Origin of the sequence: Thioalkalivibrio sp. XN279 (genome assembly GCF_011089885.1) — a bacterium.
Taxonomy (GTDB): Bacteria; Pseudomonadota; Gammaproteobacteria; order Steroidobacterales; family XN24; genus XN24.
The window spans coordinates 113,140-302,500 of sequence record NZ_JAANBD010000023.1; the positions used below are offsets into that span (position 1 = coordinate 113,140).

At 67.2% G+C, this 189,361-nt stretch carries 204 protein-coding genes, 2 pseudogenes and 3 riboswitches (1 of these 209 cut by a window edge); of the genes and pseudogenes, 126 read left to right on the top strand and 80 right to left on the bottom strand.

The window, feature by feature from the left end:
- A protein-coding gene (locus G8346_RS03425) for an aldo/keto reductase (RefSeq protein WP_166048251.1) crosses the window boundary here: on the top strand, positions 1–714 show its 3' portion. Its footprint begins 285 nt before the window's first position; the window shows 714 of its 999 coding nt (coding positions 286–999); its start codon lies off the left edge, out of view; it ends in the stop codon at positions 712–714.
- Positions 715–784: 70 nt separating this feature from the next.
- On the opposite strand, the gene G8346_RS03430 is transcribed toward G8346_RS03425, so the two are convergent.
- Positions 785–1,210, bottom strand: coding sequence for a putative toxin-antitoxin system toxin component, PIN family (locus G8346_RS03430; RefSeq protein WP_166048253.1), 426 nt, complete (start codon positions 1,208–1,210; stop codon positions 785–787).
- Positions 1,207–1,443 (bottom strand): ribbon-helix-helix protein, CopG family, encoded by a 237-nt coding sequence (locus tag G8346_RS03435; protein WP_166048255.1) that lies wholly within the window; start codon positions 1,441–1,443, stop codon positions 1,207–1,209. The genes G8346_RS03430 and G8346_RS03435 overlap by 4 nt, the downstream gene beginning before the upstream one ends.
- 100 nt (positions 1,444–1,543) lie before the next feature.
- On the opposite strand from G8346_RS03435, the gene G8346_RS03440 reads away from it, so the two are divergent.
- The 5 genes from G8346_RS03440 to G8346_RS03460 all read left to right on the top strand — a co-directional run bounded on the left by G8346_RS03440 (position 1,544) and on the right by G8346_RS03460 (position 4,160).
- A complete protein-coding gene (locus G8346_RS03440; protein ID WP_166048257.1) occupies positions 1,544–1,870 on the top strand; it encodes a metalloregulator ArsR/SmtB family transcription factor in 327 nt (108 codons plus the stop codon).
- Between the two features lie 6 nt (positions 1,871–1,876).
- The gene (locus G8346_RS03445; protein ID WP_166048259.1) at positions 1,877–3,169 is read left to right on the top strand and encodes a permease; all 1,293 of its coding nucleotides are present in this window, start codon (positions 1,877–1,879) and stop codon (positions 3,167–3,169) included.
- A 3-nt stretch (positions 3,170–3,172) separates the two neighbouring features.
- The gene (locus G8346_RS03450; RefSeq protein ID WP_166048261.1) at positions 3,173–3,406 is read left to right on the top strand and encodes a thioredoxin family protein; all 234 of its coding nucleotides are present in this window, start codon (positions 3,173–3,175) and stop codon (positions 3,404–3,406) included.
- An 80-nt stretch (positions 3,407–3,486) separates the two neighbouring features.
- Positions 3,487–3,753 carry a type II toxin-antitoxin system Phd/YefM family antitoxin gene (locus tag G8346_RS03455; RefSeq protein ID WP_166048263.1) on the top strand — a complete coding sequence of 89 codons (267 nt, stop codon included), beginning with the start codon at positions 3,487–3,489 and terminating at the stop codon, positions 3,751–3,753.
- A complete protein-coding gene (locus tag G8346_RS03460) occupies positions 3,741–4,160 on the top strand; it encodes a type II toxin-antitoxin system VapC family toxin (protein ID WP_166048265.1) in 420 nt (139 codons plus the stop codon). Before G8346_RS03455 ends, G8346_RS03460 begins: the two co-directional genes overlap by 13 nt.
- A gap of 22 nt (positions 4,161–4,182) precedes the next feature.
- Here G8346_RS03460 and G8346_RS03465 read toward each other — a convergent pair whose 3' ends face one another.
- On the bottom strand, positions 4,183–4,836 hold the full coding sequence (locus G8346_RS03465; RefSeq protein WP_166048267.1) for a DUF3313 family protein: 654 nt from the start codon (positions 4,834–4,836) through the stop codon (positions 4,183–4,185).
- A 28-nt stretch (positions 4,837–4,864) separates the two neighbouring features.
- On the bottom strand, positions 4,865–6,052 hold the full coding sequence (locus G8346_RS03470) for a patatin-like phospholipase family protein (RefSeq protein WP_166048269.1): 1,188 nt from the start codon (positions 6,050–6,052) through the stop codon (positions 4,865–4,867).
- A 107-nt stretch (positions 6,053–6,159) separates the two neighbouring features.
- Here G8346_RS03470 and G8346_RS03475 point away from each other — a divergent pair, with 107 nt between their 5' ends.
- From G8346_RS03475 to G8346_RS03495, 5 genes are all read left to right on the top strand, one after another.
- On the top strand, positions 6,160–6,603 hold the full coding sequence (locus G8346_RS03475) for a MarR family transcriptional regulator (RefSeq protein WP_166048271.1): 444 nt from the start codon (positions 6,160–6,162) through the stop codon (positions 6,601–6,603).
- Between the two features lie 16 nt (positions 6,604–6,619).
- Positions 6,620–7,495: an alpha/beta hydrolase gene (locus G8346_RS03480; RefSeq protein ID WP_166048274.1), complete on the top strand. Its 876-nt coding sequence runs from the start codon at positions 6,620–6,622 to the stop codon at positions 7,493–7,495.
- A 51-nt stretch (positions 7,496–7,546) separates the two neighbouring features.
- Positions 7,547–8,911, top strand: coding sequence for an NAD-dependent succinate-semialdehyde dehydrogenase (locus tag G8346_RS03485; protein ID WP_166048275.1), 1,365 nt, complete (start codon positions 7,547–7,549; stop codon positions 8,909–8,911).
- 75 nt (positions 8,912–8,986) lie between these two features.
- A complete protein-coding gene (locus tag G8346_RS03490) occupies positions 8,987–9,367 on the top strand; it encodes a PA2779 family protein (RefSeq protein ID WP_166048277.1) in 381 nt (126 codons plus the stop codon).
- A gap of 50 nt (positions 9,368–9,417) precedes the next feature.
- Entirely contained in the window at positions 9,418–10,398 is a 981-nt protein-coding gene (locus G8346_RS03495) for a PA2778 family cysteine peptidase (RefSeq protein ID WP_166048279.1), read from the top strand.
- Positions 10,399–10,401: 3 nt separating this feature from the next.
- Here G8346_RS03495 and G8346_RS03500 read toward each other — a convergent pair whose 3' ends face one another.
- Positions 10,402–10,605, bottom strand: a complete 204-nt coding sequence (locus G8346_RS03500) for a dodecin family protein (RefSeq protein ID WP_166048281.1) — start codon at positions 10,603–10,605, stop codon at positions 10,402–10,404.
- Between the two features lie 148 nt (positions 10,606–10,753).
- Between G8346_RS03500 and G8346_RS03505 the strand changes: the two genes are divergently transcribed.
- Positions 10,754–12,472, top strand: a complete 1,719-nt coding sequence (locus tag G8346_RS03505) for an NAD-dependent malic enzyme (RefSeq protein ID WP_166048282.1) — start codon at positions 10,754–10,756, stop codon at positions 12,470–12,472.
- A gap of 147 nt (positions 12,473–12,619) precedes the next feature.
- Here G8346_RS03505 and G8346_RS03510 read toward each other — a convergent pair whose 3' ends face one another.
- The 5 genes from G8346_RS03510 to rpsU form a co-directional block, all read right to left on the bottom strand.
- The gene (locus G8346_RS03510; RefSeq protein WP_166048284.1) at positions 12,620–15,619 is read right to left on the bottom strand and encodes a DUF748 domain-containing protein; all 3,000 of its coding nucleotides are present in this window, start codon (positions 15,617–15,619) and stop codon (positions 12,620–12,622) included.
- A gap of 16 nt (positions 15,620–15,635) precedes the next feature.
- Entirely contained in the window at positions 15,636–17,549 is a 1,914-nt protein-coding gene (rpoD, locus tag G8346_RS03515; RefSeq protein ID WP_166048286.1) for an RNA polymerase sigma factor RpoD, read from the bottom strand.
- A gap of 73 nt (positions 17,550–17,622) precedes the next feature.
- Positions 17,623–19,374, bottom strand: coding sequence for a DNA primase (dnaG, locus tag G8346_RS03520; protein WP_166048288.1), 1,752 nt, complete (start codon positions 19,372–19,374; stop codon positions 17,623–17,625).
- A 76-nt stretch (positions 19,375–19,450) separates the two neighbouring features.
- Positions 19,451–19,894, bottom strand: coding sequence for a GatB/YqeY domain-containing protein (locus G8346_RS03525; RefSeq protein WP_166048290.1), 444 nt, complete (start codon positions 19,892–19,894; stop codon positions 19,451–19,453).
- Between the two features lie 28 nt (positions 19,895–19,922).
- Complete coding sequence (gene rpsU, locus G8346_RS03530) at positions 19,923–20,138, bottom strand: 30S ribosomal protein S21 (protein WP_166048292.1); 216 nt, start codon at positions 20,136–20,138, stop codon at positions 19,923–19,925.
- A 125-nt stretch (positions 20,139–20,263) separates the two neighbouring features.
- Here rpsU and tsaD point away from each other — a divergent pair, with 125 nt between their 5' ends.
- The 4 genes from tsaD to G8346_RS03550 are packed head-to-tail and all read left to right on the top strand — an operon-like array spanning position 20,264 to position 23,500.
- A complete protein-coding gene (gene tsaD, locus G8346_RS03535) occupies positions 20,264–21,289 on the top strand; it encodes a tRNA (adenosine(37)-N6)-threonylcarbamoyltransferase complex transferase subunit TsaD (RefSeq protein ID WP_166048294.1) in 1,026 nt (341 codons plus the stop codon).
- A 9-nt stretch (positions 21,290–21,298) separates the two neighbouring features.
- Positions 21,299–21,664: a dihydroneopterin aldolase gene (gene folB, locus G8346_RS03540; protein WP_166048296.1), complete on the top strand. Its 366-nt coding sequence runs from the start codon at positions 21,299–21,301 to the stop codon at positions 21,662–21,664.
- Entirely contained in the window at positions 21,657–22,163 is a 507-nt protein-coding gene (gene folK, locus G8346_RS03545; RefSeq protein ID WP_166048298.1) for a 2-amino-4-hydroxy-6-hydroxymethyldihydropteridine diphosphokinase, read from the top strand. The genes folB and folK overlap by 8 nt, the downstream gene beginning before the upstream one ends.
- A gap of 38 nt (positions 22,164–22,201) precedes the next feature.
- Positions 22,202–23,500 carry a S41 family peptidase gene (locus G8346_RS03550; RefSeq protein ID WP_240901291.1) on the top strand — a complete coding sequence of 433 codons (1,299 nt, stop codon included), beginning with the start codon at positions 22,202–22,204 and terminating at the stop codon, positions 23,498–23,500.
- A gap of 30 nt (positions 23,501–23,530) precedes the next feature.
- On the opposite strand, the gene G8346_RS03555 is transcribed toward G8346_RS03550, so the two are convergent.
- Positions 23,531–24,253: a pteridine reductase gene (locus G8346_RS03555; RefSeq protein WP_370520535.1), complete on the bottom strand. Its 723-nt coding sequence runs from the start codon at positions 24,251–24,253 to the stop codon at positions 23,531–23,533.
- A 131-nt stretch (positions 24,254–24,384) separates the two neighbouring features.
- Between G8346_RS03555 and G8346_RS03560 the strand changes: the two genes are divergently transcribed.
- A complete protein-coding gene (locus G8346_RS03560; RefSeq protein ID WP_370520526.1) occupies positions 24,385–25,524 on the top strand; it encodes a class I SAM-dependent methyltransferase in 1,140 nt (379 codons plus the stop codon).
- A gap of 13 nt (positions 25,525–25,537) precedes the next feature.
- Positions 25,538–26,335, top strand: a complete 798-nt coding sequence (locus tag G8346_RS03565; RefSeq protein WP_166048305.1) for an undecaprenyl-diphosphate phosphatase — start codon at positions 25,538–25,540, stop codon at positions 26,333–26,335.
- Between the two features lie 19 nt (positions 26,336–26,354).
- Here G8346_RS03565 and G8346_RS03570 read toward each other — a convergent pair whose 3' ends face one another.
- Positions 26,355–27,587 carry a multifunctional CCA addition/repair protein gene (locus G8346_RS03570; RefSeq protein ID WP_166048307.1) on the bottom strand — a complete coding sequence of 411 codons (1,233 nt, stop codon included), beginning with the start codon at positions 27,585–27,587 and terminating at the stop codon, positions 26,355–26,357.
- A 189-nt stretch (positions 27,588–27,776) separates the two neighbouring features.
- On the opposite strand from G8346_RS03570, the gene G8346_RS03575 reads away from it, so the two are divergent.
- The gene (locus G8346_RS03575) at positions 27,777–28,874 is read left to right on the top strand and encodes an aminopeptidase (protein ID WP_166048309.1); all 1,098 of its coding nucleotides are present in this window, start codon (positions 27,777–27,779) and stop codon (positions 28,872–28,874) included.
- Positions 28,875–29,221: 347 nt separating this feature from the next.
- On the opposite strand, the gene G8346_RS03580 is transcribed toward G8346_RS03575, so the two are convergent.
- On the bottom strand, positions 29,222–31,186 hold the full coding sequence (locus G8346_RS03580; RefSeq protein WP_166048311.1) for a transglycosylase SLT domain-containing protein: 1,965 nt from the start codon (positions 31,184–31,186) through the stop codon (positions 29,222–29,224).
- A gap of 90 nt (positions 31,187–31,276) precedes the next feature.
- On the opposite strand from G8346_RS03580, the gene G8346_RS03585 reads away from it, so the two are divergent.
- The gene (locus G8346_RS03585) at positions 31,277–32,086 is read left to right on the top strand and encodes a sulfite exporter TauE/SafE family protein (protein WP_166048313.1); all 810 of its coding nucleotides are present in this window, start codon (positions 31,277–31,279) and stop codon (positions 32,084–32,086) included.
- Positions 32,087–32,108: 22 nt separating this feature from the next.
- Here G8346_RS03585 and G8346_RS03590 read toward each other — a convergent pair whose 3' ends face one another.
- A complete protein-coding gene (locus tag G8346_RS03590) occupies positions 32,109–33,476 on the bottom strand; it encodes a DegQ family serine endoprotease (protein WP_166048315.1) in 1,368 nt (455 codons plus the stop codon).
- 122 nt (positions 33,477–33,598) lie between these two features.
- Positions 33,599–34,039 carry an Hsp20/alpha crystallin family protein gene (locus tag G8346_RS03595; protein ID WP_166048316.1) on the bottom strand — a complete coding sequence of 147 codons (441 nt, stop codon included), beginning with the start codon at positions 34,037–34,039 and terminating at the stop codon, positions 33,599–33,601.
- A gap of 394 nt (positions 34,040–34,433) precedes the next feature.
- Between G8346_RS03595 and G8346_RS03600 the strand changes: the two genes are divergently transcribed.
- Positions 34,434–36,590 carry an adenosylcobalamin-dependent ribonucleoside-diphosphate reductase gene (locus G8346_RS03600; RefSeq protein ID WP_166048318.1) on the top strand — a complete coding sequence of 719 codons (2,157 nt, stop codon included), beginning with the start codon at positions 34,434–34,436 and terminating at the stop codon, positions 36,588–36,590.
- Positions 36,591–36,599: 9 nt separating this feature from the next.
- Positions 36,600–37,301 (top strand): NrdJb, encoded by a 702-nt coding sequence (locus G8346_RS03605; protein ID WP_166048693.1) that lies wholly within the window; start codon positions 36,600–36,602, stop codon positions 37,299–37,301.
- 12 nt (positions 37,302–37,313) lie between these two features.
- Here G8346_RS03605 and G8346_RS03610 read toward each other — a convergent pair whose 3' ends face one another.
- Together G8346_RS03610 and G8346_RS03615 are read right to left on the bottom strand one after the other, a co-directional pair.
- The gene (locus G8346_RS03610) at positions 37,314–37,736 is read right to left on the bottom strand and encodes a CBS domain-containing protein (RefSeq protein WP_166048320.1); all 423 of its coding nucleotides are present in this window, start codon (positions 37,734–37,736) and stop codon (positions 37,314–37,316) included.
- Positions 37,737–37,771: 35 nt separating this feature from the next.
- Positions 37,772–37,927: a hypothetical protein gene (locus G8346_RS03615; RefSeq protein WP_166048322.1), complete on the bottom strand. Its 156-nt coding sequence runs from the start codon at positions 37,925–37,927 to the stop codon at positions 37,772–37,774.
- Positions 37,928–38,130: 203 nt separating this feature from the next.
- Here G8346_RS03615 and G8346_RS03620 point away from each other — a divergent pair, with 203 nt between their 5' ends.
- The 12 genes from G8346_RS03620 (at position 38,131) to G8346_RS03675 (ending at position 50,535) form a co-directional block, all read left to right on the top strand.
- The gene (locus G8346_RS03620) at positions 38,131–38,589 is read left to right on the top strand and encodes a hypothetical protein (RefSeq protein ID WP_166048324.1); all 459 of its coding nucleotides are present in this window, start codon (positions 38,131–38,133) and stop codon (positions 38,587–38,589) included.
- A gap of 6 nt (positions 38,590–38,595) precedes the next feature.
- Positions 38,596–40,089, top strand: coding sequence for a hypothetical protein (locus G8346_RS03625; protein ID WP_166048325.1), 1,494 nt, complete (start codon positions 38,596–38,598; stop codon positions 40,087–40,089).
- Between the two features lie 44 nt (positions 40,090–40,133).
- Positions 40,134–40,670, top strand: a complete 537-nt coding sequence (locus G8346_RS03630) for a murein L,D-transpeptidase family protein (protein WP_166048328.1) — start codon at positions 40,134–40,136, stop codon at positions 40,668–40,670.
- 23 nt (positions 40,671–40,693) lie between these two features.
- Positions 40,694–41,785: an HD-GYP domain-containing protein gene (locus G8346_RS03635; RefSeq protein ID WP_166048330.1), complete on the top strand. Its 1,092-nt coding sequence runs from the start codon at positions 40,694–40,696 to the stop codon at positions 41,783–41,785.
- Positions 41,763–45,368 carry a PAS domain S-box protein gene (locus G8346_RS03640; protein ID WP_166048332.1) on the top strand — a complete coding sequence of 1,202 codons (3,606 nt, stop codon included), beginning with the start codon at positions 41,763–41,765 and terminating at the stop codon, positions 45,366–45,368. The genes G8346_RS03635 and G8346_RS03640 overlap by 23 nt, the downstream gene beginning before the upstream one ends.
- 42 nt (positions 45,369–45,410) lie before the next feature.
- The gene (ppnN, locus tag G8346_RS03645; protein WP_166048334.1) at positions 45,411–46,790 is read left to right on the top strand and encodes a nucleotide 5'-monophosphate nucleosidase PpnN; all 1,380 of its coding nucleotides are present in this window, start codon (positions 45,411–45,413) and stop codon (positions 46,788–46,790) included.
- 140 nt (positions 46,791–46,930) lie between these two features.
- Positions 46,931–47,128 carry a hypothetical protein gene (locus G8346_RS03650; RefSeq protein ID WP_166048336.1) on the top strand — a complete coding sequence of 66 codons (198 nt, stop codon included), beginning with the start codon at positions 46,931–46,933 and terminating at the stop codon, positions 47,126–47,128.
- Positions 47,129–47,160: 32 nt separating this feature from the next.
- A complete protein-coding gene (locus G8346_RS03655) occupies positions 47,161–47,337 on the top strand; it encodes a hypothetical protein (protein ID WP_166048338.1) in 177 nt (58 codons plus the stop codon).
- Between the two features lie 42 nt (positions 47,338–47,379).
- Complete coding sequence (locus G8346_RS03660; protein ID WP_166048340.1) at positions 47,380–48,201, top strand: DUF6544 family protein; 822 nt, start codon at positions 47,380–47,382, stop codon at positions 48,199–48,201.
- 110 nt (positions 48,202–48,311) lie between these two features.
- Positions 48,312–48,758: an FKBP-type peptidyl-prolyl cis-trans isomerase gene (locus G8346_RS03665; RefSeq protein WP_166048342.1), complete on the top strand. Its 447-nt coding sequence runs from the start codon at positions 48,312–48,314 to the stop codon at positions 48,756–48,758.
- A gap of 11 nt (positions 48,759–48,769) precedes the next feature.
- Entirely contained in the window at positions 48,770–50,077 is a 1,308-nt protein-coding gene (locus G8346_RS03670; protein WP_166048344.1) for an amidohydrolase family protein, read from the top strand.
- Positions 50,074–50,535: a TonB family protein gene (locus G8346_RS03675; protein ID WP_166048346.1), complete on the top strand. Its 462-nt coding sequence runs from the start codon at positions 50,074–50,076 to the stop codon at positions 50,533–50,535. Before G8346_RS03670 ends, G8346_RS03675 begins: the two co-directional genes overlap by 4 nt.
- 1 nt (position 50,536) lies before the next feature.
- On the opposite strand, the gene G8346_RS03680 is transcribed toward G8346_RS03675, so the two are convergent.
- Positions 50,537–51,169, bottom strand: coding sequence for a YbhB/YbcL family Raf kinase inhibitor-like protein (locus G8346_RS03680; RefSeq protein ID WP_166048348.1), 633 nt, complete (start codon positions 51,167–51,169; stop codon positions 50,537–50,539).
- A complete protein-coding gene (gene rocD / locus G8346_RS03685; protein ID WP_166048350.1) occupies positions 51,166–52,374 on the bottom strand; it encodes an ornithine--oxo-acid transaminase in 1,209 nt (402 codons plus the stop codon). Before rocD ends, G8346_RS03680 begins: the two co-directional genes overlap by 4 nt.
- A 36-nt stretch (positions 52,375–52,410) precedes the next feature.
- Here rocD and G8346_RS03690 point away from each other — a divergent pair, with 36 nt between their 5' ends.
- Together G8346_RS03690 and G8346_RS03695 are read left to right on the top strand one after the other, a co-directional pair.
- Entirely contained in the window at positions 52,411–53,097 is a 687-nt protein-coding gene (locus G8346_RS03690) for an alpha/beta hydrolase (RefSeq protein WP_166048353.1), read from the top strand.
- Entirely contained in the window at positions 53,094–53,561 is a 468-nt protein-coding gene (locus tag G8346_RS03695) for a TerB family tellurite resistance protein (protein ID WP_166048355.1), read from the top strand. The genes G8346_RS03690 and G8346_RS03695 overlap by 4 nt, the downstream gene beginning before the upstream one ends.
- Positions 53,562–53,586: 25 nt before the next feature.
- Here the strand turns inward: G8346_RS03695 and G8346_RS03700 are convergent, their stop codons facing one another.
- The 4 genes from G8346_RS03700 to G8346_RS03715 form a co-directional block, all read right to left on the bottom strand.
- Positions 53,587–53,916: an HU family DNA-binding protein gene (locus G8346_RS03700; protein WP_166048357.1), complete on the bottom strand. Its 330-nt coding sequence runs from the start codon at positions 53,914–53,916 to the stop codon at positions 53,587–53,589.
- Between the two features lie 163 nt (positions 53,917–54,079).
- Positions 54,080–54,628, bottom strand: a complete 549-nt coding sequence (locus tag G8346_RS03705) for a YggT family protein (protein ID WP_166048359.1) — start codon at positions 54,626–54,628, stop codon at positions 54,080–54,082.
- A gap of 19 nt (positions 54,629–54,647) precedes the next feature.
- The gene (gene proC, locus G8346_RS03710; protein ID WP_240901271.1) at positions 54,648–55,487 is read right to left on the bottom strand and encodes a pyrroline-5-carboxylate reductase; all 840 of its coding nucleotides are present in this window, start codon (positions 55,485–55,487) and stop codon (positions 54,648–54,650) included.
- 6 nt (positions 55,488–55,493) lie between these two features.
- Positions 55,494–56,204, bottom strand: coding sequence for a YggS family pyridoxal phosphate-dependent enzyme (locus tag G8346_RS03715; RefSeq protein ID WP_166048361.1), 711 nt, complete (start codon positions 56,202–56,204; stop codon positions 55,494–55,496).
- Between the two features lie 90 nt (positions 56,205–56,294).
- On the opposite strand from G8346_RS03715, the gene G8346_RS03720 reads away from it, so the two are divergent.
- From G8346_RS03720 to G8346_RS03735, 4 genes are all read left to right on the top strand, one after another.
- Positions 56,295–57,335 (top strand): type IV pilus twitching motility protein PilT, encoded by a 1,041-nt coding sequence (locus G8346_RS03720; protein ID WP_166048363.1) that lies wholly within the window; start codon positions 56,295–56,297, stop codon positions 57,333–57,335.
- The gene (locus G8346_RS03725; RefSeq protein WP_166048365.1) at positions 57,335–58,504 is read left to right on the top strand and encodes a PilT/PilU family type 4a pilus ATPase; all 1,170 of its coding nucleotides are present in this window, start codon (positions 57,335–57,337) and stop codon (positions 58,502–58,504) included. The genes G8346_RS03720 and G8346_RS03725 overlap by 1 nt, the downstream gene beginning before the upstream one ends.
- A complete protein-coding gene (locus G8346_RS03730; RefSeq protein WP_166048367.1) occupies positions 58,488–59,597 on the top strand; it encodes a PilT/PilU family type 4a pilus ATPase in 1,110 nt (369 codons plus the stop codon). Before G8346_RS03725 ends, G8346_RS03730 begins: the two co-directional genes overlap by 17 nt.
- Positions 59,598–59,664: 67 nt before the next feature.
- Complete coding sequence (locus G8346_RS03735; protein WP_166048369.1) at positions 59,665–60,372, top strand: Fur family transcriptional regulator; 708 nt, start codon at positions 59,665–59,667, stop codon at positions 60,370–60,372.
- Here G8346_RS03735 and G8346_RS03740 read toward each other — a convergent pair.
- The 10 genes from G8346_RS03740 to gshB form a co-directional block, all read right to left on the bottom strand.
- Positions 60,306–61,025 (bottom strand): hypothetical protein, encoded by a 720-nt coding sequence (locus G8346_RS03740; protein ID WP_166048371.1) that lies wholly within the window; start codon positions 61,023–61,025, stop codon positions 60,306–60,308. The genes G8346_RS03735 and G8346_RS03740 overlap by 67 nt on opposite strands.
- Positions 61,026–61,117: 92 nt before the next feature.
- Complete coding sequence (locus G8346_RS03745; RefSeq protein ID WP_166048373.1) at positions 61,118–62,017, bottom strand: dihydroorotate dehydrogenase electron transfer subunit; 900 nt, start codon at positions 62,015–62,017, stop codon at positions 61,118–61,120.
- Positions 62,010–62,963 (bottom strand): aspartate carbamoyltransferase catalytic subunit, encoded by a 954-nt coding sequence (locus tag G8346_RS03750; protein ID WP_166048375.1) that lies wholly within the window; start codon positions 62,961–62,963, stop codon positions 62,010–62,012. The genes G8346_RS03745 and G8346_RS03750 overlap by 8 nt, the downstream gene beginning before the upstream one ends.
- Positions 62,964–62,970: 7 nt before the next feature.
- Positions 62,971–63,414: a Holliday junction resolvase RuvX gene (ruvX, locus tag G8346_RS03755; protein WP_166048377.1), complete on the bottom strand. Its 444-nt coding sequence runs from the start codon at positions 63,412–63,414 to the stop codon at positions 62,971–62,973.
- Positions 63,415–63,416: 2 nt separating this feature from the next.
- Positions 63,417–63,983 (bottom strand): YqgE/AlgH family protein, encoded by a 567-nt coding sequence (locus tag G8346_RS03760; RefSeq protein ID WP_166048379.1) that lies wholly within the window; start codon positions 63,981–63,983, stop codon positions 63,417–63,419.
- A 47-nt stretch (positions 63,984–64,030) separates the two neighbouring features.
- Positions 64,031–64,855 (bottom strand): TonB family protein, encoded by an 825-nt coding sequence (locus G8346_RS03765; protein ID WP_166048381.1) that lies wholly within the window; start codon positions 64,853–64,855, stop codon positions 64,031–64,033.
- A complete protein-coding gene (locus G8346_RS03770; RefSeq protein ID WP_166048383.1) occupies positions 64,852–65,397 on the bottom strand; it encodes a Gx transporter family protein in 546 nt (181 codons plus the stop codon). The genes G8346_RS03765 and G8346_RS03770 overlap by 4 nt, the downstream gene beginning before the upstream one ends.
- Positions 65,381–65,749, bottom strand: a complete 369-nt coding sequence (locus G8346_RS03775) for a NusG domain II-containing protein (RefSeq protein ID WP_166048385.1) — start codon at positions 65,747–65,749, stop codon at positions 65,381–65,383. The genes G8346_RS03770 and G8346_RS03775 overlap by 17 nt, the downstream gene beginning before the upstream one ends.
- Positions 65,746–66,786, bottom strand: a complete 1,041-nt coding sequence (locus tag G8346_RS03780; protein WP_240901272.1) for an FAD:protein FMN transferase — start codon at positions 66,784–66,786, stop codon at positions 65,746–65,748. Before G8346_RS03780 ends, G8346_RS03775 begins: the two co-directional genes overlap by 4 nt.
- Entirely contained in the window at positions 66,783–67,748 is a 966-nt protein-coding gene (gshB, locus tag G8346_RS03785; RefSeq protein ID WP_166048386.1) for a glutathione synthase, read from the bottom strand. The genes G8346_RS03780 and gshB overlap by 4 nt, the downstream gene beginning before the upstream one ends.
- 74 nt (positions 67,749–67,822) lie before the next feature.
- On the opposite strand from gshB, the gene G8346_RS03790 reads away from it, so the two are divergent.
- From G8346_RS03790 to G8346_RS03815, 6 genes are read left to right on the top strand one after another with little or no spacing between them, the layout of a single operon-like run.
- Complete coding sequence (locus tag G8346_RS03790) at positions 67,823–68,254, top strand: PleD family two-component system response regulator (protein WP_166048388.1); 432 nt, start codon at positions 67,823–67,825, stop codon at positions 68,252–68,254.
- 26 nt (positions 68,255–68,280) lie between these two features.
- A complete protein-coding gene (locus tag G8346_RS03795) occupies positions 68,281–68,652 on the top strand; it encodes a response regulator transcription factor (RefSeq protein WP_166048390.1) in 372 nt (123 codons plus the stop codon).
- Positions 68,645–69,208, top strand: a complete 564-nt coding sequence (locus tag G8346_RS03800; RefSeq protein ID WP_166048391.1) for a chemotaxis protein CheW — start codon at positions 68,645–68,647, stop codon at positions 69,206–69,208. The genes G8346_RS03795 and G8346_RS03800 overlap by 8 nt, the downstream gene beginning before the upstream one ends.
- 36 nt (positions 69,209–69,244) lie before the next feature.
- Positions 69,245–70,495 carry a methyl-accepting chemotaxis protein gene (locus tag G8346_RS03805; RefSeq protein ID WP_370520528.1) on the top strand — a complete coding sequence of 417 codons (1,251 nt, stop codon included), beginning with the start codon at positions 69,245–69,247 and terminating at the stop codon, positions 70,493–70,495.
- A complete protein-coding gene (locus tag G8346_RS03810; RefSeq protein ID WP_166048395.1) occupies positions 70,492–75,825 on the top strand; it encodes an Hpt domain-containing protein in 5,334 nt (1,777 codons plus the stop codon). Before G8346_RS03805 ends, G8346_RS03810 begins: the two co-directional genes overlap by 4 nt.
- On the top strand, positions 75,818–76,342 hold the full coding sequence (locus G8346_RS03815; protein ID WP_166048397.1) for a chemotaxis protein CheW: 525 nt from the start codon (positions 75,818–75,820) through the stop codon (positions 76,340–76,342). The genes G8346_RS03810 and G8346_RS03815 overlap by 8 nt, the downstream gene beginning before the upstream one ends.
- 16 nt (positions 76,343–76,358) lie before the next feature.
- Here the strand turns inward: G8346_RS03815 and G8346_RS03820 are convergent, their stop codons facing one another.
- Positions 76,359–76,895, bottom strand: a complete 537-nt coding sequence (locus G8346_RS03820; RefSeq protein ID WP_166048399.1) for a hypothetical protein — start codon at positions 76,893–76,895, stop codon at positions 76,359–76,361.
- Between the two features lie 123 nt (positions 76,896–77,018).
- Between G8346_RS03820 and G8346_RS03825 the strand changes: the two genes are divergently transcribed.
- The 7 genes from G8346_RS03825 to G8346_RS03855 all read left to right on the top strand — a co-directional run bounded on the left by G8346_RS03825 (position 77,019) and on the right by G8346_RS03855 (position 81,328).
- A complete protein-coding gene (locus G8346_RS03825) occupies positions 77,019–77,303 on the top strand; it encodes a DUF1778 domain-containing protein (RefSeq protein WP_166048401.1) in 285 nt (94 codons plus the stop codon).
- A 7-nt stretch (positions 77,304–77,310) separates the two neighbouring features.
- Complete coding sequence (locus G8346_RS03830; protein WP_206202567.1) at positions 77,311–77,844, top strand: GNAT family N-acetyltransferase; 534 nt, start codon at positions 77,311–77,313, stop codon at positions 77,842–77,844.
- Positions 77,845–77,888: 44 nt separating this feature from the next.
- Complete coding sequence (locus G8346_RS03835) at positions 77,889–78,425, top strand: protein tyrosine phosphatase family protein (protein ID WP_166048403.1); 537 nt, start codon at positions 77,889–77,891, stop codon at positions 78,423–78,425.
- Positions 78,422–79,201: an EcsC family protein gene (locus G8346_RS03840; protein ID WP_166048405.1), complete on the top strand. Its 780-nt coding sequence runs from the start codon at positions 78,422–78,424 to the stop codon at positions 79,199–79,201. The genes G8346_RS03835 and G8346_RS03840 overlap by 4 nt, the downstream gene beginning before the upstream one ends.
- 2 nt (positions 79,202–79,203) lie before the next feature.
- Entirely contained in the window at positions 79,204–80,772 is a 1,569-nt protein-coding gene (locus tag G8346_RS03845; RefSeq protein ID WP_166048407.1) for a cation:proton antiporter family protein, read from the top strand.
- An 85-nt stretch (positions 80,773–80,857) separates the two neighbouring features.
- Positions 80,858–81,088, top strand: coding sequence for a hypothetical protein (locus tag G8346_RS03850; RefSeq protein ID WP_166048409.1), 231 nt, complete (start codon positions 80,858–80,860; stop codon positions 81,086–81,088).
- Positions 81,089–81,100: 12 nt separating this feature from the next.
- A complete protein-coding gene (locus G8346_RS03855) occupies positions 81,101–81,328 on the top strand; it encodes a hypothetical protein (RefSeq protein ID WP_166048411.1) in 228 nt (75 codons plus the stop codon).
- Here G8346_RS03855 and G8346_RS03860 read toward each other — a convergent pair.
- Both G8346_RS03860 and G8346_RS03865 read right to left on the bottom strand, forming a co-directional pair.
- Positions 81,292–82,215, bottom strand: coding sequence for an NAD(P)H-binding protein (locus tag G8346_RS03860; RefSeq protein ID WP_166048413.1), 924 nt, complete (start codon positions 82,213–82,215; stop codon positions 81,292–81,294). The genes G8346_RS03855 and G8346_RS03860 overlap by 37 nt on opposite strands.
- A 51-nt stretch (positions 82,216–82,266) precedes the next feature.
- The gene (locus G8346_RS03865) at positions 82,267–83,112 is read right to left on the bottom strand and encodes a hypothetical protein (RefSeq protein ID WP_166048415.1); all 846 of its coding nucleotides are present in this window, start codon (positions 83,110–83,112) and stop codon (positions 82,267–82,269) included.
- Positions 83,113–83,170: 58 nt separating this feature from the next.
- Between G8346_RS03865 and G8346_RS03870 the strand changes: the two genes are divergently transcribed.
- Entirely contained in the window at positions 83,171–83,644 is a 474-nt protein-coding gene (locus tag G8346_RS03870; protein WP_166048417.1) for a DUF427 domain-containing protein, read from the top strand.
- A gap of 6 nt (positions 83,645–83,650) precedes the next feature.
- The gene (locus tag G8346_RS03875) at positions 83,651–85,108 is read left to right on the top strand and encodes a DUF2867 domain-containing protein (RefSeq protein WP_166048419.1); all 1,458 of its coding nucleotides are present in this window, start codon (positions 83,651–83,653) and stop codon (positions 85,106–85,108) included.
- An 11-nt stretch (positions 85,109–85,119) separates the two neighbouring features.
- Here the strand turns inward: G8346_RS03875 and G8346_RS03880 are convergent, their stop codons facing one another.
- The 5 genes from G8346_RS03880 to G8346_RS03900 form a co-directional block, all read right to left on the bottom strand.
- On the bottom strand, positions 85,120–85,542 hold the full coding sequence (locus G8346_RS03880) for a type II toxin-antitoxin system VapC family toxin (protein ID WP_206202568.1): 423 nt from the start codon (positions 85,540–85,542) through the stop codon (positions 85,120–85,122).
- Entirely contained in the window at positions 85,542–85,778 is a 237-nt protein-coding gene (locus G8346_RS03885; RefSeq protein ID WP_206202569.1) for a type II toxin-antitoxin system Phd/YefM family antitoxin, read from the bottom strand. Before G8346_RS03885 ends, G8346_RS03880 begins: the two co-directional genes overlap by 1 nt.
- A gap of 41 nt (positions 85,779–85,819) precedes the next feature.
- Entirely contained in the window at positions 85,820–87,187 is a 1,368-nt protein-coding gene (locus G8346_RS03890) for an HNH endonuclease signature motif containing protein (RefSeq protein WP_166048422.1), read from the bottom strand.
- A 111-nt stretch (positions 87,188–87,298) separates the two neighbouring features.
- Complete coding sequence (locus G8346_RS03895) at positions 87,299–87,688, bottom strand: type II toxin-antitoxin system VapC family toxin (RefSeq protein WP_166048425.1); 390 nt, start codon at positions 87,686–87,688, stop codon at positions 87,299–87,301.
- Complete coding sequence (locus tag G8346_RS03900; protein WP_166048427.1) at positions 87,685–87,930, bottom strand: Arc family DNA-binding protein; 246 nt, start codon at positions 87,928–87,930, stop codon at positions 87,685–87,687. The genes G8346_RS03895 and G8346_RS03900 overlap by 4 nt, the downstream gene beginning before the upstream one ends.
- Before the next feature lie 132 nt (positions 87,931–88,062).
- Between G8346_RS03900 and G8346_RS03905 the strand changes: the two genes are divergently transcribed.
- The 3 genes from G8346_RS03905 to G8346_RS03915 all read left to right on the top strand — a co-directional run bounded on the left by G8346_RS03905 (position 88,063) and on the right by G8346_RS03915 (position 89,300).
- Complete coding sequence (locus tag G8346_RS03905; protein WP_166048429.1) at positions 88,063–88,638, top strand: DUF6557 family protein; 576 nt, start codon at positions 88,063–88,065, stop codon at positions 88,636–88,638.
- Between the two features lie 199 nt (positions 88,639–88,837).
- On the top strand, positions 88,838–89,077 hold the full coding sequence (locus G8346_RS03910) for a DUF4160 domain-containing protein (RefSeq protein ID WP_166048431.1): 240 nt from the start codon (positions 88,838–88,840) through the stop codon (positions 89,075–89,077).
- Entirely contained in the window at positions 89,037–89,300 is a 264-nt protein-coding gene (locus tag G8346_RS03915; RefSeq protein WP_166048433.1) for a DUF2442 domain-containing protein, read from the top strand. The genes G8346_RS03910 and G8346_RS03915 overlap by 41 nt, the downstream gene beginning before the upstream one ends.
- On the opposite strand, the gene G8346_RS03920 is transcribed toward G8346_RS03915, so the two are convergent.
- Positions 89,297–89,770 carry a YciI family protein gene (locus G8346_RS03920; RefSeq protein WP_166048435.1) on the bottom strand — a complete coding sequence of 158 codons (474 nt, stop codon included), beginning with the start codon at positions 89,768–89,770 and terminating at the stop codon, positions 89,297–89,299. The genes G8346_RS03915 and G8346_RS03920 overlap by 4 nt on opposite strands.
- 1 nt (position 89,771) lies before the next feature.
- On the bottom strand, positions 89,772–90,152 hold the full coding sequence (locus G8346_RS03925; protein ID WP_166048437.1) for a transcriptional regulator: 381 nt from the start codon (positions 90,150–90,152) through the stop codon (positions 89,772–89,774).
- Positions 90,153–90,371: 219 nt separating this feature from the next.
- On the opposite strand from G8346_RS03925, the gene G8346_RS03930 reads away from it, so the two are divergent.
- The gene (locus G8346_RS03930) at positions 90,372–90,713 is read left to right on the top strand and encodes a HigA family addiction module antitoxin (protein ID WP_370520536.1); all 342 of its coding nucleotides are present in this window, start codon (positions 90,372–90,374) and stop codon (positions 90,711–90,713) included.
- A gap of 145 nt (positions 90,714–90,858) precedes the next feature.
- Here the strand turns inward: G8346_RS03930 and G8346_RS03935 are convergent, their stop codons facing one another.
- Positions 90,859–91,398, bottom strand: a complete 540-nt coding sequence (locus tag G8346_RS03935) for a hypothetical protein (protein ID WP_166048441.1) — start codon at positions 91,396–91,398, stop codon at positions 90,859–90,861.
- A gap of 131 nt (positions 91,399–91,529) precedes the next feature.
- The gene (locus tag G8346_RS03940) at positions 91,530–91,922 is read right to left on the bottom strand and encodes a phospholipase D-like domain-containing protein (protein ID WP_166048443.1); all 393 of its coding nucleotides are present in this window, start codon (positions 91,920–91,922) and stop codon (positions 91,530–91,532) included.
- On the opposite strand from G8346_RS03940, the gene G8346_RS03945 reads away from it, so the two are divergent.
- From G8346_RS03945 to G8346_RS03995, 10 genes and pseudogenes are all read left to right on the top strand, one after another.
- Positions 91,906–92,538 carry a hypothetical protein gene (locus G8346_RS03945; protein WP_166048445.1) on the top strand — a complete coding sequence of 211 codons (633 nt, stop codon included), beginning with the start codon at positions 91,906–91,908 and terminating at the stop codon, positions 92,536–92,538. The genes G8346_RS03940 and G8346_RS03945 overlap by 17 nt on opposite strands.
- Before the next feature lie 157 nt (positions 92,539–92,695).
- Positions 92,696–93,163, top strand: a complete 468-nt coding sequence (locus tag G8346_RS03950; RefSeq protein WP_166048447.1) for a mobile mystery protein A — start codon at positions 92,696–92,698, stop codon at positions 93,161–93,163.
- Positions 93,160–93,747 (top strand): mobile mystery protein B, encoded by a 588-nt coding sequence (locus G8346_RS03955; RefSeq protein WP_166048449.1) that lies wholly within the window; start codon positions 93,160–93,162, stop codon positions 93,745–93,747. Before G8346_RS03950 ends, G8346_RS03955 begins: the two co-directional genes overlap by 4 nt.
- A 254-nt stretch (positions 93,748–94,001) precedes the next feature.
- Positions 94,002–94,655: pseudogene (locus G8346_RS03965) on the top strand (HD domain-containing protein); the annotation flags it as partial.
- Between the two features lie 297 nt (positions 94,656–94,952).
- Positions 94,953–96,029 carry a DNA cytosine methyltransferase gene (locus G8346_RS15065; RefSeq protein ID WP_206202571.1) on the top strand — a complete coding sequence of 359 codons (1,077 nt, stop codon included), beginning with the start codon at positions 94,953–94,955 and terminating at the stop codon, positions 96,027–96,029.
- Between the two features lie 26 nt (positions 96,030–96,055).
- The gene (locus G8346_RS15070; RefSeq protein WP_166048453.1) at positions 96,056–96,484 is read left to right on the top strand and encodes a very short patch repair endonuclease; all 429 of its coding nucleotides are present in this window, start codon (positions 96,056–96,058) and stop codon (positions 96,482–96,484) included.
- A gap of 27 nt (positions 96,485–96,511) precedes the next feature.
- Entirely contained in the window at positions 96,512–97,381 is an 870-nt protein-coding gene (locus tag G8346_RS03980) for a NaeI family type II restriction endonuclease (protein WP_166048455.1), read from the top strand.
- A gap of 89 nt (positions 97,382–97,470) precedes the next feature.
- Positions 97,471–97,767 carry a hypothetical protein gene (locus tag G8346_RS03985; RefSeq protein ID WP_166048457.1) on the top strand — a complete coding sequence of 99 codons (297 nt, stop codon included), beginning with the start codon at positions 97,471–97,473 and terminating at the stop codon, positions 97,765–97,767.
- A 185-nt stretch (positions 97,768–97,952) separates the two neighbouring features.
- Positions 97,953–98,360 (top strand): HIT family protein, encoded by a 408-nt coding sequence (locus G8346_RS03990; protein WP_166048459.1) that lies wholly within the window; start codon positions 97,953–97,955, stop codon positions 98,358–98,360.
- Entirely contained in the window at positions 98,350–99,303 is a 954-nt protein-coding gene (locus G8346_RS03995; protein ID WP_166048460.1) for an HNH endonuclease, read from the top strand. The genes G8346_RS03990 and G8346_RS03995 overlap by 11 nt, the downstream gene beginning before the upstream one ends.
- A 299-nt stretch (positions 99,304–99,602) precedes the next feature.
- Here G8346_RS03995 and G8346_RS04000 read toward each other — a convergent pair whose 3' ends face one another.
- The 3 genes from G8346_RS04000 to G8346_RS04010 form a co-directional block, all read right to left on the bottom strand.
- Positions 99,603–101,102 (bottom strand): hypothetical protein, encoded by a 1,500-nt coding sequence (locus G8346_RS04000; protein WP_166048462.1) that lies wholly within the window; start codon positions 101,100–101,102, stop codon positions 99,603–99,605.
- A 97-nt stretch (positions 101,103–101,199) separates the two neighbouring features.
- Positions 101,200–103,131, bottom strand: a complete 1,932-nt coding sequence (locus tag G8346_RS04005; protein WP_166048464.1) for a restriction endonuclease — start codon at positions 103,129–103,131, stop codon at positions 101,200–101,202.
- Between the two features lie 1,385 nt (positions 103,132–104,516).
- On the bottom strand, positions 104,517–104,966 hold the full coding sequence (locus tag G8346_RS04010) for a very short patch repair endonuclease (RefSeq protein WP_166048466.1): 450 nt from the start codon (positions 104,964–104,966) through the stop codon (positions 104,517–104,519).
- Between the two features lie 247 nt (positions 104,967–105,213).
- Between G8346_RS04010 and G8346_RS04015 the strand changes: the two genes are divergently transcribed.
- From G8346_RS04015 to G8346_RS04035, 5 genes are all read left to right on the top strand, one after another.
- Positions 105,214–107,238 (top strand): UvrD-helicase domain-containing protein, encoded by a 2,025-nt coding sequence (locus G8346_RS04015; RefSeq protein ID WP_166048468.1) that lies wholly within the window; start codon positions 105,214–105,216, stop codon positions 107,236–107,238.
- Between the two features lie 20 nt (positions 107,239–107,258).
- Positions 107,259–110,606: a helicase-related protein gene (locus G8346_RS04020; RefSeq protein ID WP_166048470.1), complete on the top strand. Its 3,348-nt coding sequence runs from the start codon at positions 107,259–107,261 to the stop codon at positions 110,604–110,606.
- Positions 110,603–112,447, top strand: coding sequence for a DUF1998 domain-containing protein (drmB, locus tag G8346_RS04025; RefSeq protein WP_166048471.1), 1,845 nt, complete (start codon positions 110,603–110,605; stop codon positions 112,445–112,447). Before G8346_RS04020 ends, drmB begins: the two co-directional genes overlap by 4 nt.
- Positions 112,448–112,456: 9 nt before the next feature.
- Positions 112,457–114,184 carry an NERD domain-containing protein gene (locus G8346_RS04030; RefSeq protein WP_166048474.1) on the top strand — a complete coding sequence of 576 codons (1,728 nt, stop codon included), beginning with the start codon at positions 112,457–112,459 and terminating at the stop codon, positions 114,182–114,184.
- A 71-nt stretch (positions 114,185–114,255) separates the two neighbouring features.
- The gene (locus G8346_RS04035) at positions 114,256–115,905 is read left to right on the top strand and encodes a DNA cytosine methyltransferase (protein WP_240901273.1); all 1,650 of its coding nucleotides are present in this window, start codon (positions 114,256–114,258) and stop codon (positions 115,903–115,905) included.
- A gap of 53 nt (positions 115,906–115,958) precedes the next feature.
- On the opposite strand, the gene G8346_RS04040 is transcribed toward G8346_RS04035, so the two are convergent.
- The gene (locus tag G8346_RS04040; RefSeq protein WP_166048476.1) at positions 115,959–117,689 is read right to left on the bottom strand and encodes a hypothetical protein; all 1,731 of its coding nucleotides are present in this window, start codon (positions 117,687–117,689) and stop codon (positions 115,959–115,961) included.
- A gap of 29 nt (positions 117,690–117,718) precedes the next feature.
- On the bottom strand, positions 117,719–120,739 hold the full coding sequence (locus tag G8346_RS04045) for a helicase-related protein (protein ID WP_166048478.1): 3,021 nt from the start codon (positions 120,737–120,739) through the stop codon (positions 117,719–117,721).
- A gap of 602 nt (positions 120,740–121,341) precedes the next feature.
- On the opposite strand from G8346_RS04045, the gene G8346_RS04050 reads away from it, so the two are divergent.
- From G8346_RS04050 to G8346_RS04075, 6 genes are all read left to right on the top strand, one after another.
- Positions 121,342–122,079 (top strand): MerR family transcriptional regulator, encoded by a 738-nt coding sequence (locus G8346_RS04050; RefSeq protein ID WP_166048480.1) that lies wholly within the window; start codon positions 121,342–121,344, stop codon positions 122,077–122,079.
- Positions 122,076–123,419, top strand: a complete 1,344-nt coding sequence (locus G8346_RS04055) for a VWA domain-containing protein (RefSeq protein ID WP_166048482.1) — start codon at positions 122,076–122,078, stop codon at positions 123,417–123,419. The genes G8346_RS04050 and G8346_RS04055 overlap by 4 nt, the downstream gene beginning before the upstream one ends.
- Before the next feature lie 96 nt (positions 123,420–123,515).
- Positions 123,516–123,623: riboswitch (SAM-I-IV-variant riboswitch) on the top strand.
- Positions 123,624–123,676: 53 nt separating this feature from the next.
- A complete protein-coding gene (locus G8346_RS04060) occupies positions 123,677–124,489 on the top strand; it encodes a hypothetical protein (RefSeq protein ID WP_166048483.1) in 813 nt (270 codons plus the stop codon).
- Positions 124,490–124,634: 145 nt separating this feature from the next.
- The gene (locus tag G8346_RS04065; protein ID WP_166048486.1) at positions 124,635–125,216 is read left to right on the top strand and encodes a hypothetical protein; all 582 of its coding nucleotides are present in this window, start codon (positions 124,635–124,637) and stop codon (positions 125,214–125,216) included.
- Positions 125,217–125,256: 40 nt separating this feature from the next.
- A complete protein-coding gene (locus G8346_RS04070; protein ID WP_166048488.1) occupies positions 125,257–125,706 on the top strand; it encodes a hypothetical protein in 450 nt (149 codons plus the stop codon).
- Positions 125,703–126,461: a hypothetical protein gene (locus G8346_RS04075; protein ID WP_240901274.1), complete on the top strand. Its 759-nt coding sequence runs from the start codon at positions 125,703–125,705 to the stop codon at positions 126,459–126,461. The genes G8346_RS04070 and G8346_RS04075 overlap by 4 nt, the downstream gene beginning before the upstream one ends.
- Positions 126,462–126,738: 277 nt before the next feature.
- Here the strand turns inward: G8346_RS04075 and G8346_RS04080 are convergent, their stop codons facing one another.
- The 4 genes from G8346_RS04080 to G8346_RS04095 form a co-directional block, all read right to left on the bottom strand.
- Positions 126,739–127,455, bottom strand: coding sequence for a hypothetical protein (locus G8346_RS04080; protein WP_166048490.1), 717 nt, complete (start codon positions 127,453–127,455; stop codon positions 126,739–126,741).
- Entirely contained in the window at positions 127,452–127,940 is a 489-nt protein-coding gene (locus G8346_RS04085; protein WP_166048492.1) for a hypothetical protein, read from the bottom strand. Before G8346_RS04085 ends, G8346_RS04080 begins: the two co-directional genes overlap by 4 nt.
- 111 nt (positions 127,941–128,051) lie before the next feature.
- On the bottom strand, positions 128,052–128,762 hold the full coding sequence (locus G8346_RS04090) for a hypothetical protein (RefSeq protein WP_166048494.1): 711 nt from the start codon (positions 128,760–128,762) through the stop codon (positions 128,052–128,054).
- Positions 128,752–130,032, bottom strand: coding sequence for an ADP-ribosylglycohydrolase family protein (locus G8346_RS04095; RefSeq protein ID WP_166048496.1), 1,281 nt, complete (start codon positions 130,030–130,032; stop codon positions 128,752–128,754). The genes G8346_RS04090 and G8346_RS04095 overlap by 11 nt, the downstream gene beginning before the upstream one ends.
- A gap of 230 nt (positions 130,033–130,262) precedes the next feature.
- Here G8346_RS04095 and G8346_RS04100 point away from each other — a divergent pair, with 230 nt between their 5' ends.
- Together G8346_RS04100 and G8346_RS04105 are read left to right on the top strand one after the other, a co-directional pair.
- Entirely contained in the window at positions 130,263–130,529 is a 267-nt protein-coding gene (locus G8346_RS04100) for a hypothetical protein (RefSeq protein ID WP_166048498.1), read from the top strand.
- A gap of 30 nt (positions 130,530–130,559) precedes the next feature.
- The gene (locus tag G8346_RS04105) at positions 130,560–131,234 is read left to right on the top strand and encodes a HEPN domain-containing protein (RefSeq protein ID WP_166048500.1); all 675 of its coding nucleotides are present in this window, start codon (positions 130,560–130,562) and stop codon (positions 131,232–131,234) included.
- A gap of 22 nt (positions 131,235–131,256) precedes the next feature.
- Here G8346_RS04105 and G8346_RS04110 read toward each other — a convergent pair whose 3' ends face one another.
- Positions 131,257–132,078, bottom strand: a complete 822-nt coding sequence (locus G8346_RS04110; RefSeq protein WP_166048502.1) for a hypothetical protein — start codon at positions 132,076–132,078, stop codon at positions 131,257–131,259.
- Positions 132,079–132,208: 130 nt separating this feature from the next.
- Positions 132,209–132,290: riboswitch (cyclic di-GMP riboswitch) on the top strand.
- A gap of 55 nt (positions 132,291–132,345) precedes the next feature.
- Between G8346_RS04110 and G8346_RS04115 the strand changes: the two genes are divergently transcribed.
- Positions 132,346–133,929 (top strand): hypothetical protein, encoded by a 1,584-nt coding sequence (locus G8346_RS04115; protein WP_166048504.1) that lies wholly within the window; start codon positions 132,346–132,348, stop codon positions 133,927–133,929.
- Positions 133,930–134,156: 227 nt separating this feature from the next.
- Here the strand turns inward: G8346_RS04115 and G8346_RS04120 are convergent, their stop codons facing one another.
- A complete protein-coding gene (locus G8346_RS04120) occupies positions 134,157–135,872 on the bottom strand; it encodes an MFS transporter (protein WP_166048506.1) in 1,716 nt (571 codons plus the stop codon).
- Positions 135,873–136,042: 170 nt separating this feature from the next.
- Here G8346_RS04120 and G8346_RS04125 point away from each other — a divergent pair, with 170 nt between their 5' ends.
- From G8346_RS04125 to G8346_RS04200, 16 genes are all read left to right on the top strand, one after another.
- Positions 136,043–136,300, top strand: a complete 258-nt coding sequence (locus G8346_RS04125; protein ID WP_166048508.1) for a DUF4160 domain-containing protein — start codon at positions 136,043–136,045, stop codon at positions 136,298–136,300.
- A gap of 4 nt (positions 136,301–136,304) precedes the next feature.
- Positions 136,305–136,550: a DUF2442 domain-containing protein gene (locus G8346_RS04130; RefSeq protein WP_166048510.1), complete on the top strand. Its 246-nt coding sequence runs from the start codon at positions 136,305–136,307 to the stop codon at positions 136,548–136,550.
- A 29-nt stretch (positions 136,551–136,579) separates the two neighbouring features.
- Complete coding sequence (locus G8346_RS04135; protein ID WP_166048512.1) at positions 136,580–136,879, top strand: DUF2442 domain-containing protein; 300 nt, start codon at positions 136,580–136,582, stop codon at positions 136,877–136,879.
- Positions 136,880–137,211: 332 nt separating this feature from the next.
- Positions 137,212–137,514, top strand: coding sequence for a helix-turn-helix domain-containing protein (locus G8346_RS14615; protein ID WP_370520530.1), 303 nt, complete (start codon positions 137,212–137,214; stop codon positions 137,512–137,514).
- A 186-nt stretch (positions 137,515–137,700) separates the two neighbouring features.
- Positions 137,701–137,943, top strand: a complete 243-nt coding sequence (locus G8346_RS04145; protein WP_166048513.1) for a CopG family ribbon-helix-helix protein — start codon at positions 137,701–137,703, stop codon at positions 137,941–137,943.
- Positions 137,928–138,266, top strand: coding sequence for a type II toxin-antitoxin system PemK/MazF family toxin (locus G8346_RS04150; RefSeq protein WP_166048515.1), 339 nt, complete (start codon positions 137,928–137,930; stop codon positions 138,264–138,266). Before G8346_RS04145 ends, G8346_RS04150 begins: the two co-directional genes overlap by 16 nt.
- A 101-nt stretch (positions 138,267–138,367) precedes the next feature.
- Positions 138,368–138,670: a hypothetical protein gene (locus G8346_RS04155; RefSeq protein ID WP_166048517.1), complete on the top strand. Its 303-nt coding sequence runs from the start codon at positions 138,368–138,370 to the stop codon at positions 138,668–138,670.
- A 497-nt stretch (positions 138,671–139,167) separates the two neighbouring features.
- The gene (locus G8346_RS04160; RefSeq protein ID WP_166048519.1) at positions 139,168–139,368 is read left to right on the top strand and encodes a hypothetical protein; all 201 of its coding nucleotides are present in this window, start codon (positions 139,168–139,170) and stop codon (positions 139,366–139,368) included.
- A gap of 37 nt (positions 139,369–139,405) precedes the next feature.
- Positions 139,406–140,287 carry a transglutaminase family protein gene (locus G8346_RS04165; RefSeq protein ID WP_166048521.1) on the top strand — a complete coding sequence of 294 codons (882 nt, stop codon included), beginning with the start codon at positions 139,406–139,408 and terminating at the stop codon, positions 140,285–140,287.
- Positions 140,288–140,368: 81 nt separating this feature from the next.
- On the top strand, positions 140,369–140,590 hold the full coding sequence (locus tag G8346_RS04170) for a CopG family ribbon-helix-helix protein (protein WP_165346123.1): 222 nt from the start codon (positions 140,369–140,371) through the stop codon (positions 140,588–140,590).
- Positions 140,587–141,015 carry a putative toxin-antitoxin system toxin component, PIN family gene (locus G8346_RS04175; RefSeq protein WP_166048523.1) on the top strand — a complete coding sequence of 143 codons (429 nt, stop codon included), beginning with the start codon at positions 140,587–140,589 and terminating at the stop codon, positions 141,013–141,015. The genes G8346_RS04170 and G8346_RS04175 overlap by 4 nt, the downstream gene beginning before the upstream one ends.
- A gap of 19 nt (positions 141,016–141,034) precedes the next feature.
- Complete coding sequence (locus G8346_RS04180; protein ID WP_166048525.1) at positions 141,035–141,841, top strand: DUF2189 domain-containing protein; 807 nt, start codon at positions 141,035–141,037, stop codon at positions 141,839–141,841.
- Positions 141,838–142,062 carry a DUF2788 domain-containing protein gene (locus tag G8346_RS04185; protein ID WP_370520531.1) on the top strand — a complete coding sequence of 75 codons (225 nt, stop codon included), beginning with the start codon at positions 141,838–141,840 and terminating at the stop codon, positions 142,060–142,062. Before G8346_RS04180 ends, G8346_RS04185 begins: the two co-directional genes overlap by 4 nt.
- An 88-nt stretch (positions 142,063–142,150) precedes the next feature.
- On the top strand, positions 142,151–143,293 hold the full coding sequence (locus G8346_RS04190) for a hypothetical protein (protein ID WP_166048527.1): 1,143 nt from the start codon (positions 142,151–142,153) through the stop codon (positions 143,291–143,293).
- 39 nt (positions 143,294–143,332) lie between these two features.
- Positions 143,333–143,416: a type II toxin-antitoxin system YhaV family toxin gene (locus tag G8346_RS14740; RefSeq protein ID WP_166048714.1), complete on the top strand. Its 84-nt coding sequence runs from the start codon at positions 143,333–143,335 to the stop codon at positions 143,414–143,416.
- A 34-nt stretch (positions 143,417–143,450) separates the two neighbouring features.
- The gene (locus G8346_RS04200; RefSeq protein ID WP_370520532.1) at positions 143,451–143,957 is read left to right on the top strand and encodes a TspO/MBR family protein; all 507 of its coding nucleotides are present in this window, start codon (positions 143,451–143,453) and stop codon (positions 143,955–143,957) included.
- Positions 143,958–143,964: 7 nt separating this feature from the next.
- Here G8346_RS04200 and G8346_RS04205 read toward each other — a convergent pair whose 3' ends face one another.
- The 3 genes from G8346_RS04205 to G8346_RS04215 all read right to left on the bottom strand — a co-directional run bounded on the left by G8346_RS04205 (position 143,965) and on the right by G8346_RS04215 (position 145,568).
- Positions 143,965–144,573 (bottom strand): hypothetical protein, encoded by a 609-nt coding sequence (locus tag G8346_RS04205; protein ID WP_166048531.1) that lies wholly within the window; start codon positions 144,571–144,573, stop codon positions 143,965–143,967.
- A 58-nt stretch (positions 144,574–144,631) separates the two neighbouring features.
- Positions 144,632–145,036: an HIRAN domain-containing protein gene (locus G8346_RS04210; RefSeq protein ID WP_166048533.1), complete on the bottom strand. Its 405-nt coding sequence runs from the start codon at positions 145,034–145,036 to the stop codon at positions 144,632–144,634.
- A gap of 70 nt (positions 145,037–145,106) precedes the next feature.
- The gene (locus G8346_RS04215; RefSeq protein WP_166048535.1) at positions 145,107–145,568 is read right to left on the bottom strand and encodes an NYN domain-containing protein; all 462 of its coding nucleotides are present in this window, start codon (positions 145,566–145,568) and stop codon (positions 145,107–145,109) included.
- A 94-nt stretch (positions 145,569–145,662) separates the two neighbouring features.
- Here G8346_RS04215 and G8346_RS04220 point away from each other — a divergent pair, with 94 nt between their 5' ends.
- A complete protein-coding gene (locus tag G8346_RS04220; RefSeq protein ID WP_166048536.1) occupies positions 145,663–147,519 on the top strand; it encodes a PhoX family phosphatase in 1,857 nt (618 codons plus the stop codon).
- Between the two features lie 77 nt (positions 147,520–147,596).
- On the opposite strand, the gene G8346_RS04225 is transcribed toward G8346_RS04220, so the two are convergent.
- Entirely contained in the window at positions 147,597–148,109 is a 513-nt protein-coding gene (locus tag G8346_RS04225; RefSeq protein WP_166048537.1) for a cytochrome c, read from the bottom strand.
- A gap of 61 nt (positions 148,110–148,170) precedes the next feature.
- On the opposite strand from G8346_RS04225, the gene G8346_RS04230 reads away from it, so the two are divergent.
- Positions 148,171–148,764 carry a 3'-5' exonuclease gene (locus G8346_RS04230; RefSeq protein ID WP_166048538.1) on the top strand — a complete coding sequence of 198 codons (594 nt, stop codon included), beginning with the start codon at positions 148,171–148,173 and terminating at the stop codon, positions 148,762–148,764.
- 43 nt (positions 148,765–148,807) lie between these two features.
- On the opposite strand, the gene G8346_RS04235 is transcribed toward G8346_RS04230, so the two are convergent.
- Positions 148,808–149,332 carry a hypothetical protein gene (locus G8346_RS04235; RefSeq protein ID WP_166048539.1) on the bottom strand — a complete coding sequence of 175 codons (525 nt, stop codon included), beginning with the start codon at positions 149,330–149,332 and terminating at the stop codon, positions 148,808–148,810.
- Positions 149,333–149,453: 121 nt separating this feature from the next.
- On the opposite strand from G8346_RS04235, the gene G8346_RS04240 reads away from it, so the two are divergent.
- Complete coding sequence (locus G8346_RS04240) at positions 149,454–150,206, top strand: hypothetical protein (RefSeq protein WP_166048540.1); 753 nt, start codon at positions 149,454–149,456, stop codon at positions 150,204–150,206.
- Positions 150,207–150,240: 34 nt separating this feature from the next.
- On the opposite strand, the gene G8346_RS04245 is transcribed toward G8346_RS04240, so the two are convergent.
- Positions 150,241–150,555, bottom strand: a complete 315-nt coding sequence (locus tag G8346_RS04245; RefSeq protein ID WP_166048542.1) for a hypothetical protein — start codon at positions 150,553–150,555, stop codon at positions 150,241–150,243.
- Between the two features lie 80 nt (positions 150,556–150,635).
- Here G8346_RS04245 and G8346_RS04250 point away from each other — a divergent pair, with 80 nt between their 5' ends.
- From G8346_RS04250 to G8346_RS04260, 3 genes are read left to right on the top strand one after another with little or no spacing between them, the layout of a single operon-like run.
- The gene (locus tag G8346_RS04250; protein WP_166048544.1) at positions 150,636–150,881 is read left to right on the top strand and encodes a type II toxin-antitoxin system CcdA family antitoxin; all 246 of its coding nucleotides are present in this window, start codon (positions 150,636–150,638) and stop codon (positions 150,879–150,881) included.
- Positions 150,881–151,198: a CcdB family protein gene (locus G8346_RS04255; protein ID WP_166048547.1), complete on the top strand. Its 318-nt coding sequence runs from the start codon at positions 150,881–150,883 to the stop codon at positions 151,196–151,198. Before G8346_RS04250 ends, G8346_RS04255 begins: the two co-directional genes overlap by 1 nt.
- A gap of 20 nt (positions 151,199–151,218) precedes the next feature.
- On the top strand, positions 151,219–152,307 hold the full coding sequence (locus G8346_RS04260; protein WP_166048549.1) for an alkene reductase: 1,089 nt from the start codon (positions 151,219–151,221) through the stop codon (positions 152,305–152,307).
- A 10-nt stretch (positions 152,308–152,317) separates the two neighbouring features.
- Here the strand turns inward: G8346_RS04260 and G8346_RS04265 are convergent, their stop codons facing one another.
- Positions 152,318–152,797, bottom strand: coding sequence for a DUF456 domain-containing protein (locus tag G8346_RS04265; RefSeq protein WP_166048551.1), 480 nt, complete (start codon positions 152,795–152,797; stop codon positions 152,318–152,320).
- A 29-nt stretch (positions 152,798–152,826) separates the two neighbouring features.
- Between G8346_RS04265 and G8346_RS04270 the strand changes: the two genes are divergently transcribed.
- Entirely contained in the window at positions 152,827–154,641 is a 1,815-nt protein-coding gene (locus tag G8346_RS04270) for a hypothetical protein (protein WP_166048552.1), read from the top strand.
- Here the strand turns inward: G8346_RS04270 and G8346_RS04275 are convergent.
- Entirely contained in the window at positions 154,632–155,348 is a 717-nt protein-coding gene (locus G8346_RS04275; RefSeq protein WP_166048554.1) for a flavodoxin family protein, read from the bottom strand. The genes G8346_RS04270 and G8346_RS04275 overlap by 10 nt on opposite strands.
- Before the next feature lie 77 nt (positions 155,349–155,425).
- Between G8346_RS04275 and G8346_RS04280 the strand changes: the two genes are divergently transcribed.
- Positions 155,426–156,628, top strand: a complete 1,203-nt coding sequence (locus G8346_RS04280; RefSeq protein ID WP_166048556.1) for a bifunctional alpha/beta hydrolase/OsmC family protein — start codon at positions 155,426–155,428, stop codon at positions 156,626–156,628.
- Between the two features lie 9 nt (positions 156,629–156,637).
- Here G8346_RS04280 and G8346_RS04285 read toward each other — a convergent pair whose 3' ends face one another.
- Entirely contained in the window at positions 156,638–157,675 is a 1,038-nt protein-coding gene (locus G8346_RS04285; RefSeq protein ID WP_166048558.1) for an ADP-ribosylglycohydrolase family protein, read from the bottom strand.
- Positions 157,676–157,682: 7 nt separating this feature from the next.
- Positions 157,683–157,976: a hypothetical protein gene (locus G8346_RS04290; protein ID WP_166048560.1), complete on the bottom strand. Its 294-nt coding sequence runs from the start codon at positions 157,974–157,976 to the stop codon at positions 157,683–157,685.
- A gap of 190 nt (positions 157,977–158,166) precedes the next feature.
- Between G8346_RS04290 and G8346_RS04295 the strand changes: the two genes are divergently transcribed.
- Complete coding sequence (locus G8346_RS04295) at positions 158,167–159,603, top strand: YdiU family protein (protein WP_166048562.1); 1,437 nt, start codon at positions 158,167–158,169, stop codon at positions 159,601–159,603.
- A 59-nt stretch (positions 159,604–159,662) separates the two neighbouring features.
- Positions 159,663–161,187, top strand: a pseudogene (locus G8346_RS14620) (DUF1538 domain-containing protein).
- A 3-nt stretch (positions 161,188–161,190) separates the two neighbouring features.
- Here G8346_RS14620 and G8346_RS04310 read toward each other — a convergent pair.
- Genes G8346_RS04310 through G8346_RS04320 form a run of 3 tightly spaced genes read right to left on the bottom strand, consistent with a single transcriptional unit; the run spans position 161,191 to position 162,506 of the window.
- Complete coding sequence (locus G8346_RS04310) at positions 161,191–161,604, bottom strand: CBS domain-containing protein (RefSeq protein WP_166048568.1); 414 nt, start codon at positions 161,602–161,604, stop codon at positions 161,191–161,193.
- Positions 161,605–161,606: 2 nt separating this feature from the next.
- Entirely contained in the window at positions 161,607–161,954 is a 348-nt protein-coding gene (locus G8346_RS04315) for a transcriptional regulator (RefSeq protein WP_166048570.1), read from the bottom strand.
- Between the two features lie 60 nt (positions 161,955–162,014).
- Positions 162,015–162,506 (bottom strand): DUF2165 family protein, encoded by a 492-nt coding sequence (locus G8346_RS04320; protein WP_166048572.1) that lies wholly within the window; start codon positions 162,504–162,506, stop codon positions 162,015–162,017.
- A gap of 86 nt (positions 162,507–162,592) precedes the next feature.
- Between G8346_RS04320 and G8346_RS04325 the strand changes: the two genes are divergently transcribed.
- Genes G8346_RS04325 through G8346_RS04335 form a run of 3 tightly spaced genes read left to right on the top strand, consistent with a single transcriptional unit; the run spans position 162,593 to position 164,020 of the window.
- Positions 162,593–163,186 (top strand): DUF4382 domain-containing protein, encoded by a 594-nt coding sequence (locus G8346_RS04325; RefSeq protein ID WP_166048574.1) that lies wholly within the window; start codon positions 162,593–162,595, stop codon positions 163,184–163,186.
- A 47-nt stretch (positions 163,187–163,233) separates the two neighbouring features.
- Positions 163,234–163,404 carry a hypothetical protein gene (locus G8346_RS04330; RefSeq protein ID WP_166048576.1) on the top strand — a complete coding sequence of 57 codons (171 nt, stop codon included), beginning with the start codon at positions 163,234–163,236 and terminating at the stop codon, positions 163,402–163,404.
- Positions 163,405–163,444: 40 nt separating this feature from the next.
- Positions 163,445–164,020: a DUF4287 domain-containing protein gene (locus tag G8346_RS04335; RefSeq protein WP_166048577.1), complete on the top strand. Its 576-nt coding sequence runs from the start codon at positions 163,445–163,447 to the stop codon at positions 164,018–164,020.
- A 45-nt stretch (positions 164,021–164,065) separates the two neighbouring features.
- Here the strand turns inward: G8346_RS04335 and G8346_RS04340 are convergent, their stop codons facing one another.
- From G8346_RS04340 to G8346_RS04350, 3 genes are read right to left on the bottom strand one after another with little or no spacing between them, the layout of a single operon-like run.
- A complete protein-coding gene (locus G8346_RS04340; protein WP_166048579.1) occupies positions 164,066–165,226 on the bottom strand; it encodes a DNA polymerase IV in 1,161 nt (386 codons plus the stop codon).
- Between the two features lie 37 nt (positions 165,227–165,263).
- Positions 165,264–165,476: a DUF3185 family protein gene (locus tag G8346_RS04345; RefSeq protein ID WP_166048581.1), complete on the bottom strand. Its 213-nt coding sequence runs from the start codon at positions 165,474–165,476 to the stop codon at positions 165,264–165,266.
- 43 nt (positions 165,477–165,519) lie between these two features.
- Positions 165,520–166,110, bottom strand: coding sequence for a DNA-3-methyladenine glycosylase (locus G8346_RS04350; RefSeq protein ID WP_166048584.1), 591 nt, complete (start codon positions 166,108–166,110; stop codon positions 165,520–165,522).
- Positions 166,111–166,151: 41 nt separating this feature from the next.
- On the opposite strand from G8346_RS04350, the gene G8346_RS04355 reads away from it, so the two are divergent.
- Positions 166,152–166,781 (top strand): outer membrane beta-barrel protein, encoded by a 630-nt coding sequence (locus tag G8346_RS04355; protein ID WP_166048587.1) that lies wholly within the window; start codon positions 166,152–166,154, stop codon positions 166,779–166,781.
- A gap of 152 nt (positions 166,782–166,933) precedes the next feature.
- On the opposite strand, the gene G8346_RS04360 is transcribed toward G8346_RS04355, so the two are convergent.
- Complete coding sequence (locus tag G8346_RS04360) at positions 166,934–167,668, bottom strand: 16S rRNA (uracil(1498)-N(3))-methyltransferase (protein ID WP_166048589.1); 735 nt, start codon at positions 167,666–167,668, stop codon at positions 166,934–166,936.
- A 120-nt stretch (positions 167,669–167,788) separates the two neighbouring features.
- Here G8346_RS04360 and G8346_RS04365 point away from each other — a divergent pair, with 120 nt between their 5' ends.
- Entirely contained in the window at positions 167,789–168,649 is an 861-nt protein-coding gene (locus G8346_RS04365) for a hypothetical protein (protein WP_166048591.1), read from the top strand.
- Positions 168,650–168,656: 7 nt separating this feature from the next.
- On the opposite strand, the gene G8346_RS04370 is transcribed toward G8346_RS04365, so the two are convergent.
- Together G8346_RS04370 and argE are read right to left on the bottom strand one after the other, a co-directional pair.
- Positions 168,657–170,024 carry an adenosylmethionine--8-amino-7-oxononanoate transaminase gene (locus G8346_RS04370; RefSeq protein WP_166048593.1) on the bottom strand — a complete coding sequence of 456 codons (1,368 nt, stop codon included), beginning with the start codon at positions 170,022–170,024 and terminating at the stop codon, positions 168,657–168,659.
- Complete coding sequence (gene argE, locus G8346_RS04375) at positions 170,021–171,181, bottom strand: acetylornithine deacetylase (RefSeq protein ID WP_166048595.1); 1,161 nt, start codon at positions 171,179–171,181, stop codon at positions 170,021–170,023. The genes G8346_RS04370 and argE overlap by 4 nt, the downstream gene beginning before the upstream one ends.
- 65 nt (positions 171,182–171,246) lie before the next feature.
- Between argE and ampD the strand changes: the two genes are divergently transcribed.
- Genes ampD through G8346_RS04390 form a run of 3 tightly spaced genes read left to right on the top strand, consistent with a single transcriptional unit; the run spans position 171,247 to position 173,575 of the window.
- Positions 171,247–171,858: a 1,6-anhydro-N-acetylmuramyl-L-alanine amidase AmpD gene (gene ampD / locus G8346_RS04380; protein WP_166048597.1), complete on the top strand. Its 612-nt coding sequence runs from the start codon at positions 171,247–171,249 to the stop codon at positions 171,856–171,858.
- Positions 171,855–172,727, top strand: a complete 873-nt coding sequence (gene ampE, locus G8346_RS04385; protein WP_166048599.1) for a regulatory signaling modulator protein AmpE — start codon at positions 171,855–171,857, stop codon at positions 172,725–172,727. The genes ampD and ampE overlap by 4 nt, the downstream gene beginning before the upstream one ends.
- A complete protein-coding gene (locus G8346_RS04390) occupies positions 172,724–173,575 on the top strand; it encodes a cobalamin-binding protein (protein WP_166048602.1) in 852 nt (283 codons plus the stop codon). The genes ampE and G8346_RS04390 overlap by 4 nt, the downstream gene beginning before the upstream one ends.
- 3 nt (positions 173,576–173,578) lie before the next feature.
- Here G8346_RS04390 and G8346_RS04395 read toward each other — a convergent pair whose 3' ends face one another.
- Both G8346_RS04395 and G8346_RS04400 read right to left on the bottom strand, forming a co-directional pair.
- Positions 173,579–174,136: a cob(I)yrinic acid a,c-diamide adenosyltransferase gene (locus tag G8346_RS04395; protein ID WP_166048604.1), complete on the bottom strand. Its 558-nt coding sequence runs from the start codon at positions 174,134–174,136 to the stop codon at positions 173,579–173,581.
- 17 nt (positions 174,137–174,153) lie between these two features.
- Positions 174,154–175,986 (bottom strand): TonB-dependent receptor domain-containing protein, encoded by a 1,833-nt coding sequence (locus tag G8346_RS04400; RefSeq protein ID WP_166048606.1) that lies wholly within the window; start codon positions 175,984–175,986, stop codon positions 174,154–174,156.
- Between the two features lie 128 nt (positions 175,987–176,114).
- Positions 176,115–176,259, bottom strand: a riboswitch (cobalamin riboswitch).
- A 100-nt stretch (positions 176,260–176,359) separates the two neighbouring features.
- Between G8346_RS04400 and G8346_RS04405 the strand changes: the two genes are divergently transcribed.
- The 8 genes from G8346_RS04405 (at position 176,360) to ppx (ending at position 183,420) form a co-directional block, all read left to right on the top strand.
- A complete protein-coding gene (locus G8346_RS04405) occupies positions 176,360–177,136 on the top strand; it encodes an inositol monophosphatase family protein (protein ID WP_166048608.1) in 777 nt (258 codons plus the stop codon).
- Between the two features lie 59 nt (positions 177,137–177,195).
- Positions 177,196–178,635 carry a coniferyl aldehyde dehydrogenase gene (locus tag G8346_RS04410; RefSeq protein ID WP_166048610.1) on the top strand — a complete coding sequence of 480 codons (1,440 nt, stop codon included), beginning with the start codon at positions 177,196–177,198 and terminating at the stop codon, positions 178,633–178,635.
- Positions 178,636–178,661: 26 nt separating this feature from the next.
- Entirely contained in the window at positions 178,662–179,699 is a 1,038-nt protein-coding gene (locus tag G8346_RS04415; protein ID WP_166048612.1) for an ABC transporter ATP-binding protein, read from the top strand.
- A 93-nt stretch (positions 179,700–179,792) separates the two neighbouring features.
- Positions 179,793–180,323 carry an RNA pyrophosphohydrolase gene (locus tag G8346_RS04420; protein ID WP_166048614.1) on the top strand — a complete coding sequence of 177 codons (531 nt, stop codon included), beginning with the start codon at positions 179,793–179,795 and terminating at the stop codon, positions 180,321–180,323.
- Positions 180,324–180,354: 31 nt separating this feature from the next.
- Complete coding sequence (locus tag G8346_RS04425; RefSeq protein ID WP_166048616.1) at positions 180,355–181,062, top strand: DUF6776 family protein; 708 nt, start codon at positions 180,355–180,357, stop codon at positions 181,060–181,062.
- 13 nt (positions 181,063–181,075) lie between these two features.
- Positions 181,076–181,486: a polymer-forming cytoskeletal protein gene (locus G8346_RS04430; RefSeq protein WP_166048618.1), complete on the top strand. Its 411-nt coding sequence runs from the start codon at positions 181,076–181,078 to the stop codon at positions 181,484–181,486.
- Positions 181,487–181,536: 50 nt separating this feature from the next.
- A complete protein-coding gene (erpA, locus tag G8346_RS04435; RefSeq protein WP_206202584.1) occupies positions 181,537–181,887 on the top strand; it encodes an iron-sulfur cluster insertion protein ErpA in 351 nt (116 codons plus the stop codon).
- 33 nt (positions 181,888–181,920) lie between these two features.
- Positions 181,921–183,420: an exopolyphosphatase gene (gene ppx / locus G8346_RS04440; protein WP_166048622.1), complete on the top strand. Its 1,500-nt coding sequence runs from the start codon at positions 181,921–181,923 to the stop codon at positions 183,418–183,420.
- On the opposite strand, the gene ppk1 is transcribed toward ppx, so the two are convergent.
- From ppk1 to G8346_RS15075, 3 genes are read right to left on the bottom strand one after another with little or no spacing between them, the layout of a single operon-like run.
- Positions 183,407–185,497 carry a polyphosphate kinase 1 gene (ppk1, locus tag G8346_RS04445; protein ID WP_166048624.1) on the bottom strand — a complete coding sequence of 697 codons (2,091 nt, stop codon included), beginning with the start codon at positions 185,495–185,497 and terminating at the stop codon, positions 183,407–183,409. The genes ppx and ppk1 overlap by 14 nt on opposite strands.
- Positions 185,494–186,609: an anhydro-N-acetylmuramic acid kinase gene (locus G8346_RS04450; protein ID WP_206202585.1), complete on the bottom strand. Its 1,116-nt coding sequence runs from the start codon at positions 186,607–186,609 to the stop codon at positions 185,494–185,496. The genes ppk1 and G8346_RS04450 overlap by 4 nt, the downstream gene beginning before the upstream one ends.
- A 31-nt stretch (positions 186,610–186,640) precedes the next feature.
- Complete coding sequence (locus G8346_RS15075) at positions 186,641–188,023, bottom strand: peptidoglycan DD-metalloendopeptidase family protein (RefSeq protein WP_206202572.1); 1,383 nt, start codon at positions 188,021–188,023, stop codon at positions 186,641–186,643.
- Positions 188,024–188,144: 121 nt separating this feature from the next.
- On the opposite strand from G8346_RS15075, the gene tyrS reads away from it, so the two are divergent.
- The gene (gene tyrS, locus G8346_RS04460; RefSeq protein WP_166048626.1) at positions 188,145–189,350 is read left to right on the top strand and encodes a tyrosine--tRNA ligase; all 1,206 of its coding nucleotides are present in this window, start codon (positions 188,145–188,147) and stop codon (positions 189,348–189,350) included.
- Positions 189,351–189,361 lie beyond the last annotated feature (11 nt).

Below are 189,361 nucleotides of genomic sequence, written 5' to 3' on the forward strand. Positions count from 1 at the left end.
GACACCCGGCCGGAGCCGAACAGCCACGGCCCCGGCCTCAGCGCCTACAAGATCCGCAAGCACCTCGAGGCGAGCCTGCGGCGCCTGCAGGTCGAGCATGTGGACCTTTACCAGATGCACCACGCCGATCGTCACTGCCCCTGGGACGAGATCTGGCAGGCCTTCGACGTCGCGGCGAAGCAAGGCAAGATCATCTACGTCGGCTCGAGCAACTTCGCCGGCTGGGACATCGCCACCGCCTGCCAGGAAGCGTCGCGGCGCGGTCTCATGGGGCTGGTGAGCGAGCAGAGCATCTACAACCTCGAGAACCGCATGGTCGAGCTCGAGGTGATTCCCGCCTGCCGTCACTACGGGCTGGGGCTGATGCCCTGGAGCCCGCTGGCCGGCGGCTTCCTGGGCGGCGCGCTGGAGAAGCACGACGGCGGCCGGCGCACGGAAGAGAACTTCGCGAAGCGGGTGGAAGACAAGCGTGCGCAGCTGCAGCGCTGGGAGGACCTGTGCCGCCGCATCGGCCATCCGCCGGGCGAGGTGGCGCTGGCGTGGCTGCTGCACAACCCCGTCGTCACTGCGCCCATCGTCGGTCCGCGCACCGTCGAGCAGCTCGAAAGCGCGGTGCGGGCCACCGCGATCGAGCTGGACCGGGAGACGCTGGACGAGCTGGACCAGATTTTCCCCGGCCCGGGCGGCGAGGCGCCGGTCGCTTATGCGTGGTAGTTGGGCTGCCTCGTGGAGCTTCTGCAGCTGCGTGATCACGCAGTCACGAAACAGAAGCGTCTGAGTCGAGCTAGCGAGCGAACGCCTCCACCCACGCCGCCGGCGAAATCACTCGACTCGCCGCCGGCGGCCTCGCCTGCAGCAGCCGATCCCCGGTCACGAGGATGCTGTTCTCGTGCGCGGCCAGCAGCGCCCACAGGTGATCGTCGCCCCGATCGGGCGCGGGCGCTGACGGCGACGGCTCGCGCCAGATGGCGTTCGCGGCCAGTTCGACGAGCACATCGTCGACCTCTGTCTCGCTCAGTCGGTGGAGTTTCGCGATCTTCGGCCGCAGCAGCACCGTCCGGTACTCCTGCAGCAGCGCCGGCGACACCAGGTAGAACAGCCGCCCCGACAGCATCGCATCCAGGATCTCCGCGACGGGACTGTCGTCTTCAGCCGTGATCAGCCCGGCGACAACAACGTTGGTGTCGACGACGAATACCGGCGGGTTCATCGCTTGCGCGCGGCGCGGGTCTCTTTCACCGCCAGTTCCACGGCTTCTTCCGCGCCAAGCCGGGCACGCTCCCTGGCCCGGGCGACCAGCGCGCGCGCGTCGGCCTGGGGCCGGATGCCGCGCAGGCGCAGGCTCTCCTCGATGATCGAGGTGATGGAACGACCCTGCCGCGCCGCGGTTTCCTTCAGGGCGCGATGCAGTGCGTCGTCGAGCGTGATCGTGAGACGGCTCATGCGCCGGACTCTATCACTTTCACACCAACGCACCAAGACACCTAGTCCCATCGGTAATCCACAATCGCTATTTCGCCATTCCGCGAAATAGAATCCTCCCATGGCCTCTCCCGCACCCGTCACCCCATCCCTCGACCCCGCCCCGGTCTTCAAGGCCCTCGGCCATCCCGCCCGCGTCACCATCGTCCGAGAACTCATCGCCGGCGAGAAATGCGTCTGCGAGCTGGTCGAGACCCTCGGCCTCGGCTGGTCCACGGTGTCGCGCCACCTTTCGGTATTGCGCGAGGCGGGGGTCGTCGCCGACGACAAGCGCGGCCTGCAGGTCTTCTACCGCCTCGAGCTGCCCTGCGTGGCGCATTTCATCCGCTGCCTGGACGCGCCGGGCAGCCACCCGGAGCTGATGCGGCCGCCCGGGGGCTGCTGCTGACCGTCCATGGACGCCCGACGCGAATTTCGCATCGCCGCGCTGCTCGCCGCCGTGTTCGCGGCCTTCTATTTCCTTCCGGTGGGCATGCCGCGTTTCGACGGCGCCGTCACCGAGGCGCTGGAGCTGACGAAGTGGTACGCCCGCGAGCACGTCATCCTGTGCCTGTTGCCGGCCTTCTGGATCGCGGGCGCCATCGCGGCCTTCGTCTCGCAGGCCTCGGTGATGCGCTACCTCGGCCCGAAGGCGCCCAAGCCGCTGGCCTACGGCGTCGGCTCGGTCTCGGGCACCATCCTCGCCGTGTGTTCCTGCACGGTGCTGCCGCTGTTCGCCGGCATTTACCGCATGGGCGCGGGCCTGGGCCCGGCCATCGCCTTCCTCTACTCGGGACCGGCGATCAACGCGCTGGCGATCATCCTCACGGCCAAGGTGCTCGGGGCCCAGATCGGCCTGGCGCGCGCCGTCGGCGCGGTCGTGTTCAGCGTGGTCATCGGCCTGTTGATGGCCTATTTCTTCCGCCGGGACGAGCGCGAGAAGGCCGCCCGCGCGGTCAACCTGCCGCAGCCGGAGGGCGGGCGCCCGCTGCGGCAGACGGCCGCCTTCTTCGCCACCCTGGTCGGCATCCTGGTGTTCGCCAACTGGGGCGCGTCGGGCAGCGACGGCTTCTTCGCCACGGTGTTCGCGCTCAAGTGGTGGTTGACCGGCGGCCTGGGGCTGCTGCTGGCCTGGCAGCTGTGGCGCTGGTTCGGTCTCGAGGCCGGGAAGCTCGCCGTGGTGGTGGCGGCCGTGGCCGCCGTCGCCGTCATCAGTGGCGGTCATGCCGCGGCGGCGGTGCTCACCGGCACGCTGGGACTCGCCTGGCTCACCGCGGGACGCAAGGACGAGGCCGGCGAGTGGTTCGACCAGGCCTGGGGCTACACCAAGCAGATCACGCCGCTGCTGCTCGGCGGCGTGCTCGTCGCCGGCCTGCTGCTCGGGCGTCCCGGTTACGAGGGGCTCATACCCTCGGAGTGGATCAGCCAGTCGGTGGGCGGCAACTCGCTCGGCGCCAACCTGTTCGCCTCGCTCGCCGGCGCGCTGATGTATTTCGCCACGCTGACTGAGATCCCCATCCTGCAGGGGCTGATCGGCAACGGCATGGGCTCGGGCCCGGCGCTGGCGCTCTTGCTCGCCGGGCCGGCGCTGAGCCTGCCGAACATGCTGGTGATCAACTCGGTCATCGGCCCGAAGAAGACCGCCACCTACGTCATGCTGGTGGTGGTGATGGCCACCATAACCGGCTGGATTTACGGAGCTATCTAGACCATGAAGACCATCCAGATCCTCGGCACCGGCTGTGCCAAGTGCAACCGCCTCGCGGAGGCGGCGGAACAGGCCGCCAAAGACCTCGAGCTCGATTACCAGCTCGAGAAAGTCACCGACATGCTGCGTTTTGCCGACTTCGGCGTGATGATCACGCCGGCGCTGGCGGTGGACGGCGAGGTGAAGGTCTCGGGCCGCGTGCCGTCACAGGACGAGCTGAAACAGATGCTGGCCTAGGCCGACGCGCGTGCTTCGCCCGTTGCACCCCGGCCTTCGAGTACATAAAATCTGATTTCATCTGATTCCTGGGTGTGGACATGCGAAAGATCACCGCTACCGAGCTGGCGCGCAACCTCCGCGCGGTGCTCGACAGGGTGCGCGAGTCGGGCGAGTCTTACGTCGTGGAGCGGGGCGGGCAGCCGGTCGTCCAGGTGTCGCCGACGCCCGGTCGCCAGGACGCCCAGCAGGCGCTGGCCGACCTGTACCGCACGCTGCCCCCCGAGGCGGCGAAGGACTGGCTGGATGACGCCCGCCGCGGTGGCGAGGCGCTCGACGACGCGTTACGCGATCCGTGGGCTTCCTGATCGAAACCTGCATCTGGATCGACGTCGAGCAGGGCCGGCTCGGTCCGGCGGACGTGGCGGCCTTCACGGGCGATGCGCCGGTCTACCTCTCGCCGGTCACGCTCGCCGAACTGCGCCTCGGCATCGAGATGGCGAAGGATGCTGGTGTGCGCCAGAAGCGGTTGGCGACGTACCGGCGGATGAAGCGCAAGCCCTTGCTGCCGATCGACGCCGACACAGCGGACGTGTTCGGGGAGATTGCAGGCATCCTCGCCCGGACCGGCGCACGCTCCCACCGCACGCGCGTGCAGGACCTGTGGCTCGCCAGCCAGGCCATCCAGCACGGGCTCGGCCTCGTCACGCGCAACCCGGCGGACTTCGCCGGGATTCCCGGGCTCGAGGTGGTCGAGGTGGGACCGCCGCCCTGACCGCCGCAGGGTACCCGGCAGGTCAACGATTTTCTTTCAGCTTGCGCCGTTCCTCGTCCAGGTCCCGGGCCAGCCGCTCGGCCGCTTTGTCCAGCACCCCTTCTGCCACGGTCCAGCGGCCGAAGGCGGACGTGGCGTCGATGTCGCGGTGGCTGCGCGTGGCGAGGAAGGCGACGCTGGGCTGCGCGGCCAGGCCCTCGTAGATCTCCCCGCTGATGGTGATCGAGCCGAGGAAAGGACCCTCGGGACTGCGCATGTTCACCAGCGCAAACGGCGGCACCGTCACCGCGACCTGCGCCGCGTCCGTCGGCTCGAGCTCGGTGACGCGGAAATACACGCCGAGTGCATCCGCGGCCGGTTGCTCGACCAGTACGAAGTGGCGGCCAAGCTGCTGCTTCAGCGCGGTCTCGGCATGGATGCCGATGCGGCGGGCCTCGTCGGTCGCGACCGCGGTGCTCTTCTCGTCGCCTTTGATCACGACCATCACGGGCGCCACGTGGATCTTGTCGAAGCGGCCGAGGTTCATGTCGGGCTGGGTGAAAAGCAGCGTATTGGCTTCGTCCGCACTGACGGTGAGCACCGGGTAGTCGGCGGCGCCCTGCGACGGGGCCTTCACGGCGCAGGCCGAGAGTCCAAGCGCCAGCACAGGCAGCACCAACAGTGCATGCGTTCTCATTTTTGCTTCCTTGTCGATCGGGATGGGGTTATTCGGCAGTCGGCACCAGTGTCCACTGCTGCCCGCTGCGGCCGAGCTCGTAGCCGAACTCGAACAGGCGGGTCATGTAGTCGCGGTCGAAGGTCTCGGTCGGCTCGCCCGCGAAGCTGTCCGGGATGTAGGCGACGTGGTAGTTGAAGCCGTGCTCGCCCGAGACGGCATAGAGCTTGGCCAGGTCGCCGATGCCCTGCGCCCTGATGAGCGTCGAGACGGTGCGCGTCAGCACCGGCACCAGGCGGCGCGGCACGGCCTTCGCGTCCTGGCGGATGCGCGCATTGCGGATGACGTACAGGTCCGGCGTGCCCTGGACTTCGAGGTGCGTCATGACCTCGCCCCAGTCGATGCCGAGCGAGGCCAGGAACAGCTGCGAGGTGACGCCGCCGTCGACATGCATCTCGTCGTAGCGCCGGCCGTCCGCCTCGACCTCGATCATCACCGGCGGGAAGGCGCCGGGGATGGCGGTGGAGGCGAGGATGACGTCGTAAATGAGCTCCCGCGCCTCGGGTGTGCCGAGCGCCGCAATGCGGGTGAGGTCCCACACCACCGGGCGGCCGACGTCGAGATTGGTGGTGCCGACGAACAGCGAGCGCCCGCGGGCGCCCTCGGCGGCGATGGCGGCGATCACCTCGTCGTCGAGATAGCGGGCGATGAGCGTGCGCAGGCGAGCGGTGCTCAGGGCGGCGTCGCCGCGCAGGATCTGCACCAGGCCGCGCGATTCCACCAGGTCCTCGGTCGCGTAGCGGGTGTAGATTTCGCGCAGCGTCGCGTCGTAGGCCGGCCCGAGGAAGGCGAAGGGCGCGATCAGGGCGCCGGTGCTGGTGCCGGAGACGATCTGGAACTCGGGCCGCGAGCCGTGCGCGCTCCAGCCCGCCAGCAGGCCGGCGCCGAAGGCCCCGTTGCCGCCACCGCCGGAGAGCACGAGGTAATCGTGCTCGCGGCCCATCACGCCGCTGTGCGTCTGGCGCAGGGTCTCGCGCGGCAGGGTCAGCCAGGCCTGCAGCTCGCGCGGCGGCTCGTCGCCCCACTGGCGCGCCGCCGGGATGCCGGGTACCCGGGCGATGCCCGCCAACTCCGGCGGCGGCTCGAGCCGTTGCGGCGGCGCAGCGCAGCCCGCCAGGCCGGCGAGCACCAGGAGGAGGGCAGCGCGTGCCTTGTTGCACCTGAGGTTTCGACGCACGGGGGTCTCCTCGCTGCCTATCCGGCCATTCTGGTCTCGAGTTTGCCTTGCCGGCAATGCGCCATCCGCCCAGAATGGGGATCGTGAACCCAGGGGCGGATACCGGCATGCACTTTGGCGACGACGAGCTTAGCAGGCATTTCGGCCAGATCTGGCCGGTCCACGTGGAGCACTTCACCGAGTTGCTGATCGCGCTGCGCCGGGAATTCAACGGCGATCTCGATCGCATGCTGGTGCTGGGCGTGATCGGCATGCGGACGTTGCCGCCGCAGCGCGTCGCGGGCCGCTCCTTTGCCGAGTTCCAGGCCGGGCAGCTGGCCCAGCAGCCGCGGCCCATCAACGTGCAGTCCATCGCCGAGACCACCGGCATTCCGCGCGAGACGGTGCGGCGCAAGGTGGCGGAGCTCCAGGCCGCCGGCTGGATCGAGCGGCGCGACGACGGCCACCTCATGGTGGCCCCGCGGGCCCGCGAGGACCTTGCGCCCGCGACGCAGGCGACCATGCGCTACCTGGTCGCCGTCGGCGCGGCCTGCGTCGCGGCGGCAGGCTAGTCGTGCTGGAGAACGCATGCCCTTAGCCCCACGCCGGACCGAGCCGCGAGCCGTCGCGCGCGCCGCGCTGCTGCTGGTCGCGGCCGTGCTGCTCGCCGGCTGCCGCCCGACCGCGGCGATCAATGCGTTCAGCCCCTCTGATCACTATGTGAAAGAGCCGGACCAGGCTTACGGCGAAGATCCGCGCCAGCAGCTCGACCTGTACCGGCCGACGACGGTGGCGGACGAGGCGCCGGTGGTGGTGTTCTTTTACGGCAACGGCTGGCGCGAGGCGGCGCGGGCGGATTTCGAGTTTGTCGCCTCCGCGCTGGCGTCCGACGGCATCATCGTGCTCATCCCGGACTATCGCGCCCATCCCCAGGTGACCTTCCCGGCCTTCGTCGAGGACGGCGCCGCGGTGGTGCGCTGGGCAATGGATAACGTCGACGGCGTGGCCGACGGGGCGCGGCCGCTGTACCTCATGGGCCATTCTGCCGGGGCGCAGATCGCGGCCCTGCTGGCGCTCGATCCGCGCTATCTCGCCGCGGTCACCGGGACGCCGCCGCCACTGGCAGGCTTCATCGGGCTGTCCGGGCCCTATGATTTCCTGCCGCTGGAGGAGGGTTACATGCAGACCGTCTTCCCCGAGGACACGCGCCCGCAGAGCCAGCCGATCAATTTTGTCTCCGCTGACGCGCCGCCCACGCTGCTGGTCCACGGCACCGATGACACGCGCGTGCTGCCGGAGCACAGCCGGCGGCTGGCACAGCAACTGGAGGAACACGGCGTGCCCGTCACGCTGCGCATGTACGACGGCACCGGGCACGTGCGCGTGGTGGCGGCGCTGGCGCCGCCGCTGCAGTTCATCGACGACACCATGGAAGACGTGATCGCCTTCATCCGCGCACGGTGAGCCGGGCGGGGCTACACTGGGGTGCACATTCTCAAGACAAGAAGGTGCGTCATGGCCTTCCTTTCCGTGAATCCCGCCACCGGCGAGGAGTTCTTCCGCGCCGAGGGACATGAACCCGAACAGGTCGAGGCGATCCTCGACGAGGCGTCCCGCGCGGCGCCCGACTGGCGCGACCAGCCCGTCGCCGAGCGCGCCGAGCTGCTGCGGCGCGTGAGCCGCCTGCTGCACGCGCGGCGCGACGAGCTCGCCAACCTGGCGACGCTGGAAATGGGCAAGCTCAAGGCGGAGGCGCACGCCGAGATCGAGAAGTGCGCCGCGGCCTGCGATTACTACGCCGAGCATGCGGCGGACTTTCTCGCCGACGAGCGCATCGCCACCGATGCCGCCGACAGCCGCGTGGTCTACCAGCCGCTCGGCACGGTGCTGGCGGTGATGCCGTGGAATTTCCCCTTCTGGCAGGCCATCCGCTGCGCCGCTCCGGCGCTGGCGGCCGGGAACACCGTGCTGCTCAAGCATGCCTCGAGCGTGCCGCAGTGCGCCCTCGCCATCGACCAGGTGTTCGCCGAGGCGGGCTGCCCGGAGGGCGTGTTCCGCACCCTGCTCATCGGCAGCGATGCCGTGGAGATGGTGATCGCCGATCCGCGCGTGCACGCGGTCTCGCTCACCGGCAGCGACAAGGCGGGTGCGGCGGTGGCCGCGGTCGCCGGGGAACACCTGAAGAAATGCGTGCTCGAGCTCGGCGGCTCGGACGCCTTCATCGTGCTGGCGGACGCTGACCTCGACGCGGCCGTGGCCCAGGGCCTGAAGTCGCGCTTCCAGAACGCCGGCCAGAGCTGCATCGCCGCCAAGCGTTTCCTGCTGCATGCCGACATCGCCGATGCCTTCCTCGAGCGCTTCGTCGCCGGCGCCGAGGCGCTGGTGCCGGGCGACCCGGCGGCGGAGGACACCACGCTCGGGCCCATGGCGCGCACCGACCTGCGCGACGAGCTGGACGCGCAGGTGGAGGACGCGGTGGAGCACGGCGCCCGGGTCCTCACCGGCGGGCGGCCGCTGGAAGGCCCCGGGGCCTTCTATGCGCCGACGGTGCTGGACGGTGTCACCCCTGTCATGCGTGCCTGGAGCGAGGAACTGTTCGGGCCGGTGGCGACGGTGATGCGGGTCGAGGATGCGGAGCATGCGCTGGTCATCGCCAACGGCAGCCCCTTCGGTCTCGGCGGCGCGGTGTGGACGCAGGACCTGGAGCGCGGTGCGGCGCTGGCACGGCGGCTGGAGTGCGGCGCGGCCTTCGTCAACGGCATGGTGAAGAGCGATCCGCGCCTGCCGTTCGGCGGCGTGAAGGACTCCGGCTACGGCCGCGAGTTGTCGCGCCACGGGCTGCTGGAGTTCGTCAACGCCAAGACGCTGTGGGTGGGCTGAAGACGCGCCGCGGCTGGACGGCGGCGTTGCGGCTGGGGTAGTTTCGAGCATCGACAACCACAGGAGAATGACAGCATGAAGCAGAGTTTCGTGAAGGTCGTTGCCATCGTCTCCGTGATCGCCTTCGGCGCCACCGGGCTGGTTGCGCCGGCGCACGCCACCATTGTCGGCACGCAGACGGTGATGATGGAGTCCGAACGCGCCGCGACCGTGGCGCGCGTGCAGGCGGCACTGGACCGCGAGGCCGTGCAGGCGCAGCTGGAGGCGCTCGGTGTCGATACGGCCGATGCCAGGGCACGCGTCGCGGCGCTCTCCGACGCCGAGCTGCAGCAGCTCGACGGCCGCCTCGCCGAGTTGCCCGCCGGCGCCGGCGTGCTCGAGGTGGTCGGTATCGTCTTCGTCGTGCTGTTGATCCTCGAGATCGTCGGCGTCACCAACATCTTCAGTCGCATCTGAGAATCGCCTGCGACATCGGCAGCCGTGGCCCGGGACTGCCCGGGCGGCGGGTGCTGCTGATCTTGTCGATATTGCTCGCGCTGGGCGGCTGCGCCTCCCAGCGCGAGCTCGTCTCCGCGGCGCCGTCCATGCAGGACCGCAGCGCCCCGGTGGAGCTCGCCGACACCCCCTTCTTCCCTGACGACGCCCTGCAGTGCGGCCCGGCCGCACTGGCCACAGTGCTCGGCGCCTCCCAGAATGGTCAGCATTACAATGACTTACGGGGGTCAGACCCCGCAACGCTGGCGCGCGAGGTGTATACGCCCGGCCTCGGCGGCAGCCTGCAGCTGGAGCTGGTGGCTGCGGCACGCCAGCGGGGTTTCGTGCCCTACGCGCTGCCGCCCGAGGCCGACGCACTGTTCGCCGAGCTGGTGGCCGGGCGCCCGGTGCTGGTGCTGCAGAACCTGCGCCTGCGCACGCTGCCGGCCTGGCATTACGCGGTGGTGATCGGGGCCGATCCCGTCAACGAGACGGTGATCCTGCGCTCCGGCACGGAGAAACGCCTGGTCATGCCGGCCGGCAAGTTCATGCGCACCTGGGACCTGGCGGAGCGCTGGGGGCTGGTGCTGCTGCGGCCCGGGGAGCTGCCCGCCACGCTGGAGCGAGAGCGCTATTTCGCGGCGGTGGCGGGAGTGGAAGCGGCGGGACGCCACGCCGACGCGGCCCGCGCCTGGAGGGCGGCGCTCGGGCCCTGGCCCGACGACCCGGTGGCGCTGTTCGGCCATGCCACGGCCAGCCACCTGGCCGGCGACCTTGCCACGGCTTACGACGCCTATCTCGCGTTGCTGCTGCTCGAGCCCGGCCACGCGGCCGCGCTGAACAACCTGGCCAACCTGCTCGCGGGCCAGGGGTGCCGGGTGGCGGCGCACATCATGGCGCAACAAGCGCTGGAGTCGGCCACGCCCGACAGCGCGATCGCCGCAGCGGCGCGCGAGACCCTGCAGCGGCTGGAGGCGGATACCGTGCGGGGCGGGACCTGCGAGCTACCCTGAAGCTCAGTCCTCGAGCACGAAAGTGACTTTCATGAACACGCGGAATTCCTTCACCGCGCCGTTCTCGATCACCACTTCCTGTTCCTTGATCCACGCGCTCTTCACGTTCTTCAGCGTCTCGTTGGCGCGCGCGATGCCTTGCTTGATGGCGTCCTCGAAGCTCTTCGGCGAGGAGGCGCCGATCTCGGTGACTTTCACTACGGACATGGTCCTGTCTCCCGGAGTCGCCTGCGCGGCATGACTCCTGTTGCGAATGTAGGGAAAGTATAGGAGTCGCTCCCCGGTTTTTCCTGAGGCGGCCGGATACGGCCAGGCCCTATAATCCAGGCAACTTCGGGCGGCGCGGGCGCAAGCCATGACCAAGCTCAACTGGACCTCTCCCGGCGACCTGCCGCTGCAGGCACCGCAGCCCGACGTGCCGCTCAAGGTGCAGGCGCGCGGCGCGGAGCTCTACCGCGACCCGCTGCTCAATAAGGGCTCGGGTTTCACGCCGCAGGAGCGCGTCCTGCTCGGCCTCGACGGCCTTTTGCCCAGCCGGGTCAATACCATGGCGCAGCAGGCGCGCCGCGTGCACATGACGCTCGACCGGCTGCGCGACCCCTTCGACAAGTACCTCGAGCTTTCGGCCCTGCAGGACCGCAACGAGCAGCTGTTCTACCGCGTGCTGTGCGACCAGCTGAAGCAGCTGATGCCGGTGATCTACACGCCGACCGTGGGCAAGGCGACGCGCGAGTTCAGCCACGTCTTCCGCCGCGGCCGCGGTGTCTGGATCACGCCCGATCATCGCGGCCGCGTCGCGGACGTGCTGCGCAACGCCACCCAGGGCCGGCCGGTGAAGCTCATCGTCGCCACGGACAACGAGTCCATCCTCGGCATCGGCGACCAGGGCGCCGGCGGCATGGCCATCGCCATCGGCAAGCTCTCGCTGTATTGCGCCGCGGCCGGCATCCACCCCGCCTACACGCTGCCGGTCAGCCTCGACGTCGGCACCGACAGCGCCTCGCTGCTGGAAGACGAGATCTACCTCGGCTGGCCGGCGCGCCGGCTGCGCGGCGAGGCCTACGACGCCCTCGTCGAGGAGTTCGTCACGGCGGTGTGCGAGGTCTTCCCCGGCGCCCTGCTGCAGTGGGAGGACTTCCGCAAGGACAACGCCTCGCGGCTGCTCGATCGCTACCGCGACCGGCTGCCGTCCTTCAACGACGACATCCAGGGCACCGGCGCGGTGTGCCTGGCCGGCGTGCTCACCGGCCTCATGGGCTGCGGCGCCGAACTGGCCGAGCAGCGCGCCGTGGTGCTCGGCGCCGGCGCTGCGGGGCTCGGCATCACGCGCCAGCTGGCCGGCGCCATCCGCGACGCCGGCGGCGACGACTATCCCGTGGCGGTGCTGGACAGCCGCGGCCTGCTGGTGGGCGACAACTTCCGCGACGAGTACAAGGTCGAGCTGGCCTGGCCGACGGAGGTGTCGGTGGCACGCGGCTTCGGCGAGCAGGCGGGCGCGGACCTCCTCGAGGTGGTGCAAAAGTTTCGCCCCACCATCCTGGTCGGCGTCGCCGGGCAGCCGGGCGCGTTCACCGAGGCGGTGGTCAAGGCCATGGCGGAGAACACGCAGCGGCCCATCATCATGCCGTTGTCCAACCCGACCGATTACGCCGAGGCGCGGCCGGAAGAGATCCTGCGCTGGACCGAGGGCAGGGCGCTGGTCGCCACCGGCAGCCCCTTCGCCGACGTGGTCATGGACGGGCGGCGCCATCTCATCGGCCAGGGCAACAACGTCTTCATCTTCCCCGGCCTGGGCCTCGGCGCGCTGCTGAGCGAGGCGCGCCAGGTCTCCGACGGCATGATCGCCGCCGCGGCGCGCACGCTGGCCGACGTGGTGCGCCAGGAGTCGCTGGGCGAGAGCCGGCTCTACCCGCGGGTGGCCTGGCTGCGCCAGAGCACCCGCGCCGTGGCCACCGCGGTGATGCGCACTGCCGTCGCCGAGGGGCTGTCCCCGCCGCTGGACGAGGCCGACATCGAGCGGCGCCTGGACGCCGCCCACTGGGAGCCGGAGTACCCGCCTTACGAGGCGGGTTGAATTGGCAAGGAAAGTGTCCTGTTAAAGCAAGGCGCAAGGTCGCGATCGACGTCTTGCGCGCGGTGAATCCCTTTGGGGTGGCCAGCCGCCGGGTGTCCCGGCTGCCGGCCATGTACGCGCCCTAGGGGCTGCCCTTACCGGCGAACGTTACTGCCCGACACCGAGCTCCAGCTGCAAGAACACCAGGTTCTCGTCCGCGCGCGGCGCCTCGTCCGGCTCCGCCACCGCGATCCGCGCTGCATCCAGGCCGCCGCTCTCCACCAGGTAGTTGCGTACCGACGCGGCGCGTTCCATTCCGAGCAGGCGGAACTCCTGCGCCTCGACGGTCTGCAGCTCGAGCAGCGCCGCGCGCAGCGCCTCGATGTAGGCGGTCTCGTCCAGCACCGGCTTGTCGCTGCCTTCCGGAATCGACGAGTGCTCCGCCTGCAGCGTGGCCGGCGCCTCGGCCCCAGCGGCCTCGGCGTACATCGCTTCCATGATCAGCCGCACCGGGTCGCCGTCCTTGCCGCTGCCTTCGCCGGCCTCGAAGCGCGCCGAGATGGCGTCGTCCAGCAGACGCTGGCGGATGGCGCGGCCGTCGCGAGCCTCGTCGAAGGCGGCGCCGATCTCGAGTTGCAGCTCGGGTCGCTGCACCAGCGCCTCGGCAAGCTTGGACAGGTCCTCCGCCTCGGGTCCGCGCAGGGTCACGTCGCCGGCGACGAAGCCGACGAATTCGAGGTCCGCTTCCTCCGCACCGCCGCCCAGCAGGGAGGCGAGGAAGCGGAACGGCGCGGTGACGATCTTGCCGAGCACGTTGCCCAGCGCCCTGAACACCAGCGGCGCATAGCGGAACTGCGGGTCGGTGATGTCGCCGGAGACCGGCACCTCGAGGTCGATGCGGCCCTGCGTGTCGGTCAACAGCGCGACGGCCAGGTCCAGCGGCAGGCTCATCGCGCCGGGCGAATCGACCTTGTCACCGAGCTTGAGGTCGTTGATCAACATGCGGTTCCGGGCCTCGAGCTGGCCATCGCGGATGATCCAGCTGAGGTCGACGTCAATCGTGCCCGCGGCAATTTCGCGGCCGGCGAACTTGACCGTGTAGGGCGTGAGGTCACGCATCTCGATGTTGCGGAAGTCGAGTTCCAGTTCCATCACGCGCGTCGGCTCGAACACGTCGAGCGTGCCGCGGATGGTGGCGGCGCCGTACTCGTTCACGTCGCCGTCGAACTCGACGCGCGCCGGGGTCGGGCTGCCGGACGTGATGGCCGCGATCGAGCCGCGCATCGGCTGCACCAGTGCGGCGAAGGGGATGGGCAGGCTGAGGTCGGTGAAGTCCATGGTGCCGTCCGCGATATCGACCCGCCCGACGCCGACAGCGAAGGGCTCGGCGGCCGCCCCAGCGTCCGGCGCCTCAGCGTCTGGCGCCCCGGCGTCCGGCGCCCCGGCGTCCGGCGCTGCTTCGCCTGCGGTGCTGCCCGGCGCGATCGCGGTGAGATTCAGGTCGCCGTCCTCGTTGACCAGTACCTTGAGGAAGGGCTCCGACACCGCCACCTTGCCGATGCGCAGGGCACGCCCCGCCAGCGACAGGTCGATGCCCTCCGCATCCAGCACCTGCCAGCCGACCAGCTGCGTTTCTTCGTCCGGCAGCCGGCTTTCGAGCGCGCGCAGCGCCGCCTTGCCGGTGAAGGCGAACGGCTCCTCGTCGCTCAGCGTGATGCGGCCCGCGGCATCGGCGAGCAGGCTCGCCACCTCGAGATTCATCGCCCCGTCGGTGTAGGGCAGCGCGGGGAGCAGGGACAGTCCCTCGATGCCGACGTCCAGCCCCACCTGCAGCGGCAAGGCGCGCACCGCGCCGGACACCGCCAGCGTGCCGCCGGAGGCCGCGGCGGCGTTGAGTTCCACGTCGGCGCGATGGCCGTCGGCGCTGCGGTAGTCGGTGACGGCCAGCACGAGGTCTTCCAGCGCGACCTGCACCGGGCGCGGCGCCATGCGATCCTCGAAGGCCACGCGGCCGCCGTCGATGCGCAAGGCGCCGAGCCGGATGGCGAGGCCGGACGCCGCTGCCTCACCGTCGCCGCTTTCCGCTTCGGGCCCTTCCGCGTCTTCCGTGGCCTCTTCCGCGGCGCTCCCCGGCGGCGTCAGCGCCGCCACCAGGTCGATGGTCCCGTCCTCCAGCTGGCGCAGCTCGAGGCCCGGCTGGGAGAGTTCGACGCTGCCGACGTCGAGCGTGCCCTGCGCCAGGTCGAACTCGATGCCGTCTGCCGCGGTGCGCGGCAGGGCGAGGAGCGGCGCGCCGGAGCTGCGCTGCGCCACCTCGAGGCCCGTCAGCGTGGCGCGACCGCGCTGCACCCGTAAGTCCAGCGCCTCGCTGCTGCCGTCCAGCGCGTAGTCGAAGCCCAGGGCCAGGCGTGCTTCCCCGGTGAAGGCGGCGTCATAGTCGTGGCGCACGTACTCCCAGAACGGCGCCAGCGCCAGGTTGTCCAGCTCGACGCTGCCGGCGGAAGCCAGCGGATCCACCGCGAAGCTGCCGTTCCAGCGCATCCTGCCGCCGCGTGGGCCGGTGACTTCGAGCGTGTACGCGCCTTCGCCCTCGGGCAGCGTGGCGAAGTGCTCCATGGCGAAACTGACCGGGCCGAAGGCCAGCGACCAGTTCTCGGGATGCGCCTCGTCGGCGACGGCGAGACGGCCTTCCACCAGCGTGACGTTGTGCAGCACCAGCCGCGGCGGGGCCGCATCCGGGTCGGGCTCGGCGGGCTCTGCCGGGGGCGGCAGGCGGTCGAACATGCGCTTGAAGTTGACGATGCCGTCGGCGCCGCGCTGCAGCCGCAGCTGCGGGTGCTCCAGCGCCAGCTCGCCGAAAGTCCAGGCCCGCCGCCAGGCGCTGGAGAGGGAGAAGTCCACCACCAGGCGGCGGAAGTCCAGCATCGGCCCCGACTCCGGGTCCTCGAGCGACAGTCCCTCGACCGTGAGCTTGAACAGGTAGGGGTTGAAGCGAACCTTCTCGATCGACAGGTCGACGCCGAGCCGTTCCTGCGCCAGCTTCGGCGCCTGGTTGTGCGCCAGCCAGGGCAGGAACAGGAAGCCGACGAGGGTGTAGGCGAGCACCGCCGCCAGCGCCCAGAGTCTCCATCCCTGGAGTTTCATCTTGCTGCGCCAGGCGGCGGTCATGGCGTGGGTCCCCGCGTCAATCCTCGATGATGAAGCTCCGCAGCTGCTCCGAGCGCGTCGGGTGACGCAGCTTGCGCAGTGCCTTGGCCTCTATCTGGCGAATACGCTCGCGCGTGACGTCGAACTGCTTGCCGACCTCCTCGAGGGTGTGGTCGGTGTTCATGTCGATGCCGAAGCGCATGCGCAGCACCTTGGCCTCGCGCGGCGTCAGGCCGGCGAGCACGGCATGCGTGGTCTCCTTCAGGCCCTCGCCGGTGGCCGAATCGATCGGGGAGAGCACCGAGGCGTCCTCGATGAAATCCCCCAGGTGCGAATCCTCGTCGTCGCCGATGGGCGTCTCCATGGAGATCGGCTCCTTGGCGATCTTCAGCACCTTGCGCACCTTGTCCTCGGGCATTTCCATGCGCACGGCCAGCTCGTCCGGCGTCGGCTCGCGACCCATCTCCTGCAGCATCTGCCGCGAGATGCGGTTCAGCTTGTTGATGGTCTCGATCATGTGCACCGGGATGCGGATGGTGCGCGCCTGGTCGGCGATGGAGCGCGTGATGGCCTGGCGGATCCACCACGTGGCGTAGGTCGAGAACTTGTAGCCGCGGCGGTACTCGAACTTGTCCACCGCCTTCATCAGGCCGATGTTGCCTTCCTGGATCAGGTCCAGGAACTGCAGGCCGCGGTTGGTGTACTTCTTGGCGATGGAGATCACCAGGCGCAGGTTGGCCTCGACCATCTCCTTCTTGGCGCGCCGCGCCTTGGCCTCGCCGATGGACATCTGGCGGCTGATCTCCTTGATGTCGGAGACCGAGAGGCCGTTCTCCTTCTCCAGGGCGATGAGCTTCTTCTGCGCCCGCTCGATCTCCGGGCGCAGCTTGCCCAGCTGCGAGGAGTGCTTGCGCTTGGCGCGGATCTGCTTCTCCAGCCACTCGGAGCCGGTCTCGTTCTGCGGGAAGCTGGCGAGGAAGTCCTTCTTCGGCATCCCGGCCTCGCGCACCGCCAGGGCCATGATCTGGCGCTCCTGGGTGCGGATGCCGGCGACGGCGCCGCGCAGGTTGTTGCCCAGCTCCTCGAACAGCTTCGGCGCCAGCTTCAGCTGCATGAACTCGTCCGTGAGCTGGGCGCGGGTCTTGCGTGTCTTGGCGTGGGCCGGGCCTTCCTTCGCCAGCAGGGTCTTCACCTGCTTGTGCAGCCGGCCGATCTTCTTCATGCGGCGGCTGACCTCGGCCGGATCCGGCCCGGTGTCGACCTCGGCGGCGGAGTCGTCGTCATCGTCGTCGTCGTCTTCGTCGTCCGCGGCCGCCTTCTTGCCCTTGCCCTTGGCCTTGGCCTTCTCTTTTTCCTTCGCCTTTTCCTTGGCCTTGTCGTCGGCGCGGTTGCCCGGCTGGGCCACCTCGTCGGTCTGGTTCGGGTCGATGAAGCCCACCACCAGGTCGGCCAGGCGCGCCTCGCCGGCCTCGACGGCGGCGTACTGGTTCAGCAGGTACTCGATGGTCCCCGGGAACTCGGACAGCGCGTGGCGGACCTGCTCCAGGCCCTCCTCGATGCGCTTGGCGATGCGGATTTCGCCCTCGCGGGTGAGCAGTTCCACCGTGCCCATCTCGCGCATGTACATGCGCACCGGGTCGGTGGTGCGGCCGAACTCGCTGTCGACGCTGGCCAGGGCCGCGGCCGCTTCCTCGGTGTCGTCGTCGTCGGCGGACACGGCGGTGTCGGCCAGCAGCAGTTCCTCGGCATCCGGCGCCTTCTCGTAGACCGTGATGCCCATGTCGTTGATCGTGTTGACGATGTCCTCGATCTGCTCCGGGTCGACGATGTCGTCCGGGAGGTGATCGTTGACTTCGGCATAGGTCAGGTAACCCTGCTCCTTGCCGCGGGCGATCAGCAGCTTGATCTGGGACTGCTTCTCATCAGGTAGGGCGTTGCGACGTTCGCTCACTCAGAGGCCCTCGTGCCGGTAAAAAACGAATCGCACAGTATAGCACCGTGCACACACTTTTCGACGCCTGAAGTCACCCCGGGGTTCCACTGCGGCGGGCCAGGCGGGCGTCCAGGGTCTTCAGCTCCGCGCGCTGCTCCGGGTTCAGCGGCTGCGCGCGCGAGATTTCGAACAGTTCTTCGTGGCGGAGCCGGATGCGCTCCTCTTCGAGGCGATCGAGGCAGTCCTGCAGCTCGGCGGCCGCCACGTCCTCGGTGGCCACCATTTCCGCCGTGGCCAGCTTCTGCAGGTGCGGGAAGGCGTCGTGTTCGCGCCAGCGCTCCAGCAGGCCGCCGGTGGTCATGCGCGGGCCGACGTCCGCCAGCAGCGCCTGCAGCAGGTCCATGCCGGGGCGCTCCAGCCCCGCCAGGCCTTCCGGCAGCTTCACCTGCGCGGCCTGGGCCGGGAAATGCACCACCAGCGCCACGGCCCGGCGTACCAGGCTGCTGCGCCCCGGCACCGGCCGCGGTTGCCGGGCCGGCCGGCCGGGGGCCTGCGGCGCGGCGCCGGCAGCGGCGTCCACGAAGCGTCCGTAGGCGGCCTCATCCATGCCGACAGCCCTGGCGATGCGCCGCACCAGCAGGGCGCGGAACACGCCTTCCGGCACCTTCGCCACCAGCGGCTTGGCCAGCTCGGCGAGCCGGGCGCGGCCGTCCATGCTGTCCATGTCGACCCGGGCGGCGAGCTCGTCGTGCAGGTAATCCGACAGCGGCAGCGCGCGCGCCAGGCGGGCGGTGAAGGCCGCAGCGCCCTCGGCGCGCACCAGCGAGTCCGGGTCCTCGCCCTCGGGCAGGAACAGGAAGCGCACCTGGCGCCCCTCGCCCAGCGTCGGCAGGGTGTTCTCCAGCGCGCGCCAGGCCGCTTGCCGCCCGGCGCGGTCGCCGTCGAAACAGAACACCACTTCCTCCGTCACCCGGAACAGCCGCTCCAGGTGCTCCGGCGTGGTGGCGGTGCCCAGCGTGGCCACCGCCCACGGGATGCCGGCTTCGCGCAGCCCGACCACGTCCATGTAGCCTTCCACCACCAGCAGGCGGTCGACCTGCCGCAGCGCCTGGCGCGCCTCGTACAGGCCGTACAGCTCGCGGCCCTTGTGGAACAGCGGCGTCTCCGGGGAGTTCAGGTACTTCGGCTCGTCCTTGCCCAGCACGCGCCCGCCGAAGGCGATCACCCGGCCGCGGGCGTCGCGGATGGGGAACATGACGCGGCCGCGGAAGCGGTCGTAGTGGCCGCCGCCGTCGCGCTCGATGAGCAGTCCCGCGGTGGCGAGGCGCCTGACGGTCTCCTCGTCGCGGCCGAAGCGCTTCAGCACCGCGTCCCAGGCCTCCGGCGCCCAGCCGAGGCCGAACGTCGCCGCCGTCGCGCCGCTCACCCCGCGCGCCTTCAGGTAATCCACGGCCGGGGCATGGCGCTTGAGCTCGTCGCGATAAAAAGCCGCCACGGCGTCGAGCAGGCCGTACAGGTCGACGCGCCGCTCGCCCTCCGGCGACTGTTCGCGCGGCACTTCCAGCCCGGCCAGCGAGGCCAGCTCCTCCACCGCCTCGGGGAAGCTGAGATGCTCGAAGTCCATGAGGAAGCCGAGCGCGGTGCCGTGGGCGCCGCAGCCGAAGCAGTGATAGAACTGCTTGTTCGGGCTGACGGTGAAGGAGGGCGTCTTCTCGCCGTGGAAGGGGCAGCAGGCCTTGTACTCGCGTCCGGCCTTCTTCAGCGGCACACGGGCGTTGATGACCTCCACGATGTCCGTGCGGCCCATCAGTTCGTCGATGAAGCTGGCCGGGATCAGGCCCATGGTCGCTCGCGTCGCGGCTCGCGCCACATGGCTGGGTGGAAGTGGGGGTTCGGGCTGTGCACCCGATATAAATAGCTCAGCCGAGCCTGCTTTTCACCTGCGCGCTCAGCGCCGCCATGTCGGCGCGCCCCTGGGCGCGGTGGCGCAGCTCCGCCATGACCTTGCCCATGTCCTTCATGGAGGTGGCGCCGGTCGCCGCGACCACTTCGTCCACCAGGGCCGCCAGCTCGGCTGCATCCAGCGGCTCGGGCAGGTAGGCCGAGAGCAGCTCGATCTCGGCGGACTCCTTGTCCACCAGGTCCTGGCGACCGCCGGCGCGGTACTGCTCCACCGACTCGCGGCGCTGCTTGATCATCTTCTCGATCACGCCCAGCACGCCGGCGTCGTCGAGCTCTATGCGCTCGTCGACTTCACGCTGCTGGATGGCGGCCAACGCCATGCGCACCACGCCGAGGCGGGCCTTGTCGCCGGAGCGCATGGCCTGCTTCATGTCTTCGCGGAGCTGGTTCTTGACGGACACCGTTCGGGTCCCGGGGGAAGGCGGGGGATCAGTACAGGCGCTTGCGCCGGGACTGCTCACGCTGCATGCGCTTCGCGTGACGCTTCACGGCTGCGGCCTTCTTGCGCTTGCGTTCCTGGGTCGGCTTCTCGTAAAACTCACGGCGACGAAGCTCGGTCAGGACGCCGGCCTTCTCACAGGCCCGCTTGAAGCGCCGCAGGGCGGCGTCAAAATATTCGTTTTCGCGTACGCGTACACCAGGCATTAAAGCTCACCATCCTAAAGGGTTGGGCTGGGTTGTCTGAAAAAACCGGCCACATGGGCCGGGTAAAGACCGACCATTGTAGCGGCGCCCCGGCATGAAAGCCAGTAGGGCGCCAGGAGACGAACTTGAAGGTTCTCGGCATCGAAACCTCCTGCGACGAGACCGGCGTGGCCGTGGTCGACTCGGAGGCCGGCCTGCTGGCCCACGCGCTCTACAGCCAGGTGCGGCTGCACGCCGAGTTCGGCGGCGTGGTGCCCGAGCTGGCCTCGCGCGACCACGTGCGCAAGCTCCTGCCGCTGGTGGAAAAAGTGCTGGCGGAGGCGGGCCTCGCCCCGGCGCAGATCGACGGCGTCGCCTACACCACGGGCCCCGGGCTGATCGGCGCGCTGCTGGTGGGCGCCTGCGCCGGGCGCAGCCTGGCGTGGGCCTGGGGCGTGCCGGCGGTGGGCGTGCACCACATGGAGGGGCACCTGCTGGCGCCCATGCTGGAGTCGCCGGCACCGGAGTTTCCCTTTATCGCGCTGCTGGTCTCCGGCGGCCACAGCATGCTGGTGGAAGTGCGCGGCCTGGGCGAGTACCGCGTGCTGGGCGAGACCCTGGACGATGCCGCGGGGGAGGCCTTTGACAAGACCGCCAAGGTGCTGGGCCTGGGCTACCCGGGCGGCCCGGCGCTGGCGCAGCTGGCGAGCAGTGGCGGGCCCGGCCGCGTCAGCCTGCCGCGGCCGATGCTGAAACGGCCCGGGCTGGACTTCAGTTTCAGCGGCCTGAAGACCGCCGTGATCACCGGAATCCGCGACCTGGAGCTGGACGAAAGGGCGAGGGCGGACGTGGCCTGGGAGTTCCAGGAAGCCATCGTCGAGGTGCTGGTGGGCAAGAGCCTGCGCGCCGTGCAGCAGACCGGCATCCGGCGCCTGGTGATCGCCGGCGGCGTGGGCGCCAACCGGCGGCTGCGCGAGCGCCTCGCGGCGGATGCCGCGGCGGCCGGCGCCGAGGTGTTCTATCCGCGGCTGGAGTTCTGCACCGACAATGGCGCCATGATCGCCTACGCGGGTATGCTGCGTCTCAAGGCCGGCGAGACCGCGTCATCCTCCATCGAGGCGCGAGCCCGGTGGGATCTTGAAACCCTGCGCCCGCCGGGCGCCAGCGTCTAGAGGACCTGGGTGGACACTATTTTCCTCAACGACCTCCGGGTCGAGACCGTCATCGGGATCTACGACTGGGAACGGCGCATCCGCCAGACCGTCAGCATCAACCTCGAGATCGCCGCCGACATCCGCCGCGCCGCGGCCTCGGACAGCATCGAGGACACGCTGAACTACAAGGCCGTGGCCAAGCGCCTGATCGAGTTCGTCGAGGGCTCCAGCTTCCAGCTGGTGGAGACCCTGGCGGAACGCATCGCCGGCATCGTGGTCACAGAGTTTGACGTCAGTCGCGTCAAGGTGACCCTCAACAAGCCCGGGGCGATCCGCGGCGCGCGCGACGTCGGCGTGTGCATCGAGCGGACCACGGCGGATTTCCATGCCTGAAGTCTTCGTCGGCGCCGGCAGCAACATCGAGCCCCGCAAGCACCTGGGGGCGGGACTGCGGGCCCTGGCGGAGCATTTCGGCCTGCTGCGCCTGTCGCCGGTGTACCGCAACAGCGCGGTCGGCTTCGAGGGCGAGGATTTCCTCAACCTGGTGATTTCCTTCGAGACCGAGGCGCCGGTGGGCGCGGTGGCGGCGGTGCTGGCGCGCATCGAGGCGGACAACGGCCGCCAGCGCGGCGAGGCGAAGTTCGCCCCGCGCAGCCTGGACCTGGACCTGCTGCTGTACGGCGACGTCGCGGGCATGGTGGACGGGATCGAGCTGCCGCGCGACGAGATCACGCGTTACGCCTTCGTCCTCAAGCCGCTGGCGGACCTGGTGCCGGACCAGGCGCACCCGGTGCTCGGCCGCAGTTACGCCGAGCTGTGGGAAGAATTCGACGACACGCGCCACCCCCTCGAGCGGGTGGCCGGTGACTTTGCCGCGGAGGTGGCACTATGAACAGCGGTACGAGACATGCCAGGCGATTCAAGTCCGTGATGCTGATGCTGGCCAGCGGCGCGCTGGCCGCCTGCGGCAGCAGCTCCGATTCCAGCATCGTGGGCCCGCCGATCGGCGAATGCTCGGTGGCGGCTCAGAACCAGGCCATCTACGACACCATGCAGCAGTACTACCTCTGGTACGAGGAGCTGCCGAACGTCGACCCGACGTCCTTCTCCTCGCAGCAGGCCCTGCTCGATGCGCTGCGCTTCCAGCCGCTGGACCGCTTCAGCTACCTCACCACGGTGGCGGAGGAAGAAGCGCTGTTCGGTTCCAGCCAGTTCATCGGCGTCGGCTTCCGCTCCCAGGCCAGTGAGGATCTCACCGCGCAGGTGGTGCTGGACGTGTTCGAGGACGGCCCGGCCGACCTCGTCGGCCTGGTGCGCGGCAGCCGCATCCTCGCCGTGGACGGCGTGCCGATCGCGGAGATCCTCGCCAGCGGGACCTTCTCCGAGGCCCTCGGCCCGGCCGAGGTCGGCTACGAGTTCGAGCTGACCTTCGAGCAGCCCGGCGGCGCGGTGGTCACCGCGACCCTGAGCAAGGACGTGGTCACCATTCCGCCGGTGACCGCGGCGCGCGTGTTCCAGGTCAACGGCCAGAACACCGGCTACCTGGTGTTCCGCAATTTCGTCACCCCGGGCGTGGCGGCGCTGGACGAGGTGTTCGCGGAATTCCGCCTCGCGGGGGTGACGCAGCTGATCGTGGACCTGCGCTACAACGGCGGCGGCCTGGTCTCGGTGGTCGAGCACTTCGCCGACCTGCTGGCCAGCCGCATCGCGCCGAGCCAGCCGTTCGCCAGCTACCAGTACAACGACAAGAACACGGACCGCGACCGCACCTTCTTCCTCGACAGCACCGCTCCGCCGGAGGCGCTGCTGCTGGACAAGCTGGTGTTCATCACCACCGAGGCCACCGCCTCGGCGTCCGAGATGCTGGTCAACGGCATCCCGCCGTACCTGCCCACGTCGACGGCGGTGGTCGGCGCGCCGAGCTTCGGCAAGCCGGTGGGGCAGCTGGGGTTCACGATCTGCGAGAACGTGCTCCGCCCGGTGTCTTTCGCCGTGGTGAACGGCCTCGGCGTCGGCGACTATTTCGACGGCCTGCCGGTGGACTGCCCGGCCGCGGACGACACCGCGTTCGGTTTCGGCGAGGCCGGCGAGGAGTCGTTCGATGCGGCCGTGCACTGGCTGCAGTTCGGCTTCTGCCCGCAGACCACGATGCAGGCTGAGATGCTCATGGACCGGGTGCCGGATGCGGAAGGCCCGCAGCCGATGTGGCGCCTGAACGACGCCTACTGACCAGGAGCCCGGGCATCAGAAGCCCGGGCATCAGAAGCCCAGGTGGCGCCCGCCGTCGACGGCGATGACCTGGCCGTTGACGTAGGCGCCCGGGCCGGCGAGGTAGAGCACGCAGGCGGCGATATCCTGCGGCGTGCCCGTGCGCCGCAGGGGGATCCCCGCCAGCGTCGCCGTCTTCTCCGCCTCGCCCACCCCGGCCTCGGGCCACAGGATGGCGCCCGGCGCGACGCCGTTCACCCGCACCTCGGGGCCGAGTTCCAGCGCCAGGCTGTAGGTGAGCATTTCCAGCCCGGCCTTGGCGGCGCAATACACCGGGTGGCGCGCCATGGGCCGGCGCGCGTGCACGTCCACCAGGTTGACGATCAGCCCGCCGCGCTGGCGCAGCCAGGGCGCGGCGGCCTGGGCGAGAAACAGCGGCGCCTTCAGGTTGCTGCCCACCAGCTCGTCCCAGTGCTGCTCCGTGATCGTGCCCACGGGGGTGGGGTAGAAGCTGGAGGCGTTGTTCACCAGCACGTCGAGGCCGCCGAAGGCGTCCGCCACCTGCGCCACCAGGCGCGGCAGGGCGGGCGTGTCGAGCAGGTCGGCCTGCAGGGCGAGCGCGGAAGCGTCGCGGCGCGCGTTCAGCCGCGCCACCAGCGCCTCGGCCGCGGCGGCCGAACCGCGGTAGTGCACCGCGACGGCAGCGCCGGCCTCGTGCAGCGCCTCGGCCACGGCCGCGCCGATGCGTCGCGCGCCGCCGGTGACCAGCGCCACACGCCCGGCCAGGTCCTGGTCGCTGTCGCCCTGGTTGTGGGTGCCGTGGTTGTCGGCGTCTGTGCTCATGTAGCATTCCCCGTGCTTCGGCCGCCATGCAGGCGGCGCCATTGTGGCCAACTTTGCACCCAGTGTCCTCCAATCCCGCCGACTGGCCCGCGCCGGATGCTGACGCGCGGACGCGCAGCGCGGCGTTGCTGGCGACCCTGCGCGCGGAAACAGTTCGCGCCGGCGGCGCAATCAGCTTCAGGCGCTTCATGGAGGCGGCGTTGTACGCGCCCGGGCTGGGTTACTACAGCGGCGGCGCCGCCAAGCTCGGGCCGGCCGGCGACTTCGTCACCGCGCCTGAGCTCTCGCCGCTGTTCGGCCGCTGCGTGGCGCGCCAGGCCCGCGCGGTGCTGGAGGCCATCGGCGGCGGCGCGGTGCTGGAACTCGGCGGCGGCAGCGGTGCGCTGGCGGAGGCGGCGCTGGCCGAGGTCGGCGAGCTGCGCTGGCTGATGCTGGAGCCGAGTCCTGAGTTGCGCCAGCGCCAGCAGCAGCGCCTGGGCGACCGCGCCGAGTGGCTCGACACCCTGCCGCAGGATTTCCGCGGCGTGATCCTCGCCAACGAGGTCGCCGACGCGCTGCCGGTGGAGCGCTTCACGGTGCAGGCGGGCGAGGTGCACGCGCTCGGCGTGCGTTTCGACGCCGACGGCGTGCCGGCCTGGGCCCTGCTGCCTCCGGCGCCGGAGCTCGCGGCGGCCGTGCGCGCGCTCGAGACTGCGCGCGGCGCGCCTTTCCCCGACGGCTACGTGTCCGAGTTCAGCCCGCTGTTGCAGCCCTGGGTGTGCAGCCTGGCCGACAGCCTCGCCGCCGGCCTGCTGCTGGTGATCGACTACGGCCTGCCGCGCGCGGAGCTGTACGCGCCGGAGCGCAGCATGGGCACGCTGATGTGCCATTACCGTCATCGCGCCCACGACGACCCGTTCCTCTGGCCGGGGCTGCAGGACATCACCGCCTGGGTGGATTTCACCGCCATGACCGAGGCGGGCGTGGAACGGGGTCTGACCCTCGAAGGCTATACCACCCAGGCGGCGTTCCTCGCCGGCAACGGCCTCGAGGCCATGCTGCAGGAGGGCGGCAGCACAGCGGGTATCATGCAGGCCCAGCAGGCCCGCCGGCTGCTGCTGCCGGCGGAAATGGGCGAGCGCTTCCGCGTGCTCGGCCTGAGCCGGGCGCTGGCGCCGGCGCTGGACGGTTTCGGCCTGCTGGACCTGGCCAACCGCTTGTAGGAGCGAACGACGCATGGACCTGGTGCAGGCATTGGTGCTGGCGGTGGTGCAGGGCTTCACGGAATTCCTGCCGATCTCCAGCTCGGGCCACCTGGTGCTGGTGCCGGTGGTGCTGGGCTGGACCGACCAGGGCCTGCCCTTCGACGTTGCGGTGCATCTCGGCACCCTGGCCGCGGTGGTGTTCTATTTCCGTCACGAGCTGTGGCCGATGGCGCGCGACGCGCTCGGCACGCTGCGCGGGCGCGCGCGCACCCCGGACTCGGACCTGGCCTGGTGGGTGGTGCTCGGCACCATCCCCGCGGTCGTCTGCGGTGCCCTGTTCGGCGGCCAGGTCGCGACCCTGGCGCGCTCGCCGCTGGTGATCGCCACCACCACCGCGGCCTTCGGCGTGCTGCTGTGGGTCGCCGACGCGCGCGGCGCGCGCACGCGCGACGAGCGCCACATCGGCTGGCGCGAGGCGCTCATCGTCGGCCTGGCGCAGGCCGTGGCGCTGATTCCTGGCACCTCGCGCTCCGGCATCACCATCACCGCGGCCCTGTTCCTCGGCCTCAACCGCCAGGCCGCGGCGCGCTTCTCCTTCCTGCTGTCCATCCCGGTGATCCTCGCCGCGACCTGCTACGAGCTGCTCAAGCTGGCGCAGGACCCGCAGCCGGCGGACTGGCCGGCGCTGGCGGTGGGCGCGGTCGGCGCGGGCGTGGTGGCTTATATCACCATCCGCGGCTTCATCGCCCTGCTCGGGCGCATGGGCATGGCGCCCTTCGCCGTCTACCGGCTGTTGCTGGCCGCGGTGCTGTTCTGGATCTATCTCTGAGTCGGGCCTGGCCCCGGGGTCAGCCCTCGAGGTCGCGCGGGCAGGCGGCGGTGATGGCGGCGATGCGCAGCTCGCGCAGCTTCTCCCCCAGCGCCTCGCCCGCCAGGCCCGACTCGAGCAGCGGGCCCGGCGCCACGCTCGCTGCAGCCGCCAGCGCCCGGCGCAGCAGCGCGGCCTGCGGATAGGGCGCGTCCTCGAGGCCGGCACGCCCTTTCATGTCGGCCTCGCAGGCGCCGAGAAACTGCTCGAAGCGCTCCGGCCGGCGCAGGGCGTCGCAACCCTCCAGCAGCCTGAGCACGGTCGCCGGCCTGAGCTCCGCGGCGCGGTGGCACAAGCCGTGATAGCGCGCCACGATCTGCGCCAGCTCGCGGTATGCAGTGGGCACCTTGAGCCGCGCGCACAGGCGCTTGAGCAGCGTCACGCTGCGTTCCTCGTGGCCGTGGTGCGCCGGCCAGTACTCGCGCGGCGTGGTGCCCTTGCCCAGGTCGTGGGTGAGCACCGCAAAGCGCGCCTCGGCGTCGAGACCCAGGCGCGCGGCCGCGCGCAGGCACAGCAGCAGGTGCCGGCCGGTATCCACCTCGGGATGCCAGCGCGCCGGCTGCGGCACGCCGAACAGGGCGTCGAGCTCCGGGAACACCACCGCCAGCGCGCCGCAGTCGCGCAGCACGCGCACGAACTGGTCCGGGTGCTGCGTCTCCAGCGCGCGGCGCGTCTCCTGCCACACGCGCTCCGGCACCAGCGCGTCCACCTCGCCGGCCGCCACCATGTCACGCATCAGCGCCAGGGTGTCCTCGGCCACGGTGAAGCCCTGCGCGGCGAAGCGCGCGGCCAGGCGCGCCGTGCGCAGGATGCGCACCGGGTCCTCGGCGAAGGCGGGCGAGACGTGGCGCAGCAGGCGTGCCTCCAGGTCCGCGCGGCCACCCCAGGGATCGACCAGGGTGCCGTCGGCGGCGCGCGCCATGGCGTTGATGGTGAGGTCGCGCCGCTGCAGGTCCTCCTCCAGCGTCACCTCCGGCGAAGCGTTCACGACGAAGCCGCGGTAGCCCGGCCCCGTCTTGCGCTCGGTGCGCGCCAGGGCGTACTCCTCGCCCGTCTCCGGGTGCAGGAACACCGGGAAGTCGCGTCCCACCGCCTTGAAACCGGCGCGCTCCATGTCCGCCTGCGTCGCGCCCACCACGACCCAGTCGCGGTCGCCCACCGGGAGGCCCAGCAGTTCATCGCGCACGGCGCCGCCGACGAGGTAGGTTTCCATGGCGGCATTGTATACGCGGGGTTGGACCGCACAGCATGCCGGGCCGCAGGCCCAGACGCACGCGGCGCCGGACCGCACACGGCGCCCTTCACTCGGAAGTCTTTATCTCGTTCAGTGCGCCGTGTGCGTTCCGGCGCCGCTGCCGATGCCCTGCTGCCGGCGCTCTGGGTCCCTGCTATCTTGACGCGCATGAAGCTTCGCCTTCCCAAGCGGCCGCAGCGCGTCGGCGTCGCACCGTTGCTGTTGCCGATGCTGTTGCTGCTGCTGCCACTGGCGGGCTGCAGCACTGCGGGGTACTACGCCCAGGCGGTGTCCGGCCATCTCGGGCTCATGGCCGCGCGCGAGCCCATCGACGAGGTCATCGCCGATCCCGCCACGCCCGCGGCGGTGCGCGAGCGGCTCGAGCTGGCGCAGGCCGCGCGCCGCTTCGCCATCGACGAGCTGGGCCTGCCCGACAACGGCAGCTACACCCGCTACGTGCAGCTCGACCGTCCCGCCGTGGTCTACAACGTCTACGCCGCGCCCGCCTTCTCGCTCGAGCCGAAGCGCTGGTGCTTCCCGATCGCCGGCTGCGTCGTCTATCGCGGCTATTTCAAGCGCGCGGACGCCGAGCGCACCGCCGCGCGGCTGGAAGCGGACGGCTGGGACACCTGGGTCGGCGGCGCGTCGGCGTACTCCACGCTGGGCCGCTTCGAGGACCCGGTGCTCTCGAGCATGCTGTATCGCGACGACGCCCGCCTGGCCGGCCTGCTGTTCCACGAGCTCGCGCACCAGCGGCTCTACGTCAAGGACGACTCGGCGTTCAACGAGGCTTTCGCCACCACCGTCGAGGAAGAGGGCGTGCGCCGCTGGCTGCTCGCCACCGGGCGCGAGGAAGACCTGGCGACATGGCGCGAATCGCGCCGCCGTGCCGCGGCCTTCCAGTTCCTCCTCGCCCGCACCCGCGGCCAGCTGCAGGCGCTGTACGCCTCCGGCGCCGACGAGCCCGAGATGCGCGCCGGCAAGGCCGCCGCGTTCGCGCAGCTCGAGGCCGAGTACCGCGCGCTCAAGGCCTCGTGGGACGGCTGGACCGGCTTCGACCGCTGGTTCGAGGCGCCGCTGAACAACGCCCGCCTGATTCCCTCGGCCACCTACCGCGGGCTGGTCCCGGCCTTCCGCCTGCTGCTGGTGGAGGCCGACGGGGACCTCGAGGCCTTCTATACGGCGGCCGAGCGGCTCGGCAACCTGCCGCAGGCGGAGCGCGACGCCGAGATGCGACGCCTGCTCGCCACGGCCGCGCAGCGCTGACCCCGGCTCCATCGCTACCGGTGACCCTGCTCCTGGCCGCGGGGCCGGGCCGTGCAAGGCGCCCTTCGTTCGGAAATCTTTATCTCACTCAGTGCGCCTTGCACGTCCCGGCCCCGCTGCCATGTTTCAGGGGGCGGGGTTCGGTTGCGCACCGGAGTTTCGGGGTCAGGGCCGACGGTTCCGGTCTGGGAGCGGCGGGCTGGCGGCGGCCTCGGCGGTGCCGTGCGCCAGCGAATCCTTACGCGTGCAACCCAGCAGCGGGGCCGGGACGTGCAATGCTCACCGAGCGATATTGAAATTTTTTGAGCGAGGGGAGCATTGCACGTCCCGGCCCCGCGGTCAGGTCTTCAAGGCGAAGGGTCCCGGTGCGGTCGCGGCGGCACCGGCTGCATGACGTCGGCCAGGCGCGCCGTCTGCCCGGTCATGCGCCAGTGGAACACCGCCTCGGCCGCCAGCACCCGCTGCACGTAGGCGCGGGTCTCGCTGTAGGGCACCGAGTCGACCCAGGCGTCGGCCGGCAGGGCGGCGTTTTCCGGCAGCCAGCGGTCGACGCGGCTTGGCCCGGCGTTGTAGGCGGCCGTGGCGAGCACGCGGTGGCCGTCGTAACGCGCCAGCATGTCGGCCAGGTAGGTGGTGCCGAGGGTGATGTTGGTGTCGGGGTCGATGAGCGTCGGGCTGCCGTTCCAGGGCAGGCCCGCGCGGCGCGCCAGCTGGCGCCCGGTGGCCGGCATGAGCTGCATCAGCCCGAGGGCGCCGGCGCTGGAGCGGGCGTCGGGTACGAACAGGCTTTCGCTGCGCGCCACGCCGTACACCCATGCGCTGTGGATGCCGGCGCGCTGGCTGCGTTCTTCGAACAGCGGCCGCCAGGCCAGCGGGAAGCGCAGCTCGAGGGCGTCGTGCGCGGCGGCGCTGCTGGCCGCGGTGATGGCGCGCGAGTACCAGCCCCAGCGTTGCGCGATGATGGCTGCCTGGGTGCGCTCGTCCGGGGACATGCGCGCCAGCGCCTGCTGCCACTCGAGACGGCCGTAGGACTCGAGGCCGACGTGGAACAGCTCGCGGCTGCGGATGATGTCCGGGCGCTGCTCGAGCGTGGCGATCACTTCGTCGCGGGCCGGCACCGGGTCGGCGCTCCAGCGGTAGTCGGCGCCGAGCCGGTCGGCGGCCATGAAGCTGTAATAGCCGCGCTCGCCGGCGAGGGAGGCGTAGACCATGCGCGCCTGGTCGCTGCGGCCGGTGGCCTCGAGCATGCGCGCCAGCCAGTAGCGCCATACGGGTTCTCCTGCTGCGTCGGCGGACAGCGCCGCGAGGGCGTGCTCCACCGCGGCCCAGTGCTGCTGGCGCAGCGCCACGCGCACGGCCCAGGCCCGCGTGTCTGCATCCCGGCTCGCCTCGGGCAGTGCCTCGAGCAGCCTGGCCGCCTCGGGCAGGTGCCGCCAGGCATGGACCAGGGCAATGCGGCGGTCGATCGCGGCCTGCTCGCCGGGCGTGAAGGCGAAGTGCTCGCGGAACGCCGGCCAGTGTTCGGCGGCGATATCGGGGTGCGTGGAGGCCATGCGGCGGAAGCCGTACAGGACCAGGGCGCGCTGGCGCGGGTCGTCGCGCCGGCCGGAAGGCGTGCGCAGGCGGCCGACCGGGTCGTCGTGCACTGCCTGCCAGCGCGTCACCTCGGCCAGCGCGGCGTCGCCCAGCGGTCGCGCCAGCCAGCGCGCGAGGCGGAACTCCCCGGCCTCCAGCGCCAGTTCCATGCGGGCGCGTCGCGTGGCGTCGTCGATGCCGTCGCGGGCGGCGAACCATGCGAAGGCCGGATCACAGGCATCGGGCTGGCTGGTGGGGGCCGTCCAGCGCGCGCGCACCGCGTCCTCCAGGCCCTCGCTGCGTCCCAGCGCGATGCGCGCGGTGAAGGCATGGCACTCGAGCACCGTGTCGCGGGTGCCGGCGTAATGCGCCTCGTACAGCGCCAGGTAGTCGCGCCAGGCCTTGCGCCGTGCCAGCGAGGCCGCCCACTGGCGTCGCAACGCCGGTGCGAAGCCGAGCTCTGCATGCGCGGCGAGGAACTGCGCGACCTCGGCGTCGGGCACCTGCCCGAGGCGGCTGCGCAGCCAGGCGGCGCGCAGGTCGGGCAGCAGGGGATAGCCGTCGAGCTCGGCCAGCCGCGCGTCCACCCCGGCCCATTGCCCGGCCTCCGCCAGCGGCAGGACGGCGCGGAACACCTCCCGCTGGGCTTCCAGCCTGGCGTCGGAAGCCATGTTCGCGCTCGCGGGCGTGCCGGCGCTGAGCAGCGCCAGCAGGATGAGCAGGCCGATGTGGGGCATGTGTGCGGGGCTCCCGGGCGCGACGCGCCCTCGCGGGGTGAGTGGCGAACCATTATGCTCGCGTCCCAGTCGTTCTCAACCGGAGCGCGGATGCCGGCGCCGCTCGTCCTGCTGTTGCTGTTCCCTGCCATCGGCGCGCTCTCGGGCCTGCTGGCGGGCCTGTTCGGCATCGGCGGCGGGCTGGTGATCGTGCCGGCGCTGAATGCCGCCTTCGTGGCCGGGCTGGTGGCGGTCGACCCCGCGGTGCGCATGCACGTCGCCATCGGCAGTTCGCTGGCGGTGATCGTGTTCACGGCCGTATCCTCGGTGCGCGCGCACCACGGTTACGGCGCCGTGCTGTGGCCCGCGGTGCGCGGGCTGGCGCCCGGCGTGGTGGTCGGCGCGCTGCTCGGCGCATGGGTGGCGGATGCGTTGGCGACGCGCGCGCTGGAGGTGGTGTTCGGCGTCTTCGTGCTGCTGATGGCGGCGCACATGGCGCTGTCGCCGCGCGTGGCAGCGGCCGAGGTCCAGCGCATGCCCGGGCTGGCGAAGAACCTCGGCGCCGGCGCCGGAATCGGCACCGTCTCGGCGCTGGGCGGCATCGGCGGCGGCATCATGACGGTGCCTTACCTGGCGTGGCACGGCGTGCCGTTGCGCACCGCGGTGGGCACCGCGGCCGCCTGCACGCTGCCGGTGGCGCTGTCCGGGGCCGCAGGCTATGCGTGGGCGGGGTGGACGGCACAGACGCCGCCGTGGTCGCTCGGTTACCTGTACTGGCCCGCCATCGCGGGCATTGCCGTGGCGGCGGTCCTCACCGCGCCGCTGGGCGCGCAGCTGGCGCACCGTCTGCCGGTGCGCCAGCTGCGCCGGTTGTTCGCCCTGCTGCTGGTCGTCGTCGCCGTCGACATGCTGCGCGGCTGACGCGTCCCGCCCAGGGCCCTGCTCAACGGATGGGCAGGATCAGGTTGGCGTTGCCGCGGCGGATGTTGAGCAGCAGCGACTGGCCCTCCGCCGCATGGCTGCGCAAGTCCGCCAGGTTCTCCACCTTCTGGCGGTTGACGCCGGTGATGATGTCGCCGGGACGCAGGCCGCGCTGCGCGGCCGGGCTGCCCGGCGCCACGTTCGCGACCAGCACGCCGGCCTGGCCTTCGAAGCGCGGCGAACTCGCGTCGAGCGTCTCCAGCTCGGCGCCCTGCAGGCCCGGGTGCAGGTCCGCGGCCGCCACCTGCTCGCTGGCAGCCTGCTCGCCGAGCCTGGCGCGAATGGTGCGCTCGCGGCCGTCGCGCAGCACTTCGAGCACCACGGTGTCGCCGCTGCGCTTGAGGCCGACGGCGTTGCGCAGCGCGTTGGCGTCGTCGATGGTCTTGCCGTCGACCTTGCGGATGATGTCGCCGGCCTGGACGCCGGCCTTCTCGGCCGCCGAGTCGGGCATCACCTGGGACACCAGCGCGCCCTTGTTGTCCTTGACGCCGTAGGCCTCGGCGATGTCCGGCGTGATGGTGTAGATGTTCACGCCCAGCAGCCCGCGGCGCACTTCGCCGAACTCGAGCAGCTGGTCCATCACGCTGCGCGCCATGTTGGCGGGGATGGCGAAGCCGATGCCGATGTTGCCGCCGCCGCGCGAAATGATGGCCGAGTTGACGCCCACCAGTTCGCCGCGCAGGTTCACCAGCGCGCCGCCGGAGTTGCCCGGGTTGATCGAGGCGTCGGTCTGGATGAAGTCTTCATAGCCTTCCGGGTTGATGCCGGAGCGGCCCAGCGCGCTGATGATGCCGGAGGTCACGGTGTGGCCGAGGCCGAAGGGGTTGCCGATGGCGACCACGAAGTCGCCGACGCGGGCCTCGGCGGAGTCGGCCATTTTCAGCTCGGCCAGGTTCTCGGCCGGGATGCGCAGCAACGCGATGTCGGAGGCGGGGTCGGTGCCGATGACCTCGGCCTTGAAGTTGCGGTCGTCCTGCAGCGTGACGTCGATCTCGTCGGCGCCGTCGACCACGTGGGCGTTGGTCAGCACCAGCCCTTCCTTCGCATCGACGATGACGCCGGAGCCCGCGCTCTGCGTCTGGCGGCGCTGCGGCTGGTCGGGCATGTCGAAGAAGCGCCGGAAGAAGGGGTCGTCCATGAACGGGTTGCTGCCGCGCAGTTCGACGCTGCCCCGCGTGGCGATGTTGACGACGGCCGGCGCAGTGCGCTCGACCATGGGCGCGAGCGACGGCATGGGCGTGCCGTCGACCATGGACGGCAGCTGCGCATGGGCGGGCGCTGCGGCCAGGGCGGTAAAGGCCGCCAGGACGGCGAAGGGGCGTGCAGTCATGGGATCAGTCTCTCCAGCTGTGGGTCCGGGTATGGCCCGGTCTAAGAGATGCCGCTGCGACCGGAAAGGTCGCAGCGGCGACGTGTGGGCTTCGACCGGTGTCGCGGCCCGCAGTTCACTCCCTAGTTGACGTCGACGTTGATCCGGCGCGGCATGACCCGCTCGTGCTTCGGGATCACGACCTCCAGCACGCCGTTGTGGCTCTTGGCGGTGATGCCCTCGGCATTGGCCGTGTCGGGCAGGGTGAAGCGGCGGAAGAAGCGGCCGGAGACGCGTTCGACGCGGCGGTAGCCGCCCTGGTCTTCGGCGCGGGTCTCGGCGCGGCTGCCGCTGATCGTCAGCACGCCGTTCTCCATCGTCACCTCGATGTCCTCCGGCTTTACGCCCGGGATGTCGGCGTGCAGCAGGAAGCGGTTCTCCTCCTCGCGGATGTCCACCGGCGGGGTCCAGTTGGCGACGCTGCCGCTGGTCTCGTCGAGGCCGAGCCGCTGCTCGAACAGGCGGTCGATGTCTTCATGCAGGGAGCGCATCAGCCCCCAGGGCTGGTAACGGATGAGGCTCATGGTTGCCCTCCTCGTTGGGGTCGGGTTGAAGTGGATCATGTGCCGCTAAATAGGGGCTGGAGCGGGTTTTTCAAGCCCCCGGAGGGCGCGGACGGGGCGCCCCGGGGACGGCGCCGGGACACAATATCTTGTGCTGCGTCGCAACAGGTTTTTTTTTGAATCGCTGCGGCCGGAATCATAGAAGAATTCTATAAAAATCTTGTAATAGCCTGTTTTATTTAGATAAAGATCCGCACAGGCGATTCCGCATAAATGCTTGACAGCACCCCGCCCGGCCCTTACCTTAACCGTCCCGTAACACAACATATTGTGTTTGGCCGGAGGCGGCATCTCGCTCGGCCCGCAGGGAAGACCAAGAACACGGCAAGCACCGCCCGGGGGGGTACCAGGCATAATGAAAACCGCGCTGCAGGAACAGGTGATTCCAGTGGAATCCGTCAACGACATCCCATTCCAGGCCGCGTCCCTGGACATCTGGGAGAAGAAGTACCGTCTCGTCGCCAAGGACGGGACCGTGCTCGACCGGACCATGGACGACACCTACAAGCGCATCGCCCGTGCGCTGGCGGACTGCGAGCGCGAGGATCGCCGCGAGCACTGGTACGAGCGCTTCACCTGGGCGCTGCGCAACGGCGCCATCCCCGCCGGCCGCATCGTCTCCAACGCCGGCGCGCTGGCGCACAAGCCCGCCACCTCGACCATCAACTGCACCGTGTCCGGCACCATCCGCGACTCTATGGACGACATCCTCGACAAGGTGCACGAGGCCGGGCTGACGCTGAAGGCCGGCTGCGGCATCGGCTACGAGTTTTCCACGCTGCGGCCGCGCGGCGCCTACGTCTCCGGCGCCGGCGCCTATACCTCCGGGCCGCTGTCGTTCATGGATATCTACGACAAGATGTGCTTCACGGTGTCCTCCGCCGGCGGCCGTCGCGGCGCCCAGATGGGCACCTTCGACGTCGGCCACCCCGACGCCATGGAGTTCGTGCGCGCCAAGCGCGAGAACGGCCGCCTGCGGCAGTTCAACCTCTCGCTGCTGATCACCGACGAGTTCATGCAGGCCGTGGCCAATGACGATCCCTGGCGCCTCGCTTTCCCCATCAGCCTGAAGGAGCTCAAGGACGAGAACATCGACCTCGAGAACGAGGAGCAGGTGGTGTGGCGCGAGTGGCCGACGGACGGCGACTACGTGCGCAACGAGTCCGGACTGGTGGCCTGCAAGGTCTACAAGACGGTGCCGGCGCGCCGCATGTGGGACGTCATCATGACGTCGACCTACGATTTCGCGGAGCCGGGCTTCGTGCTCATCGACCGCGTCAACGAGATGAACAACAACTGGTGGTGCGAGAACATCCGCGCCACCAACCCCTGCGGCGAGCAGCCGCTGCCGCCCTACGGCTCCTGCCTGCTGGGCTCGGTGAACCTGACCCGGTTCGTGGTCGATCCCTTCACGCCGCAGGCGCGCTTCGACTGGGAGCGCTTCCGCGACGTGGTGCAGGTGTTCACCCGCATGCTGGACAACGTGGTCGAGATCAACGGCCTGCCGCTCGGCCCGCAGCGCGACGAGATCTTCCGCAAGCGGCGCCACGGCATGGGTTTCCTCGGGCTCGGCTCGACCATCACCATGCTGCGCATGAGCTACGGCGACAAGCCCTCGGTGGCCTTCACCCAGGACGTGGCGCGCGAACTGGCGCTGGCCGGCTGGGAGACGGCGCTGGAACTGGCGCGCGAGAAGGGCCCGGCGCCGATCATGGAAGAGGAGTTCACCGTCACCGAGGAGATGCTGCGCAAGCGTCCCGAGATGAAGGCGGACGGCTGGCGCGTGGGCGCCCGCATCAAGGGCCGCGTGCTGCACGCCCGCTACAGCCGCTACATGCAGCGCGTGGCGGACGTGAGCCCCGAGCTGGTCGACGAGCTGGCCGAGGTCGGCGCGCGTTTCACGCACCACAGCTCGATCGCGCCCACCGGCACGATCTCGCTGTCGCTGGCCAACAATGCTTCCAACGGCATCGAGCCGTCCTTCGCCCACCACTATTTCCGCAACGTGATCCGCGAGGGCCGCAAGACCAAGGAAAAGGTCGACGTGTTCTCCTTCGAGCTTCTGGCCTACCGTTCGCTGGTCAACGAGGGCGCCATGCCCGGCTCGGACAAGGAAGGCGAAAAGCTGCCCGATTACTTCATCACGGCCGACGACATCACGCCGCGCCAGCACGTCGACATCCAGGCCGCGGCGCAGATGTGGGTGGACTCCTCGATCTCCAAGACCGCGAACGTCCCGACGGATTATCCCTACGAGGACTTCAAGGACATTTACACCTACGCCCACGAGCAGGGGCTCAAGGGCTGCACCACCTTCCGCTTCAACCCGGCAGCCTTCCAGGGCGTGCTCGTCAAGGAGCAGGACCTCAAGAACACGACCTACGTCTTCGAGCTCGAGGACGGCAGCACGGTCGAGCTCAAGGGGGACGAGGAAGTCGAATACGACGGCGAGCTGCACACCGCGGCCAACCTGTTCGACGCCCTCAAAGAAGGCTATTACGGAAAGTTTTGAGTGAAGACCATGGCAGCAATGAAGATTGGCAAGAAGATCGTCGGTTACCACGTCGCCAAGCCGGAGGAGAAGCCCGCCGCGCCGAAGCCGCGCGTGGAGGAGGGCACCGAGGGCAAGGTCATCCGGATGCACGAGAAGCTCGAGCGCCCGGAGATGCTCATCGGCGCCACCTACAAGATCAAGCCGCCGGTGGCCGAGCACGCCATGTACGTGACCATCAACGACATCGTGCTCAACTACGGCACGGAGCACGAGAGCCGGCGCCCCTTCGAGATCTTCATCAACTCGAAGAACCTCGACCACTACCAGTGGATCGTGGCGCTGACGCGGATCATGTCCGCCGTGTTCCGCAAGGGCGGCGACGTGACCTTCCTGGTGGAAGAACTCAAGGCGGTGTTCGACCCGCGCGGCGGCTACTGGAAGCCGGGCGGCAAGTACATGCCCTCCCTCATCGCCGAGCTCGGCGAGGTGGTGGAGAAGCACCTCATCAGCATCGGCATGATGCCGGCGCCGGGGCTGGACGAGCACCAGCGCGCGCTGATCGAGCAGAAGCGCGCCGAGTTCGAGGCCCGCGCCGCGCAGCAGGACGCCTTCGCCGAGAATGCGTTCCCCGAGGGCGCGCAGCTCTGCGCCAAGTGCAACACCACCGCGGTGGTGATGATGGACGGCTGCATGACCTGCCTGAACTGCGGCGATTCGAAGTGCGGCTAGCCTAGGCCACACCTAGGCCACGATGCCCTCGGCGGTCTTTGCCGCGATCTTGCGTTCATGTCGGCGCAGGACGTCGCCGAGGGAAATAACGCCGCACAGCTTCTTGTTGTCCCGGTCATCCAGCACGACCAGCCGGTAGACCTTCTGTTCGCCCATGCTTGCGACGGCATCCTCGACGTCGTCGTCCTTGAAGCAGTAGAGGACCTTGTCGGTCTCTACTGCAGAGACGCAGGTCGTGTCCGGGTCGCAGCCCTCGGCGACGCCCCGGATGGCGATGTCGCGGTCGGTCACGACGCCTTCCAGGCGCTGTTCCCGCGAATCCGCCACGGGCAGGAAACCGACGTCCAGGTCGCGCATCTTGCGTGCGGCTTCGCGCAGGGTGGTGTTCGTGTGGATGTATTCCGGCTTGGCGGTCATGAGTTCGCTTACTTGCATCCTCTTGAGCCTCCTCGGGTTCAAGCGCTCGGGGTTCAAACGATGGCCAGGCCGATCAGGATGAAGGCGATGGCCACACCTGCCAGGATCCACATGTTGCGGCTGTTCATCCGCCGCCATGAGAAGGGATGCCACTGGCTTTTCTGCTCGACGTGGCTTTCCTGCGAGTGTCTTGTGTGAGCATGTTGCATTTCGTGCCTCCTTTCGTGACATGTCGTGACAAGGAATCAACAGATCCCCTGACCGGATGCGTGCGTGCACCCAGCCTATGCCTCTTACTATTTGGAACAGCAGGGCAAATCGGAGTTCAATGTGATTTCTCATGGCATCGTGTGAAGCGACGCACCGGCGCGCTACACTCGCCACCGCGCACTCGACCCGAGACTCGTAGCGAATGAAGTACTGGCTGCTGCTCATGTTCTTGCTGGGGTGCCAGGCCGCCGCCGCCTGCAACCCCGCACCGCCGCGCCCGCCGATCCTGGAGGGTTACCGCTACGACGCCATGGCCGCGGGCGCCCTGCTGCGCGACGCCGACGCGGTGGTCGGCGCGCGACTGCAGCTGCGCATCGACACCATGCTGGGGCCGGGCGAGGCGCCGGACCAGGCCGGCTACGTGTTCGAGGTCATCGAGGGCTGGAAAGCCGTGCTCCCCAGGCGTCTCACGCTGTCAGGCGTCTGGGTGGACTGCGCCCTGCCGCTGGAGACCGGCCAGGTGTTCCTGCTCTACCTGGCGGGGGAACGGCTGCTGCATGCGGTGCCGGCCGAGACGCTGGACTTCGAGCTCGACCTGCTGGGCGACCCGGCCTGGTTCTACGACGCCGGCGGGCGCCTGGTGCAGGACGAGGCGGACTAGCGTCCCGTGCGCGGTGCCTTCCCTGTTTGCGGCCTGCTGGCTTGCCTCTTGCTGGTGCACGCGGCCGCGCCGGCCCGTGCCGCCGCGGCCCAGGAGCCGGTTGCAGAGGTGGACCTGGTCGCCGACCTCTCGGGCATCAGCCTGCGGCAGGCCCGGGTCATCGGGCGGCTGATCGAGGCGGCCCGCGCCACTGAGGACCTCTACCGTCGCCAGCTCGAGCCGGGTGGTTTCTACCCGGCGGACATGTCGCGCGAGGAGTTCGAGGCCTGGGCTGATCCGCGCGCGGTGCCGCAGGCCACGCACCCGCACTTCGCGATTCGCCGCCGCCCGGACGGCGGCCTCGAGGCCGTGCCTTACCACGAGGCGTGGCCCGCAGAGACAGGGCGCATCGCGCGCCTGCTGGCGGAGGCCGCCGACATCACTGACGACGAGGCGCTCAAGCATTACCTCGCGCTGCGCGCCCGCGCGCTCATCGTCGGCGACTACCCGCGCGCCGAGGCGGCGTGGCAGGCGCTGCACCACAGCGACATCGACATCCTCATCGGCCCGCTCGGCACCGGGGACGACGCCCGCTTCGGCCTGAAATCTGCCTTCGGCGCTTACGTGCTGCGGCGTGACTGGGCCTGGGGGGCGCGGCTCGCGCGTTTCACGGTGTCCCTGCCCGAGCTCCAGCACGCGCTGCCCGTTTCGGCGGCGTTCAAGGATGCCGTGCCCGAAGTGAACATGAAGCTTGCGGTCTTCGACCTGCTCTATCACGGCGGCTACGGCATGCCGCGCACGTCCGCGACCCCGGACTCGGCACGGGACCGGCGCGTGCGCCTGGAACGCGGGCCGCGGCAGCTGCAGCTGCGCAACGTCATGCAGGCCCGCTTCGACGTGCTGGTGCACCCGGCGGCCGAGTTGCTGCTCGCCGCCGAGGACCAGGCCGCGGTCCGCTTCGAGCCGTTCTTCCTCAATATCATGCTGCGCGACATGGCCCACGCGCTGGGCCTGGTGCACACGGTGGACGGCCGCGACACCGTGGCGGCGGCGCTGGGCGAGCATGCGGCAGTGATCGAGGAGGCCAAGGCGACGATCCTGTCGCTGTGGCTGGCCGAGCGCCTGCACGAGCGCGGCGAGCTGCCCGAGACCCGGCCGCAGGAGCACTACGCCAGCTTCCTCGCCGGCATCCTGCGTGCGGTGCACCTCGACCCGGACGGGGTGGCAGGGCGGGCGCGGCTGGTGGCCTTCAACCACCTGCGGGACTGGGGCGCGGTGCGCCGTGACGCGCCCGGCGGGCGCTACCGCGTCGACCCTGCGCGCATGCCGGAAGCCATCGAGGCGCTCGCGGCCCAGCTGCTGACGCTGCAGGGCAGCGGCGACCGGGCGGGCGCTGCGGCGCTGCTGGAATACGGCGGCGGCCTGCGCGCGGAGCTGGCGCAGGACCTGGCGCGACTCGATACCGCGGCGCTGCCGACGGCCATCCTGTTCCGCCAGGGCGAGGCGCTGCTGGGCCTGTGAAGGTCCGCTAGAATGTCCGGCACTGGACCGGCCGGGAGCCGCTGATGCGCGCCCTTGTATTGTCACTTGCTGTACTGGTCGCCGGCGCCGTGCTCGGCGCTGCGGCGCCCGCACGCGCGGACCGCGCCCAGGCGCCGGGAGCGTCCGGGCACTTCCCGATGGCGGACGAGGTGGTGGTGCTCAAGTCCGAGCGCCGGCTGGAACTGCGGCGCGACGGCGAGGTCATGCGCAGCTTTCCCATCGCGCTGGGCGGCAATCCCGAGGGCCACAAGCAGCAGGAGGGCGACCAGCGCACGCCGGAAGGCCGCTATTTCCTGGACACCCGCAATCCCAACAGCGCCTTCTTTCTCGCCCTGCGCGTGTCCTATCCCAACGGCGACGACCTGCGCAGCGCGCGCCAGCGCGGCGTCGACCCGGGCAACAACATCATGATCCACGGCCTGCCCAACGAGCCGAAGCACCCGTCCCGGCAGTACCTGCAGTCGGACTGGACCGACGGCTGCATCGCCGTGAGCAACGCCGCGATGATCGACATCTGGCTGTCGGTGCACGACGGCACGCCGATCACCATCCTGCCGTGAGCATCGGCGCGGGACCTGGCGGCATGGAAAAGCCCATCATTCTTATCGTCGATGACGAGCCGGTAAACCTGGCCGTGCTGGCCGAGCTGTTGCGGCCGGAGTATCGCGTCCGCGCGACGACCTCGGGCGCCGATGCCCTCGTGGTGGCAGCACTCAGCCCCCGCCCGGACCTCATCCTGCTCGACGTGATGATGCCGCGCATGGACGGCTACGAGGTCTTGCGCCGCCTGCAGGCCGCGGCAGAAACGCGCGATGTCCCGGTGATCTTTCTCACGGCGCTGGCCGCTCCCTCGGACGAGGAGCAGGGGCTGGCCGCCGGCGCGGTCGACTACATCACCAAGCCCATCAAGCCGGCGGTGTTGCACGCGCGCGTGAAGACACAGCTCGAGGCGGCGCGGGCCCGCGTGTTCCTGCGTGACCAGAATGCCTTCCTCGAAGCCGAGGTGCAGCGGCGCATGATGGACCACGAACTGGCGCAGCAAGTCGGGATCCGCGCCCTGGCCCAGCTGGCCGAGACTCGCGATGCCGAGACCGGCGGGCACATCCGCCGCACCCAGGCCTACGTGGAGCTCCTGGCCGGGGCGCTCCGGGATCACCCGAGGTTCAGCGGCTTCCTCACGCCGGAGAACACCAGCCTGCTGGTCAAGTCGGCGCCCCTGCACGACATCGGCAAGGTGGGTATTCCCGACAGTATCCTGCTGAAGCAGGGCCCGCTCACGCCCGACGAAATGGAGGTGATGCAACGCCACCCCCGGCTCGGCTTCGAGGCGATCGAGCGCGCCGAGGCCGACGTGGAGCGCACCGTGCCGTTTCTCGTCCTGGCGAAGGAGATCGCGTGCTGGCACCACGAGCACTGGGACGGCAGCGGCTACCCGGACGGGCTGGCTGGCGACGCGATCCCGGTGTCGGCCCGGATCATGGCCGTGGCGGACGTCTTCGACGCCATGACCACGCCCCGTGTGTACAAACCCGCATTGTCCCTGGAGGCTGCGCGCGACTACATTGCCGGGAATCGCGGCACGCACTTCGACCCGGACGTCGTCGACGCTTTCATGGCCGTGCAGGAACAGTTTTTCGCAGTGGCGCGCCAGTATGTGGAACCTCCCGGTCACTGAAATACTTTTCGGCCTGCTCGGCCTTGGCGTCGGCCTGCTGGCCGGCCGAGGCCTGCGAGGGCGCCGGAGCAGCGCGCCTGCGGACCCGTTGCATGACGACGAACGCATCCGATTCGCGCTCGAATCCAGCGGCCTGGGCGCCTGGGACCACGACCTGCAGGACCAGACCGGGGTGCGCACTCTCAGGCACGACCAGATCATGGGCTATGCCACCAGGCTGCCACGGTGGACGTACGACATGTTCATGGAGCAGGTCCACGCCGACGACCGGGAACGGGTCGGCCAGTGTTACCGGACGGCCGTCCGGGACGGCACGGAGCTGCGTTTCGAATGCCGCATCTGGCGGCCGGACGGCGAGTTGCGCTGGGTCCTGGTGCATGGGCGCCATGTCCGCGACAAACCGGATGGCCGCCGGCGCATGGCGGGCATCATCCAGGACATCACTGAGCAGAAGTCGGCCGAGGCGAGGCTGCGCGAGCACGAGGAGCAGCTGCAACTGTCGATCGAGCACGTCCCGGTGCCGATGGCGATTTTCGACCGCGAGATGCGCTATATCGCCGTCAGCCGCGTGTGGCGCGAAACCTACGGCGGCGGCGACCGGGAAGTGCGCGGGCGTTTGCACTACGAAGTTTTTCCGCACCTGGACGAGGAGCGCAAGGAAGCACACCGTCGTGCCCTGGCCGGCGAGGTTTTGAGCAGCCATGAAAGCCCCTTGGCCATGCCGGACGGCACGCAGCGCTGGTTCGACTGGGAAGTGAGGCCGTGGCGGTCGGCGGACGGCGAGGTTGGCGGGATCATCATTTTCACCGAGGACGTCACGGAGCGTCGTGCTTTCCAGCGGGCGCTGGTGCAGCAGGCCCTGCGCGCGGAGGCCATGCTGGAGCTGCCGCGTGCCGCCGAGGTGATGGCGGAAGACGTGTTCCTGCGGCATGTGCTGGAGCTCGCCGAGGAGCTGACCGGGAGCCGCGCCGGATGCATCCATGTCGTGGGCGCGGAATCGGGCCAGGCGGTCAGCACCACCTGGTCGCGTCGCGCGATCGAGGCGCACGGCGAGCTGACGGAAGAAGATGCGGCCGCGGAGCGCGGCGCCTGGGAGGAGGCGTGCGAGCGCATGGAACCGCTGGTCAGCAACGAGCCCGGGCGCCTGCAGGCCGAAGCGGCGCTACCCGAGAGTTCTCCGCTGGCCGGGCGCTTCGTGCGCGTGCCGGTGGTCGAGTCGCGGCGCGTGGTGATGCTGGTGGCGGTCGCGGGCAAGGACGGGGACTACACGGCCTTCGACCTGGAGACGCTGCAGCTGATGGCGGACCAGGCGTGGCGTATCACGCAGCGGCGGCGCAGCGAGGAGCGGCTGCGCGAAATCTCCCTGGCCATCGAGCAAAGTCCGGACAGCATCGTCATCACCAACCTCGCCGCAGAGATCGAGTATGTCAACGACGCGTTCCTGCGCGTAACCGGCTACGAGCGCGACGAGGTGATCGGGCGCAACCCGCGCATCCTCCAGTCCGGCAAGACCCCGCGCCACCACTACGAGGCCATGTGGGCCGACCTCACCGACGGCCGCCCGTGGAAGGGCGAGTTCTTCAATCGGCGCAAGGACGGCACAGAGTACGTCGAGTTCGGTCACGTGGCCCCGCTGCGACAGCCCGATGGACGCATCACCCACTACGTCGCGGTGAAGCAGGACATCACGGAGAAAAAGCACCTCGAAGCCCAGCTCCAGCGTCACCAGCACCAGCTCGAGGAACTGGTGGTGGAGCGCACGCAGCAGCTGGTCGAGGCGCGGCATCGCGCTGAGGCCGCGAGCCGGGCCAAGAGCGCCTTTCTCGCCAACATGAGCCACGAGATTCGCACGCCGTTGAACGCCATCGTCGGCCTGGCGCACCTGCTGCGCCAGGACGCGGTGTCGCCCGAGCAGGCAGAGCGCCTGCAGAAGGTGGACCACGCGGCGCGCCACCTGCTCTCCATCATCAGCGACATTCTCGACGTGTCGAAGATCGAGGCGGGCAAGTTCGTGCTGGACCACCGCGATTTTCACCTCTCTGTAGTCCTGGATCATGTGCGCTCGCTGATCTCCGATGCTGCCCGCGCCAAGGGGCTCGAGGTGGAGACGGATCCGGACGGCGTGCCGCAGTGGCTGCGCGGAGACCCGACGCGCTTGCGCCAGGCCCTCCTCAACCTCGCCGGCAACGCCGTCAAGTTCACGCATGAGGGCAAGATCCGCATCGCCGCCTTTTTGGTGGGCGAGGACGATGACGGCCTGCTGGTGCGTTTCGAGGTAGAGGACACCGGCGTGGGCATCGCCGAGGACCGGCTGCAGCATCTCTACGAGGCATTCGAGCAAGGCGACACCTCGATCACGCGCGAGTATGGCGGCACCGGTCTCGGGCTCTCGGTGACACGCGGCCTGGCCCAGCTCATGGGCGGCCGCGTGGGCGTGGACAGCAGGCCTGGCGAGGGCAGCCGGTTCTGGTTCGAGGTCCACCTGGCGCGAGGACACGGCGTGGCCCCGGCAACCCCGGATCCCGAACGCATCATGGACCGGGACACCGACTATTTCGCGCGCTTGGCCGGGGTGCGCGTGCTGCTCGCCGAGGACAACCCGATCAACGCCGAGGTGGCGTCGCAGCTGCTGCACGGCGTCGGCGTCGCCGTTGACCTCGCCGAAAACGGCCGCAGGGCCGTCGAGATGGCGGCCGCGAAGCGCTACGACGCGGTGCTGATGGACGTGCAGATGCCTGACATGGACGGACACGAGGCGACACGGCGGATTCGCGTCCTGCCGGGCTGGGAGTCCGTGCCCATCCTCGCGATGACGGCGAACGCATTCGAGGAAGATCGGCGTGCAGCCTTCGAGGCCGGGATGAGCGGCTTCGTCGCCAAGCCCGTTGAGCCCCATGTCCTTTACCAGGCCCTGGTCGATTCCGTGCCGCGGCCGCGCGGCGCCGCACGCGCCGGATCCGGTGCCGCGACGCTGGCGACCGCCGATGCCGCGTTGGAGCGGATCGACGGGCTCGACGTCCGCGCCGGGCGCGAGGCCTGCGGCGGTGATCCAGTGGTGTACCGGCGCATGATGCGCCAGTTCATCGAGCGCCACCGCGGCGACCCGGTGGAGTTGCGGCGCGAGTTCGATGCCGGGGAGAGAGCGGCCGCGGGCCAACGCGCTCATTCGCTCAAGGGTGCGGCTGCCAATCTCGGCGCCACTGCCATCTCGGCGGCGGCGGCGGCGGCGCAACGCCTGGCGACACGCGCCGACTTCGACCCGGACATGGCGGAGCCGGTGCTGGCGCAGCTCGAGACCGGACTGGCTGTGCTGGAACGGGGACTGTCCGAGGCCGAGGCCCACCTGCCGGAGGAGCCTGGCGCTGAGCCGGCAGAGGTGGCCGACGCTGACCGGCTCGCAGTGGTGCTGGACCGGTTCGAGGCGTTGCTCGCGGATTACGACACAGCGGCCACGGAGCTGGCGCGCCGCCACCGCCAGGCCCTGCTGGCGCAGGGCCCCGCCGGCGAGGAGATCATCGCCTGCATCGAAGCCTTCGATTTTCGCGGCGCGGCGTTGCGCCTGGAGAAGCTCCGCCGCGGTTGAGGTGCCTGCGGCGATGCGGAGCTGCCGTGTAAGATTGGCCGCATGAGCGAGCACCTCCCGGCGAAACTGCCCGAAAGTGTCACCATCTACCCTCTCGGCAGCATGGACCTGTTGTCGCAGCTGGAAGTCGCCAAGCTGCGCGATATCGGCGCGGGCGAGCTGCGCGAGCGCTTCCGGCGCTGCGCGCTGGCGGTGCTGAACACCGGCAGCGACCTGGACGACGCGCGCGCCGTCTACGAGCACTTCGCGGACTTCGAGATCGAGCTGCTGCAGGTCGAGCGCGGCGTGCGCCTGCGCATGCGCAACGCCCCGGCGCAGGCGTTCGTGGACGGCAAGCTGGTGCGCGGCATCCGCGAGCACCTGTTCGCGGTGCTGCGGGACATCGTCTACTACAGCACCGAGATGGAAGGTCGCATCGGCGCCGACGACTCGGCGCAGATCACCGATGTGGTGTTCCAGCTCTTGCGCAACGCGCGCGTGCTGCGCACCCGGGTGGAGCCGGACCTCGTGGTGTGCTGGGGCGGCCACTCCATCAGCCGCGAGGAGTACGACTACTCCAAGGCCGTGGGCTACCACCTCGGGCTGCGCGGGCTCAACGTCTGCACCGGCTGCGGGCCCGGCGCCATGAAGGGGCCGATGAAGGGCGCCGCCGTGGCGCACGGCAAGCAGCGCATCAGCGACGGGCGTTACGTCGGCATCTCGGAGCCGGGCATCATTGCCGCCGAGCCGCCCAACCCGATGGTCAACGAGCTGGTCATCATGCCGGACATCGAGAAGCGCCTCGAGGCCTTCCTGCGCTTCGGCCACGGCATCGTCGTCTTCCCGGGCGGGGTCGGCACCACGGAGGAGCTGTTCTACGTGCTCGGCGTGCTGCTCAATCCGCACAACGCCGACATGCCCTTTCCCCTCGTGCTGACGGGACCGTCCTCGGCTGCCGCCTATTTCGAGCAGGTGGACGATTTCCTGCGCGGCACCATCGGCGAGGAGGCGGCGCGGCGCTACCAGGTGGTGCTGGACGACCCGGAGCGGGTGGCGCGGATCATGAAGACCGGCATGGGCCGGGTGCGGGACTTCCGCCGCGACCAGGGCGACGCCTGGTACTTCAACTGGCGCCTCAAGGTCGAACACGAGTTCCAGCAGCCCTTTGCCGCCACCCACGAGGCGATGGCGGCGCTGGACCTGCGCCGCGACCAGCCGGCGCACCGGCTCGCCGCCGACCTGCGGCGCGCCTTCTCCGGCATCGTCGCCGGCAACGTCAAGGACGAGGGCATCCGCCGCATCGAGGCGCACGGCCCCTTCGAGCTGCGCGGCGACCCGGCGCTCATGCGCCTGATGGACCGGATGCTCGAGTCCTTCGTGCAGCAACAGCGCATGCGCCTGCCGGGCGTGGAGTACCAGCCCTGCTACCGGCTGGTGGGCTGAGGCCCGGCTGCCTTCGTGACCCCCTTCACATTCCCGCGCCCTGGCCGGATTTGCGGCTGCGCGGGTGTGAATCAGGTCACGGTGCCGGCGGGACGTCACTCGGGAGAATGGCGCTCGATCTCGAGCACAGGACGCCTTTCATGGCGGAATCCCCGCGCAAGCGCACGTTACCAAAGAGCCGCCTGCCTCTCGCCGCCGCCACGGTGCCGGGCGCGGTGGGCCGTATCGGCCATCTCGGGCGTCGACCGCCCGTGCTCGAGGACGATTCCATCTATACCCTGCGCGGCTACAAGGCGTGGGCAGCCCGGGTCAAGGCGGCCTGGGATGCCGAGTCCTGAGCCCCGCACACTTGCCCACGGAGCCGAAAGCGATGAATGCAGAGGCGGCGGGAGACGCCGGGGATTACCCCTGTTCCGGACCCACCCTGGATGCCTGGTCGTGGATCGCGCGCGCGCGCGCCGCGGCCCAGCGCGCCGTGCAGTCTGCCGAGCCCACGGTGCGGGAGGCCGATGATGAGCCCGAGCTGCCGGAGAACGCGCCCGGCTAGCCGCTCGCTGCGCGAGCGGCGACCCGACCCGGGACACGCCCCGTGCCGGCGCTGAGCCTGCTCCTGCTGCTGCCGCTGCTGGCCTTCCTCGGCTGGCTGGCGCGGGGGCGGCGCCTGCGCGGCGAGCGCAACCAGCGCATCCACGACGTGCTGCTGCAGACCAACGTCGGCGACGAGTGCTTCGTCGCCGAGACCCTGGGCACGCTGCCGTTCCCGGCCGAAAAGTACCTCCGCCATGCCGTCCCGCCCGGCGCGCCGCTGGCGCGCTCCGCCGACGTGCGCATGCGCGGCACGCTGCGGGTGGGTCCGGACGACTGGGTCCCCTTCGAGGCGCGCGAGCGCATCAGCGCCGAGCGCGGCTTCCTGTGGGAAGCGCGCGTGGCCGTGCTCGGGCGGCTGGTGGTGGAGGGGGCGGACTGGCTGCTGGCGGACGAGGCGGGCATCGACTATGCGCTGGCCGACTGGTGGCCGGCGTTACGGCGGCGCGGGCCCGAGCTGGCGCGCTCGGCGACGGGGCGGATGATGGTGGAGCTGGCCTGGCTCCCCGCGGCGCTGACGCCGCAGCGCGGCGCGCGCTGGAGCCGCGGCGACACCGACCGGGCGGTGGTCACCGTGCCCGGGAGCACCACGCCGATGACGGTGCTGGTGAGCGACGACGGCCGCCTGCTGGAGGCCAGCGTGCTGCGGCGACGCCTGGCGCCGGACGGGCGCAGCGCCCTGGCGCCCTACGGCATCGTGGTCGAGGCCGAGGCGCGCTTCGGCGATTTCACCGTGCCCAGCGAGCTGGTGGCGGCCTGGGGCATCGGTACCGACGACCGCTACGACTTCATGCGCGTGTTCGTCGAGGACATCGACTGGCTCTAGGACTGGCTCCAGGATTGGCTCCAGGACTGGCTCCAGCCGGCTTGCGCGCCGCGCCGCGCCTGCACTAAGGTGCCTGCTTCCCTGATTCCAAAGCTGTTGCAGGAGCACCCATGCGCCGATTCGCCATGCTGACCGCCACCTTCCTTGCCCCCGCCCTGACGGGCTGTGCCCCGGGCGGCGAGGGCCCGGCCGAGCCGCCCGCGGAGCCGCCCGCCGAGCTCGTGATCATCGAGGTGGCCCCGGGCCAGGGCCCGGAAATCGCCGCCGGCAGCACCGCGGTGGTGCACTACACCGGCTGGCTGTTCGACCCCGCCGCCGCCGACCGCAAGGGCACCAAGTTCGACAGCTCGGTGGACCGCGGCCAGCCCTTCCGCTTCCCGCTCGGTGCCGGGCGCGTGATCCGCGGCTGGGACGATGGCGTGGCCGGGATGCAGGTGGGCCAGAAGCGCACGCTCATCATCCCGCCCGAGCTCGGCTACGGCAGCCGCGGCGCCGGCAGCGTGATCCCGCCGAACGCGACGCTGGTGTTCGACGTCGAGCTGCTGGGTATCGAGTGATGGCGGCGGGCATGCGCAGTGTCGCGGCGCTCGCCGCGGCCGTCATCCTCCTGTCGTCCGGCGCGGCTGACGCGGCCACGCTGATCCACGCGGGGCGGCTCATCGACGGCCGCGCCGACACCCCGACCGGGCCGGCCACCATCGTGGTGGAGGGCGAGCGCATCGTGGCGCTGGAGGCCGGCCATCGCGCGCCGGGGCCCGGCGACCGGCTCATCGACCTGTCGGGCGCCACCGTGCTGCCGGGGCTGATGGACATGCACACCCATGTGTCCAGCGAGAACAGCCGCACGTCTTACCTCAACCGCTTCACCCAGGATGCCCCCGAGGTGACGCTGCAGTCGACGGTGTACGCGCGCCGCACGCTGGAGGCCGGCTTCACCACCATCCGCGACCTCGGCGACAGCTACAACGTCTCCATCGCCCTGCGCGACGCCATTGCCGCCGGCAAGGTGGTCGGCCCGCGCATCTTCACCTCGGGCAAGTCCATCGCCACCACCGGCGGGCACGCCGACCCGACCAACGGCTGGGCCGAGCACATCGCCGGCGATCCGGGCCCGCAGGACGGGGTGATCAACGGCGTGGCCGACGCGCGCAAGGCCGTGCGCCAGCGCTACAAGGACGGCGCCGACCTGGTCAAGGTCACCGCCACCGGCGGCGTCATGAGCCTGGCCAAGAACGGCCTCAATCCCCAGTTCAAGGAGGACGAGCTCAAGGCCATCGTCGACACTGCGCGCGACTACGGCTTCCACGTCGCGGCGCACGCGCACGGCGCCGAGGGCATGAAGCGCGCCATCGAGGCCGGCGTGTACTCGATCGAGCACGGCACCTACATGGACGACGAGGTGATCCGGCTGATGAAGAAGCACGGCACCTGGTACGTGCCGACCATCCATGCCGGCAAGTTCGTGGCCGAGAAGGCCGAGGAGCCGGGGTACCTGCCCGACATCGTGCGGCCCAAGGCGGCCGCCATCGGGCCGCAGATCCAGGACACTTTCGCCAAAGCCTACCGCGAGGGCGTGAACATCGTTTTCGGCACTGACTGCGGCGTCGGCCCGCACGGCAGCAACGCGCGCGAGTTTCAGTTCATGGTCGAGGCCGGCATGCCGCCCATGGACGCGATCCGCTCCGCGACCTCGGTCGCGGCGGCCTTCCTCGGCGTCAACCATGACCTGGGCACGATCGAGGCCGGCAAGCTGGCCGACATCATCGCCGTGGACGGCGATCCGCTGGAAGACATCAGTGCCATGAGCCGGGTGCGTTTCGTGATGAAGGAAGGCGTGGTGTATCGCGACGACGCCTGGAGCCCGGGCGGCTCATGAGCCGGCCGCTGCAGTTCCTCGGCTTCGCGGCCGCGGCGACCGTGGTGGTGGTCGCGCTGATGGTCGGCGTGATGTGGGGCTTCGGGCTGTTCGAGCAGCCCGCGGACGAGCTGGAGGCGCACCCGGTCGAGCTGCTGTCGCAGACCGACCGGGTGGACCTCGGCGCACTGCTGCGGCCCGAGGTGCCGCGGCCGCCCGAGCGGCCGCCGACGCCCATCGAGCCGCTGGAGATTCCCGCACGGCAGGTCTCGGGCTTCGTGCAGGTCGAGGTCGAGACCGACGCCGAGGGGCGGATCACGCGCGCCGAGGTGGTGAATGCGCTGCCCGCCGGCGTGTACGAGGCGCAGGCGCTCGAACAGGTGCGCCAGCGCCGTTACCCGCCGCGCGCCGGCGGCGGCAGCTACGTCGAGGTGGTGCCGTTCCGGGTCAGTCCCGACGCGGTGCCGCCGCAGCCCTGACTCAGCCCGCCGGCACGTCCGGATTGAGCGAGTAGATCCCGGTCACTTTCGCGCTGGCCAGCACGTGGCCGATGAGCGCGGTCTCCACTTCTTCGGCCGTGAACGCGCCTTCCACCGGGCAGCGCTCCAGGTCCGTGGCGTAGAGGATGAAGTGATAGTGATGCGGGATCTCGTCGTTCCAGGGCGGGCACGGCCCGTCGTAGCCGAGGTACACGCCGCCCATTTCCGCGTCGCCGTCGAACCACGCGGTGTAGTCGTTGCGCCCCTGGCGCGCGCCCTCGGGCCCCTGCGGCGAGGTCTTGCCGCGCGCCGTCACGCCGCGGCTGCAGGCGCCCTCCGGAAAGCCGCCTGGCGTCGGCGGCAGGTCGACCATCACCCAGTGATAGAACTTGCCGCGCGGCAGTGAGGCCGGCACGGTGCGCCCTTCCTGGTTGACGTCGTCGGGCTTCGTCGGCACGTCGTCGTCGACGCAGATCAGCACCAGGGTCCTGGTGCCCTCGGGCAGTCCGTCCCAGCGGACGCCCGGGCTCAGGTTCTCCCCGAGCCGCACGTGGCTGGCCTCGTCCTGCACCCCGAAGGCGAATTTCTCCGGGATGGGCTTGCCGTGGTCGATGCCTTCGACGATCAGTTTCATGGCCGCAGTCCTCCTTCTGTCAGCACGGCGCGCAGCTGTGCCACCGCCCATTCCAGCAACTCCATCGGAATCGCCAGGGGCGGCGCCAGCCGCACCACCGTGGCGTGGGTTTCCTTGCTCAACAGCCCGCGCGCCATCAGCGCCAGCACGACTTCGCGCGCGCTGGCCTGCGCCGGGTCGATCTCGATGCCGATGAACAGCCCGCGGCCGCGCACCTCGCGCACCAGCGGGCTGTCGATGCGGTGCAGTTCCTCCAGCAGCCACGCGCCCTTGGACGCGCTCTGCCCGGCCAGGTCCTCGTCCTCCAGCACCTGCAGTGCTTCGAGGCCGACCGCAGCAGCCAGCGGGTTGCCGCCGAAGGTGCTGCCGTGGTCGCCCGGGCGGAACACCGCCATCAGCTCGCGCCGGGCGAGGAACATGGACACCGGCAGCACGCCGCCGCCCAGCGCCTTGCCGAGCACCAGGCCGTCGGGCTTCACGCCCTCGTGCTCGCACGCCAGCAGCTTGCCGGTGCGGCCCAGCCCGGTCTGCACCTCGTCGGCAATGAGCATGACGTCATGGCGGCGGCAGATCTCGGCGCAGGCGGCGAGATAACCCGCCGGGGGAATGACGATACCGCCCTCGCCCTGGATGGGCTCGACCAGGAAGGCGGCGGTGCGCGGCGTGATGGCCGCTTCCAGCGCCGCAGCGTCGCCGTAGGGCACGGTCTTGAGGCCGGGCGGGAAGGGGCCGAAGCCCGCGCGGTACTGCTGCTCGGTCGACAGGCCGCAGATGGCGATGGTGCGGCCGTGGAAGTTGCCCGCGCAGGCAATGATTTCCTGCTCGCCGTCGGGCACGCCCTTGACCTGCCAGGCCCACTTGCGCGCCGCCTTCATGGCCGTCTCGACGGCCTCCGCGCCGGTGTTCATCGGCAGCGCCATGTCCTGGCCGGTGAGGCGGCAGGCGCGCGCCAGGAACTCGCCGAGACGGTCGCTGTGGAAGGCGCGCGAGACGATGTTGAGCGTGCGCGCCTGCTCGACGAGCGCGTTGACGATGCGCGGGTGGGCGTGGCCGTGGCTCACCGCCGAGTAGGCGCTCATCATGTCGAGGTAGCGCCGGCCCTGGTCGTCCCACACGTACGGACCGTCGCCGCGCACCAGCACCACCGGCAGCGGATGGTAGTTCTGCGCGCAGTGTCGGCCTTCGAGTTCGATCAGCGGGTGCATGGCGCGGCTTCCTCGCCTTGCGGCATCCTATGCGTCATGAACGCATTGTACCGTGATCAGCCGTGGCGGCCGCCGCGGCCCGAAGCGCTGGAAATACCGGGCCCGGCCGGTCCCCTGGAAGCCATCGTCGAAGACCCCGCGACGCCGGACGGCGCGGAACCCCCGGCGCTGGCGGTGGTCTGTCATCCCCATCCGCTGTACCAGGGCACCATGCGCAACAAGGTGGTGCACACGGTGGCACGGGCCGCCAACCGCCTCGGCGCGCCGTCGGTGCGCTTCAACTTCCGCGGCGTCGGCGCCAGCGCCGGCGCCTGGGACGAGGGGCGCGGCGAGACCGAGGACGCGCTGGCGGTGATCGAGTGGGCGCGCCGGCGCTGGCCGGGCCTGCCGCTGTGGCTGGCCGGGTTCTCTTTCGGCAGCTACGTGGCGCTGCGGGCGGCGCCGCAGGCGCGGCCCGCGGCGCTGGTGACGGTGGCGCCGCCGGTGCAGCGTTTTCCGCTCGGCGGCGCCTGGCAGCCCGGGGCGCCGTGGCTGGTGGTGCAGGGCGAGGCGGACGAACTGGTCGACTGGCACGCGGTGCGTGACTGGGCGCTGGCGCAAACGCCGCCGCCGGAGCTGGTGCTGTTGCCCGAGACCAGCCACTTTTTCCATGGGCGCCTCGGCGAGCTGCAGCAGTCGGTGCAGGATTTCCTCGGGCGCTTTGCAGACGGGAGCGAAGCATGATTGCGAAACTGAAGGAGCTGTTGCGCGAGTCGCTCGGCGCGCCGGCTGACGGGGAGGCGGGTGGCGGACACGACCTGCGCCTCGCCACCGCGGCGCTGTTGCTAGAAATGGCGCGCGCCGACCGCGACGAGACGGAACAAGAGCGGCGCGCCGCGGGCGCGGTGCTGGCGCGGCATTTCGCGTTGGAACAGGGGGCGGCCGAGGCGCTGCTGGCGCGCGCCGACAGCAGTCTCGAACACACGGTGTCGCTGTACGAGTTCACGCGCGTGCTGAACGACACCCTGTCGCCTGAAGAGCGGCGGGAAGTGGTGCGGCTGGTGGCGGAGGTGGCGGCGAGCGACGGCGTGTTCGACAAGCACGAGCAGCACCTGCTGTCGAAGCTGGCCGACCTGCTCCACCTGCGGCGGGCGGAGTACGCAACGATAAGGGCGTCCGTGCTTCGCAGCACGGACGCCCTCGATTAGACGGGTCCGGAAGGAGCCTACAGGCTCAGATCATGTCCTTCAGGCCCTTCAGCGGGCTGACCTTCACGGCCTTGCGCGCCGGCTTCGCCTTGATGGTGATCTCTTCACCCGTGAACGGGTTCTTGCCGAGGCGCGCCTTGGTGGCGGGCTTCTTCACCACTCGGACCTTCATCAGCCCGGGCATGGTGAACTCGCCGGCGGACTTCAGCGACTTCTTGATGATGACGTTGAGTTCGTCGAACACTGCGCCGACGTCCTTCTTCGTCTGACCGGTCTTGTCAGCGATCTGGGTGATGATCTCAGCCTTGGTCGGCGGCTTCTTGGCGACCGGGACTGCCTTTTTCTTTGCGGCCATGAATGTCTCCCTTCAGTTCTTTGGAGTGAGGCAAGCTCGCGCTTGAACCTGAGTAAACCCTGAGTAAAAACCCTAGTAAACCGTTTAACGGCGTAACTATAGCTTAAACAAAAGCGTTCGGCGCGGCCGACGAGCGAGATTTTATAAGGATATTTACTAGGTCTCAGGCCAGGTAGCCCGGCAGGCGGATCATGATGAGCAGCGCCTGCAGGCCGATGAGCACGAACAGCGGCGACAGGTCGAGCCCGCCGATGGGCGGCACGAGGCGGCGCAGCGGCCGCAACACCGGGTCGGCCAGGCTGTGCAGCACGCTGATGAGCGGGTTCCAGTGGCCCGGGCTGACCCAGCTGATGACGACGTGGGCGAGGATGACCACGAAATACAGCTGGATCACGCCGACGATGATTCTCAGCACCGTGTAGTAGAGCAGCATCCCGGCGCCGACCACCGCGCCGGTGGCGAGGAACAGCAGTCCCGCCGTCACCACCAGCTGCAGCAGGAGCAGCGCCACCAGCGAGGACATGTCGAGCCCGCGCCAGCCCGGCACCACGCGGCGCAGCGGCCGCACCACCGGGTCGGTGATGCGCAGGATGAACTGCGACAGCGGGTTGTGGAAGTCCGCGCGCGACCACTGCAGCAGGAACCTGAGGATGTAGGCCATCAGGTAAAGGTTCAGCAGCGTCTTGACGACGAAAAACAGTGCCGCGCTCATGACGATGTCGTACTCCGGTTCATTCCTGGGCGAAACGGTCGGCCAGCTCGCGCGAGCGCGCCTCGGCCCGCTGCAGCGCGGTGGCCACCAGCGTCCTGAAGTCTCCCGCCTCGAGTGCGTCCAGCGCCGCCTCGGTGGTGCCGCCGGGCGAAGTGACGCGCCGTCGCAGCGCGGCCACGGGTTCGTCGCTCTCCAGCGCCATGCGTGCCGCGCCCAGCGCGGTCTCGACCGCCAGCAGGCCCGCCAGGTCCTGCGGCAGCCCGAGCTCGGCGGCGGCGTCCGCCATGGCCTCGATGAGCAGGAAGAAGTACGCCGGGCCGCTGCCGGACAGCGCCGTGACCGCGTCCATCTGCGTTTCGCGTTCCACCCAGCTGACCGAGCCGACCGCGCGCAGGATGGATTCCGCCAGCTCGCGCTGCGCCGGCGCCACGCCGTCCCCTGCGTACAGCACGGTGGCGCCGCAGCCCAGCAGCGCCGGCGTGTTTGGCATCGCGCGCACCACCGCGGTGCCGGCGCCCAGCCAGCGCAACAGTTCCGCGGTGCGGATGCCGGCAGCGATCGAGATCACCAGCGCGCTGCGCGCGGCGAGCGACGGCGCCACCGCGCGTGCCGCCTGCGGCATCACCTGCGGCTTCACCGCCAGCACGACCACTTCGGCCTGCGCGGCCGCCGCCGCGTTGTCGGCAAAAACCTCGATGCCAAAGTCGCGTTGCAATGCCGCGCGCCGCGCCGCGTCCGGCTCGGCGGCGCCCAGCCGTCCCGGCGGCACGCCGTCGGCAACCAGCCCGCCGACCAGGCTGCGCGCCATGTTGCCGCCGCCGATGAAAACGATGCGCGTGGACTCCATGGCGCAAAGCATAGCGGATCAGGCGCGGGGGCCGAAGATGGCCGTGCCGATGCGCACCATCGTCGCGCCCTCCGCCACCGCCGCCTCGAGGTCGTCCGACATGCCCATCGACAGGGTGTCCAGCGCCATGCCCTCCTGCTGCAGCGCGAAATAAAGCGCCGCCAGCTGGCGGCACCAGGCGCGCTGGCGCGCCGGGTCGGTCTCCGGCGGCGGCACTGCCATGAGCCCGCGCAGCCTGAGCTGCGGCAGCGCCGCCACGCGCCGGGCGAGGTCGCCGGCCGCGGCCAGCGGTGCGCCGGACTTGCTGGCCTCGGCGCCGACGTGCACCTGGATGCAGACGTTGAGCGGCGCCAGTGCGGCAGGCCGCTGGCGCGACAGGCGCTCGGCCAGCTTGAGCCGGTCCACGCTCTGCACCCAGTCGAAGCGCGCCGCGACGGCCGCGGTCTTGTTCGACTGCAGGGCGCCGATGAAATGCCACGCCGCCGGCCCCGCCCCGGGCGCGTGACCGAGCTCGTCCATCTTGGCGACGGCTTCCTGCACGAAGTTCTCGCCGAGGTCGGCGAGGCCGGCGTCGAGCGCGGCCCGGATCGCCGCCACGGGCTGGCGCTTGCTCACGCCCACGAGGCGGATTTCCGCCGCGTCGCGGCCGGCAGCACGGGCCGCCGCCGCCACCCTTTCGCGCACGCTGTGCAGCCGTGCGGCAACCGACTGATCTGAGAACCCGGTCATGTTCCGGACCCACAGGTTATGTATACTGCGAAAGACCTTCGGGACCACCTGCGCGGCGGTCCGATCAGGCGGCAAAACAAGGGATTAGCGATGGCTGTAGACATCGAGCAACTGCTCCGTTTCTCCGTCAAGAATGGCGCCTCGGACCTGCACCTGTCGGCGGGCGTGCCCCCGCTGATCCGCATCGACGGCGACGTCAAGCGGATCAACATGCCGCCGCTGACGCACAAGGAAGTGCACAGCATGGTCTACGACATCATGAACGACAAGCAGCGCAAGGACTACGAAGAGTTCTTCGAGACTGACTTCTCGTTCGAGATTCCCGAGCTGGCGCGCTTCCGCGTCAACGCCTTCAACCAGCATCGCGGCGCCGGCGCCGCCTTCCGCACCATTCCCTCGAAGATCCTGTCGCTCGACGACCTCAACGCGCCGAAGATCTTCAAGGACATCGCCATGTACCCGCGCGGCATCGTGCTGGTGACCGGCCCCACCGGCTCCGGCAAGTCCACCACGCTGGCGGCGATGATCGATCACGTGAACAACAACCGGCCCGATCACATCCTCACCATCGAGGACCCGATCGAGTTCGTGCACGAGAGCAAGAAGGCGCTGATCAACCAGCGCGAAGTGCATCGCGACACCCTCGGGTTCGCCGAGGCGCTGCGCTCGGCGCTGCGCGAGGACCCGGACGTGATCCTGGTCGGCGAGATGCGCGACCTCGAGACCATCCGCCTGGCGCTGACCGCGGCCGAGACCGGCCACCTCGTGTTCGGCACGCTGCACACCAGCTCCGCCGCCAAGACCATCGACCGCGTCGTCGACGTGTTCCCGGCCGGCGAGAAGGAAATGGTGCGCTCCATGCTCTCCGAGTCGCTGCGCGCCGTCATCAGCCAGACCCTGCTGAAGAAGGTGGGCGGCGGGCGCGTCGCGGCGCACGAGATCATGATCGGCACCGCCGCGATCCGTAACCTCATCCGCGAGGGCAAGATCGCGCAGATGTACTCCGCCATCCAGACCGGCCAGTCCACGGGCATGCAGACGCTGGACCAGTGCCTGACGGAGCTGCTGCGCAAGGGCATGGTCAGCCGTGAAGAGGCCCGTTACAAGGCCCAGAACAAGGAAGCATTCTGATGGAACGCGACCAGGCTATACGGTTCATCCATGAACTGCTGCGCAAGATGATCCAGGTCAACGGCTCCGACCTGTTTCTCACCGCCGGCTTCCCGCCCGCCATCAAGGTCGACGGCCGCGTCAAGCCGGTCACCGACCAGCCGCTGACGCCGCAGCAGAGCGCGGCGCTGGTGCGCTCGATCATGAACGACAAGCAGACGCGCGAGTTCGACGCCACCAAGGAGTGCAACTTCGCCATTGCACCCCCGCGCATCGGCCGCTTCCGCGTCAGCGCCTTCATCCAGCAGAACCATGCCGGCGCCGTCCTGCGCACCATCAACACCACGATTCCGACCATCGAGGAGCTGGAGCTGCCGCCCATCCTCAAGGACGTGGCGATGACCAACCGCGGCCTGGTGCTGGTGGTCGGCGGCACCGGCAGCGGCAAGTCCACCACGCTGGCGTCGATGGTCGGCTACCGCAACGAGAACTCCAAGGGCCACATCATCACCATCGAGGACCCGGTGGAGTACGTGCACACCCACAAGAACTGCATCGTCACGCAGCGCGAAGTGGGCATGGACACCGATTCCTGGCACGTGGCGCTGAAGAACACCCTGCGCCAGGCGCCGAACGTCATCCTCATCGGCGAGATCCGCGACCGCGAGACCATGGAGTACGGCATCCAGTTCGCCGAGACCGGCCACCTCTGCCTCGCCACGTTGCACGCCAACAGCGCCAACCAGGCGCTGGACCGCATCATCAACTTCTTCCCGGAAGAGAAGCGCGACCAGCTGCTGATGGACATGTCGCTGAACATCAAGGGCATCATCGCCCAGCGCCTGCTGCCGCGCGCCAGCGGCAGCGGCCGCATCGCGGCGATGGAGATCATGCTGGCCTCGCCGCTGATCTCGGACCTGATCTTCAAGGGCGAGGTGACCGGCATCAAGGAAGTGATGGCGCGCTCCAACCGCCTCGGCATGAAGACCTTCGACCAGGCCCTGTTCGACCTGTTCGAGGACGGCAAGATTTCCTACGAGGACGCGCTGCGCAACGCCGACTCCCGCAACGAGCTGCGCCTGCGCATCAAGCTCGAGAGCAAGCGCGATTTCAAGGCGCGCGACGAAGGTTCGGAGAGCCTGCGCCTGGCAGACGACGCGAAGGCCCAGCAGTATGGCAAAGACGCCTGAGGACACCGCCGTCACGGCGCCGCCGCGGCCGTCGCTGTTCAATCTCAAGCCCTACCTGAAGCTGATGGCGGACAAGGGGGCTTCGGACCTCTTTTTCACGCCGCAGGCCCCGATCAAGATCAAGATCGAGGGCCAGATCATGCCGGTGGGCAGGGAAATCCTCACCGTCGAGCTGGTGAACGAGATCGTGATGTCGGTGATGACCGAGGAGCAGAAGCGCCACGTCGAGCGCGAGCTGGAACTCGACTTTGCCATCTCCGAGCAGGGTCTCGGGCGCTTCCGCGCCAACGTCTTCAAGCAGCGCGGCAACTACGCCATGGTGCTGCGCTACATCACGCTGGACATGCCGCGGCTCGAGGACCTCGGCCTGCCCAAGGTGCTGGCGGACCTGGCGCTGAAGAAGCGCGGCCTGATCCTGATGGTCGGCGCCACCGGCTCCGGCAAGTCGACCACCCTGGCGGCGATGATCAACCATCGTAACGAGTCCTCCAGCGACCACATCATCACCATCGAGGACCCGATCGAGTTCCTGCACCCGAACAAGCGCTCCATGGTCAACCAGCGCGAGCTCGGGCTGGACACGCTGTCCTACGCGCGTGCGCTGAAAAGCGCCATGCGCGCGGCGCCGGACGTGGTGCTGATCGGCGAGATTCGCGACCAGGAGACCATGGAGGCGGCCATCACGCTGGCCGGCACCGGCCACCTGTGCATCGCGACGCTGCACGCCAACAACGCCTCGGAGACGCTCGACCGCATCATCAACCTGTTCCCGCAGGCGCAGCACCGCCAGGTGCTGATGGACCTGTCGCACTACCTCAGCGCGATCATTGCGCAGCGGCTGGTGGTGGGAAAGGGCGGCAAGCGCGTGGCGGCGGTCGAGGTGCTGCTGAACACGCCGCACATCTCCGACCTGATGCTCAAGGGCGACATCGGCGGCATCAAGCAGGCACTGCGCGAGACCTCGCAGGGCGACATGCAGACCTTCGACCTGGCGCTCTACAAGCTCTACAAGGAAGGCGTCATCGACCTCGAGCGGGCGCTGGCCTACGCCGATTCCGCGGTCGACCTGGAGGCCAAGATCAACTTCGGCTGACCGGTCTTCTTGCAAACAAGAATCATTCTCATATAGACTGCGGGCGTCCCCTGGCCCGGAGTCCGTCATGAACCCGACCCACTGGCAACTCGAAGTGCAGCGCAGCGGCCGCGACGCCCAGCTGCGCCTGGCCCATCCTTCCGGCCTGTGCCGCGAATGGGACGGCGACGTCGCCTGCCGCCTGTGCCAGCGCCTCGGCCTCGACACCGGCCGCTATCCCTGTCCCAAGTCCAGCGCCTGGCGGCTGTTCCTGCTGGCGCGCGACCTCGAGTCCGAAGTGGAGCCCACGTCGGCGCCCGCGCCGGCGCCCGAGACCGACTGGGACGCACGGCTGCGCACCCACGGCCTGCGGCCGACGCCGGCGCGCCGCGCCATCGCCGCGCTGCTGCTCGGCGGGCCGCGCCACGTCACCACGGAGGAGGTGAGCGGGGAGCTGGCGCGCGCCGGTTACCGCTATGCGCTCAGCACGGTCAGCCGCACGCTGAAGGAATTCGCCGACTGGGACCTGCTGCAGGTGCTCGACCTCGGCGGCGGCGTGGTCTTTTACGACACCGTCACCACGCCGCATCCCCACGTCTACAACGTCGACACCGGCGAGCTGTCCGACCTCAGCCCGGAGGAGGCGTGGGTGAGCGGCCTGCCCGAGCTGCCCGCGGGCGTGCGGCTGGAAGGGATCCAGCTGGTGTTCCGCGTGCGCGGCGCCGCGGCTCAGTCGAAGCGCAGCGCCCCGAAGGTGCAGTCGTCGGGCCCGCGGAAGTCCGCCGGGCAGGCGTAGGTCCCGAGGAACAACAGGTCGGGGCTCATCAACGCGCCCGCGATGCCCGCCTGGCCGAGCGAGTCGGAGAATTCGCCGCGGTACATGCCGAAGTCATCGTCCAGCACGTCGAACCACAACGTGGCGGACACGCCGCCGGCCTCGGCGACGTCACAGCGCCCGGCGCCGCACAGCATCCAGGCCGAATCGATTACGTCCGGCGCCCAGTCGAGCCACGCGTTGCGGCCGCTCCAGTGGCCGTCCAGGTCGCTGAACAGGTAGCCCGGCAGGCCGACGGCGCCGCGCTCGAGCACGCTGAATTCGAACACGTCGTTCACCATCACGAGGTGGCGCCGCGCCGCGTCGGTGAGCACGCGGAAGTCCGTGCCGTCGCTCAGCGTGCCGCGCCAGGCGCCGGCGCCGGCCTGCCACAACCGGCCGGACACGCTCGAGGCGAAGCCGTTCACGTATTCGCGCACGATGCGGTCGCCGCAGATCTCCCATTCAAGGGTGAACAGCGTCCCGCTGTCGTCTTCCATGGCGCCGTACCAGGCGCCGTCCAGCCCGAGGTCGGGCCCGAGGCAGTCGACGACGACGATCTCCGTCTCGTCGGAGCAGCCTGCCAGCGCCAGCAGCGCGACCAGCAGGGCGCCGGTTTTCAGGTATGCAGCCATCTCTGTCTCCCGTGCAACGGATCGTCATTGCTTCGGGGACAGAGTCTGCAGGCGCGAACCTGAACGAAAGCTGAGCGCCGCCTGGACCGGATTCAGTGCTGCATCGCCGCCCAGTCCACCGCCGCGGCCTCGAACACCGGCCCGTCCACGCACACCCGCTGCATCGCCGGCCCGGACGGCGTGTTGACGCGCACCACGCAGCCGGCGCAGCCCCCCACCGCGCAGGCCATATACTCTTCCAGCGACACCTGGCAGGGCAGGTCGAAGTCGCGCGCCAGCGCGGCGGCGGCCTTGAGCATGGGCGTCGGGCCGCAGGCGAAGATCTCGACCTCGCGCAAGGCGGCGGCGTCCAGCGCGCGCAGCCACTCGCGGCCGAGCTCAGTGACGTAACCGGCGTAGCAGCCGTCGAATCCCGCCAGCGAGGCGAGGCGGCTCGGCACCCCGAGGTTCTCCATCAGCGGCATGGCGGCCGTCACGCCCTGCGGCAGGCCGTCCACCGCGATGCGCGACGCCGCGGGCGCGAAGGGGAAGGGCACTTCCGATCCCATCAGCACCAGGCCGGCGCGCGCTGCCGGGCCCAGCGTCTCGGCGAGGAACACCATCGGCGGGATGCCCACGCCGCCGCCGATGAGCAGCGGCCGGGGGCGGCCCGGCGTGGGCGCGAAGGGCTTGCCGATCGGGCCCATGACGCTGACCTTTTCGCCCGGGCGGCGCTGCGACAGCAGCCGCAGGCCGTCGCCGACGATCTTGAACAGGAACTCGATCACGCCGGAGCCGGGATCGGCGCGCATCAGCGACAGCGGCCGGCGCATGGGCAGGGCGGGATCGCAGGTGACGTGCGCGAAGCTGCCGGCACGGGCATGGGCGGCGCACTGCGGCGCCACCAGGCGCATGATGAACTGCTCGCCCGGCCAGGCCTCGATGTCGAGCACTTCGGCGTCCTCGACGAAAATGGTGCCGCGGTGCGGGCGGTCGGGCGCGGCTTCAGCCATGGAGCGTCTCCATCACGGTCTGCATCACGGCCATGCGCACGGCGACGCCGTTGGTGACCTGCTCGGTGATCACCGACTGCGGCGCGTCGGCGACGCTGCCGGCGATCTCGACCTCGCGATTCATCGGGCCCGGGTGCATGACGATGGCATGGGGTTGCGCCAGCGCCAGGCGCTCCGGCGTGAGGCCGAACTGGCGATGGAACTCGGCGGCGTCGGGGCCGTGGCCCTGCTCCATGCGCTCGCGCTGGATGCGCAGGCACATGACGACGTCGGCGCCGCGCACGCCGTCCTCGATCGAGTCCAGCAGGGTCGCGCCCGGGAACTCGCTGGCGTCCGGCGCCAGCGTCGGCGGCGCCACCAGCCTGAGCTCGCCCACGCCCAGTGTCATGAGGGCGTGATGGGCGGAGCGCGCCACGCGCGAGTGCTGGATGTCGCCGGCGATGGTCACCACCTTGTCGGCCAGGTCGCCGAGATGGCGGCGCATGGTGAGCACGTCGAGCAACCCCTGGGTGGGGTGGTTGAGATGCGACTCGCCGGCGTTGAGCACCGCGACGTGCGGCGCGACGTGGTCGCAGATGTACGCCGGCACGCCCGATTGCGCGTCGCGGATGACGAAGATGTCGATCTGCATCGCCTGCAGCGTGTAGATGGTGTCGAGCAGGCTCTCGCCCTTGGCGCGCGAGGAGGTGCTGACGTCGAGGCTCAGCACCTCCGCGCCGAGGCGGCGCGCGGCGAGCTCGAAGGAGGCGCGGGTGCGCGTACTGGGCTCGAAGAACAGGTTGGCGATGGTGCGCCCGGCCAGCGTGTCGTTGCTCGCTGGCTTGGCGCCCGGCGGGGTGAGATAGGACTCGGCGCGGTCGAGCAGCGCCACCAGCTGCGCGCGCGGCACGTCTTTCAGGGTGACCAGGTGCCGGAGCCGTCCTTGCGCGTCGAACTGCGATGCCATGGGTGCCTCAGGTGTTCTTGTCCAGCCAGTCTTGCAGGATCACGGCCGCAGCCGCGCTGTCGATGTCTTGCCTGGCGATGCGGCCGCGGCGTCCCGCGCGCCGCTCGGCCACCAGGCCCTCGTATGCCGCCGCGGAACTGAGGCGCTCGTCCACCAGCTCCACCGGCAGGCCGAAGCGGCCGTGCAGCCGGCGCGCGAAGCGCTGCGCCTCGCTCGCGATGTCGTCGCCCGGCGCGCCGGGAGCGGCGTCATTATACGGGACGCCGACCACCAGCCGGCCCGGCCGCCACTCCTTGAGCAGGGCGCCGATGCGCGTCCAGTCGGGCCCGGCGTCGGTCGCCGCCACGGTCTCCAGGGCGCGCGCCCGGCCGGTCACGGTGTTGCCCACGGCCACGCCGATGCGACGCCGGCCGTAGTCGAAGGCCAGCAGCGTGTCGGTCGCAGCGGCCATGCTCAGGCGTGACCCGCCTCGGAGGAGAGCGCGTTGATGTCGATGCCGATGAGGCGTGCGGCAGCCTCCCAGCGGCGCTCGAAGGGCACGGAAAAGATGATGTCGGGCGTGGCCGGCACGGTGAGCCAGGAGTTCGCCGCCATCTCGGCTTCCAGCTGGCCGGCGCCCCAGCCGGCGTAACCGAGCGCGATGACGGCGCGCTGCGGGCCGTTGCCGCTGGCGAGCGCCTCGAGGATGTCGCGCGAGGTGGTGACCTTGATGCCGTCCTGCACGTCCAGGGTCGCGGAGAAGCCGGCGCCGCCGTCGTCGTGGATGACGAAGCCGCGCTCGGGTTGCACCGGCCCGCCCTGCAGCACCAGTTGCTCCGCCAGCGCCGGGTCGGGGATCTGCAGGTCCATCTGCGCCAGGATCTCGGCCAGCGACATGTCGATGGGGCGGTTGATGATGATGCCGAGCGCGCCCTCGTCGTTGTGCTCGCAGACGTAGGTGACGGTGCGATCGAAATTGGGATCGTCCATGGCCGGCATGGCGATCAGGAATTGCCCCGTCAGGTACTGGTCCTCGCTCATGCGCCTAGTATATCCCCGCGCGGCGGGCGGGGCTCGGCGCGCCCGGGTCAGGGCTCGGGCGCGCGCAGCACCCCCGCCGCGGCCCGCCCGTCGATGAAGCGCCACTCGTAGGCGAAGCGCAGGGTGTCGTATTGCGCGCGCACCGCCGGCGGGAAGGGGTCGAAGGGACTGGCCAGGCGCACCAGGTCGATGGCGGCCTGGTCCAGGGTGCCGCTGCCGGAGGAGCGCGTGACGCGCACCTCGGCCAGCGTGCCGTCGTCGGACACCGCCACCTCGAGCACCGGGTTGCGGTCGTGCGCGCGGCGCGCCACGGCAGGGAAGTTCAGCGTGCCGAGCCGCTCCATGCGCGCTTTCCAGCCGGCGAGATACTCGGCGAACACGCTCTCGCGCGCATCGATGGAAATGAAGAACTCGCGCGGGTTGGTGTCGCTGACCCGGGTCAGTCCGCCGTCCGGGCGCGGCTCGACGGGTTGCGGCTCGGCCTCGCGCTGCGGCGGCGCGATGGCAGCGGCCAGCGGTCCCTGCCACGAGCTCACCAGCGCCTCGGCGGGGCGTTCGGGCGGCGGTGGCTCGGCCTCCACGGCCTCGGGCGCGGGCGGTTGCTCGTGGAATTCCGGGCGCAGGTCCGCGGCGACGTTGCCGCTGCCCTCCTGGTTGGCCTGGGCCAGGTAGCGCGCGTCGCTCGGCTCGCGCTCGTCCGGGGTCGGCGACTCCAGCAGGGTCACCTCCAGCGTCGGCACCTCGCTCGGGCCGGCCTGCTGCGGCCCGGAGAAGCTGACGCCGAGGATGAACAGCCCGTGCGCGGCCGCGGCGATGAAGATCGCCCAGCTGAGACGCTCGCCCGCCACCCAGCTGCTGCCGGCGGCATTCATGCGCGCGCCGCCTCCGGCCCGGCTTCCAGCTTGTCCACCACCACTGCTGCGATCACGCCGCTCACGATACCGAACACCAGCGCCGCGGTCAGCAGGAACGGCGCCAGCTTCAGGATCGCGGGGTGCGGGATGAAAAGCTGCCAGGCGACCAGCACCTGCGTGCCCATGTGCGCCAGCGCGGCGCAGACGCTGTAGCCGGCGGCGCCGAGCCAGCGCCCGCCGAGGCGCTGCGCCAGCCACAGCGCCACCAGCGCGGCCGCGGCGCCGCTGGCGCTGAGGATGAAGGTGGGACTGAGAAAGGTGCCGACCAGCAGGCTGCCGGCGAGCACCCGGAGGCCGGCCACCCAGGCGGCGACACCCCAGCCCCAGCGCAACAGCACCACCACGGTGATGACGTTGGCCAGGCCGGGCTTCACCCCGGGCAGCGGGCTGGGCAGCGCCGCCTCGAGGATGTGGATGGCAATGGCCAGCGCGGCGAAGCCGGCGATCAGCCGGTCGCGCTGCGGCCCGGCGGGCGGGGCGCGCTCAGAAACTGACGGCATCGAACTCGCGCCGGCCGCCGGCGACCTCGACCACCACGCCGTTCGGCAGGCAGGCCGCCACCTGGCCGCTGCGCGACAGCCAGCCGGCATGCACGCACTGGCGTCCGACACAGGGCGAGTCGTTGAAGCGCACGCGGCCGCCGCGCACCTCGATGATGCTGGCGCCGAGGCGGCCCGTGATCTCGACCACGGTGTCCGCGGCCAGCGCCAGCCGTTGCGGCGCCGCGTCCGGCGCGCTGATCTCGGCGTACTCCGCCGCGCCGCCGCCGGACCACAGCGCCGCCCACGAGGCGCCGACCAGCAGGCCGGCGGCAACAATCACCACGAGATCTGCCGGGCGCAGGGGTTTCACGGCAGCGGCCGCACCCGGGCCTGGCCGCCGTAGGCCGCGTCGGTGAACCAGATGCGCGGCTGCATCGCGGGCGTGAGCTCGATGCCGCCGTCCGCGCGCACCACCATCACCGCCTCGATGCCGAGCGCCGCGGCGACCGCGGGCCAGGCCTCCGGACCCGCCACCATCAGGGCCGTGGCGGCGGCGTCGGCGCGGCCGGCGTCGGCATGCAGCACGGTGACGGACACCAGTCCCGCCGTCGGGTAGCCGGTGCGCGGGTCGAGGATGTGGTGGTAGCGCCGGCCGTCATGCTCGAACCAGCGCTCGTAGTCGCCGGAAGTGAACACGGCCTCGTCGCCAGCCGTCTCCAGCGCCGCCAGCACGCCGGCCGGGTCGCGCGGGGCGCGGATGCCGATGCGCCAGGGCCGGTCGCCCTTGCGGCCGATGGCGCGCAGGTCGCCGCCGGCGTTGACGATGGCGTGCTCGATGCCGCGCGCGCGCAGCAGGGCGATGGCGCGATCCACCGCCACGCCCTTGGCGAAACCGCCGAGGTCGACCTGCAGCGGTCGCTCTTCCAGCCAGGCCGCCACGGCCTCGGGCGGCGGCGGCGCGGCCGGCAGGCTCTCGGCGGAAGCGAAGCCCCACAGCTGCACCAGCGCACCCAGCCCCGGGTCGAACAGCCCGCCGGTGTCCTGCGCCAGGCCGTTGGCCGCGGCGATCAGCATGCCGAGGTCCGCGTCCACCGCCGCCGGGTCCGTCGCCGGGTCAGCAGCCAGCATGGTGTTGAGGCGGCCGAGCGCGCCGTCTCCCTGCGGCTGCCAGGCGCGGTGCAGGTCATGGAACAGCCGCTCGACCTCGCGCGCGGCGGTCCCGGCCTCGTCCGCCGGCACGCCGTACACGGTGACGTCGACCAGGGTGCCCATGGCCATGAAGCGGTGCTGCGTGGCGTTCTCCTGCGCGTCGCGCCCGCAGCCCGCCAGGCCAAGCGCGGCCAGGCCCAGCACGGCAAGGCTGAGCGCCGCCGGCAGCCGCCACGCGTGCGGCCAGGCCCGTCTCAACGCGCCCCCAGCCGGCGCTCGATGGCGTCGAACAGGCCGCTGCAGATATTGGCGTCGTAGAGCCGGTCGAGCTCGCGCACGCCGGTGGGGCTGGTGACGTTGACCTCGGTGAGCTTGTCGCCGATGACGTCCAGCCCGGCGAAGAGGATGCCCTTGTCGCGCAGCACCGGCCCGACCGCGGCGCAGATCTCGCGCTCGTGCGGCGTCAGGTCGCGGCCCTCGCCCTTCGCCCCGGCCGCCAGGTTGCCGCGGTTCTCGCCCGCCGCCGGGATGCGCGCCAGGGCGTGGTCGAAGGGCTCGCCGTCCACCAGCAGGATGCGCCGGTCGCCGCCCGCCACGATCTCCGGGATGTACTGCTGGATCATGGCGAAACGGCTGTCGTGGGCGGTGAGCGTCTCGAGGATGACGCCGGTGTTGGCGTCGCCGGGCTTGAGCACGAAGATGGAGCGCCCGCCCATGCCGTCCAGCGGCTTCACCACCGCGGCGCCGTAGCGCTCGACGAAGCGGCGCATGTCGGCCATGGAGCGGGTCACCATGGTCGGCGGCGTGAACTCCGGGAACCACATGGTGAAGGCCTTCTCGCTCACGTCGCGCAGCGCGGCCGGCTTGTTCACCACCAGCGCGCCGTGCTCCTCGGCGCGTTCCAGCAGGAAGGTGGTGTAGATGTACTCCATGTCGAAGGGCGGGTCCTTGCGCATCAGGATCACGTCCAGTGCCGCCGGGTCGCCCTCGCGTGCCTCGCCCAGCGCGTACCAGCACTCGGGGTCGTCGCGCAGCTCCAGCGCGCGCATGCGTGCGCCGAGGCGGCCCTCCAGCACCCACAGGTCGCGCTGGGTCATGTACTCCAGCGCATAGCCGCGCCGCTGCGCCTCCAGCAGCATCGCCAGCGTGGTGTCCTTGGCGGGCTTGATGTGCTCGATCGGGTCCATGACCACGCCGAGGCGGATCTGCGCTTTGCTCATCGGGGTGCTCCTGTCATAGCCGGCAACTATATCAAGGGGTGAGGCCATGGGCGCATGGCGGGTAGGGGCGCGATATGTTAAAAATCGAGCACTTCAAGCGGAGGATCACGGTGGACGCAGACGAGTCGCGCAGCCTCGAGGGGCTGAAAGTGCTGGTGGTGGACGACAGCAAGACCATCCGCCGGACCGCGGAGACGCTGCTCACCAAGGAGGGCTGCGAGGTCTATACCGCGGTGGACGGGTTCGATGCCCTGTCGAAGGTGGCCGACCATCACCCCGATATCATCTTCGTGGACATCATGATGCCGCGGCTGGACGGCTACCAGACCTGCGCCCTGATCAAGCACAACAAGGTCTTCAAGACGACGCCGGTGATCATGCTGTCGAGCAAGGACGGCCTGTTCGACCGCGCGCGCGGCCGCATCGTGGGTTCCGAACAGTACCTGACGAAGCCTTTCACGCGCGACGAGCTGCTGTCCGCCATCGGCACGCACGTCAAGTCCTGAGGACCGCGACCGGCGGAGGAACAAGCATGGCCCTGGTACTCATCGTGGACGATTCCCCGACCGAAGTGCACGTGCTCGGCGGTTACCTGAAGAAGCACGGCTTCGAGATCGAGGCCGCCTCCGACGGCCGCGAGGGCATCGAGAAGGCGCGCGCGCTGAAGCCCGACCTGGTGCTGATGGACGTGGTGATGCCGGGCATGAACGGCTTCCAGGCGACGCGCGAGCTGGCCCGCGCGCCGGACACCGCCGACATCCCGGTGGTGATGGTGACCACCAAGGGGCTGGAGACCGACAAGATCTGGGGCATGCGCCAGGGCGCCAAGGACTACCTCGTCAAGCCCGTCTCGGAGACGCAACTGGTGGAGAAGGTAAGGGCGGCCCTGGGCAGCAATGACTGAAGCGTCCTTCACCGAGCTGCGCGACGATCCATGGGCGCTGCTGCGCGCCATGGAGCAGCGTGCGCTCGCCAGTGCCGAGGCTGCCGACGAGGGCCTGGCGGCGCGCGAGTGGGTGGGCATCGGTTTCCGCCTCGGCGACGAGCACTTCCTCGCCCCGCGCGAGGAAGTGCGCGAAATCGTGGCCTGCCCGGCGAAACTGGCGCGCGTGCCCGGGGCGCGGCCCTGGGTGGCGGGCCTGGCCAGCCTGCGCGGCCAGCTGCTGACCGTGATCGACATGAAGGCCTTCCTCGGCGGCGGCGCGACGCGGCTCGGGCGCGACACCCGCGTGGTGGTCATCAACCATCGCGAGCTGGGCGCCGGGCTGCTGGTCGACGAGGTGTACGGCTTCCGCCGCTTCCCGGACAGCGAGCGCCTGGAGACGCCGCCCGAGGGCGAGCTGCGCTGCCGGCGCTACCTCTCGGGCGCCTTCCCGCACGGCGACGACGCCTGGCCGGTGTTCGACCTGCAGGCGCTGGCCGAGAGTCCCAATTTCCTGCACGCGGCGCGTGACGACTGAGGCGCCGCGGCAATGACTTCCAGTATGGAAAAAAGCATGAGACAGCATTCGCGGGGCATGGCCCTGTTGCCGATCCTGGGCCTGGTGCTGGTCGCGGTCGTGCTGGCCGCGGCGGTGATGATCTGGCGCGGCCTGCCGCCGGACGCCACGCTCGGCTCGGGCGCGGCGGCGCCGCTGTGGCTGGCGCTGGGCGCGCTGCTGCTGTCGCTGGGGCTGGTCGCGGCGCTGTTCCGCGGCGAGGAAGTGCGGCGCCGCTCGGCGGAGCAGGCGCGCCAGAACGAGCGCAACCAGGCCGCCATCCTGCGGCTGCTGGACGAGCTCGGCACGCTGGCCGACGGCGACCTCACGGTGCAGGCCTCGGTCACCGAAGACATCACCGGCGCCATCGCCGATTCCATCAACTACGCCATCGAGGCCCTGCGCGAGCTGGTGGAGACCATCAACCAGAGCGCCATCAAGGTCGACGCCGCGGCGCGCCAGGCCCAGGCCACGGCCACGCACATGTCGGAAGCCAGCGACACCCAGCTGCGCCAGGCCAGCGACGCCACCGAGTCCATCGCCCGCATGGCGGCTTCCATCGAGGCCGTGTCCGGCGACGCCGAGCGCGCCGCCGACGTGGCGCGCCACTCGGTGGACGTGGCGCACAAGGGCGGCGCCGCCGTGCGGCGCACCATCCAGGGCATGAACGCCATCCGCGAGACCATCCAGGACACCTCCAAGCGCATCAAGCGCCTCGGCGAGAGCAGCCAGGAGATCGGCAACATCGTCGAGCTCATCAACGACATCGCCGAGCAGACCAACATCCTCGCCCTGAACGCCTCCATCCAGGCCTCCATGGCCGGGGAGTCCGGGCGCGGCTTCGCCGTGGTGGCGGACGAAGTGCAGCGCCTCTCCGAGCGCGCCGCCAACGCCACGCGCCAGATCGAGGTGCTGGTGAAGACCATCCAGTCGGACACCAACGAGGCCGTGACCTCCATGGAGCGCAGCACCACCGACGTGGTGGGCGGCGCGCTGCTGGCGGAGAACGCCGGCGCGGCGCTGGACGAGATCGAGAGCGTGTCCAACCAGATCGCCACGCTGGTGCAGAACATCTCGCGCTCGGCGCGCGACCAGGCCACTGCAGCCACCGACATCACGCGCAACATGAACGTGCTGCGCGAGATCAGCGAGCAGACGGCCGACGCCACCGGCGCCACCTCGCAGTCCATCAGCAAGCTCGCCGACCTCGCCACCCAGCTGCGTAATTCCGCGGCCGGCTTCAGGCTGCCGGAGACGCCGCAGAAGTGAGTTCCAGGGCTTCCCCACAACTGCTCTGGGTGACCGGCGAGGTCACCACGGTGATGAACGAGGCGCGCATCGCGCTGGAGGAGTTCGCCGAGCACCCCGAGCAACGCGAGCTCATGGCGCACTGCGCCGCGCTGCTGCACCAGGCGCACGGTGCGCTGCGCATCGCCGAGGTCTACGGCGCCTCGCTGCTGGCCGAGGAGATGGAGCAGCTGGCGTTGCACCTGCAGCGCAGCGCCGGGGTCGGGCACCAGCACGAGGAGGCCATGGAGGCGCTCTCGCGCGCCATCGTGCAGCTGCCGCCTTATCTCGAGCGGGTGGTCAGCGGCGGTCGCGACATCCCGCTGGTGCTGCTGCCGCTCTTGAACGACCTGCGCGCCGCGCGCGGCTCGGCGCTGCTGTCCGAGAACACGCTGCTGCTGCTCAACCTGCCGAGCGAGAGCCAGCTGGCGCCGGGGCGCGTGCGCCCGTCGCCGTCGGGCGAGAACATCGTCGCGCTGGCGCGCCAGCTGCGCCCGCGTTACCAGGCCGCACTGCTGTCCTGGATTCGCGGCGAGCGTCCCGACAGCAGCCTCGCCGTGATCGCCGACGTGGCCGCGTCGCTGGAGCGCGCCGCCGCCGAGCCCGCCGTGTACCAGCTGTGGTGGGTGCTGAGCGGCGTGGTGGAAGCGCTGCGCCAGGGCGGGCTCCCGGCCAGCGCCTCGCTGAAGCGCCTGCTCGGCCAGGTGGACCGCCAGGTGCGGCGCATGATCGAGGAGGGCGAGGCCGCGGTCGCCGCGGCGCCGCCGGTGGAGCTGCTCAACAGCCTGCTGTTCTACGTCGCCCGCTCGACCACGCGCGGCACCCGCGTCAGCGCCATCCGCGACACCTTCAGCCTGGGCGACCTGCTGCCGGACCAGTCCGACGTGGCGCATGCGCGCGACAGCCTCGGCGGTCCCAGCGTGCAGCTGATGCACACCGTGGCCGACGCCATCCGCGAAGACCTCGCCAAGGTCAAGGACGCGCTCGACCTGCATGCGCGCACCGGCAGCATTCCCACCGAGGTGCTGGACAACCAGTTCGGCATGCTGGGCAAGATCGGCGACACCCTCGGCGTGCTCGGCCTGGGCGAGATCCGCGAGCAGGTGCAGCGGGAAGCGCAGCGCCTGCGCGGGCTGCTGGACAAGGACCGGGCGCAGACCGAGGACGAGCTGCTCGCGGTCGCCGCCAACCTGCTGCGGGTCGAGGACCGCCTGGACGAGCAGCTGGTCGGGCTGGTGCTGGACGAGCCGCGGCCCGCCGGCGCCGCGCCTGGCGAGACGCCGGAGGAGGACCAGCCCGATCCCATGCGCCAGGTGACGGAGGCGCTGCTGCGCGAGTGCCTGGTCAACATGGCGCGCGTGCGCGACGCCATCAACGAACGCCTTGCCGGGCCGGTGGATCCCCAGGTCGTGGACGCCGTGCCGGGCTTGCTCCAGGGCGTGACCGCGGCGCTGCTGATGCTGGAGCAGCCGCGCGCGGTGGCGGTGATGGAAGGCATCACGCGCCACGTGCGCCGCCTGGTCGACCCGGGCGGCGAAGACATGCCGCGCCAGGCGCTGGACCGGCTCGCCGACGCCATCGTCAGCGTCGAGTACTTCATGGAGACGATCCGCGCCGGGCGCAAGCTGCCGCTGTTCATGCTGGAGAATGCCGAGGAATGCCTCGCCGCGCTCGGCCGCGAGGAAGAGCGCGAGCATGCCCCCCCGGCGCCGGCCGCCCCTGAAGAGCCGCTGCTCGAGCCGGCGCCGGAGGCGATCACCGCGCCGGAGCCCGAGCCCGAGCCGGAACCCGAGCCCGAACCCGAATACGCGCCCGAACCGCAACCCGAGTACGAGCCCGAAGCCGAAGCCGAAGCCGAAGCCGAGCCGGAACCCGAAGCCGAGCCCGAACCCGAGCTGGAAGCGGCAGCTGCGCCGCCGCCCGTCGCGCCGGTGCTGCCCGTCTACGAAGGCGCCGAGGAGCCGGATACCGAGCTCATCGAGCTGTTCATCGAGGAGGCGAAGGAACTCGAGGCGACCGCCCGCGCCTCGTACACGCAATGGGCCGGCAACGAAGACGTCGATGCGCTCGGCACGCTGCGGCGCGCCTTCCACACCCTGAAGGGCAGCGGCCGCATGGTCGGCGCACGCCGTATCGGCGAATACGCCTGGAGCGTCGAGCAGATGCTCAACGCGCTGATCGAGGGGCGCATCACGCGCAGCGACGCCCTGGTGCAGTTCCTCGGCGAGGCGGTGGCCCAGGTGCCGGGCCTGGTCGAGCAGATCGAGACGGGCCGCGTGCCCACGGCGGATATCGAGAGACTGATGGCCCGCGCCGAGGCGTTTGCCGCCGGCCGCGGCGAGCAGGTTGCAGCCGAGCCCGAGCCGGAGCCTGAGCCTGAAGCCGTGCCGGAATCGGCGCCGGCGCCCGAGCCCGAGCCCGAGCCGGAGCCGGAGCCGGAGCCGGAGCCGGAACCCGAGATGGACCCCGTGCTGCGGGACATCTTCACGCGCGAGGCGAACGGGCACCTCGCCGACCTGCGCACCTTCATTCACGACTGCGGCATGCGCACGCCGCCTTACGCCGTCACCGAGTCTGCGCATCGCGCCTGCCACACGCTGGCGGGCAGCGCCAACATGGCCGACGTCGCGGCGGTGGTGGAAATCGCGCGCCCGCTGAACGATTACCTGCGGCAGCTGTACGACGACCACGTCGGCCTGCCGCCGGCCGGCCTGAAACTGGTGGGCCGGTCCGTGGACGCCATCGCGCGGGTGGTGCGGGCGCTGGAGGAGGGGCATGGCCCCGGCGCGCCGGACACCGCGCTGGCGGACGACATCCGCGCCCTGCACCAGGACTACGAGCTGCGCGCCGAGGCGGGCGCCGTGGACACGGTCCTCGAGCAGCCGGAGTTCGACTTCGAGATCCTCGGCATCTTCGTCGAGGAAGCCGCAGAAATCCTCGAGGAAGCGCAGGACGCGATGGCGGCGTGGCGCGCCAGTCCCGAGGGCGGCGAACCACTGCGCGCCTTGCAGCGGCACCTGCACACCATCAAGGGCAGCGCGCGCCTGGCCGGCGTGAGCACCATCGGCGACTTCAGTCACGCGCTGGAAAACCTGTTCGAGGGCCTCGCCGAGGGCCGGCGCCAGGTTGCGCCCGGCCTCGCCGACGTGGTGCAGCGCTGCCTCGATGCGCTGCACGGCATGCGCGACGTTGCCGCGCAGGGCCGCATGCCGGAGATTCCGCCGGGGCTGCTGGCCCAGCTCGAGGCGCCGCCTGCGCCCGAGCCGGAGCCGGAGCCGGAGGAAGAAGAGACTTTCGAAGACACCGCCACTTTCGTCGAGCCGATCGAGACAACGCCGCCCGAGCCGGAACCCGAGCCCGAGCCCGAGCCCGAGCCGGAACCGGTGCCAGAGCCGGAGCCGGAACCCGAGCCGATGCCCATGCCGGAGCCGCTGCCCCGGCCGGTCCCCGCGCCGACGCCGGCGGCCGCCCTGCCGCGCCAGGAGCTGGCGCGCGTGGACGCGGCCCTGCTGGAGAAGCTGCTCGACAACGCCGGCGAGGTGGGCATCTACCGCAGCCGCCTGGAAGAGCAGCTCGGCTCGGTGCAGTTCAACCTCGAGGAGCTGAACGCGACCTTCGTGCGCCTGCGCGACCAGCTGCGCAAGATGGAAATCGAGACCGAGACGCAGATCCTGCACCGCCACCAGGGCGAGGTGGATCCGCGCGGCGACTTCGACCCGCTGGAGCTGGACCGCTATTCCACCATCCAGCAGCTGTCGCGGGCCCTGGCCGAGACCGCCAGCGACGTGGCCAGCATCCAGCAGCTCATCAGCGAGCGCATCCGCGAGGCCGAGAACCTCATCGTGCAGCAGTCGCGCGCGGTCAGCGAACTGCAGGACGGGCTCATGCGCACGCGCCTGGTGCCCTTCAACCGCCACGCCCAGCGCCTGTCGCGGCTGGTGCGCCAGTCCGCCTCGGAGTTCGGCCGGCGCGCCGAGCTGCAGGTGGTCGGCGGCACCGCCGAGCTGGACCGCCAGATCATGGATCGCATGCTCGGCCCCATCGAGCACCTGCTGCGCAACGCCATCATCCACGGCATCGAGTCGCCGGAGCGCCGCGCCGCGGTGGGCAAGCCGGAGACCGGCCGCGTCACCGTCAGCGTGGGCCGCGAGGGCGCCGAGGTCGTGGTCGAAGTGAGCGACGACGGCGCGGGCCTGGACCTCGAGGCCATCCGCCGCAAGGGCCAGGCGCTGGGCCTGGTCGGGCGCGACGACAAGCTGAACAACGAGGCGGCCGCGGCGCTGATCCTGCGCCCCGGCTTCAGCACGGCGCAGCAACTCAGCCAGGGCGCCGGCCGCGGCGTCGGCACCGACGTGGTGGCGAGCGAGGTGCGCCAGCTCGGCGGTGCGCTGGAAGTGCGCAACCGCCCGGGCGAGGGCGTGACTTTCGAGATCCGCCTGCCGTTCACCCGCGCCATCACCCAGGCGCTGGTCGCCCGGGCCGGCGACGAGTGGTACGCATTGCCGCTGCCGGCAGTCGAAGGCGTGGTGCGCGTGCCGGCCAACGAGCTGGGCCGTTACTTCGGGCCGCACGCCATCCCCTTCCGCTACGGCGACCACGACTACCACTTCGAGCACGTGGCTGCGCTGGTCGACGGCGAGGCCGCGGCGCTGCCGGAGACCGGCACGGTGTCTGCCATCCTGGTGCGCGCCGCCGAGCGTCCCACCGCGCTGCTCACCGACGAGATGCTGGGCGCGCGCGAGATCGTGGTGAAGCCGCTCGGCCCGCAGCTGGCCGCCATCCGCGGCGTCGCCGGCGCCACCATCCTCGGCGACGGCAAGATCGTGCTCATCCTCGACGTGGCGGCCCTGATCCGCGCCCGGGTGCGTGCGCCCGAGCCGCCGCCGCCGGTGCCGATGAAGGCCAAGGAAGACGAGCGCACTTTCGTCATGGTGGTGGACGACTCCATCACCGTGCGCCGCGTCACCGAACGGCTGCTCGAGCGCAACGGCATGCGCGTGATCACGGCCAAGGACGGCGTCGACGCCGTGGCCCTGCTGCAGGAACACACGCCCGACATCATGCTGCTGGACATCGAGATGCCGCGCATGGACGGCTACGAGGTGGCCAGCCACGTGCGCAACGACCCGCGGCTGAGGCACATCCCGATCGTCATGATCACCTCGCGTGTCGGCGAGAAGCATCGTGCGCGCGCCATGGAGATCGGCGTCGATCACTACCTCGGCAAGCCCTACCAGGAGAGCGACCTGTTGAACGCCATCCGCAGCCTGGTCGGCGAAGAGGCCGAGCGCGGGGAGAGCGACGATGGATGAGCCACAGGAAGAACTGCTGCACTGCCTGCTGCTGCCGCTGGTCGGCCGGCGGCTGCTGCTGCCGCGCGCCTGCGTCGCCGAGGTCATCGGCCTCGGGCGCATGCAGCTGCGCGAGGAAGAGCCCGACTGGCTGCTCGGCGAAGTCGCCTGGGGCGACCGCATGGTGCCGCTGGTCTCCTTCGAATCCGCCTGCGGCGACCCGGTGCCGGAGATCGGCGGCCGCAGCCGCGCCGTGATCCTCAGGAGCCTGACCGGCAAGCTCGGCCGCGGCGGCATGGCGTTGCTGTGCCAGGGCCTGCCGCAGCTGGTGCGCCTCAGCGCCGACGTCATCGAGCTGGACCAGTCGAGCGGCAACGGGAACGGCAACGGCAACGGTAACGGCGATAACGGTCATGGCCATGGCCTGGACGCCGATGCGCCCGTGCTGTGCCGGCTCAAGGTGCTGAACGAGACGCCGGTGATACCCGATCTCGAACGGCTCGAGCGCGAGATCAGCGAGATCCTGCACGGGGCTTGATAACCCCGCCCTGGCCTCAGCCGCGCCGCAGGCGTGACTCGATCGCCAGCAGCGTATTCACGAAATCCGGCTTCGCCAGCGCTGCGGCGACCAGCGCGAGCACGCCGTCCACCAGCGCCAGCAGCGGCTGGGCGTGCAGGATGGCCAGCACCAGCACCACGAGCGGAATGACGTCCAGCAACGCCGCGGTGCGCATGCTGGCGAACTGCACGCGCACGAAAGCCTCGCCCTCGACGTCGCCGTGCTCCAGCTCGCGCCACGGCTTCGCCCCTGCCACCACGCGATCCGGCTGGAGGCGTCGCCGCGTGAAGGCGCGCCCGCTCGCGAGCAGGAACGCGAGCGCCACCAGCGAGACGTTCCACAGCGCCTGGCGCGGCAGCCATTCCACGATCGGCCCGTAGGGGATCGCCAGCAGGATCACCGCCGCCACCAGCGGCCCGCCGAGCGAGCCGTACCAGAGCATGTTGAGGATGCGCTGCTGGAAGCGCTTGTCGTTCGGGTCGTACATGGCGTCAGGGTAACGGCGGGTCGTGGCGAGGTCATGTTTCTGCACCAGCCTTCGGGAAAAGCGGCCTTGCGGATGTGGTTCCGCCGATTCACGGTGGCGCGGCGACGAGTGCAATTGAAGTGTACGGGAATTATCCGTACATTTAGGATCATGCCAAGGAAAAGACCCATGGAAGCAGTACAGCTCAAAAGCGAGCGGCTGGAGGCCCGGCTCCGCCCAGAGGACAAGGCGCTGATGCAGCGCGCCGCGGAACTTTCCGGCCGTAAGCTCAGCGAGTTCGTGATCTCGAGCGCACGTGAGGCGGCCGTCGAGACGCTCCGCCGCCATGAAAGCCTGGTGCTCGGCGATCCGCGCGACCAGGCGGCGTTCGCGGCGGCCCTGCTGCAGCCGCCGGCGCCAAGCCGTCGGCTGAAAGCGGCAGCCCGGCGGTATCGCACGCTGACCGGCAACTGACGCGCCGATGAGGCCAGCGGCGGGCGGCCGGCGGTTCAACGTGGAGATGCTCGGGCGACAGCACGACCGGCGTCGCTTCAGTTGCGAATGTGCGCCGTTGGAAGATTACCTGCACCAGCGTGCGCTGCAGGACCAGCACAAGCGCATTGCCGTCTGCCACGTACTCGTGGCGTCCGACGAGCCCACGCGGATCCTCGGCTATTACACGCTGTCGAGCTACACCGTTCGCCTCGCCGAACTGCCACCGGACGAGTCTGCCCGGTTGCCGCGTTATCCCGATGTGCCGGTGGCGCTGCTGGGGCGGCTGGCCGTCGACAGCGCGCACCGCGGGCAGGGCTGCGGCGAGTTGCTGTTGCTGGATGCCATGCATCGATGCTTCACGCGGGTCGCGAGCCAGATGGCGATCTACGCGCTGGTCACGCACGCCAAGAGCGACATGGCAGCAGCCTTCTATCGCCGTTACGACTTTGTGTCCCTGCCCTCGACGCCGCTGACCCTGTTCCTGCCAATGGGTACCATTGCGCGCCTGTACGAAGACTGATGTGGCCCGAGTGCGCTAAGTTGCTTCCCAGGAGGAGGTGAATAATGAAACTGACCCGCACGATGCTGCTGGCGGCGCTGTTGGCCGGGACGATGCCGGCCGCGCCGGCCGTGGCCGATGAGTGGCGGAGCCTGGACGAAGGCATCCGCCCGAGCGAACAGCTGGTGATCGGCGGCCAGCCCACCGCCGCGCTGCTGCGCGAGGCGGCGGAGGCCGGCATCGAGCTGGTGGTCAATTTCCGTCCGGCGGGCGAGGAAGACCTGGACTACGACGAGGCGGCATTGGTGGCCGAGCTCGGGCTCGCTTACCTCCAGGTGCCCGTGGCCAAACAGGGCAGCCTGACGGAGGAGAATGTCCGGCTTTTCGACGCCGTGCTCGAGCGGGTCGGCGAGCAGCCGGCGCTGATGCACTGCTCGACCGGGAACCGCGTCGGCGCCATGTTCGCGCTGCATGCGGCCCGTTATCGCGGCATGGACACTGAGGCGGCGGTCGCGCTCGGCAAGGCCCACGGGCTGACGCACTTCGAGGACGAGGTGCGGGCCGAGCTGGCGCATGATGCGAAGGAGCGTGCACAACCATGACGCTCACACCCCAGGACCTCGACGAGCTGCGCGCGGCGAAGCAGATCCTCGAGAAGCCGAGCTTCGTCGCGCGCGTCAGCAATGCCGTGGGCGCGCCGCTGGAGAAGAGCTTCATAGCGCTGCCCAAGCCGGTGACCAAGGTGGTGGGCGATCTCACCGAGACGGTGGTGGGCAAGGCCTTCGACTCGGCGCTGTACACGCTGCGGGACCCCAAGGCCGAGGCGTCGTCCAACCTGACGCACAAGCTGGCGGCCATGGCCTCAGGCGCGGTCGGCGGCGCGTTCGGCATGGGCGCGCTGGCGCTGGAGCTGCCGGTGTCCACCACCATCATGCTGCGCTCCATCGCGGATATCGCGCGCAGCGAGGGCGAGGACCTGCGCTCGCCCGAGGCCAAGGTGCAGTGCATCCAGGTGCTGGCGCTGGGCGGGCCGAGCAAGTCCGACGACGCGGCCGAGAAGGGCTACTTCGGCGCGCGCGCCGCGCTCGCCAAGGCGGTCTCGGACGCGGCGAAATACCTCGCCGCACACCAGGCGGGCGCCCGGGGCGCGCCGGCCATCGTGCGGCTCATCACCCAGGTGGCGTCGCGCTTCTCCGTGGTGGTGTCGCAGAAGGCGGCGGCGCAATCCGTGCCGCTGGTCGGCGCCTTCGGCGGCGCCACCATCAACGCCCTGTTCATCGGCCACTACCAGGACATGGCGCGCGGCCACTTCACGGTGCGCCGGCTCGAGCGCGCGCATGGGGCGGAGGCGGTGCGGGCGGCTTACGAGCAGTTATAGCCATGTTCGAAGTCATCTGCGTCACCTTCGCCTTCTTCTTCGGGCTGGCCGTCAAGCAGGTCGGCCTGCCGCCGCTGGTCGGGTTCCTGGCCGCGGGCTTCGCCATCAACTTCTTCGGTCCCACCCTCGGCTTGCCCGAGGAGAGCGGCGAGATCCTGAAGTACGTCGCGCACCTCGGCGTGCTGATGCTGCTGTTCGCCGTCGGCCTGAAGCTGCGCCTGGGGCAGATCACACAGCCGCAGGTGCTCGGCGGCGCGCTGATCCACTTCGGCATCAGCATGTCCGTGTTCACCCTCGGCCTGGCGCTGTTTCTCGAGCTCGACTGGAACACCGCCCTGCTGCTGGGCATCGCGCTGTCGTTCTCCTCCACCGTGTTCTCGGCCAAGATCCTCGAGGCCAAGCGCGACATCGGCGCCTTCTACGGTCGCACCACCATCGGCATCCTGATCGTGCAGGACATCGTCGCGCTGGTGGTGCTCGCCGTCTGGGGCGGCCACGCGCCGACGCCCTGGGCGCTGGGCCTGCTGGCGCTGCCTTTCCTGCGCCCGGTGCTGCACTGGCTGCTGGACTTCACCGGCCACGACGAGCTGCTGGTGCTGATGGGCATGCTGTTCGCGCTCGTGCTGGGCGGCATGGGTTTCGAGAGCGTGGGGCTGAGTTCCGAGATCGGCGCGCTGGTGATGGGCCTGCTGCTGTCCACCCACCAGCGTTCCAAGGAACTGGCGGAGGCGATCTGGGCGCTGAAGGAAGTGTTCCTGGTCGGCTTCTTCCTGCAGATCGGGATGTCCGGCCTGCCGGGCTGGGGCGATCTCGCTTTTGCGCTGGCCGTGGCGCTGATGCTGCCGCTCAAGGGTGTGCTGTTCTTCTTCATCCTGGTCAAGTTCCGGCTGCGCGCGCGCACCGCTTTCATGGCCTCGGCCAGCCTTGCCGCCTACAGCGAGTTCGGGTTGATCGTGGCTGCCGCGGTGCTGCCGGAGTGGCTGGTCCCGCTGGCCATGGCGGTGAGCCTGTCCTTCGTCATCGCGGCCCCGGTCAACCGCTTCGCGCCGTCCCTGTTCGACCGCCTCGAGCGCCGCCTGGAACATTTCGAGCCCTCGAAGGTGCACGTCGACGAGCTGCCCACCGACCTCGGCAACGCGCGCATCCTGATCCTCGGCATGGGCCGCACCGGCACCGCCGCCTACGAGCACCTGCGCCCGTCGTGCGACCGCATCGTCGCCGTCGACGCCGACCCCTACAAGATCGACAGTCACAAGAAAGCCGGCCGCAACGTGCTGTTCGCCGACGTCGAGGACGCGGGGTTCTGGCGCGGGCTCGACGTCTCTCATGTCGCGGCCGTGATCCTCGCCATGGACAGCGTCGAGGCCAAGGAATTCGCCGCCCGCGCGCTGCGGCGCAAGGGCTTCGACGGCCCCATCGTGTCGCATGCCCTGTACGAGGAGCACCTCGAGCGCCTCAAGAGCGCCGGCGCGACCCAGACCTACCTCACCATGCGCCAGGCCGGCATGGGGCTGGCGCAGCATGCGGCGCGGTCTATCGATCTCGACCTGGCGCCGTCGGAGGAGGGGTAGGGGCTCGGGATTGCCGGCGTTTCTCGCCAGAACCTCTGCGTATCCGGGGTGTCGGCCATGCGGGCTGGGATGAAGACTTCCCCGGATGGATTTCGACATCGTCAGCAGCATCCTGGGGGTTGAGACGATCGCCCGCGGGCGCGGCATCAGGGAGTTGGCGCGCTTGCGAAAACGCTATGGCCACGGACGGTGGCGCAAGCGCAAAGGTTATGCTGAAGTACGGCTGCCGGATGGCGAAACGCTGCTGGCGGAGCTTCACTGGTACGAAGCCGTGGGCATCGGCCGGCGAGAATTCAAGATCAAGCGGCTTTTGTGAGAGCGTTAGAACATGACAACCCAAGCGAAGCGCCTGGTCATCTGCCTCGACAACTCGGGTTACGAGGCGTCGCTCGAGCGTCTTAAGATCTACGTGGCTCTGCCTGACTCTGCCGCGGAGAGCAAAGGGCAGCTGCGTATCATCGACGAATCCGGCGAAGACTACCTTTACCCGACTGAACGGTTCGTGATCGCCGACCTTCCTCAGGCGACGCGCCGCGCGGTGCTCGAACTGGCCTGACTCCCAAGCCACTCCAGCACGCCCCGCGGCTGGATGCCCAGTTCCCCGAAACCCGGCCAGTCCCCGCGCGGCACGTTGTCGCGCGCCATCAGCACCACCTGGTCGTAGGTCAGCGGCGGGTTGGGCAGCAGGCCCATCAACGTGGCGAGGAAGCGCCACGCGAACATGGGCATGGGCATGAGCAGCCGGCGCCGGCCTTGGGCGGCGAGCACGCCCTCGACCAGTTCGCGATAGCTCAGGTTCTCGCCGCCGCCGAACTCGTACACCGGTGCCGGCGGCGCGTCGTCGCCGAGCAGGTGCGCCGCGGCCTCGGCCAGGTCGTCGGCCAGCACCGGCGCAAGGCGCACGCGGCCGCTGCCGAACAGCGGCACCACCGGCATGCGCGTGGCGAACTCCAGCCCGCCGAGCAGGGCGTCGCCCGTGCCAAAGAGCACGCTCGGGCGCAGGATCGCGGCCCCGCGGAAGGCTGAGCGCACCAGTTCCTCGCCGCGCCAGCCGGCACGCACGAAGGACGAGGGCGATTCCGGGTGCACGCCGAGGCCCGAGACGTGCAGGAAGCGGCGGACGCGCTGGGTCCCGGCATGCTGCGCCAGGTCGGCGGCGCCGCGCACGTGCACGTCCTGGAAACTCGGCCCGCCGCGCTTCTCCACGTACAGGCTGACCGCGTTCACCACCGCGTCGGCGCCGCGCAAGGCACGCGCGAAGGTCCCCGGGTCGGTGATGTCGGCGGCGACCAGCTCGATTTCATGCCCGGGCATGGCCCAGTGCGGGCACTCCGGGTGGCGCGCCGCGATGCGCACGTGCCCGCCGGCCTCGGCGAGGCAGCGCACGATGCGACTGCCAAGAAAGCCGGTGCCGCCGAACACGGTGGTGCAGGAGGGAGGCATGAGCTAGAGACTAGGACATGCGGGCGGGGGTTGCAGGCGCGTCGCGCCTGGTCAGCCCCAAAGCATCCCCACCAGCTGTTCCCCCACCGCCGGCGCGGTCCAGTAGGCGGCGTGGGCGGTGAGCCAGCGGGTGCGGGTGCGCACGTGGTGGCCGTTGAGCAGCCAGCCGGCGGCGTCGGCATGGGGGCGGTAGCGGCGCTCCACCGGGCTCTCGGCCTCGGTGCAGACCATGCACTCGCCGAACACGCGGCCGGTGACGACGGGGTCGTGGCGGCTGAAGAAGTTGTGCCAGGGGAAGCGCTCGCAGTCCGAGGGCAGGGTGCTGAGCGGAAAGCGCGGGAAGACGTGCAGGCCGAAGAGCCTGAAGTCCAGCCCGAGCGGGCTGCCGAGCGTCACCAGCCCCTGCGTCGCCCACAGGCGGCGGTCGTTGCCGGCGAAATGCTGCGGCGACTCATTGACCAGCTCGTTGACCGCCTGCAGCGCATAGAGCGTGCCCAGGCTGTGCGCCACCACCAGCACGCGATGGCCGGCGGCGTGCGACTCGAGGATGGACGCCTTGAGGCCGGCGCGCACCTGTTGCGCCGTGCTGCCGTCGGCGATGCTGAGCAGCACGTCGCCGACCAGGTCCACCGCCGTGGCCAGCGCCAGCCCCGCCAGCGGCCGGCCGCGGGCGATGGCCAGCGAGACCAGCTTGCCGAGCCGCACCGTCGGGTGGCGGTCCTTGCGGTCTTCATAGACGTACTGGCGGACGGTGTAGTTCTCGGAGATGCCGCTCGCCACCAGCGCATCGTTGACCAGCTTCGATACCGCGCGGTCGTGCCGCAGCTGGCGCGCCCGGCCGCGCTGCGCGCCGTGCACGACGATGAGGTGGGGCGGCTTGTGCAGGTCGACGGGCATGGGCGGATTTTAGGTGGCTTATAGTGTCCCTGCACCCGCCACGAACGAGCCGCTCGCCATGCAACCTCTCCCCACCCAGGAATCCGCCTGGGACTACCCGCGCCCGCCGCGCATCGAGCGCATCGACTGGCCGCTCAAGGTCGAAGACGGGGGCATGATCCTGGCTGCCACCACGAACGGCCTGCGGGTGCTCGAGACTTCGCACCCGCCGTGCTTCTACTTCCCGCCGGAGGACATCGATTTCTCCCGGCTTGAGCCCAGCGCCACGCGCACCTTCTGCGAGTGGAAAGGGCAGGCGCGCTACTGGCACCTGCGCACCGACCATGGCCTGGTCGAGGACGTGTGCTGGGCCTATCCGCAGCCGACCGACGAACGCATCCGGGGCCACGTGTCCTTCTACGCCGGGCGGGTCGAGGCCTGCTACGTCGCCGGCGAGCGCGTGCAGCCGCAGGAGGGCGACTTCTATGGCGGCTGGATCACTTCGTGGGTGCGCGGGCCGTTCAAGGGCGGGCCCGGCACGCGTGGCTGGTAGGCGGCGATGAACAAGCCAAGAGTCGCCGTGGTGCTCGGGGCGAGCGGCTACATGGGCTCAAACCTGGCGCCGGCCCTGGCCGAGGCCGGCTGGCAGGTGCGCGCGGTGGCGCGCAACAAGGCCGTGCTCGAGGCGCGCGAATGGCCGGGCGTGGAATGCTGGTCCGCGGACGTGCTCAAGCCCGAGACGCTCACGCCCGTGCTCGAGGGCGCCGACGTCGTGTTCTACCTCGTGCACATGATGTGGAGCGGCGGCGACTTCGTCCCGGTGGAGCGCCGCGCCGCGGAGAACGCGCGCAAGGCCTGCGAGGCCGCCGGGGTGCGCCGCATCGTGTATCTCGGCGGCATCATGCCGAAGGCGACGCTGTCCCGGCACATGGAGGGCCGGGCGATGGTCGGCGACACGCTGCGCGAGGGCCCGGTGCAGGTGATCGAGCTGCAGGCGGCCATGATCGTCGGGCCCGGCTCGGCAGCCTTCGAGGTCATCCGCGACCTCGTCAACCACCTGCCTTTCATGATCACGCCGAAGTGGGTGCGCCGGCGCTCGACGCCGATCGCGCTGGAGAACGTGCTCACCTACACCATTGCCGCCGCGGACCTGCCGTTCGAAGGTCACCGCACGCTGGAAATCGCCGGACCGGAGGTCCTCACCTACCAGGAGATCATGGACATCTACGGCGAGTTCGTCGGCAAGAAGCCGCTGGTGCTGCCCGTGCCGGTGCTCACGCCGCGGCTCTCCAGCTACTGGCTGTATTTCGTCACCTCCGTGCCGCCGACCACGGCCATGTCGCTGGTCGAGGGCATGGCGCACGACTACGTCGGCGAAGACCACGAGATGCGCGAGCTCGTGCCGCAGCGCCTGCTCACCTTCCGCGAAGCCGTCGCCGTCACGCTGGAGGCGGAGCAGAACCGCCAGACGCCGGCGCGCTGGGTCGAGGGCGCTATCGCCTGCCGCGACTGGAACCCGCAGTACTCGTTCTATGCGAAGAAGTTCTGCGGCGAAAAGGAAACCAGCGCTTCTCGCGAGTCACTGTTCAAGGTGCTGCAGCAGTTCGGCCGCGAGGGTGATTTCTTCTCCTACCGGCCGCTGTGGTGGCTGCGCCGCGCCTTCGACTGGCTCATCGGCGGACCGAGCTTCCGCACCGGCCGGCGCGATCCTGACACGCTGCGCATGGGCGACATCGTGGACGGCTGGCGCGTGCTCGGCCTGAAGCCGAACGAGCGCCTCACGCTGTCGATGCTGATGCGCGCGCCCGGCTCGGGCCTGCAGGAGTTCAACATCCGCGAGCGCGACGGGAAGCGCGTGGTCGAGCTCTGTTCCTACTGGCACCCGGCCGGGTTCTGGGGACTGCTGTACTGGTACGGCCACCTGCCGCTGTACAGCCCGCTGGTCAATGGTGCGGTGGCGGAGATCGCTAGGAGGGCGGAGGCGCTGGAGGCGGAGCGGGCGGCAGTGGCGGACTAGCCGGTGCTGCTTCAGGCCGGCACGGGTACCGCCACGACCTCGAGCCCGTCGATCCCGGCGAAGTCCGCTGGGTTGCAGGTGTAGACGGGCAACTCGTTGGCGATCGCCGTCGCCGCAATCATGGCGTCGTAGGCGCGCGCCCTGGTCTTCCGGCCCGTGCGGCGCAGGGACGCAGCGACCCCGGCGAACGCACGCGCCGCCCGGGCATCGAAGGGCAGGGCTTCGAAATCCGATTCCGCCTGTTGCAGGTGCGCCTGGCGCGCCGCGCGCTCTTCGTCCGTGGCGGCGATGAGCGGTCCGACCGAGAGCTCCGCCAGCGTGACGGCCGCAATGCAAGGCTCGGCCGGCAGCAGCGCAGGGTCGGCCAATCGGGGCAAAAGGATCACCGTGCTCGTGTCCAGCAGGCCCCGCTCATGGATCACGTTCGCCGGCATTACAGCGAGGAATCCAGGAGACTGTCGAGGTCCGCGCGCAGCTGTGCCGGATCGACCGCCGGCAGCCCGTGCCAACGACTCAGCAGCGTCGCTACCGGCACCGGTCGCCGCGGCAGCGGGCGAAGCTCCGCCACAGGCCGGCCATCGCGCGTCACCGTCAGCACTTCGCCGTGCTCGACCCGTTCAAGCACTTTGCCACCCTGGTTACGCAAGTCTCGTATGGTTACCTCGCTCATGCCGGCGAATGTATCACCGGTGAGACAGCGGCCGCAATTGCTCACCCACCCACCCCGGAACTCCCATCCAGCAACCGCACCATGGCGCCGTAATCCGGCGGCTTGCCGTCCCACTTGCAGCGGAACGTCTCCGCGGAGACGCCGTGGTGATGATTGCCGGCAGCGAGCAGCGCCAACGGATCGCCCGTGAGGACCAGCGGCCGGGGCACGTCCGGGATGCGTTCGCCGTCCGGGCGGGTGAACACCAGCGCGCCGTCGTCGGTGACGCGAAGGCCGTAGCCGCCCTCGTGCAGCAGCCGGTGATGCGCGCTGCAGAGTTCCACCAGGTTCGATAGCTTGGTCTCGCCGCCGTCGGCCCAGTGATGCACATGGTGCGCATCGACGTGGCGGGTGTGCGTGCAGCCCGGGAAGCGGCAGCCACGATCGCGTAGCCGCAACGCTCGCCGGATCGCTGGCGGCACGGCTCGCGTCTTGCGCCCCACCGACAGGATCTCTTCGCCGTCGTGCAGCACCGGCACCAGCCCGGCCTCGCAACCGAGCCGGCGGACGGTCTCCTCGGCCAGTGCCGGCGCGTCGGGATCCGGCACCGGGCCGTCCGCGTCGCGCCTGAGGTCGAGATGCACGTGGACCTGGTACTTCTCCGCGAGCGATCGCGGCCGGCCGTCCGGCTCGAGATAGGACTCCGCGACCCGCACCAGGGCGTCGGCCCGGCGCGCGCAGCGCGTCTCCGCGGAGACGTCCTCGTCCGGGTAGGCGGGCGGCTCGTCCCAGAACGAGGGCGGCGTCTCCGCGGAGACGTCATCTTCCCGGTCGCGACCTTCCAGCGACGCCTTCGCCGCCTCGACGGCCCGCAACACCACCGCCGCCTGCTCGGCAGGGAGGCGGACGCGGAACGACACCATGCCGTCGTCCTCCTCCCACGAAGTGAAGGAGCGCTCGCGGTGCTGGCCCATGGCCGCGGCGTTCTCGCCGTAGCGACGATACAAGCGGGCGAATCTCTCCATCTGCGAGGCCGTGGAATGCCGCGCCCACATCAAAAGGGTCGACTCGTTCTCCGGCGTGGCGACGCGGATGACAGCGCGCACCTGGGCGAAGGAGAGCCGGCCGGCGCGGAACGCCTCACGGATCTGAGGTAGGCCCGGCAATGCGCGCGCGACGCGGAACCGTTCCCGCGCGGCGCCGAGTGAATAGCCGCAACGCCACTGCAGCCAGTGCGCCGCCGTCGGCCAGCCGCTCCAGCCCTCGAGCTCGTCGAACTCGCGCAGCATCTCGATGAGGCGGTAAGTGGCGGCGTTGATATGGGCAGCCAGCGAGGCGATCTCGCCCTCGAGCTCGGCCGCGCGGGCCTGGCGGGCGAAACCCTCGGGGTTCAGTGCTGGACCAGGTTGGCGGTGGTCTGCGTGGGACATTGCGGCGCTCCCGGATACTGTTCGGACATACAGTATTGTTGCGCCGATGCCGTTGAGTCGCAATCGGTTATTTCTATGGGTTTTGTCGAGAAAGTCCGGGTTATCAGGCGATCACGACAACAGTCGCACCCGCTTGCCAAACTTTGCCTTGAGCTTCCGGTCGGCGCTGACGAGAGGCACATCCAGGTAGTCCGCCAGCGCGACAAATTCGCAATCGTAGGCCGAGCAACCCGAGCTCGCGGCCAATGCGAGCACCGATTCGGAATCCACCGCGAACTCCAGTGGCGCCAGCAGCCGTTCGGCTTGCTCCTGGATGGCCTGTGCGATCGGCAGTTCGATGCGCCCCAGGCGAATGAGCGTCGCAAGCACGTTACGAAACTCGCTGCGCCACAACAGCGGCGCCGCCCACTCCGCGTCCCGGCGACGCAAAGCCTCCGCCGCCTTCGTGCGGTCACCCGGCACGAGAAGATAAGCAATCACATTGGTGTCGATGACGATCACCGCCGCCCCTGGTCGATCGCCGCCTCGATGTCATCGAGCGTCAGCGGCGGGCCCGTGTAGCGCTCGCGCAGGCGACGCGCCTGTTGCAGCGATTCCTCGACGTCCACGGGATGGGGCGCCAGCGCCTGCTCCAGCCGGGCAAGGATCTCGCTGTTGAGGCTGCGGTGATGCCGGTCGGCGGCCATCCGGATTCGCCTGTACAGGGGTTCGGGGATATTCTTCAAAGTGATGGACGTGCTCATGGGGGGCGGCCCTGGGCGAAACCGAAATGGTGCCAATATGGTATCCGTTTCGATTCCGCTGCCCAAGTCTCGGCAGAATGCACGATCACCGGGCCTGGCGCAGCGGGAGAAAACTGGTGAGGGCGCACAGAAATGACGACACTCGCAGAACTGACAGCCACCACCAGGTGGACGGAAATCAAGGCCGCGCTGGCGTGGCTTTACCCCGACGAACGCCCGCGACTGGATGAATATCGTCGCGTCCTGCGGGAGCTTCGCGCGTCGCGGTCTGAAGCAAGTTCCATGCGGATCGCGATCGAGTGCGCACCACGCCTGGAACCTGACGAGGAACCGGCCCTCGAGGTGATCGGGCGAAATGGCACTTGCAACCGCGACCTGGAGGAGTTCGCCCACTGGGACGAGCGCGCCCGAGCCGAGCACGGCGCCGAGCAGACCAGATGGTCCCTGGCGTTTCACCCCTGGCGCGAATGGCTTGGCATGACCATCGAGCCGGCCACCCTCGACGCTCGTTCGCCGGCACATGTGGTAGCGCACTGCCTGTACGACATGACGTTTCACGGCTTCTGCGAGGCGACCGTCCAGGACACCCACCAGGAGTTGCTCCGCAGGGTCGCGGAGGTTGACGCCATGTCGGAGGAAGAGAAGGCCGAGAAACTTATCCCGTTCGAACAGGTCATGGCGGAACTTCGAAAGGGGATGGAGGACTGATCGGCGCCCCGAGCGCTTCCCGCTCAATAGCCTGACACTTTAGTCCGGCGGCTTGCCGTCGCACCTGCAGCGGAACGTCTCCGCGGAGACGCTGTTGTTGTATTGAAGCGCATTTCGGGGTCAAGCGGACAAATTGAACCACTCGTTTCATAGAGACCGCTGAGGTTCACTGACTCTCGCACTGACAGCGAGATGGAGCATGAGCCCGACGATCTTTCGCGCCCGCGGTTACCGGTTCCTCTTCTTCTCGAGGGAGGAAACACGTATGCATGTGCATGTGTTGTGTTCCTCGGGCGAAGCCAAGTTCTGGCTCGAGCCCGACCTCGAGCTGGCTAGGAATTTCGGGCTATCACGAGCACAATTGAAAGCGTGCGAGAAAATCATTGAGGAGCACCGCGATGAACTCATCGCCGCATGGCACAAGCACTTCAGCGGTTGAAGTGACCCAGGTCTCGCCGCACGGCGTGTGGCTGCTCGTGCGCGGCGAAGAGCTGTTCATGCCCTTCGATGACTTCCCGTGGTTCCGGGGGGCGTCGGCGGATGCGGTATCACGTATCGAGGAACCTGTGCCGGGGCACCTCTACTGGCCGGACCTGGATGTAGATCTCGGCCTGGAGACCATCCGGCACCCCGAGCGTTTCCCGCTCAAGAGCAAAGCCTAAAACCCCTTCCGCGCCACCTTCTCGTGGGTCTCGTTGACCAGCATCAGGGCCGCCGAGCCGTAGTACGTGTGGTACTCGGCGATCATCTCGCCGTGGATGACGACCGGGTCGGTGGCGACGAGCGCCGCGGCCTCTTCGAGGTCGTCGACCGCCAGGATGAACAGGCCGCGCCAGCCGTCCACGCCGTCGAGCGGGCCTGCTAAAGCTAACTTCCCTTCCGCCGCGAGCCGCTTCATGTTGGCGAAGTGGCCGCGGAACATCTCGTCGCGCGCCGCGCCGGCGGGCACCGGCGTCGGGCCGGTCTTGAGGATGACCAGCACGTACTGGCGCATGCCGTACTCGTCCGCGCCGAGCGTCTCGGCCAGCGCCGCGTCGAAGGCCGGGCTCTCCGGCGCGGGAGCATCTGCGGCGAGCGCACCGCCGGCCAGCAGCAGCAATGCGGCCAGGGCCGCGAGTCGGATCGCATTCATGTCATGGCCTCCAATTGCCTACGTTGACCCCGAACTCCACCTTGAAATCCGTGGCGTGGACCTTGGGGACGAGCCGGTGTTGCCTCCGGGCGAGCGATACGATGCCGTAGCCCTCGAGCATCTTGAGCGTCCGCGAGAGATTGCTCTTCTTGCGACCCGAGAGCTGCTCCAACTCGGCAAGGGATTGCGGGTTCTCTGCTGCGATGAGGCGCAGCAGCTCCTGGTTGTCGGGACTCAGGGCCTCGGCCATGGACCGCAGCGATTCGAACCACACCTTAGGCTCGCCGGAACCGGGCTTGTACTCTCCACGGGCGATCGCCATCGTGCGCCGGATGTAGTCGTCGCGCGAGATGATGCCTACATTGATGACGCTGGGTTTCATTGCTAGTAGTCGTTATCACCTGAAGATAACCGGAGCGTATCACCGGTGAGCTGCTGTCCCAAGTATTTAACCCGAGAATCAACAGATATCGGGCGTTCCGACGGCAATCGTGCCCCGTTAGACTGAAATCATGATGACGTCCCGTCCTGGCCACTCTAGCGGCGCCATGAGTGCCGCCGACTTGTTGCGTGATGCGCAACGCCGTACAATCGCCCCGTGATCCAGTCCTTCCGACACAGGGCGCCCCCACTGATGGCCATGCACAACCCTCCGCATCCCGGCGAGTTCATCACCGAGGTCTACCTCGCTCCCCACGGAATGAGCGGGAGAGAGCTGGCCGCACGGCTCGGCGTGGCGCCCTCGACCCTCAGCCGGGTGCTTGCCGGCGCCAGCGGCGTAAGCCCCGAGATGGCGCTGCGACTGTCCAAGTGCCTGGGCCGCACGCCGGAGAGCTGGCTGGCCATGCAGTGCGCTTATGACTTGTGGAAGGCCCGCCGGGAGACTGACCTGCGGCAGGTTTCGCGGCTCCGGCCGACTGCGTTATCGCGGTCCTCTCGCTGAAGGACCTCGGCGCGCAAGCGAACTGAGCGGCGCCCCGGCCATGGCGTCGCAAGGCCTCCGCGGCTTAGAGCCTGCACGGTGAGAAAGCCACCTCGGGAAAACCCGGGGCGGCTTTCTGCATCAAGCTCTCGTCGCGCCGGTCTCCTCAGTTCTTCTCGACGCCTAACGCGGCCCAATTACGAACACAGTGTGTGTCGTTAGGGTCGCTGACAGTCGTGCCGAAGCGCAGGCTTTCATTGTCGAACCCGGCGATATAGTGAAACTCGATCGACTCATCCGGTTCGAGTTCGACCATGTGCAGCGTTCGGAACGTGTACTCGTCAGCAATGAAGCTCACTGTAAACGTGCAAGCCTTCGTATCATCGTTGTAAAAGACCAGGTCGTGGACAATCATGGGCGTGTCAATACTCATTCCGGCGTAATCCCATGTGCCGGAATCGGACACCGGCATCGGACGCGCCACGTCGACCTGGATCGGCTCAGCCACGGTGACCGGGATCGCCTCCGAGGCCTCGTTCAGCACGAAGACGTCCTGTGTCAACGGGAAGTTTGTGACCTCGACCTTGCCGTCGAGCAAGGCGGGTGGCCCAGGTGGTGCGGCCGCAACTGGCACAGCCAAAAGCAACGCAGCGACGGCGGTCGTCCAAGCATGGCTTAGACGAATTCCATACTTCAAAGTGGTCATGACGGTGCTCCTTGCAGTTCTTTTATCCTCGCGAGCACCCGCGCCTGGAATGCGGCAGGCGCTCGTAAAAAGAACATAGGCACGCTTACCGGATATTGCCAATTTGTTTGTCTGAACGAGCCCGTCCCGCCCTACAACTGCTTCGCAATCACCCGCGCGATGTAGTCGCCCCAGCCGACGGGGGCGGCCTCGGTCCACTCGGTGGAGCGGGCGAAGTCGACCTCGAACAGCTCGCGCTCGAGGGCCTCGACGAAGCGCGGGTCGGAGGTGGCGAGGTTGGTTTCCTGGTTGATGCGCAGGCTGAGCTTGTCGAAGTTGGCGGAGCCGATGATCGCCCAGTCGTCGTACAGCGCGGCCTTGGCGTGGGTCATGCCGGGGTAGACGAACACGCGCACGCCGTGGCTGATGAGCATCTGTGCGGCGACCAGGTTGGCGCTGTTCATGATCTTCGAGTCGCCCTCGGAGGGGAGGATCATGCGCACGTCGACGCCGCGGCGGCGCGCGCGGATGAGCTCGGCCAGCACCTGGCTGTCGGACCCCGTCCGGCGCGCGATGCACGACGAAATCCGCGCGGCGGACCGCCACCAGCGTGGCCTCGCCGGCCGCGGCCGGGGCGAACTGCTCCAGCAGCGCGGTGACCAGCGCCCGCCAGCGCGGATAGCCGAACAGCGCCACCGGCTCCCAGTCCTCGGCGAGCTCCGCCGGCTTCGCCGGCAGCGGCGTCTCGATGTCCATCACCGCCATGCGCAGGTGGTGGCCCGGCTCGTCCGGGCCCGGCGGCGACCACGCCGCGACCAGGCCGGCCTCACCCTCGTCGAAGTCGTAGCGGATGAGCAGGTGGCCGTCGCGGTAGAAGGCGCCGGCCGGCTGCAGCGAGACCAGCGCCTGCACCTCGGCGTCCGCGGTGTCGGCCGGGCCGGACGAGGTGCAGGCCGCCAGGGTGATTGCGAGGAACAGGAGGCAGGCAGCCGCGAAGTGGGTTCGCAGCACGGGCGGCACCGTTGGACGGTGGCGGGGCATGAACAGAGTTTAGGTGGATTCCCGGTGTTGGGGGAGTGGGAGGTCGGGCGCCTTGACTGCTCAAATCTCCGGGATATCCAGAGATTCTGGTTGTTCATGCCCGGCCTCGGTTCGCTATAGACTCTGGGTCAAGAGCCTGGATTCGCCGGCTTCGGATGACGCTCGAGGACGACTGAGGCGACCCCTCTTTACTAACCTATTTATTTGTTTGCGCTTGCCATTAGTGAACATATGTATTAGTTTGCGCGGGTCGTAAGCTAATTTAAAGGTTAGTAACATGCGTGCCCAAGACCGGGTGCTGGCCCGGCGCCAGCTTGATAAGCGGCTGATCGCGATCAAAAATCCTGAAGACCTCGCGCGCCCGCCACGCGGCTGGGTCAAGGCTATTCGCGAGGCGCTCGGCATGACCGCCTCGCAGCTCGGTGCACGGCTTGGCGTCAGCCAGGTTCGCGCGCTCGCGCTGGAGAAGGGCGAAGTCAGCGGCAGTATCACGCTGGCCTCGCTCGAGCGGGCGGCCCACGCGCTGGATTGCCGCCTGGTCTACGCGCTCGTGCCGCGCAAGCCGCTCGAAGAGCTCGTGGAAGAGCGCGCAGCGAATCTTGCCGGCCGGCAGCTGCAAGCCACGCGCCACACGATGGCGCTGGAATCACAGTCAGTCGATGCGGCCGAGGAGTCTGCGCAATTCAAACGGCTGAAGCAGGAACTGATCGACAAGGCCGGGTCCGCGTTGTGGGAGGAGCAATGAACGACCCGCTCGGCCCGCGGGACGATGCAGAGACGCCGCTCAGCCCGGAAGAGCGCGAGGGGATCATTCCGTCCTACATCACGTTGCGCGGCGAGCTCAACGCAGCCGAACAGGACAACATCCTGGAGGCCGAGAGCTGGGGGTTTCGCCGTCGGCGGAACGTGCTTGATGAATCATTCCTGAGCAACCTGCATCGGCGGATGTACGGCCGCGTCTGGCGCTGGGCGGGCCAGTACCGGCACAGCGACAAGAATATCGGCGTCGACTGGCCCACTATTCCGCAGCATTTGCGCCAGCTTCTCGATGACGTCCGCTTCTGGGTCGACCATCACACGTACGGGGCTGACGAGATTGCGGCACGCTTCCATCACAGGCTGGTCTGGATTCACTGTTATCCCAACGGCAACGGGCGCCACGGCCGGCTGGCCGCCGATCTCCTGCTCGCTTCGCTCGGCCAGCCACGCTTCAGTTGGGGCCGCGCGAACCTCGTTGACGTGAGCGAGACCCGGCTGCGATACGTCGCTGCACTCCGGGCCGCTGACAGCCACGACATCGTCCCGCTGTTGGAATTCGTGCGGTCATGACGCCAACCCGGGACGTATCAACCGCCCGCCAATTTCTTAAGCAGGCTAAGCAGCGACCGTAATTCCCGCCGTCCGCGAGCGGGGCGCCGGCCGCACGACGATCTCCACGTCCTGGTCGAGCGAGACCAGCGCCTGCATCAGGCGTTTCCGCGAGATGTTCTGCCGCACTGCCCAGGCTCACCCCCTGAGCCCCCCAGCCCCCAAACTGGTACCGTCCACCCCGGACTGACTCCGAGGACCTTTCCGCGGGCCAGTGCCGCAAGGGCACGCAGATTCCCTACCTCTCACACCTGATGGCCGTGGCCAGCCTCGTCATGGAGGCGGCCGCCGACGGCGACGGCGAGATCCCCGAGGACTTCGAGGACCTGGTCATCGCCGGCCTGCTGCACGACGTGGTCGAGGACTGCGGCGGACCGCCGCGGCTCCGGGACGTGCGGGCGCGCTTCGGCGACCGTGTCGGCGACATCGTCGAGCACTGCACCGACGCGATGCCGGCCGCGGGCGAGCAGAAGCCGCCGTGGCCCGAGCGCAAGCGCGCCTACCTCGCCAGCCTCGAGCACAAGGACGACTACCGCGCCCTGCTGGTCACCGCCGCCGACAAGCTGCACAACACCCGCGCCATCGTCACGGACCTCAGGAGGTACCAGCGCGAGGGCTGGCCGCAGGAGGATTTCTGGGTCCGCTTCGTGGCTGACAAGCCGGATACGGACCTCGAGAGACGCGTGCCGGAGATCCTCTGGTACTACCAGGCGCTGGCGGACGTGATTTCGCGCAAGGCCGAGGCAGAGGCCGAGGTAGCTCCGTCGGCACGGCTCGGGAGGCTGGCGGCGGACCTGCAGGGTGTGGTGCAGGAGATTCTGGGGTTTGCGGGGGATGCCGGGTTCAGTTTGAGAGCGCCGTTGTCATAAGTTCGTCTCGCACTCTACGAGGTTAGTCTGAACAGCATGGACTTGCATGCTGAGGCTGCCCGGGCCCGAATTTCGGTATGCACCATTGGACTTTGAGATGGCATAGAGCTATTCGGTACCGCCCTTCCCTAACTTGATCGAGCCATTTTCTGTGGTATTGACGTGGATCCGGAAAGGCGCCCAATGGGCCGAGAGTGGCTGTCAGGATCGTGGCATAATTGAGTGGTAATCGGGGGTCAACAGTGCGCCTTGGCGGTCGGGTTTGCGTCTACAACAATGCGCGGACGAGGTCGAAGCATGAAGTATCGGGTCATTGATCTATTTTCTGGAGCAGGGGGGTTGACCTGTGGATTCGTCGACCCTGGCTTCTGCGGGGAATTCACATCGGTCTTAGCCATCGACAATGACCCCGACGCCGTGTTGACCCACAAGGCGAACTTCGGACCACATGCACTCTGCGTCGATATCGAGAAGTGGCTTTCCGAGACCAGGTCCCTTCCGTTAGCCGATATCGTGATCGGTGGTCCCCCCTGTCAAGGGTTTAGTTTGTTGAACAAGAACCGAGAGGGGGATCGACGTCGCGGGCTATGGGAGCCCTACATGGATGTAGTAGAGAGATCAGCTGCAAGTCTATTCCTTATCGAAAATGTTGAGGGTCTCTATAAATCGCCGGAGCTTGTAGCTATAAGGTCGCGAGCGAAGGCCCTGGGATTTGACACTGCGGCGACAATACTTAACGCGGCGGATTATGGTGCGCCGCAAACGCGCCGCCGCACGATTGTGCTTGGTTGGCGCACGGGGCTTGATGAGGCGCCGCTCTTATTCCCGCCGCCACAAACGCATTTTCCTCCGGATGATTCCCGGCAGCCCAAATGGAGGACAGTACGGGACGCTATTGAGGACTTGGGCCGCCCAGTCGGTACTGAGATCCGTAGTTGTCAGCCTCCCGATAATCTGCATTTCGGTCGAAGCCCTACGGATATAAGTTTGCGCCGCTATCAATGCGTTCCTGAGGGCGGGAATCGCTTCGATCTTCAGAGAAATGCGCCTGATATCACACCGCAGTGTTGGATAAGAAAGACTAGCGGCGGCACGGATTTGTTCGGCCGCCTCTGGTGGGATCGGCCCTCTGTGACAATCCGCACGGAGTTCTTTAAACCAGAGAAGGGTCGTTACCTCCACCCAACCCAACATCGACCCATAACCCATAGAGAGGCTGCCCGGCTGATGGGCTTTCCGGACCGCTTTGAATTCCGTGGCAGGAAGATCAGTATCGCGCGCCAGATTGGAAACGCCGTCTGCCCGCCGTTGGCTGGAGCGCTGGCTCGCATGTGTGCGGAATTGCTGCAGAGAAGGGATCAGGCTGCGGCTTGAGTATTTGGCTGCTCGTGTGATTTCGGATGGTCGATTCACTAGATCCTGATCAGCGCCGCCGCTGCATGGCCTCGAACCGGTCCTGCGATACATCGCCCGAGACGAGACTTCGGCATCAACTCTGGCGTCGAGGACTGCGGTATAGGTTGAAGGTCCCTTTGCCTGGGAAACCAGATATCGTGTTTACAGGCTCAAAGGTTGCTGTGTTCGTCGATGGGTGCTTCTGGCACGGGTGTCCCAAGCACAAGAATTTGCCGAGGACAAACGCAGACTTCTGGAAGAAGAAGATCGATGCTACCCGCGCCCGAGATAAGAGAGTCACCCGACAACTTCAACGGGACGGCTGGTCCGTAATTAGAGTTTGGGAGCATGATCTGGGACGGCGCCTCGCAGTGACGGTGGGACGTATTGAGAAGCATGTTCGGACAAGAATGGCCCACTCCGGAAAAAACTAGCCGGTTGAGAGAGAGGGAATATCTGTCATGAGTCCGGACCATCCCGACTTCGAACTCCTAGATCGAATTAGGCGCGAAGTCCTTGCACGGGCGGGCGGTTTAGAGGCTCTTCGAGACGCGTTTCCCGTTCTGATTCGGGATGCGATAGACGGGGTCGTTGATACTCCACGCACCGCCCGGTTGAAACTCGCGGATATCGAGAAAACTGAGAAGACCTATCTAGGCACTAGGGTTGAAATCCTATTTCGAGATTTTCTCGGCCTGCGGAAGGGCGTTCTCGATCTTGTCGTCGACGGCGTTGATGTCGATATAAAAAACACGATCGGAAGTAATTGGATGATCCCAACCGAGGCCGTTGGGAAGCCCTGTATTCTTATCCGGTCCAACGAGGCGAAGTTCCTTTGTTCTCTTGGCTTGGTCGTGGCTCACGATGCTTATTTGACAGTCGGTGCGAATAAGGACAGCAAACGGTCCTTGTCCGCCCTAGGCCGGAAACAGATCATGTGGCTTTTGGAAGATGAGCCGTATCCCTCCAATTTCTGGGCTACGAAAGACGTTGCGGAAGCGATTTACATCACCGATCCGGCTGTGCGCGCGGCTAATGAACGCATCGTCAGGTTGTTCACTACAACCTTAAAGGTGCCTATTGATCGTAGAGTGATCGAGGGCGTAGCACGCCAGAAAGACCCTATGAAGAGGCTTCGCAAAAATGGCGGTGCCCGGGACGAGTTGGCGCTAATGGGTATCGCCTTGCTATCAGGAAAGTACCACGGCGAAATGATCGCCGAACTTGGTCTGCCATCGTGTTCCCCGGACCAGTTCATCGCTTACAAGCCAGAGACTCAAGCCGAACGGGAGCTGCTTGAGCGATGGGACCACCTGCCTTCGTCCGTTTAGCATTGCTCAAATTCAGTCCCAGCTTCACCGAAATTTTGAGTAACGACCGCTGGCTAGTCGTAGCCGAGGCGGACATTTTCGAGCCGCATTTGCCTGGGTATTTCGCCGAGATCGTCGAGCACCGCACCGACGACATGATCGCGCCCGGCGAGGCCAAGCCGCCTTGGGTCGAGCGCAAGCAGGCCTACCTCGCCATGCTCGAACACAAGGACAACTACCGCGCGATCCTCACCGACCTCAGGACCTTCGTCCGCGAGGGCCAGCCGCAGGAAGAGTTCTGGCGCCGCTTTGTGGACGACAAGCCAGGCACGGACCTCCAGCAGCGCGTGCCCGAGATCCTCTGGTACTACCAGTCGCTGGCGAATGTCATTTCGCGGAAGGCGTAGGAGAAGGCCAGGGTGGCGGCGCCGGGACGGCTCGGGCAAATGGCGGGGGAGCTGGAGAGTGCGGTGGGGGAGATGGTGGGGTTGGTGGGGTTTGAACCCCGAGCCCCAGCGCCCTGAGGGAATACGTATTGAGTCAAGGGCCGATATTGGGCTAGAAAGCCCAGAAAGGCGCACCCGGAGATAGCATGGACTGTCCCTTTTGCGAGCCTTCGCAAGAGCGAGTTTTTTACCAGGATGACCTGATTTGCTGCCTGTGGGACGCGTTTCCGGTCTCTGACGGCCACGCGCTCGTGATCACTCGACGGCACGTGCCGACTTGGTTCGAGGCCACGCCCGAGGAGCAGGCAGCCGTCACGCGCGGAATCGAGATTGCCCGGCAAGAGATCGAGAAGACCCGGCAGCCAGATGGCTACAACGTCGGCTTTAACGGAGGGAAAGCTGCCGGCCAGACTGTGTTCCATCTGCATGTCCACGTGATCCCGCGTTTTCGCGGGGACGTCGAGGATCCGCGGGGCGGCGTGCGGCATGTGATTCCGGGCCGGGCCGTATACGAAAAAGCATCGGACAGACGCAGGGGGACGGATGTCTCTTAGCGCCTACCAAGAGAAGTTCCGGGAGCTGAAGGTCAACCAGGCGGGCGGCCGCTACAGCCCGCACAAGATCTGCATGCTACTGGCCGTGCTCGACATGGCACGGAGCGGCGCTCTGACGAGGAACCGGATCGAGTACTCCCCAGCATTGCTGGAGCGGTTTCTAGAATACTTCGACGCGGTACGATCGCCCGGCGATCATCCAAAGCCGAACTATCCCTTCTTCCACCTCAAAGGTTCCCTGCAGGGTCGCCGCGCCTCATTCTGGCACTTGAAGGCGAAGCCAGGACGCGAGGCGGTCCTTCGCACCATGCGCTCGGCCCGATCACCGCAGGATATCGAGGAGAACATCGAATACGCCTACCTGGATTATGAGCTGTTCGAGTTGCTCCAGGACCCAGTCGCCATCGACCTTCTCTCTGCGACCCTAGCCGAAACATGGTTCCACCGGGGCCTTGATGAGCTTGGGAAGGTCGTCGAGATCAAGAGCCAAGTCTCGAACTACGAGCTTCAATTGCGCCAACTCGGACGGGCGATCAAGGATGAGGCGGGGCCGCCAGCCTTCGTGCGAGACCCCGCATTTCGTCGCCTCGTCACAGAGATTTATGACTACCGGTGTGCTGCAACCGGTCTGAGGCTTGTGCTGCCAGACGGCTCGGCAATGGTCGAGGCGGCTCACATCATCCCCTTCGGCGAGAGTGGCGACGATGACCCACGTAACGGTCTGGCCCTAACGCCTGATATGCATTGGGCGATGGACCAGTCCCTCATCGCGCCAGGTACTGATTTTCGTTGGCGGGTCAGTCCTCGGTTGGACGAACGGATTCCTGATCATCAAGTCTTCACCCGTTTGGCGGGGAAGCCACTCATCCTCCCCTCTGAAGCGCGAATGTATCCTCGTCGTGACGCGTTGGAGTGGCGTCTAAAAGCACTGAGGTTTGTATGAGAGGTAACGACGAGCGGATGCGACGGACCGCTTTCGTCCATGTCCGTCGGCTAACGGAGATTAGGTAGCACCTCACCGCGGCGGACCTTAAGCCTGGGTTCACGTTTGAAGGTGACTAGGACCCTTTGGCGAACCTGCAGCCCAGCATAGATGCATTAATTACTTGCGGAAGGTCTTAATCCGCCGAGATTTTTCATGCGGTGGTGGAGGTTCGCGTCGGGGAGGCGGTTTCTAAGCTTCGCACGGGGCTGGTACTGATGGGCGGAGGAAAGCAGCGCGGAGCCATCGGGGCAACACGGCTAGCCGCCTTTCTTCTTTCTTCTAGCCTTCGCTTTTAGCATTCTCCGAGTCCGACGGTTCGGTCCCGCCGTCGGACTCGGATGGAACGAGGAATCATCAATAGCCTTAGGGAACTCTTCCCCACGAAACGCACGCGTTTCGAAGGTGCCTGGTCGCATAATTCCAAAATTCTCAATATCAGTATCTAAGTTTTGGTGGAGTTCGTCAGTCCATTCGGGCTGCTCGGCAAACAAGAGATCTTGTGACGATCCATCATGGTCTTTCCCGGTTGGCGGAGGTTCAGTTCCAATCCCGATCACGCGTTGAAGGTGGGGGTACTTTCGTAGGAAAAGGAGGGCATAAATGCGCAGGAAATTTCGGCGCACTTCTCTATAGTGTTCATAACCACCCGGAGGCGGCGGATCAGGTACGGCCAAGGTCATAAAATAGAAAGCAGTGTCTGCGCCTGTATGGCTCTTACCCATCAACACCGCTCGAGAGAAACGAGGCTGATCGCGCCCGTTCTCTAGAGCCTCCAGAAATGCCTGCCCTAGAACGCGCCGCAGAAACCGTGGCACGAGCGCCATATGACGAATGCCAGCTTCATAAGTGTTGAGGTCGAAATCGGACTCGTCGCCTGTCAGAACTGTCCCGTCCAGCATTGTTCTCGTGAAATGCTCAATAAGGCGATCCCAAACGTATGAGACTTGATCGGCATTCTTTTTCGCTAGGTACTGGGGATGGCTACTTATGTGGTCATAGGTGCCCTCTTCAATGGCAATGAAATCGCTATCCTGAAGATCGGTGCCATCAGGCGTCGTAAAGTCATGCCGTTCGTCCCCACTCATATGGGTCGTGTAGTAGGCGACGAGTTCCTCTTCCCCCGCAGCGCTAATTAGTTGCCCACGCCTTATTAGGCGTTCCTTGCGGCGCAGGTATTCGGTCATGTCACGGACGGTGTCGAGTTCTTGCATCACTACGTCGAGGGTTACGTCATCGAGTACATGCACGAACGGACCATTCGGGTTAACGTCGCCTACCGAGAAGGGGAGAGATGAATCCGGCTGGAGATGGTCTTCACCAACGATGCTGGGCGTCACCATTAAGCTGCCGGAGCCGCCACCAAAGTAACTCCGACAAGCTTCACCAGCGCCAAGCGCTACGATGATTCCGTGCATTCGCCGCCGGTCCGGCGGCGGAAGAGATATGGGAACTGGCTTACTGCATTCACGGTCAATAAACAGCCGATCTGGGAACTGGTCAATCCAACGCATGGCGCCGTTTACTTGCTTCAGGGACTGCCAGACCGCACGCCTGAACCACCGTTGCCAAGCGACCGCTAAATCGCAGTTTTCTGGCCAGGCAATAGTCTTGTCGCTGAATACGAGGACATCATCTCCGCAGACCACTAACAGGTCGCAGACTTCTTTGCCGTTCCCATTGCCAGCATTACCCTGGTCCCGATATACGTTGGGGTAAGTCCAGAGATTAACAAATGATTTCTCGGCCAGCTTGGCCAAGTATCGCTCGGACTCGGTTGTTCCTTTACTGCGATCAAGGCCAGCCAAATCTCGCAGCCTCCGTTACGAAACGCGTAGCCATGTTCCTCGGCGGTGGCTACTCCTGGTTCCGCCCCGCCCTCAAGAGCTGTCGCGCGGCATTTAGGTCGATTTTGAATTTGTAACCCTGAGCCTCAAGAAGGGCCAGAAGGTTCTGACCATTCAATAGGGTAAGCGGCTTGCCGTTAGCGAACTCGAATGCGTCACGACCATAGTTGCTAGTTGTTACGAGGATACCTTTCATTGCACCCTCGTTTAGCACAGTCCCATATAGATCGCGGACCGCGCTCACGTCGACTGTGTGCGCGTATCGTTTGGCTTGAATGACGATTTTCCCGCCAGTTAGCGGGTCTGGATCGAAAATGATCGCGTCGACACCGCGGTCGCGACTCGCCTGGGTGACACGGACTTCGGCTCCATTTCCGGAGAACTTCCGTTCGAAGAGTTCTCTAATTAGATGCTCGAAGTCCTGCCAGTCCATAGTTGCGAGGTTTTCGTCGCCGACAGAATCCAGCACCTCTCGTGAGTCCACGAGCCTCCTGTCGCTTTTGTCGAGTTGGATGACTGGTTGTACTGGTACAAGTTCATGGATTTTCGAGGCGGAAATCCCCTTGAAGCTTCTGAAGCACTTCTGGGGATCAACTTTGTGGAGGACGATCTGTTTCAGTGTCTCTGGGGGCGCCGCGACAGAGAGGATGACGTCGGATCGTCGCTGGCCGGTGGCAGAATCGTCAGAAACGACGAATCCATTGATCGCGACGAGAGAAACTGCGCTCGATTCATCGACCCAAGCGGTTTCCCAGAGAAGTCGCAAGGCGATGAGGTATGTCATCGACTCTGCGAATTGTTTAGCCTCTGCTTTATTGGCCGATACGGTCTTGCCTCCTCGCTTTAGCTCCCTCCACTTAAGGACCGACAGGCGCGGAATGTTGGGCAACTGGTAATCGATTAATAGTACTGACTGGTCCGAATCATAATGAACCTCGTAATTCCGCGGACACCAACCTGGTAGTGGTATCGCATCTAGATTCGCTCGGAAATAGTCCTCGACGCTACTGGGCTTGCGTTGGCGATACTTCTCACGCAGGCATTGGAAGCGCTCCCGGTCGGACTGTATTTGGGTATCCCATTCGGTCTTCAGTCTTGACCAAGTCTCGCGGAGTTCCTGACGTGCCTTCTCATACTCGTGTCTTGCATAATCCCAGAAGGCCTTTCGATCAGTATTGGCCAATTGGGCCCACCGGTTATAGGCGGACACGGCTTCCGCTTGTTCGTCGATCTCAGCAATTCGTTTCTTCCACTCCGCGTACTTTTCGGTGAGGTCGCGGGCCCGCGCCTCGCGCGTCGAGCTGGACGTCATTAAGGCGAGCATCTCCGAGATGGAAGGAGGATCGCTGTCTTTGGTTGGCGGCGGTGGGCGGTCGGGCGCCTGCTTTGGCGCTATCGCTTCGGTTGGAACAATTGGGAACTCTTCGAATTGAGGTGGGGGAACGGGAAACTCTGGGGCCTCAGATAGCGCTACATCAATCCGATGCCGAGATGCGGTCTCGATCGAGTCGAGGAAAGCTTGATAGTCTGACAAGAAAGCCTGGTTGGACGTGGAGGCGTTGGGATCAGTGGCTGTTCCACCTCTATCACCTAGGACGTTCGGTCCGAATGGGCTCCTCCAGCGGGGGTGAATATCTGTCGCTTTCCCATTTATGAGTTTTTGCTCCCAAAGTTTGACCGGGCGCGGTGGCGCGTGGTCCCAGCGAAGAGCGGTTTTCTTCCAAGCGCACGGGACTTTGAAACTCTCGGCGATCTCAGCTCGAAGCGGCCCGAAGGTGGATAGCACGTTTCGGAAGCGCTTGAGTCGCCACGAATCCGAATAAAACTCCGCTTGCCAGAACTTTTCCAGCTCTTTGGCTAGTCTGCGAGCCTCGTAAGGTGTTTCCGCCTCTATTTCTCGTCGGCGTTGGGAAAATGCGCACGACGCGATCGCCTTCGCCATTACCGTCCCTCGGCTGTTGGTGAAGATACTCCCTTGCGCGTAGATTACCGGAGAAAAAGCGTCACGGTATCTTGCCCGGTAAGCTTGCCTATTTGAAGGCACCTCATCAGCGCAATGAGGAACCGGGGCAAGCTTCTGTCTCGAACGCGCGCGTGACACGAGGGGCTTCGAGCTAGGGTGCGGAGCTGCTTAGAGCGGCGAAGGGTTCAAGCCGCCCTCGCGGGCCGGCCATTTCCGGCCGAAGTGATCGACGACTCTGGAGGTCCAGAAGCGTCGGCCATGCAAGAGCGTCCCCAACATTAGTGCCGCAGACCAAGAGGCATTGATACCGTCGTGATTCGTCAACATTCAGGCTCGGTCATCGGATAGCCGGGTCTCGCCGTTGCGTCTCCGGTTCAGCTTAAGTGCGAAGTACGCCCGCTGCACTCGACTGTCTTTCCGCGCTGGCCTTCAGTCGATCGGCGGACCTAAGGTTGCGATTGATGACCTCCTTCAGCGCAGTATCCACCAAGCCCATTTCCGCATAAATCCGCTTCAGCTGGGCTTTCTCATCAGCCAGTTTCTGCAGCTTGTAGATATCAGAAGCCTCCATGCTTTCGGGCTTGGATTTCCGGGTGAAGTATGTTGCCTCCGAGGTATGCGGCGCGCGGCGAACCTCCTTTGCGATGCACCTGCCCTCCACCTGCTGACCGTCCGGGCGGTCCCCGCATTTTTAGATCTGCCTCCTCTCATGTGCGGTCTGCTGACGAGCAGCTGCCCCCAAAGAACTCCAATTATCGAGTGCTCGGATTCCAGCGGATCTGACATCACCTTCGGGCCGGGTGGGCGGCTGGCATGGGAGCTGCGGAGCGCGGTGGAGGAGAAGGACGGAGTGGCTGGTTTCTCGGCAAACGCATCGGTGGCCGATTTACCACAGGGGACTTTGGTAAAAGTGGGACCCCAGGCGCATTCGCGTCGGTACCGGGCACGTACGCTGAGGGTCAAGTGCGTATTGAGTCAAGAACCAATATTGGGCTAAAAATCCCAGTATGTTGCACCGCGCGACTGCGCTGACGTTCCTCAGATAGGATAGCGAGACGATGGATTGCAAAGGGAAAACAGGGCCCCGGAGATAGAGTTTGGCTTCTAACCCCCTGTTTTCGAAATTAAATATCAGTTCCCGGTACGAGTATCTAAGGCGATACTGGGTGCTGAATCCAACGGGTCAGACGGCCGAGAAGGTCCTCGAATCTCGTCGACCGCCGGCGTTCATAGGGGTCAGCGGACGCAAGAAAAGACATTCGCTTGAGACTGCACGGGAAGTCAACCAAGACAATCAGCAATTCCGCGGCAAATACGCGGGGCGCGGCCGTCGAGCCAATGGTGTCACTAGTTTGGAGTTCCTATCAGTTTTCTGGGATCTCCATCAAGACGCTCTTCGACAAGAGGCAATCTTCGACTTTCGGAAGATTCTTCTCACAGTCACCCAGAGTCCTCAGTGCACACTCCCAGATAATGAGGATGCGAATTCCGCGATCCAAAAGGGCGGACTTGTTCTGTTCGTCTCTCAGAACGTTGGCAGAGAATTTTGCTTCCCAGAAGCTGCGATTCTGCTTCGGGGTGTAGGCAAGCTTGCAGCCTCGATGTCTATGCCAGTAACAGCCATTGACGAAAACTGCAGCATTAAATTTGGGCAGCCACAGGTCCGGGGTGCCTGGCAGCTTCTTGTTGTGCAGTCGGAATCGAAAGCCGGCTCTGTGCAGATAACTTCGCACGATCTTCTCGGGCTTCGTGTTCTTGGCCCGAATCAAAGACATAACTTCGCTGCGCTTCTTGGTTGTAAAAACGTCAGTCATAGAAATGGCTGGTCCGTCTGCTCAGTAGTATCCACGCTTGTATTTTCCCGCCGGTTCTCCAAGCCGAAACTTGCAGAGGCAAAAGACGAACCAACGCCATGGACAGAATGCGGTCCTTTCGTCATGCGGTCCTGTTCGCCCGGATTCCCGGCCAGCCTCTGGGAGCCGGGCGTGGCGCGACTTTCAAAGGGTAACAAGAAAGAGAAGCTGGGAACGGTTCGGGCAAGGGTCGGCCACGCATTTTCAATTGGCAGGAACGGAGCTCGCTGTGGCCAATAATCCATCCATCACAACTTCCATGCGGCTGACGCCGGACCAGGCTGAGATAGCTGAAGCCCCACCGGGCAAGCGAGTCTTGGTTCTTGCAGGACCTGGAACCGGCAAGACCGAGGTTCTGGCGCGGCGGCTTGCACACCTTTTGAGTGTCGGAATAAGACCCGCTCAGATTCTCGTACTCTCTTTCTCTCGGAATGCGGTGAAGAACGTTGCGGACCGGATTCGGAGACTGCCGGACGTAGACGAACTGTCGCTCTTGGAGCTGCGGCATGTAGTTGTCCGGACGTTTGATTCGTGGTCTTTCCGAGTGCTTCGGAAATGCGGCGAGTCTGCCGAGGAGCTGCTATCAGGAACGCATGAAAGCAACATAGCCAGCCTCGTCCAGAGGCTGCGCGATGAGCAAAGGGACGAAGTCTCCGGGCATCTGAAGCACATCCGGCATGTCATCGTAGATGAGTTGCAGGATCTTGCCGGCTGGAGGGGTGAATTGGTTGTCGAATTGCTGAAGCTTGTCTGTCCGCCCGGAGGCAACGGGGCTGGCTTCACTTTGCTCGGAGACCCGGCGCAGGCGATTTACGGTTTCAGTCTCAGACTGAACCAAGAAAACGCAAGCGTGTTCACGGCCCAGGATTTGCTCCATCGCGTGAGAGGCATGTACGGGCAGGAGCTCGACGAAAGATGTCTCATCAGCAACTTCCGATCGATGCAGGCAATCGCCAGAACGGTTGAAAAGGCACGGGCGATTCTGCTCGGCTCCGATTCTTCGGAGCAAAAGCTCGAGAAGCTCGCGAGAATCATCAACGCGTCTCCAGCTGTTGAGCTCAAAGATGTGATGGACGACGACAGCCTTCGCGGTGAGCGAACAAAGCTCGCGATTCTGTGCCAGACGAATGGCCAGGCGCTGAAAATTGCAGACAGTCTTTACGGCCGCTCAGAAGATCCACCCAAAATTCCGATTGTGTTGGCGGCGGGATCACCGACCAAATCGGTGCCCGCATGGATCGGTGCGACGCTGGGTCAATTCTCTGCCGACGTGCTTACCAAGAATACATTCTCAAGAATATACGAATTGGTGTATGGCGAGAATGCTGAAATGGAGAGTGGCTACCGAGTGCCGAGTTTCGACGCAGCGTGGGAGCTTCTCAAGACTGCGGCGCCGTCGTTACGAGGACAGGAGTCAATCAGCATCGCAACTCTGCGTGAAAGATTGCAGTGGCCAGACCTCCTGCCGGATGACGAGGGGGTGCTGAAGTCATCGATTGAGATCACGACGGTCCATCAATCGAAGGGCCTTGAGTACGACCTCGTGAATATTGTTCGGGAAGAACGGAATGAAGTGCGTGATGCGGGCCATCTAAACGAAGGTGGCTTGCTGGAGGCGGCAAACGTCCTGTTCGTAGCGCTTAGTCGTGCGGGAGAGTCATTCGAGCGCCTTGAAGGAGGTGGCAACAACAGGATACGAAAGGCAAGTTTCGGGCAGAACCAGCGAAACAGATGGTGTGAATGGTGGGGATCCGGTAGAGGGTGCCAGGTGGAAATCGGTTTGCCTGGCGACGTGTCACAGCCGAGTTTCGTATCAACAGTCTGCTTCGATTCCAATAAAGAGGCCCGGGCCTCTCAGGCTTGGCTCGCAAAGAGCGCCGAGCTGATTCGTGGCAGAAAGGTCGTCTTGGTCAAGAGCGTAGTCGAAGGTGCCAGGAACCAGTTCATATACAAGATCTACTTGCAGCAAGACGGGGAACCGAATCGGCTCCTTGGATTAACAAGATCACAGCTCACATTCGATTTGCTCTCCGTCTTCAAGATTTTCGGAAATGGTGCGAAGTTTGTGCTCCCATCGAGAATCTTCAACCTGAGGATTTCTGACGTAATCAGCATGTCCGGTTCGGGAGAGCAGCTGTCGCAAATACACGAACCTTGGCGAAAAAGTGGTCTCTGGTGCGGCATACGCATACATGGACTGGGATATTTCAAGCCCAAAAGAAGGCGCGCCTGAACAATCATAGGTAGAAAGCCATGTCGGAAAGTGAGCAGGAAGTCATACGGTCAAGGCTCGTAGCAGAGCTGTCCAAGGTCCTATGCGGTCCAGGCGAGCCAGAGGAGATTCTGGCTTCCAGTCCTTCCGATACCTACCTGACGGGGATTCTCTGGCCTAAGGAGACGGGCTTCGGCCCTGACGAAGATGAGGGATTGGATAAGTCCGCAGAAGGCAGGGATGACGACGCCATCGATGCTGCAGTACCCGGATATCGAGCTATTCGGCCGTGTTCTTTAGGCCTCACCTTCTCGGTACCAAAAGGGACGCCGGTCCGCCTCACAACAGCGTCTACAGCCCGCTATTTGCCAGAGGAGATCCTCTCGGACCAACCAGAGGTCGAAGCCCTTGACGTCCCCGATGAGGATGTTGCCGATGGCGATGTAAAGCCGCCGGCAGTCGCTGACGTTGAACAACGCCAGCCCGACGAGGACGCCGCAGAGGAACGCCGCGCCCGCCCAATCTACAGGTGGCGTCGGAAACAACTCAACTATGTACTTGATATCAACCCGCGGGACGAATCGAAAGAATGGAAGGTAAGTCGTTTTCAGCTGCCCGATGGAACCGAGTTAACCGACCCTGATCTCGCAGTTCATGTCAGGTACAGGGTGAGCGAAGAACATGTCACCATCACAGCAACACTTATCAACCTGGCTCCCAATGAGACATTGGGAGGGCTTCCGCTCGATGCGAACTATCTGTTTCAGGCCGGCGTCAAGGTAATAAACGTTGGTGACGGGTTGCCCCTGCAGGTCATGCCACGAAAATTGTTAATTACCGCTGACGATCAGGATTCGCGTTCAAATACGTTGATATACCGAGACGCTCGTGAGTTTGCAGTAGGTCACGGCGTCTCTGCGACGTGGCCGGCCTCGGAGATCGCGGCCGACTGGGTCGCAACGACGTGGCTTCCGACAGCAGTCGTCAAGAGTACGAGTTTCAAAGGCCACGAATCTCTTGCCCAAATGAGGCGGCGGTCGCTAAATCCTTTCGCAGCTGAATGGCTCGGAAAGAACGAGAACAGGCCTGCTGTCGTCAAAGCAATGCACGAGTTCTGCGATATCTATGAGCGCTGGATCACGGGGTACGTCGCTTCGCGGGTCGGCGAGTTCGACGGACTTCTCGCTGAAGCTGCGGCGTACAATCGCAGCCGCTGTGATGAGGCTGCGGTGAGAATGCGCCGTGGTGCCGAGGCCCTCGAATCAAACGATACCGTCTGGCGAGCCTTCATTCTGGCGAATCAGGCGCTCGACGCGCAGGCGCGCTATGAGTCAAAGGGAGCTAGAGCGGGGCCACTGGTCTGGCGACCATTCCAGCTCGCGTTCATTCTGCTCGTGATTCCTGGAATCGCCGATCCACAGGATAAGGATCGGGAGACCATGGATCTCCTCTGGTTTCCCACCGGCGGCGGTAAGACCGAGGCGTACTTGGGACTTACTGCTTTCTCGATATTCCATACAAGACTTACGAGTCGGTATCGAAGAGAGCAGGGAGGCACTGACGTTCTGATGCGCTATACGCTCAGGCTGCTGACGGTTCAGCAGTTCCAGAGAGCAGCTGCATTGATCACATCCTGCGAGTCTTTAAGACTCGAGAACCCCGAAGAGCTCGGGACAGCACCCATTGAACTCGGGCTCTACGTTGGTGATGAGTCGACTCCCAACAAGTTGAACAAAGCTCGGGAGAAACTTGACGAGGAGCGGAGCGGGTCAAGACCTCGATCCACTCCGCGGCAACTGCTCAATTGTCCCCTCTGCAACACGGAGCTGGCGGTAAGCGATTACTCGGTGCATGAGGAAGATGTCCGCTTGGATATCAAGTGTCACTCTGATCAGTGCGAGTGGTATGGGCGGCGCCTTCCAATACACACGACGGACGAGACGATCTTCAAGAGCCCGCCTGCATTGTTAATCGGAACGGTCGATAAGTTCGCCCAGCTGCCCAGAAAGGCGGAACTCGGTCGAATATTTGGACTCGATACGCCGAATCGACCGGAACTCATAATTCAGGATGAGCTGCATCTGATATCCGGTCCACTCGGAACGGTAACGGGACTTTACGAATCTGCGATCGATCTGTTGTGTTCCATTTCGGGGGCGCTGCCCAAGGTAATTGGATCGACAGCAACGATCGGTCAAGCTGAAGCTCAGGTTCTCTCGCTCTTCAACCGTTCAGTACTTCAGTTTCCGCCGCCCGGAATCGATTCATCGGATTCCTTTTTCGCCGTCAGAGACGACATTGCCCCGGACCGTCTGTACCTTGGCGTCTCGTCCGCCGGAAGAAGTCCCAAGTTCGCATTGCAGGCAGTATTTGGAGCAGCGATGCAGTCAGTCCAGTCGGAGCTTGAGCTTGGCTCCTGGAGTGACGACGATATCGATCCATATTGGACGACCGTGGCCTATTTCAACAGCCTCCGGGAGCTCGGAGGTGCGATTGTGATGACGCTCGATGACGTCCCACGCACCATGCAATTCATCGCAGGTCGACAAGGAACCTCCGTCCGGCCGATGCAGCAGGAACCGATGGAACTCAGCAGCCGAATTCCATCCAGCAAGATCCCCGAGGAGCTGAACAAGCTGAACATCAAGCTCGGCGGCGATCCATGGAGCGGCGAGCCAGTTGACGCAGTACTAGCGAGTAACATGATCTCCGTGGGCGTCGATGTTCCGAGGTTGGGGCTGATGGTAGTCAACGGTCAGCCGAAGTCCACTGCGGAGTACATTCAGGCGACCAGTCGCGTCGGACGAGGAATTCCTGGCCTTGTCTGCACGGTCCTGAATTTCGGGCGGCCACGAGATCTTGCGCACTTCGAGCATTTCCAGAACTACCACGCGGCGCTTTATCGAAACGTCGAAGCCACAAGCGTGACTCCTTGGGCGCCTAGGGCGAGAGACAAGGCACTACATGCAATTCTGATCGCCACATTGAGGCAGTTAACTCCCGGGCTCCGCAAGGATGACGAAGCCAGAGAGTTCAATCCTGACCATCCGTTGGTCAGACAGGTTGTAGATTTCCTTGTCGAACGGTCCCGCCTGGCCTCGAATGGCGTGGAGGAGTCCGAAACTCGTGACGAACTGGATCGTGTTGTTCAACGATGGGCAATGCGCGCAGCTGAACAGAGGGCAATCGGAAAGAAGCTCCGCTACTGGGAGGCCCCTGCTCCCCCCGGCCGCGTGTCGCCGCATCTCATGAGAGATGCCGAGAAGATGCGGATAAGCGATACACCGGCGTGGCCAACGCCGAACTCCATGCGGGAAATCGAGCCATCGACCGCTTTTGTTCTCAAAGTATTCCACGACGCGGCGGGTGGTTCGGAGGGAGATCAATGACTGATGTGCCATGGCTGGGGAAGATTCGGCGTTCGCAGGTCATCACGACCTACGGAATCGGATCAATAGTCGATCTTGAGCCCGGCTCGTTCGTTCCTCTGGGCTTGGAAGAGTGGGAGAAGCAGACTCGACTTGCCAGAAAGTCGTCGATCATCATTTATGAAGCAAGGCTGCAAGCTCAACTCGATGTCAATGAGTTTCGGATGGCGCCGATTCTCGAGGAGGTGAAAGGCCGGCAGAATCTCGTGAAGTCCGACTATGCCATCCCGGTATACCGGTTTCCACGATGGTTGGAATGTCCCAAATGTCACAGGCTGGGTACCGAGAACCGACCATTCGAGGCGGATGCAGACGGGCGCCAGTTGCGATGTTCCGCATGCAATCAAAAGGTTAATCCCGTGCGTTTCGTTCAGGCATGTGCCCAAGGCCACTTGGCGGACTTCCCTTGGATATGGTGGGCCCACAAGAACCGCGAATTGGGTGTCTGTGAAAACCCCGTGCTCTACCTCAGATCGCATGGCAAGAGTGCCGCGCTTGCAGACTTGTTCGTACAGTGCATGAACCCTAGCTGCAACGCTACCAAGTCCATGGGAGATGCTTTCAAGAAGTCGGCGCTAGGTGGATTGAAGTGCCAAGGTAGAAGAATTTGGCTTCTGGATAATGAGCCATGTGAGAAAGAAGTCCGTACCCTGCAACGCGGCGCTTCCAATGTTCATTTTCCGGCCGTGGTGAGCGCTTTATCGATTCCGCCGATCTCGGAACCCGTTCAGCAGTTGATTGACGAGCACTGGTCGGTTTATCAAGCGCTGCCAGAAGAGAGTCTGGGGCATGTGCTCGCGGGATCCGCCCAAGAGCTTGGGATTCCGGTCCAAGTTCTGCTCAGTGCCTGCCGCCGCAGGAAAGCCTTGGAGCGCGGCGATGATTCGGAAGACCGTAATCCCGATCTTCGATTTTTAGAATACGCGGCTCTGTCGGGTTCCACTGAGGATATTCCCGCCATAGGTGGCTATGTATCGCAGTTTCAGAACGTCGCATGCGATCCACCGCCTATGATCCAGAAGTGGTTCGATAGCATCGGGGCCGTATCGAGGCTGCGCGAAGTCAGGGCGATGATCGGGTTTTCACGAATCGAGCCTCAACCAGTTTCAATCCGGAATGCCCAGCAGCTGCTGCGGGATGGCAGACTTGCGCCGTTGGCGAAAACCAATCGAAATTGGTTTCCTGCTGCAGAGATTCGAGGGGAGGGGATTTTCCTTCGCTTCCGGAATGAAGAGATCGAGTCCTGGCTTGCGTGTAATCCAGAGATATCGGTGCGAGCAGCTGCAATTGATCGCTGGACCAAGCAGGTTGCTGCGGAACGAGGGTACGCGCCGGAGTACGATATAACGCCGCGCGTGCTACTCGTTCATTCGTTTGCACACGTCATGATCCGCCGCCTTTCTGTTGAATGCGGATACTCATCTGCTGCGCTTCGCGAGCGCCTCTACATAAAGGAAGACGACGAGGAGGGTCCTTCGATGCATGGCGTGCTCATCTATACGGGGACCCCCGACTCGGAAGGTAGCCTCGGGGGTCTCGTTCGACTGGCGGACCCAACAAGGCTCGCACCTCTCGTTGTACGAGCACTGAAGGAAGCCATGTGGTGTGGCAGCGATCCGGTCTGCTTGGAAACGGAACCGGATGTTGCCGGAGAACGGATCAGTGGGGCTGCATGCCATTGCTGTCTGCTCGTTCCGGAAACAGCCTGTGAGAAGTTCAACAAGGAATTGGACAGATCCATGCTGATCGGCCATGCAGAAGGCAGATGGAAAGGCTACTTCGATGGTATTGAGAAAGGCTGAGGGACGGGCGTGGCAAAGCTGATTCCGCAAATCACTAAAGATTGTCCGAGAAGCGAGCGACTGGTATTCGAAAGCCTAGGCCGCCAGTTGCCGGATGAATGGATCGTGCTGCATTCGTTGGAGCTTTCAAGGCACCCGCTCAAGATGTGGGGCGAGACCGATATCGTCATTATTTCCACCAAGGGCCTATTCGTGATTGAGGTCAAGGGCGGGACGGTCTCGTGCCGGGATGGAGAGTGGACTATCACCTCACCGAATGGACGGGAATCGTATACCAAGGCGGAAAGCCCGTGGGCTCAGGCGTCCGGAGCGGCAGCCACTATTCGCAACAGGCTCTATGACAACGAGCGGTTTCGGGGATGCCTTGTGGGGTATGGAGTGGCCTTGCCATACGAGACTTTCACCGCTGAAAGCGAGGAGATCATTCAGGAGGTCCTGTGGGATCGTCGACACCGGCGAGAAGATCTCGCTCTCTATGTCGGGCGCCTGGCCAGATTCTGGCGTGAAAGGCATGAAGTAACCAGGGAAAGATCGCCGCGGGAGATAAAGAAGGAGGACATACAGGAGATCCGTCGGCTTCTTCGCCCAGACGTCGAGTCTCACATGAGTCTGGGCAGCTACTTGAACGCACTGCACGCAGAGCTCATTGAACTGACGGCCACTCAAGCAAAGATATTGAAAGGGATGAAGGCGAATCCAAAGACAATTGTGAGCGGATTGGCTGGAACGGGAAAGACTTTGCTGGCATTTGACAAGGCCAAGTATTGCGCTGAGGAGTGCCGCAAGTCAGTGCTTTACGTCTGCTTCAACAAGTTGCTCGCAAGGCATATAACAGAGAATATTCCAGAAAGCCTTAGAGATCTGATCACGGTCGCAAATTTGCATTCCTATTATCGGAGCGTAATCAGCGATGCAGGGAATCTTGAACTGCTGAGTGCTGCCGGGGGCGACGAACGCAAACTTTACGGTACCGTAATGCCGGAAGCATTTGCCGATTCCGTCCTCGAATTGGATCTCAAGCCATTCGACGTCCTGATCGTGGACGAGGCCCAGGACATCCTTACGCCGTCCCACCTCGATGCAATCGACGTTATCGTCGAAGGCGGGATCGACTTCGGCGAATGGCATCTCTTTATGGATCCTAAACAAGACATTTACGGGGAGCTGTCGACTGAGGCGCTGGAGCGCCTCCAAGATGTCGGCTACGCGAGTTATGAACTGACGGTTAACTGTAGAAATACTCGTCCGGTTGCCGTTGAGACTTCAGTAATCGCGGGATTCGAATGTGCTATCGAGGGAGCCATTGATGGGCCAGCATGTAAGACCGTTACTTATAGAGATACTAGCGATTTTGAGCAAAAGATAACTCAAGAGGTCGAGCGCCTGCTTGAGCGGGATCTCGATCCGACAGATATCATTATCCTCAGCAGTAGACGGAAGAGCGGATCGCTTCTTCGGAACATGTCACGACTGGCGGGTCAGCCGATCGTCGACCTGACGGAGGATGTCCCAAACGGAGACCACATCGCCTTCTGCACCATTCACGCGTTCAAGGGCCTTGAGAGAAAGTGCGTGATTGCGATCGATATACAAGGATTGGAGGACGAAGCCAAGGCCCTTCTTCATTATGCAGGGCTGTCCAGGGCGCAATTTCTGCTTACAACGTTCCTTCAGTCCGATACCAAAGTTGAGTACGAAAGGCGCCTGAGAGAGTTTGGTGCGCGTCTGGTCAGTTGAATGGCCGGGCGGGAGAAGAGCTGAATTTGATCTAGTAACTTTCACTCGGAGTCGCTCTTACATGCATTGGTATGTTTGCGACGGTGAGCAGCCCCTCGAACACCGCTCTGCGGTCTGAAGGCAGAGATGATGGATCGCTCGTCATCGGAAGACCCCCTAACCTGATCGTCAACAAGGACTTTTGGTCGATGCGATCCGATATAGGCGTCATAGATTTGTTTGCCGGACCCGGCGGCTTGGGCGAAGGTATTTCGGCATTCAGTCGAGACGGTGTGCACAAACCGTTCAAGATCCGAATGTCTGTTGAGATGGAGCCGAGTGCGCACCGCACGCTCCAGCTCAGAGCGTTCACGCGCCAGTTTCCCGAGCTTCCGAGAGACTATTACGACTACATCCGCGGAGTGATTTCGCGGGAAACACTGTTTGAAAGGTATCCAGATGAGGCCAATAGGGCCATCGAAGAAACTCTTGGCTCGCCTCGTGAGTTGGGAGAAAGTGCAGATGACGAACTCATCTATACCCGATTGAGATCACTCAAGCGGAAGCATGAGGGTCCTTGGGTTGTGATCGGAGGTCCCCCGTGCCAAGCGTATTCACTAGTTGGTCGCGCCCGCAATCGTGGCGTAAAGGACTATCGCCCGGAACAGGACAAGCGACATTTCCTGTATGCCGAGTACCTCCGGGTTCTCCAGACCATGCGGCCCGAAGTCTTTGTCATGGAGAATGTAAAGGGCATCCTGTCGTCCTCGATTGAGAATCAGCGGATATTCCCTAGCCTGCTGGTGGACTTGAGGTGCCCTGATCGCGCTTTGGGGAAACGTACGACGCGGCAGGGCCGTTACAGGATCTATTCTCTGGTAACAGGCCACGAGGTCGGTGAAGCCGATACTTCGGGTTCCGATTGTATTATTCGCAGCGAGAATTACGGTGTGCCGCAGACCAGGCATCGGGTGATCCTGCTTGGCGTGCGCGAGGATATCTCTCTCTCGCCATCGGTGCTTCAAGAGTCTCCGAGACAATGGACCGTCGGGGAAATGTTGGCAGACCTTCCCGACGTTCGCAGTGGTATTTCCAAGCAACTAGATTCGCATGAAACTTGGGCTTCAGAGATCGCTGCACAGGCGAAAATCGTCTCGAAAGAGCTCGCACGGCAAGGGTTGAGTTGCGACGTCGTAGATCGAGGGCTGAAGAAAGCGCATCGACTGAGGACTCGTGGGGGGCAGTTCGTTCCGGGAAATAAGCAGTTCAAGGGTCCGGATAATCTCCGGAGATGGCTGTTAGATGAAGAAATCGCGGGTTTCGTGAATCACGAGTCTAAGGCACATATGCCTACGGATCTTGGTCGCTACATGTACTGCGCAAGCTTCGCTTATCAGACGGAGGGCCTCTCTCCTAGGTCCAGTGAATTTCCTGAAATATTCGCGCCGAACCACCGTAGCTGGGAGACTGGAAAGTTCGCTGACCGATTCAAAGTACAGGCCCGAAACGCGCCGTCGAGTACGATTGTCAGCCACATCGCAAAAGACGGACACTACTTTATACATCCCGATCCAGGTCAGTGCCGCAGTCTCACAGTTCGGGAGGCGGCCCGGCTGCAGACATTTCCGGACAACTATTTCTTCGAAGGCAATCGCACCCAGCAGTATGTGCAGGTCGGTAACGCGGTTCCGCCATACCTAGCGCAGCAGATTGGCCAGATTGTCTATGAATTGATGGCTTAGGCTCGAGCTTGTTCAATTCTGGTTTCGGAGTGGATGCTTAAACGAGCAGGGCTTTAAACGTCCTCTTTCCTTACAAACGCACCTCCCAGCAGCTCCGGGATATCGCGGCGTTTCAAATCCGGAATCTCACTGGGAGGAATAGGCTCCCCGATATCAAAGTGCCGGTATGCGAGGCCATTCGCGACAGCCAGCCGGTGAAACATCGCCGGAGCGAGGCCAGACGCATAGAACTGGTCCGGCATTTGCAAATCAATGTACCTGAACCCCTGTTTTGCTGGCGTAAACGTGCTTTCGACCAGCTTCAGTGACCGCAAGTAGACGGGCTCGAGCGATCCGCCGCCGCAGATAAATACCGGGAGTCCGTTTTCCCACTGGTACGCGTCCTGGATCCTGTTTGCTTTCGTCTCAAGAAGAATCTGGGCGCACCCGCTCCGAACCATCGAGATAAAGCCACTATCCACTTCGGGGCGCCTTTCAGCAGACAGGCTTGGCGCCAGTGTATTCAGGTCAGGCAAGCTCGACGTCATTCCCGCCCCGCCAAAGAGGGCTTTGTTTACGATCTCGTCCCGATCAGAGTCCTTGCCAAGGATGGAATCCAGGGCGTTCTGTCTGTAGCTGAGGAGTCGGGCAGTGCCAAGCGAATACACTTTCGTCAGGAAGATCGCGTAAGCGTCTCCATCTGGTCTGTCGACCAGGTTAAACGTCGCCAGATCGACGGTGCCGGCGCCCACATCCATTATGAAGTGGAGTCCAGCCTTACGTATTTTTGATCTCGCGTAGCCGGACACCTCCGCGACGATCTCCGGGAAGGCGTGTACGAAATCCCTCGAGATATGGTGCCTTGGGCGCCACGCCTGTTCATCTTCGGCGGCCAGCCAGGAATCGACCTCGGCCAGCGCTGTCCTGACCTCGCAAAGCGTGATGTCAGTGGGACCCTGCTCGGCGAGAATCCAGCCGGCGAGAAGAGCGATACGAAAGGGGGTAGCGGAGTGCGCGACGTGTAACTGGTTGGTTGGTATCCCGACGTTCAGGTGCCACGTGACGGCGGTCTTCTCAAGTCGGCGCCCGAGCTGCTGTTCGATCCACCAGAGGGTATGAGTGAGGACAAGAGCAAGATACGCAGTGGTCATTTCTAGAGCAGTTGCTTCCGGAAATCGTTCCTCCAGCCGAAAAAGCGTGTCGCCGAATTTGACCAGGCGGGTCTTGAAGTCCCAGATGCTGAGCCCGGCGGGCTCCAGCCTCAATGTGCCGGTTTGCGAGATCGATATCCGGCTCGGGCATAGGTAAGCCGAGTCGAAGCCGGATAATTCACCAATAGGTACACCAAAAGCCTCGTCGCGAATCGCGTCTCGAACGACGATTTTCGTGCAAGAGGTTCCAAGGTCAATGCCAATGACAAGATCGGTTTCCGGTCCGCTTCCGTACTTCAGCCGGATCGACTTCCGCGCCCCGCGTGGCCCTGTGTGGCGTGGAGCTTCAGGACGCTCCCGGAGCATCTCGAAATGGCAGGGCGCTATTTCGGGGAGGACGATCTCTGCTTTGGAACTGCCCTTTAGGTGCGGGTGGCGGGAATCCGGCCGGGCCTCTCTGGCCTGCTCAAGGCGCTCCCGGGCCGGTTCGACCTGATCCGCGCTGCGGCGGACTGTTTCTATGGGTCGTTTCGCCTCCTCTTTCGCAGTATCTTTCCGGGAGTCTTTCTTGCTGCCGAAGAGCAATGCCCTGAGTTTGTCGCCCAGGCTGTTGTGTCCAAAGAGCCCCTCATCCCTTCTGCCGCGCTTTCCCATCCTTGGTCTCCAAAATCAGCAATGGCCTGTCACCGAATGTTGATCAGCCCCAGGCAAACATCAGAACGCTCGTGACGCGTGTTGCCCGCGGATTCGAGCTCTGAGAGCCTTTGCGCCATTCGTGCACTGAGGCGGTTCATCCTTCCTTCTGTCGCGGGGATCAGTCTTGTTCGACCTTTCTCCTCAAGAGAGGCCCGAACCCTTTGCAGAGACTCCATTTGCCGCTGCAGGTGCTTCCGGACCGCAGCTTTCTGTAATCGGACCCGGTCACTATTCTCAGCAGCAATACGCCCGGCGAAGGAATCGTATTCCGCGAAGGACCGGAGCATAAGTTGCTCAACCGCCCGGGCCGCAGTGTCATATTCAATGCCTGCCCCGGCATCAATCCCGTCAGTTCCGTGCATTGCCGCGCGCGTAACTAGCCACTCTGCGTTATCTGCATCCAACGGCGTCAGCCCGCCGTCGCTGTCAATGGCAGCAGCCTGGAACACCAGTTTCTCGATAACACGGAGGCCGGTGAAGGACCATCGACCGACGTAGAAAGGGTAGAGTCCGGCCTGCAATCGGGGAATCGAACTGGTGCGGACCTCGACCAGCACGGCAGGGTAGAAGGGGTTGGCTTCTGCACCGATGGTGTGACTTGCGAACCGGACCAATGGATGGAACTGGGTTATCCACTCTTCTCTCCCGCGTCGCGTCGTGTGCGCCTTGCTGGAAAAGTGAACGGTCGTTGGTTTTGGATTGTTGGAAACCAGCTGGGTGGTTCCCAGCAGCTTCTTCGCCTTGAGGAACGCTGTAAGGTCTGCCCGCGCCTTCTCCGACAGAGTGACCTGGAATACCAGTTCGCGATTTTCAGCCTGCCTGAAATCGCTTCCCGGGTACCTGTCATCGATGAAATCCCTGATGTAATTCCAAAGGTCTTCGCCAGTAATCCAGCGGCTCATTTCGCGCGCGGCGCTGACCTGCCTAACAATGTAGTCCCCGTGAGCAATCAGGTTTCCGGCTTCTTCCTCGAGTCGTGACTCCTGCAGCTTCCTCGTTTCAAGGGCTTGGGCGGTCTGATCAATCCGTTGCGCTTCCTGCTCTGGCGTGAGTCGTCCTGATAACAAGTCCATCGTCAGCTGTCGGACTTCTTCTCCGAGGACTTGCTCAAGGCCGCCAAGCGCTTCTTCGAAAATTCTCAGTCTCTGAAAAAGCCGGTCGTGAATTCTTTCATCGATCGTTCCTGCGTAAAAAAGATTCCAGATGGTTATCCGATCTGCCGCTTGGCCGATGCGATCTATTCGACCGATGCGTTGTTCGACCCGCATTGGATTCCACGGAAGATCGTAGTTGATCAGTACTCGTGCGAACTGCAGATCAACACCCTCACTGGCTACTTCTGAGGCGAGCAGGATTGAGGTATTCGGATCCCTCGAAAAGTCTTCCAGGATTTCCATCTTCTGCTGGCCGGAATCGCCAGTTAGCAAGACCCCGGAAATGCCATCTTCCTGGAGCCTCTGTCTCAGGTAACGCAGGGTCGGTTTGAAGGTTGCAAACAGGATTATCTTCTCTCCCGGGTGCGCCCTGAGGTGGTCCGAGAGCATGGCCCTCAATCGTGCATACTTGGTATCTGCCTTGCGCAACGCTTTCGGATCGCCAACGTCGGAAATGTGCCGAATCAGAGTCGAGACGAGCGGTCCCGGCTGGGCTCTGTCCTCATCGGGCAGTTCGTCCACTCCGTCAAACAGTTCTTCCAAGTCCAGACCGCGTTCATGCCAGTCCGCGACTGCGGCGGCCATGGAGCTTGATAGCTGGCGCTGGGGCTGCACCAGCAGGAATCCCTCGTGCCCACCCTGCCGCTCAGCATAATCTCGGATTATCTGTGTGACGGCAGAATATGCTTCAGCCTCAAGCGTCGACATCTCTACGTGCTCTGGCACAGCTTCACGAACGACCTTGCGTTCATGAACATCACGCTTCCGAGTCCTTGTCACCGCATGGGACAGCAGATTGATTCTCTCGATTTCGGCTGCAAGTTCACTGCGCCTGCCGTGGTCGTGAAACGCCTCATCAGGGGGCGGATGCTGAACCAGGTTCGAAATCTGCTGGTTCTCACGCAGGAGGTAGTGAGACCGCGCGTTGGATAAGTTTTCCAGGAAATCCTTCTGCCGCGCACTGCCTTGGAGGATCGCGTCTCGCAGGTTCAGCAGCGGCGCATTGGCTTGCAGAATGTCATCGAAGACGTCAGGGTTTGAGAACGTATCTTCGTCTACGAGGTTCAGGAGCTCATACAAATCCCGGTTCTTGAGGTGAAGCGGGGTCGCCGACAGGAGCACTATGCCCTCGGAAACCGGTCGGAGAAGTTTGCCAAGACGCGAGGTCATCGTTTCGGGATTTCTCATGTAGTGCGCTTCGTCAACGACAAGAAGGTCGACCAGCGGCTCATCAAAGGCGCTTTCGTCGAGAAGACGGGCCAAGATCGAGGCGGGACTAAGATTCGCGTCATCTCCCCACTGGCGACGCGGTCTAACACCCTGCATGCTGCAGATGGCCGCATAAGATGATTTCTCGCCTTGCCGGACGCGTTTCAGCAGAGCGGTCAGCTCTTTTGCATCCAGAATGGAGGCTTCAACGCCAAACCTGCGCTCGAGCTCAATCTGCCACTTTTGTTGCAGCATGGCCGGACAAACTACCAGCAGCCTGCGGGCGTCGAATCGGGCGCGTAGTTCTGTCCAGATCAGTCCAGCTTCGATGGTCTTTCCGAGACCAACCTCATCCGCAATCAGAATGCCGTTACTCGGGGATTCCAGGTAACTCAGGACTGGCTTGAACTGATAGGCATAGAAATCCGTATTAGTCGTTTCCATGCTGTAAATCAGGTCGGCGAGGCGCCCGGTCAGGCGTATGTGAGTCAGGCAACTACGCAAGTCGCGGGCGCGACCAAGGCGGCCCTCGCGGAGAAGCTCGATGGGATCTTGCGGCCCTGCGTCAGCGGGTTCAAGGCTGGGCTCTGCGTAGAATGTACTGGTGTCAGGAAATCTTACCTGGTAGTAGAGTTTGCCACCCATTGTCCGCTTGATTCCCGTGAGGGTGCCGATGCGGGATGGGTCACTCTTCAGTCTTACTTGCGTTCCAGGTTCCACGCAGCGCTCCTGCCAATGGATACGAGCTGACAAAAAAGCTCAGGATTAAATGACTGGCCAATCATAGCCGCGAAAAATTGACCTCCAGGCAGAGTCACAGGTTGATACTTGGCTGATCTGGGGACACACATCGAAAAAAGGTAAATGATTCCGTTAAGCCCAAGAGCAGCCAACTTGTATTTTCTAACAAGGGCCCGGGCTCGCCGCGTGAGCCACCTCAACCGGGATAATCTCTCCAATGCTGAGGCTTTCCAGGTACCGCAGTCGAGATTAACGCCTGACCGTACTCCGTAAATACGAGTCATGCGAGATGTGGGGTTTACCGGTTTTGAAGGTCAACCCCTGAACATGTAGTCATGGACGGGCCTCTTAAGACGAATCTGGCACTGGAGCGACTTGACGTTCGCAGGGATGACAGGCTCACCCCCTGAGCCTCCCCCCTGAGATAATCGCTCCGACACAGTGATTGACGTTGACAAAGGCCATTGACGTGACTAAGCTGCTGTCATCGTCAACGGAGATTGTCAATGTCGCAAGTCTTTCCGATCGCTATCCCCGACGAAGTCCTTGATTTCAAGGGCTCCGCGACTGAGCTCGCGGACCTCTGCAACCAACTCCTGCAGGACAACGGGATCGAAGACGGCGAGGTCGCCAACGAGCGCCTGGTCCGCCATTACGTCTCCGTCGAGGTGCTGACCCCGCCGGTCCGGCAGGGCCGCGAGGCGGTCTACGGGGCCCGGCAGGCGGCCGAGTTCGTGATCGCCCGGAAGCTCCTCAAGGACGGCTGGCCGCTGGCCAAGATCGCCGAGCTGATCCAGACCTACGACCTGCCCATTCCCGCGCTGCAAGAGGGCGAGCCGGAGCTGCCGACCGACGCGGAGCGGGCGATCGCCCGCATCAGGGCTTCGCAGGCTGCCCCGGATAAAGTCTCGCGTCGCCGCGCGGTGTCGCCCGTCGCGGCATCCATGCGCATGCGCGAGCCGTCCTTTTCGGACAGCGCGCCGCCGCGCTCGGACTCGCTGGCCCGGGCGGCCGGCCTCGCGGCGCGGCGCATGGGCCTGGCGGAGACCCTGCGGGAGCTCGGCAACGAGTCGGGCACGGTGGAGCGGGAGGAGATGGTGCAACTGCGGCTGACGCCGTGGGCGACGGTTTACGTGGACGCGCGCGAGCTGCGCCGGCTGGGGCCGGCGGAGGCGGAGGCGCTTGGGAAGGCGCTCGCTGAGGCGCTGCGCGAGGCAAGGATGACCCGAGGAGAACGGAAATGAACAGGGAACTGAAGAACGAACTGACACTGGTGATGACGCCGGCGCGCGCCGCGGTGCTGGCCGAACATCGCAGCACGGTGGACGTGCTGGTGCGTGTGCAGGCGCCGCCCCGGCCCGAGAAGGACCGCCCGGCCCGTGGCCCGGTGCACGTGGCGTTGGTGGTGGACCGCTCCGGCAGCATGTCGGGCAAGCCGCTCGAGGAAGCGAAGCGCTGCGCGCGCATGGTGGTGGACGGGCTGAACCCGGGGGACAAGGCCACCATCGTGATCTACGACGACTCGGTCGAGCGCCTGACCGGCCTGTTGGGTATGGACCAGCGCGACACGCTGCGTCGCGCGATTGACTCGATCGACGAGGGCGGCTGCACCAACCTGCACGGCGGCTGGCTGGCCGGCGCCGAGACGCTCGCGCCGCACACCGGCGCGGGCATCCTGTCGCGCGTGATCCTGCTGTCGGACGGTTGTGCCAACAGCGGCATCACCGGCATCGGCACGATCACCGACCAGGTGACGCAGCTCGCGGACGCCGGCGTGACCACCTCGACCTACGGCCTCGGGCACCACTTCAACGAGGAGCTCATGACGGCCATGGCCGACGCCGGCCGCGGCAACGCCTACTACGGCCAGAGCGCCGACGACCTGGCCGACCCGTTCCAGGAGGAGCTGGCGCTGATGGGCGCGCTGTGCGCCCGCGAGGTGGAGCTGCGGGTCGAGACCGCGGCCGGTGTCTCGGCCAAGGTGCTCAACGGCTATCGGCAGGGCGCGCGCGGCGGCTGGCGCCTGCCGGACGTGGCCTACGAGGGCGAGGCCTGGGCCTTGGTGCAGCTCACCGTAGAGGCCGGCACCGCGACGGCGGGCGAGTTGCGCGACCTCGTGAAGGTGCGCGCGGCCTGGCGTGACCTCGACGGGGTCGAGCACCAGACGAGCCCCGAATCGCTGGCGCTGCCCGCGATGCCGGCGGCCGCCTATGCGGCCCTGGCCGAGGACGAGCTGGGGCGCCGCCGGGTGAACGAGCTCCTCGTGGCCGGCATGCAGCAGACGGCGCGGGATGCCGCGCGCCGGCACGACTGGAACGCGGTCAACCTGGCGCTCGCCCAGGCGCGGCAGATGTCGGTCGACAACCCGTGGCTTGAGGGCGTCGTGGAGGAGCTGGAGGGGCTCGCCCGCCAGCGCGACGAGCTCATGTTCGCCAAGGAGGCGATGTACAGCTCGCGCCGCATGCGCAGCCGCATGGCCCACGTGAACGAATGTCAGGATCCGGGCAGCATGGACGCGCCCGACTACCTGCGCCGCAAGCGCGCGCAGGGCAAGGCCGAGCCGCGGCGGCGGGACCCGCGGTAAACGTGAAGCCCCGGTGGCTCACCTCCTGAGCCACCGGGGCGGCACACTGGTTTCAAGCCCGCAGGTTGCTTCGAGCCGCAGGCAGACTTAAATTCGACCACGCATCAAGAGTGAGCTGACGCTCCGCCAACCTGCCCGACCCAGGCAAGGTGGCTGCCCCCGAGAGGGGGGATGTGGCCGACCCAGGCAACGAACCGGGTCCATTCCACAACGCGCGTCGGCTTCCTTTGCAATGACAATGCATTGGAGGCTGATTCATGTCTGATCTTCCCAAGTCCGTCTTCCAGAAGGACGGCGCGATTTATCTGCCCCTGTCGTGGAAGGAGGCGTACCACCTGCGCCATGTCCTGCGGCAGCACCTCAAGCGCTACCCCGATGCATGCCTGGCCCGGAGGACGCTCAAGCGCATGGAAGGCGAGGATCCGGACCAGGGCGAGGCGACCGCGGGCAATGTCATCGCCTTCCCCCGGCGCCCCTGCCAGGAGAAGTCGCGGGTGCTGATCACGCTCGAGCGCGGCGTAATCGTGGCGGCGGACTTCGACTGGTTGGAGTATCACGGGTGGACTGGCGTCCGGGCTCGCTGCGACGACGATTCGACCGAGAGCTATATCGTCGACAGTCCGAGCATGGCCGAGTACTACGACGTGAAGCTGCCGGAGGACGCCACCTACGAGCAGAAAAAGCAGGCGGTCATGGCTGCGGCTGGTTGGGACTACGACGAGGAGTGCGAGTGGCTCGAGGTTGACGAGAACGGTGACGCGCTGCCGGAATGCGAGACCGACCAGGTCATCAACGAGTGGCTGTCATCCCTGCTGATCGATGTCGACGTCGAGCGCCATGCCCACTTCGCCGCGCGCATCGCCACCGAGTACACGCCCGGCTTCGAGATCTGGAAGGCACTGCCGGCCCACCAGGCGGAGCGGCTGGGGTTCTGCGAGTCCGATCTCGGCGGCCCGGCATCGTCCGTGCCCTGCGTCTCGACTCGGGCCTCCGCGGAGGAGTTGCAGCAGGTGCTGGAGTTGTATGGGTTGGGGTTTGTGATGGCCGCGGAAGGCAAGCGGGGCGTATAGGCAGGTTAGCCGGTAGCCCACCGGCGTCCCAGTAACGGCGTTCGGTTGGAGCACTTGGCTGCTGCTCGCCGAGCAATGCTTGCAATCCAGAAAGAGGCGCGATACAGTGCGCGCTGTGCAGGGCCTATTCAGCGGAGAATGTTTTATGCAAAAAGTTATCGACGTCTTCGACGAAGCCGAGTGGCTCGTTGGAAGGATGAATCTGGCTGGAGTAGGGAATGCCGACCTGCAACAGTCATTGCAAGAGAATGGCTGGACAGGCCAGCCGAACAATATCGCTAACTGGCGAAACGGCTCGAGCCCAATACCAAGCCCGCTGGTTCCATTGATCGTTAAGGCGACTGGCCTGGATCCAGAGATCGGCGAAGGCAAGGTCGAGGTGATCCGATTCTTCCGGCATCGCTATCCGTTCCTCGCGACATATCTCCAGGATCCGGGCCCGTCGGAGTCTCGTAAAGATTCCGGAGCTAAGGCGCGTACCCCGACGCCGGTCTATTACGCCCGGCGCGGCGTGCTCAAGGGCAAACGGTTTGTCCCGCACCGCAACCGGGATGGCTTCTTCGTTGCAGGAACGAGCCGGTTCGAAAAAGACCAGGTGACGTTCGAGACGCTGAAGGAGTTAGTCGATGCCCTGGCAGCCAATCCGGACCTCAGGGTTCGCATGGCCCCGGAGGATCAGTCAGCGCCCCCATCATTGATTACGCAGCGCTCGCTCGCGTGGGAATGAAACGGCAAATTGATTTCAACAATTCGGGAGGACTATAGAGATGGCAAAAACCAAGGCTGTAAATGACGAGACTCGTGACAAGGTTGTGAGGCTTGTGAAGGAACTCGGATATGAAATCGGAATGAAGAAGGATGGCAGCGACGCATACGTGAAGGTACTGAAGCTGCTCCATTCGCTCAGCCCTCACGCGATTTATCTCCATAAAGACCAGGGCGTCACACCGGATGGCCGGTTCGAGCAGTACCGGGTAGCAGTACATCCGGACCAGTTTGTTTCCGGTTTGGATGCCGCCACGAATGGTATCTCGCCGCCCGTAAACCGGCGGACAGGGACAAACCTGTTCCAAAGCAGTAATTACCACGGATATCCGCTAAGGGGCACGTCCAAGGCGCCTTATGCTCGTGCGTACCAGGCTCAGGATTCTGTCGCCTTGAAGCGCTTGCTCACGGCCCTCGCGGATCACTTCAGCAGCGCAGGTGGTTCCATATGAGCGGCTTCACCATAGAAAAATACATCCCCGTCATTTGCGGAGCTTCGGCACCCGCTCTGCGGGATCCAAGGCTCTTGATGGACTCGTGCGATGACTTCGCGGTCTATTACGCGCCCTTCGAGTACATCAATCCGCTTGCACGCGTCGTGCTAGTAGGCATCACGCCCGGGCCAACGCAGATGGTCAACGCGAACAACGCAGCTCGGCGGGCTCTGCTGGCTGGGAATTCTCCCGAAGAGGCGATTCGCGCTGCCAAGGAGACGGCCGCATTCAGCGGGGAGCCCATGCGTACCAACCTGGTCCGTCAGCTCAACCACTGGGGCTTCCAGTCTTGGCTTGGGTTGCAGGATGCAAGCGAGCTCTTTTCAACGAGCCGATATCTGCTGCACGCCACATCTCTGCTTCGGTACCCGGTTTTCGTTAACCACCAGGATTACCGTGGCGCGCCGGACATGACCAAGCATCCGCTGCTCCGGAGATACCTCCTGGAGAATTTCGTCGAGGAGGTGCGGCAACTCGACAACGCGGTCTTCGTCGGGCTTGGTCCGCTGGTTCAGAAGGTGCTTGATCGGCTGGTTGGAGAGCGGCTGCTGCGACCTGATCGAGTCATCGGTGGCATGTTGCATCCCTCCGGCAACTGCACCTACCGGATCAATTACCTCGTAGGCAATCGGATGGCGGCGGTTCCACATGCCACCAATCCGGCGCCCTACGATCTCGGGCGGGAAGGGTTTCGTCATCAGTACCTGGGATAGGAACTGGGGGGTCACGAGGTTAGCCGGGTGCTCGCCACCGGGCGCCTCGTGGAAACTCCGCACGGGATGCTGATTGACCCATGGTCCAACGGGGGTTCGTTATGGGGAAGCGAGAGGACGACGATGACGACGATGGCGTGATGACGTTCATCGACTTCGTGTGGATGTTTATCGTCGGACTGGGAGTCTTGCTGATTGCGATCGACTGCGCGTGAAGAGAAACCTTGTATGTCCCGATTTACCGGCGTGAGATGCCAGGATAAAGCTTGCGTTCCGCTCACGACATGCGCCGCGTAGCTTGTATCGTGTACTGCAGGCTGATCGAGCCATCGCCCCAGTCCATCGTCGAGAACAGAGGCACGATTTCTGATGTGATCACCTCGAGTTCTCTCACCACGACCGTATCCGGGTCATCGAGGCTGAAGTACTCGTACTCGAACTCCCAGGCACGGGCGCGGTAGGTGGAAAGCATTGCGCCCTTGTACGGCCGGATTCGGATCGAGGCGCGCGTGGCGGCGCCATTGCTCCGTGGGTCGATGACGATCGCATCGACATGATGCCGGCCTTCCATTGCGGTCTCGATGAGCATGGTGCCCAGTTCCGCACGGAACAGGATTTCTCGCGGGATTTCCCTAATGAGAGGCGGGTCGGAGCACACTTGGGACTCGGCTCTTCCGCCAGGCCTGCGGCTGAAGACCACCACTTCCGGTTCCTCGTCGTACCCTCCAGCGCTGTGGAACGACATCTCTACATACTGGCTCCCGTCCCTGGACTCCTGGGTGACGGTCTCCATTGAGATTTCCTCGTCCTGCTTGGTTCGGCCAGGCGTGGGGATGGTCGAGATCTCGAAGCGCGCCGCGATGTAGTCGGGCGATATATTCTGGCGCGCGAAGCCGCTGATGGCCCGGACCGACCCGTCCAGCTGAGTCTGCAGCTTTCCGCGTAGCAACGCCCGGTACGACGGAGCCGGGCACCTGGTGGCGTTCCTGGTCATTTCGCTGCTTCCGCATTGCACGGCAGGCGTCTGACCTTGCGCCCCATCTCCCCGTCGATCCGTGTTGCCACGGTCTCGGACAACCGCTTGAGGGTCGGCCTGGCCAAGCGGTGCCCATGCTCCCTCGCAAGCCGATCAAGCCCGATTTTCAGTTCCAGTTTCCAGAGCACGCGATGCCGGGCGAGGACCTGCTGACGATGTTGATAGCCGATGACGTCGAGGAGGGCGGTGACGGGTATCTGCAGGTGCCAGGTGCCCGGCGGTTTGGGCCTGTCATGGCGCCAGCGAGCACGCACTTGGCCGTGCTCGATGACCGCCGCCACAGTCTGTGCACCGTCGTCCTCGACCGCTTGATCCGGGGCGGGCTCGAAGCGCGCACGAGCTGTGCAGGGCGGCGCAGCGATAAGGGCGGGTGGCGGCACATGGTCCCGCGCATATTTCTCGATGAATTCGCGCGGGATCCAGTCGGGCAGTGTGTCGGTCATCGGCCGCCTCCTTGCAGCTCGGGTTTCGATAACGGTACTCCGTGTAGCCCGGATGGTTCAAAGCCCCTGGAGGCTGTCGCTTGTATGTACAAGCGTTGGAGCCGGGCGTTGTTAGTCCTGCCTCGCCGGATTCGGCACCACCTGTTGCAGCACTTCGCGCATGGTTAGCAGGTCCTGCTTGTTGTGTTTGACGATGACTTGCCATGACTTTCGCGCGGCGGGCGTGAGTTCAGCATAGGTCCGACCTTCCTTTAGCTGTGAGCGGATAAGCCGCAGTCCCTCCCCGACGTGGCCGGCGCCAAACTTCTCGATGACCGGAACGCGCAGCAAATCGCATACGCCATAGAGCGTTGTAGAGCCGCGGGTTGGCGCGATCCCCAGTCCGCGTAAGTACTTCCGGGCGGGCTTGATCGCATTGCGATGGACCGCTTTCAGGCGTTCCTCGAGCTCCGGAACAGCTCGTGTCATCACCTTAAGGTCGTGCTCGCTCCACGAAACGATGACCCGGGATTCGGTCTCGGCCCATTCGAGGAGTGCCATGACGAGCTCGACATGGTCGGCGGCGATGGCGTGCGTAGCGCGGTACCTGCCCGAGCAGTGCTTGGCGAAAAGCGGCTCGACGATGCCCGCCCCGAGCTTGTTATCCACGAGATAGCCCAGGAGCGTGGGCGGCGGATGATCCTGGCTGCCGGGCGCGGCGGAGTTGCCCTCGTAGTCGAGGAAGATCGCTCTTTCCAGCTGTTCCCTGGTGAGATTCGGCGCGCGTGTGTGGCGCTTCTTCCTCTTCGTGGTGTCTCGCCGGCCACCTGCTTCAGCCGGCATGGGTCTGCTCCGCGTCCGGTCGCCAGAGTTCCGCGAGGCCCCATGCGGCCTTCCTGATCCGGGCGATATGCTCTGCAGGGTGATGCTGCAACTGACCGTCGTCGAAGACATCTGCGCCAAAGCGTGCGCCGAGAAAAGCGCCGACCAGTACAGGGCAATAATTTGCCGGTCCGGCAAATGACTTCGCGGCCTGGAGCGCGGTGATCGGGTCGCGACCCGTCGTGGCGAATGCGAGGGCGGCGCGGAGCGTGCCCGGAGAATAACCGCCGCGATGTAGCTCTGTTCTCGCCGGGCTTGCCGGATCGAGCAGCTGGCTCAGGACCGGGCGCGGCTTACTGACAGCTTCTTTCACCTCGGCATGCAGTTGCTCCGAGACAGCGCCGAGGTGCCGTGACGCGAACCGCGAGTTGCCCATCATGTTGTCGCGGCATTTCACGGCAACGGCTATCGCGGTGTCCGCGGCAATGGGATGACCATGAGTGAGACGGGCCTCATCTCCTGCAGCCTGCACAAGTCCGTCTATGTCGAGCCAGGGCCCCATGGCCAGCACGCCGGCGCGGTGCGCCGCGTTGCAGCCGGCGGTCATGCCTTCCAGTTCGCGGTCTGTCTGCTCCGCGGCCTGGCGGCGCGACATGCCGGCGAATGCATGGGCGAGGACGCGACCCGTGACCGGCCCGGTGTCATAGGCCCCTTGGCGATGCCAGTCGAGATAGCGGGCGAACACGTCATCCGGGTTGTAGCGACGACACTCCAGCAGGCTTTCGGCCAGGCGGAGCGCCATCTCCGTGGGGCCGCCGTTCTCGTCGCCCGCCGCGAGCCCTACCAGGACGCCGGCCACGCGCTGCTGATGCTCTTCCATGTGACGCCTCGTCCACTCCAGTTTGAGAACCCGCGGCACATGGCGGCTGAGGCGACACACGGGACAACGCGTCGGCTCCAGGCGCCACCGAGGGCTTTCGAATCGTATCACCGCACGGCAGAAGGCAAGCAGGAGGTCCAGCAGCTCCGCATCGACGGCGATGGCTCGACACCCATGCACGATGCCCCGTCGGCCTGACAGCCGGGACAGCGTGGACCAGACCAGGTGCTCGTCACGCAGCGAACTTCCCCTGGAAAGGCCTCGAGCGACCAGGCCATCTCTTATCCCTTTCCAGGCCGTGTGCAGCTCGGGGATCTCGATCGCCGCCATGGCACGCTCGGTTGTGCCTCTGAACTTCATTGCCCGGCAGATGAGCTGTCGGTCGTACCAGCCGATGTCGCGTTGTTCCATGGGTGCACCCTCCCTTTTTCTTCTCTCATCTAAAGATGAGAAGAAAAAGGGAGGACGGGCTCACCCGGTGAGCCTGGCGAGCGGGATACTGGTGCCGTCACCAGGAAGGTTGGGTTAAAGCCCGGGGCCAGGGATGGCCCGCCACCCGGCAGGGTAGGGGGATTTCCTGATCCGGGTGCCTCTTGGCCGGCGTAATCTCGGTCGGTAGCACTTCGAAGGGGGGCTCAAGGATGATCAACTTCCTGTCGCAGATTTTCTCTGGATTTCTCAGCGTCGCTGCAGCACTGGGCCTGGCTATCGGGTTGTTCTCAGGTGGCGTGATCTTCTCGCAGGGCGAGGTCGGCGAGGCTCTTGCGGTATGGGGTGGGACGATCCTCGCCGTCGCGCTGATCTTCGGTGCTGCTGCCGTGCTCGTAGCGATCGAGCAGCACGCCAGGAAGATGAGCGAAGCGCTGGATGAGATCCGCCGGCTGCTGGCAGACCGGCCGCTCGGCTAGACTGAATTCCAAGCGCTTGAGGTCGTCACTATGAACACGTCCGCGCGGGGGCAGTTCAGTTTCGTATCGCTCAAGGCCCGCCAGCGCGAGCTGCGCCACGCCTTCCCCGAATCCCTGGGCCTGCGTGTCCACCGCGCCCTGAGCTGGCTATACCGCGCCCAGCAGGAACCGGAGGACCACGATGCCCGGTTCATCTTCCTGTGGCTTGCGTTCAACGCCGCCTACGCCCAGGAGTTCCCGCGCCGGCGGGACTTCTCGGAGACGCGGCTCTTGCTCACCTTCCTCGACCGGCTCATCGACGCCGATCGGGAGAAGCTGCTCTACGAACTGGTGTGGAAGCGTTACCCGGGCCCCATCCGGCTCCTCTTGGACAACCGCTTCGTCTACCAGCCGTTCTGGGATCATGTGAACGGCTATATCAGTGAAGCGGAGTGGCAGGAGCGCTTCGACCGCAGCCGGTCCTCCGCGCGTCGGGCGCTGGGCGAGGGGCGCACCAAGAAGCTGTTCGCCGCCACCTTCGAGCGGCTCTACGTGCTGCGCAACCAGGTCCTGCACGGCGGCGCCACCTGGAACAGCCGCGTCAACCGCGACCAGATCCGCGACGGCGCCAACATCCTCGGTGACGTGGTGCCGATAGTCATCCACCTGATGATGGAGAACGCGCAGGGTGTGTGGGGCGAGGCGTGTTATCCGGTGGTGGAGTGAGGAGCGAGCGCTTGCGCGCTCCTCAGGCGAAATACCTGTTACCGAGGTAGTCCAGGTACGGTTGATGCTGCGTGGTGCAGACGGCTCGGATTCGCATGAACATGTCTTGGTAAGTCATCGAGCGGAAGCCGATGCCGTCAAGATCCAGCATTTCGCCAAATTTAGCAGCCTCTGCGGCATGTTCGGCGCCTTGGGTGCCTTCGACTTCATGCCAGGCGTACCACAGAGCCCATTCGTGCCCGGACCGCGCAAGACCCAACGCATGCTTCAATAGCTGTTGAGCGTGGAGCCAGCGGAAATTCCTCTCTGCGCCTTGGATCTGATGCGCCAGATCCTGGCAACACTTCAGGCCCGCCGATTTCCAATATGCTCGTCCGCCCTCAAAATACTTGGGGTTGAACTGGGCGGGGTGCCTGCCATAGGGCTCGAGGAACTTCGATTCGATCGCGATGATGCGCCCGGAGGTCAGCGCAAGGATGACATCCAGGTTCGGCGCATTGCCGGGCAGCCCTGTTCGATATTTCTGCTCGAACCTGATCTCCGCGATGCTTTCCGTCAAACCGAGTGCCTCGGCAAGCGGCGCCGGATCACGCTGGCGCCAGTACTCGAAGACATTGCAGGCCAGAGCCGAAGAAGAGTGCAGGGCCTGCATCTTTCCTCGCTCACCGTCACGCGGAAGCTCCGCCCCGTCGCCTTGTTCGAACTCCTTCATCGACGCATTCGAAAGAGGCACGTACAAGTTGTCCTCAAGGTTGAGCGTATAGCCTTGATCGTCGAACGCGACCCCCTGTGAGCGGGCCCATTCGCGTTGCCGGGCCCGGACTTGACCTGCTGGTGATCGCATAATTTCAACTCCTTATGAAGTGCGCCAACGCCGTAAGGGAAGGCTGCGGAAAACCCCTATGGCGTTATGTTAAATATCTACTTGAATTGCAAATCGGACTGAGTATGGTCCAAAAGTACCAGAAATGGTCTGACCGAAATGGCACACCTGCCGCGAGGTAGGGTCGCAAAGCCTCGGGTCTCCCCGTCATGGAAGACGGCCGGGCTGCCGAACCAGGCGTTAGGTAACTGACGATGCTCAGGACGCTTCAATGGAGGAAGCAACGCCATGAAAATCATTAGACCCGCACTAGCCTCATCTGCTTGCGCTGTTGTGTTGCTCGCAGGATCTTTAACCAACACTGCCCTGGCAGATGGCGCCACCCGGACACTTTATGCCAGCCAGGATGTCGATGTCGGCACCCTTAGTGTGACCCACGATTCCGATCAGGTTTGCGTGAGTTATGAATTGAGCGCCGAAGCGCTTGGAGAAGGCTGGCTCATTCACGAGACCCATCTCTACGTGGGTGCCACGGAGGCTTTCCCGCTGACGCGTGAGAATAAGCGCCTCGGCGAACCGTATTATGCCAATCCAGTCCCAGGGCAGTTTCCATACGGCGACGATCAATTGGGAGGGGTTCCAGCATGGAACACTTGCATCCCGACTGACAGCCTGGGAGAAATCACCAATGACACGCTGTATGTCGCTGCCCATGCCGTGATCAGCAACGAGGTAGCTGGTCAGTCGGAGGCAGTCATCTATGGTACTCGCACCGGTGGTGGCGCAAAGGGGCTGTATGAGATCGACGCCGTCGGTGGCGTCCTGACTCTGCTCCAATCTTTCGATGGCACGATGCTCGAGAACGGCACTGGATACTCTAACGGACTGGCTTACGACCCAGACGCCAATACGCTCTACTTCACTGCACCTCCGAGTGTGAACACGACATCTTCTCCGCTCTGGTACTACGTCCTCGATACGGGGCTGTATGGCAGGGCGTGTGAGATGGATCTCCCCGGCTCGGTTGTGGGTGCCGCATGGTATGACGGCGCGTACTACTACATCGCAGAGGGCACAAACACGCTTGTCCGATTCGATGTGGAATTGTGTGAGGGCACGACCGCCTGGGATAGCTTTGGGGAACCTGCTGATTTCACCTTTGGGGACTTCGCAATTTCCAGCGAAGGCATGCTTTACGGAAGTACCCGCATCGCGCCGCAGTTCTTCTTCACCATCGATCTGACTACCGGTGAGTTTGCAAAGATTGACGGTGCAAACGCGTTGGATCAGCAGCTCGCGTTTGGCTCGAATGGCACGCTTTACGGCGCAAACCACGCGAGTGGAATTTTCTCTGAAATTGATGCCCTGACTGGGATCAAGACGCCGTTGTCGCTGGTTGCCGCTGGCTTCGCCGACCTGGCGAGCGGCAAGTTGTTCATTCCTGATTATGAGACTGCATGGGCGGATGGTGGCCGTTTCAATACCCGTGGCAACTGGGGCATGTGGTTCACCTACGAGCCCTGCAACACCGAGTATGAGATTACGGTTACCAGCGTCAATAGCAATGCTGGTTACAAGCATTCATTCAAGCTCGGATTTGACATTGACGGAAACCTTGGGGGCACGGGTCAATTTATCGGTTCCACTCCAGGCTTCGAAGAGACACTCAGCGATTTCAACTACACGCTCAATGCAGATGGCGATATCACCTACGTCAGTTTCAAGGCGGTATATCCGAATGGATACACTTGGTATCCCGCCTTCGACCTGATCGGGGAGGACACTCTTTCGTTTAAGGAAGTGAACACGACCGATAATGTGAACGCTGCTACCGGAACCTGGACAACGAACAAAGTGTGCTTAGCCAACTAAGGCACGTGAACCTGCGATCTCGGGATTGCAGATTATTGTCCTAGCTCAAGGGAGGTCGTCTTAACGGGCGGCCTCCCTTTCTTATTCTTAATCCCGCTTGTCTGGGGCGGCATGACGGCGCGCTTTAACCGGGGTTCCCCGACCCAAGACCTCCAGATCGGCTATGCGCCGACACCAAGGGATTCCAATCCCTTCGCCTCCCGCAGCCTGGAAGCCGCGGCGCGCCTTCAACGCCGCTCCGGCGTCACAAACCGCTTGAAGAAATCCGCCACGGATACGGTCACCAGGTCGGTCAGCTCGCCGGCGTCGAAGAACGAACCGCGACAGGAACCGCACTGCTCGAACCAGATGTGCGGTTGCCCGGGGTCGACCATGCGATGCATCGGTCCGGCGCAGCGCGGGCAGCGGTAGTTGTCGACCTGGTTCTGTTTCTTGCCCGTCTTGATGTCGCCGATGTCGAGCGCGGCAGCCGCCTCCCGGGTACGCAGCTTGCTGAGCTCGCCGTCGTCGAACCACAGGCCGTGACAGGAGAAACACCGATCGACCTCGGTGTTGTCGATCATCACCTGTTCCATGTCGGCGCGGCACTTCGGGCAGCGCATTGCGCCGGAAAAATACATGCCCGACCCGCCGGCGCCCATGCCCACGGTGTAACTCGGCGCCCGCTTGCGGCCGGCCGGTTCCGCCGGCCGGTGACGATGGAACAGGGTGATGAAGATCATCGTCACCGTGATGGCGCCAAGCAGCAGGTAGGCTTCGACGTACGAGGTCTGCTCGGCAATCATGCCGTAGGCCTTCGAGCCGGCTGCGGCGCCTAGGTTGGCCACCGACATGTAGATGGCGAACTGGGTGGCCGAATTCGCGCTGGAGCAAATGGCCATCGCCAGCGCGATCATGCACACCATCGTCACCGGCCCGAGCAACACCCAGGCGGCCAGCATGGTCCTGACGTAAGTCGTGTTCTCCCACAGAAACTGGGTCTGGGCGAGCAGGATGGCGTGAATCGCCACCAGCGAGACCGTCAGGATCAGCATTCGCTTCGCACCGAAGCGATCGATCATGGGACCCAGCGCCAGGGCCACGGCGGCACCCGCCAGCCCCATCACCGCAACAAGCTGCGACCATTCCGGCGTCGTAAAGCCGAACAGGTTGATGGCCGCGATCGGCATCAGGGCATGGCCGTAGCCGCTGATGAAACCGTCGAAAAGCATGATCGCCATCAGGACCAGGCTGACCCGGGACCACAGCACCGCGTTCAGCCCCTTGAATACGTCCGCGAACGAAGCGGCCGCACGCCGCTCGGACATCGCCGCGCCGGCGCTCCACGGCAGGCGGCGCTCACCGCGATGCTCCACGGTCATCATGAAGCCGAGCAAAATAACGGCCTGCACGGCGGCCGCGACAAGCGCGGTCACGCCCATGCCGAACGTGACCAGCATCATTCCGCTGACAGCCGACGTCACTGCCCAGCCGATGGCCTTGCCGAACACCATGAAGCCGTTCAGGCGGCCCTGTTCATCGACCGGCGTGACCTCGATCGCCATGCCGTCGACGGCGACATCCTGCGTGGCCGCGAACACGTTGATGAGGAGACCGAGCACCGTCAGCAGGCCGACCTGTTCGACCGGGTTGTCGACGAAGATGAGACCGAAAAACGACAGCGTCATGCCGAGCTGTGCGCCCAGCACCCAGGGCCGCCGCCGGCCCATCGGCAGGAACTGGTAGCGGTCCATCAGCGGCCCGGACAACAGCTTGAAGGCCCAGGGCAGGATGATGACGGCCAGGAAGGAGGCGATCTGGCCCGCCCCGACCCCCTGGCTGGCCAGCCACGCCGGCACGGCGATGTTCATCAGCCCGTAGGGAATGCCCTGTGCAAAATACATGGACGAGCCCGCCGCATAGCGCATGCGCGAGCTCTCCGCGAGAACCCAGTTGATTGTCATTGTTGTTGTCCTGAGCGAGGCGAGCGGGGATGTTACCGCGGCTGTTGCAGCACTGCACCAGGGGGTCGACGCTTCGGCCGAAGTGTCCCAGCTGCGACAGCTCAAATACGCTGTATTTCGCAGATTTATCGGCTCTACCAACCCGGCAGCCTGTGAGCCACGCTGCGGAAATGCCTGAGATCAGCCGCTTCTTCGGGATCGTGATTGCGATTTACTATCGCGATCATGCGCCGCCACATTTCCATGCGCTGTACAGCGAGTATGAGGCGATCGTCATTATCGAGAGCGGATTCGTAACCGGGAATCTGCCGAGGCGGGTCCGCGCGCTGGTGGAAGAGTGGCGCGTGCTGCGGAAAGCTGAGCTAATATCGGCGTGGGATCGTGCGCAGGCGGGTCAGCGTCTTACGCGGATTGCGCCGCTGGAGTAACGATATGCTGACGAGAATCATTGCAGCCAGGTATCTCGGCGGCCATACGGTCTGGCTTCGGTTCAACGACGGGCTCGAAGGCCCCGTCGACCTGTCGGCAGAACTCATTGGCGAGGTGTTCGAGCCTTTACGCGACGAGGCGTATTTCGCTCGGGTCGAGCTCCATCAGGAACTGCATACGCTGGTTTGGCCCAACGGTGCCGATTTCGCCCCCGAGTTCCTGCGCGAAAAGCTGCTGGTTGCCGCCTGAGCAGGGCTGACAAGCTTCGGAGGCCTGGGATGAGTTCTTCAGCAGAGCAGGTTGAAACGCCGCGCGCCGTGTCCGTCAGCAGCTCCGAGGACGAGCTGACGGTGCAATTCACTGACGGCCGGAGTATTTCTGTTCCGTTGTCCTGGTACCCAAGGCTGGAGCACGCGACGCGGGAAGAGCGGCAGGAATGGGAGCTCATCGGGGACGGAACCGGTATCCACTGGCCCGCCGTCGACGAGGACATCAGCGTCGTGTCACTACTGCGTGGCCTGCCGTCCAACGAGTCCCAGGCGTCCCTCCGCCGGTGGCTCGCGGGTCGCAGTCGCTGACCCGCAAGAAGTGACAGCCGACAGGCTCACCCCCTGAGCCCGCCACCCCCGATACTGGCCCCGTCACCCGGACGTGACGGGCCTTGCGCCGGGGCCATGGATGGCCTGCCAGCGCGAGAATCGCCGCACTAGAGCCCGAATTGCGGCCTGTTCAGCTTCGCCTGCTGCTGCAAGCATGGCCAGTAGCTAAGCCCCCCTTTATGCATGGCACGCGAGGTCGGGGTGGTGCTTCCATTCATTGCCGCAAGTTAGCAAATTCGCTAATATTCGCATGGTCTTCGAGATCGAGTATTTCCATCCGAAGGTCCTGGCCACGATCGAGGGTTGCCTGAGTGAAGCACCAACCCGTGAAGCACGACCACAAGGCGTTCATCGAGCGCGCCCGCAAGCGGAAGGGTTTCTCCGAGAACTACGACAACCTCGAGATCGAGTACCAGGTCGCAGACCAGCTGCTCAAGGCCCGGGCGCGTGCTGGCCTTACCCAGGACGCGGTGGCAGAACTCATGGGTACCACCAAGAGCGCAATCTCCCGCCTCGAGGCCGCCGGCAAGCACGCGCCATCGCTGAGCACGCTCAAGCGGTACGCGCATGCGGTTGGCTGCAAGCTCGAAGTCAGGCTTGTGCCTGAAAAATGACGGACGTGAACCTCGTACTCGACCACGACACGCTCAAGGCCCGCCAACGCGAGCTGCGCCACGCCTTCCCCGAGTCCCTCGGCCTGCGCGTGCACCGCGCGCTGAGCTGGCTGCACCGAGGTGGATACCGACCTCATTGCGCAGGCCCGATGGGTATGATAAATCGTCACACCATGGAGGTGTGGCATGAGTAGTGTGAAAGTGGCGATCACCATCGAGAGCGAAACCCTGAAGCGGGTGGACGCCCTGGTGGCCAAAAAAGTGTTTCCTAACCGGAGCCGCGCGGTGCAGGCCGCGGTGGCGGAAAAGCTTGACCGTATGGAACGCACTCGCCTTGCCACCGAATGCGCCAAGCTCGACCCCGCATTCGAGCAGGCGCTCGCCGAGGAGGGGCTGGGAGAGGAGCTGGAATCTTGGCCCGCATATTAAGGGGCGACATCCGTTGGGCCGACTTGAACCCGGTGAGAGGACGAGAACAAGTGGGTTCCAGGCCGGTACTGGTTCTGAGCCACGATGTTTTCAACGATCGCTCGGGAACCGTCATTGCCGTGGCCCTGGCCCGCCAGGAACAGAAAGCCGGGTTCCCCCTCACGCTTGAACTGGACGGCCGCAGTTTGCCGAAGCGCTCATGGGTCAAGATCAGCCAGGTCCGCACGTTATCGGTGGAGCGAATCGGCAAGAAGATCGGCCGCGCTGCTCCGGAAGATGTATCGAAGGTGGTCGAGGGCCTGAACGAGATCATCGGGCCCTGACGATGCCCGCAGCTGCTTCGGCCAGCATGCGGCCGGGGTTCCCGCCTGATTATGGAGGGCGCACAGGCGGTGTCGGGAGATGCTTGTTATCCGGTGGTTGAATGAGGCGCCGTAAGTCCGCTCTGAACGACCTGTTCGATGTCGCCGCCCTGTTGCCATGGTGGGCGTCGCTCGGCCTCGCCGTCGCCTCATGGGTATTTCTAAGCTGGTACGCCGGTCGAGAGATCGTGACCGATCCCTCCGTGCCGTTTGACGCGGCACCTCAAATCTTATGGCGTGGCTTCGCCCAGGTCGGCCAGTTCGTCCTCCCGGTGGTGTTGCTGCTCGGCACGGGAGCGAACCTGCTGAAGCGGTTCCGGGCCGGGAAAATGCTCGACCGACTCGGAGGTGCCAGTCCAGTGTAAGCATTGGCGTGCACGAGATGTCGGCGTGGCGGCGCTAATGCGGGCAGGGCGTTCTGGGGCTGCTACAGGTATCCGGTGTGCAAGGGGACGCGGGCGATCTTGTAAGGCGCGTCTCCGCGGAGACGCCGAAGCAGAACACCCATCGAGTGCGAGCCGGTGGCTGGCGGGACGCGAGCCTAGATCAGCCGCACACCAGGACGGCAAGGACCACCGCCAGCAGCATCGCCACCAGGGCCATCCCGCTGCTGCGCACCATGGGCATCGTGCTCATGAGGGTGCGTCGAGCTGGTTGTTCGTCGTTATACCGCCGGTGGCGTGGTGAGAAGATTTCCATGGGCTTAATGTGCGCCTGGCCGAGGACCGCGTCTGTCTGCCAACGTACGCATGCCCTGGTCCGGCGGTCGCAACAATACTGTGTGCGCCGTCGAACAGACGTCGCCGCCAGCCCGGCCTAGCTTGGCAAGACGGCGGTGCGGAGCAACCAATCGGGAGCAACTATGAACAGACTGATTTCCATGATTCTTGGTGCGTTGGCGCTGCTGGCCACCGGCATCGCCTGGGCCCAGACGGGGCACATGATGGACGATGGCGGCCACGGCATGGGCTGGTTCGGCGGCTACGGCTTCTGGGGCGCGGTGTTGCTTGGCGCGCTGGTGGTCGCAGTGGTGTTCTTGCTCATGGATCGAAGGAAAAAGTAACTGCACTCCGGCACGAAGGGGCCCGCGCGCCGCATCTATGTTTATTCGTATCGGCTTCGAGATCACCATCGAGTGCGCGCGCCCGACGCCGCTGTTGCTGGCGTTGTTGCCGCATCCCAGCTACGGCGGGCGCGCGATCGGTTCTGACCAGGTCCGCACTGATCCCGCGGTACCGCAGGAAGAGTATCTCGATGAGTTCGCCAATCGCCGCGTGCGCATGGTCGCGCAGCCCGGGCGCATGACGTTGTGGTCCGACTGCATCGTCGAGAACGACGGCCAGCCGGATCCCTTCGACTGGAACGCACGCCAGCACCCGATTGCCGAGTTGCCGCCGGACACCCTGCGCTACCTGACCCCCAGCCGCTACTGCAACAGCGACGAACTGGTCGAGCAGGCCTGGGCCTTGTTCGGCGCGACGCCGGAGGGCTGGGCGCGGGTCCAGGCGATCTGCAACTGGGTGCACAACCAGCTGACCTTCGGCTACCAGTACGGCCGCTCGACCAAGACCGCGTCCGATGCGCTGCGCGAGCGCACCGGCGTGTGCCGCGATTTCGCCCAGCTGGCGGTGACCTTGTGCCGCGCCATGAACATCCCGGCGCGCTACGCCAGCGGCTATCTCGGTGATGTCGGCGTCCCCGACAGCGGCCCCGGCGATTTTTGCGCCTGGTTCGAGGCTTATCTCGAGAACCGCTGGTTCACTTTCGATGCGCGCTACAACACGCCGCGCATCGGCCGCGTGCTGGTGGTCCGCGGCCGCGATGCGGCGGACGGGGCGATGATGACGTCCTTCGGCAACTACGATTTGAAAGTCTTCCGGGTGTGGACCGACGAAGTGGTCGGCACCACCACCGACGCCGAGCGCCTGGCACTGCTGGAGGAGTTGCCGGATGCGCCGGCGCTGACCCTGGCGCCGACCTAGGGAGATCGGTGGCGGGTCGTGCCAGGGCGACCACGGTCGTGCCAATTGTTGCTGCCAGAATCGTGTCCTACAATGTATGACATGAAATCGTCAGCACTGACCATTCGTCTTGATCCGGACCTGGAGCGCCTGGTTGCGCGGGTAGCGAAGCGTACGGGCCGCAGCCGCAGCGAGGTCGTTCGTGACGCGGTCCGTCGCCAACTCGCACTGGCCGAGTTCCAGGACCTGCGTCGCCGGGTCATGCCCTTGGCGGAGGCGCGCGGCTACCTGACTGACGAGGACGTGTTCAAAGACGTGTCGTGAAAGTCGCTCTCGACACCAACGTGCTCGTGAGCGCTTTTGCCACGCGCGGGTTGTGCGCCGACCTCTTCAACCTGGTGCTCGCCGAGCACGAACTGATCCTCGGGGTCACGGTGCTGGCTGAGTCTCAACGGGTGCTGCGCCAGAAGATGCGAATCCCGGTGGAAACCACCCGGGAGCTCATTGCCTTCCTGCGCCGGGAGGCGATGGTCGTTGGCAAGACCCCCGCATTGCCCGTGGTGATCAGGGATGCTTCGGACGGACTGGTCCTGGCGGAGGCGGTTGCGGGTGGTGCCGAGGTATTGGTGACCGGCGACCAGGATCTCCTCTCCATTGCGGCGGACTCACCCATCGAGATCCTGTCGCCGCGAGGATTGTGGTTACGGCTCACAGCTGAAGCAGGGCGCGTGCGCAGACCGCGTACCTGACCCCGGTTACACTTCGCCCATGGACCCACACTTCCAGCAAACTCTCACCGTCCGCCGCCTGGCCCCCGAGCATCCCTTGCGCTGGCTGCGGGCCGGCTGGGCCGACTTCTGCCGCACCTGGCCGGTCGGGATGGCGCACGGCGTGGCGGTGGTGATGTTTGCCCTCCTGGTGCTGTCCATCGCGGGCAATGACTTCTGGCTGCTGGCCGGCGCCTTCAGCGGCTTCCTCCTCGTCGCGCCGGTGATCGCGGTCGGCCTGTATGCGGTGAGCCGGGAACTCGCGGCCGGGCGGCGGGGTGGCTTCAAGACGGTGTACGACGCCTGGATGAGCTGGCGCGGGAAGCCGCGGCACGACTGGCGCCTCGTGATTTTCGGTTGCCTGCTGGCGCTGGCCGGCACCGGCTGGGTGCTGACCTCCGCGGCGCTGATCACGGCGCTGTCGCCCGAGCCGATCAACAGCCCGGTGGATTTCCTGCGGCATGTCGTGGCGTCGCGCGAGCATTACCTGTTCGAGCTGTGGCTGATGCTGGGCGCTTTCATGGCCGCGCCGGTGTTCGCCTCCAGCGTCATCACGCTGCCGCTGCTGCTGGACCGCCAGGTGACGGTGCTGCAGGCGGTGACGGCGAGCTGGCTGGTGGTGCTCCGGAACCCCGGCGTGATGGCGTTGTGGGCCGGGGTGCTGGCCGGGCTGTCGGTGGCAGGGCTGGCCGTGGCGCTGCTCGGCAGCCTGTTGGTGGTGCCGTTGCTCGGCCATGCCAGCTGGCACGCCTACACGGACGCCGTGGATGCCGAGGGGCTGCCGGCGCGGGTGCGGGGGGCGCCGTGAACGCCGCCGACCTGTTCGGCTTCACGGAGCAGCAGATCTCCTGGTTCGGCCTCACCTTCGGGCTGACCGCGTTCATGCTCTACATGCTGTTCATCATCGGCCAGATCGCCTACGAGTCGAAGGCCGGGCTGTTCGGCACCTTCGTGCTGTTCCTCGTGCTCGCGCTCGGCATGCTGGGCTTCGTGATGAAGCTGCTGATCCAGTGGATCATGGACGTGTGAGGCGCGCGGCGACCTGCTTCTCGCGCCTGTTGACTATCCCTCCGCACAACTCGAAACTCTGCCCGCCCCACCACCGCCGAGGACCGGCATGACCGCCCAGGCCCTGCATGACGCGTGCTCCTGTCTCGAGCTGTCGCCGGACCTGCCGCTGGCCTCGGGCACGGCGCTGTGCCTCGAGCGCGCGCTGCTGGAGCAGCTGGTGGAGACCACGCAGTCCATCGGCGGCGTGCTGGCCGGGCTGACCGGGGCGGCGCCCGAGGTGCATGCCGCCGGCCTGTTCAACAGCTTCGATTACCACCTCTCGGCCGAAGGCCCGCGGCTCATCGAGATCAACACGAATGCCGGTGGCGCCTTCCTGCAGCAGGCGCTGCTGGAGGATGCGCGGGGCGCGGCGGCGCGCGTGTGCGGCGCGATCGAGCCGCGGCCGTTTCATGCGCCGGCCGGCATGATCCTCGCGGCCTGGGCGGCGCTGCGGCCCGGCCGCACGCTGTCGAGCGTCGCCATCGTCGACGTGGCGCCGGAGTCCGAGCCGCTGTACCGGGACATGCTCGCGGCCGTCGATGCGCTGCGCCTGGTCGGGCTGGAGGCGCGCGTGAGCGGCATCGGGTCGCTGCGCCTGGAAGACGGCCGGCTGGTGGATGCGCACGGCCCGGTCGAGCTGGTCTACAACCGCTGCACCGATTTCCTGCTCGCCGCGCCCGGCTCGGCGGTGCTGCGTCAGGCCTGGGAGACGGGCGCAGCCGTGGTGGCGCCCAACCCCGACGTGTACCGCGCCTACGCCGACAAGCGCCTCCTGCTGCGGCTGGCGGCGGAGCGCTGCGCCCTGCGCCCGGGACTGGAGGGCGTGCTTCCCACGGTCGAGGTGACCGCCGGGGCCGCCGAGGAGTTGTGGCGCGAGCGGCGCGGGCTGGTGTTCAAGCCGTTCTCCGGTTTCGGCTCGCGCGGTGTGCTGCTCGGCGCGAAGATCAGCCGGCGCCGCTTCGACGCGCTGGCCGACGCCGGTTACATCGCCCAGGCTTATGCGCCGCCGCTGATGCGCCTGGTGCGCGTCGGCAGCGAGACCGCGCGCGTCAAGGCCGACATTCGCGTGTGGACGCACGGGTATACGCCCTGGTACGCGGCGGCGCGCCTGTATCGCGGCCAGGTGTCGGGCATGCGCCAGCCGGGCGAGGGCTTCGCGCCCATCGTGTGGCTGGACAGCGATGCGCAGGGGGCGCGTTGCAGCGCCTGAGTTGGACCGGGTTTTCGTGTTCCGGCGGATGGGCCAGGTATTCAGTGTCGGCTTTTCTTCCGCTACCAGGCGAAAGCGAGAGTCATCGTCTACGCGTGGGTGAACGACGAAGGCACGCGCTAGACTTGGCACAGGTTTGATGCCCAAGGATGCCAAGGTGAACCCGACCACGTCTCGCAGCCCCGCCGTGCAGGCCCTCGGCCTCGCTTTCTGGCTCGTCCTCGCCTACATCACCGCCGCCATCGGGGCCATCGCCTCGGTCAATGCGCCGGAGTTCTACGGCCAGCTCATCCAGCCCACCTGGGGCCCGCCGGCATGGGTGTTCGGTCCGGTGTGGACCACGCTGTTCACCATGATGGGCATCGCCGCGTGGCTGGTGTGGCGCGCGGCGCCGCTGGAAGCCACCCGCGGGACGCTCGGGCTGTTCGTCGTGCACCTCGCGGTCAACGCGCTGTGGAGCTGGCTGTTCTTCGCCTGGAACCTCGGCTTCTGGGCCTTCGTCGAGGTGCTGCTGTTGTGGGTGCTGATCCTGGCGACGATCTTGGCGTTCTGGCGCTTCAGCCGGGTGGCCGCGTTGCTGCTGGTGCCGTATCTCGGCTGGGTGAGCTTCGCCGCGGCGCTGAACTTCTGGCTGTGGCGTGAGAACGCGGGGCTGCTGGGTTAGGACAGGATCACCGGGGGCTGGCCGGCCGCGCCACGCCCTCCACCAGCAGCACCCATTGCACGATCGTCGTGGCCACGGCGAGTTTCACCCAGCCGTCGAAGCCCTGGCCGAGGCGGAAGAGCACGAGCGCCACCGGCAGCAACGCGACGGCGAGCATGAGCGGTTTCGGGTTGACCTGCTGCCAGTTGAACAGCGGCACCTGGTGGCTGTAGCGCGTTTCGTGCACCACCAGCCACAGCGCCAGGCCGAGGAACACGGCGAAAGGCAAAGCCAGCCACCAGAAGGAGAGGGTGACGCCCCAGGTGCCGAAGGAGATCTCGCCGCCCACCTGCAGGGCGCCGTAGAGGCACAGCGCGGTCAGCGCCAGGTGCCAGGCCACGAGCCAGCCATGGAACAGCCGACGCAGCCGGCCGCGGCCTTCCAGGTAGAACGCCGCGAGCGCAATCAGCGCAACCAGCGGCGGCAGCCAGAAATGGCCGTCCGTGCCCTGGCCGCCGACGCCGAAGATCCGCCATTGCGAGATCTCCGGCTTGAGCACCAGCCGCATGGTGGTGGTCCAGAAGAAGGTCGTGGTGACTATGGTCCACAGGAGGACGATGTTGCGGAGCAGGGCCATGGCTCAGCGCTCCCGGGGCTCGATTCCATCGTGGCGACAGGGCGATTCTAGCGCGGCCTCAGGTCCCCGGCAGGTGCAGCGACACGCCTACGCGGATCGCGTCCCAGCTCTCCCCCTTGGCCTGCACGCCGACGATGCGCGCCCTGAGCTCGGCGCCCTGTTCGAGCAGTCGCGCCAGTGGGCGGTTCTCGCTGCGCGGCACGTAGCCGACGCGACAGCCGAGCGCCTCGATGCGGATGGCGCGCGGGTCGTGGGGGTTGTCGGGTTCGCGCACCAGCACCACCGGGTGGCCTGGTTGCAGGCGGTCGAGCAGGGCCGGGCCGTCGTAGTAGCTGAAACCGGCCACCGGGAAGACGCTGAAGTCGACTTCGGCGGTGCGGGCTGCGGCCAGCGCGGGCGTGCCCAGCAGCGGTGCGGCCAGGAGCTGCTTGAGGAAATTTCGGCGCAGCAATTGTGAAGGCATGTCTGTCCCCTCCAGCGCGCGGCGGTCCATGCCGCTGTGTTTCTGGAGGACAGCGTACTTTCGGGCGGGCTCAGGGGATGAGCCCGGCGTCACATTCCGCAAAAAATGCTGCGGGGTCGATCACCGTCGCGCCGCGCCGCCGCGCGCGCTTCGCCAGCTTGATGTCACGTGTCACCACCACAGGGGCCTCGAAGGTGGTCATGAAGGGGGTCTGACCCCGTTGCCGCAGCGCACCAAACGGGGTCAGACCCCGTTGCGGCAACGCAGCAAGGATGGCGTGGTCGGCACGCTGGTCGCCCTGGCCGCCGGGATAGATGACCTCGACCTGTGCCGAGCGCTGCTCCGCGTGTGCCTCGCCGCCGTCGAAGTAGACGCGCACCACCTGGCCCGGCCGGTCGAACACGGCCACCAGCTGCTGCACCAGCGCTTCGCGCGCCGCCGTGCCGGGATGGCCGTCGACCAGCTCAGCCGCGAAGCGCGGGCGCAGGGCGTAGAGGAGGTTGTGGCCGTCGATGAGGTAGGTCGATTTCACAAATCCAGAACCAATCTGAAATATCCGCTGGGTAGAACTGTGGCTCCCCGAACAACACCCCCCAAGCAAGTCGCCAAGAGTAGAGGAGCCCCCGATGCACGACCACGATAACGGAGTTTCCAACCCCTCGAAGAACCGCCCCTTCCGGGACGTCCTCGAGGTCAGCATGTCCCGGCGCAAGATGATGATGGGCAGCCTGGCCACCGCCGCCACCGCCTACGTCGCCTCGTCTTCCGTAGCCCTTGCCGCCAAGGGCGGACTGAAGGGCCCGAACGCCGGCAAGGGCGGCAGTGAGCTGATCGGCTTCAAGCCTGTCACGCTCGAAGCCGCCAACGTCGTGGATTCCGGCAAGATGCCACTGATCTCGCCGGACTACGAGTACCAGACCCTGATTTCCTGGGGCGAGAAGCTTTACCCCAGCGCGCCGGTGACGCCGTACGAGGGCGACCCGAACACGCGCCCGACCGGGGTGGAACAGGAGTTGCTGATCGGCATCGGCCACGACGGCATGACCTTCTTCCCCAAGGGCGGCAAGAGCAACACCGAGGGCATGCTCGCCATCAACCACGAGTTCGGCAACAACTTCCATGTGCTTGGCAAGGGCACGCCGGCAACCCTCAACGAGGTGCGCGCCTCGCAGCACGCTCACGGCGTCTCCGTGGTCGCACTGCAGAAGATCGACGGCACCTGGCAGCAGGTCGACAGTCCGAACGCCCGCCGCATCCACGTCAATACCCCGGTGGAGTTCAGCGGCCCCGTCGCCGGCCACGAGCTGCTCAAGACGCCCAAGGGCAACCCCACGCTCGGCACGGTCAACAACTGTTCCAACGGGGAGACGCCCTGGGGCACCTACCTCACGTGCGAAGAGAACTTCAACGGCTACTTCGGCGCTGCCGGGGAGTGGGTGGCCACGCCGCGGCAGGCCCGCTACGGCTTCAGCCGCAACGGCTTCGGCTACGGCTGGCATCTCTTCGACGAGCGTTTCGACCTGTCCAACCCTGACTACGCGAACGAGGAAAACCGCTTCGGCTGGGTGGTCGAGATCGATCCCAACGACGGCACCCAGACGCCGGTGAAGCGCACCGCCCTGGGCCGGTTCAAGCACGAGGGCGCCGAGGTGACCGTCGGTCGCGGCGGCCGCATGGTGGTGTACATGGGCGACGACGAGCGCTTCGATTACATCTACAAGTTCGTCTCCGACGACAACTGGAAGTCGATGCGCGCTCGCGGCCTGCACCCGCTGGACCACGGCAAGCTCTACGTCGCGAAGTTCAACGACGACGGCACCGGCAACTGGCTCGAGTTGACCATCAAGCACCCGGCGCTGGCGGCGAGCTTCAAGGACCAGGCCGAGGTGCTGACCTTCGCGCGTCTCGCAGCCGACGTCCTTGGTGCGACCCCGATGGATCGGCCGGAGTGGGCCAGCGTGGCGCCGAACGGCGATGTGTACTGCACGCTGACCAACAACAGCCGCCGCACCGTGCCCGACGCCGCCAACCCGCTGGCGCCGAACAACGACGGCCACATCATCCGCTGGCGCGACGACGACCAACACGTCGGCACGAGCTTCGTCTGGGACATTTTCCTGATCGCCGAGACCACCCACCGCACGGAGCAGTCCTTCTCCGACCCGGACGGCATCTGGGTCGACCCGGACGGCCGCGTGTTCATCCAGACGGACGGCGGCCAGAAGGACGGCCTGCGCAACCAGATGCTGGTGGCCGATGCTGAGGGCAAGGAGATTCGCCGCCTGTTCGTCGGCCTCAACGGCGACGAGATCACCGGCATCGCTTACACGCCTGACCGCCGCACCATGTTCATCAACACCCAGCATCCGGGCAACGGAAATCCCGAGTTGACCAACTTCCCGGCCAATCCGGGCACCGGCAAGATCCCGCGCGACACGACCTTCGTCATCACGAAGAAGGACGGCGGAATCATCGGCTCGTAAGCCGCCCAACGCAGGAAGCGACCCGCGAGGCCCCGGCACCTGCCGGGGCCTCGTTTTTTCCGGCAGGTTTGCGACCCTCAGTGGGCGTGCTGTTCAGCCCCGGCCTGGGCGGCGAGCGCGGGGAACTTCTCCGTCGCGTGCCGCGAGTGACAGGCGACGCAGGCTTCCATCATGCGCCCGACGTAGTAGCCCACCAGCTCGGGTTTCTTTGCCTCGGCCACGTGGATCAGCATGGCCGCATCCTGGTGGAAGCGCGCATCGAGGGCCTGGAAGTCAGGCGGCAACGCTTCGTGCAGCTCCTCGAGCTGGGCCGGTGTCAGCGACTGCCGCATGATGTAACTGTCGCGGATCCGCGTGCCGATGGCGGCAATCTCGTCCCAGTTGCCCGCTGCGAGGGCCGGGATCACCCCGATCATGCCGGCCTGGACGGCCTGCATTTCCGCGCTGAGGGCCTCGCGCAACGGTTGCGACAGCGCCGCCACGCCCTGCGCGGGCGGCGCGGCGGCATGGTCATGGGCTTCCTCGGCCCCGCCGGCCAGGGGCCAGGCGATGGCGAGGGTAAGGGCGGTGAGCAGTAAGTTCATGCGCATGGGGTCTCTCCTGCCGTTGCGACGACTCGTCGAGGCGTGTGATGCAGGGTAGCATCGCGGCATGCTGCTCTTTTTCGACGTCGAGACCACCGGCCTGCCCACCCGGCGCCACGCCACCTACCGCGAGGTCGATGCCTGGCCGCGCATCGTGTCCATCAGCTGGGCGCTGGCCGCCGGGCCGGGCGAGGTCGCGGCACATCGCAGCGCCATCATCCGCCCCGACGGCTTCACCATCCCCTGGGGCGCGGAGCAGGTGCACGGCATCAGCACGGCGACGGCGCTGCAGTTCGGTCGCCCGCTCAACGACGTGCTGCGCGACCTGGCCGAGGATGTCGAGATGCACCTGCCGTTCCGGCTGGTGGCGCACAACATGGACTTCGACCGCAATGTGCTGTTCTCGGAACTGGTGCGCGCCGGGCGGATGCCGCCGTCGCCCGAGTTGCTGCGGACGCTCGGGGCGCTGCCGACGGTGTGCACCATGCTGTCCTCCGTCAACGTGTGCCGCCTGCCGGGGCGCTACGGCGACTACAAGTGGCCGCGGCTGGATGAGCTGCACCGGCACCTGTTCGGCGAGGGCTTCCCCGGTGCGCACGATGCGGCGGCCGACGTCATGGCCTGCGTGCGCTGTTATTTCGCGCTGCGCGGGCAAGAGTGAGTTTCTTTACTGGTCGGCGGCCGCATCGTGATCGACGACAACCTCAGCGGCCGAACTTCCAGCCCGCCCTGAAGGCCACGGCGCTGCCGCTCAGGCTCAGCGCGAAACCAAGGCCATCCCGCTCCCAGCCCAGCGCCGGGACGACGGTGAGACCGACGCCCAGCGCATTGTTCAGGGGCAGGCGGTCTTCGTGCGGCTCCTTGTAGCCGTGCACGATGCCGGCGCTCACCGCCCAGAACAGCTGCCCGCCCCAGGCCGGCTTCCAGTCCCATTCCAGGCCGTAGTAGATCGTCTGCGAGAACTGGCCGTAGGAGTTGTCGAACACGGCGGCGCCGAAATGGCTGCGGTCGGCATCCCAGTGCACATGGCGCGGCGTGACGAACTCGACGGCGACGATGTGGTTCCAGTCGACGTAGTCTTTGTTGTTGGTGACATGGAACACGCGCGGCGTGTAGGCGACGCGGATGCGGTCGTCCTGGCCGAACCACCCCGGGCGGGCGTCGGCGGCCGCCGCCCCGAGGAGGAGCAGGGGCAGGACGAGGGCCAGGCAGGCAAGGCGATGCGGCATCGGACGGGTTCCCCGGGACTGTGAGATAGATATCGCTGGGCGGGCCGTGCTGGATTTCGCTGGTATCGGATTTGACCGGCGGGGGCGGCGACGGCATAAGCTGGCGCACAGGGGTGATTCGATGAACTTGCAACGCAGCCTCCTGGCGGCATCCGGCCTGCTGCTCGCCGCCATGGCGAGCGCAAGCGCGCCCGCGTGGGTGGACGATCCGCCTGAACGCGTGGCGGGCGAGCCGCTGGTCGTGACGTGGGCGGATGCGGGCCACCGGCCCGCCTGGCTGGCCTGGGGGGATGCATCGGCGCCGGGGGACGAGGCGCTGACCGCGGTCGAGGACAGCGGGGACGCGGTGGCGTTGCCCAGGGCCGGCCTGGGTCGCCTGCCGCGCGTGCTGGTGGCCGTGCCGGCCGACCCCGGGTTGCGACCGCAGCGCATCGAGGTGGAAGAGGGCGTGGAGGCAGTCGCGCTGCGCTTCGCGCCGGTCGGCGGGGATGCCGTGTGCTTCTGGGGCGTGACGCCGCGGGACCCGTGCCCGGCCTCGATGGGCGGGCGCCTGGGCGTGGGCGCGCGGCTGATCGGGCAGTTCTCGGTCTACACCAGCCTTCACGGCCTGGATTACTGGTGCCTGGAACGGGATTCCGCGGCCGAACCGGAGCGGGCGATGTATTTCACGCCGCCCTATCGCGGTGTGCTGCGCTCGGTGTCGGCCGTGGGCTTCGCGCCGGCGCCGGTGATCCTGCAGGGTCTTTGCGCCGCCCACCACGGCGGCGAGTGCACGCACACGCTGACCACGGCCCCGGGCAGCTGGGGTCGCGCGCACGAGCTGGTGTTCGAGTTGGACGAGGGCTTCGACGCTGTGGCGTGGTGCCCGATCTAGCGGAGCGCGCGCCCTCGCGTCGCGGCCAGGCTGTTCAGCTGAACTGCACGCGCCCCTTCAGTTCCTCCAGCGACAGCTCCGGCGACGCCAGCGACGCCTCGTCGGGGCCGCCGCCGACCACCAGGCCGAGCCCGGCCACCGGCGGCAGGCTGTCCAGCTTGAAGCGGCCGGGGTGCGGCTGCTGGCGGATGAAGCACTCTTCGTCGAAGAACAGGCGGTCGTCGCAGTCGTCGATCTCGTCGCACTCGATGGTGGCGTGGCCGATGGCGCCGCGGATGGCGTCGAGCGTGGGTTCGAGCTCGATCTGCTCGATGGTCTGCTTGAAGGGGTCGATGAGGTAGGCGTGCATGGGATGCATTCTACCCGAACGGGGTCTGACCCCGATAATGCGCATGGACGATGCGCATTACCATGTGTATGGTAACGGGCATGTCAGCAGCATTCGGCAAGCGGACACCGCGTAAAGCCGCCAACCTGAGCGTAAATGCAGAGTTGTTGCGCCGCGCGCGGGCGCTGAAGATCAACCTCTCCGCAACGCTGGAGGAGGCGCTGGTGGCGGAAATCAGGCGGCGCGAGCAGCAGGCCTGGCTGGAGGCGAACCGGGCCGCGATCAAGGGCTACAACGAAAGCGTCGAGCGCGAGGGCGTGTTCAGCGACGGCCTGCGCACGTTCTGATGCCGCAGTTCACGGTCTACCGCAACCCGAACCGGACCACCCGCGATCGATTTCCTTTCCTGCTGGACGTGCAGAGCGAGCTGCTGGACGAGCTTGATACCCGCCTCGTGGCACCCCTGGCGCGGCTGGCCGACCTGCCGAGCCCGCCGATAACCCGGCTGATGCCGGTATTGGCGGTCGAGGGCGCCGACTACGTTATGGTGACGCCTCAAGTCGCAGGAATCCCCCGCCGCCTGCTCGGCGAACACGTCGCCGATCTCTCCAGCCAGCGACATGAAATCCGCGCCGCGCTGGACTTCCTCCTCACCGGATTCTGACCAGGACCAGAAACAACATCATGAACCGAGCCGACCATCCCCTGTTCCAGCCCTGCCACCTCGGCCCGCTGGCGCTGCAGAACCGCATCGTCCTCGCGCCGCTCACCCGAAGCCGGGCCGAGGGCAACGTCCCCAACGCCCTGATGGCCGAGTATTACGGCCAGCGCAATTCGGCCGGATTGCTCATCACCGAGGGCACCTCGCCGTCGCCGAACGGGCTCGGCTACCCGCGCATCCCCGGCATTTTTTCCGCGGCCCAGGTCGAGGGCTGGCGCGCAGTCACCGCGGCCGTCCACGCCGGCGGCGCGAAGATCTTCATGCAGCTCATGCACACCGGCCGCATCGGCCATGCGCACAACCTGCCCGAGGGCGCGCGCGTGCTGGCGCCGTCGGCCGTCGCCGCAAACGGGCAGATGTACACCGACCAGGCCGGGCTGCAGCCGCACCCGGTCCCCGAGGCCATGACGGCCGCGGACATCGCCGCCGCCGAGGCCGAGTTCGTGCAGGGCGCGCAGAACGCCATCGCCGCCGGGTTCGACGGTATCGAGCTGCATGGTGCCAACGGCTACCTGCTGGAGCAGTTCTTCCGCCCGACCTCCAACCAGCGCACGGACCAGTACGGCGGGTCTTTCGCCGACCGCGCCCGCTTCGTGCTGGAAGTGGCGGAGCGGGCCAGCGCCGCCATCGGCAACGAGCGCGTCGGCATCCGCCTCTCGCCCTTCGGCGTGTTCAACGACATGCCGCACTACGACGCCATGGCGGAGGACTACACCGAATTGGCCGGAGAGCTCGGCAAGCTCGGCCTCGCTTACCTGCACATCGCCGACCACTCCGCGAGCGGCGCCCCGGAAGTGCCGGAAGCGGTGAAGCAGGCCATGGCGGAGAAGTTCGGCGGCCCGGTCATCCGCTGCGGCGGCTACACGGCAGAGCGGGCGATGGCGGACATCGACGCCGGCAAGGCCGACCTCATCGCCGTGGGGCGCGATTTCCTGGCCAACCCCGACTTGCCACGGCGCTGGCGCGAGGGTCTCGAGCTCAACGCGCCCGACCCGGAGACCTTCTACACGCCCGGGCCGAAGGGCTACACGGACTACCCGGTCGCCGGCTGAACCGGCTGCCTCAGAGAAACCGCACCAGCAGGAACAGGCCGACCATGGCGAAGCCGAGCGCCAGCTTGGCGGCCGTGCCGATCACCAGGCCGAGGGTCGCCCCGAGCCCGGCGCGGCCCGCCTGCGCCCAGCCCTTGCGCTCGGCGATCTCGCCCACCAGCGCGCCGAGGAAGGGCCCCAGCAGCAGGCCGAGCAGGCCGAAGAAGATGCCGATGAGCGCGCCGATGGCGGCGCCTGCGACCGAGCGCGGCGAGGCGCCGTAGCGCTTGGCGCCGAAGGCGCCGGCGACGAAGTCCGCCAGCATCGCCAGGCCGGCCATCACCGCAAGGAGCACCAGCGTGGTCGTGCCGACGTGGGCGAAGCCCTCGGCCCAGGCCCCGAGGAACAGCCCGGCGAACAGCAGCAGCGGCCCCGGCAGCGCCGGCAGGACCAGCCCCGCCAGGCCGGCGAGGGTGAGCAGCACCGCGAAGATCCAGAGCAGGATGGTCATGGAGCGCGACTATACTGGAGCCGATGAGCGTGTCCACTGACCACCGTCAACACGGCTACCTGGTCGCCCTGGCGGGCGCCGCGCTCGTGCTCGCCCTGCTGTACTGGTACCCGCTGCCGGCCATGGGCCGCGGCGGGCTGGCGGCGGCGCTGCTGGCGCTCGGCTGGCTGGCCTATCAGTACCTCGAGCCGATGCGCATGCTGCGGCGGCGCGCGCTGCTGTCGCACGTCACGCTGGAGGCGAGCTGGGTGCGGCGGCGGCTGTGGCCGGGCCACCTGCTGCGCTTGCGCCAGGCCGTGCTGGCGCTGGCGACCGCGGCGCTGGCCTTGCTCATGGCCGCCGGGCTGGCGCCCTACGAGTGGGCGGTGCTGCTTGCCAGCCTCGCCAGCTTCGCGCTGTTGCTGGTCCTCGTTTCGCGCCGGGCGGCGCGCCACGTGGTGCCCGCCTACCAGGCGGCCATGGCGCTGCGTGTCACTTTCTGGGTCAACCTCGCGCTCGCCGCCACTGCGCTGGCGCTGCTGCAGGTGTTCTGGCTCGAGGTGCCGGACGCCGGCGGCTTTGCCCCGCTGGAGGTCGCCGCGGCAGCCTTCGATGCCGAGCGGGCCCGCGCCACGTTGCCTTCGGTCGGGTGGCTGCTGGGGCTCGGCGCCGCCGGCGAGGCCGTGACCTGGCAGCTGCTGCAGGCGGCGCGGCCGGCCGAGGGCGGGCTATGGGCTTACCTGGTCGCCGCCCTGGCGCTGCTCGGCTGGAACGGCTTGAAGCTCGGCTCGGTGTGGGTCGTGCTGCTGGGGGTGGTGGCTTTGGCGCAGCGCCGTCGCGGCTCCGCCCCGGCGTCGCAGCAGGCGAGTGACGGCCGCGGCTTCGGGCTCAGCGCCGTCGCGCTGGCGCTGCTCGGGCTGCTCCTGTCCAGGGCGGCCCCCGAGTCGCCGCCCGAGTGGCTGGCGCTGGATCCCTGCACTTTCAAGGCGCCGGCCGAGCGCCGCGTGGCGGCCGCGCAGGCGGGCGCGGGGCTCGCGGCGCAGCAGGCAGAGTTCAACGCGGCGCTGGAGCAGCAGCTGCAGGCGACGCTGGACCAGGCCTTCGCGCGCGCCGAGGCGGGCGTGGACAGTTTCCTCGACTGGAACTTCAGCCTGCAGGGCCAGTACCTGCAGCTGTGGTACCTGGGCCGCTCGGTGACCGGCGGCGAGCCGTTCGACGAGTACATGGCGCGCATCATGGACGCGCACGTGGACGATGCGCTCGGCCCGCTGCTCGACACGCTGGGACCGGAACTGGAAGCCGAGCTGCGCGCGCGCGTGGCCGCCGCCTACGAGGGCCAGGCGGCGCTGCTGCAGAGCGTGCTGGCGCGCAGTGAATGCCTGCAGCCGGAGGTGCCGGGATTCGCGCTGGACGCCGGCATGCACAAGTCGCTGGTCGGTTTCGGCGCCGTGGGCGGCATCCTGGCGACGCGCCTCGGCGCCCGCGTCGGCGCGCGGGTGATGGGGCGCGAGGCGGTGCGGCGCATGTTCGCAGCCATCGCCACGCGTTTCGGCGCGCGCGCCGCGGCGGCGACGCAGGCGGGCCAGGCCGGCGCGCTGTGCGGTCCCTGGGCGCCGCTGTGCGCCGTCGGCATCGGCGCCGCGGCCTGGGTCGGCACCGACGTGGTGTTGAACGAGATCGACGAGGCGCTGAACCGCGAGGAGATGCGTGCCGAGATGCTGGCCGCCCTCGCGGCGCAGCGGGCCGAGCTGGAGACGGCGCTGCGCGCGCAGTACCTGGCGGCGGCGTCCGACATGTTCCAGTCCTTCGCGGACTACCAGCAGCAGGTGTTCAACCCGTACCGCGGCGTGCTGCCTCAGCGGTAGTCGGGATTGGGGTGGTCGAAGCGGCAGCCGGCCTCCCACTCGCTGCGCTGGTTGCCGTGCGCGGGGATGCCGCCGGCGTCGCGCAGCAGCCGCGCCATGTGCATCAGGTTCCAGGTCATGAACGTGGTGTTGCGCTGGGTGAAGTCGTTCTGCGGGCCGCCGGAACCTTCGTCGGCATAGGACTTGCCTGGCCCCGCCTCGCCGATCCAGCCGCAATCGGCCTGCGGCGGGATGGTGTAGCCGAGATGCTGCAGGGCGTAGAGCACGGTCATGGCGCAATGCTTGATGCCGTCCTCGTTGCCGGTGACCACGCAGCCGCCGACGCGGCCGTAATAGATGTACTGGCCCTTGTCGTTGAGCTTGCCGGACTCGCCGTAGAGCCGCTCGATGACGCGCCGGCACACCGAGCTTTCCTCGCCGAGCCAGATCGGCGTGCCCAGCACGAGGATGTCCGCCGCCATGACTTTCTCGCACAAGGCCGGCCAGTCGTCGCGCTCGAAGCCGTGCTCGGTCATGTCGGGATAGACGCCGGGCGGCAGGACATGATCGACCGGGCGCAGCACCTCGGTGGCGACGCCGTTGGCAGCCATGATGTCGCGCGAGACGCCGATCAAGGCCTCGGTGTGGGACAGGGTGCCGCTAGGCTTGAGCGTGCAGTTCAAGAACAGGGCGGACAGTCCCGAGAAGTCATGGGCGCTCGAGCTCATGCGGCGCCTCCCTTGCAGGTCTTGCAGTGTGACGGCTGAACTCTCACCCTAGCCGGACATCCTGGAGATTGCACATCATGGAAAAGATCCGCTTCGAGAATCGCGCCGGGGTGGCGCTGGCGGGCACGCTGGAATTGCCGCCGGGCGGCGACTGGCGCGCCACGGCCGTGTTTGCACACTGCTTCACCTGCAGCCGGGACATCCGTGCGGCCCGCGACATCACGCGCGCCCTGGCGCAGGCCGGATTCGCCGTGCTGCGCTTCGACTTCACCGGCCTCGGCGAGAGCGAGGGCGACTTCGCTGACACGCATTTCTCCAGCAACCTGGACGACCTTGAGGACGCGGCGCGGTGGCTCGGCGAGCACTACGATGCGCCGCAGCTGCTGGTCGGTCATTCCCTCGGCGGCACGGCCGTGCTGGCGGTGGCGGAACGCCTGGACAGCGTGCGCGCCGTGGCGACGCTGGGTGCGCCGGCCGACCCGGAGCACGTGCTGAAGCACTTCGGCACAGGGCTGGAGCAGATCGAGGCGGAGGGTGCGGCCGAGGTGGAGCTGGCCGGGCGCACTTTCAGCGTGCGGCGGGATTTCATCGAGGATGCGCGACGCCATCCGCTGGAGGAGCGCCTGGGCCGGCTGCGTCGTGCGCTGCTGGTGTTGCACTCGCCCGTGGACACGGTGGTCTCCATCGAGCAGGCGCAGAAGATTTTCGTTGCGGCGAAGCACCCGAAGAGTTTCGTCAGCCTCGATGATGCGGATCACCTGCTGTCGCAGGCCGCGGACTCCGCCTATGCGGGCGGCGTGATCGCCGCATGGGCCGCACGCTTCCTCGAGCTGGCGTCGCCCGAGCCGGCCGCGGGCGCACGCGTCAGCGGCCTGACGGCGGACCAGTTCCTGTGCAGCGTGCAGGCCGGGCCCCATGGGCTGGTCGCCGACGAGCCGGGGGACAAGGGCGGCACGGACCAGGGACCGGATCCTTACCAGTTCCTCGCCGCGGCGCTGGGCAGCTGCACGGTGATGACGCTCAACATGTACGCGCGCCACAAGAAGCTGCCGGTGCAGCGCGTGCGCTGCGCCGTGACGCACCGCCGCGTGCACGCCGAGGACTGTGCCGATTGCGAGTCCACCGCGGGCCACGTGCACGAGTTGAGCCGCGTCATTGCCATCGAGGGCGAGCTCGACGATGCGCAGCGCGCGCGCATGCTGCAGATCGCCGACCGTTGCCCGGTGCACCTGACGCTGGAGAGCGAGATCAGGATCCGTTCGCGGCTGGCGGGTGAATAGCCGGCCGGGCTAGCCGGCCTGCCAGTAGGTCGCCAGCCGGTCCGCCATGTCGGTGATGACCTCGCGCAGCTCGAGCGACTCGAGCCACTCGCCGGGAATGGCGTCGACGCCGAGCGCGGCGCCGAGAAGGTGGCCGGTGACGGCGCCGGTGGAGTCGGAGTCGCCGTCGTGGTGCACGGCCATCGCCACGCCCGCCTCGAAGGACTCCGCCGTCAGCGCGCAGTAGAGCGCGATCGCCAGCGCCTCGTCGGCCAGCCAGCCCTCGCCGAGGTCGGGAATGGCCTGCTCGGGCCCGACGCCGGCGCGCGCGAAAGACTCGGCGCGGTGGATGGCCAGCAGGGTTTCCTCGTGGCCCTCGTGCTGCGCCAGCAGGTGCCTGGCCACGGCCAGCGCCCCCTGCAGCGACATGCCGTCTGCCAGCGCCGCCACCATGGCGGCGAACGTGCCCGCGCTCAGCTGCCCGGTGGGATGGCCGTGGGTGATCGCGGCCAGGTCGCGCGCCAGCAAGAAGGCGGGGCGGATGGAAAACGCGCCCTCCGGCCGCCAGAAGAACAGGCCGGCCGGGGCCACGCGCATCAGCCCGCCGCACCCCTTGCGGTCGTTGTCCGCGGGTGCTTCCTGCGTGCCGTCGCGCACGGCGCGCAGCACGCCGAGGCAGGTGGTGCCGGGTCCGCGGCGCGCGTGCAGGTCGGGGTGGTGGAGCAGCCAGCCGTCGACGGGCACGCCGTCGAGCGGGGCGTCGTGTTCCTCCTGCGTATGCAGCCAGCGCAAGTAGGCCGCCCGGGTGGACGCGACCAGGCAGGCGCTGCCTTGCTCGCAGCCGTCGGCCCAGCCCAGCAGCAACCCCTCGGCGGTGAACAGGGTCATCTGGGTGTCGTCGGTGACGGTGCCGAGCCCGCCGTAGGCCGGCAGGAAACGCTTCACGCCGCCGGGGCCGTAGTGCGCCTCGATTTCCCTGCGCCGCATGAACTCCACGGGCGCGCCCAGCGCATCGCCCACGGCGCCGCCGAGCAGGCAGCCGCGGAACCTGTTGCGAGTGTCTTTCACAGTGGCCTCAATGGCTGAAGAGTTCGCAGGGCACCCCGTTGGCGAGCAGCACCGCGCGCAGGTCGGCGACCGCGGTCACGCTGTTGCCGAAAAAATTCTCCAGCAGGGCGAGCAGGGCCGCGTCCTTGGCCGCCGCGGGGACGCGCAACCAGTACTCTTCTTCGTGGTGTCCCTGTGCCCTTTCCTCCGGGACCAGGTCCTCGCGGCCGATCACCAGGAGGTCGCCCTCGTCCGTGACCACGGCCTCGATCGAGATCCCGTTCGCCTCGGTGCGGCGCACGAGTTCGACGCGCTTGTTCATGCTGGTCCTCCCTGACAGATCGCAGCCATGCCAGTATCCGGGATGGGTGGCTCAAGGGGTGAGCCCGTATAAATGGTCATCCTCGACCATATGTAGCGTCAATACCGGCGATTGGCATCCGTATCGGCCACAGGCTGCAGCGGACAGATTGCATCGGGAGGTCGGGGCGCGGGCGAAGTATCATGCGCCCATGTTCGACTTCCATCACAGTTATGCGCAGCTGCCCGAGCGGGCCCATGCGCGCCTGGACCCGGTGCCGGTGGCGGCGCCGCGGCTGGTCGCGTTCAATCGCGAGCTGGCGGCCGAGATGGGTGCCGAGGGCATCCCGGACGACGCAATGCTGGCGGCCGTGTTTTCCGGCAACACCGTGCCCGCGGGCGCCCGTCCCATCGCGCTGGCTTACGCCGGCCACCAGTTCGGCCATTTCGTGCCGCAACTCGGCGACGGCCGCGCGCTGCTGCTGGGCGAGGTGGTGGATGCCTCCGGGCGGCGGCGCGACGTGCAGCTCAAGGGCTCCGGGCGCACGCCATTCTCGCGCGGCGGCGACGGGCGCGCGGCGCTGGGACCGGTGTTGCGCGAGTACCTCGTCAGCGAGGCGATGCAGGCGCTGGGCATCCCCACCACGCGCGCGCTGGCGGCGGTGACGACGGGCGAGCCGGTGTTTCGCGACACGGCCCTGCCCGGCGCGGTGTTCACGCGGGTCGCGGCGAGCCATGTGCGCGTCGGCACCTTCCAGTACTTTGCGGCGCGCGAGGACTTCGCAGGGCTGCGCGCGCTGGCGGACCACGTTATCGCGCGGCATTACCCGCAGGCCGCGCAGGCGCAGGCGCCGTACGAGGCGCTGCTCGAGGCGGTGGTGGAGGCGCAGGCGGCGCTGGTGGCGCGCTGGCTCGGCGTGGGTTTCATCCACGGCGTCATGAACACCGACAACATGGCAGTGTCCGGCGAGACCATCGACTACGGGCCCTGCGCGTTCATGGACGCCTACGACCCGGGAACGGTGTTCAGTTCCATCGACCGCAACGGGCGCTATGCCTATGCCAACCAGCCGCCGATCGCGCAGTGGAACCTGGCGCGCCTGGCGGAGGCGCTGCTGCCGCTGGTGGACGAAACGCCGGCGGCGGCGGTGGAGCGGGTGACGCCGGTGGTACACGGATTCGCGGCGCGCTTCGAGCGGCACTGGCTGGCGGTGATGCGGGCCAAGCTGGGGCTGGCGAGCGCGGAGGAGAGTGACGCCGAGCTGGCGCAGGGGCTGCTCGATCGCATGCAGGCGGCGGGGCTGGATTACACGCTCACGTTCCGTGCGCTGGCGGAGGCGGCGGGTGGCGCGCCGGCGCCGGCGGGGCTGGACGGATGGCTGCACGAGTGGCGCGCGCGGCTGGGGCGCGACGCGCAGTCGCCGGAGGAGCGCGTGGCGGCCATGCGCGGCGCGAACCCTGCGGTGATTCCGCGCAACCATCGCGTCGAGGAGGCGCTGGCGGCGGCGGTGGAGCGCGAGGATTTCGGGCCGTTCGAGCGCCTGCGGGTGATGCTGGCGCAGCCTTTCGATGTGGACGCGGACACGGCGGCCTTTCTCGCGCCGCCCGTGCAGCCGGATCCCCGCTACCGCACCTTCTGCGGCACCTGAGCACCCGTTTTTCATAGTAAGCTTCTTTTAAATCAATAGATTTCCGGGGTCAGACCCCCATGTGGGTGTTCGGGAAGTCGTTGCTGGGGAGTTTCCGGGACCTGCTGCCCATCCTCGCGGTGATCGGCTTCTTCCAGCTGGTCGTGCTGCGCCAGCCCATGGAGGACGTCGGGGGCATTCTTGTCGGCCTGGCGCTGGTCGTCGTCGGCCTCACGCTCTTCGTCTACGGGCTCGAGATGGGCCTGTTCCCCATCGGCGATTCCATGGCGCACGCCTTCGCGCGCAAGGGCAGCCTGGCCTGGCTGATTGCGTTCGCCTTCGCCCTCGGTTTCGCCACCACCATCGCCGAGCCTGCCCTCATCGCCGTGGCCGGCGAGGCCGCGAGGATGGCGGCAGCCGAGGGCGACATCGCGAACACCGAACAGGCGCGCTCAGCCTATGCCGCAGGCCTGCGCATGGTGGTGGCGCTGGCCGTCGGCACTGCGATCGTGCTCGGCGTGTTCCGCATCCTGAAGGGCTGGCCCTTGCATCACCTGGTCATCGGCGGCTACGTCCTGGCCATGCTCCTCACCAGCTTTGCGCCGGCCGAGATCATCGGCCTGGCCTACGACTCTGGTGGCGTCACCACCTCCACCATCACCGTGCCCCTGGTGACCGCGCTCGGCGTCGGCCTGGCGTCTTCCATCAAGGGCCGCAACCCTGCCGTGGACGGCTTCGGCCTGATCGCCTTCGCTTCCCTGATGCCGATCATTTTCGTGCTCGTCTACGGCATGGTGTTCTGAGATGGAGCTCGGCGGAACACTGCTTTCGGTGCTCGGCGCGACGCTGCAGGACGTCGCGCCCATCGCCGCGGTGATCTTCGGCTTCCAGTTCCTCGTCATCCGCCGTCCCATCCCGCACCTGCGCCGCTTCATCATCGGCTTCATCTGCGTGATCCTCGGGCTCAGCTTTTTCCTCGTCGGCCTCGACCTGGCGCTGTTCCCGCTGGGGCGCTCCATGGCCATGCAGCTCACCGAGGTCGACTTCGTCTACGGCACCGATGCCGCCGCCGCGGTCATCGACCACCACTGGACGAACTACTACTGGGTCTACCTGTTCGCACTCGCCATCGGCTTCAGCGCGGTGCTGGTCGAGCCGGCCGTCATCGCCGTGGCCATCAAGGCCAACGAGGTGTCCGGTGGCGCCATCCACATCACCGGCCTGCGCGTGGCGATCGCCATCGGCGTAGGGGTCGGCATCACGCTCGGCTCCTACCGCATCATCAGCGGCGGCGAGCTGCACTACTACATCATCGGCGCATACGCGGTAGTGATCGTGCAGACCTATTTCGCGCCGAAGCAGATGATCCCGATCGCCTACGACTCGGGCGGCGTATCGACCTCGACGGTGACGGTGCCGCTGGTCGCGGCGCTCGGCCTCGGCCTCGCCTCCAGCATCCCGGGGCGCAGCCCGTTGCTGGACGGTTTCGGCCTCATCGCCTTCGCCGTGCTGTTTCCCATCATCTCGGTGCTGACGTTCGCCCAGCTCGCCCGGGCCTGGGAGCGCCGGGAGCTACGCCGACGTGATGCCCAGGGGCAGGCGTGAGGGTCAGCTTGCGGGTTCGTCGACGTGCTGGCGCTCGGCCATGGCCAGCACCTCGCCGACGATGTCGTTCATGGTGATGATGCCGGCCAGCGCGTCGCCGTCCAGCACGAGCAGCCGCGACAGTCGATGCTTGGCCATCAGGCGGGCGACGTACTTCACGTCCATGCTCGGCGGCACCGCGAGCGCGGGCTTGCTGTACACGTCGAAGACGTTGACCAGGTCGATGTCGCCTTCCTCCGCCACGATGGTGCGCAGGATCCCCGTGTAGCTGATGAGGCCGTAGGCGTCGTTCTCATCGCGGCGCTCCACCACCAGCGATTTCACCTTGTTGGCGCGCATGATCGCCATGGCCTCGCGCAGCGTGGCCAGCGGCGACACGGTGACGACGTCCGTCTTCATCAGGTCCTTGACCAGCATGTTCAGATGTCCTCGCGGATGCGTTCGACGAAACTCTCGATCTGGCGTGTATCGATGCCCGCCAGGTGTTCCAGCGGGACCGTGAACACCACGCCCTTGGAATGCTTCTTCAGTTCCAGGCCGTCGGTCAGCGCCTTCATCACCGTCAGCGCCAGCGTGCGTTCCAGCACGCACACCAGCAGGGTCTGCGTACCCTGGTAGGTGAGGCCGAAAAAGGTCTTGCGGTCTTCGGTGCCGATGCCGCGCCCGGTGAGGATGGTCATCCCGGCGGCCCCGGCTTCCTTGGCCACGTCGATGGCCCTTTCTTCCAGGTCCTCGGAGACGATGGCCACCAGCAGTGCGAATTTCATGTTTTGCCTCCCGCTCGAGGCCCAAGTCTAGCCGAATCTGCTGCGGGGATGGCCCCCGGGTCAGCTGTCGTACATGTTCACGAACAGCAGCACCAGGCCGAGCTGCATGGTGTACTGGAAGGCGCCCATGAGCGAGGCGCTGCCGAGCTGGGTCTGCCACATCTGGAAGCCGGCGCCGCCGAGGGTGGTGAACAGGCCGAACCACACCACGATCCCCAGCCCCAGCCCTGCCAGCGCCCAGGTCTTGGCGGCGTTGAAGTCGGCCGCCGCGTCATGGCGCGCCTGCCACAGCGCCCATGCGCCCCTGCCCGCCAACAGGCCGGCCGCGAGTTCCAGCAGGCAGATGAAGACCAGCGCGGCCCACACCACGGCCGGCGCGGTGACGGCCGGGAAAATCGAGGCCGGGTAGGCCGCGTGGTCGGCCTGGCTGAACACCGCGTAGACAAAGCCGTAGGCGGCCTGCGCGTTCAACACGTTGTGGGCGGCATAGAGCAGGCACATCAGGGCGGCAAAAGCGACCAGGACGATCTTCAGGTAGCGGATCGGCAGCATGGCGTTCTCTCCCCGGGATGAAATTTTCCTGCGCCAGACTACACTTTTTTCGGGCCCACCCGGCCCATTGCCCACCGAGGTGGGTCATGAACACCACCACGTTCTTGCGCGCCCTGCTGTGCGTGGCCGCGGCGGTGCTGGTGTCCTCCTGCAACACCGGTGAATGGTTTGACGAGAGCCCGCTCACCCTCCGCCTGGCGGACGGGCCGGTCGACGAGGCCTTCGCGGTGGTGATCACCGTCACGGGCTTCGAGATCATCGACGACTCCAGCATCTACGACTACGAAATACCGCTGCGACCATCCGTGCAGGTCGACCTGCTGGCGCAGGCGGACGGCCGCAGCGTCATACTGGTGGACCGGATGCAGTGGATCAGCGACCGCTACGACGGCCTGCGCCTGATGATTCGGGCGGACAGCAACGGCGAGTACGCCTGGATCGATACGCCCACCGGGCGCCATGCGCTCTACATGCCGGACGGATACGGCGACGGCTTGCGCATGAAGCAGGCACTGCGTATCCCCGAGAACGGCGAGGCCGATTACACCATCGATTTCGACCTGCGCCAGTCCATCCTGCCGCCACCGCCGGTGCGCCGGGTTGCGTCCCGGTCGTCTATGCCTTCGCCGGGAGCAGTATCACGCCCGACGACATCGATCGCATCGCGCCGGAGCCGCTGAACGAGGGTACGGCCAGGCTCGATTCGGCCAGCGGAGAGTACCGCTACGTGCTGGCGCATATGCCGCCGGGCCAGTACACGATTGCGCTGACCTGCCAGGGAGACCTCGACCTGCCGAACCGCAACGAGCTGTCGGCTATCTCTTCCGTGGTCACCTTCGGTGCGCCGGTGCAGGTGACCGTGCCGGCCGGTGCGGAAGTCCAGGTGAACCTGCCGTAGTATTGGGCTGGCTGTAGCAGGCAACGAGGAGGCGATTCCCATGAGCGACCTGGAACAGGCCGCCGCGACGCAGCTGGCGAACATCGAGAAGCGCACGGGGCGCAGCATCCACGACCTTGCGGCGTTGCTGCGGGCCAGTGGGCTGGCGAAGCACGGCGAGCAGGTGGCGCTGCTCAAGCGCGAGCTGGGCATGGGCCACGGCGACGCCAACCTGCTGGCGCACCACGTGCGCAAGCTCGACGCCGTGGCGGCGGGGCAGGCCGGGCCGGCGACGCCGGCGGACGCCGTGGCCGCGCTCTACAGCGGCAAGAAGGCGCACCTGAGGCCCATCCACGACAAGCTCATGGCCGCGATCCGCAAGTTCGGCGCCTTCGAAGAGGCGCCGAAGAAGAGCTACGTCAGCCTGCGACGCAAGAAGCAGTTCGCCATGATCGGCCCGGCCACGAACACCCAGGTCGAGGTCGGCATCAACCTCAAGGGCATCGAGCCCACCGGCGGCCTGGTGGCGCTGCCGCCGAAGAGCATGTGCGACTACAAGATCCGCATCGGCAGCGCGGACGAGGTGGACAAGGCGCTGCTGGGGTGGATCCGCAAGGCCTTCGACGCGGCGGGCTGACGGCGGCCGCGTCGCTGCAGCAAGGCCGGCGCTCGGCAGCCAGGCCTATTCGGGCGGTTTCCTCAAGCTGCCGGCCCGCCTGACCACGCCCGCCCCGAACTTCTCCTGGATCGCGTCCGCCACCCTGTCAACCCGGGTTGCTTCTGCTGCTGCGGGCGCGAACAGGTCGGCCTGCGCGTCCGGCGCCGCGTCGAAGCCGCTCACGCCGACTCCGAGCAGCCGCAGCGGCTGGCCGGGGCGCGGCAATCGCTCGAGCAGGGCGCTGGCGGCGCGCCAGATATCCGCCGTGGTATTCGTCGGGGCGGCCAGCGTCTGTGCCCGGGTCACGGTGGTGAAGTCGGCGTAGCGCGCCTTGAGTTGCACCGTGCGGCCGGCGAGGTCCTTGTGGCGCAGCCGCCAGGAGACCTGTTCGACCAGTTGCAGCAGGATGGCGCGCAGCGCCTCGCGCTCGGCGATGTCCGCGGCGAAAGTGGTCTCGTTGGAGACCGAGCGGGTCTCGCGCTCGGGCACCACCTCGCGCGGGTCGATGCCGCGCGCCAGCTCGAGCAGGTGCAGGCCGTGGCGCCCGAAATGCCGCCGCATGAAGTCCTCGTCGCGCCGCGCCACGTCGCCGATGGTCTTGAGGCCGAGGCGGTGCATGGCCTGCTCGCCGACCTTGCCGACGCCCCACAGCCTGTTGACGGGCAGCGGGCCGAGGAAGGCATGGATCTCGCCGGCCTCGACCACCAGTAAGCCGTCCGGCTTGCCGAGGTCGGACGCGATCTTGGCGACGAACTTGACCGGCGCGATGCCCACCGAGGCGACGAGCCCCAGCTCGTCACGGATTTCCCGCTTGATGCGCCGGGCGATGTCCGGCACCGGGCCGAACAGACGCACGCTGCCGCGCAGGTCGAGGAAGGCCTCGTCCAGCGACAGCGGTTCTATGAGCGGGGTGTAGCGCTCGAGGATGGCATGGATGCGGCGCGATTCCGCGGCGTACACGGCCATGCGCGATGGCAGGATGACCAGCTCGGGACAGCGCTTGAGCGCCGTGGCCATCGGCATTGCGGAGCGCACGCCGAAGCGCCTTGCCGGGTAGCTGGCGGCGGCGACCACGCCGCGGCCCTCGGGTGAGCCGCCCACGACCACCGGCAGGCCCTCGAGCTCGGGCCGCTCCCGTATCTCCACGGAGGCGTAGAACGCATCCATGTCGAGGTGAGTGAACATCTGAGGGACTTCCTGCCCGCCCGGGCCAAGAAGAAAATCAGCGACGCTTCACTCCGAACGCGCTCAGCAGCAAGCCCAGCACGATGGCTGCGCCGCCACCGATGAAGTACCAGGTGGTTTCGTCACTGAACCTGCCGGTGAGCTCGCGGCGGACGTCCTCGGTGATGCTTTGCGAGGCCTCGTAGCCGAAGTACAGCAGGATGGCGCCGACCACGATGAGGGCGATGCCGAGAATGCGACTCGGGTGCATGGCGTGTCTCCTTCAAGTCCAGGCGAACGCTGGGTGCGTGTTTTTAACCTATCACGAACCGCAGCGGCTTCCCGGCCCATTCTTGCGCGTAATCGATGCCGATGCGCGGCGTGGCGATGATGCGCTGCGGCGGCACGCGCCGGCCGCGCTCGATGAACAGGACTTCGCCCGCGACGAGGTCGGCGTGGTCGAGCGCGCGATCGATGGCCAGGGCCTGGGCGAGCTTCGCGGGGCCGGAGCAGAGGTCGCGGTCCCTGAGTCGCGCGGCGGCAATCCGCCCGGCGCGATGGCGCCGCATGGTCTCCAGGCCCTCGAGCGGTTCCAGCGCGCGCAGCAGCACCGCCGCCGGGTCGCCCGGTGTCGCCGCGACCACGTTGACGCAGTGATGCATGCCGTAGATGAAATAGACGTAAGCATGGCCGGCCGGGCCCCACATGGCCGCGTTGCGCGGGGTGTGGCGGCCGCCGAAGCTGTGCGCAGCCTTGTCCTCCACGCCGAGGTAGGCCTCGGTCTCGATGATGCGGCCGGCGAGGCGCGTGCCGTCCTCCAGCACGCGCACCAGCACCTGCCCGAGCAGGCCACGCGCCAGGGTCTCGGCGTCACGCTGAAAAAAGTTTCGGCTCAGGCGGGGCACCGGCGTATCCTAAACCGACCTTTCGCTCGGGAGGATGAGGCATGTCGGGGTGGTGGCTGGCAGGGATGGCGGCGGCGCTGCTGGTGGCGTCGGAGGTGGCGAGCGCCGAGCCGCCGACCTTCGAGGCGTCCGGCTTCGGCGCTTACCGCGTGGGCGGCGATTTCGACACCGATGAGGAGGGGCCGGATCCGCGCTCGGTCGACCTGGAGGAGGGCGGAAGCTGGGGCGTCGGGGCGGGGATATATCGTGATCCCGACAGCTTCTACGAGTTCCTCTATTCGCGCCAGGAGACGCGGCTGGACCGCAACGACTACGGCCCCGGGGCGCCGGATATCACGCTCGAGTACTACCAGCTGGGCGGCACCCTGTTGCTCGGCGACAACCCGCGCATGCGGCCCTACGTTTCGCTGACGGTGGGCGCGACGCGGCTCAATGCGGACGGCTACAGCGCTGAGACGGAGTTTTCCATGAGTTTCGGCACCGGCCTGCGCATGCCGCTCACGGCACACCTCGATGTCACCGCCGGCCTGCGCGGTTACCTGACTTTCGTCGACCAGGACACCCGGCTGTTCTGCAGCACCATCAACGGCGAGGGCGCCTGCCTGCTGAATTCCAGTGGCAGCACGATCCTCCAGGTCGAGGCTGGGCTCGGGCTGACCTTCCGCTTCTAGGCGCCCGGGCGGCGCGCTTCAGGCGTGCCCGGTGACCGGGTCGATGATTGCTTTGACCTCGGTAATGCGGTTGTTTGCCACCGTTGCTGCGGGACAGGGAAACATAGGCCATGAACGCTGCATTGCCATCGGGCAGCGCAGCATGGGGCCTTTCAGCCCAGGTCGCCGAAGCGGGCTTGCAGCAGGGCCACGCCGGTCAGCGCCGCTGTTTCCGTGCGCAGGATGCGCGGACCGAGCCGGATCCCGCGATAGCCGCGGGCCCGCGCGGCCTCGCGTTCGCGTTCGTCCAGGCCGCCTTCGGGCCCGACCAGCAGGCACAGCGGCCCGGGCGGCCGATCCAGCATGGCCGGGCCGCCGTTCGCGTCCGGGTCGAGCAGCAGCCCGGTGGCGCCGGCATGCGCGGACAGCGCGCCCGGCACCGGTAGCGGCGGCAGGATGTCGGGCAAGGTGTTACGCCCGCACTGCTCGCAGGCACTGATGGCAATCGCACGCCAGTGCTCGATCTTGGGCGCCACCTTGGCCGGGTCCAGCTTCACGACGGACCGCGCCGTGAGCACCGGCCGGATGGCACTGACGCCGAGTTCCGTGGCCTTGCGCACCACCCAGTCCATGCGCTCATGGCGGCACATGCCCTGCAGCAGCACCAGCTCCAGCGGCGACTCGCGGTCGGCCTCGCGGCGCGCGCCGACCGAGATCGCCACGCTGCGGCGCGTGGCCTCAACGATCTCGCCGGCGAACTCCGGGCCGCTGCCGTCGAACAGCGTCACCGGCTCGCCGGCGCGCGCCCGCAACACACGGCCGAGATGCGCGGCGAGCTCGCTCTCCAGGACCAGGCGCTGGCCCGTGGCGAGTGGATCGTGGACGAAGATCCTTGGCGTGCGTGACATGTCTGGAGGCGTTCTCCTGCGCTGTATCCCCGAGGCTCGAGAGGCTATGCTTGGACCTGCTATTGAGCCATACCTGCGGCACATGCTCAAAGTATTCGCCGGGGCTGGCGGGGACGAGCTATGAAAATGGTGATCCGCAGTTTCCTGTCCCGCTGGCGTCAGTTGCGCCTCCCGGCGCTTCTCGCCGTGCTGCTGCTCCCGGGCGCGGCCCTGGCCCGGGATGACGACAGCAACCTCCTGGCGCAGCGCTTCCAGTTCGGGCTGGGCACCTTCATCAATGGTTCGTCACTGAACATCAGGGTGGACGGCGAAGCCGGGGAGATCGGCACGCCCGTGAACTGGGGCAAGACCATCGGCGACCGGGATGAGAGCCGCTTCCGCTTCGACGGCTTATGGCGGGTCAGCGAGCGGCATCACCTGCGGTTGATGTTCACCGATTACTCGTCGTCGGCCGAGCGCGAGATCGAGGAAGAGATCATCTGGGACGGCGACCTGATCCCGGTGGGCGTGTCGGCGCGCGGCACCTTCGGCTTCGAAGTGTTCGAGGCCGCGTACGAGTACGCCTTCGTGAAACGCCCGGACGTCGAGATCGCCGGCAGCGTGGGCCTGCACTACACGCAACTGGAGGCCACCCTGCTGGCGAATGTCCAGGTCGACGGCGAGGAGGGCCAGGTGGAGCGCGGCGGCACCGCAGACGTCGACGCGCCGCTGCCGGTGTTCGGCGCCCGCGGCCAGTGGCGACTCGGCAACAACTTCTATGCCGACCTGCTGGGCCAGGCTTTCTACCTGAGCGTCGGCGACTACACCGGCAGGATCCTCAACCTGCGCGCGACCGTCCTGTGGCAATGGCATCCGCGCCTCGGCGTGGGCATCGGCTACGACTGGTTCCGCGTCGACATCGACGGCGACGCGGACGGGTTCCAGGGGACGATGGACTGGACCTACGAGGGCCCGCAGGCTTTCGTCAACGTGGCGTTCTGAAGCCCGCTCACGCCGCCCGCGTGGCGTGGTGAATGCCGTCGATGGCGACGCGGGTCATCTGGGCGATCTGTTCATCGTCCACGACGTAGGGCGGCATGAAGTACACCACGTGGCCGAGCGGGCGCAGCAGCATGTTGTGCTGGAGGCCGTACTCGTACACCCGGATGCCGCGCCGTTCCTGCCATGGATAGGGTTCCCGCGTCTTGCGATCCCGGACCATCTCGATGGCCAGGATCATGCCGTGCTGGCGGATGTCGCCGACGTGCGGATGGTCCTCGAGCTCGGCCACGCCGGCGCGCATCTGCGCGGCGCGCGCGCGGTTCTTGTCGAGCACGTCGCTCGCCGCGAACAGGTCCAGCGTCGCCAGCGCCGCCGCACAGGCCACCGGGTTGCCGGTGTAGCTGTGCGAGTGGAGGAACGCGCGCAGCGTCGCGTACTCGTCGTAAAAGGCGCCGTAGACCTCGTCGGTGGTGAGCACCACGGACAGCGGCAGGAAGCCGCCGGTCAGTCCCTTCGACAGGCACATGAAGTCCGGTGCGATGCCGGCCTGTTCGCAGGCGAACATGGTGCCGGTGCGGCCGAAGCCGACGGCGATCTCGTCCGCGATCAGGTGCACGCGGTGGCGGTCGCAGATGGCGCGCAACTCGCCGAGGTAGGCCGGGTCGTGCATGCGCATGTAGCCGGCGCACTGCACCAGCGGCTCGATGATCACCGCGCAGACCTCGCCCGCATGCCGCTCCAGCAGCGTCTCGAGCTCGGCCGCGCGGCGGCGCGCGCAGTCGGCCGGGCTCTCGCCGGGCGCGGCGAGATACGCGTCGGGGGAAGGCGCCAGCAGGCACTCCATCAAGAGCGGCCGGTAGGTCTCCTTGTACAGCGCCACGTCGCCGACGGCGAGCGCGCCGAGGGTCTCGCCGTGGTAGCTGTTCTCCAGCGCCACGAAGCGCTTGCGCTGCGGCTCGCCGCGGTTGAGCCAGTAGTGGAAGCTCATCTTCAGCGCCACCTCGACCGCCGAAGAACCGTTGTCCGCGTAGAAGCAGCGGGTCAGGCCCTCCGGCGTGAGGCCGACCAGGCGCTCGGACAGCTCCACCACCGGCTCGTGGGTGAAGCCGGCCAGCATCACGTGCTCGAGCGACTCGACCTGGCGGCGCACCGCGTTGGCGATCACCGGGTTGGCGTGGCCGAACAGGTTCACCCACCAGGAGCTGATGCAGTCGAGGTAACGGCGGCCGTTGAAATCCTCCAGCCAGGCACCGGCGCCGCGCCGGATGGGGATCATCGGCAGCCACTCGTGGTCCTTCATCTGCGTGCAGGGATGCCACACGCAGGCCAGGTCCCGCGCCACCAGCCCGGCGTTGGCGTCGCGGCGCGCGCTCACGCCGCCTGGCTGCAGAAATGCCGCACGACCAGCTCCATCACGTCCACGGCGCGATAGGCCTGGGTCAGCGCGATCGATTCATCCGGCTGGTGCGCCACGGCGATGTCCCCGGGGCCGCAGATCACCACGTCCATGTCGAGCTTTTGGAACAGCGGCCCCTCGGTGCCGAAATTGACCGCGCCGCAGGCATGTCCGGAGGCGTGCTCGCAGGCCTCGGCGAGGTCCTTGTGCGCGCCCGGGGCGAGCGGCTCGATGCCGTCGAACAGGGCGGTGAAGCCGAGCTCGAAGCCGCTGCCCTCGAGGGCGCGGGTCACGGCGGCGCGCAGCCCGGCGCGCGTCTCCGCGCAGCGCATGCCGGGCACCAGCCTCAGGTCCACGTCCAGCTCGCAGTCGGCGCAGATGCGGTTCGGGTTGTCGCCGCCGCGGATGGCGCCGATGTTGAGCGTCGGCCCGGGCACCGGGAACGCCGCGCCGGGAAATTTCTCCGCCAGGCCGTCGATGAAGGCGTGCAGGGCGACGATCGCCGCCATGGCCCCGTCGATGGCGTTGAGGCCGGCCGCCGGGTTGCTGGCGTGCCCGCTGCGGCCGTCGATGCGGATGCGTTCCATGAGCACGCCCTTGTGGCGGGTGATGGGCTTGAGGCCGGTGGGCTCGCCGATCACGACGCGGCTGCCGAGGGCTTCGCCTTCCTCCACCAGCGCGCGGGCGCCGCCCATGCCGCTTTCCTCGTCGGCGGTGCCGACGATGACCAGCGGGCGCGCCAGCTTCTGCAGGTCCACCCGCGCGGCGGCATGGGCCGCGACGGCGAGGAAGGACTTCATGTCGGCGCTGCCGAGGCCGTAGAGACGGCCGTCCTGCACTTCGCCGGCGAAGGGATCGCGGGTCCAGCGACTGGCGTCGTAAGGGACCGTGTCGGTGTGACCGGACAGCACCAGGCCGTCGTCGCCGGGCGCGCTGCGCGCCACCAGGTTGTACTTGCCCGCGAGGCCCGGCACCGGCTTGATCTCGATGCTGAAGCCCAGCGGCTCCAGCCAGCCGGCGAGCAGTTCGCTCACCGCGTGGTTGCCCTGGTCGTGGGCGGGTTGCAGGCTGCTGACCGAGGGGACGGCCACCAGCCGGCACATCATGTCCTGGAGCGTGGGGAGCTTGTTGTTCATCCCGTGCATGATCCGGATGCGCCGGCACGGGTGCAAGCGGGCGCACGCCGGTGCAGACTGTGGCCATGGCGGCGCGCAAACCCCGGCCCAGGTTCACCATCGACCGCGACAGCGGCCTGTTCGCCGCGGCGCGCCAGGTGCCGTCGCCCAACCACAACGCGCGCCCCGCGGGGATGGCGCTCGAGCTCATCGTGGTGCACAACATCAGCCTGCCGCCCGGCGAGTTCGGCGGGCCGTGGATCGACCGCCTGTTCACCAACGAGCTCAGCCCGCACGCCCACCCTTATTTCGGCCGCGTCGCCGCGCTGCGCGTGTCGGCGCACCTGCTCATCCGCCGCGACGGCGAGCTGGTGCAGTACGTGCCGTTCCACCGCCGCGCCTGGCACGCCGGCGCGTCGCGCTGGCAGGGGCGGGAGGACTGCAACGATTTCTCGGTGGGGATCGAGCTGGAGGGCACGGACCACGGCGGCTACACCACGGCGCAGTACCGGCGCCTGGCGGTCTCGATCCGCGCGCTCTGTCGTGCCTATCCGACGCTGTCGCCGCAGCGGCTCGCCGGCCACAGCGACATCGCCCCGGGGCGCAAGACCGACCCCGGCCCGTCCTTCGACTGGGACCGGCTGGCGCGCTGGCTCGCACCGCGCCGCTATAATCGGAAGCCGAAGAGGGCCCCATGAACCTGATTGCGCTGATACTCGGGCTGGTGCTGGAGCGGATGCTGACGCGTCTGCTGGACCTGCGCGGGCTCACCTGGTTCACGGCCTGGTTCGACGTCGGCGGCCGCTGGATGCGCCGCGCGCCGGGTCGCGCCGGACTGCTGGTCGGCGTGCTCGTGATGCTGCTGCCGGCGCTGCCCGTGGCCTGGATCGCCTGGGCCTTCCACGACGTGCTGTCAGGCCTGCCGTACATCGCCTTTGCCACGGTGGTGCTGCTGCTGAGCCTGGGCCCGCAGGACCTGCTGGCACAGGTGAACGACTGGCTGGAAGCGAAGGCGCGCGGCGACGAACATGCCGCGGCCGAGGCGGAGCGCGCCATCTGCGAGGCCGACAGCGAAGCCACGGAGAAGGCCACGGCGCGCAAGCTCGAGAGCGCGATCCTGGTGCAGGCGAATCACGGCATCTTCGGCGTCATCTTCTGGTTCATGGTGCTGGGCCCTGCCGGCGCCTGGGCGTACCGGGCCGCGGACCTGTTCCGGCGGCACATGCGTGCCACCGGCTCGGGCGGGCGCAACACGGCGCGCGCAGAGTTGCTGTTCGGGATCGTGACCTGGGTGCCCGCCCGCCTGCTGGCCGCGTCCTACGCCGTCGCCGGCAGCTTCGACGACGCCTTCGAGGACTGGCGCGCCTACTACCACCGCACCTCGGCGGGCTTTTTCCGCGTCAGTGAGAATATCCTCGCGGCCGCCGGTATCGGCGCCATCCGGCGTCGCACCCCCGAGGCCGGGTCAGCGGCGGCCATCGAGGCCACGCGCGACCTGGTGCGCAGGACCCTGTTCATCTGGCTCACCGTCATTGCGGCCCTGACGCTGGTCGGCTGGGCGACGTGAGCCGCGGCCGGCGCCTGTCGGCGGCGCTGTGCGCCGTGGCCTGTGTCGTGCTGGCCCCGCTGGCGACAGCCGAGCCCGAGCCGTTACCCGGGGCGGCACGGCGCATCGTCACCCTGGCGCCGCACCTGGCGGAACTGGTCCATGCGGCCGGGGCGGGAGACCGGCTGGTCGGTGTCAGCGAGTGGAGTGACTACCCGCCAGGCGTCGAGATGCTGCCGCGCGTGGGCAACGCCTTCCAGGTCGACCAGGAACGCCTCGCGGCGCTGGCGCCGGACCTGGTGCTCGGCTGGCGCGGCGGCAATCCCGAACGCGTGCTCGCGCAACTGGAACAACGGGGGTACCGCGTGGTGGCGCTGGAGACGGCCACGCTCGAGGACGTCGCATTGCAGCTGGAGGCGATCGGCCGACTCGCGGGCACCGGGGAGGCCGCGGCGCAGGCTGCGCGCCGCTACCGCGAGGCCCTGGCGGCGTTGCGCGCGCAGCAGTCCGGCAAGGCGGAGCTGCGGGTCTTCTACCAGGTCTCGTGGCAGCCGCTGTACACCATTGGCGGGCGGCAGCTGATCAGCCGCGTCATCGCCCTGTGCGGTGGCCGCAACGTGTTTGCTGAGGTGGAAACGCTGGCGCCTGCGGTGGGGCTGGAGGCCGTGGTGGCGCGCGACCCGCAGGTGATCCTCGGCGGCGGCAGCAAGGCGGGCCAGTTCGACGGCTGGCAGCGCTGGAGCTCGGTCAGCGCCGTGGCCGGGGGGCATATGTACGCCGTGGACGGCAACCTGGTGACGCGACCGGCGCCGCGTATCCTTGCCGGCGCGCGCCAGGTCTGCGCCGCCCTCGACCGGGCGCGCGAATAGCCCTCAGGCCCGGTTCAGCCCCTTCTGCCACAGCACCTCGGAGCCCTGCTCGTGGCGTGCGATGACGCGCGCCAGCACGAACAGCAGGTCGGAGAGCCGGTTCAGGTAACGCGAGGCCTCGGGGTTGACGTCGTCCCGTTGCGCCAGCGTCCACACGCGCCGCTCTGCGCGCCGGCAGACCGTGCGGGCGAAATGACAGGCGGCGGCGCCCGGCCCGCCGCCGGGCAGGATGAAATCCTTCAGCGGCGGCAGCGGCGCGTTGAAATCGTCCAGCTCGCGTTCCAGACGGGCGACGTAGCCGGGCGTGATGGCGGTGTAGCCGGGGATGCACAGCTCGCCGCCGAGGTCGAACAGGTCGTGTTGCACCCGCACCAGGCAGTCGAGGATGGATTCCGGGAGCCCGGGCACGGCGAGGACCATGCCCACCGCGCTGTTGGCCTCGTCCACGGTGCCGAAAGCCTCGACACGCACATCGTCCTTGGGCACGCGCGTGCCGTCGCCCAGCCCGGTGGTGCCGTCGTCGCCCGTGCGCGTGTAGATCCGGCTCAGCCTGTGTCCCATGTCGTCTCCCGTCCCGTTCAGTAACTGTAGGCCAGGCTGGCGTAAATGCCCCGTCCCGCCGTGTTGTAGCCGTCGACCAGCTCGTAGTCCTGGTCGAGGAGGTTCTCGAGCCGCGCCCGCAGCGCCCAGCGCTCGGCCAGCTGCAGCTTGGCGGTGAGGTTGACCAGCACGTAGCCCGCCAGCCGCACGTCGCCGAAGTCCCTGCGTTCGCCGGAGGCGAGCATTTGGAGTCCGAGCTCGTGTTCGCCGAGCCCGCGCGTGAGCTGGGCGGTGGCGATGCGCTCCGCGCGCCGCAGCAGCTGCGCCCCGGTGCGACGGTCCTCGGGCCGCTGCAGCACCAGCTGCGTGTCCACCGTCCAGTCGCCGTGCCGCGCCCGCCAGCCGAACTCGGCGCCCTTGATACGCGCGTCGCCGATGTTCTCGTTGCGTCCCGGCAGTTCGCCGAGGAAGCCGTCCGGGTCGAAGTACTCGATGAGGTCGTCGATCTCGGTATGGAACAGCGCCAGGGCCAGCTCGTGATCGCGATGCGGGCGGTACTTGAGGCCGAAGTCGACGCTGCGCGAGATCTCGGGCTGCAGCTCGGGATTGCCGCCGAAGGCATACAGGTCGCTCGTGCCGGGCGCGCGGAAGCCGCGGCCGATACCGGCCGTCGCCGACCAGGCGGCGCCCAGCGCGGTGCCCCACTCCAGGTTCCAGGTGTTCACGCCGCCGAAGGTGTCGTGGTCCGTGTGGCGCCCGGCGGCAACAAAACGGTGCGTGCCGAGTTCGAAGCCGGCCTGCAGGTAAGCCGCGTTTTCATCGCGGTCGGCCTTGCCGGCGCCGGGCGCCTCCTCGAGCGGGGCGCCGAAGCTCTGGCCCGAGGTCTCCTCCCGGGACAGGCTGAGGCCCGCGGTAAGCTCGAGGCCGCGCACCAAATCGAGATCGTTCTGCCAGTCGACCAGGTCGCGCTCCGTGCGCACGAAATCGTCCGGGTCGAACGCCAGCTCGCCCTGGTCGATGTGATCGATGACGCGCGCCAGGGTCAACTGCGAGCGCCAGTCGCGGCCCTGCCACGCCGCCTGCAGGCGGGTCAGGCGGTTCTCGAAATCCTGGTCCTGCGGGGCGCGAAAAAAGTCGGCGTACTCGGTGTTGCCCTCGGCCTGCCAGTGACTGGCCTCCAGTCGCAGCGCGCCCGCGTCGGCACGCAGCCAGGCGTTGACGGCGTCGTTGGCGAAGCCGCGGTCCTCGTCGCTGTCGCGGTAGGTGGGGAAGCCGTCGGTGCGCAGCGTGGTCGCGGAGATGCCGGCGGCCATGCGCTCACCCTGCGCCGAGACCCGGGCGCCGGCGCCGCGCAGGCCGTAGCGTCCCGCCTGCACGTGCGCGCCGAGCTCGCGCCCCGCCGCGCCGCGCCGGGTGATGATGTTGATCACGCCGCCGATGGCCTCGGAGCCGTACAGCGAGGAGCGCGGGCCCTTGACGATTTCCACCCGCTCGACCAGCTCGGGGGTGATGTTTTGCAGCGCGGCGCCGCCCGCAGTGCCCGGGTTCACCTTGACGCCGTCGATCAGCACCAGGGTGTGGTTGCTGTTGGCGCCGCGGATGAAGGCCGAGGTGACCTGCCCCGGCCCGCCGTTGCGCGCGATCTCGATGCCGGCGTGGTAGCGCAGCAGCTCGGCGACGTCGATGGCGTTGCTGCGCTCGATCTCCTCGCGGCCGATGACCACCACCGGCGGCAGCGCCTGGTCGGCGCTGATGGCGCGGCGCGTGGCGGTGACCAGCACGTGGTCCAGCACGGCGGTGTCCGCGGCGGCGGGCGACGCGAACGTGACGGCGGCCAGGGCGATGGCCGCCAGGGCATGTGAGTGTTGCAAGGCCTGTTCCCCCGCGCATGCACTCCCGCATGCGCTCGATCGCGGAATCCGCCGGGGATCGGGGGGAAGGTACAGCGGCCGGTCCTGGCCGGTGCGTGCTCCCGCCGAGCACCCGGAACCCGCCAGGCCGGTCTCCGGGCTCGCGAGCGGGGGATTCCCGGCGGCATCGCCTTCCCACGCTGTTGCGCAGTGGCTCCCGGCCGTGCGGACGGGTGATGACGCTTGACTCGCTTACCGTTGCGGGGGCAGCGCCGGATTCTCACCGGCTTCCCGGGGAACCCCTCGGGGGATTCCCAGCGCGCCGCGTTGGCGCCGCGCTCACCTGACAGCGCGCATGTTGTCTCCCGCGCCGCGGGGTGTCAAATTGGCGGCCATGGAACGCTCCAGATTTCTCCAGGTGGCGCTCGATGCCGCCGCGGCCGCCGCCGAGGTCATCCGGCATTACTACCGCGACGACATCGAGGTATCGCTCAAGCCCGACCAGACGCCCGTCACCAGGGCCGACGTGGAGTCGGAGCAGGTCATCCGCAAGGCGATCACGGACGCCTTCCCGGACCATGGCTTTTACGGCGAGGAGACCGGCCACCAGGGGCTCGATGCGGAGTACCTGTGGCTGGTGGATCCCATCGATGGCACGCGCAGCTTCGTGCGCGGCTACCCCTTCTTCTCCACCCAGGTGGCGCTGATGCACCACGGACGCATCGTTGTCGGCGTCTCCAGCGCGCCGGCCTTCGGGCAGCTGGCCTGGGCGGAGCGCGGGCAGGGCGCCTTCCTCGACGGCCACGACTGCCGCGTGAGCCAGGTCGAGCGGCTCGAGGAGGCCGCGGTGTCCTCCGGCAACCTGCGCACGCTGGCCTCGGGGCCGCGCTGGAGCGACTGGGCCGAGGTGGTGCGACGGGTGGCCCGGATCCGTGGTTACGGGGATTTCTATCACTACCACCTGCTGGCGTCCGGCCGCATCGAGGCGGTGGTGGAATCGGACGTGAACATCCTTGATATCGCAGCTTTGTCCTTGATCGTCGAGGAAGCGGGGGGCATTTTCACCGATCTCGAGGGCCGCCCCGTCGGCCTGGAGACGACCAGCGTGCTGGCCGCCAATCGCCATCTCTATCCCGAGCTCGCGAGCCTGCTGCGCGTGCCGCGCGCATAGCGTCGATGCGCTGCAACAGGTTACATTTGCGGGCTGGACCCTGAATGGAGGCAACCGCCATGGCCGCAGAGCCTGCCGACATCGCCGAGCAGCAACAGATCGCCCGCATGCGGCGCCTGTTCGATACGCAGCGCGAGGCGTTCCGGGCGGCGCCGATGCCGGACCTCGCCGCGCGGCGCGCGGACCTGAAACGCCTCAAGGACGTGCTCATCGCCAACCGCGAGCGTTTCGTCGCCGCGGTGTCAGCCGACTTCGGCGGGCGGGCCGCGGCCGAGACCCAGGCCGAGATCCTCACCGTGGTGCACCACATCAAGTTCTGCCTGCGCCGGCTCAAGCGCTGGATGAAGCCGCAACGGCGCGGGACGAGCCTGCTGATGGCGACCACCAAGGCCATGGTGTACTACCAGCCGCTGGGCGTGGTCGGCGTCGTGGTGCCGTGGAACTATTCCATCGCGCTCTCCGCCGGGCCGCTGGTGTTCGCCCTCGCCGCCGGCAACCGCGTCATGGTCAAGATGTCCGAGACCACGCCGCGCACCGCCGAGCTGATGCGCCACGTCCTCTCCGAGGCCTTCGAGGAGCGCCAGGTGGCGGTGGTGCTGGGCGAGGCCAGGACCGCGCAGGAATTCACCCGGCTGCCCTTCGACCACCTGCTCTACACCGGCGGCTCCGATATCGGCCGCATGGTGATGCGCGAGGCCGCCGCGAACCTGACGCCGGTGACGCTGGAACTGGGCGGCAAGTCGCCGACCCTGATCTCCGAGGACGTCCCCATGGACCTGGCCGCGGAACGCATCTGCTTCGGCAAGGCGCTGAACGCCGGCCAGACCTGCGTGGCGCCGGACTACGTGCTGTGCCCGGCCGGCCGGGTGGACGAGTTCGTGCAGGCCTTCGGCAACGCCCTCGGCCGCATGTACCCCGGGCTGGTGCGCAGCGCCGACTACAGCGCCATCGTCAACGAGCGGCACTACCGCCGCATCCGCGGCTATGTCGACGACGCGCGCGAGCGGGGCGCCGAAGTGGTCGAACTCAATCCCGGCGGACAGTCGCCGGAGACCGGCAGCCGCAAGTTGCCGCTGTACCTGGTGAAGCACGCCACCGCCGAGATGCGGGTGATGAAAGAAGAGATCTTCGGGCCGGTGCTGCCGATCGTCGCCTACAACCACCTGCAGGAAGCCATCGATTTCATCAACGCCCGGCCGCGGCCGCTGGCGCTGAACCTGTTCGACTTCAACGCTGACCGGCGCGCCCGGGTGCTGGCCGAGACGCATGCCGGCGGCGTCTGCATCAACGACGCCGTGAGCCAGTTCATCGCCGAGGACCTGCCCTTCGGCGGCGTGGGCGAGTCCGGCATGGGGCATTACCACGGCTACGAGGGCTTCCTCACCTTCTCGCATGCCAAGGCGGTGTTCGAGCGCCCGCGCATCAATACCGGCAAGGTGTTGTACGCACCGCACGGCGGCTGGCTGCAGCGCCTGCTGTACTGGTTCTACCTGCGCTGACCGCGCCGGGGACGGAACACAAGCGCATGTGGCTTACGGTCGAAGGCATCGAGCAGGCGTACGGCGATAACCGGGTGCTGAAGGATCTTTCCTTCCGCATCCCGGCCGGCGCCATCGGCTGCCTGCTGGGACCGAGCGGCTGCGGCAAGACCACCGCGCTGCGCTGCATCGCCGGCTTCGAGAACGTGCAGGCCGGCCGCATCCTGCTCAACGGCGAAGTGCTCAGCAGGCCGGGCTTTACCGTGCCGCCGGAGAAACGCGGCCTGGGGATGGTGTTCCAGCAGTACGCCCTGTTCCCGCATCTCGACGTGGCGGCCAACGTGGGCTTCGGCCTGCGCGGCCTGAAGGGCGCCGAAAAGCAGCGGCGCGTGGCCGAGGTGCTGGACGTCGTCGGCCTGGGCGGGCGCGAGAACCTGTTTCCAGACGAGCTTTCCGGCGGCCAGCAGCAGCGCGTGGCGCTGGCGCGCGCGCTGGCACCGCGGCCCGGGCTGCTGCTCATGGACGAGCCCTTTTCCAGCCTGGATACCGGGCTGCGGGTGCGCCTCGGCACTGAGATCCGCGACATCCTCAAGCAGCAGGGCATCACCGCCTTGCTGGTGACGCACGACCAGGCCGAGGCCTTCGCCGTGGCGGACGAGATCGGCGTCATGCGCGAGGGGCGGCTGGAGCAGTGGGACACCGCCTACAACCTTTACCACCGCCCGGCCAGCCGCTTCGTCGCCGAGTTCGTCGGCGAGGGCTGTTTCGTGCCCGGCGAGGCCATCGGCGACGGCACCGTGCAGATCGAGCTGGGGCGGCTGGAGCCGACCGAGCCGATGGCGCTGGCCGCGGCGGAGTCGGTGGAGGTGCTGCTGCGCCCGGACGACATCGTGCATGACGACGACAGCAGCCAGACTGCGACCGTGCTGCGCAAAGCCTTCCGCGGCGCCTCCATCCTCTACACCCTCGGCCTCCCCAGCGGGCGGCGCGTGCTGGCACTGGTGCCCAGCCACCACGACCACCGCATCGGCGAGCGCATCGGCATCCGCCTCGAGGCGGACCACGTGGTGGTGTTCCAGGGCTGAGCCCCGCGTCGCTCCTGCGCTGTTGCCCCTGCGCTTGGCTTCCCCGGCACCGTGTGGAAGAATCCGGGGCAACAGTTTTTGGCATAACCGCCGATGAAGGATTGCATAGACGAGCATGGCTTTCGGGCCAACGTCGGCATCATCCTCACCAACGAGGCGGGACGCGTTTTCTGGGCCGGCCGCGCAGGCCGCCCCGGCTGGCAGTTCCCGCAGGGCGGCATCCTCGAGGGCGAAAGCCCGCGTGAAGCGATGTTCCGCGAGCTGGAGGAGGAGATCGGGCTGACGCGCGACGACGTGCGGGTGCTGGGCAGCACGCGCGGGTGGTTACGTTACCGGCTGCCCCGGCGTTACATCCGTCGCCACAGCCGGCCGGTGTGCGTCGGGCAGAAGCAGCGCTGGTTCCTGCTCAGGCTCACCGCGGCCGAAGAGCGGGTGCGCTTCGATTGCTGCGACCACCCGGAGTTCGATCGCTGGTGCTGGGTGAATTGGTGGCACCCGGTGGACGAGGTGATCTACTTCAAGCGGCGCGTGTACCTGCGTGCACTGCGCGAGTTCGGACGGCTGGTGTTCCCCGAGGGCCCGCCGCCGCCGCCCGGTTCGACGGCCGGCCAGACCGAGACCTGAGGGCGGTCCTCCGCCCGACCCTGGAGACCCCGTGGACGAACAGCGCCTCGTCGTCAGGCTTCATGACCCGCGCCGCCTGCGCCTGCTGCTGGCGGCCCTCGCGCTGCTGGCGCTGCTGGCGGGCTTCGGCCTGTTCCAGTGGGGCCAGTTTGCAGCCGGCGGCGCCGGCTCGCGAGCCGAGACCCGGGTCGCCGAACTGTCCGCGGCCGTGGCCCGCCTCGAAGCCGAGACCCGCATGCTGCGGGAAGAGCTGGCGCGCGCGCAGACCTCGCTGGAGGTCGACCGCGAGGCCCAGGTGCACCTCAAGGAGGCGCTGGCCGAGAGCGAAAGCCGGGTCGCAGCGCTGAACGAGGAACTGCAGTTCTACCGTCGCATCGTGGTGCCCTCCGAGGGGCGCATGGGCCTGCGGGTGCAGACTTTCGAAGTCGTGGACGGTCCGCTCGAGTACAGTTACCGGCTGCGGCTGCTGCTGGTGCAGAACCCGCAGCGCTCGGGCCGCGCCAGCGGTCGCGTGGACCTTGCGCTGCACGGGCTGCTGGAAGGCGAGGAGGCGGTGCTGGCCCTGGAACAGCTGGCTGCGGAGCCGCAGCCCTACGAGTTCCTTTACTTCCAGGACGTCGACCTGGACATCATCATCCCGGAGGGGTTCGTGCCGCAGTCGGCGGAAATTTCCCTCCAGCCATCCGGGCGCAACGGGCGCCCGGTGACCGCCAGCTTTCCCTGGGACTCCCGGGGCTGACAGGAATATCCCTATGTTTGGCAAGAAGAAACGTGACATTTCCACCATCGCCACCCTCATCGGTGCCGGGACCCGGGTCACGGGCGACCTGGCGTTTCGCGGCCGCCTGCACCTCGACGGCGTGGTCGCGGGCGACGTGACCGGCGAGGCGGGCGCCTCGGTGCTGGTGATTGGCGCCGACGGGCTCGTGGAAGGCGCCGTGCAGGTCGATGAACTGATCCTCAACGGCTCGGTGCGCGGCGACGTGGTGGCGCGCGAGCGCGTCGAGCTCGGCGCCTCGGCCCGTGTCGACGGCAACGTGGCCTACAAGCTGCTGCAGATGTCGGCGGGCGGCTGCGTCAACGGCCGCCTGCTGCACCAGCCCGGGGGCCAGCAGGCCCTGCCCGCCCCGGAAGGGGACGCGTCCGCCCCTGAGGTCGGGTAGAATAGGCGACCCATCAACCGGCAGTGACGATCAGCACCATGGCAACGAACATGACCGAGACCACCGCTACTGACCAGCCGCTGCTGTTCACGGACGCGGCCGCCGGCAAGGTCGGCGAGCTGATCCGGGAAGAGAGCAACCCGAATCTCAAGCTGCGCGTCTTCATCCAGGGCGGCGGCTGCTCCGGCTTCCAGTACGGCTTCACCTTCGACGAGAACGAGGACGAGGGCGACACCCGCATCGAGAACGGCGGCGTCACCCTGCTCGTGGACCCGATGAGCATCCAGTACCTCATGGGGGCCGAGATCGATTACCGCGAGGACCTGAACGGCGCCCAGTTCGTGATCCGCAACCCGAACGCGTCCACGACCTGCGGCTGCGGCTCCTCCTTCGGGGTTTGACGGCGCCGCGGTGAAGCGCTGAGCCCGCGCGCGATGGCGACCGACCCGACGCCGGACGTCATCGCCGCGGTCGACCTCGGCTCGAACAGCTTCCACATGGTGGTGGCTCGCCGCAGCAACGGCGAGATCACCATCCTCGACCGTATTCGCGAGATGGTGCGCCTCGGCGCCGGCCTGGATGCCCAGGGCCGGATCACGCCCGCTGCGGCCGAGGTCGCGCTGGCCTGCCTTGGGCGCTTCCGCGAACGCCTGGCGGCGCTGGAAGCGGGCCAGGTGCGGGCGGTCGGCACCAACACCCTGCGGCGCGCGCGCCGCCGTGCCGGCTTCCTGGCGCAGGCGCGCAAGGCACTCGGCCATCCCATCGAAGTCATCTCCGGCGTCGAGGAGGCGCGCCTGGTCTACCTCGGCGCCGCCCACAGCCTGCCCGCGCAGGCGGGGCGCCGCCTCGTCGTGGATATCGGCGGCGGCAGCACCGAGCTCATCGTCGGCGAGGGCTACGAAGCGCTGCGCCTGGAGAGCCTGTACATGGGCTGCGTCAGCAGCAGCGAGCGGTTTTTCCCCGGCGGTGCGGTGACCGCGCAGGGGTTTCGCGATGCGCGCCTGTTCGCGCGGCGCGAGCTCGAGCCGGTGCGCAAGGCGTTCCGCCAGCAACACTGGCTGGAGGCGGTGGGTACTTCGGGCACCATTCGCGCCACGGGGCGGGTGCTACGGCTGCTCGGCGCGACCGGCGGGGAGATCACGCGCGCGGGGCTGGAGCTCCTGCGCGAGCGCCTGCTGGCTGCGGGCAACATGGCGCGCCACGACCTGCCGAGCCTGAGTGAGCAACGCGCGCCGGTGTATCCGGGCGGCCTCGCGGTCCTGACCGAGATCTTCGCGGCGCTCGAGATCGAGAGCATGACGCCGGCGGAGGGCGCGCTGCGCGAGGGCCTGCTGTGGGACCTCGTCGGCCGGCTCACCGACGAGGATGCGCGCGACCGCAGCGTGCGCGGTTTCCAGCAGCGCTTCCACGCCGACGCGGCGCAGGCGGAGCGTGTCGAGGCCACGGCGCTGGCCCTGCTGGAGCGGCTGGCGGGACCCTGGGACCTGGCGGACCCCGAGTGCGCCGACCTGCTGGCCTGGGGCGCGCGGCTGCACGAGGTGGGACTGGACATCGCCCATGCCCAGCACCAGCTGCATGCGGCCTACTTGCTGCGCCATGCCGACCTGGCGGGTTTTTCCTTCGATCAGCAGCGCCGCCTGGCGGTGCTGGTCGGCGGGCACCGACGCAAGATCCGCAAGGACCTGCTGGATGACCTGCAGGAACCATGGTTGAAGCGGATGCCCTACCTGATGACCATCCTGCGCCTGGCGGTGCTGCTCAAGCGCAGCCGCAGCGACAAGCCGGTGCCGGCGCTGGATATCGAGGCCACGCGGCGCAAGCTGAAACTGGGCTTCCCCGAGGGCTGGCTGGACACGCATCCGCTCACGCTCGCCGACCTCGAGCAGGAAGCGCGCTACCTCGGCGCCCTGGACCTGAAGCTCAGCTTCCGCTGAGTACCTGGGCGAGAGAGGCCAGGCGCGCCTCCTGGGCGGAAATGCCGGCCGCCGCCGCCGCCCGGCGCCAGCTGCTGTCGGGCTGCATCTCCCAGGCATAACGGTCGTCTGCCAGCTCCAGTTCCAGGTCCTGTGCCAGGCGACGCCGCAACGCCGCCCGGGTGACCGGGAACAGCACCTCGACGCGGGTGAAGAAGTTGCGTTCCATCCAGTCCGCGCTGCCCAGGTAGACCTCTTCCTTGCCGCCGTTGGCGAACAGGAACACCCGCGCGTGCTCGAGGAAACGGCCGACCAGCGAGCGCACGCGGATGTTTTCCGAGGCGCCGGGCACGCCGGGCCGCAGGCAGCAGGTGCCGCGCACCAGGAGGTCCACGCGGACCCCGGCGCAGGACGCGGCGTACAGCGCCTCGATGACCTCGGGCTCCACCAGGGCGTTGAGCTTGGCGACGATGCGGGCCGGGCGTCCTTGCGCCGCGTGCTCTGCCTCGCGCCGGACCAGTTCCAGCGTGCGCTCGTGCAGTCCCAGCGGCGCCACCGACAGCAGCGAGGTACGCACGCGCGCCCCCGGGCTGGTGAGAAGCATGAGCACCTGGTGCACGTCCCGGCCGATGCGTGCGTTGCAGGTGAACAGGCTGTAGTCGGCGTAGCGGCGTGCCGTCTCCGGGTGATAGTTGCCCGTGCCGAGGTGCACGTAGCGCCGCAGGCGGCCTTCCTCGCGGCGCACCACCAGCAACATCTTGGCGTGGGTCTTGTAGCCGACCACGCCGTACACCACGTGCGCGCCCGCCTGCTGCAGGCGGTTGGCGAGCTTGATGTTCTCCGCCTCGTCGAAGCGCGCCATCAGCTCCACCACCACGGTGACTTCCTTGCCGGCGCGGGCGGCCTCGACCAGCGCATCGACGACCGGGGAATCCGGCCCGGTGCGGTACAGGGTCTGCCTGATGGCGAGTACGGCCGGGTCCGCGGCCGCCTCGCGCAGCAGTTCCAGCACCGGGGCAAAGCTCTCGTAGGGATGATGCAGCAGCAGGTCGCCGCGACGCATCGCCGCCATCATGCCGTCGGCGCGCCGCAGGTGGCGCGGGCGCCCCGGCGTGAAGGCGGGGTACTTCAGGTCCGGGCGGTCGACCAGCTCCGCCACCTGTGACAGCCGGTTCAGGTTCACCGGGCCGTTGACCTCGTACAAGTCCTCGCTCGTCAGGCCGAAACGGTTCAGCAGGAAACGCACCAGGTGCGGCGGGCAGCCCTGGGCGACCTCGAGGCGGACCTCGTCGCCGTAGGGCCGTGAAGCGAGCTCGCCCTCGACGGCACGCAGCAGGTCCTCGGCGTCCTCGTCGGCCACCAGCAGGTCGGTGTTGCGCGTGACGCGGAACTGGTGGCAGCCGAGCAGCTCCAGGCCGGGGAACAGGTCGCCGACGAAGGCGTGAATGATGGAGGAGAGGAATACGAAGTCATCGCGCCCGGTGCCCTCCACCGCGGCCGGCACGCGGATCACCCTTGCCAGCGCGCGCGGCGCCTGCACCACGGCCAGCGGCGCTTCGCGCCCGAAGGCGTCCACGCCCGAGGGCTCGACGATGAAGTTCAGCGCCTTGTTGAGGATGCGCGGAAAAGGATGCGCGGGGTCCAGGCCGATCGGGGTCAGGACCGGCAGGACTTCGTTGCGGAAGAAGCTGCGCGCCCAGCGGGTCTGGGCGGGGTTCCATTCGCCGCGCGGCAGGAAGCGCACGCCGTGGGACGCGAGTTCGGGGGCGAGGGCCTCATTGAAGACGCGGTACTGTTCGTCCACCAGCGCGTGGGCCGTGCGCGCGATCCCGGCCAGGGTCTCGACCGCGCTGAGCCCGTCGCGCCGCAGGTAAGTGGTGCCGTGCTCGAGCCGCTCCTTGAGCCCGCCGACGCGGATCTCGAAGAACTTGTCCAGGCTGGTGCACGAGAGGCAGAGGAAGCGCAGCCGCTCCAGCGGCGGCACGGCCGGGTCGCTGGCCAGTTCGAGCACGCGCCGGTTGAACTCCAGCGCGGCAAACTCGCGGTTGACGTACAACTCGGGGCGCCGCAGCGCCTCCGGATCCGGCGCTGCGCTCATGCCGGCCACACCGCGCCGAGCACCGCCTCGCGACGGGCGCCGGTCACTGCGGGCAGGTTCCCGGGCAGCCCGGCGAGCGTGCGCGCCGCCAGCCAGGCGAAGGCCGTGGCCTCGACATAATCGGGATCGATATCGTGCGCGCTGCTGGTCTCGACGCGTGTCCCCGGCAGCAGCGCCGCGATGCAATCAAGCAGGGCCCGGTTGTGCGCGCCGCCGCCGCAGGCGACCAGGCGCGCCGGCGGGTGGTCGCCAAGGGCGGTGACGACAGTGCGCGCGGTGAACTCGCACAGGGTGGCCTGCACGGCGGCCGGCTCCAGTGCGCCCACGCGGGACAGCACCCCTTCCAGCCAGGCCAGGGAAAACTCCTCCGGCCCCGTGCTTTTGGGCGGCGCCAGGGCGAGGTAGGGGTGCGCCAGCAGCTGTTGCAGCAGCGGCGTGTCGGTGCGGCCCGAGGCGGCCCAGGCACCGCCGGCGTCATAGGGGCGGCCGAGATGGCGCCGGGCCCACGCGTCCATGAGCGTGTTGCCCGGGCCGGTGTCGAAGCCCGTCACGGGTCCGCCCGGCGGCAGCAGCGTCAGGTTGGCGATGCCGCCGAGGTTGAGGACCGCGCGGTACTCGAGCGGGGCTGCGAACACCGCGGCATGGAAGGCGGGGACGAGGGGCGCGCCCTGGCCGCCCAGCGCCACGTCGCGGCGGCGGAAGTCGGCGACCACGGCAATGCCGGTGGCCGCAGCGATGACGTTCGGGTCGCCGACCTGCAGCGTGAAGGGGCGTGCGGCACGGGGGCGGTGGCGCAGGGTCTGGCCATGGCTGCCGATGGCCCGCACCTCCCCGGCGTCGACCCCCGCGGCTGCCAGCAGGCCGATGGCCGCGCCGGCGAACAGCTCTGCAACCTCGCGGTCGAGGCGGCCCAGTTCGTCCAGCGCGTCGCCTTCGGCCGTGAAGGCCCCGCCGGGGGTGGCGAGCCGGCGCAGCGCCAGGGCGACGGGTTCGGGCAGCGCCACGCTGCGTGCGGCACGGACGATGAAGTCGTCGCCGCGGGTCTCGGCCAGCACCGCGTCCACGGCATCCATGGAGGTGCCGGACATGAGTCCGATGTAGCAGCCGGGCAGGAGTTGGTGCGTGGCGGCCAGGGCGTGCGCGTCAGTCGGCGGCGGCGAGCCGCAGCGGCGGCCCGAGGCGGTCGAGCTCAGCGATCAGCGGCGCTACTGCCGCGGCGAACTCAGCGCGACGCGCGGCCGGCACCGGCTCGGCTTTCGGCAGGTCCACGGTGCGCGGGTTCTTGTGCACGCCGTTGACGCGGTACTCGTAGTGCAGGTGCGGGCCGGAGGCCAGCCCGGTGGCGCCGACATAGCCGATGATGTCGCCCTGCTTCACGCGGCGGCCGACTTTCGCGTTCGAACCGATGCGCGACATGTGCGCATACAGGGTAGTGACGTTGCCGCCATGCTGCAGCACCACGGTCTTGCCGTAGCCGCCCTGGGTGCCGGCCGAGATCACCTTGCCGTCGCCGGCGGCCATGATGGGCGTGCCGGTGCGGGCGGCGTAGTCCACGCCGCGATGCGGGCGCTTGGTCTTCAGCACGGGGTGCAGGCGGTTGGGGTTGAAGTTCGAGCTGACGCGGGTGAAGTCGACCGGGGCGCGCAGGAAGGCCTTGCGCATGCTGTCGCCCTCGGGCGTGTAATAGCTGGCGCGACCGTCCTCGTCGGGGAAGCGCACGGCGCGGAAGGAGCGGCCCTGGTTGCTGAACTCGGCGGCGACGATTTCGCCGTCGCGCAGCTTCGCACCGTCCTGCCAGATCTCCTCGTAGACGACGGCGAACCAGTCGTCGCGCCGGATCTCCAGCGCGAAGTCGATGTCCCAGGCGTAGATCCCGGCCAGGCGCATGATGGTGCCGTCGGAGAGACCCGCCGCCAGCCCGGCGGCGTAGAAGGACGAGGTGATCTGCCCGGTGGCCTGCGCCAGGCGGATTTCCACCGGGTGCTCGAGGAAGCGGGCCTCGTAGCCTGCCTCGCCCTGTTCCACCACCAGGGTGCGGGTCTCGTCCAGCCGGCGCGTCAGGCCGAGCACGGACGCCCCGTCGTGGTGGATCTCGAAGGTGTCGCCGGGACGGACGCGCTTGAGGTGCGGCGCGGCCTCCTTCAGTGCCAGCAGCCGCTGCAGGTCGGCCACCGAGAGGTCGTGGCGGCGGAACAGCCGGTCCAGGCTGTCGCCGGAGCGCACCTCGAGCACGGTGCGTTCGCCCGGCGGTTCGGGTGCGACGGTCTCGCTCGGCGCGGCCGGCGCTCCCGGGGCCAGGTCATCGGGAAGGTGGGCCTGGTCGGCAGCCGGCGCGGGGGGCAGGGGCAGGGTCTGTACCGACCGGGCGACTTCCGCGGTCTGCTTGCCCTCGGCCGGGCGATCGACCCAAAGCGCCACCAGCCCGGCGCATACTGCGAAGGACACCACGGCCGCAACGTGATGGCGACGCAGTGGCCGGCGCGCCCTGCCTTGCGGGTAGTCTTTCAGCTTGTAATCGTGCCGCACTCCGCTTCCCACTCGACCCACCGCGTCGCAGGCTGCAAAATTGGCGTTACCCTAGCCGTCCCGCGCCACCCGGTCAATGCGCTGTTTCACAGAAAAAACAGCGAGTCGCCATGGAGTCTTGATGAAACCTGCCAAAGAACAGCTCGGTGAACTGCTGCGCGGTACCGAGGAAGTGCTGTTGGAGCGTGACCTGGAGGAGCGGCTCGCCGCCGGGCGGCCGCTGCGCATCAAGGCGGGCTTCGATCCCACCGCGCCGGACCTGCACCTCGGCCACACCGTGCTCATCAACAAGATGCGCCAGTTCCAGGCCTTTGGCCACGAGGTGATCTTCCTCATCGGCGACTTCACCGGGATGATCGGCGACCCCACGGGCAAGAACGCCACGCGCCCGCCGCTGACGCCGGCCGAGATCGCGGAAAACGCGCGCACTTACGAGGCGCAGATCTTCAAGATCCTGGACCCGGAGCTGACCCGGGTGGAATTCAACTCGCGCTGGATGGGCCCCATGAGCGCGGCCGACCTGATTGCGCTGGCGGCGAAGCACACGGTGGCGCGCATGCTGGAGCGCGACGACTTCAATCGCCGCTATGCCGAAGGGCGGCCCATCGCCATCCACGAGTTCCTCTATCCGCTGGTGCAGGGCTACGACTCGGTGGCGCTGCAGGCCGACGTGGAGCTGGGCGGCACGGACCAGAAGTTCAACCTGCTGGTCGGGCGCCAGTTGCAGCAGGCCTGGGGACAGTCGCCGCAGGTGGTGATGACGGTGCCGTTGCTGGAGGGACTGGACGGCGTGCAGAAGATGTCGAAGTCGCTGGGCAACTACGTCGGCATCAACGAACCGCCGGCCATCATGTTCGGCAAGCTGATGTCGATCAGCGACGATCTCATGTGGCGCTACTTCGAACTGCTGTCCTTCCGCGCCCTGGCGGATATCGAGGCGCTCAAGTCCGGGATCGCCGCGGGGCGCAATCCCATGGAGGTGAAGTTCGAGCTGGCCCATGAGCTGACCGTGCGTTTCCATGGCGCAGAGGGCGCCGCAGCGGGGCGGCGGGACTTCGACCAGCGCATCCGCGCCGGGGCCATGCCCGAAGAGCTGGAATGCCGGGTGGTGGAGTGCCCGGGCGGTGAAATCGGTCTCGCGGCCGCGCTCACCGCGGCCGGCCTGACGGCCAGCAACTCCGAGGCCTTTCGCGAGATCCGCCAGCGCGCGGTGCGCGTGGACGGCGAGCGCGTCGAGGACGCGCGCATGATGCTCAAGGCGGGCGCTCGCCACGTGCTGGCGGTGGGCAAGCGACGCATCATCGAAGTCGACTTGCGCCCGGCCTGAGCCGCGACGCA

Bases quoted from the DNA above. Each gene is read 5' to 3' on its own strand.
- G8346_RS03690 (WP_166048353.1), top strand. From the start codon at position 52,411: ATGAACGCATTGTACCGTGATCAGCCGTGGCGGCCGCCGCGGCCCGAA.
- G8346_RS03770 (WP_166048383.1), bottom strand. From the start codon at position 65,397: ATGCCGTCAGTTTCTGAGCGCGCCCCGCCCGCCGGGCCGCAGCGCGAC.
- G8346_RS04040 (WP_166048476.1), bottom strand. From the start codon at position 117,689: ATGGGAAAGCGCGGCAGAAGGGATGAGGGGCTCTTTGGACACAACAGC.
- G8346_RS04310 (WP_166048568.1), bottom strand. From the start codon at position 161,604: ATGCTGGTCAAGGACCTGATGAAGACGGACGTCGTCACCGTGTCGCCG.
- G8346_RS03510 (WP_166048284.1), bottom strand. From the start codon at position 15,619: ATGACCGCCGCCTGGCGCAGCAAGATGAAACTCCAGGGATGGAGACTC.
- G8346_RS03430 (WP_166048253.1), bottom strand. From the start codon at position 1,210: ATGAACCCGCCGGTATTCGTCGTCGACACCAACGTTGTTGTCGCCGGG.
- G8346_RS03670 (WP_166048344.1), top strand. From the start codon at position 48,770: ATGCGCAGTGTCGCGGCGCTCGCCGCGGCCGTCATCCTCCTGTCGTCC.
- G8346_RS03640 (WP_166048332.1), top strand. From the start codon at position 41,763: ATGTGGAACCTCCCGGTCACTGAAATACTTTTCGGCCTGCTCGGCCTT.
- G8346_RS03490 (WP_166048277.1), top strand. From the start codon at position 8,987: ATGAAGCAGAGTTTCGTGAAGGTCGTTGCCATCGTCTCCGTGATCGCC.
- G8346_RS03595 (WP_166048316.1), bottom strand. From the start codon at position 34,039: ATGAGCCTCATCCGTTACCAGCCCTGGGGGCTGATGCGCTCCCTGCAT.
- G8346_RS04410 (WP_166048610.1), top strand. From the start codon at position 177,196: ATGGCCGCAGAGCCTGCCGACATCGCCGAGCAGCAACAGATCGCCCGC.
- G8346_RS04355 (WP_166048587.1), top strand. From the start codon at position 166,152: ATGTCGGGGTGGTGGCTGGCAGGGATGGCGGCGGCGCTGCTGGTGGCG.
- G8346_RS04090 (WP_166048494.1), bottom strand. From the start codon at position 128,762: ATGCCGGCTGAAGCAGGTGGCCGGCGAGACACCACGAAGAGGAAGAAG.
- G8346_RS03475 (WP_166048271.1), top strand. From the start codon at position 6,160: ATGCACTTTGGCGACGACGAGCTTAGCAGGCATTTCGGCCAGATCTGG.
- G8346_RS03990 (WP_166048459.1), top strand. From the start codon at position 97,953: ATGGACTGTCCCTTTTGCGAGCCTTCGCAAGAGCGAGTTTTTTACCAG.
- folK (WP_166048298.1), top strand. From the start codon at position 21,657: ATGCCTGAAGTCTTCGTCGGCGCCGGCAGCAACATCGAGCCCCGCAAG.
- G8346_RS04220 (WP_166048536.1), top strand. From the start codon at position 145,663: ATGCACGACCACGATAACGGAGTTTCCAACCCCTCGAAGAACCGCCCC.
- G8346_RS03815 (WP_166048397.1), top strand. From the start codon at position 75,818: ATGGATGAGCCACAGGAAGAACTGCTGCACTGCCTGCTGCTGCCGCTG.
- G8346_RS04290 (WP_166048560.1), bottom strand. From the start codon at position 157,976: ATGAACAAGCGCGTCGAACTCGTGCGCCGCACCGAGGCGAACGGGATC.
- G8346_RS03860 (WP_166048413.1), bottom strand. From the start codon at position 82,215: ATGCCTCCCTCCTGCACCACCGTGTTCGGCGGCACCGGCTTTCTTGGC.
- G8346_RS03900 (WP_166048427.1), bottom strand. From the start codon at position 87,930: ATGAGCACGTCCATCACTTTGAAGAATATCCCCGAACCCCTGTACAGG.
- G8346_RS03610 (WP_166048320.1), bottom strand. From the start codon at position 37,736: ATGCAAGTAAGCGAACTCATGACCGCCAAGCCGGAATACATCCACACG.
- G8346_RS04250 (WP_166048544.1), top strand. From the start codon at position 150,636: ATGTCAGCAGCATTCGGCAAGCGGACACCGCGTAAAGCCGCCAACCTG.
- G8346_RS03855 (WP_166048411.1), top strand. From the start codon at position 81,101: ATGACAACCCAAGCGAAGCGCCTGGTCATCTGCCTCGACAACTCGGGT.
- G8346_RS03905 (WP_166048429.1), top strand. From the start codon at position 88,063: ATGACGACACTCGCAGAACTGACAGCCACCACCAGGTGGACGGAAATC.
- G8346_RS04165 (WP_166048521.1), top strand. From the start codon at position 139,406: ATGTTTATTCGTATCGGCTTCGAGATCACCATCGAGTGCGCGCGCCCG.
- G8346_RS03790 (WP_166048388.1), top strand. From the start codon at position 67,823: ATGTTAAAAATCGAGCACTTCAAGCGGAGGATCACGGTGGACGCAGAC.
- G8346_RS03945 (WP_166048445.1), top strand. From the start codon at position 91,906: ATGAGCTCGGCCAGCACCTGGCTGTCGGACCCCGTCCGGCGCGCGATG.
- G8346_RS04180 (WP_166048525.1), top strand. From the start codon at position 141,035: ATGGACCCACACTTCCAGCAAACTCTCACCGTCCGCCGCCTGGCCCCC.
- G8346_RS03485 (WP_166048275.1), top strand. From the start codon at position 7,547: ATGGCCTTCCTTTCCGTGAATCCCGCCACCGGCGAGGAGTTCTTCCGC.
- ppk1 (WP_166048624.1), bottom strand. From the start codon at position 185,497: ATGAGCGCAGCGCCGGATCCGGAGGCGCTGCGGCGCCCCGAGTTGTAC.
- G8346_RS04110 (WP_166048502.1), bottom strand. From the start codon at position 132,078: ATGCGATCACCAGCAGGTCAAGTCCGGGCCCGGCAACGCGAATGGGCC.
- G8346_RS04155 (WP_166048517.1), top strand. From the start codon at position 138,368: ATGAGGCGCCGTAAGTCCGCTCTGAACGACCTGTTCGATGTCGCCGCC.
- G8346_RS04210 (WP_166048533.1), bottom strand. From the start codon at position 145,036: ATGCCTTCACAATTGCTGCGCCGAAATTTCCTCAAGCAGCTCCTGGCC.
- G8346_RS04080 (WP_166048490.1), bottom strand. From the start codon at position 127,455: ATGACCAGGAACGCCACCAGGTGCCCGGCTCCGTCGTACCGGGCGTTG.
- G8346_RS03600 (WP_166048318.1), top strand. From the start codon at position 34,434: ATGAAAACCGCGCTGCAGGAACAGGTGATTCCAGTGGAATCCGTCAAC.
- G8346_RS03920 (WP_166048435.1), bottom strand. From the start codon at position 89,770: ATGAATGCGATCCGACTCGCGGCCCTGGCCGCATTGCTGCTGCTGGCC.
- G8346_RS04115 (WP_166048504.1), top strand. From the start codon at position 132,346: ATGAAAATCATTAGACCCGCACTAGCCTCATCTGCTTGCGCTGTTGTG.
- G8346_RS04420 (WP_166048614.1), top strand. From the start codon at position 179,793: ATGAAGGATTGCATAGACGAGCATGGCTTTCGGGCCAACGTCGGCATC.
- G8346_RS04075 (WP_240901274.1), top strand. From the start codon at position 125,703: ATGAGCGGCTTCACCATAGAAAAATACATCCCCGTCATTTGCGGAGCT.
- G8346_RS03565 (WP_166048305.1), top strand. From the start codon at position 25,538: ATGGACCTGGTGCAGGCATTGGTGCTGGCGGTGGTGCAGGGCTTCACG.
- G8346_RS04345 (WP_166048581.1), bottom strand. From the start codon at position 165,476: ATGCACCCGAGTCGCATTCTCGGCATCGCCCTCATCGTGGTCGGCGCC.
- G8346_RS03720 (WP_166048363.1), top strand. From the start codon at position 56,295: ATGGCTGTAGACATCGAGCAACTGCTCCGTTTCTCCGTCAAGAATGGC.
- G8346_RS04085 (WP_166048492.1), bottom strand. From the start codon at position 127,940: ATGACCGACACACTGCCCGACTGGATCCCGCGCGAATTCATCGAGAAA.
- rocD (WP_166048350.1), bottom strand. From the start codon at position 52,374: ATGCACCCGCTGATCGAACTCGAAGGCCGACACTGCGCGCAGAACTAC.
- G8346_RS03665 (WP_166048342.1), top strand. From the start codon at position 48,312: ATGCGCCGATTCGCCATGCTGACCGCCACCTTCCTTGCCCCCGCCCTG.
- G8346_RS03455 (WP_166048263.1), top strand. From the start codon at position 3,487: ATGCGAAAGATCACCGCTACCGAGCTGGCGCGCAACCTCCGCGCGGTG.
- G8346_RS04065 (WP_166048486.1), top strand. From the start codon at position 124,635: ATGCAAAAAGTTATCGACGTCTTCGACGAAGCCGAGTGGCTCGTTGGA.
- G8346_RS04365 (WP_166048591.1), top strand. From the start codon at position 167,789: ATGAAAATGGTGATCCGCAGTTTCCTGTCCCGCTGGCGTCAGTTGCGC.
- G8346_RS03580 (WP_166048311.1), bottom strand. From the start codon at position 31,186: ATGCCCCACATCGGCCTGCTCATCCTGCTGGCGCTGCTCAGCGCCGGC.
- G8346_RS04190 (WP_166048527.1), top strand. From the start codon at position 142,151: ATGACCGCCCAGGCCCTGCATGACGCGTGCTCCTGTCTCGAGCTGTCG.
- G8346_RS03435 (WP_166048255.1), bottom strand. From the start codon at position 1,443: ATGAGCCGTCTCACGATCACGCTCGACGACGCACTGCATCGCGCCCTG.
- G8346_RS03845 (WP_166048407.1), top strand. From the start codon at position 79,204: ATGTTCGAAGTCATCTGCGTCACCTTCGCCTTCTTCTTCGGGCTGGCC.
- G8346_RS03880 (WP_206202568.1), bottom strand. From the start codon at position 85,542: ATGCCGGCGAACGTGATCCATGAGCGGGGCCTGCTGGACACGAGCACG.
- G8346_RS04060 (WP_166048483.1), top strand. From the start codon at position 123,677: ATGTCTGATCTTCCCAAGTCCGTCTTCCAGAAGGACGGCGCGATTTAT.
- G8346_RS03870 (WP_166048417.1), top strand. From the start codon at position 83,171: ATGCAACCTCTCCCCACCCAGGAATCCGCCTGGGACTACCCGCGCCCG.
- G8346_RS03615 (WP_166048322.1), bottom strand. From the start codon at position 37,927: ATGCAACATGCTCACACAAGACACTCGCAGGAAAGCCACGTCGAGCAG.
- G8346_RS03620 (WP_166048324.1), top strand. From the start codon at position 38,131: ATGAAGTACTGGCTGCTGCTCATGTTCTTGCTGGGGTGCCAGGCCGCC.
- G8346_RS04055 (WP_166048482.1), top strand. From the start codon at position 122,076: ATGAACAGGGAACTGAAGAACGAACTGACACTGGTGATGACGCCGGCG.
- G8346_RS04360 (WP_166048589.1), bottom strand. From the start codon at position 167,668: ATGTCACGCACGCCAAGGATCTTCGTCCACGATCCACTCGCCACGGGC.
- G8346_RS03740 (WP_166048371.1), bottom strand. From the start codon at position 61,025: ATGGCTGCATACCTGAAAACCGGCGCCCTGCTGGTCGCGCTGCTGGCG.
- G8346_RS04275 (WP_166048554.1), bottom strand. From the start codon at position 155,348: ATGAGCTCGAGCGCCCATGACTTCTCGGGACTGTCCGCCCTGTTCTTG.
- G8346_RS04235 (WP_166048539.1), bottom strand. From the start codon at position 149,332: ATGCCGCATCGCCTTGCCTGCCTGGCCCTCGTCCTGCCCCTGCTCCTC.
- G8346_RS03745 (WP_166048373.1), bottom strand. From the start codon at position 62,017: ATGGCTGAAGCCGCGCCCGACCGCCCGCACCGCGGCACCATTTTCGTC.
- drmB (WP_166048471.1), top strand. From the start codon at position 110,603: ATGACTGATGTGCCATGGCTGGGGAAGATTCGGCGTTCGCAGGTCATC.
- G8346_RS03805 (WP_370520528.1), top strand. From the start codon at position 69,245: ATGAGACAGCATTCGCGGGGCATGGCCCTGTTGCCGATCCTGGGCCTG.
- G8346_RS03675 (WP_166048346.1), top strand. From the start codon at position 50,074: ATGAGCCGGCCGCTGCAGTTCCTCGGCTTCGCGGCCGCGGCGACCGTG.
- G8346_RS03885 (WP_206202569.1), bottom strand. From the start codon at position 85,778: ATGAGCGAGGTAACCATACGAGACTTGCGTAACCAGGGTGGCAAAGTG.
- G8346_RS03590 (WP_166048315.1), bottom strand. From the start codon at position 33,476: ATGACTGCACGCCCCTTCGCCGTCCTGGCGGCCTTTACCGCCCTGGCC.
- ruvX (WP_166048377.1), bottom strand. From the start codon at position 63,414: ATGGCCGCTGCGACCGACACGCTGCTGGCCTTCGACTACGGCCGGCGT.
- G8346_RS03575 (WP_166048309.1), top strand. From the start codon at position 27,777: ATGAAGCTTCGCCTTCCCAAGCGGCCGCAGCGCGTCGGCGTCGCACCG.
- argE (WP_166048595.1), bottom strand. From the start codon at position 171,181: ATGAACAACAAGCTCCCCACGCTCCAGGACATGATGTGCCGGCTGGTG.
- G8346_RS03700 (WP_166048357.1), bottom strand. From the start codon at position 53,916: ATGGCCGCAAAGAAAAAGGCAGTCCCGGTCGCCAAGAAGCCGCCGACC.
- G8346_RS04265 (WP_166048551.1), bottom strand. From the start codon at position 152,797: ATGACCATCCTGCTCTGGATCTTCGCGGTGCTGCTCACCCTCGCCGGC.
- G8346_RS04335 (WP_166048577.1), top strand. From the start codon at position 163,445: ATGAGCGACCTGGAACAGGCCGCCGCGACGCAGCTGGCGAACATCGAG.
- ppx (WP_166048622.1), top strand. From the start codon at position 181,921: ATGGCGACCGACCCGACGCCGGACGTCATCGCCGCGGTCGACCTCGGC.
- G8346_RS03635 (WP_166048330.1), top strand. From the start codon at position 40,694: ATGGAAAAGCCCATCATTCTTATCGTCGATGACGAGCCGGTAAACCTG.
- G8346_RS03630 (WP_166048328.1), top strand. From the start codon at position 40,134: ATGCGCGCCCTTGTATTGTCACTTGCTGTACTGGTCGCCGGCGCCGTG.
- G8346_RS04255 (WP_166048547.1), top strand. From the start codon at position 150,881: ATGCCGCAGTTCACGGTCTACCGCAACCCGAACCGGACCACCCGCGAT.
- G8346_RS03980 (WP_166048455.1), top strand. From the start codon at position 96,512: ATGAGTCCGGACCATCCCGACTTCGAACTCCTAGATCGAATTAGGCGC.
- G8346_RS03450 (WP_166048261.1), top strand. From the start codon at position 3,173: ATGAAGACCATCCAGATCCTCGGCACCGGCTGTGCCAAGTGCAACCGC.
- rpsU (WP_166048292.1), bottom strand. From the start codon at position 20,138: ATGCCTGGTGTACGCGTACGCGAAAACGAATATTTTGACGCCGCCCTG.
- G8346_RS04405 (WP_166048608.1), top strand. From the start codon at position 176,360: ATGGAACGCTCCAGATTTCTCCAGGTGGCGCTCGATGCCGCCGCGGCC.
- G8346_RS04315 (WP_166048570.1), bottom strand. From the start codon at position 161,954: ATGAAATTCGCACTGCTGGTGGCCATCGTCTCCGAGGACCTGGAAGAA.
- G8346_RS03655 (WP_166048338.1), top strand. From the start codon at position 47,161: ATGAATGCAGAGGCGGCGGGAGACGCCGGGGATTACCCCTGTTCCGGA.
- G8346_RS03445 (WP_166048259.1), top strand. From the start codon at position 1,877: ATGGACGCCCGACGCGAATTTCGCATCGCCGCGCTGCTCGCCGCCGTG.
- G8346_RS03585 (WP_166048313.1), top strand. From the start codon at position 31,277: ATGCCGGCGCCGCTCGTCCTGCTGTTGCTGTTCCCTGCCATCGGCGCG.
- G8346_RS03505 (WP_166048282.1), top strand. From the start codon at position 10,754: ATGACCAAGCTCAACTGGACCTCTCCCGGCGACCTGCCGCTGCAGGCA.
- G8346_RS04050 (WP_166048480.1), top strand. From the start codon at position 121,342: ATGTCGCAAGTCTTTCCGATCGCTATCCCCGACGAAGTCCTTGATTTC.
- G8346_RS03650 (WP_166048336.1), top strand. From the start codon at position 46,931: ATGGCGGAATCCCCGCGCAAGCGCACGTTACCAAAGAGCCGCCTGCCT.
- G8346_RS04415 (WP_166048612.1), top strand. From the start codon at position 178,662: ATGTGGCTTACGGTCGAAGGCATCGAGCAGGCGTACGGCGATAACCGG.
- G8346_RS04145 (WP_166048513.1), top strand. From the start codon at position 137,701: ATGAGTAGTGTGAAAGTGGCGATCACCATCGAGAGCGAAACCCTGAAG.
- G8346_RS03605 (WP_166048693.1), top strand. From the start codon at position 36,600: ATGGCAGCAATGAAGATTGGCAAGAAGATCGTCGGTTACCACGTCGCC.
- G8346_RS03830 (WP_206202567.1), top strand. From the start codon at position 77,311: ATGAGGCCAGCGGCGGGCGGCCGGCGGTTCAACGTGGAGATGCTCGGG.
- G8346_RS04230 (WP_166048538.1), top strand. From the start codon at position 148,171: ATGCTGCTCTTTTTCGACGTCGAGACCACCGGCCTGCCCACCCGGCGC.
- G8346_RS04160 (WP_166048519.1), top strand. From the start codon at position 139,168: ATGAACAGACTGATTTCCATGATTCTTGGTGCGTTGGCGCTGCTGGCC.
- G8346_RS03910 (WP_166048431.1), top strand. From the start codon at position 88,838: ATGAGCCCGACGATCTTTCGCGCCCGCGGTTACCGGTTCCTCTTCTTC.
- G8346_RS15070 (WP_166048453.1), top strand. From the start codon at position 96,056: ATGGTCGATTCACTAGATCCTGATCAGCGCCGCCGCTGCATGGCCTCG.
- gshB (WP_166048386.1), bottom strand. From the start codon at position 67,748: ATGAGCAAAGCGCAGATCCGCCTCGGCGTGGTCATGGACCCGATCGAG.
- G8346_RS04005 (WP_166048464.1), bottom strand. From the start codon at position 103,131: ATGGCGAAGGCGATCGCGTCGTGCGCATTTTCCCAACGCCGACGAGAA.
- G8346_RS04295 (WP_166048562.1), top strand. From the start codon at position 158,167: ATGTTCGACTTCCATCACAGTTATGCGCAGCTGCCCGAGCGGGCCCAT.
- G8346_RS03735 (WP_166048369.1), top strand. From the start codon at position 59,665: ATGAACCCGACCCACTGGCAACTCGAAGTGCAGCGCAGCGGCCGCGAC.
- G8346_RS04105 (WP_166048500.1), top strand. From the start codon at position 130,560: ATGAACACGTCCGCGCGGGGGCAGTTCAGTTTCGTATCGCTCAAGGCC.
- G8346_RS03760 (WP_166048379.1), bottom strand. From the start codon at position 63,983: ATGAGCGAGGACCAGTACCTGACGGGGCAATTCCTGATCGCCATGCCG.
- G8346_RS03765 (WP_166048381.1), bottom strand. From the start codon at position 64,855: ATGAATGCCGCCGGCAGCAGCTGGGTGGCGGGCGAGCGTCTCAGCTGG.
- G8346_RS04070 (WP_166048488.1), top strand. From the start codon at position 125,257: ATGGCAAAAACCAAGGCTGTAAATGACGAGACTCGTGACAAGGTTGTG.
- G8346_RS03995 (WP_166048460.1), top strand. From the start codon at position 98,350: ATGTCTCTTAGCGCCTACCAAGAGAAGTTCCGGGAGCTGAAGGTCAAC.
- proC (WP_240901271.1), bottom strand. From the start codon at position 55,487: ATGCTTTGCGCCATGGAGTCCACGCGCATCGTTTTCATCGGCGGCGGC.
- G8346_RS04245 (WP_166048542.1), bottom strand. From the start codon at position 150,555: ATGCACGCCTACCTCATCGACCCCTTCAAGCAGACCATCGAGCAGATC.
- G8346_RS04430 (WP_166048618.1), top strand. From the start codon at position 181,076: ATGTTTGGCAAGAAGAAACGTGACATTTCCACCATCGCCACCCTCATC.
- G8346_RS03705 (WP_166048359.1), bottom strand. From the start codon at position 54,628: ATGAGCGCGGCACTGTTTTTCGTCGTCAAGACGCTGCTGAACCTTTAC.
- G8346_RS04010 (WP_166048466.1), bottom strand. From the start codon at position 104,966: ATGACTGACGTTTTTACAACCAAGAAGCGCAGCGAAGTTATGTCTTTG.
- erpA (WP_206202584.1), top strand. From the start codon at position 181,537: ATGACCGAGACCACCGCTACTGACCAGCCGCTGCTGTTCACGGACGCG.
- G8346_RS03825 (WP_166048401.1), top strand. From the start codon at position 77,019: ATGGAAGCAGTACAGCTCAAAAGCGAGCGGCTGGAGGCCCGGCTCCGC.
- G8346_RS03915 (WP_166048433.1), top strand. From the start codon at position 89,037: ATGAACTCATCGCCGCATGGCACAAGCACTTCAGCGGTTGAAGTGACC.
- G8346_RS03950 (WP_166048447.1), top strand. From the start codon at position 92,696: ATGCGTGCCCAAGACCGGGTGCTGGCCCGGCGCCAGCTTGATAAGCGG.
- G8346_RS03715 (WP_166048361.1), bottom strand. From the start codon at position 56,204: ATGACCGGGTTCTCAGATCAGTCGGTTGCCGCACGGCTGCACAGCGTG.
- G8346_RS04020 (WP_166048470.1), top strand. From the start codon at position 107,259: ATGTCGGAAAGTGAGCAGGAAGTCATACGGTCAAGGCTCGTAGCAGAG.
- G8346_RS04240 (WP_166048540.1), top strand. From the start codon at position 149,454: ATGAACTTGCAACGCAGCCTCCTGGCGGCATCCGGCCTGCTGCTCGCC.
- G8346_RS04395 (WP_166048604.1), bottom strand. From the start codon at position 174,136: ATGGGACACAGGCTGAGCCGGATCTACACGCGCACGGGCGACGACGGC.
- G8346_RS03695 (WP_166048355.1), top strand. From the start codon at position 53,094: ATGATTGCGAAACTGAAGGAGCTGTTGCGCGAGTCGCTCGGCGCGCCG.
- G8346_RS04225 (WP_166048537.1), bottom strand. From the start codon at position 148,109: ATGCGCATGAACTTACTGCTCACCGCCCTTACCCTCGCCATCGCCTGG.
- G8346_RS03550 (WP_240901291.1), top strand. From the start codon at position 22,202: ATGCTGATGCTGGCCAGCGGCGCGCTGGCCGCCTGCGGCAGCAGCTCC.
- G8346_RS04280 (WP_166048556.1), top strand. From the start codon at position 155,426: ATGGAAAAGATCCGCTTCGAGAATCGCGCCGGGGTGGCGCTGGCGGGC.
- tyrS (WP_166048626.1), top strand. From the start codon at position 188,145: ATGAAACCTGCCAAAGAACAGCTCGGTGAACTGCTGCGCGGTACCGAG.
- G8346_RS03925 (WP_166048437.1), bottom strand. From the start codon at position 90,152: ATGAAACCCAGCGTCATCAATGTAGGCATCATCTCGCGCGACGACTAC.
- ppnN (WP_166048334.1), top strand. From the start codon at position 45,411: ATGAGCGAGCACCTCCCGGCGAAACTGCCCGAAAGTGTCACCATCTAC.
- G8346_RS03750 (WP_166048375.1), bottom strand. From the start codon at position 62,963: ATGGCATCGCAGTTCGACGCGCAAGGACGGCTCCGGCACCTGGTCACC.
- G8346_RS04135 (WP_166048512.1), top strand. From the start codon at position 136,580: ATGAGTTCTTCAGCAGAGCAGGTTGAAACGCCGCGCGCCGTGTCCGTC.
- G8346_RS03890 (WP_166048422.1), bottom strand. From the start codon at position 87,187: ATGTCCCACGCAGACCACCGCCAACCTGGTCCAGCACTGAACCCCGAG.
- G8346_RS04035 (WP_240901273.1), top strand. From the start codon at position 114,256: ATGTTTGCGACGGTGAGCAGCCCCTCGAACACCGCTCTGCGGTCTGAA.
- G8346_RS03800 (WP_166048391.1), top strand. From the start codon at position 68,645: ATGACTGAAGCGTCCTTCACCGAGCTGCGCGACGATCCATGGGCGCTG.
- dnaG (WP_166048288.1), bottom strand. From the start codon at position 19,374: ATGGGCCTGATCCCGGCCAGCTTCATCGACGAACTGATGGGCCGCACG.
- G8346_RS04125 (WP_166048508.1), top strand. From the start codon at position 136,043: ATGCCTGAGATCAGCCGCTTCTTCGGGATCGTGATTGCGATTTACTAT.
- ampD (WP_166048597.1), top strand. From the start codon at position 171,247: ATGGCGGCGCGCAAACCCCGGCCCAGGTTCACCATCGACCGCGACAGC.
- G8346_RS04130 (WP_166048510.1), top strand. From the start codon at position 136,305: ATGCTGACGAGAATCATTGCAGCCAGGTATCTCGGCGGCCATACGGTC.
- G8346_RS03480 (WP_166048274.1), top strand. From the start codon at position 6,620: ATGCCCTTAGCCCCACGCCGGACCGAGCCGCGAGCCGTCGCGCGCGCC.
- G8346_RS03835 (WP_166048403.1), top strand. From the start codon at position 77,889: ATGAAACTGACCCGCACGATGCTGCTGGCGGCGCTGTTGGCCGGGACG.
- G8346_RS03680 (WP_166048348.1), bottom strand. From the start codon at position 51,169: ATGAAACTGATCGTCGAAGGCATCGACCACGGCAAGCCCATCCCGGAG.
- G8346_RS04260 (WP_166048549.1), top strand. From the start codon at position 151,219: ATGAACCGAGCCGACCATCCCCTGTTCCAGCCCTGCCACCTCGGCCCG.
- G8346_RS04340 (WP_166048579.1), bottom strand. From the start codon at position 165,226: ATGTTCACTCACCTCGACATGGATGCGTTCTACGCCTCCGTGGAGATA.
- G8346_RS03850 (WP_166048409.1), top strand. From the start codon at position 80,858: ATGGATTTCGACATCGTCAGCAGCATCCTGGGGGTTGAGACGATCGCC.
- G8346_RS04095 (WP_166048496.1), bottom strand. From the start codon at position 130,032: ATGGAACAACGCGACATCGGCTGGTACGACCGACAGCTCATCTGCCGG.
- G8346_RS03465 (WP_166048267.1), bottom strand. From the start codon at position 4,836: ATGAGAACGCATGCACTGTTGGTGCTGCCTGTGCTGGCGCTTGGACTC.
- G8346_RS03500 (WP_166048281.1), bottom strand. From the start codon at position 10,605: ATGTCCGTAGTGAAAGTCACCGAGATCGGCGCCTCCTCGCCGAAGAGC.
- G8346_RS03875 (WP_166048419.1), top strand. From the start codon at position 83,651: ATGAACAAGCCAAGAGTCGCCGTGGTGCTCGGGGCGAGCGGCTACATG.
- G8346_RS04205 (WP_166048531.1), bottom strand. From the start codon at position 144,573: ATGGCCCTGCTCCGCAACATCGTCCTCCTGTGGACCATAGTCACCACG.
- ampE (WP_166048599.1), top strand. From the start codon at position 171,855: ATGAACCTGATTGCGCTGATACTCGGGCTGGTGCTGGAGCGGATGCTG.
- G8346_RS03725 (WP_166048365.1), top strand. From the start codon at position 57,335: ATGGAACGCGACCAGGCTATACGGTTCATCCATGAACTGCTGCGCAAG.
- G8346_RS04325 (WP_166048574.1), top strand. From the start codon at position 162,593: ATGAACACCACCACGTTCTTGCGCGCCCTGCTGTGCGTGGCCGCGGCG.
- G8346_RS03730 (WP_166048367.1), top strand. From the start codon at position 58,488: ATGGCAAAGACGCCTGAGGACACCGCCGTCACGGCGCCGCCGCGGCCG.
- G8346_RS03955 (WP_166048449.1), top strand. From the start codon at position 93,160: ATGAACGACCCGCTCGGCCCGCGGGACGATGCAGAGACGCCGCTCAGC.
- G8346_RS03840 (WP_166048405.1), top strand. From the start codon at position 78,422: ATGACGCTCACACCCCAGGACCTCGACGAGCTGCGCGCGGCGAAGCAG.
- G8346_RS04100 (WP_166048498.1), top strand. From the start codon at position 130,263: ATGATCAACTTCCTGTCGCAGATTTTCTCTGGATTTCTCAGCGTCGCT.
- G8346_RS03570 (WP_166048307.1), bottom strand. From the start codon at position 27,587: ATGGAAACCTACCTCGTCGGCGGCGCCGTGCGCGATGAACTGCTGGGC.
- G8346_RS04320 (WP_166048572.1), bottom strand. From the start codon at position 162,506: ATGCTGCCGATCCGCTACCTGAAGATCGTCCTGGTCGCTTTTGCCGCC.
- G8346_RS15065 (WP_206202571.1), top strand. From the start codon at position 94,953: ATGAAGTATCGGGTCATTGATCTATTTTCTGGAGCAGGGGGGTTGACC.
- G8346_RS03935 (WP_166048441.1), bottom strand. From the start codon at position 91,398: ATGACCACTTTGAAGTATGGAATTCGTCTAAGCCATGCTTGGACGACC.
- G8346_RS03865 (WP_166048415.1), bottom strand. From the start codon at position 83,112: ATGCCCGTCGACCTGCACAAGCCGCCCCACCTCATCGTCGTGCACGGC.
- G8346_RS04045 (WP_166048478.1), bottom strand. From the start codon at position 120,739: ATGGGTGGCAAACTCTACTACCAGGTAAGATTTCCTGACACCAGTACA.
- G8346_RS03440 (WP_166048257.1), top strand. From the start codon at position 1,544: ATGGCCTCTCCCGCACCCGTCACCCCATCCCTCGACCCCGCCCCGGTC.
- G8346_RS04170 (WP_165346123.1), top strand. From the start codon at position 140,369: ATGAAATCGTCAGCACTGACCATTCGTCTTGATCCGGACCTGGAGCGC.
- G8346_RS03795 (WP_166048390.1), top strand. From the start codon at position 68,281: ATGGCCCTGGTACTCATCGTGGACGATTCCCCGACCGAAGTGCACGTG.
- G8346_RS04120 (WP_166048506.1), bottom strand. From the start codon at position 135,872: ATGACAATCAACTGGGTTCTCGCGGAGAGCTCGCGCATGCGCTATGCG.